This is a genomic window from Rhizobium sp. SG_E_25_P2, assembly GCF_029892285.1.
Taxonomy (GTDB): Bacteria; Pseudomonadota; Alphaproteobacteria; order Rhizobiales; family Rhizobiaceae; genus Rhizobium_E.
In genome coordinates, this window is the sequence record NZ_JARXVM010000001.1 from 115344 (window position 1) to 346029 (window position 230686).

Genomic DNA, 230686 nt, shown 5'->3' on the forward strand with positions numbered 1-230686 from the left:
AGGTCAGCGCCTCCTCGTGGCGCTTGGCCTCATGCAGCATCAGCGCGGTGCTGTAGGGGTCCTGATAGCGATCGGGTTTTATGGCCTCCAGCCGGATGTAATTGTCGGCGTCGCCACGAGCGCGATACAGCTGCTGCAACAGGCGCGGCAACATGAGGCCGGGCTCCTTGCCGGAAATCTCCTTGAGCAACACCTGCTCCCAGGCGTCGGATGCCGGTTGCGAAAGCCCCACCAGAATGGATTCGAACAGGCCGGCGCGCTCGTGATACCGGTCCCGCTTGCGCTCTCGCTCGATCAAGGGGACCAGAGCGATCTGGTCCTTCTCCGGCAGGTTAAGGACCAGATCGCGCGCCGCCGCCTCCGCTTCCGCAATGATCTTCATCAGCCGCGCGCTATCGGAACGGAGCCGACGCTCGATGCTTGTCCTCAAGCCCATAATTCGAAACATGCGCTCTGTCGCGGCCCTGGGATCGAGCGCGGCGAGTTCGGACTGGACGTTGCGGATGAGGCCGGCGATCTCGACCCCAAGATCCTTGGCGCGGGCGCTGTTGATCGAGGTCTTGGCCGTTTCCAGCGCCGTCAGGCGCTTGTCGATCAGCGCAGCGATTTCCTCTGGCCCCGACGTGCCGGCAAGCGCGGCCTGCAGCCGCGCCTTCAGCGCCTTGTTGGAGCCCGCTTCCTCCAGAAGAATATCAACGAGCTTGTCGAGGCCAAGGGACGAAAGGCCCTTCTTGTCCAGCTTCGCCTGTCGCGCCATGCATCTCGCCTATCCATCCCCGTGTTTCGATCGGATCCGCCGCACCACAAGCCAGACCGAGACGATGGCGACAGGGACGAACAACCCCGTCAGCACGCTCGCATCGATGGGCAGGAGATCATGCCCAAGCGCCTTGGCGACGTAACCGAAGAGACCGACGATATAATAGGAGATGGCCGCAACCGAAAGCCCTTCGACCGTCTGTTGCAGGCGCAGCTGCAATTCGGCGCGGCGGTTCATCGCTGACAGGAGATCGGCGTTCTGCCGTTCAAGCTCGACATCGATCCAGGAGCGCACGAGGCCGGTGGCGCGGGAGAGTTTGCGCGACAGGTTGGCCTGCCGCTCCTCCACAGACTGGCAGGTGCGCATGGCAGGCGCCAGGCGTCGCTCGAGAAAGAAGCCAAGCGTTTCAGAGCCCGGGGTCGCCGTTTCCGCCAGCATGCGGATACGTTCCTGCACGATGCCGTAATAGGCGCGCGACGCGCCGAAGCGATAGAGCGACAGCGCCGCATTGGCCTCAAGGTCAGCAGCCAGCTTGGTGATTTCGCCCAGCGCGGCGTCTGAGCCTGCGCCTGCGCCCGATTTCATGGTCTGCGTAACGGCGGTCAGTCCGTCCTCAATGCGGCGGATCTCCGGCGACAGCGTCTGGGCGAGCGGCAGGCCGAGCATGGCGAGCGTCCGGTATGTCTCGATGTCGAGAAGTCGCTGGGCGAGCGCGCCGACGCCAGCGCGGGTCAAGCCGCGATCGACGAGCAGGATCATCGTCAGGCCATCGCCGTTCTGGCGGAAATCGGTGTAGATCGCCGCCTGCCCGGTCTTGACCTCGCTATGACAGAGGCTCGCGGGATCGAAACTGGCGATCGCCGCATCGGTCTCGGGTCCCTCCGAGCGGATCTCAAGCCGGATGCCGGAGATCAGCGAACCGGGCGGGCGAAAGCCGTCACCGAAGGGATGGCCGAGAATGTCGCCGCCGAACCTGTCCGGCAGCGGCCCATCCCAGAACCAGGTGGAAAATTCCGTATGCTGCTCCCAACGCAGCGTACCCGGCCCCCAGGGCATGGCGTGGTGACGCGCATCGCGACCGGGAGGCGTCAGTCCGCGCTGGCGTGAAAGATCCGCCATCACGGCGTGATCGACGCCCGAGCCGCCATCCAGCATGAAGGCCAGTTGCACGATGATGCGCGGCGACGGCACGAGCACATAGGGCCGGGCGTGAATCTCACCCAGAGCCCGCGCCCGGTCCGGCGCCTGTGGAAAGGTGAACGCCCCGCTGCCCATCCTATGTCTCCCCTGCTGCTCTCATCCTTCCCCTGCCCTCATGCGCTTTGTCAATCGCGGCAGGCCCGCTGCGACAATCCGGCAGACGACCACCTTTAAAGTGGATAATTAATTTGACCACTCTTCAGAAAAGCTGCTAGGCCTGATGCATCTGAGGAATGAGCATGCAGGACGAGATCTTCACATCGATCGATCATCGCAACACGGCAGATGAAGCCGTGCGGCAGATCGAACTGTTGTTGCTGGACGGCGTCCTGTCGAGCGGCGATCGACTGCCGGGGGAACGGGAACTTTCAGAGCGTCTAGAAATCTCGCGGCCGGTGTTGCGGGAAGCGTTGAAGACACTGGAAGAACGGGGATTGCTGGTCAGCCGTCATGGCGGCGGCACCTATGTCGCCGATCTCATCGGCCAGATCTTTTCGCCTGCTGTCTCCGAACTCATCGCCCGGCACGAGCGGCCGACGCGCGACTATCTCGAATATCGCCGGATGCTCGAGGGACATGCCGCCGAGCTCGCGGCCAAGCGGGCGAGCGAGGCGGATAAAGCGCGTCTCTCCGCCATTCTCGACGGCATGGAAAAAGCGCATGCGGACGGGGATTTTCAGGCCGAGGCCGAACGCGACATCGAACTGCATCATGCCATCGGCGAGGCGGCGCACAATATCATCCTCATGCATACGCTGCGCGCCTGTTACAGGCTGTTGAGCCTTGGCATTTTCCATCATCGCCGGCTGATCTTCGACCAAGCCGCGGCGCGCGAAAAACTGTTCCGCCAGCACCGCATCCTCGTCGACGCCATAGTGTCCGGCGACGCCAGCGCCGCGCGCAAGGCCGCCGAGGAGCATATCGATTACGTGGCGGAGACCGCCTCTGAAGCCGCCCGCGCCCATGAGCGCCAGCGCATCGCGGAGATGAGAAATTCCCAACGCGCCGCCGCCAAGGCGGCTCCCCGCCCTGCAAAAGGAAAAATCGCATGAGCATCGACAAGATCCTCACCATCGCCGAGATGAAGGAAAAGGCGCGTCGGCGCGTGCCGAAGATGTTTTTCGACTATGCCGACAGCGGCGCCTGGACCGAAGGCACCTATCGCGCCAATGAGAGCGACTTCGAGAAGATCAAGCTCCGGCAGCGCGTGCTGGTCGACATGACCGGCCGATCGCTCGAAACCACCATGATCGGCCACAAGGTCAAGATGCCGGTGGCGCTCGCGCCCACAGGGCTGACCGGCATGCAGCATGCCGATGGCGAAATGCTGGCGGCGCAGGCGGCGGAAGAATTCGGCGTGCCGTTTACGCTGTCGACCATGTCGATCTGCTCGATCGAGGATGTCGCCTCGGTCACCACCAAACCTTTCTGGTTTCAGCTCTATGTGATGCGCGACCGTGAATTCGTGGAAAACCTGATCAACCGCGCCAAGGCCGCTAAATGCTCGGCGCTGGTGCTGACGCTCGATCTGCAGATTCTCGGCCAGCGCCATAAGGACCTGCGCAACGGCCTGTCCGCGCCGCCGAAATTCACACCGAAGCATATCTATCAAATGGCCACACGGCCGTTCTGGTGCCTGGACATGCTGAAAACCCAGCGTCGGACTTTCCGCAATATCGCCGGCCACGCCAAGAATGTCTCCGACCTTTCGTCCCTGTCGTCCTGGACGGCGGAACAGTTCGATCCGCGCTTATCCTGGAAGGATGTGGCCTGGATCAAGGAAAAGTGGGGCGGCAAGCTGATCCTCAAGGGCATCCTGGATGAGGAAGACGCCCGCGCCGCCGCCGATTCGGGCGCTGACGCCTTGATTGTTTCCAACCACGGCGGCCGTCAGCTCGACGGCGCGCATTCCTCCATCGCCATGCTGCCGCGCATCGTCGACGCCGTCGGCGACAGGATCGAAGTGCATATGGATGGCGGCGTGCGCTCTGGCCAGGACGTGCTGAAGGCCGTGGCGCTCGGCGCCCGCGGCGTCTATATCGGCCGCCCCTTCCTCTATGGCTTGGGCGCGGGCGGTCGGGCCGGCGTGCGCCGCGTGCTCGACATTCTGCACAAAGAGATGGACGTGACCATGGCGCTCTGCGGAAAGCGGCAGGTGTCGGAACTCGATCGCAGCGTCCTGGCAGCCTGAAACATTTATTACAAATCAAATGCCGGCATCATAAGATGAAGCCGGCAATCGCCTTCACGCCGCGGGAACATAATATTGCCTTCGTGGTTCCGTAGCACCGGTTTGACCATTACAGACAAAAAAATCTGTGAAACAGCGTTTTCAGAACATACCTATGTCGACCTACGTCGCCAATGTTTGACGAAACGCTGTTAAGCTGTTTCCAATGTCTTTACCGATTCGAACTGGAGGTTCCCATCCGTTGACGATCCTGTCAGGCATCGCCCAGTCGATGCAACTCATGCTTCGCCGTCCGCAGCGCCGGCAATATGCCGCGCTTTGCTATCGCGATACGCCGGGCGGCGAGCTTGAAATTCTGCTTCTGACAAGCCGAGATACGGGGCGGTGGGTCATCCCCAAAGGTTGGCCAATGGGCGCAAAGGCCGGCCAAGACGTGGCCAGACAGGAAGCGCTTGAGGAAGCGGGCGTGACCGGCGACGCCAGCAGCGTCCCGCTTGGGGTCTACAGCTATCAAAAACGCATGCAGGACGACTTTTCGGTGCCCTGCGGCGTAGAGGTCTATCCGATGCGGGTGACCGGCTTTGTCGACAGTTTCAAGGAGAAGGGCAAACGCCAGCTTGAATGGGTCTCCCCGTCCGAAGCCGCGACCCGCGTGGCGGAGCCCGAACTCAAGGATCTCATCCTGCGTTTTGCCGCATCCCGCCCACCCTCGGCCTGAGAGGTCATCATCACGCAAGCGCGGTGACGCATTGTCGGCATCCGGGCATGATCAAGCTTCAGGGCATCTGGGATGGCGAAATCACCCTATACCGAGCCGACGCTCGACAAGGATCTCCACAAGATCGGCATGATGGAGAGCGCCGCGCAATTCGTGATGAACCGCGCCGCAGCGCCTGCATTCGCCCTCGTCTTCATCATCTGTGCGGCCAGCGCCGCTATCACCATGTCCGCGAGCAGCGGCGGCATGCTGTTTATTGCGGTCGCGTCGGTTATGGCGGCCTATATGGCCATGAATATCGGCGCCAATGACGTAACGAATAATGTCGGAGCGGCTGTCGGCGCGAGGGCGATTTCGCTACGGAACGCTCTCATACTGGCGGCCCTTTGCGAAATTGCCGGCGCTTTCCTCGCCGGCGACCGGGTGGTGGCGACGATCAAGGATGGCATCATCAACACGCGGCTGACGCCCGACCCGGACATGATCATCGTCATCATGGTCAGTGCGCTCTTCGCTGCAGCCGCCTGGATCAACATCGCCACATGGCTGAACGCGCCGGTGTCCACCACTCATTCCATCGTCGGCGGCATCATGGGCGCGGGCGCAGCAATCGCGGGCGCAGGCGCGGTGGATTGGACGCAGCTTGCGGAAATTTCTGCGGGATGGCTGTTTTCCCCGATTGCCGGGGGGATTATTGCCATAGCCTTTTTGTGGTTCATCCAGACCGCCATTCTTTATGCGCAGGATCGACTCGGCGCGGCGATGCGCTGGGTGCCGTTCCTGCTCGCGGTGATGAGCGGCGCTTTCGTGAGCTATCTGCTGCTGCTCGGCTTTGACGGCGGAATCGACCTCACCGCCTGGCAGGCTATCGCCATCGGAACCGTGATCGGCCTGATCGGCTACATCCCCTTTCGGCGCGCGGTCGCCCGTCAATCCGCCGCGCTCGATGCGGCAGATCCATCGATCAAGTCGCTATTTCGTACGCCACTGGTCTTTTCGGCGGCGTTGCTGTCCTTCGCCCATGGCGCCAATGACGTTTCCAATGCCATCGGGCCGCTTTTCGCGGTGGTCGAGGCGTCAGGCATCCAGTCCGTGACAGCCAATCAGGATGCGCCTTTCTGGGTGATGGCGCTCGGCGCCTTCGGCATCTCCATCGGGCTGCTGCTGTTTGGGCCCCGCCTTATCCGCATTGTCGGCAGCCAGATCACCAAGCTCAATCCGATCAGGGCCTTTTGCGTCGCGCTGTCGGCGGCGCTGACGGTCATCGTCGCGTCCGCGCTCGGTCTTCCCGTCAGCTCGACGCATATCGCCGTCGGCTCCGTCTTCGGGGTCGGCCTGTTTCGCGAATGGCATGTGGCGCATTCCTCGCAGCGACGGCTCTATATCGAAGCCAAGGCGCTGAAGGGAGACAAAAAAGCAGCGCGCGAACTCATGGCGTCGCGGGATGCGTCGAAGGCGGCGACACAGGCTGTGGACAACACTTACCGCTATCTGGTGCGCCGGTCCTATCTGTTGTCCATCCTTGCCGCATGGGTGGTGACGGCCCCCGTTTCCGGAGCGCTCGCAGCCGGAATCGCCACCGCCCTCCATAGATTTGTCCAGTGAGGCTTCGATGCGCGCCAATTTTCGAATGCAACGTCTGTATCTTGACGCGCCGATCTCGGCAAACGGGCCAATCCAGGCGACAGACGAGCAGGTCAACTACCTCGCCAATGTACTGAGATTGCAAGAGGCCGCGGAAATCCTGATCTTCAACGGATTTGACGGCGAATGGAAGGCGCGGCTCGCTTTTCAGAGCCGCAAGAAGATCCAGATCATCCCCGAGGAACTCACCCGGCCGCAACCGGAGCAACCGGACCTCCACTATCTCTTCGCGCCGCTGAAGGTCGGTCGGCTCGACTATCTGATCCAGAAATCGGTGGAGATGGGCGCGGGCGTTATCCAGCCAGTGATGACCCAACATGTCCAAGGCAAGATCACGTCGCTCGATCGCCTGAAGGCCAACGCGGTCGAGGCCGCCGAACAGTGCGGCATTTTGGCTATCCCCGAGGTGCGCGAACCCATAAAGCTCGCCACACTCCTTGAGACATGGCCGCCCGATCGCCGTATCATCTATTGCGACGAGGGCGCCGACACGAACAATCCGCTTGACGCGCTCAGAGCAGTAACCGAGAAGAAACTCGCTCTGCTGATAGGACCGGAAGGCGGGTTTTCCGAAGAAGAGCAACGCCTTCTGCGCGGCCTTGAATTTGTGACGCCGATTCCGCTCGGCCCACGGATCCTGCGCGCGGACACTGCCGCAGTCGCGGCTTTCGCCGTGATCCAGGCGGTGATCGGCGACTGGCGCTGATCAAAAAATCTGAACCAGCCTTTCATCCTTTTTGCTTGCAAAACCTATAAAGACAGGTCAAGCACTCTGCCCGACGGCGTGCGGGCGACCGTCAATTTCATCTGCAGAAGAAGCTCATATGGCGCGCGACACCACGGACGACACTCTTGTCACTTCGATCGACGACCTGACGGCGCATATCGCGGCCGGTGAGAAACCCGAAAGCGCCTTCCGGCTCGGAACGGAACACGAAAAATTTGTGTTCTACACGAAGGACAACAGCCCCGTTCCCTATGAAGGCGAGACTGGCATCAAGGCTATCCTTGAGATCATGCGCGGTCGGCTCGGCTGGGATGCGATTATTGATGCGGGCAACATCATCGGCCTCGCCTCTCCAGACGGCATGGGCGCGATTTCGCTCGAACCCGGCGGCCAGTTCGAACTGTCCGGCGCGCCACTTTCCACGCTGCATGAAACCGCTGAGGAAACGCGCGGTCATCTGGATCTGATGCGCGACATCGCCGGACCGATGGGCATCGGCTTCCTGGGTCTTGGCGGCAGCCCGAAATGGAGTTGGGACGAAACACCGAAAATGCCGAAGTCGCGCTATGGCATCATGTCGCGCTACATGCCAAAGGTTGGAACACGCGGCCTGGACATGATGTATCGCACCTGCACAATCCAGGTGAACCTCGATTTCTCCTCAGAAGACGACATGCGCCGCAAGATGCAGGTCGGCCTCAAGCTGCAGTCGCTGGCCACAGCGCTGTTTGCCGCCTCTCCATTCACCGAAGGCAAGCCGAACGGACTGACTTCCTGGCGCGGCGACATCTGGCGCGACACCGACAACGCTCGCGCCGGTCTGCTGCCCTTCGCCTTTTCGGAAGAATTCGGCTATCGCGACTATGTGGAATGGGCGCTCGACACGCCAATGTATTTCGTCGTGCGGGACGGCGTCTATCACGACTGTACTCACGTCACGTTCCGCCAGTTCATGGCCGGAGCGCTCAAAGGGGACTTGTCGGACTGGCGCGCGAATATTGGCGATTGGACCAATCACCTTTCGACGCTGTTTCCCGATGTCCGGCTCAAGCGCTTCCTGGAAATGCGCGGGGCCGATTGCGGTCCGGAAAGCCATATCAACGCGCTGCCCGCCTTCTGGGTCGGGCTGCTCTACGATACGGGCGCGCTTGAGGACGCCGTGCAATTGACCCGCGACTGGAGTTTCCAGGCTGTCCAGGACGCCCGGGACGCCGCGCCCCGGCTTGGCCTCGACGCGATGTTGGGTGCGAGAACCCTCGGCGACATCGCCCGCGATGCGCTCGACATTTCTCGCAAGGGCCTCAAGGCGCGCCGCGTGTTGAACGCGGACGGGGCGGATGAAAGCATCTATCTTGCGCCGCTCGAAGACATCGTCTCAAACCGGACGACGCTGGCCGATGCGTTGCTGTCGCGGTTCGAGGGGGACTGGAAGGGATCGGTCGACCCTGTGTTCTCGGAATACCGCTACTGAGGGGATCACCTGCCCCGCCTTTCCTGTTTCAAGAACGCGAATCCGCGCTATAGTGGTTGAGACGCATAGCGCTTCGCTTTCTTGAAAGGACTATCATGCTGCCTTTGTTCGACCTGATGATGAATGCCCAGAATGGTCAGGGGACGGAGGCGATGGCCCGGCAGTTCGGGCTGGCGCAGGAACAGATGCAAAAAGCGATGACGGCGCTGATGCCGGCGTTTTCGTCCGGCTTCAAACGGAGCGCCGCCAACCCCTATGATTTCACGACGCTCCTCCAGTCGGCCATGTCAGGCGAGTATGTGAAATATTTCGAGGATATGAGTTCGGCATTCACGCCGAAGGGGGTTGCGGACGGCAATGCGATTCTGGGCCAACTGTTCGGCTCCAAGGACGTGTCGCGCGCCATCGCCGACCAAGCCGCGCAAATGTCCGGCATCGGCCAGGAAGTTCTCAAGCAGATGATGCCGATAATGGCCAACGCCATGGTGGGCGGCTTTCTCCGGCAGATGGCCGAACAGTTCCGCGCCGCCGGCGACGCGATCACCGCTGGCAACGGCGCGAAATTGATGGAGCCCTGGCTGCAGGCCTCGGGGATGGTGAACAAGCCTGCCCCCGCGACCAGTTTTCAGAATCCATTTCTGGACGCCATGCAGGCCATGATGACGCCGCCCGTTCCCAAGCAAGAAAAACCAGCCGATCCCTTCGCCGCCAATCCGTTCATGCAGATGCTGGGCGCGATGAACACGGCCATGACGCCACAACAGGCAAAATCAATGGCGCCCGACGCTAGCGGCGCCGATGCCTATGGCAGCTTTTTCAACCAGATGTTCGAGAGCGGCATCGAGGTCCAGAAAGCCTATCAGAACAACCTCGATTCCATCCTCAACAGCTACTTCTCCGGCGCCAAGCCCAAGGTGGACTGACGCTGACTGGGCGGGGTGTGGACAATGTCCCGTATTGGCGCAAACCCCGCCACGCAGCCATTCCTAAATTGCAGTGCACCCCAGCGCTTTGCGCATGGCTCCATGCCCCAAATACCTATGCATATTGAGAAGTGTTAAAAAATTCTTCTGCATTGCAGGGCTTTTAGGGAACTACGCCACATTTTCGCGCGTTTGATGGTCTGAATCGGAGCAGAGCGGGTTGATTTCACTTGGATAATCAACCTTACGACAATGTTAATCCCAGGTGACAATCACGGCCGATTGGTTTAACGCTTTGGCATCCCGTGATCAGGCGCCTCTCATTCAGGTTATCAGTATGAATCCTGGAACACTCAGCACGACCCTGCCCCTTCGCAGCACGACGGCAATGCCGGGCGCATCGGCCGAATTGGACGCGATTTCGGCGTCGCGCGGGTCCAGCTGGATTCATGCGGCCCTCGACAAACCGTTTCAATTTGCGCTCAAGCGCGGCATGGATATCGGCGTGTCCGGGTTGGCGCTTCTGGTGCTGCTTCCGTTCTTTCTGATGATCGCGGCAGCGATCGTGATCGAGAATCGCGGTCCGGTCTTCTTCAGCCAGCAACGTTGGGGTCGCGGCGGCAAGCTGATCCGCATTTACAAATTCCGCTCGATGCGCAGCGATATGTGCGATGTGAGCGGCGTACGGCAAACAACCGAGAATGATCCTCGCGTGACGCGCATGGGCGCGTTCCTGCGGAAGACAAATCTTGATGAGTTACCGCAACTGATCAATATTCTGCTTGGCGACATGTCGCTCGTCGGCCCGCGTTGCCATGTTCCTCAGATGCTGGCGGCTGGCGTGCTTTATGAAGAACTGGTGCGTGATTATCATATCCGTCACCTCGTTCGTCCCGGCCTGACAGGCCTTGCGCAGATGAACGGCTATCGCGGCCCCACCAACACCGAAGAAGCCGCACGCGGTCGCGTCGCCCACGATATCGAATATATCAAGTCCTTCTCCATCGTGCAGGACATCCGCATCATCATCGGCACCGCGGTGCGTGAATTCCGAGGCGGCACCGGCTTCTGAGCGAAATATGATCTCATAGCATTTCGCAAAGGTGGGACGTGTTCCCGCCTTTTTTGCGTTGTTTTTCAAGCGCGATCAGAAAGGGACGGATGTAGCTGAAATATGTTGACACTTGCATTCATGTTTTATAGTTGAGTATTATTATCATGTTATAGAAAGGGATCCCCAATGGCTCTCACCATTTCCGTCGCAGACGCCAACAAGGATGGAGAAGGCGTGAACTTCACCGCCTATCTGAAGAATTTCGACACGACTTATGTCTCGTCAGGATATGGCGGCTTCAACACACCCGACGAGAGCGACCCGTTCAAGGGTGAAGGTTATGTGACCATGGCCAATGAAGACGGCGATGGCGGAGCGAGCGTGGTGTTCACCTCCGACGGCGGCTTCACCTATGATCTCAGCACGCATGTTGTCAGCGGCAACCTGAAGTCGATCACGTTTGGCACTGACACATCCTATGACGAAACAACCGAAACCTATTCCAATTCGGGCGACATCGTCATCTCCGGTTTCTCCGACTATGCGACGACGACGCAAGACGGTCAGATCATGGGCGATCTCATGGATTCCCGCATCACGACGCTGACATCGCTCCTGGCGAGCGATTCCATCATCTTCAAAGGCTCGACAGGCGATGACGTGTTCACCGGCTACGGCCATGCAGACACGATCAGCGGCGGCAATGGCGACGACACGCTGAGCGGCGCGGGCGCAAGCGACAAGATCAATGGCGGCTACGGCGCGGACAAGATCAATGGCGGCGCGGGCAATGACGCCCTCACCGGCGGCTATGGCAACGACACCATCAAGGGCGACGCAGGCGCGGACACTTTGACGGGCAATGCCGGCAATGATCGCCTGGTTGGCGGCGCCGGCAAGGATGCGTTGACCGGCGGCGCGGGCGCGGACACCTTTGTTTTCGCCAAGAGCGGCGGCGCCGACACGATCACCGACTTTGCCGCCGGCTCCTCGGGCAAGGATGTCATCGAGTTCGCAGATGGCCTGTTCAAGAATTACGCCGATGTGATCGATTCCGCCAAGGATACGGCCGACGGCGTACTGATTTCCTATTCGGGCGGCAGCGTGCTGCTTTCCGACATCGACGTTGCCGACCTCAACAAGTCGGACTTCCACGTCCTCTGAGCAGAGAAGACGAATTCCCAGGAGACGCGACCGATCCGGCCGCGTCTTTTCTTTTTCCCGTCAGGCGGCTTCGTCGGCGGGAAATATCCTGAGTTTTCCGGATTCGTGACGCACCGACAATGCGCAACCATACACGTCCTCAAGGATTTCCTCCTTGAAGACATCCTGCGGAGAGCCTTCCGCCGCCAAACGGCCATGTCGCAGCATCACCACATGGTCGGCGAACATGGCGGTGAGATTGAGGTCATGCATCACCGCTATGACGCCGCCGCCCTTCGTTGCGAAGTCGCGCGCTGTGCGCATCAGCGCCAACTGGTGCTTCACATCAAGACTGGCCACGGGTTCGTCGAGCAACAACCAGCGCGGCTTGCCATCGATGGCGGGGCTGCCGATCTGGCAGAGCACGCGGGCCATATGCATGCGCGATTGTTCACCTCCGGACAGAGCCAATGCGGAGCGGCTTTCGAACCCCGACAGATCCACCGCCATCAGGCGCTCGGCGATCAGCCGATCCGCCTCTCCGCGCGAGTGCACTTCGCCCGCCACGACGCCCATCTCCAAGACTTCCCGGACCGTGAACGGAAAACCAAGCTGAATCGACTGGGACATGACGCCGCGAAACCGGGCCTGCTCTGTCACCGACATAGTTTGGAGATCACAGCCGTTGAGACGGATAGCACCCGAATATCGACGATCGCCCGCGATGGCTCGGAGCGTAGAGGTCTTTCCGGATCCATTCGGGCCTATGATCATGGTCAATCGCCCTGGATGCGCCTCGAAACTCACACCGTCGACGACGCGGCGGCCGCCAAGGCTCACCGACACCTGCTGCAGCGAAATCATGTCTGTCTCACAAAATTTGGCCGCGACGACCGCGGAAAAGGATCCACAGGAAGAAAGGAGCGCCCATGATGGCGGTCAGGATTCCGATCGGCAACTCGGCGGGCGCAACGATCACACGCGACACGACATCGGCTGCAATGAGCAAAACGCCGCCCAGCAAAGCCGATCCCGGCAACAGAAAACGATGGTCCGGTCCCACTGCCAGACGAAGGATATGCGGGACAATGATTCCGACGAAACCGATGACGCCGCAGAAGGCCACGGCCACGCCAGTCATGGCGGCCACCAGGAAGATCGCCAATTTCTTCAATCGTTCAACCGGAACGCCCATATGCATGGCCGCCGCCTCGCCAAGCGTGAAAGCATTCAGGCCACGCGCCAGAAACGGCATGACCATCAGACTTGGCGCGATTACCGCCGTGGCGATCAGCGCCTTCTCCCATGTTGCTCCGGCCAACGAGCCAAGGTTCCAGAAAGAAATATCGCGCAATTGCAGATCTTCCGCCATATAGACGAAGAGACCGGTGCCAGCCATGGCGAGCGCGCCAATCGCGATGCCTGCAATCAGCAAGGTCGCCACCTGCGTCTCACCATCCCTCGAGGCGATGACATAGAGAAGTATCGTCACTGCAAGCCCGCCGACAAAGGCAGACACAGGCAAAAGAAGCGGACCGAGCACATAGGCGAGCGGCGCGAGCAAGGTCGGCCCTAGAACAATCGAACCGACCGCCCCGAAGCTTGCCCCGGCCGATACGCCCACGACGCCAGGATCGGCGAGTGGATTGCGAAAGAGCCCCTGCATGACCGCGCCCGAGACAGCGAGGCCCGCGCCCGCCATGAGGCCGAGCACGGCCCTGGGCAAACGAATATCGACGATGACAATCCGGTCGCGCAACGCTTCCACGCCCTCCTGCGCCTGACCGGAAAGCAGCGCCGTCAAAAAGCGCCACAGTGAAGCCGAACTCGCGCCCGCGCCAACGGACGCGAACAATGCGACAAGAGTGACGACAAGAAGCGCGGCAAGACCGATTCTTTGCCGAGGCGGCATAGGAAGACTCTTGCCGGGGCGGCGCCGCGCGCCAGATCGCAACGGCGCCATATCGATCTCAGCCGCCATAGAGGGCCTTCGACAGATCGCGGATCGCGTCCGCCGCGCGTGGTCCGAACCCAAGCGTCGTCGCGCCATCGACGCGAACGATCGCTTTCGCCTTTCCTGCCGGCGTCAGGGCGATGGCGGGATGCGCCAAGACTTCCGCGTCCGACGGCCCCGGACCCGCCCGGCTCATCATCACGATGAGGTCGGGGGATGCGGCGACCACAGCCTCGTCGTTCATCGACTTATAGCCCTGAAACTCGGCGGCGACATTGGTTGCGCCGGCCAGCTTCAAGATGCCGTTTGCGGCGGTATGGTCGCCCGCAGCCATGATCTTGCCATTCTGCAGGGTCAGCACGAACAGCACGCGCTTGCGCTTTTCGGCGGGGATTTCAGCCGCCGCCTTTACCGCCGCGTCGATATCGGCCGACACTCTGTCGACAAGCGCCTGGGCCTGCTCATGTGCGCCAAGCGCATCGCCGACCGCCATGATCTTGCGCGCGATGCCGTCTCGATCATACCCTTCCGGGACGGTCACGACCTGAACCGATGACTTCTTGATCACGTCGATCGCCGGCTTGGGGCCGCTTCCCTCGATCATCAGGATCGCGGAAGGATTGACCGACAACACGCCTTCGGGAGAAAGCTGCCGCATATAGCCGACATCCGGCAACTTGACCGACTCCGCAGGGAAGAGACTGGTCGAGTCCCGGGCGATCAGCAGATCGGACTTGCCGAGCGCATAGACGATTTCGGTGACCGCCCCACCGATCGCGACGATGCGGGACGGATCCTTGATTTTTTCCGCAGCGCCCGGCGCCGTCGCCAGCACAAGCGAGGCTATAGCGGCTGCCAACCCGACGCGGCCACTGTTCATAAGGTGCTTCAACATGGTCTCAGGTCCTAGGCAGCTGCGGCTGCGTTGGTGGTCGAAAGGCTTTCGACAAGCGCGCGCCATTCCGTCATCTCGGCATTGCCTTCCTTCCGTTTTCCGAAGAACTGGATGATCATTTCGCCTTCGGCGTCATAGGCCTCGATCGAGGTGACGTGACCGTCCTTGGTCGGCTTGCGCACGGCCCAGGCTTCAGCGATGTGATCCATGCGCAGATGCAGATGGAACGTCGGGTCCATGACATTGATCCACGGTCCCATCGGCTGAATGTTGGAAACCGGGCCGGTATGGATCTGCACGATGCCGCGATTGGCGACGAAGCACATCAGATTGACCTGCGTTTCGACCGACTTCTGGAAGAATTCGGCGATCACGCCATCGGCGAGCTTCCAGGCGAATTCTTCACCCACCGCGCGCACGGCGGCGCAGCGATCAACGTCCAACTTGCGCAACATGCCGAAAAATTCATGCGTGTCGGTCAATTTGCTCCACTGATCGCGCAATTCGGCGACATCGAAGCCCTCCTTGCGGCCGGACGGCAATTTCGTGAACACTTCGGCAGTGAAATCCTGCGACTGATCCTCAAGACGGAAATCGGCGACGATGCGCTCATAAGCCTCCAGGTTGGAGTCCGGACGCAGATGGATCTTGTGGATCGCCTCGCCGGACTTGTCGAAATATTGCAGGCTGCGCCTGACGACATCGCCATCCGTCTTCGTCACGGCGAAGGCGTGCGCCCAAACCCAGTTGAAAATGCGCAGGTCGATGTTGTCGCCGAGAGTCAAAGACGTGCGCTCGCCGATCTCGATTTTTTCGTAGACGCCAATCTTTTCGTGCACGGCGCTTTCATTGCGGCTAAGCGCCATCACGGAACCGAGTTCAGGCGCACGCTCCAGCAAGCGGTTCGGATTGGCGTCGATGCGGATAGCGGAAATTCCCACTTCGGCAGCCACCAGCGCCGCCTCGGAAACGCCGAGATTGCTTGCGATATCGCGCTCCCGTAATTTGGCGTTTTCAGCCCGGTAGGCGCGGATTTCGGACGGCGTCGGCCCAATCTTGCTCATAGTCCATTCCTTTTCTGTCGCCCGCAGCGGCGGGGCTTATTTGTTGAGAATGAGTTTGCCCTGTTTGGTGATCTTCATCCGGTAGGCCGAACCGCAGTGGTTGATCACGATTTCACGGTCGCCCTTGAACAGGGCCTTCGTGTCGTATTCGCGCAAATTGGCGTCGAGAACATCGTCGGAGGCAGCGCGCTCGCCCCGCGACGGTTCTCTTTCTCCACTCGGCATGATTGGCCTCTTCATTCAGATCTTTGTTGACTTCCGTAGTCATATTTCTTAATCCACGCAATACCAGTGGATGGAAGTCAACTTAAAATTTGTTGATCGCGCGGTGGCGAATAATGTTGCTGATCGCACGCGCTGCGAGGCTTGCGGGCGCGGGAATTAGGGTTTGGAAATGACACAGCCAGCCGACGGCAAAATCGTCCAGCTCGATACGCTCAGGTTCAAACCCGCGAATTCCAATGACGCTGCCCGATCCGTGGTGTCCCACAAGTTCCAGAATGTGCCTCGCTGCTCATTCGCCCGCGACGACGGCATTTCGTCTTATCTCGCTTCCGAAACGCAGATCGACAGCTTCCCCGCCTCGGCGGTTGGCCAGGATCCCATTCATCATGATATTCCTCATCCATCTGCGGAGCCGGACAAGCCGCAGGCTAAAATCCAGCTGAAATTGCTGCGAAGCGGTTTTGCGCTTTCGGTCGTGTTTCACGTCAGCCTGGCCCTAGCCCTCGGCTTCATTGTCGCCAAGGCGCCCGACGACGCGTTGACACAAGGTGAGACGGTAATCTCGCTGATCGTCCAGGGCCACGATTCCGAGGTTGATGCGCGCGCGTCCGGCGAGGAAACAGCCAAAGACGTAGAGGTGGAAGAGCCTCAACAAGAGGTCGTCGAACCGCCGAAACCCGACCCGGCGCCAGAACCCAAACCGGTAGAACCGCTGCCGGTCGCCAAAGCAGAGCCCACTCCGCCACCCGTGATTCCCGCGACGCCGGAACAGGTTCTCAAAGACGCGCCGATGCCGATGCTCGGCGCGCCGCTTCCTGAGCTGTTGACTGCCACCACGCCTGCAGAGGCAAAAGTGGAGGAGATCGCCAAGCCCGTCGTTCAAGAACCATCCGAGCCAATCGAGGAACCAAAGCCCGAACCGCCAAAGCCCGTGGAGCCGCCGAAAACCGTCGAAAAGCCGGTCGAAGAGGCAAAGCCTGTAAAGCCGAAGCCGGAAGAAAAGAAGCCGGAACTGAAAAAGCTCGAACCAAAGCCCGTGGTCGAGAAGAAAAAACCGCAGAAGAAACCCGTCAAGAAGACGGTGGCGAAAACCGACCAGAAAAAACGCAAGGGCCAGAACACCCAGCAGCAATACAACGCCGATCGCGGACGCTCCGACGCCAAGAACAAAGGGCAATCCGCGAAGGACGCCTCCAAAGGCGCAGCCAGTCGAGAAAATGGCAACGCCGCCCGCAGCAATTACAAGGGGCTAGTCGAGCGAAAGCTGAGCCGCGCCCAGAAACGCGTGCGAGCCAGAGGCAAGGGCGTCCTTACCGTTTCCTTCACCATAATGGCAAACGGCAGCGTGTCCGGGGCAAGAGTTTCACGTAGTTCCGGGGACCCGAAGCTCGACTCTACGGGATTGCAGATCGTTTCAAAGGCAGCGCCTTTTCCGGAAATACCGCAAGAAACCGGCCGAAAAAGCTGGTTGATGAGCACAGAGATTGATTTTCGTTGACGATTTCTTCATTCCGCCCAACAAAGTCTTAAAAGGATGGAGAAAATCCTCTCAGCATACTTAAACCGTCTCTAACCAAGTGATTTAGCTAAACCTTATCTCCTGATCCCTATGGTGTGTGCCAATCCGGAATGCAAACCGGGAACACGCCATTCTATGGAGGAATGAGGATGAAAGAGACAATTCGCGAACTTCTCAAGAAGCACGCCAACCTTCCTGTCAATGTGGATGAACTGGACGCGAGCGCCGATCTCTATGCCGCCGGCCTCTCTTCCTTCGCCTCCGTGCAGGTGATGCTGGCGCTTGAGGAAAACTTCGATATCGAATTTCCCGACAGCCTTCTGAACCGCAAATCCTTTGCGAGCATCGAAGCGATCGAACGCACCGTCTCCTCGATCGTCGACGGCAGAAAGGTCGCCTGATGAACATCCCGGTCAATCTGACAAGCGGCAGTCTGGTCGAACGCGCTCAGCGCGTTGCGGCTGTCGCCAAGGCCCATGCGGCCGAAGTGGACCATGACGGCCGCTTCCCAGAGGAAGCCGTCAACGCCATGAAGGCGGAGCGCCTTCTGTCTATCCAGATCCCGACGGAACTCGGCGGCGACGCCGCGACGACCGGCGATATCACCGAACTTTGCTCGATCATTTCCCAGGCCTGCGCCTCCTCGGCCATGGTGTTCGCCATGCATCACATCAAGCTTTCGAGCCTGGTGGAGCATGGCATGGAGAGCGACTGGCATCGCGGCTTCATGAAGCGCATCGTCTCCGAACAGCTACTGCTCGGTTCTGCTACGACCGAAGGCGGCATTGGCGGCAATCTGCGCAATTCGATCTGCGCGATCGAGGTCGATGGCGACATCTGCCGGCTGGAAAAGGACGCCACCGTCATCTCCTACGCTACCCATTCAGACGCGATCCTGATCACCTCACGCGCCCACAAGGATGCGGCCCCCAGCGACCAGGTGATGACCGCCTTCACCCGCGAGCAATACACGCTGGAGAAGACTCAGGGCTGGGACACGCTCGGCATGCGCGGCACCTGCTCGGAAGGTTTCCTGTTCAAGGGTCAAGCGCCCAGGGAGCAGATCTTCCCCAAGCCGTTTGCGGAAATCGCTGCGCAATCCATGCTCGCCAACAGCCATATCCTGTGGAGCGGCGTCTGGTATGGCATCGCGGTCGATGCGGTCAATCGCGCCCAGGCCTTTGTGCGCTCTGCCGCCCGCAAGCAACCGGGCACGGTTCCGCCCGGCGCCATTCGTCTCGCCGAAGTCTCGACCATGCTGCAGATGATGAAAGCCAATGTCGTGGCCGCCATCAAGGCCTATGACGAAGCCAAGCTTGACGGCGAGAAGCTGTCTTCGGTCGCCTTCTCGGTGGCCATGAACAATGTGAAAATCGCTTCCTCCGAGAGCGTGCTGGCCATCATCGATCATGCGATGCTGATCTGCGGCATTCTCGGCTATAAGAACGATACGCCTTTCAGCCTCGGTCGCCACCTCCGCGACGCGCATTCCGCCCGCCTGATGATCTCCAACGACCGGATCCTCGGCAACACATCCACCATGCTCCTGATCCACAAGCAGGACACGAGCCTTCTGGGATAATCACAATGGATATGCAGGTTTCTTTTCTCGATCGCCTTTTTGATTCCGGACTTCTCATCGACACGGGCGTGGACGGGCTTTACGGCCGTTCGGGCGAATTCGAAGGCGTGATCGCCGCTTTCGAGCGGCTGATCGACACAATCGGCGGCGGCGATGGCGCAGAAGCCATCCGCTTCCCGCCCGGCATGAACCGCGCCTATTTCGAGACCAGCGGTTACATGAAGAGCTTCCCTCAGCTCGCCGGAACTGTTCACTCCTTCTGCGGCAACGACCATGATCATCTCAGCCTGCTGCAATGCATGGAAGAGGGCAAGGAGTGGACGAAAGAGCAGAAGGCGACCGACATCGCGTTGACGCCTGCGGCCTGCTACCCGCTCTATCCCACCATCGCCAAGCGCGGCCCGATCTCCATGAAGGGCGGCCTTTACGACCTGCAATCCTACTGCTTCCGTCATGAGCCTTCCAAGGATCCGGCGCGCCAGCAGCTGTTCCGCATGCGCGAATATGTCTGCATGGGCAAGGAAGCGCATGTGACCGATTTCCGCCAGACCTGGATGGATCGCGGCGTCGAGATGATGAATTCGGTGGGCCTAGACGTCGAGATCGATGTCGCCAACGATCCGTTCTTCGGCCGCGCCGGCCGCCTGCTCGCCAACAACCAGCGCGACCAGAACCTCAAGTTCGAGCTGCTGATCCCCGTGACCTCGCAGACCAACAAGACGGCCTGCATGAGCTTCAACTACCACCAGGACGCCTTCGGCTCCAAATGGGGTCTGAACCTCGAAGACGGTTCGGTGGCGCATACCGCCTGCGTCGGCTTTGGCCTTGAGCGCATCGCGCTGGCGCTGTTTGCCCAGCACGGCCTCGACACCAAGCTGTGGCCGGACACTGTCCGCAAGGTTCTGTGGGGCTGAGGCGATGGCCGCAGTATTTCCTCATCTCGATCCCCTCGCCTACCGGCCGCATGCGTTGCATTCGGCCGAGCGGGCCTGGCCCGAGACCAATTGCTATGTCGATCTGTGGATCGAGGCGCTTCACGCCATGGGCGCGGCGCCCGAGGCCATGCTCGGCTTCACGCTGACCCAGGATTTCGAGGGCGACCAGTTCACTTTCTTCAAGGTCCCGCTGGAAGACCTCGAAAGCCTTTATGACGTCAGGGTGACGGAACTGGCGATCTTCGACCGGGTCGAGGATCACGTCTCCGAACAGATCGCCCGCGGCCGTCTCTGCCTTTTGGAGATGGACAGCTATTACATGCCTGATACGAAAGGCGTGGCCTATCGCACCGAGCACGGCAAGACGACGATCGCCATCAACCGGCTGTCGGAGAAGGACAAGTCGATCGACTACTTCCACAATGGCGGTTTCCACCGCCTGGAAGGCGAAGATTTCGACGGCGTGTTCGGCAAATTCCATCCCGAAGGCGCCCCGCCTTTCCTGCCCTATACGGAATTCGCCAAACTGCCGGCCCGGCTGCCGGACGCCGCGCATCTCCGGCGGGAAGCCGATCGCCTGCTCAAGCGGCATCTGAAGCGCATGCCGGAGGACAATCCGGTCGCCGCCTTTGCGCGGGTGTTTCCGATGCAGGTCAGCGCGCTCGCCGATCGCCCGTTCGAGTATTTTCACAAATACGCCTTCAATACGCTCCGGCAGTTGGGCGCGAATTTCGAACTGGCGGCGACGCATTTCGACTGGCTGGCTCCCGGCGGCGATCTCAAGGCCTCCTCCGACGCCGCCATGACCATCGCCAACACCGCCAAGACGGCGCAATTCCAGCTGGCGCGGGCGCTGACGCGCAAGAAATACGACACGCTCGGACAGGCGCTCGCGCCGGCCGTGGACGCCTGGGATCACCTTAGGGAAACCATCTCGGCGCATATCAACTGATCCTTAACCATATCGGGAGACATCATGCCCCGGCGCAACAGCCGGGGCATGACTTTGACAGGGAACGACATGGGCGGCAGGGCAGTCATTTCGGAGATCAGACATTCGCTTGCGGGCGAATGGGCATTGGTCGTCTCCGATGCCGACGCTTATGCGAACCCTGCCGACATTCCAGACAAGGCCCGCCAAATCCCCGCCCCGGTGCCCGGAACGGTCGCCGAAGCGCTTGAAAAAGCCGGCCGCTTCGATCGCGCCCATCCCGTCAGTCTCAACGATCGCGATTTCTGGTATCTCGCCGCGCTGGAGGGACAGCCGCCTGGCCCCGCCCGGCTGCTGCTCGACGGACTTGCGACCATCGCAGAAGTTTATTTCAACGGCAGGCTGGTTCTGGAAAGCGTCAGCCAGTTCATCACCCATGACGTTCCGATCGTTTTGAAGGGTCAGGGTCAGGATCAGATCGCCATCTGCTTTCGCGCGCTGAACCCACGGCTGAAGGCGTCCGGTCCGCGAGCACGCTGGCGACCGCAGATGATCACCCCACCGGGCATGCGGCTGATCCGCGCCACGGCACTCGGGCATATGCCGGGTTGGTGCCCGGATGTGGAGGCCGTTGGCCCCTTCCGCCCCATTCATCTCGTCCGCTCAGCCGAAAACGAGATCGACGCGCTCAGGCTCTCCGCCGGTCTCGACGATGCAGGCGTGGGCGTTCTCGATGTCAGTTTCCGCTTCGCCGCCCGCGCCGCCGATCTCCGCATCGCCTGCGGCGGCTTCACGGCCCCGGTGATGATCTCTGCCGAAGGCCTGCTGACGGCGCGCCTCGAAATTCCGACCGTCATTCCGTGGATGCCGCATACCCATGGCGAACCTCACCTCTACCGTGTTGATCTGGTGATCAATGGCGCGGCGCATCAAATTGGTCGCGTCGGGTTCCGCAACATAGCCCTCGATCAGGGCGCTGACGGCAAGGGATTCGGAGTCGAGATCAACGGCGTCGCCATCTTCTGCCGCGGGGCTGTCTGGACCAATGCCGATATCGTCAGGCTGCCGGGCGCCCGAGAGGACTACCTTCCTTGGCTGCAAAAGGCGCGCGACGCCGGCATGAACATGATCCGCATCGGCGGCACGATGACCTATGAGACGTCGGAGTTTTTCGCACTGTGCGACGAACTCGGCCTTATGGTGTGGCAGGACTTCATGTTCGCCAATTTCGATTATCCGGCCTCCGACCCCGCCTTCGCCGATCTGGTGCGCAAGGAGGCCGTTGATCTCCTGTCGAGCATTCAGGGATCGCCCTCGCTGACCGTGCTCTGCGGCGGCTCGGAAATGTTCCAGCAGGCGGCCATGCTCGGTATGCCCGAACGCTTCTGGAGCGGGCCGATCACCGACGACATCCTGCCGGCGGTCTATGAAGAGCTGCGTCCCGACGTCATCTATGCGCCGAATTCCCCCTTCGGCGGCGCCATGCCTTTTTCGCCCAATGAAGGCGTCACGCATTATTACGGCGTCGGCGCCTATTGCCGTCCGCTCGACGACGCCCGCCGCGCCGAGGTGCGCTTCTCCGCCGAAAGCCTGGCGTTTGCGCATGTGCCGGAAGCCGAGACGCTGGAAGAACATCTGCCCGTCATGCCCGTGCATGATCCACGCTGGAAGGCGCGCGTACCGCGCGACCGCGGCGCATCCTGGGATTTCGAGGACATCCGCGATCATTATCTGCAACTCCTCTACGGTCTCGATCCCATGCGGCTGCGCCGAGAGGATGTCGGCCGCTATCTGACCCTGTCGCGGGCAACAACCGTGGAAGTTGTCGAGACTGCCTATGCCGAATGGCGCCGACCCGGCTCGCGGACCTCAGGCGCGCTGGTGTGGACGCTGCAGGATCTGCTGCCGGGGCCTGGCTGGGGGGTGATCGACGCGACCGGTCTTGAAAAGCCGGTCTGGCATGGCCTCCGTCGCGCCTTTCGTCCGGTAACGGTTGTCCTCTCCGACGAGGGAACAAGCGGACTCTATGCCCACATCATCAACGAAACCGCCAACGCGCGCAGCGTGACGCTGACGCTCGCTTGCCTGCGCGACGGCCAGACGCCTGTCGTCGGCGGCAAGATCGATCTCGACCTGCCGCCGCGCGGCACGGCGACTTTCGCCGCGACCGAGCTGTTCGGAGCGTTTTTCGACGCGGCTTACGCCTTCCGTTTCGGGCCGCCGGCGCATGACGTCACAGTCGCGCAACTCTTTGATCGTATGACGGGCGAAGAGATCGGCTCGGCCTTCCATTTCCCGCATGGACGAAGCGCCGCCCTGCACAAGGCTGGGCTTTCGGCGCGGCTGGCGCGGGAGGCGGACGAATGGGCGCTCTATCTCTCCACCGACCGTCTCGCCCAATCCGTGCATTTCGACTTGGCCGGCTGGCGCGCCTCTGACAATTGGCTGCATCTGGCGCCCGGCCAGGAAAAGCGGCTGACGCTGACGCCGAGAGGAGAAGCGCCATCCGGCCCGCCCAGCGGCGCCATACGGCATCTTCAAGGCGGGGAAATCCGGTTTTGATCGGCAGGCCGGACCCGACATCGACGAACAGACCGCCATCCATGACGGGCGGATGGTCAAGCGCCGCGGCTGACGCGGGCCAAACAGGAAGAGGACGACCGGCATGCGCATGATGAGCTTTGCGGCCCTGGCTTTGGCTGCGACATTCGGCTTTCAGAATTCTGCACTGGCGGCCAAGGGCTGCTTTCGCGGCATCAACCTCTCGGGAGCGGAATTCGGCGAACTCGGCGGCAAGGTGAACAAGGCCTATGTCTGGCCATCGGACCGAACCGTCTCTTACTTCGCCGCGAAGGGCTTCGACACAGTGCGCCTGCCATTTCTGTGGGAACGGCTCCAGCCAAAGCTTATGCAGCCCTTCGACGCGGCCGAAGAGGGGCGTCTCAAGGAGAGCGTGGAACTGATCAAGTCGCATGGCATGCGCGTCATTCTCGATCCCCACAACTATGCGCGCTACCACGGAAAGCTGATCGGCTCCCCGGAGGTTCCCAATCAGGCTTTCGCCGATTTCTGGACGAAGCTGGCCAAACTGTTCGCCAACGACCCCGCCATCTATTTCGGTCTGATGAACGAGCCCAACAAGATGCCGGTGGCGCAATGGGTGGAGGCTGCGAACGCTGCGACGCTCGCCATTCGGCTTGAGGCGAAGGCCGGAAATCTTGTGCTCGTGCCTGGCACCGCCTGGACCGGCGCCCATAGCTGGATGCAGGAAATCGATGGCGAACCCAACGGCGTAGCGTTGATGAAATACAAGGATCCGAGCGAAAACTTCGCATTCGAGGTGCACCAGTATCTCGATGACGATTTTTCAGGCACGAAGGGCAATTGCTCGCGCGTCGAGGATGCGGTCACGGCGCTGAAAGACTTCACCAAATGGCTCAAAAGCAATGGGTATCGGGGTTTCCTCGGTGAATTTGGCGCGCCGGGCGATGCGGCCTGCGTGGCGGGTCTCCAGGCGATGGTCGATGTGGTCGAGGCGGACAAGGAGGCTTGGACCGGCTGGACCTATTGGGTCGCCGGCGACTGGTGGCCAGAAAGCGAACCTCTCAACATACAGCCGACCAAGAATGGCGATCGCCCGCAACTGGCCGCGATGACATCGACGCTTTCGGATTTTTCTGCGGAGGGCAGACATTGCCCATCGCTCCGGTGAACAAAGCGATGGTGGACCCGATCCCGGTTGCTTCCGTATCCAAGGATCACGGATTGATCGTGCATGTTGTGCGCCAATTCTGGCCGAATCGCGGCGGTCTTGAGGATGTGGTGCTCAACCTGTGCCGGCAAGGCGTCAAGGCGGGCTATCGCATCCGCGTCGTCACCTTGAACTCGCTGTTTTCCGATCCCAGCCGCGAGCTGCCGGCGCGTGAGATGCTGGAAGACATCGAGATTGTCCGCATTCCCTGGCGCGGATCGAGCCGCTATCCTGTCGCGCCATCGGTGCTTTCCCATATCCGCGATGCGGATCTCGTGCATGTTCACGCCATCGACTTTTTTTTCGATTTCCTGGCGATGACCAAGCTCGTTCATCGCAAGCCGTTGATCGCCACGACGCATGGCGGCTTCTTCCACACAAAGAAGTTCGCCGCCATCAAGGCGATCTGGTTCAACACGCTGACACGCTTTTCTGTGAGCCGCTACGCCTTCCTGATCGGCTGCAGCGCCTCGGATGTCGAGATGTTCACACCGATCGCGCGACGCAATATAGCGCTGATCGAGAATGGCGCGGATCTCGAAAAGTTCTCCGGGCGCAGTTCGATCCTGCCCGTGAAGTCGATCGTGACCATCGGTCGATTTTCAGTCAACAAGCGCATCGACCGGCTCATAGCGACGCTCGCGGCTCTCAGACAGCGCGATCCGGACTGGACGCTCGATATCGTGGGCGTCGATTCGGATTTGAGCGGCGCTGACATCCGCGACCTCGCCGTTCGTTCAGGCGTAGCGACCGCCACACGGGTCCATATCGGACTTGCGAACGAGGGCGTGGCGGAGATCCTCGAACGCGCCTCGTTTTTCGCATCCGCCTCTGACTATGAAGGTTTCGGCTTGGTCGCCATCGAGGCCATGAGCGCCGGTCTCATACCGGTTCTGCAGCCAAATGCGGCCTATGACGCGCTGTCCAGGCGTCATGACACCATCAGTCTCGCCGATTTCAGCGCGCCGGAGATCGCGGCTGACGAATTCCACAAGACATGGACGAGGCTTGAGCAGGAGGGGACGGTATTGCGCCAGCGCGTCATGGCGCAAGCGGCCTCGTATGGCTGGGACGCGACAGCGGCGCGCTATCTCGATCTCTACGCCCGCGCGCTATCGTAGCTCAGCGCATCGTGTCGCGGTAAAGCGCCAGATGGGCGCGGGCGATTTCGCGCCAGTCGCGCGCTTTCATTTCCCGCGCCAGCACATCGGCCCCCGGATGGCGATCGGCGTTTCCGGCCAAAAGCCGGGCTATCGCAGCGGCGGCGTCATCGGGATCCGTGATGGGCAAGGTTGTCTGCTTGAGCCAGGCGGGCGTGGTCTGGGACTGCGTCGTCAACACGCTGACGCCATGGTCGAGGCAGGCGAGCGCCGAACCTCGCTTGTCGGAGACCCCGTCTGGGAATGGCAAAAGCGCGATCGTAGCCGCCAGCAATTCCCTGGAAACATCATCAGGGGGCATGTTGAGGCGGAGAGAAACATCGAGCTCAGCCGCTCGACGCTCGACCATCGCCCGGAATTCGCCATCGCCCTCGACCATGGCCCCGATCATGCGGCACTCCAGCGGCGCACCCTGTCTCCTCAATGTCGAGATTGTATCGAGGAAGATCTCGATGCCCTTGTTGCGGGATATCTGGCCGAAATAGACGAGCCGTTCGCGGCGCTCCACCGCGTCATCCACTTTATGGATGTTATTGCCAATGGGCAGCACCCGGAGAGAGGCGCCGCCAAAAGGGAAAGCGCGGCGGAAACCGTCGCGCTCGGCAGGGTTGGAGAAGACAAGCGCGCGGGCGCGCAAGGCGAAGGGCGCGAAAATCAGCTTGCGCGGCAGGCTAAAGAGCCGGAACTCGTGAAGTGTCGCATAGATATTGGGCGCCACAATCGGCAGCATGGCCGGCGCGAGCGAATTGCTCATGGTCAGCGACGGATATTGCAGATGCAGAACCGTGTCTGCGCCGCCATGGACACGCCGGATACGCGCGATCTCGCCGGCATTCCAACTCGCCGGGCGATCGAGTATCGCCTCGACCCCGATATCATCAAAGGCTTGGGCCAGCTTTTCTGTATAGTCGGCGACTCCGCACATGAGATCGCCGGGGGACGTGACTAGCAGGACGATCTTCACGGGCGCCGCTTTTCCTAAGGGTTTCTTGACTCTGACTTAAAGCCAGCCGGTTTAAGATGGGGTAAAATGCGTCATGTCGGACGGACATACCGCGCATATTGACCAAAATTTTAGCTCTCGGGCATACATCTCGCGCGCGAAGATCGAATACAGGACTGGCGCATGTCGAAAAACATCATGGCGAACTCGATGGTCAATGCCGCGGCGGGCATGCTGCTGCTGGTGACGGGCTTCGCCTGCTCGATTGTCGCGGCGCGTCTTCTGGGTCCCGAAGCCAATGGTGTGATCGCCTTTTCGCTGTGGTTCGCCACCACCGGCGCGCTGGTCGCCGAGCTCGGAACTGGCGTGCTGCTGATGCGCATGCTGCCAAAACTCAAGGTGGAAGGCTATGACGAAAAGCGGCGGCGTGGGTTCGCGGCCCTGCTGCTGACGCCGACGCTGGTGTCAACGGCTGTGCTGGCGGTGCTTTATGCCGCGATTTTCCTGGGCTCTGAAGAACTGCACTGGATCGACACGGGGCCAGAAGTCGCTCTCCTGACCGGCGGCCTGTTCGTGCTGCAATCGATCGGCGCCTTCACCAAGAATTATCTGATTGGCGAACAGAGGCTCGGCGCCTATTTCAAGCTCACCCTCGTCGCCTCCATCATGCAGTTGGCGACGGTGCTCGGCGGCGCTGTGTTTTATGGCGTCGAAGGGGCGCTCCTGGGTTATGCCGCCGGTCAGGTGGTGATGTTCCTCTACACATTGACCCTGATGTTCGAGCGCCGCGACTTCTGCGACACGCCGGCCAAATTCCTGGTGTCGTCCTCGCTTGCGCTGTCAGCAGGCTATGTCATCGACTCGGTCTTTCTCAACCGGATCGAAATCCTGTTCCTGCAGCAGTTCTGGGACGTGAAAATGGTCGGCTTCTACGCCGTCAGCCTGTCGCTCGCCAACCTGGCGCTGCAACTGCCTGTGCAGCTGACCGGCAGCCTGTTGCCCTATTACGCGGCGCAGCGACAGTCGGGCCACGGCGGACAAATGAGCGCCGATGTTTTCACGTCGGTCATTCGGGCGCTGTTCTATCTCACGCTGCCGATGAGTTTCGGGCTGGCGGGAATCGCCACGCCGCTGGTGACCTCGGTGTTTGGCGAAGATTTCTCCCCTGCCGGGCCGATGGTGGCGCTGATTGCGCTTTCGGCGCCGGCCTATGTGCTCATGCAGATCCTGACACAATATCTCTTCTCGCTCGACATGATGAAAAGCCGGCTATTTGCGGGATTGATCGGCAGCATGGTGATCGTCGTCGGCTGTTTTATCGCTGTGCCGAGCTTTGGGGGCGAAGGCGCAGCCATCGCTCGGCTCATAGCCTTCACCCTGATGTGCATGGCGATGATCCGCATGACCGGCTTCGGCAAAAACCTGAATGACCTCTATGGCGTGCTCGCCAAGGTGACGGCGGCGGCGGCGCTGGTGGGGGCTGCCGCCTTCTTTGTTTCCGATCTTGTGCCAGGCCTTTTGGGTCTCGTGCTCGCCATCGCCATCGGCGTCGTCGTCTATCCGGTCGCGCTCAAATGGACCCGTGCGATCCCGCCGGAGGACGGCGCTATGCTGCGCGCGCTCGCCGGCCGCGCACCTGGAAAGGCGGGAAAGGCGGCTGGGAAAATCGTCCGCTGGATCGCGCCGCGCACCTTGGATGCGACAGCCGCCGCGCCAAGTCTCCGCGCGGAAGCCTACGGGGCCGGCCGCCAAGCAGGCCATGCCGTCGCCTTCAACGGAAATGCTGGGCTCTATCTTCCGGAAGCCGATGGCGTGGAGCGACGAGACGCCGCCATTCTCCTCTTGTCTCCCTGGGGCTTCGAAGAGCTGTGCAGCCGAAAGTTCTACCGCATCCTCGCCGAAGAGCTCTCTCAAACAGGCCTGCCTAGTCTCCGCTTCGATTTTCCGGGCGCCGGCGATTCACGCGACCTGAACGACAATGAAGGCTTGGAGGCCTGGGAGGCCGCGGTCATCGCGGCGGCGGAAAAGCTGCGAGTGTTGACGGGTCTCGACCGCATCATCCTGATCGGCCAAGGCCCCGGCGCCGCGCTCGGGCAACATCTCGCCGCCCGGCTTGGCGAGATCGGCGCGGTGGTGATGCTCGCGCCGATGCTGAGCGGTCGTCTCTATCTCCGGGAAGTCGCGCTCATGTCGAACGCGGTGGATCAGGCGTTAGGGCTCAGGGAGGACCAGAGGGACAAAACCACGGTCAACATCGCCGGCTTCCGCTTGCCTGAGGCGATCGTCGCCGCGTTGAAGAAAATGAACCTCGGTGTTTCGGCACAGGCCGCGGCCCCGCATTATCTGCTGCTCGCCAAGCCGTCATCCGGCGCCGAAGCGCAACTGGCCGATGCACTGCGCGAGCAAGGCGCGTCCGTCGATGTTGAGCCATTCACCGGCTATGAAACGTTAATGGCCAATCCGACCATTCAAGTGATGCCGCTTGAGGCGACCTCCCGCATCGTCGACTGGGTCCTCGGCAAAACCGCGCCGTCGCCGGCGCGCAGTTCGCGTCCGGCGGCTAACGAGGCGATCGAGGCGGACGACTATATCGAGACGGGCGTGCGCTTCGGCGACGGAGATCATCTGCATGGGACAATCTGCACGCCCAGAGCCGACCAATCCGGGCTGCGCGTGTTGATCCTGACCACCGCCTATGACCGCGCTTCGGGCTGGGGTCGTAGCGGAACAGATCTGGCCCGGGACCTCGCCAGAGTCGGGGTCGCCTCTCTCCGCTATGACGCCGCAAATGTCGGCGACAGCCCGCCTGCCGCCGGAGCTGCGCCACAAGTTCTCTATTCACCCGATCAGATCACCGATGCGCGCCAGGCGATCGATCTCCTGGAAAACCGCCTCGAACCGGGGCCTTTGATCCTGTTCGGACGATGCAGTGGCGGCTATGCGGCGCTAAGGACAGCCTCCGCAGATCCGCGGGTCAGCGCCTTCATGGCCATCAACCCCTATATATTCTATTGGGATCCAACAAAACCGGTGGACGGCGCGCTCACCTTCGTTCCACGCAGCCTCGACGACTATGGCCAGCGTCTCGCACAGTTGGGCACATTCAAACGCCTGCTGAAGGGTGAGATCGATGTGCCGGCGGCCATACTCAACATTTCGCTGGCGCTTTATCGGCGCATGCTGGCGAAACTGAAACCAGTGTTGCGTTTCATCGATTCCGCCGGCCCGGTGCATCATGAGACGATGGAGATGTTCAGAACCTATGCCCTGCGCGAGACCGCTGTACGGCTCGCTTATAGTTCTGGGGATGTCGGCATAGAGGCTTTGCGCCGTCACTTCGGCGAAACCGGCGAAAAGCTCGCGCCTTTCCCGAATGTGAAACTGGTGATCATCCCGGACGCAGATCACAATCTGACTCCGCAGGCCGCCAAGGATCACGCCATGGCCGAGCTTGCGGAACTCGTGAAGCTCTACAGCGTCCAGAAATGAAAAACGGCGGACTGAAATAGCCCGCCGTATCACCATGTCTCGTTCCTGCGATCAGTCGCTCAGCGTATCGAAGAAGTCTTTCATCTTGGCGAAGAAGCCTGTTGATTCCGGATTGTTCTCCTTCGACGAGATCTTTTGGAATTCCTCAAGGAGTTCGCGCTGGCGCTTGGTCAGTTTCTGCGGCGTTTCGACCACGATCTGCACATAGAGATCGCCGATCTGGTGCGAACGCAATACCGGCATACCCTTGGCCTTCAGGCGGAATTGTTTGCCGGTCGGCGTGCCCTCGGGCACGGTCACGCGCGACTTGGTGCCGTCGAGCGTCGAGATCTCGAACTTGCCGCCAAGTGCAGCCGTCGCCATCGGGATGGTCACCATGCAGTAGAGATCGGCGCCATCGCGCTTGTAGAAGGAATGCGGCTTGACCGACATGAAGATGTAGAGATCGCCAGCGGGGCCGCCGCGCAGGCCGGCCTCGCCCTCGCCCTGCAGGCGAATGCGGGTGCCGTCTTCGATACCGGCCGGGATATTGACCTGCAGCGACCGCTCTTCCGTGACGCGGCCCTGGCCGTGGCACTTGGTGCAGGGATCGCTGATGGTCTGGCCGCGGCCGTGACAGGTCGGGCAGGTGCGTTCGATCGAGAAGAACCCCTGGGTCGCGCGCACGCGGCCGGAACCGTGACAGGTGCCGCAGGTGGTCGGCTTGGTGCCGGGCTTGGCGCCTGTGCCGGTGCAGACATCGCAGGTGATCGAGGTCGGCACGCGGATCTGCGCCACCTTGCCAGCAAACGCTTCCTCAAGCGAGATTTCCATATTGTAGCGCAGATCGTCGCCGCGCTCACGGCCCTGAGCGCCGCCACCGCCACGACGGCGTCCACCGCCCATCATCTCGCCGAAAATGTCTTCGAAGATGTCGGAAAAGCCGCCCGCGCCGGCGCCGGCGCCGAAACCCGGACCTGCGCCGCCTCCTTGCTCGAAGGCCGCGTGGCCGAAGCGATCATAGGCTGACCGCTTTTGCGGATCCTTGAGCGTCTCGTATGCTTCGTTGATTTCCTTGAATTTCTTTTCGGCGGCAGCATCGCCCGGATTTTTGTCGGGATGCCACTTCATCGCGAGCTTGCGGAAGGCGCTTTTCAGTTCCTTCTCGTCCGCTGTCTTGCTCACGCCGAGCGTCTCGTAAAAATCAGCTTTTGCCATGTTTGAAAACCATGCGCCGCAGCGCACCTACACGTGGAATGAGGCAACCATCCACGCGCCGTCATCTGGCGGCATGCGGATGGCGGATTTGAAGAGGCCTGCAAGCGGGGCTTGCAGGCCATGTTTCAGGTTCAGGCCGACTTCTTCTTGTCGTCGCTGACATCCTCGTAATCCGCGTCGACAATGCCGTCGTCGTCCTTCTCGGCGCCGTCGGCGCCGCCTTCAGCCTGCTGGGCTTCATACATCGCCTGGCCGAGCTTCATGGACACTTCCAGAAGGTTCTGGGTCTTGGCCTTGACGTCTTCGGCATCGATATCGGCGCCTTCGATCGACGACTTCAGCGCTTCGATGGCGGCCTGGATGGCGCCGCGATCAGCTTCGGTGACCTTGTCGCCATAATCCTTGAGCGACTTTTCGGTCGAATGCACAAGGCTTTCGGCCTGGTTCTTCGCCTCGACGCCGTCACGACGCTTCTTGTCGGCTTCGGCATTGGCCTCGGCGTCCTTGACCATCTTCTCGATGTCGGCGTCGGAGAGACCGCCAGACGCCTGGATGCGGATCTGGTGTTCCTTGCCGGTGCCCTTGTCCTTGGCCGAAACCTGCACGATGCCGTTGGCGTCGATGTCGAAAGTGACTTCGATCTGCGGCACGCCGCGCGGCGCCGGCGGAATGCCGACCAGGTCGAACTGGCCGAGCATCTTGTTGTCAGCGGCCATTTCGCGTTCGCCCTGATAGACCCGGATGGTCACGGCCTGCTGGCCGTCTTCGGCGGTCGAGAACACCTGGCCCTTCTTGGTCGGGATCGTGGTGTTGCGATCGATCAGACGGGTAAACACGCCGCCGAGGGTTTCAATGCCGAGCGACAGCGGGGTCACGTCGAGCAGGAGAACGTCCTTGACGTCGCCCTGGAGAACGCCGGCCTGGATGGCCGCGCCCATGGCCACGACTTCGTCAGGATTGACGCCCTTGTGGGGCTCCTTGCCGAACAGCTGCTTGACGATTTCCTGCACCTTCGGCATGCGGCTCATGCCGCCGACGAGCACGACTTCATCGATTTCGGCGGCGGTGACACCGGCGTCCTTCAGGGCTGCCTTGCAAGGGGCGACGGTGCGCTGCACGAGATCGTCCACCAGGCTTTCGAACTTGGCGCGGGTCAGCTTCATCGTCAGATGCTTCGGACCGGTGGCGTCCGCCGTGATGAACGGCAGGTTGATTTCGGTCTGCTGCGAGGACGACAGTTCGATCTTGGCCTTTTCAGCGGCTTCCTTGAGGCGCTGCAGAGCGAGCTTGTCATTCTTCAGCTCGATGCCCTGTTCCTTCTTGAACTCGTTTGCGAGATATTCGACCAGACGCATGTCGAAGTCTTCACCGCCGAGGAAGGTGTCGCCGTTGGTCGACTTCACTTCAAAGACGCCGTCGCCGATTTCGAGAACCGAGATATCGAAGGTGCCGCCGCCCAAGTCGTAGACGGCGATGGTCTTGCCTTCATTCTTGTCGAGGCCGTAAGCGAGCGCGGCTGCCGTCGGCTCGTTGATGATGCGCAGCACTTCGAGACCGGCGATCTTGCCAGCGTCCTTGGTGGCCTGGCGCTGGGCGTCGTTGAAGTAGGCGGGAACCGTGATGACGGCCTTTTCGACCTTCTCGCCGAGATAAGCTTCAGCGGTTTCCTTCATCTTCTGAAGGATCATGGCGGAGACCTGCGAAGGCGAATAGCCCGTGCCGCGGCTTTCGACCCATGCGTCGCCATTGCCGGCCTTGATGATCTTGTAGGGAACGAGGCCCTTGTCCTTTTCCACGGTGGGATCGTCATGACGGCGGCCAATCAGGCGCTTGACGGCGAACACGGTGTTTTCAGGATTGGTGACCGCCTGACGCTTGGCCGGCTGGCCGACGAGACGCTCGCCTTCTTCCGTGAAGGCCACCATCGACGGGGTGGTGCGGGCGCCTTCGGAGTTTTCGATCACCTTGGCGTCCTTGCCATCCATGATGGCGACGCAGGAATTGGTGGTTCCGAGGTCGATACCGATAACTTTTGCCATTTTCACTTCTCTCCTTGTAGCAGGCTGCAGGGACCCTTCAGGCGGCGTTCCCTCGCAACCCCCGTTTGGATGGGTACATTTGCGATTTTTTCAGAGCCGAAGCTCTTTGTATGCGGGGTATATAAGGAGGCATTTTTGCCTGTGCAAGGCGTCCGCGCAGGCGTCCGAAACCAATTTTCCAGCAAAGAAGCCAGAAAATCGCGGCTTTTCGACAAGCTCCTCCGTAGAGCTTGCGCGAAGCTTTTGCTGGGTCGGCAAGCATCCGACGAATTATTGTTGCATGATCACATCGAGCAAGGTCGAGTTGGCCTTGCGTTGCGGCTGCTGTCCGGAATTTTCACCCACATCCATGGGCGGCGTCAGCCCGGGATCTTCGTTCTGTCCTTCCTGGCGGATCACCTGTTCGATGTCCTGGGTGGGCAGCCCCTGCTGTTCGTCAACGGACTGCCGGCGCGCGGGTTGGCCCTGTTCGGTATCGGCGCCGCCCAGCGCGTGGCTGATCATGTCGAACAGGCTGTCTCGCCGCTGCTCATCATTGCCAGTCGACGCGATGAGATCGGATGACCCCGCCCCGATCCCCGGCAAGGGCTCGGGCTTGAGCCCTTGATGCGCTGCCGTCATGAACTGGCTCCAGACCTCGGCCGGAAGCCCGCCGCCGGTGACTTTTTTCATTGAGGCGCCGTCGTCATTGCCGAACCAGACGCCGGTGGCCAGATTGGACGTGTAGCCGACGAAAAGGGCGTCGCGGAATGATTGCGTCGTACCGGTCTTGCCTGCCGCCTGCCAGCCAGGGAGTTTCGCCTTTTTGCCCGTGCCCTTGGTGATGACGCCCGCCATCATCATATTCATCTCGGCGGCGATCTTGGGCGATAGCACCTTCGGCGGCGTCTCGTATTTGTTCTCATAGAGCACCTTGCCCGAGGCCGTGGTGATGCGACGAATGAGATGCGGCGACGCCTTGTATCCGCCATTCATGAACGGAGCATAGGAGGCGGTCAGCTCGACCAGCGACACTTCCGACGTGCCGAGCGCGATCGACGCATTGTCCTGGATGTCGGATTCGATGCCCAGGCGGTGCGCGAACTTGACGACATTGTTCGGTCCGGCCTCCATCACCAGTTGGGCGGCGATGGTGTTCAGCGAATTGGCGAGCGCATTCGCAAGCGTCACCGGACCGCGATACTTGTTGTCGTAGTTTTCCGGCGTCCATTTACCGATGCGAACGGGCGCATCATTGCGAACCGAAGCTGGCGTCAATCCCTGCTCCAGCGCGGCCGCGTAAACGAAGGGCTTGAAAGCGGAGCCTGGCTGCCGCTTGGCCTTGAAGGCGCGGTTGAACTGGCTCTTTGCGTAATCGCGACCGCCGACCACGGCGCGAATGGCGCCGGCGCCGTCGATGGACACCAGCGCCCCCTGCGTGACGCCGAGGCGTTTTCCGTCCTTCGACAAAGCCTCTTGAACCGCTTTTTCGGCAGCGCGCTCCAGCGTGCGGTCGAGCGTGGTGTCGACGATGACGTCTTCCTTGACCTCGCCGATCAGTCCGGGCAACTCGTCCATCACCATATCGGCGGCGTAATGCTCGGCGCCGGACCAGTAGCTCTTGGCCTTGGGCGGTTGCTGGCTTGTCGCCATCTTCATGTCGTCGGCGCTGATATAACCTTGCTCTTCCATCGCGGCGAGCACCAGCCTGGCGCGATCCATGGCGCCCTTGGGATTTTTGGCGGGAGACAAAGCCGACGGCGCCTTGAGAAGGGCTGCGAGGATGGCCGCCTCCGTAAGATTCACATCGCGGGCGGACTTGTTGAAATATCGACGCGAGGCGGCTTCGACGCCGTAGGAATTGGATCCGAAGAACACGCGATTGAGATACATCGCGAGGATCTGATCCTTGGTGTATTTGCTCTCAAGCCAGAAGGCGAGCAGCACTTCCTGCACCTTGCGCTCCAAGGTCCGATCCGGCGTCAGGAACATGTTCTTGGCAAGCTGCTGGGTGATGGTGGAGCCGCCCTGCACCATGCGTCCGGCCATGATGTTGCGGGCCATGGCGCGTGAGAAGCCGATGGGATCAAACCCGAAATGCGAATAAAAGCGCCTGTCCTCAATGGCGATCACCGCTTCGGGAATATAGGGCGACATGGCTTCGAGCGGGATCGCCTCGCCGCCCGTCGAGCCGCGATTGGCGAGAAGTTCGCCATTAACGTCGACGATCTTGATATTGGGCGGTCGATCCGGCATCGCCCAGCCTTCCGCGTTCGGCATGCGCGAGCCGTAATACATCAGCACGCCGGCCGCGGCGATGCCGCCCCAGAGGCAGAGAACCAGCGACCAATAGATCGCCCGGCGGATCAGGCCGAAGAAACCGCCGCCGGTTGCGCGGGAACGTCCGCGAACAGCCTTGGTCCGCTTCTTGACCGGCGCTCGTCCGCCTTTCTCCCGGGGATCGGCGCGCAGATCGTCATCGCGACGCGCGCGTGGGCCGCCCTCGAAAGAAGGTTCGATTCGTGTGCCGTTTCTGGATTTTCCCGCCATCAGACCCGATGTTTCGCTTGCCCGTCTCGTTGCCGACGGCCTGAACTTTAAATGTGGCGATTTAACGGGTCGTTAACTGTCGCGCCCAGCGAGAGCTTTGCCGTCAAATGCATGCCGCGGCCCCGACCTGGCGATCGCGGCGGCGGCGTTTCAAGATGATGCAGATCCGCTCAGGCGCCGAGCGCCGCCATGATCCGGATCCAGGAGCGGATGCCCTTGTGGAAGGAGCGCAGCTCGTATTTCTCGTTTGGTGAATGGATGCGGTCGTCCGACAGGCCGAAGCCGGCCAGCAGCGATTCCATGCCCAGCATGCGCTGGAAATCACCGACGATCGGGATGGAGCCGCCCATGCCGATCATCACGGCGGGCTTTTCCCATTCCTCCGTCAGCGCCTCGCGCGCCTTGTTCAGCATAGGCGAATCATAGGGAAGCTGGATAGCCGGCGAGCCGCCATGCGGATGGAATTCGACCGAGCAATCGGCCGGGATCTTCGACTGCACATAGGCGCGGAAGCTCTCGCGGATCTTGTCCGGGTCCTGCTTGCCGACCAGGCGGAAGGAGACTTTCGCAGAGGCCTGGGCGGCGATGACCGTCTTGAAGCCTTCGCCGGTATAGCCGCCGGTGATGCCGTTCACTTCCGCTGTTGGCCGGGCCCAAGTCAGCTCCATGACGCTGCGGCCCTTTTCGCCAGAGGGAACGGACAGGCCGATTTCGCCCAGGAACTTGTCGGACGTCATGCCCAAGGTTTCCCACATCGCCTTGACGTGATCAGGAGTCTCCTCGACGCCTTCATAGAAGCCCGGGAGAGTGACCGTGCCGGTATCGTCATGCAATCCGGCGAGGATGTCGGCGAGGATATGGATCGGATTGGCGGCTGCGCCGCCGAAATAGCCCGAATGCAGATCGCGATCGGCCGCCTTGACCATAACCTCTTCGCCGACAAGGCCGCGCAGGCCGGCCGAGATGGCCGGCGTTTCGCTGTCCCACATATTGGTGTCGCAGACGAGCGCGAAATCCGCCTTAAGTTCAGCGGCGTTGGCTTCGAGGAACGGCTTGAGCGACGGTGAGCCCGACTCTTCTTCGCCTTCGAACAGGATCGTGACCTTCACCGGCAGCGCGCCATGCGCCTCCTTGTAAGCGCGGCATGCTTCCACGAAGGTCAGGAGCTGGCCCTTGTCGTCGGAAGTTCCACGGCCTGAGATCACCTTGCGACCGTTAAGCTCGCGAATCTGAGGCTGGAAAGGATCGGTCTCCCAGAGATTGACGGGATCGACAGGCTGGACGTCGTAATGGCCGTAAAACAACACATGAGGAGCATCCTCACGCGCGCCGACGTGATGCGCGACGACCATCGGGTGGCCGGGTGTGGCGCGCACGGACGCTTCGAAGCCCAGCGCCTTGAGATCATCGACCAACCATTGGGCGGCGGCGGCACACTCTTCCTTATAGGCCGGATCGGTGGAGATCGACTTGATGCGGCACAGAGCGAACATTTTCTCGAGGCTGGACTCAAGATTGGCGTCGGCTTTGGACAGGACGGTGTCGATCATGCTCATGGCGATCCTCGCTGGTCGGAAACTGATTTGCCCTGTTTAGCCGATCCGTCCGGCGTTTTCGCCCTCGCTTCCGAAATTTTCGTCGATCGCGCGGCGCCCATCCTCAAATCGATTGAAATTCCTTTTTGAAGTCCTGGTTAAATCCGATATAGGCTCAGGCTCGGACAGGGAGACGCCGATGACGGTTCGGAAGACCATTGCGCTCATCGCGCATGACCAGAAAAAAGACGACATGGCGGATTTCGCCAGGGTTCATCAGGCTGAACTCCAGCGATATGACATCGTGGCGACGGGCACCACGGGAGGCCGCATCCTCGACGCATGTCCGACGCTTGCGGTCCAGCGCCTCAAAAGCGGTCCCCTTGGCGGCGACCAGCAGATCGGCGCGCTGATCGCCGAGGGCAAGGTCGAGATGCTGCTGTTCTTCACCGACCCGTTGACGCCCCTGCCGCACGACGTTGATGTCAAAGCCTTGACACGGCTCGCGACCGTCTATGACATACCGATGGCGCTGAACCGCGCCACGGCAGAGCTTCTGATCACCTGCTTCGACAAGACATAAATTCCAGGCGGACATTTCATGGCGAGACAAGACGAACATTTCCCCTTCCCTATTCTGGTCGGGGATATCGGCGGCACGAATGCGCGCTTCATGCTGCTGACGGACGCCGCCGCCGAACCGCAGGTGTTCCCGATCCTGCAAACCGCCCATTATGAAACGATCGACGACGCGATCCGTGAAGGCGTGCTGCCGCAAGCCACCGCCGCGCCGCGTTCGGCCATTCTCGCCATCGCCGGCCCGATCAATGGTGATGAAATTCCGTTGACCAACTGCCCCTGGGTCGTCCGCCCCATGGCCATGATCGCCGACCTCGGTTTTGTCGATGTCATGGTGGTCAATGATTTCGAGGCGCAAGCGCTGGCGGTGTCCACGCTTGGCGAAGATGATCAGGTCAAGCTCGGACCGGGCGAACCGCTTTCTGGCCATTCCAAGGTGGTGTTGGGTCCCGGCACCGGTTTGGGCGTCGGCGGGCTCGTGCATGCGCTGGACGCCTGGATCCCGGTGCCCGGCGAAGGCGGCCATATCGATCTCGGACCGCGCAGCGAACGCGACTACAAGATCTTTCCGCATGTGGAAGAGCTCGATGGCCGGATCTCGGCCGAGCAGATCCTGTGCGGCCGCGGCCTCGTCAATCTCTATCGCGCCATCTGCATCGCTGATGGACAGGAGCCGATCTTCACCGACCCCGCCGACATTTCCACCCATGGCCTCGCTGGCGACAACAAGGCGGCGACTGAAGCGCTGTCGCTATTCGTGACCTATCTCGGCCGCGTGGCGGGCGACATGGCGATGATCTTCATGGCGCGCGGCGGCGTCTATCTCTCCGGCGGCATTTCGCAGAAGATCCTGCCGGCGCTGCAAAAGCCTGAATTCCGCGCCGCTTTCGAGGACAAGGCGCCACATCAGGCGCTGCTGGGCTCGATCCCGACCTATGTGGTCACACATCCGCTCGCCGCGCTCGCCGGTCTTTCGGCCTATGCCCGCGCCCCCGAACGCTTCGGCGTGTCGACCGACGGCCGGCGCTGGCGGAAATGACTGTTCAAGCGCCCGCACCGGGGTTATAGCCGCTTTCGCATCAGGCGAGGACAAAAAGCGTTGAGCGAAAAAAAGTCGAGCCAAACGGTGGACAGGGCGAAGATCTTTCCGGTGATCAAGCGTGTCTTCATGGAAAATGCGCGCGATCATGTCGGCGGCTACGCCTTTGCGATCAGTTGTCTCGTTGCTGTCGCCGCGTCCACGGCGTTCACCGCCTGGATCATGGAATCGGTGATCAACGAGACCTTCGAGAACAAGCGGGCGGATCTCGTCTGGATCATCTGCCTGGCAATCTTCCTGGCCTTCGCGCTGAAAGGGCTCGCCTCCTATGGACAGGCGGTGGCGCTGCAGAAGATCGGCAATGCGATCGTGGCGCGCTATCAGAAGCGTCTGTTCAGCCATATGATGGCGCTCGATCTCGGCTATTTTTCCGACTCCCGTTCTTCACGCCTGTCGGCCACGGTGGCGCAGAATGTCAACGGAATCCGCGACACGCTAAACCTCACCATCACCTCCATAGCTCGCGACGCGCTGACCTTCGTGGCGCTGGTCGGCGTGATGATCTCCAAAGATCCGCTGCTGTCGCTGGTGTTCTTCGTGGCCGCCCCTCCGCTGTTTCTCGCCATGCGCGCCATCGCCAAGAAGCTCAGGGTGGCGTCCAAGGAAGCCGTCGAGTTCAACGCGCATGTGATCGGCGCCATGCAGGAAACGATCCAGGGACTGGCGATCGTCAAGGCCTTCACCATGGAAGACCAGTTGCGCGACCGCGTCTATCACCTGATCGAAGCGGCCGAAAAACGCAGCAACCGCATTGCGCGCCTGTCGGAACGAACATCTCCGCTCACAGATTCCTTCGCCGGCGCGGCGGTGGCGCTGGTGATTGGCTATGCCGCCTATCAGTCGATCTATCAGGGGCAGTTGCCGGGCGCCTTCATCGCCTTCATAACCTCGCTTCTGCTCGCCTATGATCCAGCGCGACGGCTGATCCGGGTTCAGGTGCAGCTGGAACGCGCCTATGTGAACGCCAAGATGATCTATGACATCCTGGACACATCGGTTCCCATGCAGGAAGAACCCGACGCCAAACCGCTTGTTGTCACCGAGGGCCGGATTGAATTCGAACATGTTGTTTTCGGCTACGGGGAAGAAGAGATTCTGCACGACGTCTCCTTCACCGCCGAGGGCGGTCGGACCACCGCCTTCGCCGGGCCCTCGGGCGCCGGTAAGTCCACGATCATTGCCCTCATCCCGCGCTTTTACGATCCGCGCACAGGGCGCGTCCTGATCGACGGGCAGGATCTGCGTTTCGTGACCAAGCAGTCGCTACGCGAAAAGCTTGCTTACGTCTCCCAGGCGGCGCTGTTATTCGAAGGCACGATTCGCGACAATATCCGCTATGGACGACCGGACGCCACCGACGCGGAAGTCGAAGACGCCGCACGGCTCGCTTACGCGCATGATTTCATCTGCGCGCTGCCGAAGGGCTATGACACGCCGGTCGGCGAAAACGGCGCCAATCTCTCGGGCGGCCAACGCCAGCGCCTGTCGATCGCGCGTGCGCTGGTCAGGAACGCGCCGATCCTGCTTCTCGACGAGGCGACCTCGGCGCTCGACAACGAATCCGAGGCCGCCGTCCAGAAAGCCTTCGACAACGCCATGAAGGGCCGCACCGTGGTGGTGATCGCCCATCGGCTGTCGACAATCGCCGGCGCCGACAAGATCATCGTCATGGAAGATGGACGGGTCGTCGAACAAGGAACGCATGAAATGCTTGCGAAGGAAGATGGCGGTCTTTACGCTCGCCTCAACCAGCTGCAGGTGAGAAAAGACGAGCCGCGCAAGGCGGCAAGGATAGAATGATGGCGGACACGAATACGAATATGAAGCTGGTCGTGGTGGCGGGCGCCGCCGGTCGGATGGGGCAGACGATCATCCGCGCCGTGCAGTCGACGCCGGGCCTCAAGCTGCATGCCGCAATCGAGCGCGAAGGCTCCAGCGCCACCGGCAAGGACGCGGGCGAGATCGCCGGCATCGGCCCGATCGGCGTGCCCGTGACCAATGATCCGCTCAAGGCCTTTCTCGATGCGCATGCCGTCATCGATTTCACCACGCCGGCCTCGACGATCGAATTTGCAGCGCTCGCCGCGCAGGCGCGCATTGTGCATGTCATCGGCACGACCGGCTGCTCGGAAGAGGATGACGAAAAAATCCGCGCCGCGAGCCGCCACGCCCGCATCGTCAAATCCGGCAATATGAGCCTCGGCGTCAATCTGCTGGGCGTTCTCGTGCGCCGCGCCGCCGCCGCGCTGGCCGCCGCCGACTGGGATATCGAGGTGCTGGAAATGCACCATAATAAGAAGGTCGACGCGCCCTCGGGCACCGCCCTGCTGCTTGGCGCCGAAGCTGCCAAGGGCCGGAACATCGACCTGCTCGCCAATGCGGTGAAGGTGCGCGACGGCCATACCGGCCCGCGCGAGGCCGGATCGATCGGCTTCGCCACGCTGCGCGGCGGCGGGGTCATCGGCGATCACTCCGTCATCCTGGCGAGCGATTCTGAAATGGTCACGCTGTCGCACCGCGCCAGCGACCGTTCGCTGTTCGCAAAGGGTGCGCTGAAAGCCGCCGAATGGGCCTATGACCAGAAGCCCGGACTTTACGACATGCTCGACGTGCTCGGGCTGGATTAAACCATAAGCATAGAAGAGAGGAATCCCATGAGCGGAACTTTGGTGCTCGTCCGTCACGGCCAGAGCGAATGGAACCTGAAGAACCTTTTCACCGGCTGGCGCGACCCAGACCTGACCGAACTCGGCGTCAGCGAAGCCACGGCTGGCGGTGAAGCGCTGGCCGCCACCGGCATCAAGTTCGACATCGCCTACACTTCGGCGCTGACGCGCGCCCAACGCACCTGCCAGATCATTCTGGACTGCGTCGGCCAGAGCGACCTCGAGACGATCAAGGACCAAGCGCTCAACGAGCGCGACTATGGCGATCTCTCCGGCCTCAACAAGGACGACGCCCGCGCCAAATGGGGCGAGGAGCAGGTGCATATCTGGCGCCGCTCTTATGACGTTCCTCCTCCGGGCGGCGAAAGCCTGAAGGACACCGGCGCGCGCGTCTGGCCCTATTACATGACCGACATTCTGCCGCAGGTGCTTTCCGGCAAGACGGTGCTGGTGGCCGCGCATGGCAATTCGCTGCGCTCGCTGTTGATGGTGCTCGACCGTCTCGACCGCGAGAAGATCCTCGGCGTGAACCTCGCCACCGGCGTGCCGATGGTCTACAAGCTGAACGCGGATTCGACCGTCAAATCCAAGGATGTGCTGGGCGATATGTCCGGCGCGCACTGAGGTTTCAAGGCGGGCTTCGGCCCGCCTTTTCTTTTTCCAGCAGCCCCGAGGAAGACCGCCATGACGAGCATGACCCGCATCGAAAACCATGCGCTTGCTATTGAAGTGTCGTCGCTCGGCGCGGAGTTGCAGAGCGTGACCTCGCGCGATGGCCGCTCATGGCTTTGGAACGGCGACGCCGCCTTCTGGACCGGCCGCTCCCCGATCCTCTTCCCGATCGTCGGCAAGGCCATCGACAACCGCGTGACCATAGATGGCCAACCCTACGAGATGGGCCAACATGGCTTCGCCCGTCGCAGCGAATTTACGCTTGCGGAGGCAACGGAGACGGCCTGCCGCTACGAACTGACGGCAAGCGACGCCACCCGCGCCGTGTACCCATTCGACTTCCGGCTATCGCTCACCCATGCGCTTGAGGGCCATGTGCTGACCGTGGAGAGCGTCGTCGACAATCTCGGCGCCGAGCCCATGCCTTTCGGTTTCGGCTATCACCCCGCCTTCGCCTGGCCGCTGCCGGGCGCGGATGGCAAGCCGCATATGGTGAGCTTGGAAAATGCTGCCGAGCCGGGGCTTTCGACGCTCGAAGGCGGGCTGCGCAAATCAGGCCTCTTCCCCTCGCCTTTCAAGGGCGGCCATCTCGTGCTCGATCACGCGCTGTTTGCCGACGATGCGCTGGTGTTTCCCGAAGGCGCGGGCGATGTGCTGACCTATGCCGCCGAGGGCGGACCGACCCTCAGATTCCGCTTCGAAAACCTGCCCAATCTGGCGCTCTGGACCAAGCCCGGCGCGCCCTTCCTCTGCGTCGAGCCCTGGCATGGCACCGCGCCTGTGGTCGGCGATAGCGAAGCGCTGGAAACGCGGCCCTATACGATGACGCTCGAGCCCGGCGGCTCGGCGCGATTCGCTTTCAGCGTCGAATTCCCGCTCTGATCAGAGCTGGGCGGCTTCCCAGCCCAGCATGGCGCGTTTGCGGGTCAATCCCCAATGATAGCCGGTGAGCGCGCCGGATTTGCCGATGGCGCGATGGCAGGGCACCACGAAGGAGACGGGGTTGCGTCCGACGGCGGCGCCAACGGCGCGCGACGCTTTGGGCGCGCCGATCTTGCAGGCGATATCGGAATAGGTCGAGAGACCGCCGAGCGGGATATCCAGCAACTGCTCCCAGACCCGCACCTGGAAATCCGTGCCGATGAGAATAACGCGCAGCGGTTCCTCGGCGCGCCAGCGCGCCGGATCGAAAATGCGGGCGGCATAGGGAGCCAGCGCCGCCTGGTCAGCGATAAATTCGGCCTCCGGCCAGCGCTGCGTCATGTCCAGAAGCGCCGCCTCGTCGCCTGAGGCATCTGAAAAGCCGAGACCACATAAGCCACGATCTGTCGCCATCAACAGCGTCCGACCGAACTGGGACGCAAAGAAGCCGTAGCGGATCTCGAGGCCCTGCCCTTGCGTCTTCCACTCGCCCGGCGACATGGCCTCATGGGTGACGAAGAGATCGTGCAGACGACCTGGTCCCGACAGTCCAAGCTCCAACGACGCCTCCAGAAGCGGCAGGCGCTCGCGTCCCAGGAGACGCTTGGCGTGATCCAGCGTCACGGCCTGCAGGAAGGCTTTGGGCGACAGACCCGCCCAGCGTGTGAAGGTCTTCTGCAGTTCCTGCGGATCCCTGCCGATGGCGCGGCCGATATCTTCAAGCGTCGGTTGGCTGCGATAATGGTCCGTGAGATGGGCGATGACGCTGCACACGGTCGTGTAATCATCTCCCTCTGGAGTCACGTCAATGGCGCGGGCGGAATCGAAATGCGGGGCAATTGTCATGGCGTCATCCTCTCTCGCATCGTTGTGACACGATGGTCGGACCGCCGCCACCCGATTTCCGAAAGTCTGTTTCAGACGCGCCGCTTGATATCGGCCAACGCAGCCGTGAAGGCCTTGGCGAAATTTTCGCGCTCCTCAGGCCCCAGGAACGTGCCGAGCGTCGTGCGTCGGTTGCGCTCGACCACCGCCATGTCGGTAATGCCGAACTCCTCATGCCGCGCCACATCAAAGCGCGCCCAGAAGGGATTATACTGGCTCTTGCGCACGAGCCCCGCCGGAGAGACCTTCTGGATGTCGAGATGGTTTCGGCTCAGTCGTACGAGTTCCTTCGCCCGCGCCGCCCGATAGTTCAGCCAGAAGGCGCCGTAGAGAAGCGCGAGGTCCAGACCGAAAAACATAGCGACCGGCAACGCATTTGTCGCGAGGAAGAACACCACGTTGATCAGGGTGACCGCGACGGACACGCCCATCAGCACACGAAACCCGACCCGACCGAGAGAACGATGTGGCCTTAGCTCGGCGGTGAACACCGCCGGCTCCCCGTTGAACCCGCTTTCCACAGTGGCTACAGTCATGGGGAAACTATAGGGCAATTATGACAAACAGCAAGACGACCGCCGCCGCCAAGCCAGCGACAAAAAAGCCCGTGCGCGCGAAGAAATTTCGATGTCCCTATGCGCCTGAGGAGATCGAAGAGATCTTCCGGCGCTTTTCCGTGCAGCGGCCGGAGCCCAAGGGCGAGCTCTATCACACCAATGCCTTTACGCTGCTGGTGGCCGTGGCGCTTTCGGCCCAGGCGACGGACGTGGGCGTCAACCGCGCCACGCGCCCGCTGTTCCCGCTGGTCGACACGCCCGAGAAGATGCTGGATTTCGGCGAGGAGCGCCTGCGCGACGCCATCAAGACGATCGGACTTTATCGCAACAAGGCCAAAAACGTCATCGCGCTCTCGCAGAAGCTCATCGACGATTTCGGCGGACAGGTGCCGCGCACGCGCGACGAACTGGTAACCCTGCCGGGCGTTGGCCGCAAGACGGCCAATGTCGTGCTGTCCATGGCCTTCGGAATTCCCTCACTGGCTGTAGACACGCATATATTCCGAATCGGCAACCGGCTGAAAATCGCGCCGGGCAAGACGCCTGACGAGGTGGAAGAAAAATTCCTGTCGATCATTCCCGATCACCACCTGTTTCACGCCCATCACTGGCTGATCCTGCATGGCCGCTATTGCTGCAAGGCGCGCAAGCCCGAATGCGAGAAATGCGTAATCGCCGACATCTGCAAATCGCCCGAGAAAATCTGGGATGTACCAGCCCCTCTCGTGGAGCTGCCGCCGCAAGTGTTTTGAGGCAATCAGCGGACCACAGGCGATGTGGCCCTGAGCGACTTGTGCAGATGAATCATCGTGGCGGCGGCAAACAGCGGCGTCAGCAGATTGAGGATGGGGATGAACAGGAACAGGGCGACCATGAGGCCAGCCAGCATCACCGCGCCGCGATTGTTCCTGCGGAACTGGCGCGCGCCTTCGACGCCGAGATGGCGGGAGGCGGCGAATTCGAAATATTCGCGTCCGATCAGATAGCCGTTGACCACGAAAAAGATGACCAGATTGACGCCGGGCACGAGCAGCAGGAACAGCGCCAGGATATTGGCCGCGAGAACCACCAGGAAGAATTGCACCGACGACCAAATCGACTGTCCGAGCGGCAGGGCCACGCCCGGCGCTTCGTTGGGATAATCGCGTTTTTCGATGATTTCCGCGGCGTCATCCAGGAAGAAACCCGCGACGATCGCGCTGATCGGCGCAATGAGCATGGCGAGCGCAGCGGCAAGACCGAGAGCCGCGAAGAGGCCGGCGATAAAGGTCAGCCACCCCGCCCAGGCCGGCAGATCGGGCAGATAGGGCGTGACCCAGGGCATGATCACATCCATGAAGATTTCACGCAGACCCAGCCAGAGGGCGGCAAGCGCCAGAAGCGTCAGTCCCAGCACCTTCCAGAACACGCCGCGAACTTCCGGCGCGAAAAGATCAGCCAGTGCGCGGCTGGCGGCAGTGAGTATCATCAAGCGTCTCCAGTCTTGTTTCGGCTGATGTCGGCGCAGCGGGACCGCTTTGCAAGGGCCCAAGTGGATGGTATCACGACGCCATGACCGAAAAACCGCGCATCACCATTCTCTACTGCACCCAATGCAACTGGCTGCTTCGCGCCGGCTGGATGGCGCAGGAATTGCTCCAGACCTTCGGCCAAAGTCTCGGCGAAGTGGCGCTCATTCCGGGCACAGGCGGCAATTTCGAGATTCGTATCGACGGCGAACTCGTCTGGGAGCGCAAGCGCGACGGCGGCTTTCCGGGTCCGAAGGACCTCAAGCAGCGGATTCGGGACATCATCGAACCGGAACGCGATCTCGGCCATGTCGATCGCGTCGACAAGACCTGAGCTGTTCAGTCAGTGTAGATAGCCGGCATGATGAGAGCGGCGTTCGACACGCCGCTCTAACTGCCTTCCAGTTCTGAACCGCTCAGCGATAGGGCGAGCGGCAGACCTTGTAATAGCCGTCATAGGCCAGGAAACGGTTCGTCGCCGGATTGTAGGACTGATACCGGTTTAGGCACCACCGCACATGAGCGTTATAACCCGAACGCACCACGACGCGCGGGGCGGGGCGGATGATCACGCGCGGCTGCACATAAACCGTGCGCGGGCGGTGATAGTAGCCCGGCCGAATGACGACGCGAGGGCCTGGACGCCAGACGCGCTTGCATCGCCAGCGGTTGCAGACGACGCGGGCCTGTGTGACATCGGTGCTCTTTTCAAGCTTCAACGGCTGCATGGATGGTTGAGCTTCCGCCACCGTTACCGGCGCGACCGCAGCCAGCGCAAGGACGCCGGCGATTACAATGTTGCGCAATTGTGCCATTTCATTTCCTCTCACATTGGGAAGCGTTTCGCTTCAAGTGTCCCTTGCGCTAGACGTTTCATCGCGTCTTTTATTTTGTATGCGTCGATATTCAGCCCGCAACCAGCCTTTTGCAACACAATTGTGGGCGGTCGGGTTCCTTATATCACCACGTCGAATATTAGGCTTTGCTCCAGATCATCCAACTGTGATTTTTTTTCGAACGGCGGAAGTCTGGAAATCTCGGCGCTTTGCGCCGGTCTGCGTTTTGGCCCGCAGATTTCTTGAAATTGGCTGTTGACACAAAACAGTCACGCGGCTAATTGCTCCCTCGTCGCCCAGATGGCGGAATTGGTAGACGCGCCAGCTTCAGGTGCTGGTTCCCGAAAGGGAGTGGAGGTTCGAGTCCTCTTCTGGGCACCATTTCTCACCTATTTTCAATAGGTTAAAAAAGCCCGCCGAAAGGCGGGCTTTTTGCTTTCGCGCACTGTCATTTACCTTGCGCGACGGCACGTTTCGCGCAAGATACTCTGATCACCCTCGCCACGGGAGAGCCGTGACATGCAAGATGCAAACATTCTAGATCTCGATTTCCGAGAGCCTGAAACAAGCCCGGACTTCGAACGGGTGGTCAATTGGCGCGGCTTCACGCTGCAGCACGCCAGCCTGGCTCTTCCGGCTGAGTATGAGTTCGCATGGAACGGCGCGACCCATTATTTTGCGGCCCATGATCTCGTCTTGGATCGAGGCGAAATGCATGTGGATGGCATGGAGCCGATCGTAGGCCGCGATTTACGGAACAAGATGACCTACATTCCAGCCGGCCATTCCCTGACGGGTTGGGCAGCGCCGGTGGGCCGCAAAAATAGTTTCACCATCGTCAATTTCGATCCCGGCCTCGTCAGCGAGGAATTGGAACGCGACTTTTCGGAAAACGCCTTCAAGCCGCAGGTCTATTTCGAAGACGAGCGCCTGGCCTCGACGATGCGCAAGATAGAGCGACAACTCGTCGAAGGCGGATCAAACCTGTATCTTGAGACGCTGGGTCTGCTGGCCGCTCTTGAAATCGCGGAATTCATGGTCGAGGAGACCCGGCATGTCACCTTCCGGCGTGGCGGCCTCAACCGCCTGCAGATGAAGATGCTGACCGAATATATCGACGCTCACCTGGCCGAAGACGTATCGCTGGATCGACTGGCCGGTCTGGTGCGGTTGAGCCGCTTTCACTTCTCGCGCTCGTTCAAATCCGCTTTCGGCGTTTCGCCCGTCAAATTCGTCACCAGCCGACGGCTTGCCAAAGCCAAGCTGCTCCTGGCAGGCCCGCGGCTCGGTCTTTCGGAAGTGGCCGCCGCCGTAGGCTTCGGCAGCGTGCAACAGTTCATCAAGGTGTTTCGCGAAGACACCCGGATGACTCCCGGCGAATATCGCCGCAACCTATGACTGTTCGTCCACTGTTCGTCCTCAAACCTGCGGCAGATCGACCTTCAGATAGGCCGCAATCGCCTCCACCGCCATGCGGTGATCGTCACGTTGCGGCAAGCCCGACACGGTAAGCGCGGCGACGACAAGCCCCCCGGCTGCAAAGCGAATGGGAAAACTGCCGCCATGGGCTGCATAATCCTTGAGGTCCAGACCGATTTCCGGTCCGACGCTGCGCTGCTTCTCAGCCAGCAATTGACCATAGAGCAACGAGGATTGGCTGAAGCGCAGCGTGATATTGCTCTTGCGCCTCACCCATTCGTCATTGTCCGCCGCAGACCCCTGCAGCGCTGCGTGAAACAGGATGCGATTGGGCGTGCGGATATCGACGACAACAGGAGCATGCTGGCCCCTTGCGATCGCCATGGTCATGGAGCCCAGGTCGAAAGCCTGGTCCTCGTTGAAATGCTGGAAGACAGCCAGTTTCTCCTGTCGCTTCAAGGTTTCAATCAGGTCTGCGCCGGCGTCATTGGTCTTGCTCATGCGATCCTCCACAACGACGTCCGACGATGATAACGCGACGCCCTTTACGACTGTTTCCAAATTTCTCTCGAATTATTCCGATGGCCAATCCAGCCAATCGCGAATCAACCGATAGGCGACGGCGCCGCTGACCGGCACGACAATCTCATCTGGATGCCGCCCCTCGATCATCGCCTCGACATCCTGGCGCGAAAACCACCGGCAGTCTTCGAGCTCCTGCGTGTCGCGTGAAATATCCAGAGTTCTAGCCTCGGCGTAGCAACCTATCATCAGGGAATGCGGCATCGGCCAGGCTTGGCTCGCATGATAGCGGACGCAATCCGTCTCGATTCCGGATTCTTCCAGAGTTTCGCGTCGCACTGCGGCCTCGATGGTTTCGCCGGGCTCCAGAAAGCCGGCAAGGCAGGAATACATGCCTGGCGGGAAATGCGGCGAACGACCAAGCAGGCAGCGATCACCTTCGACATCGATCGCCAGCATGATCACCACGGGATCGGTGCGGGGGAAGTGTTCGGCGCCGCAGCCCGTGCATTTCCGCCTGTAGCCGCCGGCTTTGGGTTCAGTTTTCGCGCCGCATCTCCCGCAGAAGCGCGTCCCGATTGACCAGGACATCATCGCCGAGGCCTGCGCCGCCTCGCCGAGAGCCGAGTCATTCAAAAGCGCCTCGCGCATCAGGGCCCTGCAATCGGCGAATTTAAGATGATCGACAGGAATCTCAGGGTCGACGCCCACGGGCACCGCCAACCGCGGCGCGCCGCTTTCTTCGAAACCAAGCAGGATCGTCTCGTCGAAATCCGGCTTCAGGTCCGGCAGTTCATAAGGCGCAAACAGCGGATCGATGACCTCGTTCTCATGCTTGAGCACAAGCTTGGAACCCGCAAGCGCATAAAAGAGCGCGCCGTCGATACGCACGGCCTTTTCGATACAGTCGTCCTCCCGATGCTCGGATCGGCGATCCAGGCGATTACCGGAAAAGGCGACGAGGCTGGACGCCTCCGGATGCGGTCGAGGAGTGTCAAATATGCTGCGGCTTCCCATCAGATCGCCTCCAGAACGCGGTTGGCGAAGGCGTCAATCTCTTCCGTGGAATAGGGCTCGCGCGTCCCATAGCCCCAGACCGGCGCCGGCCAGTTGGGATCTCCAGCGCTGCGGGCCACCACATGCACATGCAGTTGCCGAACAATGTTGCCGATAGCGGCGATGTTGACTTTCTCGCAACCTGTCACCTTCTTCAGCGCCGCGCCGACAAGATTGGTCTCGAAGGTCAGCATCGCCTGGTCCAGAGGAGCGAGGTCGAACAGTTCCGAAAGGCCGTCGCGCTGGGGAACCAGGATGAGCCAGGGCCAACGGCGATCATTCATGAGCCGGAGCTCGCAGAGCCCAATCCGCACGATCAGCGCGGAATCATTCGACAATCTCTCATCCAGCGTGAACGCCATTGGGGCCCTTCCCTTGTCTTGATGTTGTTTTTCCTCATCAGATACCAGATAATTTCAAGATTGGCTTGCAATCAGAAAAGATATTGACGATATGGACAGCGGGAGGCTGGTGGTGGACGCGCCACTCGCCAACTTGGTCAGGTCCGGAAGGAAGCAGCCACAACGAGCTTCGGTACGGGTCATCGTGCCGGCCTCCCACCCTTTCTCTTTTCCAGTGGATCACAAGCAGGAACAATCTGACGGAATTTCCTTTTCCGATCGGATGCTTTAGCTTGCGCCGGCGAAAAGATCGCGATCAAAGGCGGATGAAGCTTGAGCGCAGAGACTGACAAGACCGGTTACCGGGTTCTGGCCCGTAAATATCGCCCCAAGGACTTCTCCGACCTCATGGTCGGCCAGGAGGCGATGGTCCGCACGCTCACCAACGCCTTCGAGACCGGCCGCATCGCCCAGGCCTATATGCTCACCGGCGTCCGCGGCGTGGGCAAGACCACGACCGCCCGCATTCTGGCGCGCGCCCTGAATTACAAGACCGATGCGATCGACAAGCCTACCATCGACCTGCGCGAGCCCGGCTTGCATTGCCAGGCGATCATGGAAGGCCGCCATGTCGACGTGATCGAGATGGACGCGGCCTCCCATACCGGCATCGACGATATCCGGGAGATTATCGAGCAGGTGCGCTACAAGCCGGCTTCGGCGCGCTACAAGGTCTATATCATCGACGAAGTGCACATGCTGTCGACGGCCGCGTTCAACGGGCTGCTGAAGACGCTCGAAGAGCCGCCGGAACATGTGAAATTCATCTTCGCGACCACCGAAATCCGCAAGGTGCCGGTCACCGTTCTGTCGCGCTGCCAGCGTTTCGACCTCAGGCGCATCTCGGCGGCGGACCTGACCCATCTTTTCAGCACCATCGCCGAGAAGGAAGGCATCCAGGCCGAGACCGAAGCGCTGGCGCTGATCGCACGGGCGGCGGAAGGCTCAGCGCGCGACGGCCTGTCGCTGATGGACCAGGCGATCGCCCATGGCGCAGGCGTGGTGGAAACAGACGCGGTGCGCGCCATGCTCGGTCTCGCCGACCGCGCCCGCATCGCCGATCTCTTCCGCCATATCGTCAAGGGCGACGTCGCAGCCGCGCTCAATGAGTTCTCCGAGCAATACGCCGCCGGCGCCAATCCGGTTGTAGTGCTCAACGATCTCGCCGACTTCACCCATCTGGTCACCCGGCTGAAATATATTCCGGACGCCGCCAACGACCCGTCGCTCTCCGAAATCGAGCGGGTGCAGGGCGCCGAGCTTGCAAAATCGGTGGCGGTGACCGCGCTGTCGCGCATCTGGCAGATGCTGCTGAAGGGCATTCCCGAGACCGAAAACGCATCCCGACCGTTTGGCGCGGCCGAAATGGTGTTGATCCGCCTGACGCATGCGGGCTCCCTTCCCTCGCCCGAAGACGCGGCGCGCCGGCTGGCGGGCATGATGAATGGCGAAACCGGCGTCGCGACGTCGGCCCCGCGCGGCGGCAATGGCGGCGGCCCGCAAGCCATGGCGGCCTCTGACAACAGAAGCTATCAATCCATGGCTCCGTCGTCGCCCTCGGGCGGCGCGACCATGCTGCGGGCAGTGCCGTCCTCGTCGCCGCAACCGATGCAAGATCTCCGACCATCGCCTGCTGCGAAGGCTGACGACTTGCCCAAGATCAATCTGCGATCGCTGGCCGATGTCGCCCAGCTCGCGGGCGACAAGCGCGATATGAAGCTGAAGGCGCAGTTGCGGCAATTCGTCCGGCCTGTGCGGATGGAGCCCGGCAAGATCGAGCTGGCGCTGTCGCCGGATGCGCCGAAAAGCCTGGTCGGCGAATTATCCACGCGGCTCAGGGAATGGACCGGCCAGCATTGGCTCGTGGTGATCTCCAGGGAACCGGGCGGGCTCACCCTCGTTGAGGCCGAAGCGAAGGAACGCGACGACCGCGTGGCGGATGCGCGCGCCGACCCGGATGTCGCCGCCATTCTGGCGCGCTATCCGGGCGCCAAGATCACCGATGTGCGGGTGACGGCAACACCCGATGACGACAATGAAGACGCCGTCGCCGCTGACGAGGCGCTCGACGATTTCGACGAATAAGAACAGGAGCGAATGATGAAAGACCTCATGGGCATGATGGGCAAGGTCAAGGAGATGCAGGCCAAGATGGAGAAGGTCCAGGCCGAGATCGCCGCCATGAGCATCGAAGGCAAGGCAGGCGGCGGCCTCGTGACCGTCGTGCTCGACGGCAAGGGTCACTTGACCGCGCTGAAGATCGATCCGTCGCTGTTCAAGGAAGACGATGTCGAGATCCTCGAAGACCTGATCGTCGCCGCCCACAAGGACGCCAAGGACAAGGGCGAAGCCCAGGCTCAGGAAAAGATGGCGACATTGACCGCCGGCATGCCGCTGCCGCCCGGCATGAAGTTTCCGTTCTGATTTGATGAAGGGGCGGGCGACTGCCCTTTTTCACAGGAAGCGGCGCTGCGGCCAGGGATTGGTTCCATCATGTAGCCAGTTGAGCGCATCGCTCCAGAAGCCGTGCTCATGGCGTGAATGGAAAAGGTCGAAATGGCCGATTCGCGCGAAACCGTAGTCGGAAGGCTCCAACATGACAGCGGCTTTCTTTGCGTTGGGATAGGCGCCCAATGCCCGCAATAGTGCAGGTTTCGTCCCATAAGGGTCGTCGCTGACGCTGACCGCCAGCAACGGCGCGGAGACCGCCGCAAAGCCTTGTGCCACATGCTCACGCTCCGCCTCAGGCAGGCGAGCCGCGTAGTCGCGCCCCTTGAAGCTCCATTCATTCGCCACGCCGGCAGGCAGGTCTTCCAGCCAGCCAAGCCGCTTTCCGGGAAAATACCCCAAAGCAGCGGTCAGCGCGGGCATGATCACATGCCATCTCAGCAGAAGTTTCATCACTTGCGACGGGGCGTAATCGCGCCAATGCGCGAATTGAGCGCCGACCGTGAGGATACGGGCGACATGGCGAATGCTCGGCGCATAGCCGGGAAGAAAGCCGCCGATGCTATGGCCGACCAGCATCACCGGTCTTTTGCCCGCTACGCTCAACGCCAAGGTCAGCGCCGCTTCGACGTCCCGCTCGCCCCAGCATCGCCAGTCGCAGCCGCGAAGCTGCCTCAGATTCGCAGGGCGCGACAGACCAATGCCGCGATAATCAAAGGTCAGCGCCAAATATCCGTTTTGAGCCAAAAACGCCGCGAAATAATGGTAGTAGCGCGCCCGCACCCCGGTCGCGGCGTTGATGACCACGACACCGCGACGCATGTCGGGGGCGCTCCACCAATGGCCCTTCAGCGGATAGCCATCCGTCGCCTGGAATTCGACCTGTTGCGGCTGCATGGTCCCCTCGCCTGTTGCGGCGGCAGGATGCCCTCAGGGAGCGGTGGCGACTAGCGCCGCAAGCTTCAACTTTGGTATGATTTGGCCTCACCTGGCCAAGATCATCGCCCGCAGTCTCTCGCCGATCGGCGCTGCGAGAAACCGGGTTTTCGTCTCTTCATCCTGCCGTTTCCCATGAGACCGCATCAACTCCGGCAGACCCACGCGGTCGCCGACGAACCGGATGTATTCCACGGCGTCGCCCGCACGCACGACGCCCTCTTCGAGCACGCGGGCATAGGCGCCGGGTCGCGCCGCGGCGGCATAGCGTTTGACCATCAGCGGATCTTCCATATGGGCTGCGAATGTGGCGCAAGGCGTGCGGGCGGAGGTCACTTCCAGCAGCACGTCTCCAATCCGAAACCGGTCGCCGACCGCGACGTCGCGATTGTCCAAGCCGTCGATCAGCAAATTCTCGCCGAAGGTTCCGGCGGGCAAGTCACGCCCCAACTGGGATCGCCACCAGTCGTAATCCAATGAGCCCTCGATATAGACGGCCTGATCCGGTCCGCCATGATATTTCCGGTTGATGATCCGGTCGCCAGCCAACCCTTCGCGGTCGATCATCACGGGATGGTCCACGGGCCGCTTGTCGATGCCGCTCTTGCCGGAGGTTTTTCCGGCCACCGGCTTGGCGTCGCCGATCGAAACTGCGAGCAGGCGCATGGTTTTTTCCTCCAGGTGATTCACAGATCCTCGATAGATGCGCTAAAAGCCTCGGCATGGCAAAACGAGTCACCGGCCCCGAAATCGAAAAACTGATCCAGTTGCTGGCGAAAGTGCCCGGCCTCGGCCCGCGCTCGGCGCGCCGGGCGGCGCTGCATCTCGTCAAGAAGAAGGACCAGTTGCTGGGGCCTTTGGCCGGCGCCATGGCGGAGGCGCATCAGAAAGTGCGAATCTGTTCCTGCTGCGGCAATGTCGACACGATCGATCCCTGCACCGTCTGCACCGACGACCGGCGCGACCATACCGTGATCATCGTCGTCGAGGACGTCTCCGATCTCTGGGCGCTCGAACGCGCCGGCGCCATGAACGCCGCCTATCATGTGCTCGGCGGCACGCTGTCGCCGCTTGATGGCGTCGGCCCGGATGACCTCAACATCCGCGGACTGATCGAGCGCGTCATGGGCGGAACGGTGAAAGAAGTCATCATCGCCGTCAATGCGACCGTGGAAGGCCAGACCACCGCGCATTACATCACCAGCCAATTGGCTGGACTCGAGGTGAAGATCACCCGACTTGCACATGGAGTTCCGGTCGGCGGCGAACTCGATTATCTCGATGAAGGCACTCTGACGGCGGCGCTCCGCTCGCGCACGGCAATCTGAGGAGAATTGCGATGAAAATGTTCGCCCGTTTTCGGAACGCTTCGGTGTATGCGCGGGGGATGGTTCTGTGCCTCTCTTTGGTGTTTGTCGCCACCGGCTCCCCTGCTGCCGCAGCCTCACAAGCCAGCGTTGAGAAGCAGTTCAAAACCTGGATCGAAAAGGAAATCTGGCCGGAAGCCTCAGCCCAGGGCGTCTCCCGGCAATCTTTTGAACGCGCCATTTCCGGAGTCCGCATCAACTGGAAACTGCCAGACCTCGTGCCGCCGGGAACCCGGCCGCCCAAGAAGAAGGCGCAGACCCAGGCGGAGTTTTCGAGCCCTGGCCCCTATTTCAACGAAAAACGGCTGGCGGGACTCGCTGCGACCGGTCGGGCCTATGCCGGGTCCCATAAGCGGCTTCTGGCCCGAATCGATCAGGAATTCGGCGTTCCCGGTGAAATCGTGCTGGCGATCTGGGGCCGGGAAACGGGTTACGGCAGAGCCAAGATCACCGCCTCGGAAATGGATGTGCTGGCCACCATGGCCTTCATGTCGGAGCGCAAACCGCTCTTTCGCAAGGAGCTGATCGCCGCGCTGCAGATGGTCGAACAGGGCGCCGATCCCGCCGTGATGAAGGGCTCCTGGGCGGGCGCGATGGGGCAGCCGCAATTCATGCCGTCGTCCTATCTGAAATACGCAGTGGATTTTGACGGCGACGGCCGCAAGGACATCTGGAATTCCGTGCCCGATTTGCTCGGCTCAATCGCCAATTATCTTCGCCTCAAAGGATGGGAGGCTCATCGGGGATGGGGATATGAAGCCTCCATTCCGGCCAAGGTCTCCTGCGCCCAGGAAGGGCCTGATCTCGCCAGGCCGATTGCCGATTGGGCTGGAAACGGCATCACGCGGATCACCGGAAAGGACTTCCCGCGTGATGAGCTGAAGCGCGCTGGCATGATGCTGGTTCCCGCAGGGCGCCATGGTCCTGAATTCATCGTCACGCCGAATTTCTATGTCATCAAGGAGTATAACAATTCCGACCTCTATGCGCTGTTCATCGGCAATCTGGCCGACCGCATCGCCTATGGTTCCGGCGCTTTTCGCGGCGAATGGGGCTCGGTTGGACATATGCTGCGGTCGGATGTGCTCGCCATGCAGAAGCGGCTGGAAGCGAAGGGTTATGATGTCGGCAAGGTGGACGGCCTGCCCGGCTACAAGACCCGGCGCTCCATCGGCATGTGGCAGCAAAAGGCGGGGCTGACGCCGACCTGCTATCCGGACGAAGCGCTGCTCGGGAAGATCCGCTGAACAGCGGAAACACCGCAAGTCAGCCGCCTCTTGCAATCGTCCGGGCAAAAGAGTAAACAATCCTCAAATCTTGATCACGTCGATGAAGAGTGGGCCCCGCAAGGACCCGCTCTTTTTTGTTAGCTCCGGTCGGCCGGAGGAAACGAGAGCTTATGAGCGATACGGTTATCGAACCGAGACTGGTAGTCGAAACAGGGGTTGACGCGCGCGTCGCGCAGATCATCGAACCCGTCATCTTGGAGCTGGGCTACCAGCTCGTGCGGGTGAAGATGACCAACCAGAACGGACTGACGATGCAGATCATGGCCGAGCGGCCGGACGGCACCATGACCGTCAATGACTGCGAAGTCATCTCTATGGCGATTTCGCCGGTGCTGGATGTCGAAGATCCGATCGACAAACAGTACAATCTCGAAATCTCGTCTCCCGGCATCGACCGGCCAATGGTCCGCAAGGGTGACTTCGTGAGATGGCAGGGCCATATCATCAAGTGCGAGACATCAGTGATGGTGGAAGGCCGCAAGCGCTTCAAGGGCAAGATCCTTGAGGTCACCGACGCGGGCTTCGTCCTCGAACGCGAACAGATGGCTGAAGGCGAAGAACCGCAGGTGGCCATTCCTTTCGCCTCGCTGGCCGAGGGCAGGCTCATTCTCACCGACGAATTGATCCGTGACGCGCTGAAGGCCGACAAGGCCGCCCGCGCCGCAGCCAATCAGAACGACGCAGATGATGAAGACATGGAGGACGAGGGCTGATCGCCTTCGCCTCGATAGAAACTGACCATCAGAACGGAGACTTAAGACGATGGTAGTGAGTGCAAACAGGCTGGAACTCCTTCAGATCGCCGACGCCGTGGCGCGTGAAAAGTCGATCGACCGCGAGATCGTGCTGGCCGCCATGGCGGATGCGATTCAGAAGGCCGCGCGCTCGCGCTACGGCACGGAGTCCAACATCAAGGCCGACATCAACCCCAAGACGGGCGAGATGAAACTGCAGCGTCTCCTGGAAGTGGTCGAACATGCGGAGGATTACTCCCGCGAGATCCCGCTTCTGCTCGCCCGCGACCGTAACCCGGACGCCCAGATCGGCGACTTCATCGCCGACCCGCTGCCGCCGATGGATTTCGGCCGCATTGCCGCCCAGTCCGCCAAGCAGGTCATCGTGCAAAAGGTGCGCGAAGCCGAGCGCGACAAGCAGTTCGACGAATATAAGGACCGCATCGGCGAGATCATCAACGGCACCGTCAAGCGCGTCGAATATGGCAATGTGATCGTCGATCTCGGCAAGGGCGAAGGCATCATCCGCCGCGACGAAATGATCCCGCGCGAAGCCATGCGCCCGGGCGACCGCGTCCGCGCCTTCGTCTACGACGTGCGCCGCGAACAGCGCGGCCCGCAGATCTTCCTGTCGCGCACCCATCCGCAGTTCATGGTCAAGCTCTTCACCATGGAAGTGCCTGAGATCTACGACGGCATCATCGAGATCCGTTCGGTCGCCCGCGATCCGGGCTCGCGCGCCAAGATCGCCGTCATCTCCAACGACTCCTCGATCGATCCGGTCGGCGCCTGCGTCGGTATGCGCGGTTCGCGCGTCCAGGCCGTCGTCGGGGAGCTTCAGGGCGAAAAGATCGACATCATTCCCTGGTCCAACGATCCCGCCACCTTCATCGTCAATGCGCTGCAGCCGGCGGAAGTCGCCAAAGTGGTGCTCGATGAAGACGCCGAGCGCATCGAAGTCGTGGTGCCGGACGAGCAGCTGTCGCTGGCCATCGGCCGTCGCGGCCAGAACGTCCGCCTCGCTTCGCAGCTCACCGGCTGGGACATCGACATCATGACGGAAGCGGAAGAATCCGAGCGTCGTCAGAAGGAATTCAACGAGCGCACCAAGCTGTTCATGGACGCCCTCGATGTCGACGAAATGGTCGGTCAGGTGCTGGCGTCGGAAGGCTTCGCCCAGGTCGAGGAACTGGCTTTCGTCGAATCCTCCGAAATTTCGTCGATCGACGGCTTCGACGACGAAACCGCCGAAGAAATCCAGAGCCGCGCCCGCGACTATCTTGACCGTCTCGAAGCCGAGATGGACGCCAAGCGTCGTGAACTCGGCGTCGAAGACGAACTCTACAAGATCGATGGCCTGAACGCGAGCATGCTGGTGGCGCTCGGCCAGGACGGCATCAAGACCATCGAGGACTTCGCCGGCTGCGCCGCCGACGATCTCGTGGGCTGGACGGAGAAGAAGAACGGCGAGACCAAGCGCTATGAAGGCCTGTTCTCGAAGCTTGATATTTCTCGCACCGACGCCGAAGCGATGATCGTCCAGGCGCGTCTTGCCGCAGGCTGGATCACCGAAGAAGATCTCGCCCGCGAGCAGGAAGCGCTAGCCGCCGAAAGCGGTGACGAAGCTGAAGACGAAGCCGAAGCCGAAGCCGAAGAACAGCTCGAAGGCTGAAGCCGAAGGAACGACAGCCCATGATGGCCGACAGCGCCGAACAGGACGATGGTTTCGTGAGCGAGCGCATGTGCATCGTGACACGCGAAACCTTGCCGGCCGAAGAGATGATCCGGTTCGTCGTCGCCCCCGATGGGGCGGTGACGCCGGACCTCAAAAGGGCGCTTCCAGGGCGCGGCTGCTCCATCAAAGCCGAGCGCGCCCTAATCGAGAAAGCCGCGCGCAAAGGAATGTTTGCGCGCGCCTTCAAAAAAGAAGTCAAAGCGGGGCCTGAGCTGGCGGATCTTGTCGATCGGCTGCTCGTGACCCATATGACCGGCATGATGAATATTGCGCGAAAAGCTGGACAATTTCTGTCTGGCGCGACGCGAGTAGACAGCGCGATCCGCTCCGGCGACGCGCTGGGCGTGTTCCACGCCACCGACGCGGCCCCCGACGGCGTGCGTAAAATGGCCCAGGCGCGCAAGGCTTGGTCATTGACAATGGAAGAGCAAGAACCGCCCGTCTTCCAGCTGCTTTCTTACGAAGAAATGCAGGAACTCTTGGGCGATAATGCATTTATCCACGCCGTGGCGCTTGCAGGGCAGGCCGGTGAGGGTGTAGTGAAGCGCGCGAAACTGCTCGATACCTATCGTGGCGGCAGTCGGCCTATTGCTTCAAAAGAATGATGCCGCGATATCAGTAAAAGGCGAAGGGCGCCCGTGAACGCACGGTTATGCTCTGGAAAAACGGGACCGGAATGACGGACAACAACGACGACAAGACCCTCCATGTAACGGGCAAGAAGACTTTGACGCTGAAACCGTCGGGCCTGAGCCAGGGAACGGTGCGCCAGGATATGGGGCGTGGCCGCACGAAGGCTGTTGTCGTGGAAACGCGCAAGCGCCGTCCCACGCGTCCTGAAGACGAAAAGCCTGTGGCGCCCGTCGTAGCCGCAGCAGCAGCAGCGCCCCCCGCTCCGCGCCCGCCGCAACCACAGCCGCAGCCGCAGGCTTCACAGCCGGCTCCGCGCGTGCAGTCCGAGCCGCAGCGCCGTCCCGATCAAGGCCAGCAGCGCCGTCCTGACCAGCACAATAATCAGCAGCGTCGTTCCGACAACCAGCAGCGCCGCCCCGATCAGGGCCGTCCGCAGCAGCGCACCGGCGCTGTTTTGAACGATCTCTCGCCGGGCGAAATCGAAGCCCGTCGCCGTGCGCTCGCTGAGGCCGCCATCCGTGACGCGGAAGAAGCGCGCCAGCGCGCTGAAGACGCCGTGCGCCGCGAGAAGGCGCTTGCCGAAGAGGCCGCTCGCAATGCGATCGAAGAAGCGGAACGCGCCAAGGTAGAGGCTGTCCGCGCGGCGGAAGAGGCACTTGCGCCCGCCGTGGAAGTCGTCGCTCCGGCTCAGCCTGCGCCAGTCGTCGCCCGCGCCGCTCAGCCTTCGGCCGAACCTGTGCGCCGCGCTGACGCAGCTCCGCAGGCGCGCCGTCCCGACAATCGCGCCCCGGCCGCTCCGCAGCCTGCAGCTCCCGCCAAGGCGCCGGTCGGCCCCGCCCGCGGTCCCGCAGGTCGCGGTCGTCCGCAGGACGAAGAAGAAGAACGCCGCGGCAGCCCTGCACGCGGAAAGGTCGCCTCGCGCGTCGAAGCCCCCAAGCCAACCCGTAAGGTCGAAGACAATCGTCGCGCCCCTGCCAAGGTCGTGGTCACCGGTGAGGACGAAGACAGCTCGCAGCGCGGCCGGTCACTGTCGGCCATGCGCCGGCGGCAGGAAAAGTTCCGTCGCAGCCAGATGCAGGAAACCCGTGAAAAGGTCATGCGCGAAGTCGTGCTGCCTGAAACGATTTCCATTCAGGAACTGTCGCAGCGCATGTCCGAACGGTCTGTCGACGTCATCAAGTTCCTGATGAAGGAAGGCCAGATGATGAAGCCCGGCGACATCATCGAGGCTGACCTCGCTGAACTGATCGCCGTGGAATTCGGCCACACTGTCAAGCGCGTGTCGGAATCTGACGTCGAAACCGGCATCTTCAACCGTGAAGACGATCAGGAAGAACTGCTGCCTCGCGCTCCGGTGGTGACCATCATGGGTCACGTCGACCACGGCAAGACTTCGCTGCTCGACGCCATCCGCAACGCCAATGTCGTTTCGGGCGAAGCCGGCGGCATCACCCAGCATATCGGCGCCTACCAGGTCGAGAAGAATGGTCACAAGATCACCTTCATCGACACGCCCGGCCACGCCGCCTTTACGGCGATGCGCGCCCGCGGCGCCCAGGTCACCGATATCGCGGTTCTCGTGGTGGCGGCCGACGACAGCGTCATGCCGCAGACCATTGAATCCATCAATCACGCCAAGGCGGCTGGCGTGCCGATCGTCGTGGCGATCAACAAGATCGACAAACACTCTGCAAACGCCCAGAAAGTGCGCACCGAACTGCTTCAGCATGAAGTGTTCGTGGAAAGCATGGGCGGTGAAGTGCTGGACGTCGAAGTGTCGGCAAAGACCGGCATCAACCTCGACAAGCTTCTCGAAGCCATCCTGCTGCAGGCCGAAATCCTCGACCTCAAGGCCAATCCGAACCGGACCGCTGAAGGCTCCGTGGTCGAAGCCAAGCTCGATCGCGGTCGCGGCTCCGTCGCCACCGTCCTCGTTCAGAAGGGCACGCTGCGGCCCGGCCAGATCATCGTCGCCGGCGACCAGTGGGGCCGCGTGCGCGCTCTGGTCAACGATCGCGGCGAGCATATCAAGGACGCCGGTCCGGCCACGCCGGTCGAAATCCTCGGCCTCCAGGGCACGCCGCAAGCCGGCGACAAGTTCGCTGTGGTCGAGAATGAAAGCCGTGCGCGCGAAATCGCTGAATATCGTCAGCGTCTGACGCGTGAAAAGGCTGTGGCGCGCAGCGCTGGCCAGCGCGGTTCGCTCGAGCAGATGATGACGCAGCTGACGGCTGCCGGCGTCAAGGAATTCCCGCTCGTGATCAAGGGCGACGTGCAGGGCTCGATCGAAGCCATTGCCGGCGCGCTCGACAAGATCTCGACCGACGAAGTCCGGGCCCGCATCGTGCATTCTGGCGCAGGCGCAATCACGGAATCGGACGTCTCGCTGGCGGAAGCATCGAACGCAGCCATCATCGGCTTCAACGTTCGCGCCAATCCGCAGGCGCGCGATGCGGCCGAACGAGCCGGTATCGAGATCCGCTACTACAACATCATCTATGACCTGACCGACGACGTGAAGGCGGCCATGTCCGGCCTGCTGTCGCCGGAGCGGCGCGAAACCTTCATTGGTTACGCTTCCATCAAGGAAGTGTTCAACATCACCAAGGTTGGCAAAGTCGCCGGTTGCCAGGTCACCGAAGGCAAGGTCGAACGCGGCGTGGGCGTGCGTCTTCTGCGCGACAACGTGGTTATTCACGAAGGCAAGCTCAAGACCCTCAAGCGCTTCAAGGACGAAGTCTCCGAAGTACAGGTCGGCCAGGAATGCGGCATGGCCTTCGAAAACTACGAAGACATCCGCGCCGGCGACGTCATCGAGTGCTTCCGCGTGGAGCACATCACCCGCACGCTGTAATCGGCGTCGCGAAAAAACATCCAATGGCGGCTTCGGCCGCCATTTTCGTTTCATGCCGCGCTTTATATGGCCGCCTTGGTTGACGAGGCGCGATCAAGGCATTTTGAGGCGATACACGGCGGTCTCCCCCTTCACATTCAAATCCTCCAACGCCTGAACCGTTTCGCACTGCAAGATCTTGCAATCCCGGCGCAAGCTTCGCGCCACGCAGGTCGCCTATTGTCGTTCTTGCGGCGTCTGGCGCCTGGAACATGATGATCCACCCCTATCAAAGCCTGACGCCGCCAATTCATCAGGGGAAATCATCAAATGCGTTACCATGCTTGGCAACGGGTCTTATCCGTTTCCTTCGAACGCCAGCCGGAAGAGCATGCCGACGTCATCCTGTCATCGGGCAATCGGTTGACATCGACGCGCGCGCCGCGACTCAATCTCTTCACAGTCGGAGCCGCAACCGCGTTTGGCCTGATAATCGGCGCGGCGCTGGAAGCCTATAGACGCTTCGTGCTGCCCGGCCTGCTTGGCCTGGAATCCGTACCGCCTCTGTCGGTCATCCTGCTGCAACTCCTGCCGTTTCTCCTGCTGATCTCCGCCCTCATCCTCGGGCGCGCCTATTACCTCGAAAGCTTGAAGAAACTGTCCCTGGCGTCCGAGATCGCCCCGGGCGCATTCGTCGACATCGACGTCTATGAGACCGGTGTCGAAACCTCTTCGGATGAAACCACGATCTGGATGCCCTGGACATCTGTCCGCGAAATCAATGTCGGCAAGCGGCGGATCGAACTCGTGGGCGACGGCTTCACCACCTATTTCCCCGAGCGGGCCTTCACTGACAAAGCCGCCTATAGCGATGCGTTGCTGACCTTCTCCAAGCTGCACCGCGTCGCCCGCAAGGCGCCGGAGGAACGCGTGGAGCCGGCGTTCGACCTCGCCCCAGCGGAATAATCTCAGCGGGAAAGCGTTGCTCCAGAGCGCAAACCGGCTGCTGGCCTTGACGTTTGGCGATAAAAGGTTCATTGGACCCAGCTTGTAAGAAGTGGCGACCAAGGTCGCCCGCCAGCCGGAAACACCATGACCAAACCCACCAACTCGGCTCCCTCGCAGAGAATGCTGCGAGTGGGCGAACAAGTCCGTTCCGCTCTGACGCAGATCATCCAGCGTGGAGATGTCCTTGACCCCGTGATCGACGGCGCTGTCGTCTCGATCACAGAGGTCCGCATGTCGACCGACCTCAAGATCGCGACCGCCTATGTTGCGCCTCTGGGCGCCGCCAGCCATGAGGCCGTCGTCGCAGCGCTCAATCGCAATGCCCGTTTCATTCGCGGCAGACTGTCGCCGGCCTTGCGCCAGATGAAGTACATGCCCGAAGTTCGCTTCCGCGACGACACAAGCTTCGAGAACTTCCGTAAGATCGACGAACTGCTGAAGTCGCCAGAGGTCGCGCGCGACCTCGCCCGGGACGACGCGCAGGCAGACGAGTAAACCTTTCATGTCCAAGCCCAGAAAGCCCAAGGGCCGGCCGATTTCCGGCTGGCTTATCCTCGACAAGCCGATGGATTTCGGCTCGACCGAAGCCGTCTCCAAGATCAAATGGCTGTTCAAGGCCCAGAAGGCGGGCCACGCCGGTACGCTTGACCCCCTGGCGTCCGGCATGCTGCCGATTGCGCTCGGCGACGCGACCAAGACAGTTCCCTACGTCATGGATGGTCGGAAGATCTATGAGTTCACCGTGTCCTGGGGTGAAGAGCGCACGACTGACGATCTGGAAGGCGAAGCGTCGAAAACCTCCGACCATCGTCCGTCAGAAGAAGACATCCGCGAACGGTTGCCGCACTATACCGGTGTCATTGAGCAGATTCCGCCGCAATTCTCGGCGATTAAAATCGCTGGCGAACGCGCCTATGACCTGGCGCGCGACGGTGAAACGGTCGACATTCCCGCCCGCGAGGTGGAAATTCATCGCCTGACGCTGCTGAAGGCGGAAACGGACCGCGCCTTTTTCGAGGTGGAATGTGGAAAAGGCACCTATGTGCGTTCGCTGGCCCGCGATCTCGGCCGCGATCTTGGTTGCTATGGCCATATATCGGAATTGCGCCGCTCCTATGTCGCCCCATTCGACGAAGACAAAATGACGCCGCTGTCGGTGCTGGTCGCGCTTGAGGCGATTGAGGATCAGGACGAACGGCTCGCAGCGCTCGACGCATACCTCATCGACACGGCCGAAGCGCTCGCGGCGCTGCCGCATCTTCCCGTCAACGAGGATCAGGCCCGCCGCATCAAGTCCGGCAATCCGATCATTCTGCGCGGCCGCGATGCGCCGCTGCCAACCCCCGAAGCCTATGCCACGATCCGGGGAGAACTGCTGGCGATCGGCGCTATCGAAGAGGGCGAGTTCCGTCCGAAACGGGTGTTCGGTTGACGCTTGACCATGTTCCGAAGGGCCGCGCGAGCGGCTCTTCCCTTTTGTGACGTTTTCGTTTATAGCCGCGCCAGCAAAGGGTTCGCCCAGCGCGTGAACTGGCCAATGCTGGACGACATCCCGGCTTTGGGCGTCTATCAAATCCAACTTCAAGAAAGGATTTCACGATGTCGATCACTGCAGAGCGCAAAGCCGCCCTCATCAAGGAATACGCCACCAAGGAAGGCGACACCGGTTCTCCGGAAGTCCAGGTCGCGATCCTGACCGAGCGGATCACCAACCTGACCGAACACTTCAAGGGCCATAAGAAGGACAACCACTCCCGTCGTGGCCTTCTGACCCTGGTTTCCAGCCGCCGTTCGCTTCTTGATTATCTCAAGAAGAAGGATGCGGCCCGTTATCAGAAGCTGATTTCGGCTCTCGGCATTCGCCGCTAAAAAAAACCGGCGGGAGGCTCTGGCCTTCCGCCGTCTTCTTTTTCCGACCGGTTCGGTCGGAGCTCCGGGCGCGGATGGGCCGCCGCCCGGCAATGTCACCGCCCATCATGGGGCAGGATTGCAGTCGGTTTCCGGCCTCAGAAACCCGCCGCTGTCTTGCCCGTGATGTGCAACGAATGCCAAGGCCCCCGCGCGCGCCGCGAAGGGCCCTACACACGAAGGACAGACTATGTTCGAAACCCACAAGGTCGAAATCGAATGGGCAGGCCGCCCGCTCATCCTGGAAACGGGCAAGATCGCTCGCCAGGCTGACGGCGCCGTGCTCGCCACCTATGGCGAGACCGTCGTACTCGCGACCGTCGTCTCCGCCAAGGAGCCGAAGCCCGGCCAGGATTTCTTCCCGCTGACCGTCAACTACCAGGAAAAGACTTATGCCGCCGGCAAGATCCCGGGCGGCTATTTCAAGCGCGAAGGCCGTCCGTCGGAAAAGGAAACGCTGGTTTCCCGCCTGATCGACCGCCCGATCCGCCCGCTGTTTCCGGCAGGCTACAAGAACGACACCCAGGTCGTCGTCACCGTCATGCAGCACGATCTGGAGAACGATCCGGACGTGCTGTCGATGGTTGCCGCTTCCGCAGCGTTGACCCTCTCGGGCGTTCCCTTCATGGGCCCGGTCGGCGGCGCCCGCGTCGGCTTCATCAACGGCGAATATGTTCTTAATCCGCATCTCGACGAGATGGACGAAAGCTCGCTCGACCTCGTGGTAGCCGGCACGTCTGACGCCGTCCTGATGGTGGAATCCGAAGCCAAGGAACTCAACGAAGACGTCATGCTCGGCGCCGTCATGTTCGGCCATCGCGGCTTCCAGCCGGTGATCGACGCGATCATCTCGCTCGCTGAAGCCGCCGCCAAGGAGCCCCGCGACTTCAACGCCCCGGATCATTCCGCGCTTGAAGCCGAGATGCTCAAGCTCGTGGAAGAAGAACTGCGCGCCGCCTACAAGAACACCGAAAAGGCTGTCCGCTACAGCGCGGTTGACGCCGTCAAGGCAAAGGTCAAGGCGCATTTCGTCGACGCCGAAGGCAACAGCACCTATCCGTCCGACGTGATCGGTTCCGTGTTCAAGGAACTGCAGGCCAAGATCGTTCGCTGGAACATCCTGGACACCAAGAGCCGCATCGACGGTCGCGATCTCGAAACCGTTCGTCCGATCGTGTCGGAAGTCGGCATCCTGCCGCGCACCCATGGCTCGGCCCTGTTCACCCGCGGCGAGACCCAGGCGATCGTGGTCGCCACGCTCGGCACCGGCGAAGACGAGCAGTATGTCGATTCCTTGACCGGCATGTACAAGGAACGCTTCCTGCTGCACTACAACTTCCCTCCCTACTCGGTTGGCGAAACCGGTCGCATGGGTTCGCCCGGCCGCCGCGAAATCGGCCATGGCAAGCTTGCCTGGCGCGCCATTCGCCCGATGCTGCCGACGGCGGAACAGTTCCCCTACACGTTGCGCGTCGTCTCTGAAATCACCGAGTCCAACGGCTCGTCCTCGATGGCCACGGTTTGCGGCACTTCGCTCGCCCTGATGGACGCAGGCGTTCCCTTGGCGAAGCCGGTTGCCGGCATTGCCATGGGCCTGATCCTCGAAGGCGACCGTTTCGCGGTTCTCTCCGACATTCTCGGCGACGAAGACCACCTCGGCGACATGGACTTCAAGGTCGCCGGCACCGCTGACGGCATCACCTCGCTGCAGATGGACATCAAGATCGCCGGCATTACCGAGGAGATCATGAAGGTCGCGCTCGGCCAGGCCCAGGGCGGCCGCAAGCACATCCTCGGCGAGATGGCCAACGCCATCACCGAAAGCCGTGGCCAGCTTGGCGAATTCGCCCCGCGTATCGAAGTCATGAACATCCCGGTCGACAAGATCCGTGAAGTGATTGGCACCGGCGGCAAAGTGATCCGCGAAATCGTCGAGAAGACCGGCGCCAAGATCAACATCGAAGACGACGGCACCATCAAGATCGCCTCCGCTTCCGGCAAGGAAATCGAAGCGGCCCGCAAGTGGATCCACTCCATCGTCGCCGAGCCGGAAATCGGCCAGATCTATGAAGGCACGGTCGTGAAGATTGCCGATTTCGGCGCCTTCGTGAACTTCTTCGGTCCGCGCGATGGTCTGGTGCACATTTCCCAGCTCGCCTCCGAGCGCGTCGCCAAGACCGGCGATGTCGTTAAGGAAGGCCAAAAGGTCTGGGTCAAGCTGCTCGGCTTCGACGAACGCGGCAAGGTCCGTCTGTCGATGAAGATCATCGACCAGACGACGGGCAAGGAAATCGTCGCCGAGAAGAAGAAGGACGGTGAAGACGCCGAATAAGCGTCCGACCCTTTCATGATTTCGGGCGCGGGATTCGTCTCGCGCCCTTTTGCTATCTATCATCGCGTTGCGCCCGGACGCAGTCTTCAGGCAGAAGCGCGAAGCCCCGGAGGCCAAAGAACCGCATGACCCGAGACGCCGTCAAAACCCTCTTCCACCCCTTTGCCATCAATGAACTCACACCGCCTGCGGACGGTGAACGGACACTCTTCCTTGGCGCGGAAACCGGCTACGAATTGCCGGAAGGTTTCTGCCCTGACATCCTCGCAGTGCAGACTTTCAAGCCGCTCTACGAAGCGCTCAAGCGTCGGGGCGTCAACACCCAGACTGAGATCGACGGCGAAGACTATGAGTACGTGCTGGTCCTCATGAGCCGGCATCGCGGCGCGAATGAGAACTATGTCGTTGAGGCCATGCGTCGGGCCAAGCCTGGCGCACGCATCGTGCTGGCCGGCGCCAAGGAGGACGGATCTCAGTCGCTGCGCAAACGCCTGAACGGACTGGGCGTCGAGACCCAGCATCTGGCCAAGCATCATGCACAGGCCTTCTGGTTTACGCGACCTGGCGATGTGTCTGACCTGACTGCTGCGCTTTCCACGCCGGACACGGTGGTCGACGGAAAATTTGTCACTGCTCCCGGCATGTTTTCGCATAGTGAAGTCGACGCCGGATCGCGCTTTCTGGCGCGCTATATTCCGGAAGGCTATCGCAAGGCCGTCGCCGATTTTGGCGCGGGCTGGGGCTACCTATCCGACGCCCTGCTGCAGAAGTCACCCGGCGTCGAACGCATCGATCTCTACGAAGCGGACTTCGCCTCGCTTTCCGCAGCCCGACGCAATTTGACCGGATCAGGCGCGAACTCAAATGTACGGTTCTTCTGGCACGATCTTGCGCGCGAAGAAGTCAAGCATCACTACGACCTCATCATCATGAACCCGCCATTTCATGAAGGACATGCCACGGAGCCAGGGCTCGGCCAGACATTCATCAAGACGGCCGCCAAGGCCTTGAAGGGCGGCGGCGAACTCCTGCTGGTCGCCAACCGTGGCTTGCCCTACGAATCACTGCTGGCGGAGCAGTTCAAAACCTCCGAAGAGGTGGCGCGGAACGCCCGATACAAGGTTCTGAAGGCGCGCAAGTAAGCCTGGGGGCAAAACGCCGTCGCGACTATCCACAGGGCGGCGCCTGCCGATCATCACGAAATTCCGGACGGGCGCCGCGCCAGCTGCGCCCGTCTTGGTTTTTGAATAGATATATCTATTTGATTTATTTATTCGTTTTGTCTTCTGCGATGAAAATGAAACGTGGACAGAATCTTCATTTCCCGATATTCTCTTCGTACGCCAATAAATTAGCAAAAGACGCCATGAATCGGGGATCTCACACCGAGGTGGATAAATATTCCGCGCCGTCCGGCCTTGCTTCTTCGGTCGGAGCGACGGCGGCGGAGTTTGGCATCGACATTGCGCCCATCTGCAAGGCTCTCGAACTCGACCCCAATTCTTTTGCCGACCTGACAGGCCGCGTCGGCATAGACCGGCTTTGCCGTTTGCTCGAGACCTGCGCACTACTCGCCCATGACGAGACTTTCGGTTTGAAGGTCACCGACAGATTCGTGCCCGGCTCGACAGGTCCCTATGGCTACGGGTTGATGGTGGCGCCGACAGCGCTGGATTTCTTCCGCTTCATGGGTGCGCATCAACAGTTCATTTCCGACACGTCTTATTTTCGGTTTGTCGTTGATCGCACCTGTGCGGAACTCGCTTATTCGTTTTCCCCGCTGATCGTGAAAAGAGATCAGTATGTGGATATGGGTTTGGCGCTCGTCCTGCAGCGGTTGAGGACATTCCTAGGTCCGCAGACCGATTTGGTCGAAGTGGGGCTGGAGAGGAATAAACCAGCAGATCCATCGCTTTATCGAGAAAAAATGTCTCGAAAGATCGTTTTTGGGCAGAGAATGAACTGGCTTCGGCTGCCTGCGGATTTGTTTGATGTCCGCAATCCCTCCGGCGACGAAAAACTTTTCCGATTGATGGATCTCCAATGTCGCAGCCTTCGTCCCGAGCGCTCCGACACCCAGAGTTTTCGCGAGGAACTCAAGGAGTTCATTCTCGCGCGCGTGGCGGACAATGCGATTGGTCTCACCGAGGCCGCCGCCTATTTCCGCGTGTCAGAACGCACCCTGCAGAGACGGTTGGCGGAAGCTGGCACCAGCATCAATGATTTGCGCGACGAAGTGCGACGTGAGCTTGCGGGGCGACTGCTCTCTCAGACGGAACTGAGCGCCGGCGAAATCGCCCATCGTCTTGGCTATTCTGCGCCCAGCGCTTTTTCTCGCTCGACGGTTCGCTGGTTCGGGCAGACGCCCCGGGACTATCGCAAGCAAAAAGCGAATGCCGGTTAAACTTATCATCCGAGCCTATTGCTTTAGCAAAAGCTCAAATTTATGGCGTGCGCAGTCAATGAATTCCGCCCTGTCTTGAATTAGGACAGCCCGTATCGAAACGGGACGCATACAAAATCATCAACAGACGATCGTTTCCAGCTGCCGAGACGGAGCCCGGCCAGCAAAGAATTGGGGAGGATATAAAACAGACCAAGTAGGTGGTAGAGTTATGAGCAGTCAGATCAGCGCCTATTCTAAGCGCAGCATGCCGGACCTGAACGACGCGGAACTGAGTATTTTGCGTTTGGCCGCGAATGGCTACAATTCCAGCCGCATCGCCAAAGAGACCGGCATCGAGATCGAAGGGGTAAAATCTGCGATGCAGTCTGCCCAGATCAAACTCGGCGCGACCAACGGCTTGCAGGCCGTGAGTATCGCTATTCGGTGCGGTTACATCGGCATGGAGCGCCGCTGACCGCAGCGACTATCATCCTGTTGGCGCCGTGGGCGCCTTCCATTGTCGCATCCACTCCTCCGGACCGCGACATGTAAGTTCCGAAGGCGGCGGACCGCCCACGCGCCCATCAAGAACCCGGCTCGCGCCTCCCGGCGGGCCGGGTTCTCATTTTATGGACACGCCATCTGAAGATCGTGCGTTTTCAGGTGTCTTGATCAGCGCTGCGCAATTGTTCCAGCACTGGCATAGAGGTGATGTTGTAGCCAGAATCCACATAGTGGATTTCTCCGGTCACGCCAGTCGAGAGATCGGAAAGCAGATAGAGCGCAGATCCCCCGATCTCGTCAATCGTCACCGTACGGCGCAACGGAGAGTGCTTCTGCTGCCAGCTATACATGGCGCGCGAATCCGAAATGCCGGCGCCTGCCAGCGTCCTGACCGGGCCTGCTGAAATCGCGTTCACCCTTATGCCGCGCGGGCCATAATCATTGGCGAGATAGCGCACCGAGGCTTCGAGGCCCGCTTTGGCGACGCCCATCACGTTGTAGTTGGGCATGACGCGGGTGGAGCCGCCATAAGTGAGCGTCAGCATGGAGCCGCCGTCATTCATCATCTCTGCCGCCCGGCGGGCGATCTCCGTGAAGGAGAAGCAGGAGATGACCATGGTGCGCACGAAGTTTTCACGCGTCGTGTTGGCGTAGAGGCCCTTGAGTTCCGACTTGTCGGAAAAGCCGATGGCGTGGACGATGAAGTCCAGCTTGCCCCAACGCTGCGCAAGCGCGTCGAACAAGGCGTCCACTGAAGCGACGTTCTCGACATCGCATTCGAGCAGGAAGTCTGAGCCGATCTCGGCAGCAAGCGGACGGACGCGCTTGCCAAGCGCCTCTCCCTGGAAAGTGAAGGCTAGTTCAGCGCCTTGGGCGGCCAGCGCCTTGGAAATGCCCCAGGCGATGGAATGATTGTTGGCAACCCCCATGATGAGGCCGCGTTTCCCCTGCATGATCCCAGTCATCGAATTCATCCGTCGAGGCGTTCAAAAACGAGCGTGGCGTTGGTGCCGCCGAAGCCGAAGGAATTCGACAGGACCGTATCGATCTTGGCGTCATCGATGCGGCTGCGCACGATCGGCATGCCCTCGAATTCGGGGTCCAGCGTTTCGATATGGGCGCTTTCGCCGATGAAACGGTTCTGCATCATCAGGATGGAATAGATCGCTTCCTGCACGCCCGCCGCGCCGAGCGAATGGCCAGTCAGGGATTTCGTCGACTGGATATGCGGCGCGTCCGTTCCGAACACTTCGCGAATGGCGCCGATTTCCTTGCTGTCGCCCACCGGCGTCGAGGTGCCATGGGTGTTGATGTAGTCGACCTTGGACTTCACGGTCGACAGCGCCTGGCGCATGCAGCGGATGGCGCCCTCGCCCGACGGAGCCACCATGTCGTAACCGTCTGAGGTCGCGCCATAGCCGGTCAGTTCGCAATAGATCTTCGCGCCGCGCGCCTTGGCGTGTTCGAGTTCTTCGAGGATCAGCACGCCCGCGCCGCCGGCGATGACGAAGCCGTCGCGATTGGCGTCATAGGCGCGCGAAGCGGTTTCAGGCGTGTCGTTGAACTTCGACGACATGGCGCCCATGGCGTCAAACAGGTTGGACATCGACCAGTCCAGGTCTTCATGGCCGCCGGCGAACATCACGTCCTGCTTGCCCCATTGAATCATCTCCGCAGCGTTGCCGATGCAATGCGCCGAGGTGGAGCAGGCCGAGGAGATGGAATAGTTCACGCCATGGATCTTGAACCAGGTCGCGAGCGTGGCGGACGCCGTCGAGGACATTGCCTTGGGCACAGCGAAGGGGCCGACGCGCTTCGGGCTGTTGTTCTGGCGGGTAATGTCGGCAGCTTCGACGATCTGTCGCGTCGAAGGGCCGCCAGAGCCCATGATGATGCCAGTGCGCTCATTGGTGATATCGCTCTCTTCCAGGCCGGAATCGGCGATCGCCTGCAGCATGGCCACATGGTTCCACTGGCCGCCGGTCGACAGGAAGCGGGTGGCGCGGCGATCGATCATACCGGTCAGGTCGATCTTCGGAGCACCCCAAACCTGGCATTTGAAACCATGTTCGGCGAAGTCGGGCGCGTGAGTGATGCCGGACTTGGCGTTGCGCAGGGATTCGGTCACTTCCGCGGCGTTGCTGCCGATGGACGACACGATTCCCAGTCCTGTGACGACGACACGTCTCATGATTTCAAACCTTCATCTATTGGTCATGGAGCCAGAGCGAGGAATTCGCTCAGGCCGCTTTTTCCTGGAACAGACCCACGCGCAGGTCGCTCGCCTTGTAGATCACTTCGCCATCGGCCTTCATCCAGCCATCGGCGATGCCGAGCACGAGACGGCCGCGCATCACGCGCTTGAAGTCAATGCCGTATTCCACCAGCTTGGTCTTCGGCGTCACCATGCCGGTAAACTTCACTTCGCCGGTGGAAATGGCGCGGCCCTTGCCGGGTTCGCCAAGCCAACCCAGGAAAAAACCGGTCAACTGCCACATGGCGTCAAGACCCAGGCAGCCCGGCATCACCGGATCGCCTTCGAAATGGCAGGGGAAAAACCACAGATCCGGCGTGATGTCGAATTCGGCGCGGATCAGGCCCTTATCGTTGGGGCCCCCGGTTTCGGAAATCTCAGTGATGCGATGAAACATCAACATCGGCGGCAGCGGCAATTGCGCATTACCAGGCCCGAACATCTCACCATGCGAGCAGGTGAGGATTTCCTCGTAGGTGTAGCTTGATTTTTGAACGGCCATTTAAGGCTATCCCCCCTTTGCAATTCCAAGTCTTCACCGCCAGGACACGGGCGCCCTGGCTGATCTTGCTGCCGCCAATATAGGAAGAGAGGACAAAAAGCCAACCCAAAACACTGCTTTCCCGGGTGGACCAAGGGCTCTAGCGCCCGAATCCTGTTGAAAGCGATGCGGCGAGAGGCTATATCGTTGACCAAATTAGTCTAATTATAGGCGGCGCGGAGCAAGCGTTGATGGTCATGGAAGCAAAGACGACGTCGGAAGCGAAACTGCGGGAAGCGGGGCTCAGGCCGACGCGGCAACGCGTTGCGCTGGCCTCGCTGCTCTATGCCAAGGGCGATCGGCACCTGACCGTCGAGGAACTTCATGAAGAAGCGCTGGACGCCGGCATCAACGTGTCTCTTGCCACCGTCTACAATACGCTGCACCAATTTACCGAAGCCCGCATGATCCGCGTGCTGGCGGTGGAAGGCAGCCGTACATATTTCGACACAAACATCTCCGATCACCACCACTTCTTCGTGGAAGGGCGCAACGAGGTGCTCGACATTCCACAAAACAACATTTCCATCCATAATCTTCCCGCACCGCCGGAAGGCATGGAAATCTCTCATGTCGACGTGGTGATTCGTCTCCGCGAGAAGACTCAAGGCTGATCTTGCGACGTGTTGAGATTTCGAAGCCGCCGTTTTCGGCGGCTTTGTTGTTTTTTACAGTATGTCATTGGGGTTGCGGCCCGGCCGCGCCTTGTAGACCGGGAACGTCCAACCAAAGATCAAGGCGCCGCCGCGAATGACCAGACAGGTCGCCATCGCTGCGGCGAAGCAACCGAGTTGCGTCATGCCCAGCGCCGATGCTCCGGTAAACACCGCCGCTCCCGCCAGAGCCGCAGAAACGTAAATTTCCGGACGCAGAAGCACGGAGGGCTCGCCGGCGACGATGTCGCGCAGCACGCCGCCGAACGCGGCGGTCAGCATGCCCGTGACGATGGCGACGACAGGGGAGCCGGTGGCCGCCAGACCCTTTGCGGCGCCGAGCGCGGCATAGGCCGACAGCCCGACGGCATCAAGCCAGAGCAGCAGCTTGTAGCGGCTCTCCAGGAGATGCGCGGTGAAATAGACCAAAACACCCGAGCCGAGGCAGACCAGCATATAATTGGGATTTCGCACCCAGAAGACCGGCAACTGCCCAAGAATGACGTCGCGGAACGTGCCGCCGCCGATGCCGGTAATTGCCGCCAGGAACATGAAGCCGACGATATCGAGCTGTTTGCGGCTGGCCGACAGAGCGCCTGTCGCGGCAAAAAGCGCGATTGCGAGGTAATCAAGAAATTCAAGAATCGACATCGCTGGCCCCCCTCACGCCATCAGGCGCTTCTCTTGCGCGATGTCAATTGCTTCGCGCAAGGCCGATGTTATCTGATAGAGCCACCCAATCGAGGAGGTTCAACAATGGCGAGAACGAGAATTTTGTGCCTTGCACAGCGTCTGGCCTTTGTCGCGGCCATGCTGCTCGCGCCTTTGACAGCCTTTGCCGACGAGGCGGACGCCGTGCGCGAGCGAGAGCGCCAGGACTACGCCATGTCGTGTCAAGACGTAAAGTTCATGCCGGAGGCGATCTGGACCGGCGATGTCAACAAGGATGGACTAACGGACGCGATCGTCCAATCCGCTTCGGTCGCCTGCGACAACAGTTTCGGCGTCGACTGCACCGCACTTGGCTGCCCCATCAGGATCTATATCCAGACCGACGATGGGCGGATGGCCTATATCGGCCAGGTGCGGGGCTTCGGCTATGAGATCAGCTATCGCTACGGCATCCGCATTCTCGAATTCCGCATCGCCGGCAATCGCTGCCAAAAGGTCAACGCAGCGAAATGCGTCATGGTGGTGCGCGTCGACGGCCGCAAGCTCGTAACTTTGTCGACCGAATAATTCATCCCCTGCATGAGGGTGCTGCTCCCCTCGGGGGATGAGACCACCCGCCCTGTTTGTCGAGGACATCAGGAGAACAGCCGGCTCATCCATGGGATGTATAGGGGCTGACTTTCCGCCTGCTATCCTCCGCAGACCCTATGCCTTTTGAAGACGCGGGCTTGAACCGGCCAGCGTCGCCCTGAGGATTGCAAGCCATTCCCGAAGCGCGGTCGAGGTCAATTGCGCGTTCAAGGTCGGCTGGGTGAAATCAAGACGCAGCCTGACCCCGCCGCTGGCGCGGTAATCGCTAGGCCAGGGCGTCACCGTCACGCCTTGCGCCGAAAACAGCGAGACGGCGCGCGGCATATGATAGGCCGAGGTGATCAGCAGACAGTTCGACAAGCCCTCGCGTTCGAGCACTGTCTTGGTCAAGGCGACGTTTTCGGCCGTATTGCGGGACGCCTCCTCGCGCAAGAGCCTATCTGGATCAACCCCCATGGCGGAAAAGAAAGCGGGGGCGAGTTCGGCGTCGCCCGCATAATCGCCGGAGAAGGAGCCGTCGCCGCCCGATACCAGGATCTTCGCCTCGGGCCGCAACCGCGCGATGCGCGCCGCTTCGATGAAGCGATCGGCCGACTGGTTCATTTCCATACCGCCGCGGCCGGCGGTGACTTCGAGATCAAACGCGCCGCCCAGAACGATCATGCAGGCGAGCGGTTGCGGCAGATCCGGCCGTGGATAGACCGCCTCGAGACGTTGGAGCGCCCAGGCGCCCGTCGATGTGAACAGCGTGACGAACATGATGCCCGCTGCAATGGACGTGAGCGCCAGGGCCAGCCAGCGCCGCCCGAAAGCCATGGCGGCGATAGCAGCGAGCTTGAAGAGAAAGGCGAGTGACAGGGGCTGAACGACGAGCCAGAGGATCTTTCCCACAAAAAACATCCTGCCACCATTTCATCGCCTCAGGCGCGGCCGAAACTCTCCTGAGCCGGGGCCGCCGATTTCCGCCGGAGATAGCCAATGCCGAAGGCGAGCGCAACGCCGCCGCCGATAATGGCGAGGGCCAGAAGCGGCCTATAGGCGAACCAGCCGATGGCGATGACCGTCGGACCTATGATCAGGGTCAAGATCAGCGCGATGAGGCCAGTTCCGAAACCGATGATCGATCCGACAAAAGGCAGGAGATCGGCAATGATGCTGAACAGGCCGAACAGCAGGTTGAAGCCGATCAAGAGGCCGATCATGCCCGCCGCCCGGATGATCCAGGTGATGACGGTGTTTTCGGTCTGCGCATGGTCGAACATCGCCGTCGCATCCTGGCGACCGGCTTCGCTCAGGAAGATCTCGCGGCCGTTGGAGGTGGTGTACGGCTGAATCGTGTCGCCATCCTGCCGTCCGACGAAACTCGCTTCCTTGAGATCGATGCGCTCGAAGGTCACGCGCATGTCGCCGACCTGCGGCGAGGTGGCGGAGTAGCCAATATAGAGGCCGCCCTGATTGAGTTTGGCGGGGCTGCTGGTGGCGATATTGGCGCCGATGCGCTCCGCATCCTCAGCCGTGAGCGCGATTTTCGAACTATCGCCGAGGTCGGCCGCCTCATCGCCGGTGATGCGGAAGGCGCCGAGATCAGCCTGATCGACGACGGAGCGTGCGCCTTCAACCGCAAAGGCTGGATTGTCATGACCCTGCTGCTTGAAATCCGACGAGTCGACCGGCGACGCCTTCCACTCTTTCTCGTAGGAATAGGTCGTCGTGGTGGTCTCGCTGCCGCCGACATTCTTTTCGGACTTGGATTCGGATTTTTCCACCCACTGATACATCTCGACCTGGCGGACAACGCCAACGGCGCCCGGCGCGGCAACGCCGAAATCGGGATCCGAGACATCGGATTGCACCGAGATCGGTCCGGAGACATGAACGAGTTTCCCGTCATTGGCGGTATCGACGCTACTGGCGTCGACTGAGACAACCAGCCCCGCGCCCTCGACCAGCGCCCGATAGGTGTTGATCGCCCTGCCCTCATTTGTGAACAGGAAGTATATCGCGGCCAGAATGACGACAATGCCGATCAGGGTTCCAATCACGCCATTCTTGAGGCGCGTGAACCACGACGTGGTGGTGGTTTCCGTATAACTCATGACTTTCCCCTTTTTGGAACCGCCGCTTGGACCATTTCAATGGCTTCCGACGAGAACGGGCGTCGTGCCCCGATTATTCAGGCTTGCGCGAAGCTTGCGGCTTTTCCTGACCACAAGCGAAGTTTCGCCGAATTCTATTGCAAAACACCAAAAGAGTTTCAAATAGCGATTCACTTTCTTTTTTGGGGGCATCGAGAAATGAACGCGCAAATCGACCGAGGGGTCGCCGTCATCAACGGCTTCTTCGCCCGCTGGCATGGCGTCCTTTATGCCGTCTCGGCCTTTTTTCTGGGAATTTTCCTGAGCTGGCGGATTCTATCGCTGGCCACACCGTTGGGCGGCATTGAAATCGCCTTCCTGGTCGCCTGCCTGGCGGGGCTCGCGATTGGCCTTTGGATGCGCGGCGGAGAAATGCGATTCCTGTCGGTGCTGGCGACGATCGCCGTTTATGCCGGCGGCTTCGCACTGGCGGTCGCCATCTGGCGCACCCTTCAGGACGATCCGCAAGCGATCGAGGAATGGCAAGTCTGGCTGATTTTCACCGCGATCTTCATCTGCTGCTATTATGTGGCGATGACATGGTTCCGACCATCGCGGCGGCTGGACGCGATGACGCCGGAGGAGCGCGAGGAATATCTCGCCGTCCGCCGCGAAGAGACACGCCGCAAGGCGGAACTTCGTAGTTTGCCGTCGCAGGGCTGGTACCAGATCGCCTCCTTCGTCACCGGCGCCGCAATGATCGGCTCCTTCGCCACCACAGCTATCGGCTTCTATCACGAAATCGTCGATCCGCTCGATCCGCCGCTGGTGCAATATGGTATCCCGGTGGGCCTGTCGGCGCTTGCGGCGCTGATCATCTGGGCGGGATGGAACTTCGTCTTCCTGCGCATCCGGCTCGCCTCCAACATGGTCTCGCGCCTGTTCGGCTTCACTGTCGGCCTGATCGTGCTGGTGCCGCTGACGCTCGCCATCCATACCGTGTTCGGCATCATCGGCGTCGGCGGCGCAGAAGGCGTGCGCGCCCATAATCTCTGGTATGCCGATGTGCTCGACGCCTATGAGCGGCGCGTCGACGGCGAACGCGCCATCGAGGCCAACCGGCTGGCGGGCGCTCTGCAATATATGTCGAACCAGCTTCAGGCGGCTGCGCTCAACGAAGAGCGCACCGGACAGGGCTGCGGCGCAGGCAAGGGCTCCCTCTGGACCTTCTACACCGATTCCGCCTCGCGCACCCAGACGATCGTCGACATCGTCACCACGCGCAAGAACGCCAATCAGGACATCAAGGCCAAGATCGAGGATCTGCGCGCCCGTATTCGCCGCCCGGAGGCCAAGATCGAGGTCATCCAGCCCGAACTCGCCGCCCAGGCCGACCAGATCCGCAAGCAGATCATGGAGACCGACAATTCCTCGGCTATCCCGAGTGTCCGCACCTTCATCACGGAAACCCGCGCGACGGTGAATTCCGACGCCTTCTTCTCCGGCTGGTCGGCCTGCACGCTGGCCAAGAAAGACGTTATTCTCGCCCAGATCAACACGCTGATCGATTCCGTCGAGGAATCGATGCGCAGCGCTGAAAACGAAATCCGGGCGAAGAAAAACAGTTCCGAGTTCCGGATTCCGCCCGAGAATCGTATCGAGACCATTCCCTTCATCGACCGCTATTTCCATGGCGATCGCGGTCAGGCGATCCAGACTCCGGAGCAGGCGGCGGGCGACGTGCCGGTCTTCGTGCCGATGCGTCCCTTCTGGTCGGTGGTCTCCTATGCCGGCAGCCTGATGGGCTATATCGCACTGCAGCTGGCGCTCGACTTCTCGCCGGCGGTGTTGGGTCTCCTGTTCGCGCTGCTCGCGCCCTTCCCGCGCGCCCGCACGCGGCTCGGCAGGCTTTGGGAGAACTATTGGACGAAAAAAATGGAGCGCTGGGCCCCGCTAGAGGACGAACCAGCGCCGGCAGCGCCCCGGAAACCGGTGGCGCCGGAGCCGGTTGCGAAGACAGACGCTGTCGAGACTGAGACTGAAGCGGCGCCCGAAACGCCAGCGCCCGCTCCTTCACCTTCGTCGCAGCCGGCTCCCGAGCCCGAACCCGCGCCTGCATCGGCCCAACGTCGCGAACCCTCTTTCGATACAGAAGAGCCGCCAGCGGCTGACACCATAGAGGGCCGTGAACGCCCCGACGACATCCGGCCATGAAGCATCAAACCAAGGGCGCTTAGGCGCCCTTGGCCAGCATTTGCGGCTTGCGGCCAGCCCAAGGCCGCGCTTGTTCCAATTGTCCCGCCAGCCGGAACAATGTCGCCTCGTCTCCAAACCGGCCGACAAACTGCATGCCGATCGGCAAGCCACCCGCGCTCCAGCACAGCGGCACGGACATCGCCGGCTGGCCGGTGACGTTGAAGACCGCCGTCCAAGGCATGAAATCGAAGGTGGTCTCGGCCAGTTGCTTGACCAAGCCCATCTTCTTCAGGAGCCATCCGCCCTTGATCGCGCTCACCAGACGGATCAATCGCTTCTCGGCCTCTGTTGGCAGCAGCGATCCGATCGGAATCGGCGGCTTGGCGAGCGTCGGCGTCAACAAGAGGTCATAACCTTCGAAGAATCCCGCCACCTGCCGCGCCGCCAGCGACAGCCGGCGTGAGGCGCGCGCATAGTCGGAAGCGCTGAGCGCACTGCCAAACAGACCGAGCCCGAAACTCTGCGGGTCGAAATCCTGATAGCGCAAGGGTGCGCCGGCAGCCTCGGCGGTTTCTTCGAGATCGGCGCGCAGTTCGGCCGCCAATATGGTGACGAAATCAATCGAAAAGCGTTCGCGATCGATCGGCGGTGTCGCCTCGACGACGTCATGGCCGAGATCCGCGAGCAACTGCACCGTCTCGTCGAAGCCCGCAATCACCTCGGCATCGACCGCCTTGCCCATCAGCGGGCGGGCGGAGACGGCGATCTTGAGCCGACCCGCGGCAGCGCCGACGCAGGCGAAATAGCTTTCAGCCGGGGGCGGCGCCCAATATGGCGCGCCGACATCGGCCCCCTGGGTCAGGTCAAGCATCAATGCGGAGTCCCTGACGGAGCGGGTGAGGACATGCTCCACGACATATCCGTTCCAGCCCTCGCCGACATCTGGTCCGCTCGGCGTGCGCGCCCGCGTCGGCTTCAGTCCGAACAATCCGCAGGCGGAAGCGGGGATGCGGATCGAGCCGCCGCCATCGCCGCCCGAGGCCATGGGAACGATGCGCGCGGCGACCGCGGCGGCGGAACCGCCCGAAGAACCGCCAGGCGATCGGGATACATCCCAGGGATTGCGGGCTGCCCCCAGCGTCAAGCTCTCGGTATAGGGCGTCAGGCCGAATTCGGGCGTATTGGTTTTGCCGAGGATATTGAGACCCGCGGCCTTGAACCGCCTGACCATTTCACTGTCGCGCGCCGCCGGGCGTGTTTTCCAGAAACGGTTGCCCATCGAGGTCGGTTCGCCCGCGATATTGGCGAGGAGATCCTTGACCAGGAAGGGCACCCCGGCCAGTCTCCCCTCCCCCAGGGGAACTGCCGCATGCTTCCGCGCCTGCTCAAAAAGCGGAGCCACGATGGCGTTGAGGGCGGGATTGCGAGCCTCGGCGCGCGCGACGGCCATTTCGAGCGCCTCCGACGCCGTGAAGTCACCCTTTCGGATAGCGTCAGCGATGTCGATCGCGTCGAGGTCGTCAAAATCTTCAATCATCCCGGTCTCCTCAAATTCTTCCGTTTGCGTAAACGTCATTTGAGAGCAAAGCAGGACAAAAGAAAAGGCCCCGGGAGATAGCCGAGGCCTTGATTTACGGATCGGTCGTTGGACTGCGGCGCGGCTTACTTGGCCGGCGGCGGCAGCGGCGCGTCGGACTTTGAGTTCAGGAACGCGATGATGTCGGCGCGCTCCTGATCTTTCTTGTCGCCAGCAAAGCCCATGGCCGTGCCCTTGATATATTTCTTGGGAGCCAGCAGGAAATGATTCAGGTGGTCGAAGCCCCAGACTTCCTTACCGCCCTGGGCGAATTCCTTCATCGGGCCGGAATAGCTGAAATCGGCCAAATGGGCGATGGGTCGGCCGACGACGCCGTAAAGGTTGGGGCCTACTTTGTTGCCGCCACCCTTTTCGGCGCTATGACAGCTCGCGCATTTCTTAAACAGGGTTTCACCGCGCGCGGGATCGGCGCTCGCCATCAGGTCGGCGATCGGAACCATTGCCGGCGCTGCGTCCGCGGCCGGGGCTCCGCCTTCGGTGGGCTCGGCGGCAGCGATCTCAAAACCCGGCTTTTCCGGGTTTTCGGCATGGAACAGGCCCTCCGAGGCGATCGAAACCGACATCAGCACGAAAACCGTCCCCAGCAACGCGCCGATACCCATATTCACGTAAGAATTCATCTCGCAGAGCTCCCCTATTGCCAGATCCCGTCCGGCGCACCTTGAAATCGCGCGGAACCTATGTCTTTTGGCCCCCATGCGCAACTATAGTCAACCGTTCAGCGGTGAGACTAATTGACACTATTCTCGTGGAAAATGAAGGCCCGACATGACGAATCCTGCGTATGAAAACACTCTGATCCTCATTCCTGCGCGGATGGCCTCAACTCGACTGCCCGGCAAGCCGCTCGCCGATATTGGCGGGGCGCCGATGATCGTGCAGGTTGCGCGACGCGCCACGGAGAGCGGCGTCGGTCGTGTGACCGTCGCCGTCGACCATCCCGATGTCTTCGAGGCGGTGCGCAGCGCGGGGTTTGAGGTGGTCATGACGCGCGTCGATCATCAGTCCGGGTCGGATCGGATTTTCGAGGCGCTGGGTCACGCAGATCCCGACGGTAAAGCCGAATTCATTGTCAATGTGCAGGGTGACCTGCCGACCATCGAACCGGAATCAATCCGCGCCAGCCTGCGCCCGCTCCAAAACGCCGCAACCGACATCGCCACGCTGACGGTGGAAATTCAGGACGAGCACGAAAAGACCAATCCCAATGTCGTCAAGGTCGTCGGCTCCCCTCTGTCGGACACGCGCATGCGCGCGCTCTATTTCACTCGCGCCACCGCGCCTCATGGCGAAGGTCCGCTTTATCATCACATCGGGCTCTACGCCTATCGTCGCGCCGCACTCGAGAAATTCGTGTCGCTGTCGCCCTCGACACTGGAAAAACGGGAGTCGCTGGAACAACTCCGGGCGCTCGAAGCGGGCATGCGCATCGATGTCGAAATGGTTGACGCGGCGCCGCTCGGCGTCGATACTCCCGCCGACCTCGAAAAGGCCCGGGCGATCCTCGCCGCGAAATAACAGCAAGAAGATTGGGCGGAAGCGCATATCATGATCACCACCACCAACCGCATCGCGTTTCAGGGCGATTACGGCGCCAATTCCGACATGGCCTGCCGGGACCAGTTTCCCGAGATGAGCCCGCTTCCCTGCCCCACTTTCGAGGATGCCTTCATTGCGGTTGAGACAGGCGACGCCGATCTCGCCATGATCCCGATTGAAAACACGCTGGCCGGTCGCGTCGCCGATATCCATCGGTTGCTGCCGGAATCGCGGCTGCACATCGTCGGCGAATATTTCATGCCGATCCGCTTTCAACTGATGGTTCTGCCCGGCGTGAGGCATGATGAGATCCGCACCGTCCACAGCCATATCCATGCGCTGGGCCAGTGCCGCAAGATCGTGCGTCTGAACGGCTGGAAGCCTGTTGTGGCCGGCGACACCGCCGGCGCCGCCAAGCTCGTGTCGGAGGAAGGCGATCGCTCAATGGCCGCGCTCGCGCCACGGCTGGCGGCCGACCTTTACGGCCTCGACATCATTCAGGAAAATGTGGAAGACGCGGAAAACAATGTTACGCGTTTCGTGGTTCTCTCGCAAAAGGCCAAGCCTATCCTGCGCCAGAGCCGCGACGAAAAGATCATCACCACTTTCATCTTCAATGTCCGCAACATTCCCGCCGCGCTTTACAAGGCGCTTGGCGGCTTTGCGACCAACGGCATCAACATGACCAAACTCGAGAGCTATCAGCTTGGCGGCAAATTCATCGCAACGCAGTTCTACGCGGATATCGAGGGGCATCCGGAAGACGAAAACGTCAAGCAGGCAATGGAAGAGCTGAAATTCTTCTCGACCGAAGTCCGGCTGCTCGGCACCTACAAGGCGCATCCCATGCGCGACACGCTCTGATCGGAGAGGACCTCATGACCACCTGCATCTTCGTCCAATTGCAGTGCAAGCCAGGCAAAGCTTATGACGTCGCCGACCGGGTCTATGAGCGCGAGATCGCCTCGGAGATTTATTCGACCAGCGGCGAATTCGATCTGCTGATCAAGCTCTATATCCCCGACGGTCAGGACATCGGCCACTTCATCAACAACAACATCCTGGATATCGACGGAATCTCGCGTTCGCTGACCACGATGACGTTCAAGGCCTTCTGACGATCCCGTCGGCGCCCTTGTAGACGTTCCAATCGTATAGACGCGGCGGCTCGCGCGATTCCACGATGACGCCGTTTTCCTCGCAGCGGTAGATTCGTTCGACGACCGGCCCCGAGCGCCAACTCCTGACGCCGCCGCCGTCATGAACATCCCTGAGCGCTGTGGTGCAATTGAGGGATGGCTGCGGCTTGTCCTTCGGGTCGACGACGCCGGGCAGGCCCGAAAAAGGATAGTCGTCGGCCAGGGCAAGGGCGGGCGCGGCGGTCAGAACTGCGAGAATCAAAAAGGCGCGCATGCGCGGGAACTCCGGTTTCTGCTTCTATCTAGGTTATGGCAGTCGACCATCCAATATGCTCTCGATCAAGCAACAGGGCTTGGCGATAACCTTTCAGTGAGGCTGCCGCGTGAAGCTGCATTCCGTTTTAGGCCGCGATCGATTATAGCCGGATCATGACACAGAAAACCGGAGCCATCATGTCCGCCGCTATCCGCCTGCACAAGGGCGACATTTCCACCGACGCCGCCGCTCGCTACACCGGCGCCATCGCCATCGACACCGAAACGCTGGGCCTGGTGCCGCGCCGCGATCGGCTCTGCCTGGTCCAGCTGTCGTCCGGGGACGGCAGCGCCGACGTGATCCAGATCGCAGCCGGCCAGACGGAAGCGCCAAACCTCGCAGCAATGTTGGCCGACCCCGCCCGACAGAAGATCTTCCATTTCGGCCGATTCGATATCGCGGTGCTGTTTCACACGTTCGGCGTCACGACGACACCGGTTTTCTGCACCAAGATCGCTTCACGCCTGTGCCGGACCTATACAGATCGGCATGGACTGAAGGACAATCTCAAGGAAATGCTCGAAGTCGACATTTCCAAAGTCCAGCAATCCTCCGATTGGGCCGCCGAAACCCTGACCCAGGCGCAGCTGGAATACGCCGCTTCGGACGTGCTCTATCTGCATGCTTTGCGGGACCGGCTCAGCGACCGACTGACCCGCGACGGCCGCATGGCCCATGCTAAAGCCTGCTTCGATTTCCTGCCGACTCGCGCCAAGCTGGATCTTCTCGGTTGGGAAGAGACCGATATCTTCGCGCATAGCTGATCCTTGGCGGCGGGCGCAGCAGGCGTCCCGCCGTAATTGACATTTGTTAGGCCGCAAAGCGAGAACGCGTTATAGTCGTTGCTCCATCACAGGGAGCGCAGCATGTTTTCAAAGCTTTTTCAATATCTTGCGGCCATGTTCATTCTGTCCGGCTTTTCCATGGCAGCCCATTCCGCAGACCATCCTCCGATTGTTTTTGTTCACGGCGACAGCGACACCGCTGGCCTCTGGATGGTTCAGATGTGGCGGTTCGAGAGCAACGGCTATCCGCGCGATCGACTTTTTCCAGTCGACATTCCACACCCGTCCGCGCGTGGCGATGACGCCCAGCCCGAAGTCAACCGCTCTTCCACCGAGGACGCCGCGCGCGCGGTGTCGGCCAAAGTCGATGAAGCGCTCGCCAAGACCAGGGCCGACAAGGTGGTGCTGATCGCCAATTCGCGCGGTTGCCAGACATCACGGAATTATGTGAAGAATTTCGGCGGCAAGGACAAAGTCGCCGCCATGATCCTCACCGGATGCGTGCACAATGGCGTTTTCATTGCGCCGGATTTCGCCTTGGGATCGGAGTATAATGGAGCCGGTCGCTTCCTGAAGGCGCTCAACGAGGCGCCTGTCATTCCTGAGGGCATTCCGGTCACCATCATCAGGTCCGACCGCTTCGACCTCTATTCTCAACCGGATGGCAAGTTCATCGGCAATCCTGGCAAACCGACCGGCGCGAATTTCAGTTCACCGGACCTTAAGGGCGCAGACAACCGGATTCTTGCCGGAGCCGATCATCGCGAGACCGGCTATTCGCCCGACGCCTTCAAGATCATGTTCGCGGCTATCACGGGCGCGGCGCCCCAGACCACAGCGATCGCCCCTGAAGCGAGGCCAAGTTTGTCCGGCATCATTTCCGGCTTCGACAATGACGCGCCCAGCAATATGCCGCTCGCCGGAGCCAGCCTCACCATTCTCGCCACGGATAAAACAACCGGGGCTGACACGGGACAGCCCGTCTACGAAAGCAAGGTCGGCGAAGATGGCCGCTGGGGTCCGTTCCTGGCCAAGCCAGACCAGACTTACCTATTCGTCATCCGCGCGCCCGGCCTGCCGGTTTACAGGATCTACCGGTCCCCGTTCCCGCGTTCGTCCGACGTCGTCAATATCCGCCTTTACCCCGCCGAAGCTGGCGATGGACCTGCGGTTGGGGTCATGCGCCCGCGCGGCTATTTCGGTCCTGATGACATCGCTACCGCAAATGGCGCGACCTTTGCGGAAATCGACAGGACCGAACCGGTGCCGCATGTCTGGAAAGCCCGGATCGCCGGCTCTCCCGAGGCCGCCGTGATCGCCCGGTTCAACGACGAAACGCTTGCGGGACGCATATCCGGACCCGACGAGATTTCCTGGATCGAATTCACCTATTAGGACGCGTCGGAAGACGGTCGCCGGACCCCCAACCGGGCGATGACGTCGCCCGGTATCCCATAGCGCGCTACGATATCGCGTCCATTTCGCAGGCCGCAGACTTCACGCTGAATGAACAGCGCCTGCACCGCCTCCGCAGCGTCAAAGAGCAGGACGTCCCGCTTCTTGCCCTCGGCGTTTTGAAGTTGCGAGATCAACGCCTCGACTTTGAGGCCGGCTCGCCCGAGGCTGTCGGCGCGTTCCGACATCAATTCATATTCCAAGAGATTCATGGCGGACTCGCCCTGTCGTGAGGGCGCGAGCGCTTGTGGCGGACGAAGCGACATGACGTTAGCGTTCCATTAAGTATAATCAGTTAGTTTAATCTCAGATATAGGCTTACCCAGGCGCGATGCAACTGCGCTGCCGCTTGTCAGCAGGAGGGAAGCCGAAGGCGACATGAGCCGCTTTTTGTGCCCCAAACCCATGTTCCCCTTCCTCTCCATCGGGAGCAATGTGATGCTGACGACGTTCACTTCGGGCGTGACGCCCGCCGCCAGTCTAAAGACCAACAGTTCGGATCAGCGCATGTCACCGGCCTTCGCCGGCGCGCAGCCGCTCGGCGAGATTCATACCCAGATCCAGCCGCATCTACCGGCGCTCGGCCTTGAGCCGGAAGCCTTGCTGGCGAATGTCAAAACCGAAACCGCCACCGCCCTCAACCAGACGGTGCTGCAGACCCTGGCTGCCGCCGTGGCGGCAAGGATGGGAATAGAGCGCCTGCCGGACGAAATGCTAGAGGCCTTCTTCATCCGCCTTGCAGCCGCGATAGAACGCAAGCCGCTCATCGAACAGGGCAAGATCGAAACCCGCGCGGGACTGAAGGCATTGCAAATTCCTCTGTCCGACCTGGGACCGGCGCTGCGCGACCCATCGGGCCCGGTCGCAGCACGGCTAACAGCCAAGGCGGAAGCGCCCATGGCTGCGCCACAGAAGACCGCAGCCGCCGGGATCACCGATTCTTACCTCCAGACAGGCTCGACGCCCGCCCGCAGCGCCGAAACCGTCGCGATGAGCGAACGCAACCGGCTGTCGACCGATAACGGAAACTTACTGTTCCAGAGCGCCATCGCCAAAACCGGCGAAACTGATGCCGACAATGCATCGCAAACCCAATTCCGCACCCTTTTTACACCCGATACAGCCGGGTTCGAGCGGGAGAGGCCAGCGGCGCTCATGCCCGACCAAGGGGACTTCGAGAGGGACACAGTTGCGCGAAGGGGCGCAGGACCAGCGGCGAGCGGCCAACATGGCCGCTCCGCCGCGGGTCCGAACGGCGTTCCCCAAACGACCGAGCAGCCGGCGCGCGCCTCCGCCGTAGCGCCTCCGCCGCAGGACGCGAATGCAGACGGATCAGACAGGCCTGCCAACGCAGGCTCCATCACTTTTGCCTCGGATCCGGAAATCCCAGGCCCGGTCGCCAAAGTGCAACCAAATCTTGCGCCGCAAAAGCCGCAGGACTTGCAGGACGTCCCCCCCGGCGTTTCCAAGGACATCCTGCTGGGCGCGGATCCAACGCAAATGAGCGAGGATACATCCACTCTGCGGCAGCCAAGGACGCTGTTGGCAGCTGTCAAGCAGACGTCGGATGCGCTGCCGACGGGCGGGCGCATGGTGGTCCTGGAAACGCCATCCCTCGATCCGACGTCGGAATTTGGGGAAAAAGTAGACGAAGCCGATATGCAGCGGAGATTGTTCCGCATGCTCACTCCCATCCGCTCCGCCTCGGAAGACGGTTCTGCGATCACCGCCGAACCTCAGCACGCTCCAGCCGCCAAGAATACTGCAGACGCAAAGGACATGGCGTCCTCGCCCGCTTTGAATGAAGATGTGGAAATCGCCACGGAACGGTCAGCGCGGTCTCGCGACGTGATCGGTTCGACGCTGCTTCCATCTTCGATCATTGCGTCACCGGCGGACACCGACCAGCGGAGCCAAGCGGCTCCGCATTTTGGGCTTCCGTTCGGCTATGTCACGCCACCCCCGGCCATCGACGGTTTCGAAGCGCAAGAGGTCGAGAACGACGGGCGCGCGCGCCGCGAAAAAGATTCGGATGACGAGGATGCCGAGGAGGATTCGGAGACGCCCGAGCAGCGTCGCGAACGCAAGGCCCGGCAATCGGTCGATCAACTGCTGCAGCATGAGCCCGAACCGACATCTGGCGTCGCCGTCAACCGCGATTCCAGCGAGGCTGACCGGGCATTCGCTTATTATCAGCGCCTTGCGGGCTTCTGATAACAGGAATCATTGATACGAACTCCGATGATCGGACCGGTTCATCCTCCCGCCTGGAGAAACCCGTCGTCCTACCAGAAGGTCGGATGTCCGTTTTCGGCCCATCGACGCAATCTGTGTCGATGATTTCGGGCCCGAGACCGGATTTCCGGCTTGGAGTCGCCACAAAAACAAACCCCGCCGGCCAGAGCCGACGGGGTCAGTAACTTCAATCGACGAGAGGCTTATTCGCCGCCGCGGTTCTTCAGAGCCGCGCCGAGAATGTCGCCGAGCGACGCGCCCGAGTCGGACGAACCGAACTGAGCGACGGCTTCCTTCTCTTCGGCGATTTCCAGCGCCTTGATCGAAAGCTGAACCTTACGGTCCTTCTTGGAGAAGTTGGTGACGCGCGCGTCGACAACCTGACCGACCTGGAAGCGCTCGGGGCGCTGTTCGTCGCGATCGCGGGACAGGTCCGCGCGGCGGATGAACGACACCAGCTCTTCGTGGTTGACCAGCTTCACTTCGATGCCGCCATCGTTGGTGGCGAGCACTTCGCACGAGACGACGGCGTTCTTGCGCAGATCGCCAGACGTTGCGGCTTCGCCGACAGCGTCCTTGCCGAGCTGCTTGATGCCGAGCGAGATGCGCTCCTTGTCGACGTCCACATCGAGAACGACAGCCTTGACGACATCGCCCTTGTTGAACTCTTCGATGACCTGTTCGCCCGGACGGTTCCAGTCGAGGTCGGAGAGGTGCACCATGCCGTCAACGTCGCCGTCGAGGCCAATGAACAGGCCGAATTCGGTCTTGTTCTTGACTTCGCCTTCAACGACTGCGCCAGCCGGATGGGCATTGGCGAAGGCCTGCCAGGGGTTCTCAAGCGTCTGCTTGAGGCCGAGCGAGATGCGGCGCTTGGACGGATCGACTTCGAGAACGACGACATCGACTTCCTGCGTGGTCGACAGGATCTTGCCGGGATGGACGTTCTTCTTGGTCCAGGACATTTCGGAGATGTGGATGAGGCCTTCGATGCCAGGCTCCAGCTCAACGAACGCACCGTAATCGGTGATGTTGGTGACAGTGCCGGTGATCTTCTTGCCAACCGGATACTTGGCGCCAATATCGCCCCAGGGATCGGACTCGAGCTGCTTCATGCCGAGCGAGATACGATGGGTTTCCTGGTTGATGCGGATGATCTGAACCTTGACCTGCTGGCCAATGGACAGGATTTCCGACGGATGGTTGACGCGACGCCAAGCCATATCCGTGACGTGCAGCAGACCATCGATGCCGCCGAGATCGACGAATGCGCCGTAATCGGTGATGTTCTTGACAACGCCTTCAACGACCTGACCTTCTTCAAGGTTCTGGACGATTTCAGAACGCTGCTCAGCGCGGGACTCTTCGAGAACCGTGCGGCGCGACACGACGATGTTGCCGCGACGCTTGTCCATCTTGAGGATTTCGAAGGGCTGCGGAACATGCATCAGCGGGGTGACGTCGCGGATCGGACGGATGTCGACCTGCGAGCGCGGCAGGAAGGCGATGGCGCCGTCGAGATCGACGGTGAAGCCGCCCTTGACCTGGTTGAAGATCACGCCTTCGACGCGTTCGCCGGCGTTGAACTTGACTTCCAGCTTGGTCCAGCTTTCCTCGCGGCGAGCCTTCTCGCGCGACAGGACAGCTTCGCCCATGGCGTTTTCGATGCGATCGACATAAACTTCAACTTCGTCGCCGACCTTCAGCGTGCCGTCCTTGGCGCGGGCGCCGAATTCCTTGAGCGCGATGCGGCCTTCGACCTTGAGGCCGACGTCAACGATGGCGACGTCCTTCTCAATGCCGGTAATGATGCCCTTGGTCACATAGCCTTCGGCGAGGTCGACCTTGGAAAAGGATTCTTCGAGGAGGGACGCGAAGTCCTCCTTCAGGGAGTTAGCTGCGGACATTGGTTCTCCAAACAGGCGACGATTTGTCAAAAAAGCCGCCGAAAAGCGCCGGGGGTTAGGTTGTACACAGATCGTCCCGATGGTCCGGCCCTTTTAATGTCAGGGCTGTTCCGGCGCGCGGAGCATGGGAAAACCTATTTCAAGCGAGCGTCGATGATAGCCTTCGCTGCCTGAAACGCCGCCTCTATACCCATTTCAGACGTATCAATCAAGTGCGCATCAGCCGCTGGTTTCAACGGACTGTCGGCGCGTCCCATATCACGCGCGTCTCGCTGAATCAGATCGGCGAGAACCGTTTTGAAATCGCCCGATCCGCCACTGGCGCGAATTTCGTCCAGCCGCCTTTGGGCGCGCACTTCCGGCGAGGCCGTCACGTAAAGTTTCACTTCCGCATCCGGGCAGACCACGGTGCCGATGTCGCGACCGTCGAGCACCGCGCCAGGCTCCCGGTGCGCAAAGCGCCGCTGCGCCTCTACGAGTTCTCGCCGCATATCCGGCATCACGGCAATGCGGGATGCCGCCTCGCCAATCGCATGCGCCGATAAAACGGTTCGATCGAGCTGCGAAAGATCAAGCCGCCGCGCGGCGCCGGCGGCCTGGGTTTCATCGTCAAGGGCAAGCCCTTGATCGAGCATGGCCTTGGCCACCGCGCGATATGTGAGGCCGGTGTCGAGGTGATGAAAGCCATAGGCGTCCGCGATCTTCCGGGAGAGCGTTCCCTTTCCGGCGGCGGCGGGGCCATCGATGGCTATTGTCGGCATTCCCAAATCCTGATCGTCACAAGAATCATGAAACTATCGCATTGGCGCGAAGTTTTTCATAGGCAGAGACGCGGCCCTTGCCAAGCTCAAGCCGGCGAATTGGTTTGGAACTATGTTCGTTACGCCGCCGGGCGGCGCTAGGCCCGGCTGAGCGCCACGACAGGATCGAGCCGAGAGGCGTTGCGCGCCGGCAGGAAGCCGAACAGGATGCCGATCAGCGTGGAGACGACGAATGCGCCGATGATCGACGGCGTCGAATAGATGAAGGCGAATTTATCGGTCAGCAGCGACACGAGCCCGCCAAGACCAAAAGCCGTCGCCACCCCGAGGAAACCACCGACGAAGCACACCAGCACCGCTTCGGTCAAAAACTGCTGGAGAATATCCGAGCGGCGCGCGCCGACCGCCATGCGCACGCCGATCTCCTGCACCCGCTCGGAGACGGACACCAGCATGATGTTCATCACGCCAATGCCGCCGACGACCAACGAAATCACCGCGATAGCCGCCACCAGCAGCGTCAGTGTCTGCGCGGTCGCCGTGATCGTCTGGCGGATCTGGTCGGTGTTGAAAATGAAGAAGTCCTTGCTTCCATGCCGCGCCGTCAAAAACTCGGTCGCCGCCTGTTCGGCGAGCGTCGTATTGGCGTCGTCCGCGACCTTGAGGAGAATGGAGCGCAGGCTTGTTTCCCCCGTCATGCGGGCCTGAACAGTCGAGAACGGCAGGTAGACGTTCAGGTTGCCGGAACCGCCGAAACTCTGCTCTTGAGGCTCGATGACTCCGATGATCCGACAGGGGACCGAACCGACCAGCAGGATCTGGCCGACGGCGTCCTCGTCGGAAAACAGCGTCTTGCGGGTATTGTCGTCGATGACGACGTCCTGGGCGAGCGTATCGACGCTCGAAGCGTCGAAAAAACGACCGGAGGCGAGCGAGGCGTTGCGCACACTGAAAAAACCGGGGCCGACGCCGTTGACGAGCGCCGAGGCCTCCTGAGATCCACGCCGCAAGGTCAGGCTCTTCGTCACCGTCGGGGTAACCCCGGCTGCGTAAGGCTGGGCGGCGAGCGCCTCCGCATCGGCAAGGACCAGCGTCTGGACCTTTTCGGAGCGGACATCGCCGAAATTCTTGCCGGGGAAAATTTCCAGCGTATTGGCGCCCAGGCGGGAAATCTCCTCCAGCACGATCTTCTGCGAGCCCGCGCCGATCGCCACGACGCTGACGACGGAGGCGATGCCGATGATGATGCCGAGCATGGTGAGAAAGGTGCGCAATCGATGCGCGTTCATGGCGATGAGCGCCATGCGAAACGCCTCGCCAAACCGGTCGAAACCGGCCATGACGGCGTTTCCGGACGCGGCTTTCCGCCGCGAAACCGGGTCCGACGCCGAAACAGGTTTCCGCGCCGCGGCCTCAGTCCTGCGGTCTGCGACGATCCGGCCGTCGGAAATCTCCACCACACGATGGGCGCGGCGGGCCACGGCCATGTCATGGGTGACAATGATCACCGTATGGCCCTCGGCGTTCAACTCTTCGAGGATCTTCAGCATCTCCTCGCCTGTCTTCGTGTCGAGCGCGCCGGTCGGCTCATCGGCGAGGATGACGTCGGCCCCATTGATGAGCGCGCGCGCGATCGACACGCGTTGCTGCTGGCCGCCCGACAACTGGCCGGGTCGATGGGTCAGCCGCTCGCCCATGCCCAGGCGCTCCAGCATCGCTTTTGCGCGGCTGCGCCGCTCGGACGCGGACATGCCGGAATAGATCGCCGGTATCTCGGCGTTGGACAGCGCCGTCAGTTCCCCGAGCAGATGATATCGCTGGAAAATGAAGCCAAAATGCTCGCGGCGCAGCTGGGCGAGCTCGTCGGGATCGAGATCCGATGTCAGCCGCCCGCCAATGCGGTAGTCCCCACCGCTCGGTCGGTCCAGACAGCCGAGAATATTCATCAACGTGGATTTGCCCGAACCCGAGGGGCCGATGATCGCGACGAATTCGCCACTGGCGATTTCGAGATCCACGTCCTCAAGGACAGTGATTACATCTTCGCCAGCGGGAAATTCCCGCCGGACCTTGCGGAGCGAGATGAGCGGGTCAGCCATGGCTAGAGCCTCATCGGCGGCGGGCCGAAATCATTGGTGGCCTGGGCCGTGGCGGAGCCCCGGCTGGTCACCACCACATCCCCCTCCTCGAGCCCCGATTTGATTTCAGTGCGCAATTTGTCGCTCAGGCCGATTTCGACCTCGCGCAGGACAATCGTCTTTTTGGGCCCGACCACCTCGACGCGATTCTTGCCGCCGGGTGTCGCGGGCGGACGAATTGCGGAGGCGGGAACGAGCACAACATTATCGGCGCGGCCCAGCACGATATGCACTTGCGCGGTCATATAGGTCTTGAGAACCCCATCGGCATTGGGCGCGGTGAACCGGCCGTAGTAGTATATGGCTTCTGATGTCGAGGACGAACTGCTGGAGCTGCTCGACGAACTGGAGGTCGAAATCTCCGAATCCGAACGCAGGCTGTCAGGAGCCGGGTCGATTGAATCGAGCTTTGCGTCCCAGCGCCGGTCGCCATCGCCGAGCACGGTGAAATAGACATCCTGCCCTGGCCTGACATTGACGACATCCGCTTCGGAAATCTCCGCCTGGATCAACATGCGATCGATTTGGCCGAGAACGACGATGGTTGGGGCCGTTTGCGTGGCGTTGACCGTCTGGCCCTGTTGCGCCACGATCAGCAGCACCGTTCCATCCATGGGCGCGGTGATCCTGGTATAGCCGAGATCCACCTTGGCGTTGGCCACCGCCACCTCGGCTTCGGCGATCTGCGCCTCGAGCGCGGCGATCTGCGCGCGCGTGGTCGCCACCGTCGTCTCGGCGCTTTCGAAGGCGTCCTGCGAGGTGGCGCGACTGGGCAGGCCCTGCCGCGATCGTTCAAGCGCCGACAAAGCATAGGTCAACGACGCTTGTTTCTCGTCTCGTTGAGCCCGGACATTGGCGAGCGAAGCTTCGGCGGTCTTGAGCGCATTCTGCTGGGTCAGACTGTCGATCTCGGCGATCAGATCGCCTTCGGACACCGTCTGGCCAAGCTTGACATGGAGATCGGTGATCCGGCCGGAGGCTTGCGCGCCCACCGCCACCAGTCTTGCCGGACGCACGGTCCCGGTCGCCAGAACCGCCACCTCGATATCGCCGCGCGAGGCCTTGGACGTAATAACATTGGCCAGGGGATCGTCGGCCTCGGTTCGGCTGAGCCAAAAGTAGCCGCCGGCCGCCGCAATCAGCAGGATTGCCAGCGTCAGCCAGCCAGCCCATTTTTTCATTGTCGTCGGACTCCATTCGATGCGCCATCCGGCCGAATGGACGTCTTCCATTTCGCGCGCTTCTATGGCGAGCGTGGTTGAAGAGAGGTCCGGCCCGGCGAAACGCCTTCGGTGTTCTCCAGGCGATGTAGGCGCAGCAAGCGGTCGCGTCAAAGGCGAAGTCCGAAGTCTTACAAAACTTTACCTTGGAGAGACGCTTCTTCGCGTCAGGCGAGCGCGCGTTGCACGGCCGGACGCTCGCCCATGCGGAGAAAGTGATCGGCAAGGTGGGGAAACGCGTTGATGTCGACGCCGTCACCCGCCAGCCAGCCTTCGATGGTGAAGAGATAGGCGTCGGCGACGCTATAGGCCTCTCCCATCACCCAGGGTCCGCGAAACAGATCCTTCTCGATCAGCGCCATGCATGCGGACATGGTGTCCGGCACTTTGCGCTTCATGTCTTCGATCGAGGCCGGCTCGGAAGCCCAACGCGTCCCCCGTCGGCCATGCGCATGCGCGACATGAACCGTCGATGCCAGGTAGGAATTGAACGCCTGCAGTTCAGCGAAGGCGAATGGATCGCCAATCGGCGCAAGTTCCGCCTCGGGAAACGCCTGCGCCAGATAGGCAAGCAATGCCGGCGTCTCCGTGAGCGCGCCGTGATCGGTCACCAGCGCGGGCACGCGGCCTTTCGGATTGATCGCAAGGAAATCCGGAGACGATTGCTGCTTCTGGGAGAGGTCGACCCGGACGAGTTCATAGGGCGCGCCGATTTCTTCGAGAACGATGCGGGTGGCCAGCGCGCAGCTGCCAGCGGAAAAGAACAAGGAGAGCATGACCGGTTTTCTCGATTGCGTTGGCGCAGTTATCCCGCGCCGCAGGCCTTTCGGCAAGAGCAAGACATTCCGCCGATGTTGCATTCTCGGCGGCAAGCCTGAAAAAGCCGTATCGGCGTTCGAAAACTTTCAGCCATAATCAAGCAGCGCCATTGATTCGCGGGGCGATTAGGCTTTGACAGACGCGCCCAAGAAAGATAAGGGCGTGATCCCTGAAAATGACCATCGCCGCTATGGCGGCCGCCGTTTCCGGCATTTCGGACGGCTTCTTTTCAAGCTTACCACTCAAGAGGTCTAGACGTGGCAAAACCCGAACTCGGAACCAAGCGCATCGACCCGGAAACGGGCAAGAAGTTTTACGACCTGAACCGCGATCCGGTCGTCTCGCCCTATACCGGCAAATCCTATCCGCTCTCCTTCTTCGAAGAGCATTCGGTGGCCAAGGTCCTGGAGAAGGACGAGGAAGAGGATGTCGCCGAAGTCGACGCCGAAACCACGGAAGTCGAGCTCGTGTCGCTTGAGGAAGCCGACGACGAAGCAGCTGGCGCCGAAGAGATTCCGGATCTCGGCGACGACGACGTCGATATTGGCGACGATGACGACGACACCTTCCTCGAACAGGACGAGGATGAGGACGAAGACGACATGACCGGCCTGATCGGCGTCGGTTCTGACGAAGACGAAGTTTGATTTTGCTGACTTTTCCGGGCCGATAAAAAAAATCGGCCCGAATTCATTTTATCGCTTGCCAATCCGAATGAGCGACAATATACAGCGGCCACCGACACGGAAACGACGTCGGGACCACCCGCCGGACACGGCAAGGATGGGGCTATAGCTCAGCTGGGAGAGCGCTTGCATGGCATGCAAGAGGTCAGCGGTTCGATCCCGCTTAGCTCCACCAAATTTTCTTCCCAGAACTCACCGAAACTGCACTGCTCCAAAGAGACCCGACATTTCCGCGGGTTAGCGGCGGCTGTCTCTTTATCTCCCCCAAACGCCTGGCCATATCTCCTCTCTTTCCGCCCTTTCCCGGCCGCAGTCTCTGTCGGCCCTCACCTGCGTCCACTAATTTTGGCGGGTGGGCGTGGTGGTCTGGATACGTCTATCTGGAACGAGACAGCCCGCGCCTTGAAGACGCGGACTGTGGATGATCATTTGGGAATGCGTTGTGGTATTTTTACCCGCCGAGCAGCGCGGCCTGCTCTGACCAGCTTGCTGGAATGTCCACCAGCCGTGAGAGCGTGCGGACGGTCAGATCGGCAGGCTGACGACCGGAGAGAATCGATTCGGTCAGCTGCGGCGACAGGAAGGCCAGCGGCAGAATGCGGCTGATATCGGCGCGATGCACGCCGAGCTGATCGGCGAGTTCGGCGATCGAGGATGCCGAGCCGTTGGTGAGGCGGTTGAGATAGATGTGCGCCCGGGCGATGAGATCGATCAACGCCTGATCCGGCTCTCGCCCAGTGCCTGCCGATACCACCATGCGCATCTCGACGCCGCGGCGTTTCATGGTCATCGGCACGGTGATGATGGAGGTTTCGTCATCATCATGGTTGTTGTCGGTGGAGTCTGTTGGTTTTGCGGCGCCATGTTGATCGTCGGGAATCAAGGCCTTGATCAGCGCGTCGCGGTTGATGTCGAATCGGATGGCGCTGGGAGCGACCGTGATCGCCTTGAAGATCAGGCGTGTTGATTATCACTTCGATTTAAACCACTTTTTCATTTCGAAGGGATCCGCCTGCGCTACGAGAAAATGTTGGCGATCAAAGCTATAGTTTCAGTTAGGTGGTACACCGCGAAATGAAAAAACGGGTCAAATCCAGCTGAAATTCAACATCCGGCGCCTCGCCGACCTTCCTGTTCGAAGGCGACGCCCACCGGCTCTGGTTCGGTACCGACGGCAAAGGAGGCGATGAGGAAGCGCTTCTTCTCGCTACGCTCGACAATATCTCGACATTATCGCAAAGCGATTTTTTGTTGATATAGGCGCTCCGCCAAGGACGACGGAGCGGCGGGCCTTCCAACTCTCTGATGTCGCCTGAGTTTGGTACGAGCTACGTCTCCAAGCGCCAGGCCCAAGGCAAACTGTAGAGATTGAGGAAAGGATAAGTCTTTCCTCAATCGACGATATTCGATCTGGAGTTGTTCATTTCTGTCGATAATCGTTTTTAATCAGAGCGCCTGGGCTGTTGATTATCACTCCAACTTGAACCACCGAGGAATCTAGGGGCTATTCAGGCCTCGCAACAAACGTCTTTGAGAAGTGGCTCGGTTTGGCTGAACAGTTTTGTGCCGATTGTTAAGTGGTTTCCGGCGCTGGTTATACCGCGAGCGGAATTGTCTGCGGCTGGTTGAAGTAGACCTGATCCGAAGTTTTCCGGTCAAGCGATGAATGTAGACTCCGCCACACCAGGACCGAGCATAGCGGCCCTGGAATTCCCCTCAGCGGCATTGCGTCCTTAGAGAATAAAGTCTCCTTTCACGAAATCGATCGTCGCATCGATCAGGATCGTGAAGTCAGCGTTTTTATCACCGTTGACGTCACCATGAATAAAGGTGTCACCGCCGGAATTCACATAGCGAAGCTCGCCCGCCGCGCCGCTGAACGCGTTCTCGCCTATGAAGGCAAAGGTCTGGTTGCCGGAGTTCTTCGTCGAGGCGTCGATGGAGGCGAGATCAATTTTGTCAGCCTGATTATGGCTGAAATCGCTGATCACGTCGCGTCCCGACGAGGCGACGGTGGAATCGTCAAGGGATTTGAAGATGAATCGATCGGCGTCGGCGCCGCCAACGAGGGTGTCGGCTCCGATATTGCCGGTCAGGCGGTCCTTGCCCGCGCTCGCTTCGATCCGGTCGTTGCCGTTTCCTCCGACGAGGTTGTCGTCACCGGCGCCGTCGATCAGACGGTCATTGCCCGCCCCGCCATTGAGCGTGTCGGCGCCATCACCGCCTTCGAGGGTGTCATTACCGTTAGCGCCGTTCAGCGTATTGTCGCCGTTGTTTCCGGTGATCACGTTCTTCAGGCTGTTGCCCGCGCCGGTGACGTTGCCAGAACCTATCAGAACGAGATTCTCGAAATTGACAGTCAGGGTATAGCTGCGCGCCGTCCGTACCGTATCGACGCCGGCATCGGCGGCTTCGATGACCACATCGCCCGAATTGTCGACCATGTAGGTGTCGTTGCCAACGCCGCCCTCCATGCGGTCGGCCCCGGCTCCGCCGTTCAGCATGTCATTGCCGGAAAGACCAAACAGCGTGTTGTCGCCGGAATTGCCAGTGATCGTGTTTGCGCCGTCATTGCCGGTCCCCAGGAGGCTTCCGGTGTCGAGCAGAACGAGATTCTCGACATTCACCGCAAGCGTATGGTTGATCGAGGCTCGCACGGTGTCGGTTCCGGCATTTGCATCCTCGATGACCAAGTCGTCTGTGTCACCGGCATCGTCGAGAATGTAGATATCGTCGCCGTCGCCGCCATCAAGACGATCAATGCCGTCGCCGCCGTCGAGCATATCGGCGCCGCCATTGCCCGTCAGCGTGTTGGCGCTGGCATTGCCGGTCAGTACGTTGTCCAGTTCGTTGCCGCCGCCGCTGATGGCCAGCGTTCCCAGCAGAACCAAGCTTTCGACATTGGCGCTCAACTTGGTGTTGTTGCCACTCGACCGCACGGTATCGATGCCGCCATCAACATCTTCGACAATGACATCCGCGCCATCGGTGATATAGATGTCGTCGCCGAGACCGCCTTCAAGCCGGTCGACGCCATCGCCGCCGTCGAGCGTGTCGTCGCCGGCATTGCCGGTCAGCGTGTTGGCGCCGGCATTGCCCGTCAGCTCATTGTCGAGTTCGTTGCCAGCGCCGTTTATGCCAAGCGTTCCGAACAACACCAGATTTTCAACGTTGGTGCCCAGCGCGGCGTTGTTGCTGGTCGACCGCACCGTGTCGATACCGCCGTCGACGTCCTCAATGATGATGTCCACACCATCGGTGAGATATGTGTCGTCGCCGCTGCCGCCTTCAAGCCGGTCGATGCCCTGGCCCCCATCAAGCGTGTCGTTGCCGCCGAGACCTTTAAGATTGTCGTTTCCGGCCCCGCCGTCCAGGCTGTTGGCGCCGGCATTGCCGGTCAGTAGATTGTCGAGGCCGTTGCCGGTGCCGTTGATATCGGCGTTCCCGAGCAGCAATAGCGCCTCGACATTCTCGACCAATGTGAGAGAAATACTCGTCCTGACGGAGTCTGAGCCAGAACCGGCCGCCTCGACCACCTCGTCGGCGGCGTTGTCGACGATGTAGACGTCGTTGCCGGCGCCGCCTTCCATGCGGTCGTTGCCCGCGCCGCCGTCGAGCGTGTCGTTGCCGCCGAGACCGATCAGGATGTTGCGGGCGCTGTTGCCCACAATCGAATTGTCGAGGGCATTGCCGGTTCCATTGATGGCGGCAGCGCCCAGAAGGACCAGATTCTCGAGATTTTCGACGAGGGTGAGGTTGATGCTCGACCGGACCGTGTCGGTTCCGGCATTGGCGTCTTCGACGATGTTGTCGCCTCCATTGTCGACGATATAGGTGTCATCGCCGAGGCCACCCGCTAGGCGATCGGAACCGGCGCCACCATCCAGCGTGTCATTGCCGGCGCCGCCGTTCAGGAGGTCGTTTCCGTCGAGGCCGTTGAGAATGTTGTCGCCGGTGTTTCCGGTCAACGTGTTGCCTAAGTCGGTGCCGGCGCCGTTAAGGTTGGCCGAGCCGGTCAGGATAAGAGTGTCGACAAAATCGGTGAGCGTATATGTGACGCTCGACCGCACCGTGTCATTGCCGGAGCCGTCGTTGCCCAGTTCCACCACGAGATCGCCGGCGTCGTCGACGATATAGATGTCGTCGCCATTGCCGCCTTCCATCCGGTCGCCGCCCGCGCCGCCATCAAGAGTGTCGTTGCCGTTGAGGCCGAACAGGATGTCATTGCCGCCGCCGCCGCTCAGCGTGTTGTTGGCGCCGTTTCCGGTGATCGTATTGTCGAGGCTGTTGCCGCTGCCGTTGATGCCAGCCGAACCGGTCAGCACGAGATTCTCGACATTGGCGCGTAGCGTCAGCGTGATGCTCGATTGAACCGTATCTGTGCCGGCATCGGCGTCCTCGACCGTGACATCGTTGGCGTTGTCGACGATATAGGTGTCATTGCCCGCGCCGCCCTCCATACGATCGGCGTCGGCGCCGCCATCGAGCGTATCGTCGCCGGCCAGGCCGATGAGCGTGTCGTTGCCGTTCGCGCCGGAGAGCGTATTGCCGCCGGTGTTGCCAGTGATCACGTTGCTGGCGTTGTTGCCGACGCCGTTGATGTTGGTCGAACCCAGGAGAACGAGGTTCTCGAGATTTTCGACAAGCGTGAGGTTGATACTCGACCGGACCGTGTCGATGCCGGCATTCGCCGCCTCGGAGACGACGTCGCCGATATTGTCCACCACATAGACGTCGTTGCCGAGGCCGCCGACCATCAGGTCGGCGCCCGCGCCGCCATCGAGCAGATTGTTGCCGGTATTGCCGGTCAGCTCGTTGGCAAGCTGGTTGCCCGTAGCGTCCAAATTGGCGGAACCGGTCAGAATCAGTTTTTCAAGATTATCGCCAAGGCTGAACGAGACGCTCGACCGCACCGCGTCGGTCCCGGCGTTCGCCGCCTCAACGGCCTTGTCGCCGATATTGTCGACGATATAAATATCGTTGCCGCCTCCGGCCTCCATCACATCTGCGCCCGCGCCGCCATCGAGCGTATTGGCGTTGCTATTTCCCGTCAGCTGATTGTCGAGACTGTTGCCCGTTCCGTTGATCGCAGACGATCCAAGCAGCACCAGCTTTTCCAGATTGGCGCCGAGCGCCCATGTGACGCTCGTTTGCACGATATCGTCGCCAGCGCCTGCATCTTCGATGACGAGGTCGTCGATATCGTCGACGATATAGGTGTCGTTGCCTGCGCCGCCTTGGAGCGTGTCAGCGCCCGAACCGCCGTCGAGCAGGTTGACGCCGGATGTTCCGATAATGACGTTGTCCAGGCTGTTGCCGGTCCCGTCGAGATCGCCGGAGCCGACGAGAACGAGTTCCTCGACATTGGCGCCGAGGGTGAAGGTCACGCTGGAGCGCACCGTGTCGAAGCCGGAATTGCCCGATTCCACCGCCTGGTCATTCACGTCATCGACGAGATAGGTGTCGTTATCGGCGCCCCCTTCCATCCGGTCGGCGCCGAGGCCGCCATCCAGCAGGTCCTCGCCGCCGAAGCCACGCAGCACGTTTTTGGCGGCGTTGCCGGTCAGGCTATTGTCAGAATTGTTGCCCGAACCTTCGATCGTTCCCCCGCCCTGGAGCAGGAGATCCTCGACATTGGCGGTGAGCGTGTATGACACGGCGGAGCGGACGAGATCCCGGCCGTCATTGACCAGTTCGACCACCTCGTCGTCGCCGTTGTCGACCACATAGATATCGTCGCCGTCGCCGCCCACGAGACGGTCAGCGTCTGCTCCGCCGTCGAGCGTGTCGCCGCCGGCGCCGCCGTTCAGCGTGTCATTTCCCTCGCCCCCGCTGAGGCTGTTATTGCCGGAGTTGCCGGTGATCGTATTGTTTAAATCATTGCCGGCGCCGTTCAAATTGGCGGAACCGGCCAGAATGAGAGTGTCGACGAAATCGGTGAGCGTGTACGAGACGCTCGCCTTCACCGTGTCATTGCCGGAGCCGTCATTGCCCAGTTCGACCACGAGATCGCCGGCATTATCGACGATATAGGTGTCGTTGCCGTTGCCGCCTTCCATGCGGTCGGCGCCCGCACCGCCGTCGAGCCTATCGTTGCCGGCCCCCCCGGCCAGGGTATCGCTGCCGCCGCCGCCGCTCAGAATGTTGTTGCCGGAATTTCCCGTGAGCCTGTTGTCGAGGGCGTTGCCGGCGCCGTCGATCGCCGAGCCGTCGAGCAGTTCGAGGTTCTCGATATTGTCGGCAAGCGTCAGTCCGATGCTCGACCGCACCGTATCGACGCCAGCGTCGGCATCCTCGATCGTCAGGTCATCGGCATCATCGACGAGATAGGTGTCGTTGCCGGCGCCGCCCTCCATCCGATCGGCGCCCGCGCCGCCGTCGAGCGTATCGTTGCCCGCCAGGCCGAACAGCGCGTCGTCGCCGGCAGCGCCGCTCAGCGTGTTGTCGCCGGTGTTGCCGGTGATCGAATTGTTGACGCTATTGCCCGTGCCGTTGATATTCGACGAGCCCAGCAGAACGATGTTTTCGATATTGTTGCCGAGCGTCTGGTTGACGCTCGATCGGATCGTATCGACGCCGCTGTTTGCATCCTCGATAATGACATCGCTTGCATTGTCCATCACATAGATGTCGTCGCCGAGACCGCCGGCCATGCGGTCGGCGCCGGCGCCGCCATCGAGAACGTCGTCGCCAGCCAGCCCTATCAGCGTGTTGTTGCCGGTATTGCCGATCAGCACATTGTCGAGACTGTTGCCGGTTCCAATGATATTGCCCGACCCCAACAGCGTCAGGTTCTCGAGGAAATCGCCGAGCGTAAGCGTGACGGCGGACTGGACGGTGTCGACGCCGCCATCGGCCTCTTCGACGGTCGCGTCGCCGGCATTGTCCACAATATAGGTATCGTCGCCGGCTCCGCCGACCATCCGGTCTACGCCCGCGCCGCCGTCGATCACGTCGTCGCCATCAGTTCCGGTCAGCGTTTCGTTGCCCGCCGTGCCGGTCACGGTATCGCCGGCGGCGGCGAGCGCCGCAGGGCTCGATGCGCCGTCCAGCGTCTGATCCAGGAGGGCGTTCAGTTCGGTGTCATTCGTGCTCATATCCGTTGTCCTTGTAAACAATCTGAAAATCTGCCTCGCATCCGAGGCGTTGGGCTGATGCAGGCCTTATGGCAGATCCCCGGGCCGCATCCCTGTGACGATCAACACAGGGAATTGCCGCGCGATCGCCACGACGGCGGCTCCGGAGAGGCGTGGCGATCAGAGGATGAAATCGCCCTTCACGAGGTCGATGTCGGCGTCGATGCGGATCGAGAAGTCCGATTTCCGGTCGCCGTCGACGTCTGCGTGAATGAAGGTGTCGCCGCCGGAAGTGGCGTAGCGAAGCTCGCCGGCTTTGCCGTTGAAGCTGGTCGCTTCGCCGATAAAGGAGAAGGCCTGGTTGCCGGAAGCCTTGCTGCTGGCGTCGAGGAGGGAGAGGTCGAACAGGTCGCCCTCGCTGCGGCTGAAATCCTTGATGACGTCGCGGCCGGACGACGAAACAGTCGAATCGGAGAACGCGGTGAAGATGAACCGGTCGGCGCCGGAGCCGCCGAAGAGAATATCGGCGCCAGAATTGCCGGTCAGCCTGTCATTGCCGGAGCCTCCCTCCATGCGGTCGTTGCCGGAACCGCCCAGGAGATTGTCCCTGCCGCCGCCGCCAAGCAGCCGGTCGTTGCCGGCGCCGCCGGCGAGCGTATCCTTGCCGCCGTCACCGTCGAGGATGTTGGCGCCGGAATTGCCGGTGATCGTGTTGTTCAGATCGTTGCCCACCCCGTTTGTATCGTCGGAGCCGATCAGCACAAGGTTCTCGACATTGGCGCCCAGCGTGTAGCTGAGGCTGGCGCGCACCGTGTCGGCGCCGGCATTGGCTTTTTCCACGACGACGTCGCCGGCATTGTCGATCACATAGGTATCGTTGCCGGCGCCACCCTCCAATCTGTCAGCGCCGGCCTTGCCGTTCAGAATGTCGTTGCCGGCCAAGCCCTTCAGCGTCTCGTCGAAGGCCGAGCCTTTCAACGTGTCCGCGTTCGCGGTCCCCTTGACGTCGGCGGCGAAGACGCGCTGGAAAACGCCCGACGCGTCACCATCCTGCCCTTCAGAAACCCAGGAAACGACGAATCCCCCACTCGGCAGGGCGGTGACGACGGGTTTGGTCTGATCATCCGCCGTCCCGGCGTTGACAAGCGTCTCCGATCCGACGCGATCGCCGTCGGCGTCATAGCGCTGCAGATATATGCCCGATCCGTCGCCATCCTGATCGTCCCCCTCCCAGGCAACGACCCAGCCGCCATCGGCAAGAGCCGTGACCGAGGCATCGCTCTGGTTGCCGCCGGTGGTCGAGTTGACCAGAACCTCGCCAGTGAGCGCGACCCCATCCGCGCCGAAGCGCATCTGGTAGACGCCGAAGCTCTCGCCATCCTGGTCGCCGCCGGATTCCCACGCGACCACCCAGCCGCCGCCGACCAGACCGGTGACAACCACGTCCTGCTGGGCGGCTGCCGATGTGAGATTGACCTGCGATTGCGAGCCGATCTTGTTTCCGTCCTTGTCGAAGCGCTGGAGAAATACGCCGTTGCCCGCGGAATCCTCGTCCTGCCAGGTGACGACCCAACCGCCATCGGAGAGAGCAGAGACAAAGGCGTCTTCGACATCCCCGCCGTCGAGGCTATTGACCTGCGTGACAGTGCCGGAACCCGCCCCTTGAGCATCAAAGCGCTGCTGGAGAATGCCGCCGCTCTCGCTCCAGGTGACCACCCAACCGCCATCGTCCAGCGTGGTGATAGATGGCACGGTCCCGTTGATCGTCGTGGACGTGCTTAGAACCTCGATCGATCCCTTGGCGACACCCTTGGCGTCATATCGCTGGGTGAACACGCCGCTGTCTCCCTCGCCGGCGAACTGGTCCTCCCAGGCAATGACGAATCCGCCATCGGCGAGCGCCGTCACCACCGGGTCGATTTGACCCGAGACCGTGTTCTCAAGGCTCACCTGGGTCTCGGCGCCCAACGGCGCCCCATTGGCGCCATAGCGCTGGAACACCGTGATATTTCTCTGTCCCTCGATGATCTGGTTTTCCTGGGCCTCGATGCTCTGGGTCCACACGACCACCCAGCCGCCATCGGCAAGGGCGATGATCGAGGCATCGAGCTGTTCGCCCGCCGATGTGGTGTTGACTTGGGTCTCGTCATTTGCAGTGGCGTTGGCGCTCATTGTCCTGGTCCTCTCAATCAATTGAAACATTCATGGCGTCGCGTTCGGCGCGATCACTGAAGCCGCATCATGCCGGAAGGTCGGGACCGGATCTGTGTCGCGCATCACAGCACTGTCATCGCAGATCCGCCTCTGCCGTCTCGCCACGCGGGTCAGGCGGCGAGCCTGCTGCGGATAGCCGCCCCGACCTATCACGCCCTATCTAGCAGGAGCCCTGGACAGGTCACGGACGAGGGCTTGGCATTTGGTGCAAGAGTTTTCGCGTCGCGCGCAATCAACCCCTATGGGGGGACAGATGCGCAGCCATTCGACGGAGGAAGCGGAACAATATCGGGAAATAATGATCGTAAATTACCAGGCTCCAAGGCGGCAGGTCGAGCTCGCACACGCTCGGCGACCGCTTCAAGTCGCGTTGTCCGAAGCTTCTCCGAACACATGTTTCATTGAAGAAACGGCGTGGCTCCGTGGTCCACAGAAACCACCATAGTGTCAGCGGGCACTAAAGCCTCGACCCCGACAGCAACACGCGCCTATCCGGTGTGTCGCGCGTCACATGTGTGACCACGATCAAGCCCCTAGAAAGAACCGGAGCCAAAAACACACAGACGAAGAGATCGCCATTCATCCTCAGAAGGAATGTCTCTTGACCAGGTATTGCGCATTTTTATCGTCGATCAGACTATTTCCTAAGGCGTCGACAGCGACAATGATTTTTCGTCACCCAAAAGGGAAAACTCTGCGAAAATCCGCTACACAAAGGCATGCGCCACCGCTGCGGGAAGAGCCGGGATTTTTCATACCCCGCGAGAAATCGGCAAGCACATTAGTAAATACGTTTCAGCTACGGAAAAATTTCGATGAAACTGCATAACAGCCTTATCGGCGACCGAACGCCGATCCCCAAACAGCGATTTTCAACCGCAAGCGTGCGTCGGGAAGAGCAATTCGACGCCTGGTGCGACTTTACAGCATCTATGAGCGATCTGGAGGCGATAGCGCCGCCCGCTCAAGGCTTCCTCGCAAGTGCAGAGTCTTGCCGCCTGGGTTCGCTGCAACTGACATCATTCCAGCTTTCGCCTATGAACTTCCGCTACACGCGCGATATCGTGCGTCGCTCCGGCTTCGATCACTGGTGCATCAGCGTGGTGACGCAAGGTCCGGTCGGCTACGAAAGCCATGACCGGGAATTCAAAGTGCCTGCGGGTGAATTGATCCTGCATTCCTACGCTAGCCCCTTTTCCGGCGTCATGGACAGGACAAATTTCAGCGGAATGTTCTTCACGCGGGACGACTTCTGGGACATAGCCGACAAGCTCGACCACGCCGCGCACCAACTCGTGCACGGGCCAATGTCGCGCATTCTGCGCGACTTCGTCCTGTCCGTCGCAAACCGGGCGAATGGCCTGACGATTGGCGAAGCCTCTGCGGTCGCGGACGCGTTCGGCCAGCTCGTCCGGGCGCTGATCGCAGGCTCGCCTGCCGCGCTCGACAATGCTCAAGCGCCGGTGGCGGCGATCGAATTCGACCGGGCCCGCCGCTACATCAACGCCAATCTTCGTTCCGCCGAACTGACTGTCAATCGTATTTGCGCTGCCATCGGCGTGTCGCGACGGCAACTCTTCTACCTGTTCGAGACGCAAGGCGGGGTCGCGACCTATGTCCGCAATCGCCGACTGGCCGCCTGCTACTCCATACTTTCGAAGACGTCTGACGGCAGACTTGTGAGTTCAATCGCCTACGAGTACGGCTTCACCAACCTCTCATCCTTCAACAGGCAGTTCCACGCGCGGTACGGCTTCAGTCCCACCGAGGCGCGCGCGGCGGCGCGCGCAGGCTTCTCGCCGCAAAGCGCGGCGCCGACCTCCTTCGTGGACTGGCTGCTGCGCAAGTCCGAGAACTGAGCAATTTCACAACAACGCAGTCACGCCATAGCGCGGACACCTCACCTGAGAAGCTTATATGCTCGTCGAAATCGTTTCACCCATCATCATGTTCTCGGTTGGCCTTGATGTTCTGGCTCAGGATTTCAAGCGGGTTTACATCCAGCTCAGAGGTCTCGCGGGCGGCGCTTACCGGACTGGACGGCATCCTGTTGAGCGCCGGTTGCCTGACAGGTTCCGAACCTCGCCGTTCCAGGGCGATGTAAACGCGATCGTTCTCGACATGCGAACGCCGAACGGCTTTACGTCATTCGCTCTCAGCCAGACTACTGAGCGCGGATCGGTTCTGAAGGACGAGCCAACCATCTTTCAGTTCGACCAGGCCTCCTTCCTGCCACTTGCGCAGACACCGATTGACGTTTTCGCGCGTATTTCCGATCATTCGGGCCAGTTCCGATTGGGACAAGGACAGCCTGGCCTGCGGGGCTTCGGCGCTCGCGGGAGATGCGGCCGACAGGCGGAGCAGCAGGCGCGCGAGTCGCTGGGGCAGGTCCATAAACGCGACTTCCATCATCCGCTCGTCCGAACGCCTGACCCGCCGGCACAAGAGTTCGATCAGCCGGATGGAAAATTGCGGATGTCGCTGCAACACGTCCAGCAGGACCCGCCGCTCCAGCACGACCAAGGTGCTGTTGCTAATCGAGCGGACGCTGGCGGAACGGTCACCGCCGTCAAGCAGAGCGATCTCGCCGAATACGTCGCCGGCGCGCAATTCAGCCAAGATGACATCTTTCCCGCCGGAGGTTGCGAGTTCGACCCGCACCGTTCCCTCGGCGATGGCCATCATGCTGGAGCCTGGCTCGCCCATATCGAAAATCGTCTCGCCAGCTGCGAACCGTTTGACATGCGCGAACGCCGCGAGACGTCGCCGTCCCTCATTGTCAAGCGCCTGAAACACCAGGCTCTGCCCGAGCAACTTTTCCTTGTCGACGCCGATGTCGCTCATCCGTCTTCCCGCCGTCAAAAATGAACTAAATATCCACGGTCGCCAAAGCTAAATTGACATTCAGGAATTGCAATCCGATAACGAACCCATCGCGTCAAGATATATCGAGAGCCTGCCGTGAAGACTTCGCCCCTTCTCTTTCTGCTCGCCTTGTCGGCCCTGGCTTTGTCGGTTTCGTCGGAAGCGGCCGACGCCTCTTGCAAGCGCGAGAATTTGCGCGCCCCGGCGAGGGTCGTCTATCGCTGCGAAAATGGACTCGTGCTGGAAGCTGAGGCGGCGGCGGATCTCCGTTTATCCGGCGACCCTGCGGAAAACCGACCGGTCGGCGCCATGATCGCCCGCAAGGCGGTTCTGATCGAAGTCAAACCGGGCAGCGGCGCGTTTCAGATACTGACCCCGCAAGCGATCGCCGCCGTGCGCGGCACCTCCTATATCGTCGACGTGCAGTTGGAGACGACGTCGGTTTTCGTGATGAGAGGTGAGGTTGCCGTGTCCAGGGCCGACGGTTCCGAGACGGTTGTCCTGCGGCCAGGCGAAGGCGCGGATGTCTCAGCGGGCCGGCCCTTAACGTCCATCGTCTGGGGGCGGGAACGAGCGGAAAGACTTCTCTCCCGCTTCGCGCGATGAAAACGAGCCTGCCGATATGGTGCATCGTCAGTCTGCTGACAATCGGAGCTCTGTGGGCTGGACAACTTGCGCTTAAACATGCCCATGGCGCCGCAAGTTTCGTCGACAAGATAGAGACGGCGCTGCTTGATGTGAGAATCCACCTGATCGGCGTCCGGCCGCCGTCCGCCAAAGTCGCGATTGTGGCGATCGATGACGCCACAGTCGCCGCAGCCGGGCGCTATCCGTTGGACCGCCGGCAACTGGCGCGACTTGTCGACGGCATCAGGCTGGCCGGAGCGACCGGCATCGCTATCGACATCTTGCTCGTCGGGCCGACGGAAGACGAGGCGGACAAGGCCCTTGCCGCCGCGATAAGCCGGTTTCCCGTGGCGATCGCGGGCGCGGCCCAGTTCGCGGATCGGCAGGAACGGATCTCGCCCATGCCCAAGCCGACCGAGCTGTTGCGGCCTCTGCCGGTCCTTGAGGCGTCCGCGCAACTGGGTCTGGTCAATGTCGCGACCGACGCCGGCGGCACGCCGCGACAGATTCCCATGATATTCGATGCCCAACCGGCCCTGGAGGCGTCGCTGGTCATTCGAGCCGCGAGTTTCCAGTTTGGCGAGTTGCCGACATTGACAACCGATGGTTTGCGCATGGGAGCCCGCACCTATCCGCTTGATCTCGGCTGGCACTTGTCGCTCAATTATTATGGTCCTGGACGAACCGTGCATACGGTGAGCGCCTTGAGACTGCTGAACGGCGAGGATCTTCACAGTGATCTTACAGGTCGTCTGGTCATGCTGGGCGTCACAGCGACAGGGGTCGGAGATCGGTTCAACACTCCGTTCGACCAGATCATGCCGGGCGTCGAGGTTCTCGCGACAGGCGTGTCCAATCTTATCGACGGATCCGCCCTAGTTCGTGATACGGTCGTCCGGCGCATCGACGCGGTCTTGGCCGCGCTCATCACTTTTGCCGGCATCGCGATGGTGGCGTTTCTGCCAATGGCCGCAGGGTCAATTGCTTTCGCGGCTCTGCTTCTTGCTTGGCTCACGGTCGCTGCGATCGCCTTCGGGCAGTTTTACTGGTTGAGCGGGGCTTTACCCATCGCAGCGAGCCTTCCGCCGGTCGCGGCGACAATCGTCGTCAGGCAGGTTTTCGATCGCTTTGAGATGCGTCGAATGATCTCCGCCCGATCCGCTCTGGAACGATTTCAGGCATCGGCTCTCGCGCGACGGATCGCCGAAGACCCGACATTTCTTCTCGAACCGCGCGAATTGTCGGCGGCGATCCTGTTCGTTGATCTTGCAGGCTACACGGGCGTGAGCGAACGCCTCGGCCCTCTGCGGACCCGCGACATGCTCAAGGCTTTCCACACGATCGTCGTCGAAGAAGCCGAGCGGCGCCAGGGGGTGGCGATGGATTTCATGGGCGACGGCGTGATGGTCGCCTTCGGCGTTCCCGATCAACATTCGCAGGACGCATCCAACGCCATTCTCACGGCATTCAACCTGGTTCGAGCGATACATGAATGGGACGCCGACGGAAGGTCAGGAGAATCGAATGTCGTGCGCATCGGCGTGCATTATGGCCAAGTGATCCTCTCGCGTCTCGGCCACGAGACACACCAGCAGGTCGCAGCCATTGGCGATTGCGTCAACGTTGCAAGCCGGCTTCTGGAAGTCGCCAAATCGCATTCTGCTTCGGTCGCTTTATCGGCAGAGGTGATCCGGGCTGCAGGGCTGGAGGAACTGCTCACCGGCGACCGCCAATACGCGCGATGCGAGATTAGAGGCCGCCAACAAACCCTGGACGTCGCGTTTTGGTCCGCAGACGATGCAGCATCACAGGCCTGACGACCACGCGTAAATTTGGGCAATTCCGGCGGCCGGACGTGGGGCCAACACCGGAAGACAATTAAGTTTTCGCCGCACGCTCACTATCAAACTCGAATGCCCCGGCCATGCTTGCGCGCGCCGAGAATAAAACATGACACCCCTCAGGAATAATGGAGCCGCAGACGTGGCCGCCGGCGACCCTCCATTTCTTTTTACCTTACTGCCGATGGCTGATCAGTGTAGAACGCCTGAGCACTGTCCGTCGCCAGCTGCTTGGCGGTCGATCTCGGACTATGACAATCCGTATGCACCATAGCGCAAAGGCGGTCCAGTCTGCGGCAACACGCGTCCGTGAGGCTGCAACGGCCGTTCGTTTAGTCGCAACGGGATAGCGAAAGAATGCAAAGCCGGGTCAGCTAACGGCAACCCTATCTCGCGGAACAGCAATCCGATCCCGCTTTACGCCACCGATTTGACCTGTTTTCCAGTGGCTTTGTGTGGACCTGAAAGCTCGGAACTCGCCTATTTATGCGATTTTGCGAGTTATATTTCATAACCCAGCCCGCGAGGATTTCGCCTGTTTCCAGACCGAAACTGGTTGAACTGGCTACTCCACCAAATTTACTTCCCAGAAATCACCGAAACTGCACTCCTCCAAAGAGACCCGACATTTCCGTGGGTTAGCTCGCGCGGCCTCTTTATCTCCGCCAGGGGATCATATGCCTGACGCCGACACGGCATTGGGTAACAGCCACGACCGGACATGGCGCCTCCACCGTAAAACTTTTTCGCTTTCGACGAACGTTCAGGACCACACACAAATGCGGCGGCCAATGCGAGCGTGCGTGGCAATGAGAACATCGTCACCCTGCCTTGGATTGACTTTGACGTAGAACTCTACCCCGACGCGCCCCACCTCATGACAACCGGGACACCGCCGGTCCGGTTGGGTAATCCCGCCCTGGCATCAGGCATATCGTTGCGGGGAGCGCGGCGCGCACCTTTGATGGCTTGTGGGGCTGCAGACGTGGCCGCCGGGCCAGGCGCCATGCGGCGTCTCCCGCCACAGGTCCTGACAATGCTGTTCCAACCAAGCATTCAACGCCGCAGAACACACGGAAGCCGTACCCGTGGGCGTGGAGCAATATCTCATGCGTTTGCGGCAAGTAGGCCCTGGCCAGAAAGGCGCGGCAATGTGATAGCGTAATTTGCGCCACCTGCAGCATGTTAGTCTGCGGCTGAAGAGCGGCTTCGTCCGCGCCCGACCGCAACTGTTAACAACGGAGCCAGACATTTGTCGTCAAGGCCGCATCAGCGTTGACAGATCCACCGTTATTATCTACCATTTATATAGAATATGGAGATTTTATATGCAGGTCGATATCGCGGTAATTGGCGGAGGGTTTTCGGCGGTTGCGACCGTCATCAATGTCCTTGATCGCCTTGGTCAGGACACAACTGTCGCGCTCGTATCGCGCAAAAGCGGCTTGGGCCGCGGCGTTGCCTATTCCACGACTGAGCCCTGGCATCGCCTGAACGTTCCCGCAGGAAGAATGAGTCTGCTTGCCGACAAACCGGACCATCTCTGTGAATGGCTTGCCGAGGAAGCAACAGAGTTCGGCGCCGAAGACTTCATTCCGCGACAGCTCTATGGCCGCTATTTGCAGGACACACTGGCGGACAGATTGCTCCGCGCCGACAATAGCGCACAAGTATGGCTGGTCGACGCCGAAGTCCTGGACTGCGAACAGTTGACGGACGAACAGCAAGTGTATCACCTGAGCGATGGACAACTGCTGCATGCGAAAAAGAGCATTTTCTGCATAGGCGGCACGCCCGCCGGTCTACCGGTTGCCCCGGAGAAACTGGCGCCGGAAGCACGATCCCGCATTTGCTTGAATGTCTGGTCAGATCCCTGGATGGAGAAAACGGACCCGAACGACGAGATCGTAATGCTCGGCTCCGGATTGACCATGATCGACCAGGTCCTGTCTCTCAAGGCCCGCCGGCACCAGGGGCGTATTCAGGTGATTTCACGCCATGGCCTGACGCCATTGCCGCACCGGGTTCCCCGCAGCCACCCTGTTGCGCCGACTTTCGAACCCGGCTCGAAACCTCTTAGCGGCATGATGAAGGCGTTGCGTGAAGCGGCCTCGAAAGCCGAGGATTGGCGCGCCGTCGTAGACGGGCTTCGTCCCATCACGCAGTCTCTGTGGCAGCATCTCTCGACGTCTGAGCGCGCTCGCTTCCTCAGACACGCCAATGCCTGGTGGAGCATTCATCGGCACCGCCTCGCGCCTGACATGTGGGAAAGCTTCTCACAATTGCGCCAATCCGGTCAGGTTTCCGTGGCAGCCGGCTGGCTCAGGGAAGTCTACCAGGCCGACGGCAAAGTGCGGTCCGCCTATTTTGACCGCCACTCCCGGACCTTGCGGCAAATCAGCTCCGATTGGCTGATCAATTGCACCGGGATGGACCGATGTTCGATCTCCAAGACGCCACTTTTGAAGAAAATGTCCTCACGGGGGATGATCCGGAGCGACGTGATGGGCCTCGGCTTAGCGGTAGACCAGGAGTCCCGGCTGATCAACGAGGTTGGCGAGGCGTCCCGATCGGCTTTTGCGCTCGGCCCGATGACGGTCGGGCAGTTCTTCGAAATTTTCGCCGTGCCCGACATCAGGGTGCAGGCGGCGGCTGTCGCCGGGCGAATCGCAAAAGAATTGTCCTGACGCGCCGATCGCCACCACAGCAGTAAGCGAAAAAAAATCGATAAGAAGGAGCAGGCGCAATGCTCACCAAGAAGGGCAAATATGGCTTGAAGGCAATGATCGCCCTCGCCTCGTTGCCAGAGGGCGAAATGGCTTTCGCCGCAGAGATCGCTCTGGCCGAGCGTATTCCGAAGAAGTTTCTCGACACCATTCTCTTGGAACTGCGGCGAAGCGGCCTGGTTAAGTCGCGCAAAGGTCGCGCTGGCGGCTATGCTCTGGCGCGTCGGGCCGAGGACATTTCCATTGGCGCCTGCATGCGGGTTCTGGACGGACCACTTGCGCCTATCAGTTGCGCGAGCCGCACCGCTTTCGCCCCCTGCCACGATTGCAACGACGTGACGGAATGCCTCGTGCGGAGGGCCATGACTGAAGTTCGGGACGCGATCTCGGATATTCTCGATGCGCAAACGCTGGCCGACCTCGCCAAGACGGAGCAGAATGGGTTTTCAGCCTTCCAGCGTCTCCGACCGCCCGCTTCAAGCTAAGATAACCGAGCGCGGCGGAACAAAAATCCTACTTTCCCTCCAAATTTGCAAAAAAATATAATATACTAATTTGGTAGATTATATAGAGTTTGCATAGATAACCGATTGGAGATGACTGAGATGATCAACCGCCGCCAAACTCTGAAAATTGCCGCCGCCGGCGCTTCAACACTGTTCATCGCCGGAGGCGCCGCCGTCCGCGCGTCGGAAGAAATCAAACTCCGCATCGGCTGGCAGAAATTTGGGATTCTCGCGCTGGCCAAGAGCCGCGGCGTGCTTGAGGCGCGGCTCAAGGACAGGAATGTCGCCATCGAATGGTCGGAGTTCAATTCCGGACCGCCTCTGCTTGAAGCGTTGGGCGCCAATGCGATCGACTTTGGCCCCACCGGCGACGTGCCACCGCTTTTTGCCCAGGCTGCGGGTGGAAATCTGCTTTATGTCGGCACCTACAAGCCGCCGGCTGCGTTCCACGGACTGCTCGTCAAGAAGGACTCTCCGATCCAGAAGATCGAGGATCTCAAGGGCAAGAAGGTTGCCTATAAGCGCGGCTCGTCGGCCCACAACTTCGCCTTCAAAGCGCTCGCCAAGGCCGGTCTGACGCCCGCTGATATCGAAAGCGTCGATCTGCCGCCACCTGACGCTGGAGCCGCCTTCAAGAATGGTTCGGTCGACGCCTGGGCCATCTGGGATCCGTTCTTCGCTGTCGCCCAGTCCGATCCGGAAACCCGTCTTCTGGTTACGTCGGAAGGCATCGTCGACGCCTGGGGCTATTTCCTAGGCAATGGCGATTTCGTCGCCGCCTATCCCGAACTTGTGGTCGAGATCCTCGACGAACTGGCGAAACTCGGCCAGGTTGCCCAGGCGGATATCGACGGCACCGCCAGGGCCCTGTCCGACATTACCGGCGTCAAGGAGGACATAACCAAGGTGACGCTGACCCGCGCCGGGTCCGATCTCTCCGCTGTGGCGACGGTTTCGGATGCGGCAGTCCAGTATCAGCAGCAGCTTGCCGATGACTTTTACGCCTACAAGGTTCTGCCGCGCCAGCTGACGGTGAGCGACATCGTCTGGCGCCCGAAGCAATCCTGACATCCCCAGCGACAGGAGGCCGCCATGATCCGGCGCAGAGACTTCATTTCGATAGCAGCAGCCGCAACTCTTCCATTGCCGGGCGTGCTCATGGCGGCCCCGGCGCTGAAGATCCGGTTGGGTTGGCAGAAAAATGGCGTGCTGGCCCTCGCCAAGGCGCACGGCGCTCTCGAAACGCGTCTGGCGGGCAAAGGCGTCGACATTGCCTGGTCCGAATTCTCGTCTGGCCCGCCGCTTCTTGAAGCGCTCGGCGCCGATGCGCTGGATTTCGGGCCGACCGGCGACGTGCCGCCGCTCTTCGCCCAGGCCGCAGGGGGCAATCTCCTCTATGTGGGCGCCTATCAGGGCGCGGCCTCCGGTTCGGCAATCCTCGTCCATCAGGACAGCTCCATCAGAAGCCTTGCCGACCTCAGAGGGCGAAAGCTGGCCTTCAAACGTGGGTCTTCGGCGCATAACGTCGCCGTCAAAGCCCTGCGCAAAGGCGGGCTAACCACCGACGACGTGACGCCGGTCGACCTTCCGCCACCGGATGCGGCGGCGGCCTTCAAGACCGGCGCGATAGACGCCTGGGCGATCTGGGATCCCTATTTCGCGGTCGCCGAAGAAGATCCGCAGGCCCGCGTACTGACGACAGCCGAAGGCATCGCCGAAAGCTGGAGCTTTTTTCTCGGCAACAGGGGCTTTACCGAAAGCCATCCGGACATTGTGCGCGAGATCATCGACGAGCTGAAAAAGGTCGGCGTCGCCGCACAGGCGGATATCGACAGAACCGTTCCCGCGCTTTCCGCCATCACCGGCGTGCCTGAGCCTGTCACCCGCAAGGTGCTCACCCGCCCCGGCTTCGATCTCGGCAAGGTCTATCTGCTGCCCAAACAGGCGGAGACCTATCAGCAGGCGCTCGCCGATGAATTCCACGACATCGGCGTTCTGCCGCGAAAACTGACCATCAGCGACATCGTCTGGCGCCCGAAAGCCAGCTGACCCATTCCCTAAAGGAGATAGCTCATGTCCTCCCAAAAACCACTCGACTTCCTCTGGTTCATTCCGACCTCTGGCGATGGCGCCTATCTGGGTTCCAATGATCTGGCTCGGCCTGCAGACCCCGCCTATCTCAAGGAGATCGCGGTGGCCGCCGACCGGCTTGGCTATACGGGCGTGCTGATCCCCACTGGCGTCGCCTGCGAAGAATCCTTCATTGTGGCGGCCGCTCTCGCACCGGTCACGGAGCGGCTGAAATTCCTCGTCGCGATCCGCCCCGGCGTCGCGTCGCCGGCCTATTACGCCCGCCTCGCGTCGACGCTGGATCGCGTGTCCAACGGCCGTCTGCTGCTCAATATCGTGGTGGGGGGCAGCGCCCAGGAACTGGCCGGCGACGGCATTTTCCTGCCGCATGACGAGCGCTATGATCACGCCGTCGAATTCTTCCAGGTGTTCAACGAGTTGCTGGCCACTGGCCGCTCGACGCTGGACGGCAAATATATCAAGGCGCATGACGCCCAGCTCGGCTTCCCGCCGATCCAGGATCCGCGTCCACCGCTCTATTTCGGCGGCTCTTCGGATGCTGCGATCGGCTTTTCGGCCGAACACACCGACAAATATCTGACCTGGGGCGAGACTCCGGCTCAGGTGGGCGAGAAGATCGAGCGCGTCCGCAAGGCAGCCGCCAAACATGGCCGCAAGGTCAGCTTCGGCATTCGCCTGCATTTCATCGTCCGCGAAACGGATGAAGAAGCCTGGGCGGCGGCCGATCGGCTGATTTCGCGCCTGCCGGAAGACGCGATCAACGAAGCGCGCGAGCGTTTCACCAAACAGTCCGATTCCGTCGGCCAGACCCGGATGTGGGAGCTGCATGGCGGTCGCCGCGACAAGCTGGAAGTCTCGCCCAATCTCTGGGCCGGCATCGGCCTTGTACGCTCGGGAGCCGGCACCGCGCTGGTCGGTTCCCCGCAAACGGTGGCCGCTCGCCTGCGTGAGTATCAGGATCTCGGCATCGATACGGTGATCGCCTCCGGCTATCCGCATCTCGAGGAGGCCTATCGGGTGTCGGAACTGCTGTTCCCCGAGCTTGGCATTGGCTTGCCGCATCATCGCCTGAAGACCTCCTTCGGTCAGACGCAGGTGTTCGGCGGCGGCGGCCATGGCGGCAATATCCGGCTCGTTTCCGGTTCCTAAATCCGATGGCGGGCGCGAGACGCGGTCTTGCGCCCTTCCCCTGTGACGAAAAGGAGAGCGTGAATGGCCTTGACAGAAACCCTGACCTCCCCGCGCGGCGCAGCGGCCAAGGCGTCGCCAAAGCCCCTGTACGATCTATCCGGCCTGTCGGCTTTTCTGCCGTACCTTCTGCCTGTCACTGTGGTGGCGCTCTGGCAGATCCTGTCTTTGACCGGGGTAATCTCAACCCGGATCATGCCGTCTCCGTTCGACGTGTTGAAAGCCTTCTGGACGACCACGCTTTCAGGCGATCTGCCGCATGACATCGCCGTCAGCGCCGCCCGCGCCTTTGCCGGCCTGCTTGTCGGCGGGTCGATCGGTTTTCTTCTCGGCATCCTGAATGGCGTGTCCAAGCTTTCCGCGCAACTGACCGACACGACGTTGCAGATGCTCCGGACCATTCCCCACCTCGCCATGATCCCGCTGGTGATCCTCTGGTTCGGCATCGGCGAAGAGTCCAAGCTGTTCCTCACCTCGCTCGGCGTGCTGTTTCCCGTTTATCTCAACACCTATCACGGCGTGCGCAATGTCGACCGCGACCTGATCGAAATGGGCCGCGTCTACGGCATGCGCGGCTTCACCTTGTTCCGGAACGTGATCTTTCCCGGCGCCCTGCCATCAATTTTCGTGGGCCTGCGCTATGCGCTCGGCATCATGTGGCTGACGTTGATCGTGTCTGAAACCATCGCCGCGTCCTCTGGGATCGGCCACATGGCCAATGAGGCGCGGGAGTTCATGATGACGGATATCGTCGTGCTCGCCCTCGTTATTTACGCGCTGCTCGGCAAACTCGCCGATATCGCCGTACGCTATCTCGAACGGACGGTTCTTTCCTGGAACCCTGTCTATCAACGATAAGGAGGCGGACATGGTCGCCCTACATTCCAGCATTCGCATCTCCGACACACCGCATTCATTCCAAGCTTCGCCGGCGGCGGGACTGCGACTGACCGGCGTGGAAAAATCCTTCGGCGCCAACCGCGTGCTGCGTGGAATCGACCTGGAGATAGAGCCAGGATCCTTTGTCGCGATCATCGGCAAGAGCGGTTGCGGAAAGAGCACGCTTCTGCGCATTCTGATGGGTCTTGAAGAACAAACCGGCGGCCACATTGATTTCGTGGACCAAAGCGGACGCGCGATTGAGCCCAACGCGCGCATCGTCTTCCAGGAGCCGAGGCTTTTGCCCTGGCGCACCGTGCTGGAAAATGTGGTGGTGGGACTTGGCGCAAACAGCGGTTCCGAGGGCAGCGATCTTCAGGCGCTGCAGGCCCTGAAGGCTGTTCAGCTTTCGGAGAAGGCCGGCGACTGGCCATCGCGGCTGTCGGGCGGCCAGCGGCAGCGCGTGGCGCTGGCCCGGGCGCTGGTCAGCCATCCCGGCTTTCTGACGTTGGACGAGCCGCTGGGCGCGCTCGACGCGCTGACCCGCATCTCCATGCAGCAATTGCTGGGCCGCGTCTGGCGGGAACAGGGGTTCACTGCGGTCCTGGTCACGCATGATGTCGCCGAGGCGGTCTATCTCGCCGATCGCGTCATTGTGCTCGAAGAAGGACGCATCAAGAAAGATGTCAGGGTTCCCCATCCGCATCCGCGCGGACATGGCTCCCGCGACCTTGCCGAAATCGAAAGCGAACTTCTGGCCGCCATTCTCGGACGCAACTGAAGGAGAACGGGCATGATCATGATGAACGGATTTACCCTCGGGTTCTTTTTTCCGAAACAGGCAAGGTTCGTGAAGACCTTGCCCGACCCGCAGCCGGAACCGCCGGTCGAACCAGGCCGCCGGGACGCCGATCCCATGCCGATGGATGTCGAAATGCCGCCATCTTCCTTCCTGCATATCCACCGGCGTTTCTGACCGGAATTGCAATCTCCTGCCGATTTCCGCCCCGTTGGCGCCCCCCGGTTCCCCTTGGGTTCCGGGGTTTTTTCATGGACACGCAAAAAGGGCCGCGAAACCGAGATTTCGCGGCCCTGAAGCTGACAAGCCTGTCTGCTCAGGCCAGCCGAGCGTAGACGCCATTCTGATAGACCAGTGAACGACCATCGCCCACGAGAACAGCGACGGCCCGGCCGATGATGATGGCGTGGCTGTGGCGCTCGATCACCTCTTCCACTTCGCAGTCCACGGCCGACAATGCGGTGGTGAGGACCGGGGCGCCGCTGACCAGCGTTGTCCAGGCGGCGCCGTCGTAACGCGCGGGGCCTTTGACGCCGCCGACGCCGGCGAACCGGTCGGCGATCGCCTGCTGGTCTTCGCCGAGCACATTGACCGAGAAGTGACCGTGGCGAGCAATGACCGGCCAGGTGGACGAATTGCGGTTGATATTGACGATCATGGTCGGCGGATCCATCGACAGTCCCGTCGCGGAGGTCACGGTCGCTCCGGTCCGATCATCGCCGCGACCCGCCGCGATCACACAGACGCCGCCGGCCAGCTGACGCAATGCGCGTTTAACATTGGCGGCTTCCGGATCGAGGCAAGCCAGATTGTCGAGGGGTTGTGCTGTAAGTTGGGCGATCGTCATGAAAAGCTCCGTTCTTTTGCGCCGCGAGGCGATCACGGCAAACCTAATTCACATACGGCTATTGTCAACTAATTTTATAGAATATATGTTTTATGAAAATAGGAGATCATCATGACGCTGCTGAAAAACTCCCGTCCCGTCGTGGCAATCATTGGCGGCGGCTTTACGGGCTCTGCCGTCGCCTGGAATTTGACGCGCGCAATCCCCAATCATGAGGTTCAGATCGTCGTGCATGAGCCGCGCAAGAACCTCGGCGCAGGTCTTGCCTATGACACGTCGGACCCGACGCATCGCATCAATGTGCCCGCAGAAAGAATGAGTCTCGACGCTGACGACGGCGGCGACTTCATGGCGTGGCTGGCAGAACGCTCTGTCGAACAGACAGACCCGGAGGCGCAACTACCGGACGGACGCATATTTCCCCGGCGCGCCGATTTCGGAGCCTATGTCGCTGCGCGTCTGAAGCCGATGATCCTTGATGGGCGGATTCAACATGCGCGATGCGAGGTGGTCGCTATCGAGCGCGACGCGTCTTGCTGGCGTATCCGTCGATCGGACGGAACCACTCTCCTGGCCGATAGTGTGGTGATCGCCACCAGCCATCCATCGCCTGCCGCTCCCAGGACGCTCGCGGCTCTGCTCGAAGGTCACCCTCGCTTCGTGGCCGATCCGACTGCGGCCAATGCGCTTGCAACGATTCGGCCGGGCAATGATGTGCTGATTGTCGGCAATGGGCTGACAGGCGCTGATATCGCCGCCTCTCTTTTGGCGCGAGGCCATACAGGCCATATCACGGCGATATCGCGCCGTGGGCTTCGCTCTCGTGGACATGCTTTCGGAACGCAGGAACCGCATGGTGATTTCATCAGTCGCCCCATCAAATCCGCGCGGCTTTTGACGCGGAGAATTCGAGAGACGATCAAACAGGCGGCGCTGTTCGATGTCAGTTGGCATGCGGTTCTTGATGCCGTACGCGCCCAGGGCCAGGCGATCTGGCGAAATCTCCCGATTGCGGAGCGGCGCCGGATCGTCCGACATTTGCGGCCGTTCTGGGATGTCCACCGCTTTCGCATCGCTCCGCAGGTGGAAAACGCCATCGATGCCGCGATAGGAGCAGGCCAAATGGAAAGTCTTGCCGCTTCGGTGAGCGCAGTTTCCTATTTCGGCGACAAAATACGTGTGGCGATGCGTCTATCTCGGCGAAAAGGGACGGTTTTGCGGGATATCGATGCTGTGGTCGTCGCGACCGGGCCGGCCCACGGTTCTGTTCTGTCAAGTCAACCCTATCTGGACGGATTGGCGGGGGCCGGTCATATCCGGCTTGATCCAGTCGGCCTCGGGCTGGATTGCGATCAGCGCTCCCGGTTGATCGGCGCCAATGGCGAGGTCCAGCCCGGTCTCTTCGTGGCCGGTCCCTTGGCGCGGGGTGCTTTCGGGGAGTTGATGGGGCTGCCCCAAGTTACCCTTCACGCGCGTGACGTTGCCTTCGAGGTGAAGAGCGATGTTGCCCCGCACGCGATTGCGCGTACTGAAACTGCTGCCTGAGCGGTGATTTAGCGGAACAGCTTTTTAATCGACGACAAAAAAATGGAAGATCCATCTATTGATCATATAATCTAGTAATTCTATAGATAATGACGATAAGGAGATCGCTATGATCAGGATTGTGGGACTATCGGGAAACGTCAAGGCGCCGTCGCGCACGGCGGCTTTGACATCAGCCCTTCTCGACGAAGCGCGACGTGATCTTGTCGCCGAAACACGGCATATCAGTCTGGTCGAAGCGGCTCCCGTTCTGTTTCGGGCCTTGCGCGCCGAACAGTTGGACGATGAGGGATTGGAAATCATCGAGGCGATCGAGCGCGCCGATGCATTGATCGTCTCCTCGCCTGTCTATCGCGCCTCCTATACCGGAGCGCTCAAGCATCTCTTTGATCTTGTTGATTATCGCGCCTTGACCGGCGTCCCGGTCATTCTGGCCGCCACGGGCGGCAGGGCGTTGCACGGCCTGATGCCGGACCAGCAGCTCCGTCCCCTGATGGCCTTCTTCAAGGCGCTGCCGCTGCCAACCACCGTCTACGCCGTCGAAAGTGATTTTGTCGACTTCGCGGTCGCCAACGACGCCTTGCGCGAGCGGATCGCCGAGGCGGGCGCCGAGCTGCGCACCGCGCTGACCAAACCGGCAGCAAGCCTTCGCCGCAAACTGTCAGAACCGACCTTCGCCAGGCGGACCGCCTGAGCCGCAATTTTTCGACTGAAAGGGAGAACATCATGTCGAACGCCAAGTCAGAACCTTTGAAATTCGCCTATTGGGTGCCCAATGTGTCGGGCGGCCTGGTCATCAGCACAATCGAGCAGCGCACCCATTGGGGCATTGACTATAACCGCAAGCTCGCCCAGATCGCCGAGCAGAACGGTTTCGACTACGCGCTGAGCCAGATCCGGTTTACGGCAGGCTATGGCGCCGATAACCAGCATGAATCGGTGTCCTTCAGCCATGCGTTGCTAGCGGCGACCGAAAAGCTGCGCGTTATCGCCGCTGTTCTGCCTGGTCCCTGGCATCCGGCCTTGCTGGCCAAACAGATTTCCACGATCAGCCACCTCACCAATGGTCGCGTCGACGTCAACATCGTCTCCGGCTGGTTCCGGGGCGAATTCAACGCTATCGGCGAGCCCTGGCTGGATCACGATGAGCGCTATCGCCGTTCGGAAGAATTCATCCGCGCCACTCGCGGCATCTGGACCGAGGAAAGCCTTAACTTCCGTGGCGATTTCTACCGTTTCAATGATTATTCGATGAAGCCGAAGCCCGAAGGCGGCATTCCCCAGGTGTTCCAGGGCGGCTCCAGCCGGGCAGCCCGCGACATGGCGGCGCGCGTGTCGGACTGGTATTTCACCAATGGCAACACGCCGGATGGCCTGAAGGCCCAGGTGGACGACATCAGGGCCAAGGAAAAGACCTTCGGCAAGACCTGGCGCACGAAGATCGGCATGAACGCCTTCGGCATCGTCCGCGACACCGAGGCCGAGGCGCAGGAAGTCCTCAAGGAGATCATCGACAAGGCGATCCCCGATGCAGTCAACGGCTTCAAGCATGAAGTCCAGAACGCCGGCAACGCCTCTCCCGAACGCGAAGGCAATTGGGCGAAATCCACATTCCAGGATCTCGTGCAATACAATGACGGCTTCCGCTCCAACCTGATCGGCACGCCCGAGCAGGTGGCCGAACGCATCATCGAACACAAGCGCGCGGGCGCCGACCTGATCCTGATGGGTTTCCTGCATTTCCAGGAAGAGGTCGAGTTCTTCGGCAAGAAGGTCATTCCGCTGGTGCGGGAACTGGAAGCCCAGGAAGAGGCGAGCCTTCAGGCCGCCGAATAAGACGACGCCATCATCGAAATGCGCGAACGGCGTCCCGCAATGCGGGGCACCGAACGGAAAGCCGCGCCTTGCGACACGGCGTGATCACGGGGGTTGGATGTTGGACGCGAATTACACACTTTCAGCGCTCGAAAGCGCAACCGCCTTCCGGAGCCATCCAGGCGAGGACGCATTCACGGCCACAAAAACGGCGGTTGAGGCGGCTCCACGGGCGCTGCAGGAGCGGCCAATTCTTTGCTTGGAGAAGATCAATCTCTCCTTCGGGGGCGTCAGCGCGCTGACCGATGTCGACCTCGCTGTCCGAGCCGGGGAGATCCGCGCCATTATCGGCCCGAACGGCGCCGGCAAAAGCTCGCTGGTCAACGTCATCAGCGGTCTCTACCAGCCCAATTCCGGTCGAATCTGGATTGACGGCAAGAGCTTCGCCAAGGCGCCTGCCCAGAACGCCGCCAAGCTCGGCCTTGCCCGCACCTTCCAGAATCTCGCTTTGTTCAAGGGACTGACCGTCACCGAAAACGTCATGACCGGTCTCGCCTTTTCCCGTCGCGGCGGCTTTCTCAGCCAAGCCTTCGGTTTGCCGAAGGCGCGGTGGGAAGAAAGGGAGGCGCGCGAGCGCGCTAGCGCGATCATCGGCTTTCTTCATCTCGATCGGGTCGCAAATCGTCCTGCCGCCTCGCTGCCCTATGGTCTGCAGAAACGGGTGGAGCTTGCCCGCGCGCTTGCGCCCAATCCGCGCCTCCTGCTGCTTGATGAACCTATGGCCGGCATGACAGCCACGGAAAAGCAGGAAATGGCGGATTTCATCCGCTCGGCGCGTGCGCTCTACGGCACGACCATCATCCTCATCGAACACGATATCGGCGTCGTCATGGGCCTGTCCGACCGGATCGCCGTGCTCGATTACGGCCGCAAGATCGCCGACGGCACGCCGGACGAAGTGCGCAAAGACCAGGCTGTGATCGACGCCTATCTCGGTGTGGCCAGAGACAATGATGAAGGAGCAGGAATCTGATGGAAAGCTTCGATTATCTGTTCTTCATCGAGGTGCTGACAGGCGGGCTGCTCTCGGGCGTCATGTATTCGCTGGTCGCGATCGGCTTCGTGCTGATCTACAAGACCTCCGGCGTTCTCAATTTCGCCCAGGGCTCGTTGCTCTTGTTTGCCGCCCTGACCTTCGTTTCCCTGGTCGAGCGCGGCCTGCCCTTCGCGCTTGCTTTGATCGTCACCTTCCTCGCCATGGTGCTGATCGGCATTGCGATTGAGCGGACCGTGCTCCGGCCGCTCGTCAACAAGCCGCCGATCACCCTGTTCATGGCCACGCTCGGGCTTTCTTATGTGATCGAAGGCGCGGCGCAATTGCTCTGGGGCACGCAGGTGCATGGGCTGGATCTCGGCATCGAGGATATCCCTTTCGAATTCTACGGCGTGTTCATCTCCAAATTCGACCTCTTCGCGTCGGGCGTCGCCGCAGCCATGGTTACGGGTCTCATACTCTTCTTCCGCTATACCCGCGTCGGCCTGAGCTTCCGCGCTGTCGCAGACGATCAGTTCGCCGCTCTTGCGGTTGGACTGCGCCTGCCGCGCATCTGGGCCACCGTTTGGGCGACATCGGGCCTGGTGGCGCTGGTCGCGGGCCTGCTCTGGGGCGCGCGGTCCGGCGTGCAGTTCTCGCTGTCGCTCGTGGTGCTCAAGGCGCTGCCGGTGCTGGTGCTCGGAGGTTTCGACTCTATTGCCGGCGCGATCGTCGGCGGCCTGATCATCGGGGCGTCGGAAAAACTCGCCGAAGTCTATATCGGCGAATATTTCGGCGGCGGCATCGAAGGCTGGTTCGCCTATTTGCTGGCGCTCGCCTTCCTGCTCATCCGCCCCTCCGGCCTGTTTGGCCAGAAACTCGTGGAAAGGGTCTGACCATGACGGCTGTGACCTATGCTCCTGTCGCGCCGCGCCGCAATCTCTCGGACGCGCTTGCTCTGCCTGCCGTGCTGATCATCGCCTATGGCGTCATCCCACTCTTCGGCTCCAGCTATCTGATCGAGGCGATCCTGATGCCGTTCCTGGCGCTGTCGCTCGCCGGCGTCGGGCTGAACCTGCTGACCGGCTATGCCGGCCAGGCGTCGCTCGGCAGCGCCGCCTTCATGGCGGTCGGCGCCTTCGCGGCGTTTAATTTCAACCTGCGCATCGAAGGCTTGCCGCTGGTGTTCAGCATTATCGGCGCAGGCCTGTCGTCGGCAGCCATCGGCATTGTCTTCGGCCTACCGAGTCTGAGGCTGCGCTGCTTCTACCTCGCCGTCTCCACGCTCGCCGCCCAGTTCTTCGTGCAATGGGCGCTGACCAAGTTCGGCTGGTTCTCCAACGACAATCCGTCCGGAGTCATCGACGCGCCGAACCTCACGATTGCCGGCGTGAATTTCTTCTCCTCGATCGGCCGCTATTATTTTTCGCTGATCGTCGTCACCGCTTTGACCTTGTTCGCCTGGCGCGTCGCGACCTCGCAGACCGGCCGCAATTTCATCGCCATCCGCGACAATGAGACGGCGGCAAAATTCATCGGCGTGCCCGTGCTCAAGACGAAGCTTCTGGCGTTCGCTTTGTCGTCCTTCATCATCGGTGTCGCCGGCGTGCTCTGGGCCTTCGCCTATCTGCGCACGGTGGAGCCGGCCGGCTTCAATCTCGATCGCTCGTTCCAGATCCTGTTCATCATCATCATCGGCGGGCTCGCCACCATCCGGGGCGCGTTCTTGGGCGCGGCGCTGATCGTGGTGTTTCCTGTCGCATTGTCGCGCATCGGCCAGTTCTTCCTGGGCGATCTGTTCGACTCCGGCGTCCTCGACATGAGCCAGCGCATCGTGCTCGGCGCGCTGATCATCGCCTTCCTGATCCTTGAGCCGGATGGACTGGCTGCGCTTGCGCGCCGCCTGACCGACCGCCTGAGGTCGAGACTGCCTGGCTGAGCCAGACACAAAGCCAGCCGCGCCTTCTTCTTTCAAATCTTTAACCGGAACGGTCCGCAAGACCGGTCAACAAAGGGAGTTTATCCAATGATCACTATCAAGAAGGGCCTGCTGGCTGCGGTCGCCGCGCTGGCGCTGACCATCTCTGCCGGACTTTCCCCGGCCGCCCATGCTGATGAGCAGTATTTCCCGCTGCAGAGTTATCGCGTTGGCCCCTATGCGGCTGGCGGCACCGGCTTTTTCGGCGGCTTCATCGACTATCTGAACCTGATCAACACCCGCGACGGCGGCGTGGGCGGCGTGAAATTCACCTGGGATGAATGCGAAACCCAATACGAAGTCGAGCGCGGCGTGGAATGCTATGAGCGCCAGAAGAGCCATGCCGGCGCCGCCGCATGGAACCCGCTCTCTGTCGGCATCGCCTACGCCATGATCGACCGCATCTCTAGCGACAAGACGCCGCTGATCACCATCAATCACGGCCGCACCGATTCCACCGATGGCCGGGTCTTCCCTTACGTCTTCCCGCTGCTGCTGAACCCCTATTCCGAGACCTCGGGCATCGTGAACTACATCGCCACCAAGGAAGGCGGCCTCGACAAGCTCAAGGGCAAGAAGATCGTCGTGCTCTATCACGGCTCACCCTATGGCAAGGAAACCATCCCGATCTATGACCTGCTGGCCGAGAAATACGGCTTCACCGTGCAGCAGATCGAAGTGCCGCATCCGGGCAACGAACAGCAGAGCCAGTGGCTGACAATCCGCCGCGCCAAGCCTGATTTCGTCGTGCTGCGCGGCTGGGGCGTGATGAACCCGGTGGCGCTCAAGACCGCCCAGAAGGTCGGCTTCCCCGCAACCAAGATCGTCGGCAATGTCTGGTCCAACTCGGAAGAAGATGTGATCCCCGCCGGCGACGCCGCCATCGGCTATACCGCGATCACCACACAGGCCTCGGGCAACCAGTATCCGGTCGTCAAGGAAATCGTCAAAACGCTCTATGACCAGGGCAAGGGCAATCTCGAAGACAAGAAGCGCATTGGCTCGGTCTATCACAATCTCGGCATCGTCAACGGCATTCTCAATGTCGAGGCGATCCGCATTGCGCAAGCGAAGTTCGGTAAGCGCACGCTGACCGGCGATGAAGTCCGCTGGGGCTTTGAACATCTCAAGCTCGATCAGGCCAAGGTTGAAGCGCTCGGTGCCAAGGACCTTTTCCATTCGATCAATGTCAGCTGGGATAACCACGAAGGCGAAGGCTATGTGACGTTCCAGCAGTGGGACGGCAAGACGTGGAACGTCGTCTCCGATTGGATCGCCCCTGACTGGAAGCTGCTGCGCCCGATCATCGAAAAGTCCGCTGAAGCCTATGCCAAGGAAAAGGGCATCACGCTGCGCACCGCTGCTGACGCTGACGCCGTGACCGCCGGCACCAACTGATCATCGACATCTGCCATCACTGCATCCGGCGCATCGCGCCGGATGGTCGGAACGGCCCGCAAGGGTCTGGGCATGCGGGGGCTCGTCACCCACACACCGCGCCTCCGCATGCCGCCTCCCCTTTCGAAACGCGCCACAGGAAGAGCTTGCCATGAGCACCCAGCAGATCCTACTCGACGTCCGGTCCGTGCACGCCGTCTATAGCCAGACGATCCAGGCGCTCAACGGCGTATCCTTCTCGGTGCGATCAGGCGAAATCCTCGCCATTCTCGGCTCCAACAGCGCAGGCAAGACCACGACGCTCAAGGCTGTGTCCAATCTCCTGCCCGCCGAACGCGGCCAGATAACCTCCGGATCGATCCTGTTTGAGGGGCGGCCGGTGCAATCGCGCAGCCCCGCCAATCTCGTGCGCGACGGCCTCGTGCAGGTGCTCGAAGGTCGCCACTGCTTCAAGAGCCTGACCGTCGAAGAAAACCTGATTTCGGGCGGACTGGGCCGCAGCGGCAGCCGCGGGGAGATCGCCGAGGATCTCGAAAAGATCTACCTCGCCTTCCCACGATTGAAGGAGCGGCGTCGCACGGCAGCCGGCCTCACCTCCGGCGGCGAACAGCAGATGACAGCCATTGGCCGGGCGCTGATGTCGCGTCCCCGGCTTCTGGTGCTGGACGAGCCCTCCATGGGCCTCGCGCCGATGATTATCCGCGACATTTTTCAATCGCTGAAGCAGCTCAACCGCGATCAGGGCCTCACCATCTTGGTGGCGGAGCAAAATTCCACAGTCGCGCTCACTTACGCCGACACGGCTGTGGTGATCGAGAACGGAACCTCGGTGCTGACAGGCCCGGCCGCAGAGCTTCGCGGCCGCGACGACATCAAGGCTTTCTACCTCGGCGAAGGCGCCGAATTCACCAGACCCGCAGCCTAAACCCATCCCCAAGGAGGACATCATGAACGTGATCGCGAAAACCCCTGCCGGCGTGCCCGGCGTCGCCAGGCCGACTGCGCCGGCGCACATCATCAAGAGCGACGCGGAAGCCATCGAAATCGCCCACAGACTGGCGGCGGACTTCGCCAAGGGCGCAGCCGAGCGCGACCGCGAGCGCATCTGGCCGACAGCCGAACTCGACGCTTTTTCGCAAAGCGGCCTCTGGTCGATCAATGTGCCGCGTGAATTCGGCGGCCCCGACGTCTCCTACGCCACTTTGGCCAAGGTGGTGGAGATCATCGCCGAAGCCGATTCCTCGATCGGCCAGGTGTCGCAGAACCATCTCGGCGTGGTCGCCGCTATCCGCACGGTTTCCGACAAGGCGCAACAGGCGCTGATCTTCGGCGAAGTGCTCAAGGGCCTGCGCCTCGGCAACGCCTTCTCGGAATTCGGCTCCAAGCGCGCGGTGGATTTCGAAACCCGGTTCACCGACCACGGCGACCATGTCGTCGTCACCGGCAAGAAGTTCTATTCCTCCGGCGCGCTTCTCGCCCATAAGGTGCCGATCGTCGCGCTCGATGATCAGGGTCGCGCCTGGTACGCCATTGCCGATCGCGATGCGCCCGGCCTCACTGTCATCGATGACTGGTCAAGCTTTGGCCAGCGCACGACGCTGTCGGGGACGGTGATCCTCGACAATGTCAAGGTCGATAAGGCCTGGCTCGTGCCCGGCTACAAGGGCTACGAGACGCCGACCGCCGACGGCGCGATCTTCCAGATCATCCAGGTCGCGGTGGACACCGGCATCGCTCAGGCGGCCATCAAGGAGACGGTGGATTTTGTCCGCACCAAGTCGCGCGCCTGGGTGGATTCGGGCCTCGAGCGGGCGTCCGACGATCCCTATACGATCCAGGCTGTGGGCAGCCTGACGCTCCGGCTGCATGCGGCGCAGGCGCTGCTTGAAAAGGCTGGCCATGCGGTGGACCGCGCGATCGCCAATCCCAATGCGGAGACGGTGGCGGAAGCCCAGATCGTCACGGCGGAAGCCAAGATCCTCTCCACCGAGATCGCCATCGAGGCGACCAACAAGCTGTTCGAGCTTGCCGGCACGCGTTCCACGCTGGCCGAACATGCTCTCGACCGCCATTGGCGCAATGCCCGGACGCATACGCTGCATGATCCGGTGCGCTGGAAATATTCGATCCTGGGCAAGTATTTCCTCAACGGCGAAAAGCCGCCGCTGCACGCCTGGAGCTGACATCCGTTTGTCTGCGGACGAATTTAGGTCGCCGGGTGGCAGCGCCCGGCGCTCTCTATTCAAAGACCAATCAAAAAATCTTCCCTGACCGATTTTTCATTTCTAACTCATCCTCATTTTTGGAAAAAAAGAGACACAGCGTAGGGAGCCAAGCCGAGATATTGCGACACGCATTTTTTCGATCGACAGCGAGACCGCATTGCAGGATGCTGCCGATCAATCCCTGCGGGAAGGCGGTCTGTTCTGCTTGCATCGGCCAAAATCGACCCACACGGTTGGCGCTCTATGTACTCATAATTGATCTGCCGACATCCGTATCATCGACTTCGCATACCCATTCCGACAACCACCGAGGAAGCCGTCTTGCGAATCCATCACCTCAACTGCGGCTCCCATTGCCCCGTCGGCGGCTTCATGTTCGATGGAACGAGCAATGGTCCCTTGGCGCATATTTGCACCCATTGCCTGCTGGTCGAGACGCCGGATTGCTTGGTGCTGGTCGATACGGGATATGGATTGAAGGATGTGAGGCGCAACACTGGCCGAAGGCTGCCGTTCATTTGGCCGCTCATCCTGAATACGCGCCTTCGGGAGCAAGACACCGCTATCCACCAGATCAAGGCCATGGGCTTCTCGGCGCGAGATGTGCGCCATATCGTGCTCACGCATCTGGATTTCGACCATGCGGGCGGACTCGCGGATTTCCCGGATGCGACCGTTCATGTCATGTCAGGCGAGCGGCAGGCGGCGGAGAATGCCCGAGGGTTTATCGCTCGGCAGCGCTACAGGCCTGCCATGTGGAAAGATGTCAAACAATGGCGCATGTATGAAACTGGCGGGGAAACATGGTTCGGGCTGCAGTCGGTTCGCGATCTCGACGGACTGCCTCCGGAGATATTGATGGCTCCACTGCCGGGCCACACGGTTGGTCATGCAGGGGTCGCGATCCGGTCAGCGGATCGCTGGCTCTTGAACGCCGGAGACAGCTTCATGCATGTTGGGCAGTTGGACCCGACACGCCCGAACTGCCCTGCCGGAATTGAACTCTATCAGGCGATCATGAGCACCAATCGGAACGCTCGTCTCGACAATCTGGAAAGGCTGAGAGAACTGAAGCGCGACCACGGTTCGGACGTGAGCATATTCGCCTCGCATGACGGCGTTCAACTCGCGGCCATGCGCAGTGCAGCGCCTTGATATTGTTAGAGGCTTTCAACAGCAGCATCCATTCGACGTATTTAGTCGGCGCGGGGCTTCAGGCGATCGCCTTTTTTTCCGCAAGTTCCGTACCCCTTACGATCTCCGCCATGCGCATCAGGTCCGGCAGCGAATTTGCGCCCATCTTGCGCATTGCGGAACCACGATGAATCTTGACAGTGATCTCGCTTAGGCCCAGTTGGCCGGCGACTTGCTTGTTGAGAAGGCCAGACGTCACCATCGTCATGACCTGTTGTTCGCGCAAGGACATCGCCTGGAACGCCTCCACCACCTTCGACATACCGGACGTCTTGTGTCGGCCGGCCCGATCCCTGTCGATTGCAACGCAGACGGCGTCGAGCAACTCCTGCTCACGGAACGGCTTTGGGAGGAAGTCGACAGCTCCGGCCTTCATCGCCTTGACCGACATGGGAATGTCGGCGTGACCAGTCATCATGACCACCGGGAGTTCGATCCCGTATTCGCCGAGTTTGGACTGGAAATCGAGACCGTTGATACCCGGGAGTCGCACGTCCAATAGAAGGCAAGCGGGTTCGGAACCGATGTCGGCGGCCAGGAAATCCTCGACGTTCGCATATGCGCGGCAGCCAATACCGATGGATTCGAACAAAAAAGACAGTGCCTGGGACAGGGACGCGTCGTCATCGATCACATATACGGTAGATGCATTCGCAGACATTGCCGCACCTCATTTGATCCGACGCCCGCCTCGGGGCAAGTCTTGATGAATGACAATATTCCACATGTTCGACAGTGAGGCGAATTAAAAGTTATAAAACTATATTTTCAAAACAAGCGCCGGTCCGTCATCCCAAAACCCCAGGTCTGTGTGCCCCTCCAGCAGCGCATTTTTTCAAGGCAGACGCGAGAAGCGCCCTGCGATCATGAAAGCCCGCCGCCACTTCTGTGTCCAACCTCAAATGGCGCCGGGCAACGTGACCCTGAAAAGGGCTCCCGACCCGGTATTTTCGGTGGTCAACTTGCCGCCATGCGCCTCGACGATCTGCTTGCAGATAGCGAGCCCCATGCCGAGACCTGTCGTCTTGGTGGTGAAGAAGGTGTCGAACAGACGAGCTTGATGTTCCGCCGGAATACCGAAGCCGCGATCTTCGACCTCAATCGCGACATGATCTCCCACGGCCTGCGTCCGCATGGTCAAGACGCGTCGCGCATGCGGAACTTTCTGCATTTCCTGTATGGCGTTGACGACCAGATTGACGATAACCTGTTGAAGCTGCACCGGATCGATCGGGGTGGCTGCGTTCGCATCCGCAAATGCCGTCTCAAGTCTGACGGAGTTTGCCTTGAGTTCGTGTTCGACAAATCTCAGCGAGGCCTCGACCAGCGACGCCACCGTCACGATGGCTTTGTCAGCTTGTTTTCCAGTCGCCATGCTCCGGGTCCGCGCGATGACGTCGGCCGCGCGGCGCGCATCGGCAATGATATTGTCCTGGATGACAACGAGCTTGTCCTTGTCGAATGCAGGGCGTTCGAGCATGCGCCGCCCGGCCGCGCCATATGTCATGATCGCGCTCAAAGGCTGATTGATCTCATGTGAGATCGAAGCCGTCATCTCGCCCAGAAGCGCAAGCCTCGTATGATGAGCGAACGACTTCTTGAGTTCTGCCAATGCGGATTCGGCCGCGACACGTTCGCTGATGTCGATAAGCCCCACAAGCAGGCGTCCCTGCGCCCTCAGCGTTGGGCTGGGATTGAACGACAGGTGAACGGCGACGGGCGTCCCGTCCAGACGAAGCTGCTCCGTCTCCTCCTCGAATCCTGGCAGAAAGTTGTATCCGCATTCTACGGCGCGAATGAACGTTCTCATTCCCTTTGGCGACCAAAGACCCTTGACGGTCCTGCCAACGAGATCGCTTGCCGACGCCGCGCCGTAGAGCGCCACAGCTGCAGTATTCACTTCGGCGATCACGGTCGCCTCCATGGCCTCTTGTATCAGATGCGGGTTGATCTCGAGATGCGCCCGGAGGTCGACGACACCTTCCTGCTTCAGGCGGTTGAATATCTGCCAGAGCCGTCGCGTATCCAGATGGAGAAGGCCCATGCTCATCGCCTGAAACAGTTCCCGATAGCGGGTTTCACTCGCGACAAGTTCCGCCTCCGAGCGCTTCCGATCAGAAATGTCGATGACGCCCACCAGCACTGATCCCTTGCCCTCATGCCCCGGCGGCCAGCACACCGTGAACAGCGCGTTGAAGGGCGTTCCGTCCAACCGCGTCAGGATCGTTTCGGCAGACAGTCGCGGCTCACGCCGTATCGCATAGAGCAGTGCGTCCGCGAACAAGCCCCGGCTCTGCCTGGGCCAGACTGCCTCCACATTGCCGCCGATCATCGCCTCCCGGCTCTCAGCGCCGAACATCTCCACAGTCTTCTCATTGACGTCCAGGACGATGGTGTTGCGCAGCGCCGTCTCTATGAAGGCGTCGTCATGGTGCAAATGATGCGCGAAATCCGTCACGCCGCTTTGCATGAGTTCGCCGAACATTCGCCGGACTCCCGAGAAATCGAGCTCCCAAAACGACGCCGCCATGGCTTGGAAGATATTCTCATAACGGTGCGACGCAATGCGAACTTGCTCGGCGATCTCCTCGTTACGGGCAAGGTCGCAGCTTCGTTCGACGACGAAGCAAGGCATGCCATCATCGCCATAATGTAGCGTCCAGTCGACGCCGACCTTCAATTCGACTCCTGCGGCCGAACGCCGATAAAGCTCGCCCGACCATGCGCCCGCCGCGAGAAGAAGCCGTTTGATCGTGCTCAAACCATGTGGGTGCCGTGTCGCAAGCAGATTGTCGACGCGCTCGCCTTCCACTCCATTCATCGCATGGCCATAAAGGGCGATGGCGGACTTATTTGCAAACAGTGTCGCCCCTTCCATGTCGAACACGATCATCGGATCGGGGACCGTATCCAACGCCGATGCAAGAACTCTGATCCTCGTTGGCTGCGCGATGGCGGGAACCAATGGGTCGATCGACATCGCCACTCCTCCGTCAATGCTGAGAAAACACCCTGCCGAGACACTCAAGCAATTGCTCGCCCTCAAAGGGTTTGGACAGAAGACAGATCGGACCGGACGCAAGGGCGTCGTCAAGCGTGGCCGTCTCCTGCAGCGCGGTCATGATGATAACGGGCAGCGAGCCCCGCCGCTTAACAATAACACGCTTAAGCTCAATACCGTTCATTCCCGACATATTGATGTCAGTGATCAGGCAATCCGTGGTGTCCGCTTCGGCGGATGCGAGAAAAGCTTCGGCATTTTCGAAGCCCGTCGCCGCATAGTCCGATGCCTGCAGCAGGCTGACAAGGGCGCGCCGCAGCGACTTGTCGTCATCAACGACGGCAATAGAGATTTCAGTCATGACCATATCCTATCTGCCGGCGTAAAGGCGCGAGCATAAGCGATGCGGCCATCTCCGCAATATTATACGATGGTGTATTCGTATGGACACCTAGAGCGTGTTTCAGCTTATCCGCCTCATTCTGCCGGATCAATTTCGGTCAGGATCAAGGCTTTTGGCGAGGGCGTACCCAGATGTACGGCGGAGCCAAAAGCCGAAGATAGTGGCCGAAATTCATCCGGCCCGAAGGGTTGGTCGAAACCGGGCGCCCGCATCGTCGGAGGGCTTGGCCGTAGCATTAGCTACGACCTGCGCCCTTCTCCTCGCGGATCATCCCGGTTTGGACCAACAGAATGAGGCTGATAAGCTGAAACACGCTCTAGACCCGGCGCAAGCCTGAGGAACCAAAACCAACCGCTCATGGGGTCGCGCCTGTAAATTTACGCATGGCGCGACCTCTCACCACCGCCTCAGACTCGCATTTCGATCGAAATTCACCGGTCATCCCCGCGACCTTCAGAGGATCAGTCTGTCGACCATCTCCATTCTCTTTGTGTCGGCTCGACGTGGTTTTCATGTTCCATCAACGACCAGGAGCGTTCCGCTGGAGGTGCGGAAAGTTCCGGAGGTACCCGTCGCGCGTGGCGGCGCAGGCGATTTGGCCGTTCGAAACACCGAAGACCTGGGGTTTAATGCGTGACCGAACCCAGATATCGCGCCGCAGGGCGGTCGAGGGAAAGATGCGGTCCCAACTCGTGGCGGGCATCGTCAAGCGCCTTCCAGAGGCCCTGGTTGCCGAGCGACGGTATCGTGACGAGTTCGCCTGCGTCGAACCCGGCGAGCGCGGCATCGACCATCTGCCCCGCGTCCATCATCATTCCTGCGGGAATGACGGAACTGTCGACGCCCGCGCGTTCGAAAATCTCCGTCCTGGTGAAGCCGGGCAATACCGCCTGAATTTGGACGCCCTTGGGCCGAAGTTCGACATCGAGCGCCTGTGTGAGCGACAACACGAACGCTTTTCCGGCGGAATAGCTTCCGTTGAAGCGTTCAGGCATCAGCGCCACGACCGACGCGATGTTGATGATCGCTCCTGCGCCCTTGGCGGCGAATGTCTTTGCGGCGGCAACGGTGAGGGCATGCAGAACATCGACGTTGAGATGGACCATGCTGGCGAGACTCTCCTCGCTGGAGTCCAGAACATTACCGCTTGGCCCAACCCCGGCGCTGTTGACGAGAAGCCCGATATTCTCGTCATCCCGGATGCGCGCGAGCAGCAGATCGAGATCGCTTCGCTTGCTCAGATCGAGCGGTAGCGGCGTGGTGGCGATCGCATATTTTTCGGTCAGGCGATTGGCTGCGGTGCGAAGCCTTTCAAAATCCCTGGCGACCATGATGAGGTCGTAGCCTCGGGCGGCCAGCCGGTCGGCGTATACTGAACCGATGCCGGAGGATGCTCCGGTGACGATAGCGATAGATTGGGTCATGATGATCTCCTTGTGATGGCTGAATAAGCTGTCGAGGCGAAAGGCGCCGGGGTTTCCCGGGCGCGCGCCTTATGCGTCAAGCGGCAGTGCCGATTGCAATCCCGCCGGCCCCGGGCATGCCGGAGCGCGGATGGCGCACCGCCCAGTCGAGCGCGAAGTCGGCCACCTCTTCCCAACCCGCTTCGATACAGGTGAAATGCGAGCGACCCTCGAAAATCTTCAACGCCGTCTGCGATGGCGCGCGCCTCTGCTTGTCGTAGATCGCCCTGGTCATGCTCGCGTCTGCGATGAGGTCGAGGCCGCCGCCGATGAGCAGCAACGGAGCGCGGGCGGGATTGTCCCAGCGGATCTTTCCGGCAGATGTCAGGATGCCGTCCCAGTAGACTTTGCCCGCCGTCGGCACGATATAGCGGCTGTAGTAGGCGTCGACCTCATGCTCGCGGAGCCCGTTCGCGAACCGCTTGGCGAAGAAATTGGGCGACATATGCATGATGCGCTTCCAACTGCCCCAGGAACCCAGGACGGGGAACGCGGAGACGATCGAATGAATGCCGAGCCGGACACCCGTCGTCGGCGCGGGATTGATGGCGACGCCGGCGACACCAAGTCCGCGATCCAGCAAAATCTGGGTGAAGACTCCCCCTGCCGAATGGCCAATCAGGATGGGTTGCTCCGGCAATTTGCGGATTTCAGCCTCGAGATGATCGACAATCCCCTTCACGCCGACTGTCTTGAGCATAGGGTGCGGGTTGGCGCGCAAATCGGCGGGCTCGCCTTCGTCATAGGGCCAATTCGGCGTATAAACAGTGTAACCTTTGGATTCATAGTGGGCTTTGAAACCCTCCCAGCTCTTGGCGTTGAGCCAGGCCCCATGGATAAGCGCGATCGTTTTCGTCATTGCAATGCTCCTTATAAAACTTGTCTTTGGGAGAGGCTCAGGCCTGGCTCTTGAAGAAAGCCAGAAGGTCGGCGTTGATGACGTCGGCGTTGATGGTGCACATGCCATGACCGAAGCCCGCATAGGTCTTCAGCGTGCTGTTTTTGAGCAGCTTCGCAGAGAGCGGCGCGGCGTCCGCATAAGGGACGATCTGGTCATCGTCGCCATGCATGACGAGCACCGGAATATCGATCTTCCTGAGGTCTTCGGTGAAGTCGGTTTCCGAGAAGGCCTTGATGCAGTCATAATGCGCCTTGGCGGCGCCCATCATTCCCTGCCGCCACCAATTCTGGATCACGCCTTCGGAGACCTGGGCGCCGGGGCGGTTGAAGCCGTAGAACGGACCTGCCGGAACGTCGCGGAAAAACTGGGCCCGGTTGGCGATCAGCGCAGCGCGGAAGCCATCGAACACCTCGATCGGGAGACCGCCCGGATTGTTTTCAGACTTGACCATGATCGGGGGCACCGCACTGATGATGACGGCCCTGGAAACGCGGCCCTGCTCAGCGCGAGCGATGTAGCGGATCACTTCGCCCCCACCCGTGGAATGGCCCACATGAATGGCGCCCTTGAGGTCGAGTTCCTTAGCCAACGCCGCGACATCGGCGGCGTAAGTGTCCATCTCGTTGCCGGTGTCGGTCTGGGACGATCGTCCATGGCCGCGACGGTCATGGGCGATGACGCGGAAACCCTCGCCGAGGAAGTACATCATTTGATTGTCCCAATCGTCGGCCGACAGCGGCCAGCCGTGATGGAACACGATCGCCTGGGCGCTCTTCGGGCCCCAGTCCTTGTAGAAAATTTCGACGCCGTCGGTGGTGGTGATAGAGGACATGATCCGTGTTTCCTGTTCGATTGTGAATGTTGTGGTCGCGGCCGAAGCAGTTTTCGGAAGAGCGGCGGCGGCGAGCGCGGCGCTGCCTCCGAGAAGCAGGTCGCGCCGGGTAGCGGTGATCGAGGGTTGGGTGACTGCGGTGGCGTTCATGTTCGTCTCCTGGCAGCGTGGATGCCTCTGTTCGACGAGATGAAGCGTGGCGGACCGGTGCGTGTAACGCGAGTAAAGGGTCGTAAATCCGTGAAAATTGAAGTTCAGCGAAGTCTTCGACCTAAAGAGGTGACGGGGCAAAGGCCCAAACCTTGGACAGCATGGATCCTGCGTTGGACAAGCGGCAGCGAGCCGATGGGTGTCGCCAAATCACGTCGCCTGCGATGAACCAATGAAGTCTGGATCGACGCTTGCGCTTCCGGAGAAGCGTCCCGGAATGGAATGTCCGCCGAAAGCGTCAGGAAACCGTCACTGAAAGCGGCGATGTCGACATTTCTCAGTGAGGCAGGCCGGCGAATGCCGATGCACCCGGCTCGCCCCCGAGCACGGCGCCCAGCGCGAAGGAGAGGATTTCCCCGCGATGGATGAACTCGGCTGAAAGCTGATCATCTGCGACCTCTTTTGCCCTCAGGAAAGGGCCTAACAATTGTCCGATCAGATTGCTCGCGGGTGGGTGAATGATTGTAAATCACAGCGAAAAGGGGCAGCCTTTAGCGCAAAAGATGCTTGATCCATTCGAGATCAGTTGCCGAACTTCGAGTCATCGTGAACTCATGAATGGAGCCGCTTCTCGACGATCCAATTGGAAGCACGACCGTTTTTCCCTGATCGAGAAACGCCTGCCTGAGCGCCGAGGCTGCGCCCAAGTCAGTAGCGTCGATCGGGAAAAACACCACGCCAACGAAATCGTCGACGACGATCTGCTCGATGGAGAGCACATCGGCGATGTCACTGCGGGCGATGTGGTCCGCAAGAAAGCCTGCGATGACCGCGTTGTCCGAGAACACCCGCATGTGTCCGGCAATGAGCGGAAATCCACCGCCATCGCATGCGAATATCGTCTCTGCTCCCCTGCGTCTCAATTCGGCATAGGCCGAGGCTACGCCGAGCGCGAGTTCCCGATCGGGCGCGCCCATGCGATCACCGCCGTCCAACACGATCAATATTCTGGTGTGAAGGGTCGCCATAACTGCCTCTTTTGCCAGAAGCCTATTCGCACGTGAGGCGACGGGCCAGTGAGGCGTTGTGAATCGGTGTAAAGAGAGCCATTCAATGAAAAGCGCGGTGGCCCAGTCGGGAGGGTCCGGGAGCAGATATCTCGGGGCCCGCGGCTTCGGCGTTCGGCTCGCAATTGGCTAAGTCCCGTGGGACATTGGCAGAAGCACGACGTTCCCACGCGACTGCGCCTTGGGATTTTGATTCATCCTGGGCGGATCTGAACCATGTCGCCGCGACCGTGGGACCATCGGGCCCTCCTTCGTCAAGATTGAGCTGTCCTTTGACACGGAGGAGTTCAGGCTTGCACCATCGTTCCCCTGACGAATCGCAATGACCGAGCGCGACATCGATAATCTGGTGCGCCTCGGCAAATCGCCCCAAAATTGCAAGCGCTCGCGCCTCAATAGATTGGAAATATGTTCTGAACAGGTTGAAACCGGCGCGCGCGAGCAGCGACATACTCGATCGCAGCCGTGTCAGGCAAATATCCGCACGTCCTTCGCCGAGGGCGATCTCGGCCTCGAAGCAGGTTGCATAAGAGTTCCACACGTCCAGCGACAGCGACCTCGTATGCTCTTTGAGGAGAGCGATATAGTCTTTGGCGAGGTCGAGCCGTCCTTCCAGAATGGCGAGCGGACATGCAGCTTCCGCCAGAACATTCGTCAAAGAAAGCTCATGGCCAATCGAGATTGCCTGCTCGACGCTCGACTGCGCTTCCGCCAGGGCTCGCTCTCCGTCGCCGAGCATCCAGAGATCGCGGGCGAGAATGATCCGCGCGGTGATCCGCTGGTCGAACTGGAAGCGCGTCGTCTGCCCCGAGGGCAAGGCGTCGTATTCAACGATCATTTGTTCGAGCAGTTCGCGGGACTGCTCATGACGACCGAGCCAATGCAGCGTCGCGCCCATGATGCGCTTTGCCACCACATTGTCGACGGGATCGGTTGATCCTGCCGCGACACTCGAAAACTGTTGGGCGAACTGACGCCCAAGCTGAGGTTCGGCGCGATTGATCGCGTCGACCCACATGGCCCATATCGCGCGCAACTGATAGTCGACGTCGCCAAGACGCTCTGCAATCCTCAACGCCGCAGTCCAGGCGTCGATGCCCTTTTCCGGTCTCTCTGTTGACCGCATCTGCGGCCATCCCAGAGCCGTATACAGCTTCATCCGTCGTCGTTCATCGCGGTCAGGATGGGCGTCGAGATAGGCTATGGCCTTTGTGACCGACACAAAACATTCGTCCAGAACAGAGAGACGGAAAAAGAGCGGCAAGGCGGCGACCGTCAGGCGGACGCCCAGCATTTGGTCGCCGCCAGGTTCGAACGCCCAATCGAGAGCCAGCCTCAAGCTGGCGACATGTTGCACGAAATCCTCGGACCAGTCCTCCATGGACGCGGAAGTAAGATCCTGCTCGCTGATCTCGAACAATTCCGACAGATATTCGGCGAGCCGGGACATCACGGTGGAATATTGTCCGCTCTCCAACAGCTTTTCGGCAGCATAAAAGCGTGTGGTGTCAAGCAGACGATACCGCGTTGTGTCGGACAACGCCTCGGCGACCACAAGCGACTTCGACACGAGATTCTCGACGACTTCGTCTGGGTCGTCGAGAACAGCCGAGGCGGCGTCGTCCGTGAACCAGCCGCGAAAGATCGACAGCTGCTGGACCGCCGTCTGCTCTTGCGGCGTCAGGACGAAATAGCTCCAATCCAGTGTGGCGCGCAGTGTCTGGTGACGGAGAAGCGCTGTACGCCGCCCCCTGCTCAGCACCCTGAAACTGTCTTTCAGGGATGTCGAGAGCGTCTTGGCCGACATTGTGTCCATACGGGCGGCGGCCAACTCAATCGCGAGCGCAATGCCATCAAGCTGCTGGCAGAGCTCAACGACATAAGAGACATCTTCACCGCCGAGCGTATAGCCGCCGCGACAGGCGGCGGCGCGCTCAACGAACAACTGCACCGCTGGCGATTCCATTGCTTCAGCGACAGTCATCCCCGTCTCCGGGAGATCCAGCGGACTGAGACGATGGACCCATTCGCCGTCCGATCGCAATGGCTCCCGGCTCGTCGCGAGAAATCGCGGCGACGCCGTCCGAGCCAGAATGGATTCCACGAAAAGCGCGGCCGCGTCGACGACATGCTCGCAGCTGTCCAGCACAATGACAATGTCGCGGCCATCCAACGCTTCTGCGATCTCACCGTCGATGTCGTCACCACGGGTCGGAATGTCGAGCTTGGACGCCACCTCCGTCGAAATAAGCTCGCCAGAACTCAGTTCAGCGAGATCGACCCAGACAACCTCTGCGGCCAATCGGCCGAGCACGGCGCGCGCCACCGTGGATTTTCCGATTCCGCCTGGCCCGACGATCGTGAGAAGTCGAGCGTCGCGCAATTGCTCGGACAGTTTCTCGAGTGCTTTCGAGCGTCCGAAAAGCTTGGAATTCAGGCGACGTTCGGGCGGAACGACCGGGATCGCGCTGGGCAGGCGCTTATCGGCCAGATCATCCATCCCCCTGATCACCTCGGCAATGAAAGTGTAGCCGCGGCCCGGAACATTGGTGATGTAGACAGACTCGCGTCTGGTGTCGCCAAGCGCCCGGCGGATGGCGGAGATATGAACCCTAAGATTGGTTTCGTCGACGAAGGTGTCCGGCCAGGCATGCCGGATGATTTCGGCGTTGGTGAGAAGCCTTCCGGCATTGGCTACAAGGCAAGCGAGAATATCCATGGCCCGGCTTCCCAGGGTCACGGGGCTGCCGTCCCGTGTCAGGGTTCGCCTTCCCATCTTCAAGACGAACGGGCCGAATTGGACCTCCTCTTCCACGATCGGATTCCCTTCCATTCGGGCCGCTACTGGCCGCTTGAACAGCTAGTTCATCGAAGGTTGAGAATAGCCAGCTTCGCGTCGCAAGCAATAGAACCTTGTCATTGATCGATCGACAGGAAGGCGTGCAGCTTCACTCTGCGCTCAAAAGCCATTGCCAGACCCGCTATTTAAGATTGGGGCCGCAATGGCTTTCGGTTTTCTTGGGTTCCGCAGCCCTGTGCCAGCGGTTCCCAACATCGACACTTGGCAATTAGACCACGCGGCCCTCTTTGGTCATAGCCACGCCGTCCAGCGAGAGCGAGCAGCCACGGAGCGGGATGTCGAGATGACACGGCGTATCGCGCGTTCCCCCGGCTTCCGTGTTAGGGCCGGTCGAAAAGAGAAAATTGCCGGCGAATGAACGCGCGTCCATGCCCAGTCCCGCTTCCGGATTGTAAAGGCCGAGCGTCGTCCAGTGAGCGCGCGGCTCAAGGCCCCAGCCGACATGGGCCATGGCATAGGCGGAGAGATCATCAAAGCTGTCCATGAAGCTCTTCATGTATTCAGCCGTGAAGCCGCCTTCGATCCGGGTCACAAAACCCTTTTCCACCGTGAGCGTCACTTTTTCGCGCGCATACATCTTGAACGGCAGCAGAATGTCGCCTTCGTCGATGACGATTACGCCTTCGGATGTCTGCTCATCCGGCCAGGTCGCGACGAAGCAGCTCGGCCAGTGGTCCCAGCGGCCTGGCTTGTCGGCGAGGCCATATTGCGTCAGCACCGGGTATTGCCCCACCGCGCAGCGGAAATCGGTGCCGGCCTTTGAGGTCACGGTCATGACCTTTGCCTTTTCAAGAATTTTCTCCGCCGCCAGCACGCGCGCCTTGCCTTCAGGCGTCGGCATCATCCGCATCATGACTTCAGGCGGCTCGACGGCCAGCAGCATGCGGCTACCCGTTTCCAGGATCTCCGCCTGCTCAGGTGAAAACAACAGCTGCATCGTGTCGATGATCATGTCGCTGGCCTTAAGCGCAGCCAGCGCCGTGGTGTTGAACGCCAGCGGCGTCTTGCCGACATAACCGGATTTGTCGCGGCTGAGCGCCTTTTCGCCATTGATCGGCGGCAGGTTCAGCATGGTGATCACGCCGCCGAGCTGGGCAGCGGCGATGCGGCAGGTCGATATGATTTGCGGGTTGGAATCGTCGCTGGTCAGGATCGTAACCTGCTCGCCCGCCTTGACGTTGCACATTTCCAGCACGTTTTTCCAGGCGATGACGAAATCTGCGTCGCTGATGGCCATGGTCGAATACTCCTCGGAAGAGATGGACGATTAATTTTCAAGCTTGATGAATTTGCGATCAAAATGAACAAGCGGCGCGCCATCCGAAAGGCGAACATCGAGAACGCGGCCGAAAAACACGGTGTGAGAAGCCGTCTCCACGCGCTCGGCGATTTCGCAATCGATATTGGCGAGTGCGCCGTCGAGCGCGGGCGCGCCGGTCGCTAAAATGCTCCAGGAGAAGGGCGTGAACTTGTCTGCCCCGGCTCGGCCGGTCTGCCCGGCGAAATCCATCGCCACGCCCTCGCCTTCACTCGCCAGAATATTGACGCAGAATGCGCCGTCCTGCTCGATGGCATGATGAGCCTCGCCATTTTTGTTGACGCAAACCAGGATGGTCGGCGGGTCCATGGTGACGCTGGAAATGGCGGTCGCCGTCAATCCACGGCGATTGTCGCCATGGCCGGCGGTGATAATGCCGACGCCGCTGGCGAAACGGCGCATGGCGCCTTTGAAGGCGTCGATAGGAGGCTCGGACAAAGCTGGCGATGCGCTTATGGCGTCCTGCATGGTTTAGTCCTTCCAAATCGGGATGCGGGCAATCTGCTTCATGATGAACGGGCCGAACAGCACGACCACAAGCATCCGCACAGTCTGAAACGCCAGAACGACGGAGACGTCGGCATGGCCGGCAATTGCGACGATGGCCACGGTCTCGATGCTGCCGGGCGCCGTGGCCAGAAATGCCGTCAGCATGTCGATGGGCAGAAACAGCCGCAGAACCAAGGCCAGGAGTGCGCTTAGCGCGATCAATAACAGGCACGACACCAGCACGACCGGCACGATGCGCACGACATTGGCGAGCGATTCTCGCGTGAATTTCAGCCCGACCTCCAGTCCGATCACGGCGAATGTCAGGGAAACCACCTCATCGAGCAAGACGATGTGAAAGGCTCCCGACGCTTCTAAAAACGCGCCCAGAACCAGGGGCGCCAGCATGGCGGCGGCCGGGATCCAGCGCAGTCGGGCGGCAAAAGGCGCGATCAGCGCCAACAGCGCCGACAATCCGACCGCAGTCCAGGAAAACCCGCCCACGGGATCAGCCGCCAGATTGGCCAAAGGCGAATTGGGCAGGAAATGCGTGATCATCGACACGGCGAAGATCACGCTTGCCAGCCGGGTATATTGCATCAAGGCCACGATCCGGCCGTCGATACCACGCTCCTGGGCGATGATCACCATCGCTCCCGACATGCCGGGAAGGCTGCCAAGGATTGCCGGCATTTGCGCCACCCCACCCCAGCGATTGATCGACCAGCCGACAAAAAACGCCGAGGCCAGGGTGAGAGCCGTAAACAGGATCAAAAGCGGCCAATGGGCGGACACATCCACGAGAATGGACGGCGTCAGGCTGCGGGCGATGAAGACGCCCGCAAAGCCCTGCGCCAATATGTAGACGATCCTGGGCATGCGCAGTTGGGCGCCGCCGACGCCGAACACGATCCCGGCGATCATTGAGCCAAGCAGCACGGCGGCGGGAAATCCGACCTGTGTCAGCACGAAGGCAAGCATGACGGCGAGCAGGATGAGCCCCGCCCAGTTCCGCGCCTTGGCGCCGTGCTCCCGCCACCGCTGCCCGTCTGTTTCTGCAATACTCATGCGAACGGACCGCCCGTGAATCCAACCGCCTTTTCGGCGAAAGCGGCCACATGCAGCAGCCGCGCATCATCGCCAATCCGACCGACTAACTGCGCGCCGACGGGGAGACCCTTGGCCGACAACATCACGGGAAGGGTCACGCAAGGACCATGCAAAACAGTCCACGGGCTGTTGAACACAGGCGCGCCGGTGGATGAAAGGCCTTCTGGCGCCTCTCCCGGCGCCGGCAGCGTCATGATCGCATCCAGCCCATCCATCAGTGCAGACAGTTGCGCGCGTCGTTCGATGATGGCAGTGCAAGCCGCTTCATAGTCTTCCACCGAAACTTTCGCTTTTTCAGTCAGGAAATCGCGCGTGACCGGCGTCAATCTATCCCAGAGCTTAAGGCGTTCGTGGGCCAGAGCGTGCGTGACCTCCCACCCCATGATCGCCGAATGCAGGTCGTGCAGACTGTCGAACCAGTCGGGCAAGGCGATCGTTTTCATCACACCGCCAGCAGCCGAAATCCGCGTAGCCGCCTGTTCCAGCGCGACCATGGCTTCGGGACCTGCTTGATCAATGCGCGAAGGCGCAAACAGGCCGATCACCGGCTGGTCCGGAATATCATTGACTACGAGGCGCGAACGCCCAGAAAGGGCTGCAGCGCACCAGGCTGCATCATCCACTCTGCGGGTAATCAGCCCCAGAGTGTCGAGCTGATGCGACAAGACCTTGACTTCAGCGGCGTCAATCAATCCAAAGCTCGGCTTGTAGCCGACCACCCCACAATAGGAGGCGGGGCGAATGATGGAGCCGGCTGTCTGTGTGCCGAAGGCCATCAGCGCCATTCCGGCGGCCACCGCCGCGCAAGAACCGCTCGATGATCCGCCGGGGGTATGGGCCGGATTATAGGGGTTACGCGTCTTGCCGGAGCTGGCCATGGCGAACTCGGTCGAGACGGTCTTGCCGAGAACCAGCGCTCCCTCTGCGCGGCTCAGCGCTACGCAGGGCGCATCGCAAGCCGGCTGAAAGCCTTCATAGGCGGACGAACCGTAGCCGGTGGGCATATCCGCTGTGTCGATGACATCCTTGACGCCGATGGCGACGCCCGAAAGCGCGCCTTTCGGGCCGGCCTTGTCGATGTCGCCCGCCTGAGCCAAGATCTGTTCCGCATCGATATATTTCCAAGCCTGCACATCGGCTTCATGCGCAGCGATCCGCTCCAGATAGGCTTCGGCGATCTCGGTCACGGTCAGGCTGTGGCCTTCAACGAAAGCAGCCAATGTTCTGGCGCTAAGCGCGCGGATTTCAGGGGATGACAACTTGTTCATTTTCTCTCCTTCGCATGCGGCTCAAGCCGACACACTCCGCGGGCGGCGATGAAACCAGGGCCGGGCGCGCTCGATCTGCCCTGCCAGCGAAAACAGAAGTTCCTCGCCGCCAAAGGCTGCGCCAAGATGCACGCCGATGGGCAACCCGAATTGTGATTGGCCAAACGGCACGCTCATGGCCGGGCAACCCGAGGCGTTGAAGGCGCAGGTAAACGGTCCATGCGACCAGAAGCGGTCATAAAAACTGTCGAGATCGCCCTGGCTGCTCGCCATCTCGCCGATCACAGGCGCAAGTTCTCCGGTGACGGGCGACATAAGCACGTCATAGCGCTCAAAGAACCGGCCGAGCGACCGCGCCGTCTGGTGCAACTGATTGACAGCGGAGAGATATTCGATGCTGCTGTGCGCCAAACCTTCGCGCACCCATTGCGCATTGACCGGCTCCAGTTCCGAGATCGGATCGGAGAGCCCGAGCTGGCGGCCGCGCGCCAACACCGCCGGCGCAACATTGACGCCGGCAATCACCCGCCAGGCGGCCTTCAGGGCATGTGCATCATAGCCTGCTTTATCGACCAGCTCGACGTGGTGGCCCAAGCTTTCCAGAAAACTGGCGGCCTCTTCGACCGTCCTGATGATGTCAGGATGAACCGCCGTGCCGAGCGGCGAGGTCAGCGTCAACCCGATGCGCAGCGGCTTTGGATCACGACCGGCGGCGGCGAGGAACGAGCCAGCGGCGGCCGGCGCGGCATAGGGATCGCCGATATCTGGACCCGCAGACGCATCGAGCAGAGCCGCATTGTCGCGAACGCTCCATGACAGCGCATGCGGCGTCGACATGCCGGCAATACCTTCCACAGCCACAGGGCCGAGCGGGTTACGCATGCGGCTGGGCTTGAAGCCGAACAGGCCGCTATGGGAGGCGGGCAGACGCGTCGAACCTGCGCCATCCGATGCATTGGCCATCGGCATGATCCCTGCGGCGACGGCTGCGGCGGACCCGCCCGACGAGCCGCCCGGGCCATGCTCCGTGTTCCAGGGATTACGTGTGACGCCGAAGGCCGAAGGCTCGGTCGCAAAACTCAGCGCAAATTCCGGCGTATTGGATTTGCCGACAATGACCAGACCCGCATTCTTGTAGCGGGCAGCCAGCGTTCCATCACGGCTCGATACGGCATCGGCGAAAAGCCTGGATCCTGTCGACAGGATCATGTCCTTCACTTCAAAGCCAGTGTTCTTGATCAGGAACGGCACGCCGGTGAAGAGCCCGTCGGGCAAGCCTTGTTCAATGGCGCTGAATGCAAGATCGAAATGGCGATGAACCACGGTGTTCAGCACAGGATCGAGCGCCTCGATCAGCGAGATGGCTGTTTTCAACAGCTCAACCGGTGAAACCGCCTTGGTCTTGACCAACTGGGCCAGGCCCAGCGCGTCATAGGTCTGATATTCGGCAATTCTCATTGTCATCACGCAATCTGCGCCAGAAACTCGGCCTTGTCCCAGAGATCCTGCGTCTCAATGATCTGTCCGTTTTCAATCGTGAACACATGCAGCCCTGGCAGGGCGACTGGCTTGGCTGCGGCATCCGAAGAGCGCGGCGCCACATGGCCCGTCATCGTATAGACAACAGCGACGCGGCCAGCGGAGCGAACCCGTTCGCGCTCGCGCCAGACGACATCGGGCATCATCTTGAAAAAGCCTTCGAGCCCCGCCTGAAGCGCATCGGCGCCGGCGCGCGTCTTGCCCATGGCCATCTCGACATGGCGCCCATCACTGGCATAGAGCGCAATGGCTGCGGACGCATCATGGCGATTATAGCAATCGTAAAACTGGTCGATGAGTTGATCGTGAGACAACATGGCATGTCTTTCGGTCGAGCCGACTGGCGGCCGCCAAAACAAGAGATGGAAGACAAGGCGCATTGGCGCGCCTTGTCCTCGTTTTCGCTGATTACCAGTCCATGCCGGCAAGTTTCTTGACCTGCGCGACATAGCCGTTGCGATCGACTTCATCGAACAGGCGGGCGCGCAGGCGCGGCGCAGGGCTGGCGTTGACGTTTTCAAACAGGGCGACGCGGCCGGCAAGCGCGCTTGCGGTCATGTCCCAGATGAAGTTCATCAACAGTTCCTTCTGCATAGCCGATACGCCATGACCAGGCAGCAGATCCTTGAGATGGTGGCCGATCTCCGGGTTCTCGTAAGCAGCCTTGCCGAACCGCATGACCAGGCCCTGACCACACATTTCCTGCAGGATATGGATGATGCGCGGATAGTGCTGGATGGAATAGAGACGGCCTGCCGTCAGCATGCCGACATCCGGCGCCATGACATCAGCTTCGGTCGGCTTGGCCTTGGCTTCGGCGGCGTAGATGAAGGCGCGCAAGGTCTGCGCATATTCGATCAGTTCGCCCAGCATCATCTGCACGGCCGGGATCTTGTCGGTGCCAAGCACCTCGATAACCATCTGGCCGGCGCCGACGAACAGTTCGGCTTTAACCGCCAGACGCGTCAGCACATGCCAATGGGCAAACACGCAGACCGGACCATACCATTGCATGGCTGTGGGATCGCCGAGATTGAAGATCCGCTCCGTCGGCACGAACACATTGTCGAACACGATGAATTGGTCGGCTTCTTCGCCGCGATGACCGACCGGGTGGTCGAACGGGTCAGCGCCCGGCTGCGACACCATTTCGCGCGAGATCATCTTGATGCCGGGCGTGTTGATCGGCACAGAGCCCCAGATGCAGGCGTCGGCGGGCGTAGACTGGATGCCGCCGAGATTGGTGAAGAAGATTTCGTTGGCCTGAGCGGCGATGGAGCCGACCGTCTTGGCGCCTGAAATGCGGATGCCGCCCTTCTCGACCGATTTGACCCGCAACAGCGACCCTTCCGCCGCTTTTGGATCAGAACGATCTGTCTGCGGGCCCGCAAGGCTTTCGGAGGCGGTCAGATTGTTTTCACGGCCAAACGCAATGTAGCTTTCGATATTCTCGGCAAAATCAGGGCTGCAGCCGTCGATCAGCGATTTTTTCGCCTTGAAGGTTGGCAGATAGGCAGCCAGACCAACGGCGATCGCCGGAGCCAGATCCGGCGGACGACCAAAAGTGCCGCCCGTCTTCAGGCTGGTGTATTCGATCATCTTGCGACGATCTTCCAGATCCTGCTTGGTGCGCGGAATCTGCCAGGAACGGCTGACGATCTCGTTGGTCGTCGGCTCGATATAGGTGGTGGCGTCGGCGTATTCTTCGGTGAACTGGTCGTCAAACATGGAGGCGAGCAGATCAATGCCCGCTTTCAGCGCCGGCTCGTCGGTCACCTTCTCAACGCGCTTGCCCCCGACCCAGAGCTGGCGCCCATCATCGAGTGATGCCTTGAACTCTTCGCCTGTCTTCAGGCGACTGACGACCTTTGCCTTGGCGGCGGACACTGTGTTGACCATTGGCTTCTCCTAAACCCCTCAAATTGGACACCGCACCGGCCGTGTTCGTCTGACGATCGACGGCAAGGCATGCATCCAGCGTGGCCCGTGCGGCTTCTTAGAGCCGACGATGAGCAAGGTAGCCCCCAACCAATTAAAATCAACCAAAATTATTGGTTGGAAAATTTTTGTCACGCCGAAGATTTGGGCGCCCGTCGCAAAATTGCACTAAAAGCATCCATTTAAACACTTTTTCATGACGCCATCAGGAAAATTCCCGTTCTCCGAGTGCAAATTTCCAATAGGTGTGCAAACGCATTGAACACAGATTTTTTGATTTTTCTCCAACCATACTCCAACCATTAAATATTGGTTGAATCTGTGTTGACGCTCTTCAAAGCCTGATTATAGTCTCGCGGCAGACGGGGCAGCCAACCATTTCCCATATGGTTGACACGACCCGACACATGGCTTGGCTTTTCAAGCTTTCCGCAGCGGAGTTTTCCATGGCGTCCCCATCATCAAGACCCGGCGATAAAGACGATCTGCGAGGCGGCCTATTTCTGACTGCACCGAAGTCCGTCCGAGCTGGAAACGCAGGTCATGACGATTGGGCTAATCTTGACGCCCGCTTTTCGCTCGAAGCTGATTTCGGCGCGCGTTTGCCAGGATTGTCCGGCGAGACCACACCAGATTCGCTCGACCGGCATCCGGTCTTCTATCTGGTTCAGCAGAAAGACAGCGCCAGTCTGCTGCTTTTGCCACAATTTCGCATGCAATACGGCCCCTGGTTTTACCGTGCCGAGAGACTGGGAATACCAGTGCGCAAGCGTCGCACCGCAGGCGATCGGTCGCGCGCCATCATTCTTCATCGTAATGAGGAGCGGCGACAGTCCTTTGGACCCGCGCTCCAGCGGCGTGGCGTAAGCGCCAGACGCAGAAAAGGCAGCGCAAACCACGGAAGCGGCTACAAAGAATTGAATATATCTCATATACGTCCCCTTTGACTTTCGCAAAGGCCTATCACTGAGATATATCCATGTAAAGCAATCAATAAAAGGGAACAGAGATGAAAATGAAAACTATATCTACGCTTCTCGCATCAGTAACTTTTGCGCTATTTACAACAATGGCGCATTCTCAGGACATAAAGTCCATCGCAATTCTTACGCCTGAACAAGGAACAGACTTCGGCTGGAACCAGCAAGGCGTCGATGGCGCAAAAGCTGCCGGCAAGGCGACCGGCGTTGAGGTGGTGACGGCTGAAAATCTTGGCTATGGCGATGTGCGGCCGACCCTGCGCGAGCTGGCGGAAGACGGCAATGCGCTTCTCATCGCCCATGCCAGCGGCTACAATACCGCAGCGCCTGAGATTGGCGCGGAACTGGGTGTGAAGGTCGCCATTGTCGACAGCCCCAACTCGCTGAAAAAGGACGCGGTGGCCGACTACACCGCCAGCGGCCATGAAGGCGCGTATCTTGCCGGACGCCTTGCCGCCAAAATGTCGCGCTCCGGCACTGTCGGCATCGTGGTGTCGGGCGAGCCGCCATCTTGGAATTCGCAATCCGCCGCTTTTGCCGAAGGCGTGAAGGCTGAGAAGCCGTCGACCGTCATCCGCTACGCCGTGATCGGCCCGGCCGCCTATTCCGACGCCGCTGGCGGCAAGCGCGTGACGGAATCGCTGATCGCTTCCGGCGCCGACATCATTTTCGGCCAGGGCAACGGCTCGTCCTTCGGCATGCTGCAGGCCGTGGAAACGACAAAGGCCGTCGACGGCGGCAAGGTGCTGTTCATTGATGTGATCGGCGACAAGTCCACTATCGACAAGGGCTATCTGCTGAGTTCGGTGTTGTGGAACCTGACGCCCGTCTACACAGCCATGATCGAGGACATCAAGGCGGACAAATTCGGATCACGGAACTACAATATCTCGCTGCAGGATGACTCCGTCTCGCTGCTCAAGACCAAGCAGATCCCGGACGATGTCTGGACATCGGTGATGGAGATCCGCGACCAGATCATCAAGGGCGACATCAAGATCACGCCGAAGTTCGACGCCGAATCCGTGCATGCGCTGGTCAGCCAGTTGAAGTAATAAATAGTGGTCCGGGGCCGGCGCAAGCCAACTCCGGACCGCATGACTGCGCGGAAAAAACGGCGGTAATTTTGATGACATCTCCCCAAGCTGCGGCGTTGGCGCCGAGCCAGCCGATCGTGTCGCTGAAAGACGTGACCAAGCGCTTTCCCGGCATTGTCGCAAACGATTCCATATCGATCGATTTTTTCCCGGGTGAAGTGCATGTGCTTCTGGGCGAGAACGGCGCTGGCAAGTCCACACTGGTCAGCATGCTCTCCGGACTGCAGCAGCCGGACGATGGCGACATCCTGATCGACGGGGTTCGCAAGGCCATCCAGTCGCCGCAGCACGCTTTGTCAGTGGGCATCGGCACGGTGTTTCAGCATTCCATGCTGGTGCCCAGCCTGACGCTGGTGGACAATGTCAATCTCGGCGGTCGCTGGTGGCGCAGCCCGGACAGGCCAGCGATCGCTGCGCGCATGAGCGAAACCGCCCGGTCGATCGGCGTCGAGGTCACGCCGATGGCGGTGACCAACAGCCTGTCGCTGGGCGAGCAGCAACAAGCCGAGATCGTGCGTGCGCTGATGCGCGGCAGCCGCTTTCTCATTCTTGATGAAGCCACCGCCATGCTGACGCCGAAGGATGCGGAGAAGCTTGGCCTTCTGATGCGCCGGCTGGTGTCGCAGGGTCTCGCGGTGATCTTCATCACCCACAAGCTCAACGAAGCCGTGGCCTATGGCGATCGGATCTCGGTGCTGCGGCTCGGCAAGAAAGTCGGTGCGATTGCGCCGGATGCATTGAAATCGCTTGGCCCGGAAAAGGTGACGCAAGAAATCGTCAGGCTGATGTTTGGCCAGAGCGAAGACAAAACCGCCCAACCGCAGGCAGATACCGTATCCAGGGCAAAGCCGCCTCTGGGCGAACCCGTGCTGGAAATTCTGGCTCTCGAAGTCGATGATCCGTCTGTCCCGGTCTCCGGCGTCGAGTTGAAGATCCGCTCTGGCGAAATCGTCGGCGTCGCCGGCATCGATGGCAATGGCCAGAAGCAGCTGGCCGAAGCGCTCGCCGGCCAACGGCCCATCCGCAATGGACGCATCTATCTCGACGGCGCGCCGCTGGAGGATCTTTCCGTGGGCGATCGTCGCAAGCGCGGCCTGCGTTATGTCACCGATGATCGCCTGGGCGAAGGCACGGTCGGCGCTTTTCCCGTTTCCATCAATCTTCTGCTCAAGCAGATCGGCGAAGCGCCATTCTGGCGATCGGGTCTCGAAAACCCATCCGAAATCGCCGCCAACGCCCGAAAACAGGTGGTCGAATTCGACATACGCACGCCAAGCATTGAAACGCCTGCGGGCAAGCTGTCGGGTGGGAATATCCAGAAACTGCTTCTGGCGCGCGAACTGACCGGCTCCGCCCGCGCTGTCATCTTCGCCAAGCCGACTTATGGGCTGGACCTGCAGAATATCGCCGCCTCGCGCCGCCGCATCCGCGACGCCGCCGATACCGGCAAGGCGGTGCTGGTGTTTTCAACCGAGCTCGACGAACTCCTGGAATTGTCCGACCGTATCGCTGTGATGTCGCAGGGACGCGTGGTCGGCATTGTCGACAATGACGCCTCCGCCCGCCAGCGGATCGGCGAAATGATGAGTGGTGTGGCCAAATGAGCGCGGACATCTCGAGCGTCGCTAAGGGCGGCGACATGACTAAATCGGCCGTAGCGACTGGCCAGAGCGATACGACGCGCGAACGCCTGCACACCATAGCCCTGTCCATCGGGCCGCTGATCGCCGCGCTGCTGATCGCCAGCCTGATCCTGTTGCTGATGAGCGTCGATCCGCTTGCCTATTACGGCTATATCGTCAAAAGGGGTCTGCTGTCGCCCACCGGCCTGCAGGCGACCCTGACGGGCATGGGACCTCTGCTGCTCATCGCCGCCGGCCTGATCGTCGCCTTCCGCGCCGGCATATGGAATCTCGGCGGCGACGCGCAGTTCCTGCTCGGCGCCGTGTTCGTCGCCGCCTTCGCGCCGCTTCTGGTTCAGATCATGCCTGTTTGGGCCACGCTCATCGTCAGCCTGGTCATTGGCGCGGTCGCCGGCGCAATCTGGTCAATCGTGCCTGCGCTGTTGCGCGCCTATCAGGGCGTCAACGAGATCATCACCACGATGATGATGACGTTTCTCGGCATTTCCTTCGCCAATGTGCTGGTGAAACTATTGTTTCTCGATCCGACGACGACTGTGCCGCAAACCCGCACACTGCCGGTCGAGGATCGCCTGCCGCGTCTTTTCGACACCACCGTATCGAGCGGACTACTGATCGGTTTGGCCGCGATCCTGATCGTGCATTTTGTCATGGCGCGCACCGCTTTCGGCCTCAAGCTGCGGATCGTTGGGGCCAATGCCCGCGCCGCCGTGCATGCGGGACTGCCGGTGTCGGCGCTCACGGTCACGGTGTTCGCTTTGTCGGCCGGCCTCTCCGGCCTGTCGGGCGCGACCGCCATCCTCGGCCAATATGGCAATGTCCGCGCCGACTGGAATCCGGCCTATTCGCTGACCATCGTGCCGCTGGTGTTTCTGGCCCGCTTCAATGGTTTTGCCACCATCGCCTATGTGTTTTTCTTCTCGATGCTGTCGATCGGCAGCGAGAGCGCCGCGCGACGGATGGGCGTGCCGAATTATTTCACGCTGGTGACCATGGCGGTTCTGCTCATTTTGCTCGCCGTCACCGAAATGCTCGATCAACGTCGCCGCGATCGCAAGAGGGTTTGACCATGACGCTTTTCACGGAAGCCTTCATGACCGCATTGCTGGTGGGCGCGATCGCCGCCGGCATCCCGCTTCTGCTTGCCGGCCTCGGCGAACAACTCTCTGAAAAGGCCGGCGTGTTAAATATCGGCATTGAAGGCATGATGCTGTCGGGCGCCTATTTCGGCTTCCTTGTCGCCTGGAAGACAGACTCGGCCTTGCTCGGCTTTCTAGGCGGCATGGGCGGCGGCATGGTCGTCGCAGCGCTGATGGCGCTGTTTTGCGTGCGCATGGGCCTGAACCAGATCGTCATCGGCATTGCGCTGACGCTCGGGGCGGAGGGAGCCACAGCGCTTCTGCATCATGTGCAGTTCAGCCAGAGCTATCCGAGACTGTCGGCGCCGACGACATGGGCCATTCCAGGATTGACTCAAATCCCGGTGCTCGGGCCCGCGCTGTTCAGCCGCGAACCGGTCGCCTATCTCTCCCTGGCGCTGGTGGGCGTGCTTGCCTATCTCTACCGCCGCACACATTGGGGCATCGCGCTCCAGGCGGCCGGCGACAAGCCGGCGGCCTTGGATGCCGCCGGCGTCAATGTCATTCTCATCCGCTCCGGCGCTGTCCTCATCACTGGGGCGCTTGTCGGGCTGGGCGGCGCGTTCATGGCCATTGTCGGGGCCGGCATTTTCGTGCCGTTCATGACCCATGGCCAGGGCTTTATCGGCATCGTGCTGGCGATGCTGGCTCGCGGCAAGCCGCTCTGGGTGCTGGGCGGCGCAATCCTGTTCGGCGCCTGCCTGTCGCTGACCACAGCGCTGCAGGTGGCGGGCGTGGATATTCCCACTGACGTCATCCAGATGTTGCCATTTGCCGCCGTGATGCTGGTGCTGGTTTTTCTCGGTCGCAAGGCCAATCTGCCGAGCGCTTTGGGAGCCGCCTATGTGCGCGGCGCCCGCTGATCGGCTCGGGAGCGTGGGGGGCTGGCGCCCGCCCTCGCCCCTTCATCCGTCACGATGCGTCGATGGACGCGATGACCGCCGCGGCGCCCGCGCCGATATCACAGGCGCCGGCAACCAGTTTATTGAGCGCGGCCCCCAAGGCAGCCACGGCAGTCAGCGCATAGATGGGCTGGGCGGTCGGCCCCATATGGCCGATGCGGACCAGTTTGTTGTGCGTCTCGCCACGTCCCGACGAAATCATGACGCCGTAATCATCACGCATGATGCGGCGCAATGCGGTCTCATCCACGCCCAAGGGCAGCGCCACCGCCGTCGCCGTCGGGGAGGCAATCTCCTCACGAGCCGCCCAGAGCGTCAATCCCATAGCCTTGATCCCGGCGCGGCACGCTGCGGCGGTCGCGGCGTGTCGGGCCCAGACAACCTGCGCTCCTTCCGCCAGATAAAGATCGAGCGCGGCTTCCAAGGCGTTGATCTCCGCGACCGACGGCGTGAATGGAAAGGGCTGGTCCGGGCGCCAGGCATGCTCCCAATCCAAAATGCTCAGGATCGACGCCTTTGGCGCGCGCGGATTGGATTTTATCTTCTCCCAGCCCTTGGCGCTGATAGCGAGGAGCGACAGACCCGGAGGGCAGCCCAGGCACTTGTTCGGGCCCGTGACAAAAATGTCGGCATGCACGGCGTCCGGCAAAATCTCCATGCCGCCGAAAGACGATACGGCGTCGACAATAAAAACCGCCCGGCTCTTGGCGACCAATGCGCCAATGGCCGCGACCGGATTGATGGTGCCGGACGGCGTATCGTGATGGCAGACGGCGACGACCGTGATGTCAGGCCTCTGCTCAAGCATCGCCGCGACCGCGTCGGGATCGATCGCTTCATTGAAGGGCGTACGGATCTCCAGATATTCGCGGCAGCGCGGCTCCAGCCAATAGCGATAGCCGTCGCCATAAACGCCAGACGCAAGATTGAGCACGACATCGTCTGGCGACACGACCGATGCGGCGGCGGCCTCAAGCCCAAGCACCGGTTCGCCCTGCAAGATGATCGGCGGAACAGAGGTTTGCATGGCCGCCATCGCTTTTTGGCTTACACGGGAATAGGTTTCGAGGAATCCGGGATCGTAATCGTAGAGCACCGGCCGGCCCAGCGCCTGCAGCACGGCGGGGTAACAATTGACCGGGCCAGTGGTCAGCGTGAAAATCGTTTCGTTGCGGGGCTGTGTCATGCGGCATTTTCTCCAGGCAAATGGGACGTCCTGCACTCAACCATTCGTCAAACCATAATTGATTATTGGTTGGCCATCACCTTGCACAATAGGTTTCATTCCGCAAAAAGCAATTGCGACATTCACCGACTTGGCTTAGTTGCTAGGGAAATTCGCCATCACAGCCTGCCGTTTAGGATCAACCATAAGGCCAACCATATGGCCACCACGGCCAAGCGCAGATGGCGCAGTGTGAACTATGACGCTGGGGAGGTTTGGCGTCGCGTCGGAGAGAGGACGAAGTTGGACAAGCAAGCGAAACGTCAGGCGGCAGAGGCGCTGTCGAACCCGGGCCCCCACCCCATGCCGAATGACGAGGAGCCGAGCGATGTGGTCGGCTCGCTGCGCCGGATCATGGAAGAGCACGGCGTCATGCCGCCGGAGCGCGAGCTTGCGGAACGGCTGAACATCAAGCGCCATCAGTTGCGGAAGGGGCTGCAGACGCTGCGCGACCTTGGCGAACTGGAACCGGCGCGCGCCGGCCGCAGGACGTCGACAACGGAAGCAACGGCGCAGAGCGGGCGTCTTGTCCTATCCACCAATCCGCTGGAAGTGATGGAGATGCGCATGATGCTGGAGCCGGCGCTGGCCCGGCTTGCGGCTCTGCGCGCCTCGCCCGCCGAAATCATCCGCATCGTCCAGGCGGCCAGGTCGCCGGCAGGAATGAGCCCCAGCCAGGCCGACCAGATGTTCCATCGCGCCATTGCCGCCGGGTCGCGAAACAGCCTCGCCAGCGAACTGCATCTTCTGTTGAACCAGGTGCAAAACGACAGCCGGCTGCGTTTCGCCGAAAGCGACGACGAAACCACGGCGGAGCGCATCGCCGAGCGCGACGCAGAACACCAACAGATCGCCGAGGCCATTATCGCACGCGATCCGGACCGGGCGGAAAAATGCATGTGGGATCACCTTGCAGTGGTCCAGCGCAAAATCGCCGCCAGGCTCGGCGTGGGGAGCTTGGACAGCCTGTAAGCTGCCTCAGTTTCCATCTCGACAGACCGTAATTTCCCGCCCTTGCAGCTTGAACGCCGCGAGACGCCTCACCATGGAGTTTTTAGGATGCCGCATTTCGATATTCTGATCATAGGCGCGGGCTCTGCGGGCTCGGTGCTTGCCAATCGACTATCCGCTGACCCCGCATGCCGCGTCGGTGTGCTCGAGGCGGGGGGCATGCCGACAGATCCGGACATCGACAATCCGTTAAAGTGGCCATTCATCCAAGGTCGCGACTATGATTGGGCGTTCGAGACCATCCCGCAGGCCGGCACGGCCGGGCGCGTCCATCCCTGGCCGCGTGGCAGGATATTTGGCGGATCGAGCTGCCTACACGCAATGGCGCATGTGCGCGGACATCGCGACGATTTCGCCCCCTGGGCCGAGGCGACAGGATCCTCGCGCTGGTCTTATGAGGGCTTGCTGCCAAGCTTTATCGCAATGGAGGACTTCTCAGGCCCGGCGAGCGCCCATCATGGCAAAGGCGGCCCGCTGCCTGTCTGGATTCCCCATGACGAGGTCAGTCCGGTGGCGCGGGCCTATATGCGCGCGGGCGAAGAAATCGGCGCGCCCGTGCTCGGCGATCATAATGGCGAACATCTGAACGGCTTGGCGCCCAATTCGCTGACGATTCGCGATGGCAAGCGCGTCAGCGCCGCGCAGGCCTATCTGTTCCCGATCCTGTCGCGTCCTAACCTCACGCTGCAGGGGGACGCCACGGTTCATCGGCTGATCATGGAGGCAGGCAGGATCGCGGGAGTGGAGGTGACCATTGGTGGTCAGGATATGGTCTACAGCGCCGACACGGTGATCCTTGCCGCCGGCTCAGTGGCCAATCCACTGCTGCTGATGCGCTCGGGCGTCGGCGATCCGGAGACGCTTGCGAAGGCGGGCGTCGCCTGCAGTCTGTCCCGATCGCAGGTTGGCCGCAATTTGCACGACCATTTGCTGGGCTCCGGCAACGCCTATCGATCCAGGCAACCGGTGCCCGCTTCGCGCCTCCAGCATTCCGAATCGCTGATGTATCTGAACGCAAAAGACCCGTCGATCGCCTCGGGGAAACCCGACGTGGTCCTGGGCTGCGTCATCGGCCCGTCGGCATCTGAAGCGTTGCCGTCGCAGCAGCCCGGCGAAGCCTATACGCTGCTGTTCGGGGTCACGCACCCAACCAGCCGAGGCGACCTGAAAATCTCAGGACCCGACATCGCGAACAAACCGATCATCGACCCCGCTTATCTCCAGACCGAGAATGATCGTCGGCTCTTTCGCCGCGCGCTCGATTACGCGCGCATGGTAGGCCAGGCAAGCGCGATGGACGACTGGCGCGGCGAGGAAATCTTGCCGGGTTCCAAGCCGATGTCGGACGCGGAAAAGGACGCCTTCATCGCCAAGGCGGTGATCACCCATCACCACCCGGTTGGCACATGCCGGATGGGGAAAGATGAAACCGCCGTCGTAAACGCGGACCTCAAGCTCAATGGCCTCGACAATCTCTATATCGTCGATGCTTCGGTCATTCCCTCGATCACTTCCGGCCCCGTTCACGCCGCCGTTCTGGCGATCGCGGAAACCTTTGCCGCGACATGGAGGCCATGAGCTGAGCGCGGCGAGAGAGAGTCCCGCGGGCTCTGGATCATAGTCACGCATCTGGCCCGGCGCCAAACACCCAACAAAACGGGGATGCTTGCTGGACATCCGACGGACGGAACCTTTTAAAACCGGGTGATCGCACTCGGCGGAATGACCAGGTCCTGGCATCCCACTTCGCAACCGGGTTTTGCAAGCGCGGCCCCGCGTTTCCTTTCAAAAGCATATCGCGTGGCCTTGCGAAACAACCGCCGCGATCCTGCCTCGCAGGCGCTGCCGACTGCTTTGCAATGGCTGAAACCGAGCATGCGGTCGCTGTTTCGGTCGAAATGAAAATGAAAGATCCTTGCGTCGACGCCAAATAGGTCGCCCGGTATATGGAAAATCACATTAACGACTTGTAGAGCTTTCTTAAGTTTTAATTTACCATATTTATTTACTTTTTCCTTCAGCGATCAACAGGGCAATCGCTTTAGAGGGGCAAGTTCAATGGCCGCGCAGGCAAGGCAAAAACGCATCACTTCCGAGATCCAGCCGGAAGCCTATTCGCTGGAAGCGAAATATGCTCGTTTCGACAAATTTCTGAAAAGTCTCTGGAAGGATGTCTATCCCGAGACGGCCACAGAGTTGCATGACTCCATCACCGCCTCGGCCTATAAGGCGCTCAAGACGGAGCATCCGTTGGCCGAAGGCGCCAAGGTGCTGGATATTGGTTGCGGCCAAGGCGTGGCGCTTAAGCACTTCACCGCCGACAAACTCGACGCCGTCGGCATCGCCATCGGCGAGGATGTGCGGATCTGCTGCGAGAAGGGTTACAACGCCGTCGAGATGGACCTGTCCTTTCTCGATTTCGAAGACGAAACCTTCGATCTCGTCTGGTCGCGACATGTGCTGGAACATAGCATTTTCCCCTATTTCTCGCTGGCGGAAACCTATCGTGTGCTGAAGCCGGGCGGCATCCTCTATATGGAAGTGCCGGCGCCGGATACTGCGGCCAATCATCAGAACAACCCCAATCACTACTCCGTGCTCGGCCGCTCGATGTGGCTCGAACTGATCCGCCGCGTTGGCTATTCGTCGGTTCGGGTTCGCGAAATCGGCTTTAACCTCGCCGCGGGCCCCGACCGCTATTGGAGTTTCACGGTCAAAAAGCGCTGACGCAGAGCAACTGATCCGCGCAAAGCAAAGCTATATAGGGCGGCGCTGGCGAAAGGGATGAGAATCGCCTAGACATCGAGGAAGGCGCGGCCCGCGCCTCCCTCCCTCCACCGGGAAAGCATCATCATGCCGGGCGATATCCCTTGGGACATCCTTGAGCGCGCTGCATAAGGAGGGGTTGCGGAAAAGCTCGCTGTGCGAGGTTCCGATGACATATCCTGTTTTCCTGCTTAAACGACAGGCGCGGCGGTTGGCGCGCGACAAAAACCAGCCGCTCCATCAGGCGCTCGACGAGATTGCCCGGCGCGAGGGCTATCAGGCCTGGAGCCATCTGGTTGCGGCATCGAACCGCCAGGCTGTCCCCGATCCAGCCATATTCGCCGAGCCGGGCGAGGTGTTGCTCATTGGCGCACGCCCGAGTCAGGGAAAGACGCTGTTCGGGCTTGGTCTGGCCGCGGATGCCGTGCGGGCCGGATTTCAGGCCTCCATCTTTTCGCTGGAATGCACCGAGCCGACTATCAGGCGTCGACTGGAGCGCATGCGGCGCGCAGACGACCTGACATCGGGACGGCTTCGGATCGACCTGACGGAGGGGCTGGACGCCGATCACATCATGACCCAACTGCAAACCGCCAAGCCTGGAGACGTCGCCGTCGTCGACTATCTGCAACTGCTGGACCAGAACCGACGGTCGCCAACGCTGCGCGATCAGGTCGCGCGTCTGCGCGGGCATGCGCGTGACAGGCGCCTCCGGCTGGCGTTTCTCTCGCAGATCGACAGGCGTTTCGAGCTTTCCGGAAAGCCTGTGCCCGACTATTCCGACATCAGGAGGCTCGACGCGCTCGGCACAGGCCTGTTCGACAAGGCCTGCTTCCTGCACAAGGGAAAAACAAGCCTCGTCACATTGCCGCCGTCCGGCTGATATCGCCGCAATCGGCAGGGGCGGATTTAGATCCGCCCGAACGTGTCTTCGATGCGAACGATGTCGTCTTCGCCGAGATAAGAGCCGGTCTGGACTTCCACCAGCTCAAGCAGGATTTTCCCGGGGTTCGAAAGGCGGTGCAACTCACCCTGCGGAATATAGATCGACTCGTTTTCGCGCAGCATCTGCTTGGCCTCGCCAATCTGCACCTCGGCGGTGCCGCGCACCACGATCCAGTGCTCGGAGCGGTGATGGTGCTTCTGCAGCGACAACTGCTTGCCCGGCTTCACGAAGATACGCTTCACCTGAAAGCGTTCGCCCATCAACACGGACGTATAGCCGCCCCAGGGCCGGTAGCTGGTGCGATGCTCCTCGGTGAGTTTGGCGGTGGCCGGGTTCTTCATCAGGTCTTTCACGACCTTGCCGACATCCTGCGCATCGGTGAGCTTGCCCACATACACAGCGTCTTCCGAAACCAGCACCACCGCGTCCTCCACCCCGTTGACCGCGACATGGGCGCTTTCGGAGAAGACGAAGGAATTCTTGGTGTTGTAGAGATTGACCGGTCCGCGCGCGACATTGCCGTCCGCATCGCATTCGCTTTCCTTCCACACCGCGTCCCAGGCGCCGAGATCCGACCACTGGATCGGCGACGGCGCGACGGAGGCGAGCTTGGTGTGCTCGAAAATCGCATAGTCGACGGAGATATCGGGCGACTTGGCGAATTCCGCCTCGCCGAGGCGGACGAAATCGAGATCGACGCGGGCATTGTCGACCGAATTCTTAGCCGCATCCAACACTTCTGGCGCAAACGCCGCGCATTCGCCGAGGAAGACGTCGGTGTTGAACAGGAACATCCCGGAATTCCAGTAATAGTTTCCGGTCGCCAGCATGTCCTTGGCGCGCTCCTCATTCGGCTTTTCGACGAAGCGCTGGACGAGATGGGCGCCAGAAGCCTCCTTTTGTCCAGCCTCGATATAGCCGAAGCCGGTCGCCGGCGAAGTCGGAGTGATGCCGAAAGTGGCGAGACGACCCGCGCGGGCGGCTGCGGTGGCGGTGTCGATCGCCGTTACATAGGCGTCGTCCACACGGATATTGTGGTCGGAAGCCAGCACATGCACGAGCCGCGGCCCGTTCTTGGCGGCGATCAGAGCCGCGGCCGCGATGGCGGGGGCAGTGTTGCGCGCGATCGGCTCGAGAACAACCGCCTCCAGTTCGACGCCCGCCTCCTGAGCCTGCTCGGCGACCAGGAAGCGATATTCGGAATTGGTCACCACGATCGGCTTGCCATATCGTTTGGGATCCTTGAGCCGCTTCAGCGTCAACTGAAAGAGGCTGTCGTCGCCGATCAGCGCCAAAAACTGTTTGGGCCGCGCCGAACGTGACATCGGCCAGAGACGCGTGCCTTTGCCGCCCGCCAAGATAACCGGGACGATGAGATCCTGAGACATATGCACCTTGCTCCAAAATGAGGACCGGATCCCTTGCGGCGCGTACGGATGCAAGCAGACGGCCAAATCATGTTTCCGTTCTTCATTGGCATATTCTTCAGGGTGGAAACAAGCGTCAGCGCAAGGCGGGACAAATTGCGGCGAATGCTGCAAAACTCCGGCAATTGATTCGCAACACGAGGAAAATAAGCATGGAGCGCATCGCCGCGATGGTCATGTTGAGCGCCGGATGGAAGCGTTTCGCGATCGCTGTCGCCGCCGGCGCTTTCTCGGCGCTGATGCTGCCGCCATTCGGCCTGTTTCCCGCCGGTTTCGTGTCTTTTTCCGTGCTTGTCTGGCTGATCGACGGCGCTTCGGGCAATCCCGATCGCGGCGTCATCCTGCGCCGATGGCCGTCTTTCCTCATCGGCTGGAGCTTCGGGCTCGGCTATTTCGTCGCCAGCCTCTGGTGGACCGCCAATGCGCTTCTGGTGGATGCTGACGAATTCGCCTGGGCGGTGCCGCTGGCGGCCGTCGGGCTGCCCGCCTACCTGGCTATCTTTTACGGCCTGGCGGCAGTGCTGGCCAGAATGCTCTGGAGCGACGGTTTCCTGCGCATTCTCGCCCTGGCCGCGAGCTTCGGTCTCGCTGAGTGGCTGCGCGGCGTCGTGTTCACCGGCTTTCCCTGGAATGCTGTCGGCCAGGGCCTCACGCCGTTCCCGCTGATGATGCAAAGCCTTGCCTTGGTGGGCAGCCACACGATGAATATGGCGGCGGTGTTCATTTTCGCAGCGCCGGCGCTTTTTGCCTCGTCACGCGGTCGGGCAGCGGGCTTGAGCCTTGCTGCGCTTCTGTTCACCGCGCATCTCGGCTATGGCGCCTATGCTTTGTATCTGGCGCCGCAACCGGCGCAAACCGATCGAGTCGTCAGGCTGGTGCAGCCGGCAATCTCGCAAGCCGACAAGCTGGATGACGATCAACGCGCCGCCGTCTTCCAGGCGCATCTGGATCTCACCAAGGCCCCCCCGGCCACCGGTGGAAAGCCGCCCCGCCTGATCGTATGGCCGGAAACCTCGGTTCCTTTCATCCTCACACGCAGCCCGGATGCGCTGTCGTTGATCTCCGACGCGCTTGAGGATGGACAGACCCTGTTTGCGGGCGCAGTGCGCGTGGAAGGCGGCGGCGCCGAGGAACGTTTTTACAACTCGATCTACATGATCGATTCCCAAGGCCAGATCATCGGCGCCGCGGACAAAGTGCATCTCGTGCCTTTCGGAGAGTTTCTCCCGTTCGAGGACTTTTTCCGCAAACTGGATCTCCAGGCAGTCGCCGCCATGCCCGGCGGCTTTTCGGCCGCGCTTCAGCGCGGCATGCTGACGCTGCCGGACGGTTTCAGGCTGATGCCGCTCATCTGCTACGAAATCATCTTTCCGGACGAGATCAACGCCGAGGGTTCCGACGCGCCGGACGCGATCCTGAACATCACCAATGACGAATGGTTCGGCGTCAGCCCCGGACCTTGGCAGCATTTCCTCCAGGCGCGGCTGACGGCGGTGGAAACGGGCCTGCCGGTGATCCGCGACGCCAATAGCGGCATATCGGCGATGATCGACCCGCGCGGAAGAGTCGTCGCCGGACTCGCTTTTGGCGCAAAAGGTTTCACCGACACAACCATTCCGACCAAGATCGACACAATTGTGCCAAAAGCCTACCGCACACTCCTCTTCGGGTTGCTGCTGTTATCTAGTTTTTTGATTGCATTGCTTGCTCGCATGGGTTTTGTTTTCGATCGCAATTGACCAAAAACCCCTAGAAATGCATAGTGTATTCGACGGGTTCAAGACATCCTGGAACACGCCATCAATTAACGACATGCAACGTTCGGTTTGCGCATCCTCCCGTATTGGCGGCAGAACTGCACGGCACACATCACCGGAACCAAAAAATGATAGAAAACAAGAAGAAACCGAATCCGATCGACATCCATGTGGGCAGCCGGATTCGCCTTCGCCGCACTATGTTGGGCATGAGCCAGGAGAAGCTCGGCGAAAGCTTGGGCATCACCTTCCAGCAGATCCAAAAATATGAAAAAGGCACCAACCGCGTCGGCGCAAGCCGTCTGCAGGCGATCTCGGGCATTCTGAATGTTCCGGTGTCCTTCTTCTTCGAAGACGCTCCCGATGGCAACCCTGCCAACACGCCATCCGGCATGGCTGAAGCGTCAAGCTCCAATTACGTCGTCGACTTCCTGTCTTCTTCGGAAGGCCTGCAGTTGAACCGCGCCTTCGTAAAGATCACCGATCAAAAGGTCCGTCGCAAACTCGTCGACCTCGTCAAGGCTCTCGCCGCCGAGGCGGAAACCGAATAATGCCGCATCTGGATCGCGGGTTTCCCCAGGGGAACCCGCATCCGGTCGCATAGCGCCGCGCGCGCAAAGTCCCCTCCCCCGCATGACCTGAATCGACCGATCTGCCTTCCGCCTTGTCATTCGAGGCAGCGAGAAATCGCGCATGACCGATTTCCGTTAATGAAGCGGAAACACATTCATATAAAGATATATTTATGTCCTTCTACGCTTGTTTTTCAACAGGCGAGTGACTACACCTGCTTCGGTCTTTCATTGAGGGGAATCCCGCATGCGCTCCAGCTATCTGTTCACCAGCGAGTCGGTATCTGAAGGTCATCCAGACAAGGTCTGCGACCGAATTTCCGACGAAATCGTCGACCTCGTCTATCGCGAAGCCATCAAGACCGGCATCGACCCCTGGTCTGTCCGCATCGCATGCGAGACGCTCGCCACAACCAACCGCGTGGTGATCGCCGGAGAAGTGCGTCTGCCGCCAAGCTTGATGAAGAAAGACAAGAACGGCGTCGACCAGATCAATCCCTCCAAGTTCAAGGCCGTGGCGCGCAAGGCGATCCGCGACATCGGCTATGAGCAGGACGGCTTCCATTGGAAGACCGCAAAGATCGATGTGCTGCTGCATTCGCAGTCGGCCGACATTGCCCAAGGCGTTGACAACGCCGCCGACAAGCAGGGCGAAGAGGGCGCCGGCGACCAGGGAATCATGTTCGGCTACGCCTGCAATGAGACGCCTGACCTGATGCCGGCGCCGATTTATTATTCGCATCGCATTCTACAATTGATTTCGGAGGCGCGCCGCAAGGGCGAAGGCGACCCCGGCAAGCTTGGTCCGGACGCCAAGAGCCAGGTGACCGTGCGTTATGTCGACGGCAAACCCGCCGCAGCAACATCCATCGTTTTGTCGACGCAGCATCTGGACGAAAGCTGGGACTCCCAGAAGGTGCGCAGCGTTGTCGAACCCTTTATCCGGGAAGCGCTTGGCGATCTGCCGATCGCCGACGATTGCGCCTGGTACATCAACCCCACCGGCAAATTCGTGATCGGCGGACCTGACGGCGACGCTGGCCTCACCGGCCGCAAAATCATTGTCGACACCTATGGCGGCGCGGCGCCCCATGGCGGCGGCGCATTTTCGGGCAAGGACACGACCAAGGTCGACCGTTCGGCCGCTTATATGGCGCGTTACCTCGCAAAGAATGTCGTGGCCGCAGGTCTTGCCGACCGCTGCACGATCCAGCTCTCCTACGCCATTGGCGTCGCCCAACCGCTGTCGATCTATGTCGACTTGCATGGCACGGGCAAGAAGGTGACGGAAGACCAGATCGAGGCCGCGATCCGCAAGGTGATCGACCTCTCGCCGACCGGCATTCGCCGTCACCTCAACCTCAACAAGCCGATTTACGCCAAGACCTCGTCCTATGGCCATTTTGGCCGCAAGGCCGGCCGTGACGGTTCCTTCTCCTGGGAAAAGATCGACCTGGCCAAGCCGCTCAAGGAAGCTTTGGCTTCGTGAGCGCTTCCGACGATCAGACAGAGCACCCTTCGCGCTCGACCGAAGCCTTTTTCGGTCGGCGCAAAGGCAAGGCGCTCCGGGTCAATCAGGCGCGCCTGATGGGCGAGACTTTGTCGGCGCTGAAGCTCGATCTTTCCAAGCCGGCGCCCGACGATCTCGCAACGCTTTTTCCCACGCCGGTCGAGCGCATCCGGCTCGAAAGCGGTTTCGGCGGCGGTGAACACCTCATTCACCGGGCGCTGGAAAATCCGGAGACCGGTTTCATTGGCGTAGAGCCCTTCGTCAATTCCATGGCGAAGCTGCTGGCGCGGGTTGAAGAACAGGGCATCCGCAATATCCGCGTCTTCGATGATGATGCGACTTTGGTGCTCGACTGGTTGCCACCCGCTTCCGTCGACCATATGGATCTGCTCTATCCGGACCCTTGGCCGAAAAAGCGTCACTGGAAGCGTCGTTTCGTGTCCGACATCAATGTCGAACGCTTCCATCGGGTGATCAAGCCCGGCGGGCAGTTCTGCTTCGCCTCGGATATCGACACCTATGTGAACTGGACTCTCGCACATTTCGACCGGCATCCCGGTTTCGAATGGACGGCGCGCAACGCCCGCGACTGGCTGACCCCCTTCGCGAACTGGCCAGGCACCCGCTACGAGGCGAAAGCCCGGAGAGAGGGTCGTTCCTCAGCCTACCTGACCTTCAGCCGGCTGTGACGTTCACAATTCGAGGTTTTTGAGAAAAGCGAGCGCGGCCGCGTTGAAAACATACGGCCGCTGTATCGGCGCGAAATGGCTGACGCCCGGAAGGCGCATCAAGGCGCCCTCGCCCAATGCGCGCGCGAGATATTCCGCATGTTCGGGCTTTATAAATTCATCATGCTCTGCCTGGACAACCGTCACAGGCGTCAAGATGGCCGCAAGATCCTGGGCGCTCAAATTTGGCTCGCTCCGCTGCATGGTCGACACGATGTCCACCAAACCCTGAAAATCCTCCGGCGTCTCCGACAACCGGGCATAGTCCTTACCGTGCCGAGAAAAACAGCGTTCGATTTCGGGCGTCAACTCGAAAGGCTTTGCACCGGAAGGATCGATATTGCAGGCGAAAAACAACAGGCCGGCAATGCGAAGGGGATGGCTGCGGCAGAGTTCGAGCCCGATGCAGGCGCCGTCGCTCCAGCCAATGACCGCGAAGCGTTCGAGCCCCAGCCCATCACAGACCGCGAGCACGTCGCAACTCAGCAGTTGATAGTTAAGAGGGCGCACATCCCGCGTGCTGTGACCATGGCCGCGGGTATCGATCAGCAGGACACGATAACCGGCGTCGAGAAGAGGCGTTATTTGATTGGCCCAATTGCCGCTATGACCGAGCCCGCCATGCAGCAGGATCACGCATGGCCCGCGCTCGCCATGCAGCGCCCACCAAATCCGCGCGCCAGAGATGGGTGTATAGCCAGATCGCTCCGGCGCTTGCGTGACGGTGAGGCCGTCACGCTCGAAATCGATCAATTGATCGTCCTGCTTGTACATGGCCGCTCTCCCCCGCCGCGTGCACAAACGCTAGCTGGCAAACAGGGTAGGCGACAAGCCGCATTCCGGCAAGATCAGCCGGACTGCGGCAACGTCTTCAGTGCAGGCTCACAGTCTGCAGATCGTCCTCAGCGGCCTTGAAGAATGTAGAGGATCTGTTGTCGGTCAGGAGGATCGGCGTGCCATCGGCGCCGAACAGCGCCCAGAGGTCGAGACCTGGGTTGATATTCGGGGCTTCCGGGAAAACGCGCGATACGTCTTCAGAACGCATCTTGCGAATATAGCCGAGCTTTCCAGCGCCGAGATGCGCGAACTCGCTACGTGTCAAGCGATCCAGTGTGGGTCTTGCGGCCATTCAATTGCCTCCTGCATGATTCGGAAGACGCGGGGCCAATCCCGTCCAACCATCATTCTGAAACAGAGATGTTAATTTTTCGCACAAGTTTCTCAGGTTCGGGCCTGATGAGGTCGACGGAAAGCAGTCCATTCTTGAGGCTGGCGCCAATCACCTGCATTCCATCCGCCAGCATGAAGCAGCGCTGGAACTGGCGCGACGCGATGCCGCGATAAAGGAACTCTCGCTCACCCTGCTCGGCCTGCCGGCCGCGGATGATCAGCTGGTTCTCTTCCGTGGTGACGTCAAGATCATCCTCCCCGAATCCGGCGACAGCCAGAGTGATGCGGAGGCGTTCTGGCTCACCAGCGGCGGCGTCGGCCTTCAGTCGTTCAATATTGTAGGGCGGATAGCCGTCGTTGCTCTTGGCGAGACGCTCAAGCGTCTTCTCCATGGCGTCAAAGCCCAGAAGAAGCGGGCTGGCGAAAGGGGCAATGCGCGTGTTCATTCCGTTCATGTCCTTGGCTGCAAGCGACAATCGCCGGGCCTCGTTCGAGCATCCGACATGGCGACATATGGTGTCTTCCTGATGGAGTTGCAAGACGCTTGCGCTTGCGGGTCCTCCGCGCAATAGTCGTCGCGAAATCAATAAGAAGAGGACCGCCGCCGTCATGGCCAATCCGAGAAAGATCATCATCGACACCGACCCTGGCCAGGATGACGCCGCCGCCATCATGCTGGCCCTGGGTTCGCCGGACGAAATCGACGTCCTCGGCATCACCACGGTCGCGGGCAATGTGCCTCTGTCCCGCACCCAGACCAATGCCCGGATCGTTTGCGAATTCTCCGGCCGCCCCGATGTCAAGGTTTTCGCGGGTTGCGACCGCCCTCTCAAACGTCAGCCCGTGACGGCCGAATATGTGCATGGCCCTACCGGGCTCGACGGTCCTGAGCTCTTCGAGCCCACAATGCCGCTGCAGGACACGAACGGCGTCGATTTCATCATCGACACGCTCCGGACCCATGAGGCCGGAACCGTGACGCTCTGCACGCTCGGACCGATGACCAATATCGCGACAGCCTTCCAACGCGCGCCAGATATCATGTCCCGCGTCCAGGAAGTCGTGATGATGGGCGGCGCTTATTTCGAAGTCGGCAACATCACGCCGGCCGCCGAATTCAACATTTTTGTCGACCCTGAGGCCGCCGATATCGTGCTCAAATCAGGCGTCCCCATCGTGATGATGCCGCTCGACCTGACCCACAAGGTGCTGACGCTGAAAGCCCGTGTCGGGAAGATCCGCGCGCTGGGAAATCGCGCCGGCATGGCGCTCGCCGACATGCTGGATTTCTTCGAACGTTTCGACATCGAGAAATACGGCTCAGACGGCGGGCCGCTGCACGACCCGACGGTCATCGCCTATCTTCTGAAGCCAGAGATCTTTTCCGGCCGGGAATGCAATGTCGAGATCGAGCTTAACTCGGAACTGACGCTCGGCATGACGGTGGTCGATTGGTGGCGCGTGACCAAGCGCGAGAAAAACGCGATGGTGATGAAGGACATCGACGCCCAGGCGTTTTTCGACCTGCTGACGGAACGCGTCGGTCGTCTCTGACCACTACAGAATTTGACTTTGGCAAGGCCCTGCTCATGCGGGGCCTTTTCCTTTCGCGACATACGAAAAAGGGCGACCCGAAGGCCGCCCTTAATTCCGATCGGTGGATCAGCGCAACAGGCTGTCGCCTATCACATCATGTCCATGCCGCATGTTCAGCGCGCTTGACGCGCTGAACCATCTTTGGTGATGGGCGGCTTTATGGATGTGTGTGATAGGCTGTCGCCTATCACATCATGTCCATGCCGCCCATGCCGCCCATGCCGCCAGGCATGCCGCCCGGAGCGTCCTTCTTCGGAAGCTCGGCGATCATGGCTTCGGTGGTGATCAGCAGCGAAGCAACCGAAGCTGCGTTCTGCAGAGCAGTACGAACAACCTTGACCGGATCGACGATGCCCATGGTGATCATGTCGCCGAATTCGCCCGTCTGGGCGTTGTAGCCGAAGTTGTCGTTGTCCTTGTCGAGGATCTTGCCGACGATGATGGAGGCTTCGTCGCCAGCATTTTCAGCGATCTGACGAACCAGCGACTGCAGGGCGCGGCGAACGATGTTGATGCCGGCTTCCTGGTCGTCGTTGGCGCCCTTGACGGTGATCTTCGTCGAAGAACGGAGCAGCGCGGTGCCGCCGCCGGGGACGATGCCTTCCTGAACGGCAGCGCGCGTCGCGTTGAGCGCGTCGTCGATGCGGTCCTTGCGTTCCTTGACTTCGATTTCCGTGGAGCCGCCGACGCGGATCACGGCAACGCCGCCAGCGAGCTTGGCAAGACGTTCCTGCAGCTTTTCGCGGTCGTAGTCAGAAGTGGTTTCTTCGATCTGAGCCTTGATCTGAGCGACGCGGCCTTCGATGTCGGACTTGGCGCCAGCGCCGTCGACGATCGTGGTGTTTTCCTTGGAGATCGAAACCTTCTTGGAACGGCCCAGCATGTCGAGGGTGACGTTTTCAAGCTTGATGCCGAGGTCTTCGGAGATCACGGTGCCGCCGGTCAGGATGGCGATGTCTTCGAGCATGGCCTTGCGGCGATCGCCGAAGCCAGGAGCCTTGACAGCAGCGATCTTCAGGCCGCCGCGGAGCTTGTTGACGACGAGCGTTGCAAGAGCTTCGCCTTCGACGTCTTCAGCGATGATCAGGAGCGGCTTGCCGGTCTGAACGACAGCTTCGAGCACCGGCAGCATGGCCTGGAGGTTCGAGAGCTTCTTTTCGTGCAGCAGGATGTAAGCGTCGTCGAGATCGGCGATCATCTTTTCTGCATTGGTCACGAAGTAGGGGCTGAGGTAGCCGCGGTCGAACTGCATGCCTTCGACGACTTCGAGTTCGGTTTCGGCGGTCTTGGCTTCTTCAACCGTGATGACGCCTTCATTGCCGACCTTCTGCATGGCTTCAGCGATATCAGCGCCGACCTGCTTGTCGCCGTTTGCCGAGATCGTGCCGACCTGAGCGACTTCTTCCGAAGTCGAGATCTTCTTTGCCTTGGCCTGGAGGTCCTTGACGACTTCAGACACGGCCAGATCGATGCCGCGCTTGAGGTCCATCGGGTTCATGCCGGCGGCAACGGCCTTGTTGCCTTCGCGAACGATGGCCTGGGCCAGAACGGTCGCGGTCGTGGTGCCGTCGCCAGCGATGTCGTTGGTCTTGGACGCGACTTCGCGGACCATCTGGGCGCCCATGTTTTCGAACTTGTCTTCAAGTTCGATTTCCTTGGCGACCGAGACGCCGTCCTTGGTGATGCGCGGAGCGCCGAAGGACTTGTCGATGATGACGTTGCGACCCTTCGGGCCGAGCGTGACCTTCACAGCATCGGCGAGAATGTCGACGCCGCGCAGCATCTTTTCGCGGGCGGTACGGCCAAACTTGATTTCTTTAGCAGCCATTTTAGAAAACTCCCGGGCTCATTGCCCATTGGTTTGCATGGAATTTGACGAGATCGGCAATCAGCCGATGATGCCCATGATGTCGGATTCCTTCATGATCAGAAGGTCTTCGCCATCGAGCTTAACTTCGGTGCCCGACCACTTGCCGAACAGAACGCGGTCGCCAGCCTTGACGTCGAGAGCAACGATATTGCCCTTGTCGTCGCGGACGCCGGAGCCGACAGCGACGATTTCGCCTTCCTGCGGCTTTTCCTTGGCGGTGTCAGGGATGATGATGCCACCCTTGGTCTTTTCTTCGGATGCAACGCGGCGAACGACGACGCGATCGTGAAGCGGGCGGAAATTGGTGCTTGCCATTGTCTGTTTCCTCGATCAAATGACATTACCGGGTCAAGCCCGGCGGAAAGGTTGTTAGCACTCTCTCCTGTGGAGTGCTAGCGGGACTGGATTTAGGATCGGGGCGACCGAGAGTCAAGGTTTGACGCTCGGAAAAATATTGCGACAAGGTAAACGCGGAACCGCAATGATCGATCTGGAACAGCCGTCCCCACGCCCTCCGCATCCTGATTTTCGCGAGGCCGCCCGCCTTTGGGCGAAGATCGGCGTGCTCAGCTTCGGCGGCCCGGCGGGTCAGATCGCGCTGATGCATCGGGAACTCGTCGATGAACGGCGCTGGATTTCTGAAAGCCGTTTCCTGCATGCGCTCAATTTCTGCATGCTGCTGCCCGGTCCCGAAGCGCAGCAACTCGCAACCTATATCGGCTGGCTCCTGCATGGCTGGCGCGGCGGACTGGTCGCCGGCATGCTTTTTATCCTGCCGGGTTTCATCGTGATCCTCGGACTCTCGGCAATTTACGCCGTTTGGGGGCATACAGGCCTGCTCGACAGCGCGTTCGCCGGGTTGAAAGCCGCAGTGCTGGTGATCGTCGTGGAAGCGCTGATCCGGGTCGGGCGACGGTCGCTCAAGAACAACGCCATGCGCGCCATCGCGCTTGCGGCCTTCATTGCCCTCTTTGCTTTCGCCGCGCCCTTTCCGCTGGTCATCGTCGTCGCGGCGCTGATCGGTTACGCCGGCTTCCGATTTGCGCCCGACCGCTTCTCCAGTGGCGGCCACCATGGCGCAGGCGCGGACCGCCCGTCGGTCATTGACGCTGATCATCCGGGGCGTCCGGCGAGCTGGCTCGGCTCGATTGTGGCGGCGGTCGTCTGGTCGATGCTATGGGCCGCTCCATTCGGACTTCTCTTCGCCTTTGGCTTCGGCTCGAGCGTTTATCTCGACATCAGCCTGTTTTTCTCGAAAATGGCAGTCGTCACCTTCGGCGGCGCCTATGCCGTGCTCTCTTATGTCGCCCAACAGGCGGTCGATCATTATCAATGGCTGAAGCCCGGCGAGATGCTGGATGGTCTCGGCCTTGCGGAAACCACGCCGGGCCCTCTGGTCCTGGTGCTCAGCTTTGTCGGCTTCATCGCCGGCTTTCGCGCGTCCGGGGATCTGTCACCGCTTCTGGGCGGCGCGCTCGGCGCTACGCTGACTACCTGGGTGACTTTCACCCCCTGTTTTCTGTGGATCTTCCTCGGCGCGCCCTGGGTCGAACGCCTGAGATCCAACCAGGCGCTTTCGGGGGCTTTGACAGCCATTTCCGCCGCCGTAACCGGCGTCATCGCCAATCTGGCGCTCTGGTTTGCGGCGCATGTTCTGTTTACGCGCCATGCGGTCGTCGAGACGGGTCCGATCCGCATGAGCCTGCCGGACATCTCCTCGCTCGACATCGTCCAACTGGCGCTGACGGCGCTGGCCGCGCTGGCTTTGTTTCGTTTCAAGCTCGGCGTGTTCAAGACGCTCGCGCTACTGGCGGGAGCGGGCCTGCTGACCGGACTCGCGTCATGATCGGACGCGCTCCAAGAGACTTGCGAATTTCCCGATCCCTGTCATAACCCGTGACATGACCGACAAACGCGCATTGCCCCAGCCATCCGATTTCGCCCATGTGACCGAATGGGTGTTCGATCTCGACAACACCCTTTATCCGCATCATGTGGATCTGTTCGCGCAAATCGACCGCAACATGACCGCCTTCGTGGCGGAACTCCTGGGGCTGGACGCCGGCGAGGCGCGCAAGCTGCAGAAGCAGTATTACCACGAACATGGAACGACGCTTCGCGGATTGATGCATCATCATGGCATCGACCCTGCGGCCTTTCTTGAGGCGGCCCATCGCATCGATTACTCCGGGCTCGCCGCGGACGAGGGGCTGAGCGAGGCGATCAAGGCCCTGCCCGGCCGCAAGTTCATCCTGACAAACGGCACGGTCAAGCATGCGGAGGAAGCTGCCCGCGCACTGGGCGTCCTGCATCATTTCGAAGACATTTTCGACATCGTGGCCGCCGATTTCGTGCCGAAGCCGGCCGGCTCGACCTATGACAAATTCGCGAGCCTTCATCGCGTGGAGACGCGCAAGGCCGCCATGTTCGAGGATCTGCCTCGCAATCTCGAAATCCCGAGGGCGCTTGGCATGAAGACCGTGCTGATCGTGCCTGTCGACAAGGAGCATCACCTCGAACGGTGGGAAATACCCGACGAGAACGATCCCGTCATCGACCATATCACCGATAATCTCGCCGATTTCCTGAGAGCCATCCTCTGACCGGTTAGCTGAACGAGGCGTTCAGCCTCGGTTCAGGGCAAATCTCCTAGAAGTGATTTCAACGTCGCGGCCGGATTCCTCCAAACGCGACGATGCGACGGCCGGCTTCCCCCATCCGGCCGAACCAGAGAAAGGTTGAAATCATGAACTCCAAGACCCTTATCGCCTCCGCCATCGCCCTGACTTTGGCCGCCACCAGCGGCGCTGCGTTTGCCGCCGCCTCCACCACGCCCACGACGACAGCTAAGGATCCCGCCAAGCGGGAGCAGCGCGTCGCCCGGATGGTCAAGCGGCTCGACACCGACAAGGATGGCAAAGTCTCCAAGTCGGAAATGGAAGCAGCGATGAACGCCACCGTGACGGTGGTCGACGCTGACAAGGACGGTTTCCTTTCCAAACAGGAAGTCGATGCCGGCAAGGACGCCCTCAAGGCCTATCGCCAGAAAGTGAAGGCTGAGCCGAACGCCACCATGGCGAAGCCCGGACAGTTGCCCCGCGGCCTGATCAAGCATTTCGACAAGATCGACGCCAACAAGGACGGCAAACTGTCCAAGGAAGAACTCGACACCGTTGCAGACCGCATGTTCCAGCGTCGTGACGCCAACAAGGATGGCTTCATCACCGCCGATGAGTTCCTGGCGACCAAGACCAAGGCCAAGAAGCAGGGTTGAACACCCTCACTTTCCTGAATCTGATGCGGCGTCTCCGTCAGGAGGCGCCGTTTTCCTTTTCATAGAACCGCTTTATGATGGCGCAGGCCTCATCGGCGGTGTTGACGAAGCTGATCAGTTCGACATCCTCCGGCGCGATCGTGCCGAATTCGGCCAGCGCGTCAAAATCGACGACCCTGCGCCAGAACTGTTCGCCGAACAGGATCAGCGGCACTTTCGCCATGCGCCCGGTCTGCATCAGCGTGATCGTCTCGAACAATTCGTCCAGCGTGCCGAAGCCGCCGGGAAACACCGTCACGGCCTTGGCCCGCATGAGGAAGTGCATCTTGCGAATGGCGAAATAGTGGAAGTTGAAGCTCAGTTCCGGGGTGACATAGGGATTGGGCGCCTGCTCATGCGGCAGCACGATATTGAGCCCGATCGACGGCGCGCCGACATCGTCAGCGCCGCGATTGCCCGCTTCCATGACGCCCGGGCCGCCGCCGGTCACAACCACATATTCCTTGTAGTCATAGCCCGCCGACCATTCCGAGCACAGGCGAGCAAATTTGCGCGCCTCGTCATAGAAGACCGACGCTGCTTCGAGATTGGCTTTCTGGCCATCGTTTTTGGCCGCCCAGGCCGGCTGGCCCGGGGCGGGAATGCGGGCGCCGCCGAACATGACCACCGTCGAGCGGATGCCATATTCGGTGAGCATCATTTCCACCTTGAGCAGCTCGAGCTGCAGGCGAACCGGGCGAAGCTCTTCCCGGCACAGGAATTCGGAATCGGCGAAAGCGAGGCGATAGGCTGGCGACAGGGATTGCGGCGTGCCGGGAATACGCTCGGCGCGCTTGAGGTCGCTGCGGCTGCTGCGCAAGGGATCCCACACGCCGTCCTTGCGCCTGAGTTGGTCGGTTTTCCCCTTTGCCATGCTTATTTCCATCCGCTATAGAGCCGCAACCGGCCCAGTTTTTCGCTATTCTGGCAGGATAATCCTTCAAAGCTTAAGGAATTCCCATGACCGTCCATGACCTCGCCTCGCTCGAAAAGACCATCGACGCCGCCTTCGACAACCGTGATTCCGTCTCGACCGCCACCAAAGGCGAGATCCGCGACGCCGTCGAAACCGCGCTGAACCTGCTCGACGCCGGAAAAGTGCGCGTCGCGACCCGCAGCGAGGACGGCGCCTGGACCGTGCATCAGTGGCTCAAGAAAGCGGTTCTTCTCTCCTTCCGCCTCAACGCCATGGAAGTGATCAAGGGCGGTCCGGGCGATTCTACCTGGTGGGACAAGGTGCCGTCGAAATTCGATGGCTGGAGCGCCAACGAATTCGAAAAGGCGGGGTTCCGCGCCGTGCCGAACGCCGTTGTCCGCCGCTCGGCCTATATCGCGCCGAACGCCATCCTGATGCCGTCCTTCGTCAATCTCGGCGCTTATGTCGGCGAAGGCACGATGGTTGACACCTGGGCCACCGTCGGCTCCTGCGCCCAGATCGGCAAGCATGTGCATCTTTCGGGCGGCGTCGGCATCGGCGGCGTGCTGGAGCCGATGCAGGCCGGCCCGACCATCATCGAAGACAATTGCTTCATCGGCGCCCGCTCGGAAGTCGTCGAAGGCTGCATCGTACGCGAAGGCTCCGTGCTAGGCATGGGCGTGTTCATCGGCAAGTCGACCAAGATCGTCGATCGCGCCACCGGCGAAGTCACCTATGGCGAAGTCCCGCCCTATTCCGTCGTCGTCGCCGGCTCGATGGGCAGCGGCAATCTCATGCCGAACGGCGTTGCGGCTCCGAACCTCTATTGCGCCGTCATCGTCAAGCGCGTCGATGCGCAGACCCGCTCCAAGACAGGCATCAACGAATTGCTGCGCGACTAAGGGGCAGCGACGCCTTGCGGCGCGCCGGCTGGCGCGCCGTTTTTTCCCCGTGACAGAGCCTCATTCATCGGCTAACGCTGGACCATCATGCCAGTCAAAGATCCGATTGATAATCTTCAAAAACTCATCCGCTGCCCCTCTGTGACGCCCGAGGAGGGCGGCGCGCTGGCGTTGCTCGAATCCATGTTGGCTCCGCTCGGCTTCAAGGTCGAGCGAATGACCATGCGCGAGGCGGATACGCCCGATATCGACAATCTCTACGCCCGACTGGGCGAGACCGGCCCGCATCTGATGTTTGCCGGCCATACGGATGTCGTGCCGGTGGGCGACGAAGCCGCCTGGAGCCATCCGCCCTTCGGCGCCGAAATCCATGATGGCGTCATGTTCGGTCGCGGCGCGGTCGATATGAAAGGCGGCGTCGCCTGCTTTGCAGCCGCAGTCGCCCGTCATATCGAAAAGCACGGGCGTCCCCAGGGGTCGATTTCCTTCCTGATCACCGGCGACGAGGAAGGTCCCGCCGTCAACGGCACAGTGAAGCTGCTGGAATGGGCGCATGCCCGGGGCGAGCGCTGGGACGGCTGCCTGGTAGGCGAGCCGACCAATCCGGACACTCTCGGCGACATGATCAAGATCGGCCGTCGCGGCTCGGTGTCGGGAATGGTGACCGTCCAGGGCGTGCAGGGCCATGTCGCCTATCCGCATCTGGCCGAAAATCCGGTTCGCGCCGCCTTGGCCATGGCGACCGAACTGATGGAAACACCCTTCGATCATGGCACGGATGATTTCCAGCCGTCCAATATGGAAGTGACGACGATCGACGCCGGCAACAAGGCGACCAATGTCATTCCCGCCAAGGTCAGCTTCGCCTTCAACATCCGCTTCAACGACGCCTGGACCGCCGACACGGTCAAGGCGGAAATCATCCGGCGGCTGGATCAGGGCGCGGCATCCGCGGCGCTGCGGCCGGGCCGCGCTCCGGCGCGCTATGAGTTGGTCTGGGCCGAACGGCCGAGCCATGTGTTCCTGACCCGCGACGATCGATTGATCGGCACGCTGTCGCGCGCCATCGAACGCCATACTGGAACAACGCCCAAGCTTTCGACGACGGGCGGAACTTCGGATGCACGGTTCATCAAGGATTACTGCCCGGTGGTGGAGTTCGGCCTGGTTGGCCAGACCATGCATATGGTCGACGAGCGCGTGCGCGTATCGGAACTCGAAGCCTTGACGCGGATCTACGAGAGTTTCATCGCCGACTGGTTCAGAGATGCCGGGGCGTGAGGAAGTCTTCTATTACCTGAACGGCCTGTGGCTGCTCATCCGCGGCCGCAGCGAGGGCTTTCAGTGGCTCGATCTGAGTGATCGCGGTTTCTGGCGGTCATGGTGGGCGATCGTCTATTGCCTACCGCCCATTTTCCTTGATCTCTGGGGAACACGGGCCGTCTATCTCCAGGACATGCCGGAGAATACGCATCTCGGAAACGGCTTCTGGTCGGGCCTGTTGTTGCTGGATCTCCTGGGCTGGACCGCGCCTTACGCTATCCTCTACGCCGCGATGGTCGCCGGCGGCTATGCGCAGCACTTCCGGCAGGCCGTCATTCTGCTGAACTGGCTGAGCGTACCGGTGCAATGGGCGCTGATGGCCATCTCCGCATCGATGATCTTCGCGCCCGCCAATCTCGATCTTCAGGCCTCGATCGCCCTCGTTCTCTATCTCGTCTCGGGCTACGCGCATGTCATGGTCATGCTGCAACTGACCGAACGCAAGGCGCTTCCGGCCATCGCCTTCGTGATGACGCTCGCCGTGGGCTCGGTGCTCACCCAATATTATGCAATCGATGCGCTCGGCCTATCCTTCGGCTGACTCGTCATCATCGAGCGTCAAAAGCGTGGACAGATCGCCGTAATCCACCTGCATGAAAAACAGCCCATGCGGCGGAGCCACGGGTCCACAGCGCGCGCGATCACGCGCAAGCAGCGCCTCGCGGATGTCGAGAGCGCTCCATTTTCCCTCGCCTGCCATCTTCAGCGTGCCCGCAAACGAACGGATCTGATTGTGCAGGAAGCTCTGCGCCGAGGCGCGGATCTCGACATAGTCGCCATTGCGGCTGACCTCGACCCGTTCGATCGTCCGACGCGGATTCTTCGCCTGGCAATGCGAGGAACGGAAGGTGGTGAAATCGTGGTGGCCGACGAATTCCTGCGCCGCCTCATGCATGCGCTCCGCATCGAGCGGCTTCTTGACATGCCAGGCGCGCTCGGCGTCGATAGCAGATGGCGCCATGCGGTTGATGATGCGATAGAGATAATGCCGTTTGGTGGCCGAAAAGCGGGCGTCGAATGTGGTGGGAACCTGCTCCGCCGAGAGAATGGCGACACGCTCCTCCTCCATGGCGAGATGGGCGTTGATGGCGTTGGCCACTGTCGACGCCTTCCAGTCTCGGCTGAGATCGACATGGCAGACCTGGCCGAACGCGTGAACGCCCGAGTCAGTGCGTCCGGCGGCGCGCAAGGACACCTCTTCGCCGCTCATCGCGAAAATGGCCTTCTCGATCGCGCCCTGCACGGATTTGCCATTGTCCTGCCGCTGCCAGCCGACATAGGGCACGCCGTCATATTCGACGACCATCTTGTAACGCGGCATCAGCCGATCCTCACGCCCGGGGCGACGGGCAACCCGCGCAGGAAATCGCCAGCGTCGAGCGGCTTGCCGCCAGCCTTCTGCAGCCTCAACAGCCGCACCGCGCCGTCGCCGCAGGCAATGGTCAGGCGGTCATCGAGCGCCGTTCCCGGCTCCCCTGCCCCAGCGGCGCGCTCGGACGCCAACACCTTGACCCGCTCGATCTTGCCGCCGAACGTCGCTTCGAACCAGGCGCCGGGAAACGGGGCCAGGCCGCGAATGTGATTGTGGACATCGGCAGCCGGTTTGGAAAAGTCGATGCGCGTTTCGTCCTTGCTGATCTTGGCGGCGTAGAGAACGCCGTCTTCGGACTGCGGCGTCAGCGTCAGCGTTCCCGCCTCAAGCGCAGCCATCGCCTCGACCATCAATTCTGCGCCCATCTCCGACAGGGCGTCATGCAGTTCGCCTGAAGTCATGGTCTCGGAGATGCCGATCTCGCGGATCATCGCCACCGGGCCGGTATCCAGCCCCTTGTCCATCTTCATCACCATCATGCCGGTCTTTGCATCTCCGGCCATGATGGCGCGCTGGATGGGGGCAGCGCCCCGCCAGCGCGGCAGAAGCGAGGCATGGCCGTTATAGCAGCCGAGCCGGGTTCCTTCGAGAACCGAGACAGGCAGCAATAATCCATAGGCGACGACGACGGCGACATCGGCGCCGAGCGCCTTGAAAGCCTCAACATCTTCGGCGGCCTTGAAATTCACCGGCGTGCGCACCGTGATCCCCAGTTCCTCAGCCGTCTTGTGAACGGGAGACGGCGTCAGTTCCAGCCCGCGACGACCGGCGGGCCGGGGGGGCTGGGAATAGACGGCGACAATCTCATGACCTGCGGCGTACAGCGCTTTGAGGATGGGCGCGGAAAAATCGGGCGTTCCCATGAAAATGATTCTGAGCGGCATGGCGGATCTCCGGCTGATTGCCCCTTCAAGCCTCTTGCGCGCAGAAGATCAAGCCCCTTGACTTGCGACCGCGCGCCGCCAGTCGGTCGGGCTCTGGCCTGACACGCGCAGAAATTCGCGATTGAAGTTGGATTTGGTCATGAAGCCGGCCTCCAGCGCGATCTGCACCACGCTTTCCTGGGTCTCCTTCAAGAGGCGTTGGGCCTCGCGCACACGAAATTCATTGACATATTGCGAGACCGAAACGCCGTGGCAGCGATTGACCGCACGGGAGACCGCACGGGTGGTCTTGCCGAGCTTGCGCGCCAGCCTGACAAGATTGAGTTCCATGTCGCGATAAAGCGCGTTCGTCGCCATCAGCGCGTCGAGCGCTGCGGCAATCTCTCTGTCTTCCTCGCTGGCTTCCCGGGAGGACGACGGCGCGTCCTCAGCCTCGTCGTCCCTGTCGGCATTCTCCTCCTCCCTCTTCTCGACCCGCGCCGGGTCAACAAGAACTGCGGCAGCAGACAGGATGATCAGACTGACCGTCGTGCCGAAGGAAATAATGGCGCCGGAATAGCGACCGGCAAACAGGACCAGATCGAGACTGATCAGCATATCGGACACAGCGGACGCGATCAGGGTCGCGCCGGTGATCTGCAACGCCCGATAAGACGTGACGACGCCATCAAGCCGTGACGCAACCAGCCGGTCGGGACCGCCGCGCGCGCTGGCCAGCAGAAGTCCGCCATAAAACAAGAAGTCGAGAATGATCACCGCGCCAACCCAATCCCGGCGCAGGACGAGCAGCGCTGTCACCAGGATGGGCCAGACCGCATGCGGCCAATCCGTCAGCCTCGGGCGCGTCGGACCTCCTGTCAGCCCTCGAAAGGCGAGGAAGGCGGCGGGCGGCAACAGGCTCGCCATCGCCGCCATAAAGGGTTGCAGCACCGTGGCTCCATAACCCCATCGCGCCCCGACCAGGAGCGATTGGAACGCGAACAGGGCCATCAACACGATGAAGGCGAGGGCGTCGTCTCCGCGTTCGCGGGCGGTCCGACTGTAGCGGATCGCAAACACCGCCAGGAATAAAGCGACAACAAAGGGAAGCGGCAAAAGGATCATGAGCAGTCCATCGGCGAATGCATGCGTCTGCGCTGGTTCTGTCCTTTATCGCGATCCGGCGCGACCTCAAACACGTTTCAGGTCGCTCCTTTCTGCGATGTCGTCATTCTCCGTGTCGTCACTCATCTCATCAGGAGGCGCCACGATGCGCAAGAAACCCATCATCCTCGGACTGGCCGCTAGCTTTGGGGCCATCATGCTTCTCGACGCCGCCGTCTCTATCTGGACGTCAGAAGCGCGGGCGTCGGATCCCGTCGATCTTTCGAGCGTCAACCGCATCGAGGTCCGCGGGGCCGCAAGTCGGGTCACGATCAATACGGACAATACAGAGCCTCTTGAAGCTCGCCTTATGGGGACCCGCAGCGGCTGGGGAGCGTTGTGGCGCTCAAGTTGGTTCGACGACGGCTGTGCGATGACGGGCTCCATGTCTCTCGATCGCGGCTCGCTGATCGTCGACACCGGCGACGCGCCCTTTGATTTCGACTGGGACGATTGCCGGCTGGAGCTCAGGGCCAATCTCAGGCCGGACGCGGCCGTGCTGATCGACCAGCGCGCCTCAGCCATCACGCTTGCCGGAGATTTCTCGGTGCTGGATATCAAATCAGACGCCGGCGATGTCGACGTCGAGGGTCATGCGGACGCGATTACTCTGTCGGGCGCGGCGCTCCGAGCCAGGATCGCCTTCGACGAGGTCCGCAAATCCGAAACGATCCGGCTGATGGGCAAGATGATGGATGCGACGCTGATCTTTCCGACGGGTTCCGTCATCAGCTATGCGGTGGAGTCGATCGCATCCTATATCGACAGCGCGCTGCCCAACACGCCGGGCGCGAAGCCGGAGATCCGGATCCGCGGCGACATGGTCAGGACCACGATCAAAGAAGGATGATCAGGCGCGCAGTTTGGCGGCCTTGGTGAACCGCTTGATCACCATTTCGCGCTTCAGGCGCGAAATATGGTCGATGAAGAGAACGCCGTTCAGGTGATCGATCTCATGCTGCAGGCAGGTGGCCAGAAGGCCATCGGCCTCGATTTCCTGGATCTTGCCGTCGAGATCGACATAGCGGACGCGAATCGCCGCCGGCCGCTCGACCTCAGCATAATAATCCGGGATCGACAGGCAGCCTTCTTCATAGCTGGACCGGTCGTCGCCCGACGACAGGATTTCCGGATTGATGAAGACTTGCGGCTTCTTGTCCTCGCCTTCCTTGTGAAGGTCGATGACCACCATTCGCTTGGGAACCCCCACCTGAATGGCGGCAAGGCCAATGCCTGGCGCATCATACATGGTCTCCAGCATGTCGCTGGCAAGGGATTGCACCTCCGGCGTCACGTCTTCGAGCAGGGCCGAAGTCTGGCGGAGGATCGGGTCGGGCAAAATAATGAGCGGCTTGATCGTCATTTCGCCTCCATAATACAGCCGCCCGGCTTGCGCAACAGGCCGGCCGCTGCGAAGCGTCCGGCGCGTTCAAAATTGAAAGTCAGGCCGCCTGCCGTGTTCCGGCCGTCCGTCGTCCGGCGCCCCAGGCCGCCTCGCCGGTCTTGAAGCCATCGAGCACGCCGTTCAACCGCTCCACTTCGGCTGCAAGCGCGCGGACCTCGCCCGAACTCTTGTCAACCATGCCTGCATTCTGCTGTGTGATTGTGTCGAGGTTGCTGATCGCAGCCGACACCTCCTTGAGCCCGGAAGATTGCTCATCGGCGGCCGAGGCGATGTCGGAAATGATCTTGGTCAGTTCGACAATGCGCGAGGTGATGTCGCCGAGCGATTCGCCGGAGCGATTGACGAGGGCGACCCCTGTCTGCACCTGATTGGAACTTTCGGCGATAATTCCCTTGATCTCCTTGGCGGCGTTTGCCGAACGTTGCGCAAGCTCTCGCACTTCCTGGGCGACGACCGCAAAGCCTCGTCCGGCCTCCCCCGCTCGCGCCGCCTCGACGCCGGCATTGAGCGCAAGGAGGTTGGTTTGGAAGGCGATTTCATCGATCACCGTGATGATTTTGGAAATTTCAGTGGAGGATTTTTCGATGGCGCTCATCGCCGACACCGCTTCCGACACGGTTGCGCCCGACGTCTTGACCACTCCGAGCGTTTCCTGCGCCACGCTAGATGCCGTTCTGGCGCCAGTTGCGGTCGACGTGACGTTTTCCGACAATTCGTGCAGCGCAGCCGAACTTTCTTCGATGCTGGCCGCCTGCTGTTCGGTGCGGCCGGAAAGATCATTGGTCGCCTTGGCGATCTCCTGGGAGCCATCCAGTATCTGCTGGGCGGCAATACGGACATTCTCCATGGACTGGCGAAGCGCTTCCACCGCATTGTTGTAGTTGCTGGCCATCGCGCCGAACTTTTCCGGCATGTCGCTTGCGAAGCGCGCCTGCAGATCACCCGCCGAAAGTTGCTCCAGCATGCGCCCGAGTTTGCTCATCGCGTCAGCCTGCTCCGCCTCCGCAACGGCTCTATCGCGTTCGACACGCTCGCGTTGCGCCGCCTGCTCATCGAGATAGACGCTGATGGCGTAGTCCATGTCAAGAAGCGCGGCCTTGACGATCAACGAGATCTCATCCGCGATCACCTTGTCCTTGGATTTTGAAAAGAAGCCGCCGGACTTCCTGTCGACGACGCCATGGATCAATTGCTCCAGCACCAGGGCGTAGCCGGCGATATAAAGCCGCGGCTCAAGGCCAATTCGCGCATGCGTCTTGCCGATCATGGTCACGCCGTTGACATAGGCATCATCGAGCGTGCCGGAGGTGATCAGCCCCCAATGCTTCGCCTGCGCGCTTTTGGCGCCGCTGATATGTCCTTCGGACTTGAAAAATCTGGCGGTCTCCGGATTGGCGCGCACCTTGGCGTAAAATTTGTCGAGTGCGGGACCTATCATGTCCATTACGAGAGGATTGAGCTTCTGCAACTCTTTCTGCGCCGCCCCGTCTATCCCGAGGAAATCAAGCCGTTGGCGAAGAGGTGTCGTTTGTTGCGAAGACGAAGTCATGTCAGGCGATCCTCAAGGGGAGAAGTTGTGTCGTGGTCGGCATAGTACTTTTGAGCGTAGGGCGCATTGGTTAACGAGCTATTATTCCTATCTTATTAGTTTTTTAAATTTAAGGCGGAAGTCTTGCCGATGCGGTGAATATCATAGTCTTCTGATAATAGAGGGCGACCATGCGCTGTTCTTGATCAAGATCAAATTTGGATCGGCTGCTCGCCATCGACGGCAGCCGTCTTTGTTTCTTGGTTGACGCTTGGTTACCGGTAAGCGCCAAACTTCATGTTCACGTTTTGGTCTAGCGGGCGACCGCGAATCTGCTAGAATTGACGGATGAACGCTTCCTTCGCCGCAGCCGCCCCCTTGCTGGAATTCGGAACAACGACCATCACGACCGGTCATGCCGCCAGCGCCATCGCATTTGTCGCCTTTATTGCCGGATTGCTGTTTCTGCGCTCCAGACGCCGAAGGGTGGAGGCGGAAGACTTCGCCGACGCTCTGGAAGCCAAGGCGGAGGACGATGCGCGGCAACTGAGCCAGATCCTCAAGGCGCAGACGGAAATGCAGGGCAGGATCGCCGCCATGACGGAAATGTTTGGCGCGCGACAGGCTGAATTCAACCAGAACGTCAATCAGCGGCTCGACGGCATGACGCAACGTATCGGAGCCACGATCAGCGAGCAGACACGCGCCACGCATGAAAATCTCCGCCGCCTGCAAGAGCGCTTGGCTGTCATCGACACGGCCCAGACCAATATCCAGACGCTGGCGCGCGACATCGTCTCCTTGCAATCGATCCTCTCCAACAAACAGACACGCGGCGCTTTTGGCCAGGGACGCATGGAAGCAATCATCGCCGACGCGCTTCCGCAGGGCGCCTATCGATTTCAGGCGACCTTGTCCAACGGAGCCCGGCCGGACTGCCTGATCCGAATGCCGAACAGCCAGCCGTCGCTGGTCATCGACGCTAAATTTCCCCTCGAAGCCTGGAACGCGATGCGGGACGGCGGCCCAGAACGCGTAAAGGCCGCCGGCCAGCAATTCCGTCGCGATATGGAAATCCATATCCGCGACATCGCCTCGAAATATCTGCTTCCGGGAGAGACACAGGACACCGCCTTTATGTTCGTGCCATCCGAATCGATTTTCGCGGATATGCACGAGCGGTTCGAGTCTATAACCCATACCGCGCATCGCAGCCGGGTGGTCATAGTGTCGCCGTCGCTTCTGCTTTTATCGATCCAGTTGATCCAGTCCATGCTGAAGGACCAGCGGATGCGCGAACAGGCGCATGTGATCCAGGCGGAGGTCATCGGTCTGATGGAAGATCTCGGCCGCCTCGATGAACGGGTCAGAAAATTGCAAGGGCATTTTCTGGCCGCCCAGAAGGATGTCGATTTGGTAATCGCCGCGACCGACAAAGTCTCGCGGCGCGGTCAGAAGATCGAGGCGATGGAGTTTGAAACGCCCGGCATCTCGGCTGAGGCTCCCGTTCAAAAAACGGCGGAAAGCAAGACCGGCCTTCTCAAACTAAGGCTGGTTGACGAGGACTGACCGGCGGGCGACAAAGGGCGCCTCAAGAAAAACAACAGCCCTGCGGGAAAACCAATGATCACTGTCCTCGGCTCCATCAATATGGACCTCATCGCCAATGTGCCGCGTCTTCCCAAGCCTGGCGAAACCGTCACGGGCGACCGCTTCACCACCGCGCCTGGCGGCAAGGGCGCCAATCAGGCCTTGGCGGCGCGCCGGGCAGGCGCGCAGGTCGCCATGGTGGGAGCGTGTGGCGAGGACGAATTCGCCGGCCCGGCGCTGACCTATCTTCGCTATGACGGAGTCGAGTTGACGCGCATCAAGAGCGCGGCCACCGCGACCGGCGTCGCGCTGATCTTTGTCGGCAGCGACGGCGAGAACGTTATTTCGATCATCGCAGGCGCGAATGGAAAGGTTGGCGTCGAGGACGCCGAGACCGCCGTGGCGTCGATGAAGCGCGGCGACATCCTGATGCTGCAGCTGGAAATTCCGGCGGCAACGATCGAGGCAGCGTTAAAGGCAGCCCGGGCGCGCGGCGTCCGCACAATCCTCAACATCGCGCCCTTTACTGAAGATGCGCCGAAACTGGCCGCCATGGCCGATTACGTCATCGCCAACGAAACCGAGTTCGAACTGCTGGTCGGCCGCCCTGACCTGTCGGCAGAGGAACGTAGGGAGACGATGGAGGCGCGCCATAAGGAATTCCAGCAGACGCTGATCGTCACGCTTGGCGCTGACGGCGTCGCAGCAATGCACAAGGGTGTCTATTTGACAGCAGCCGGGCTCGACATCGACCCTGTCGATACGGTTGGCGCCGGCGACACGTTCTGCGGCTATTTCGGAGCCGGGCTGGACGCGGGCTTGAATTTCGAATCATGTCTCCGTCAAGCTGCGGTGGCAGGATCTCTGGCCTGCACGAAACCAGGAGCGCAGCCATCCATCCCTTTTCTTGCAGAATTGCGCAATTTATAAGCAGCAAGAACGTAATTTCTGAGCAATCGCCGGGAAGCTGAGAATTTCCCGGCCAGCAAATATGAAAGATTCATGATACCTAATGTGTCAGAGCTGATTTTTAGCAATTTTGAAATATTTTACGGCTGATCTTGATGGCATTTGCCGGAGATGGGGTTGTTCACCCTGTCCGTTTTCGAGGTTAGCCGCCAATGACGTCCTTCGCGCCGAAATCGCTCGCCATGAAGTTGTTGCTCGTGACCGGAGCCACGATCGCAGCCCTTCTCGTCGTTTCCAACTTCTTCCTGATTTCCCAAACCCGGGACCGCGTGCAGTCGCTGATCCAAAACCAGGCGGAGACGGAAGCCAAATCCATCGCCTCGCTCATCGCCGGACAGACCAGCGAACTTGCCAGCGCCGCCCGCACCATGACTGGAGTGATCGGACGCGCCCATCAGGACAAGTCGCTCGACCGGAAGGGCGTCATCAATGTGCTGCGCGCCAATCTCGAGCAGCATCCTATGGCGTTCGGCAGTTGGTTCGCCGAAGAGCCCAAGGCATTTGACGGCCGCAAGGACGAATTGAAGAAGCAGAAGGATCTCGGCGCCAACGAAGACGGCGTTTTCACACCCTATTGGTCCAAGGGTAAGACCGGCGAGGCGTTCTATTCCACCTTCCGCGCCGACTATGCGGCTGAATGGTACTCCGTTTCCGCCAAGACGCTCAAAGGCTCGATCACCAAGCCCTATCTCGCCGAAGGTACGGAAGTGCCGACGTCAATGAGTTCGATCTCCTTTCCGGTCATATCCAACGGCAAGCTGATCGGAGTTGGCGGGGTGGACATATCGCTGCGCATGCTGGCCGAGTCGCTTTCGGCGCTCAAGCCGTTCGGCACTGGACGTGTGATGCTGGTGTCGCAGGACGGTAAGTGGTTGGTGGCCCCACAGGCCGAGCAGATGATGAAGGAATATGATGGCGCGGCGCCCGAGGTGGTGAAATCGGCGATGCAATCCGGCAAACTAGCCGAGATCGACGATCTCGACGGGGCCGACGGCGAAACTTTCAACCGTCTTGTCTATCCCTTCGAACTGACGGGCCTTGGCGTGAGCTGGGTTCTGCTGATCGATGTGCCGCAATCTGCCCTAGCCGGTCCGGTGCGCGACCAGACGATCCTGATGGTGGCTGGCGGCGTCGCCCTGCTGTTCGCCGTGCTGGGCGGGCTCTATTACGCCGTCCGCGGCTTCGTGCAACGTCCGATCCGAAGCATCATTTCAGATGTCGTCAGGCTTGAAAACGGCGACTATGCGCATGTGGTCTCCGGCCAGCATCAATCCGATGAAACCGGCGACGTCGCACGCGCCCTGGAGGGTTTCCGCCACAAGCTCGCTCGCTCCCAGGACGTCGAGCGCGAATCCGAAGCGCACCGCCGGGCGACGGAAAGCGAACGCGCCCGAACTGAAAATGAACGGCTGGAGAATGCGCGGGTTCAAAACCTCGTGGTCACCGAAGTCGGAAAAGCGCTTGAGAAATTATCAAGCGGTGACCTGACATGTCGCATCGACGGCGCGTTCCCAGGTGAATATCAAAGCCTGCGCGACAACTTCAATTCCGCCGTCGAAAGTCTCGAGCAGACCGTGCAGATGGTCAATGCGGCAGTGGTGGCCATCAACGGCGGCACGAGCGAAATTTCCAGCAGCGCCAATGATCTGTCGCGTCGCACCGAACAGCAGGCGGCGCAACTTGAGGAAACGGCGGCTGCGCTCAACGAGCTCACCGAGCAGGTGCAGTCGAGCGCCGACAATGCGCGCAACGCCGCAGGCGCCGTGCAGAAGGCCTCGAATGACGCCGAGCATTCCGGCAAGATCGTACAGAGCGCCATACAGGCCATGCAGGGCATCGAGCAGTCATCGGGCCAGATCTCCAACATCATCGGCGTCATCGACGAAATCGCTTTCCAGACCAACCTTTTGGCGCTGAACGCAGGCGTTGAAGCCGCCCGCGCCGGAGAGGCGGGCAAGGGCTTTGCTGTGGTGGCGCAGGAAGTGCGCGAACTCGCACAACGCTCCGCAACAGCGGCCAAGGAGATCAAGACGCTGATCAGCGCGTCGGAGGCGCAGGTGCATGACGGCGTCAATCTCGTTGCCCAGACCGGAGATACCCTGCAGGCGATCGCCCAGCAGGTTCTGCAGATCAACGGCCTGATCAAGATGATCTCGGTTTCGGCCAGCGAGCAGGCGACGGGCCTTAAGGAAATGAACTCGGCCATGCATCAGATGGATCAGGTGACGCAGCAAAACGCCGCCATGGTCGAAGAAACGACCGCCGCCTCCATGACGCTCAGTGAAGAAGCCGAGAGCCTCAAGAACCTGGTGGCCCGCTTCCGCACCTCCGGTCATGCAGGCGCCAATGCCTTGCATTCGGTGGCCCGCAGGATGCGCGCCTGATCATCGCGATGGGATCTCAAAAAAGGGTGGAGGCTCAGCCCTGCCCTTTTCCGCGGGCCATCTGGAAGATAACGGAGGCCTAAAATCCGAAAGCCAAGCCATAGCGAGACGGCGCCTTCCTTTGCGACATGATTAAATTAGCGGCGCCGACACTGCTGCCGCTATTTCTCATTGGAGCCGGAAAGTATTATCTTTGTATTCTTCAGTCGGATTTCTTTATCCTCCCCGCCTTCAATTTCTTCAATTCAACTTTTTGAACATCATAAAAGCATGCGCCATGGAAGAATATTCGCAGGATACATTGATTTTTTTCGCGCCTTCATCGCCGCGATCAACAGGATTTCCTTATATATCGTGGAATTTTAATTTTGAGGATTAACAAAATTTCCTATCAGCGGCGATGGTCGGCGAATTTTCCACTCGAAGACCTACTTTAAATTGGAGATCGCGATGTTATTCATGGCTTGTGCAGGCGATAAAACAACTTATAAAAGAGCACCGAATCATCGTTGTGCAGGAATGTAAAGTGCGTAAGGTCGGCGAGTTGACACTTCGGGTCAGAACGCAACTGATCTACGATGACGAAATTTAATTAATGGACATCCGTGCTCGGAGAGGAATGGCCGGAACGGCCAACGTGGTGCGGATTTAGGTGTTCAACCCATATGTTGAATCATTGATCGGGCGGGAATCGACGTGTTCAGGATTTCGAAAGCGACAACTTTTCTCCGGCAGTCCCTTGTTACCGATCACGGCGATGCGGACGCGCATGACGTCGACCGTTTCTGCTCGACGGAAGCATGGGTTGGAGACCTGGCGAATGGCCTGTTTCAGATCGGGCGGGTCAGCGGTTATTTTCATGGCCTGGAACAGGGTGAATGTGGGCTTCTGACCCTGCTGCGCTGCTACGAGCCAAATGATCGCGTTCATATCCTCGAACTGCTCGAAGACGCGTCTTCGTCGCCATCATCCTTCTGCTTCTCGACCTATATCATTTGCGGCCCAGAAGAGCGCCAGCCGGTAATGTGCGTGGGCGAATCCATGGGCTTTGGCGACACCACCCATGGCGCGATGCGCGGCGTCTTCATCTTCCCGCGCATTATTCCGGCTCAAGGCTCGCACTGACGCCGGCGCGCTTACGAAACGCGAATTCCTGGCGGTCGCTTTTCCGAAATTTTTCCACCGTTTCGTTGATCGCGCGGACTGTTCACCAGATGAAGACGAAACGTCTTCATCTACGCATATATCCTAAACAATTAGAACATGGTTTAGTCTCTTCATCGAAATGGAGAGTCCAATGACCAACAACGTCCTCATTCTCATCGCCCGCATCCTTCTGTCGTTCATGTTCATCATGGCCGGTTTCGGCAAATTGATGGATCCCGGCCAGACCGCCGGCATGATCGCTGGCGCCGGCATGCCCGCCGCCACCGCTCTGGCCTATCTCGCCGGCCTGTTCGAACTGGTTGCGGGTCTCGCCGTACTCGTCGGCTTCCAGACCAAGATCGCCGGCTTCGCTTTGGCCGCCTTCTGCGTCTTCACCGGCGCGTTGTTCCACAGCGGCACCATCGCCGTTCCCGGCTGGCCGGAGGCTGCGCTCGGCTGGCTGAACGCACTGAACTCGATCATGTTGTTTAAGAACTTCACGCTCGCCGGCGCTTACATCCTGCTCGCCGTGTCTGGCGCTGGCGCCTATTCGGTCGACGCCCGTCGCGCAGGCTGATCCCCCGGACAAGTCTGGAAATACTGCGGCGGAGCCTCAAGCTCCGCCGTTTCTGTTTTGACTATTTTGCGGAATGATCAGCGACGGATGACGTTGCACAACCCCGCCACCGCCTGCGGATCGCGCGGATGCACCTGTGCGGCGCCAAAACTCAAAAGATGACGCGCGCCGTAGAGATCGGCGATCCGCTCGGCGGCGTCTCGCAACGTCACCGGTTCGCCAGAGCAGACATTGACGACGCCGGTCTGGCCGGTATCGACCAATCCGGCCACATCGGCGCCGGCGATCTCGACATTGAGGAAATCGCGGATCTTGTCGCCGGCCGACAGGCTCATGGCTTCGCCCGCCTTGAGCTTGCGATGCAGGGTCGGAAAGAGGCGCGCCGGATGCTCGCCTTCCCCGAACAGATAGAAGAGACGCGCCCAGGCGAAATCGACGCCTGCGTGATCGAAACGCCGTCGGGCGGCGAGATAGAATGCGAGCTTCGCCGCGGCGTAGAGCGTGAACGGTCCGAGCGGCGATGTATCGGTGATCCCACTGTTTGGCAGCCGATATTCGAAACAGGTGCCGATGCCCACAAAACGCCGCACACCGGCGAGACAGGCCGCATCGGCGAGCCGCAAGCTCCCCTGCAGGCAGCGGATATTCTCTGCGGAATCGAGATATAGTCCCGGCTCGACAAACCAGGCGGCGTGGATCACGGCATCGACGCCCTCAAGACGCGAAAGCCACCAGGCTTCGCTTTCCCCGAAGAGGTCGGCGGTCGGGACGATGTCAACCAGGCCTGGACACGCCGCGGAAACTCCGCGGTCGGGCCGCGCGGTCAGGCGCACGCCATAGCCGCGGCTCAGAAGCGACTTGACGATCTGTCGCCCCACAAATCCGGTTCCACCTGTCACCAGCACTGTTTTCAAACAATTCCCCCGGTTCAATACCACGCCACGGATGTATTCGACGTCATGAATAGCTCCGTGCAAGGATCGGGGGAATATGGTGATCACCGTTAACCAGAGATTCGTAGGATGCCGCAGCTTTTGGATATGACAGGCAGCGCCCGAATGCGGCATGGCGCGCGCATATTTTCCAGCCCGCCGGGCGTCATCAGGTCGCTCGGACTGCTGGAGGAAATCGCCAACGGAGCGCCATTCGCCGCGCCTATTCGCGATCAATCGGGAATAGGTTTGTACGGCGCCGGCGATTTCGGCCGCATGGCGCTGGATGTGCTGAAGGCGCTGTGGATTCGACCGGCTTTCATCATCGACCAGAGGGCCAAGGCCGCCCGCGACAATCCCGCATTCGCGGGCATTCCCATTTATGCGCCGGACGAGGCGCCCGATGCTCTGAAGCAACAGGCGCAGATCCTGGTCACGGTGGCGACCGCACCCTATGCGCCCATCGAAAACGCCCTTCACGAGCGCGGCTTTCAGCATGTCGCGCCTTTCTATGACTTTTCTCAGCGTTTTCGCCACATTCACCCCTTGTCGAACGGTTGGCGGCTGGACGCGTTCACCTCGCATGACCAAGCCATGGTGGCCAATGTTCTTCAGGGGCTCGAAGATGATATGTCGCGCGCCCATCACCTGCAATTTCTCGCCTGGCGGCGGCTTCGGCAGGAGTGGACGTTCGACGGCGCGCCGGTCGACACCTCCAATCGCTACTTCATTCCAGACGTCGAGACGCTGCTTGCGCAACACGAGCGCTTCGTCGACGCGGGCGCCTATCGCGGCGGCGTATCGATTGAACTTTCAAAACGCCGTTCCGATTGGGGCAGCATCACCGCGATTGAACCGGACCCGCTCAATCGCGCGGATATGACCGACGCTTTCGCCGCGGCTTTCCCGGATGCGGCAAGACAGCCGCTCATATTCGATTGCGCGCTCGGCGCGGCCAATGGCGAAGCCTCGTTCCATCACGGTCTCGGCTATGCCTCGCAGCTCTCCGTCACCGGTGGACTTGTTGCGCAATTGCGGGCGCTGGATGATCTGGACCTGTCACCAACATTTCTCAAACTTCACCTCGAAGGCGGCGAACTCGACGCGCTCAAGGGAGCCAGCCGCACGCTCGCCAAGCAACGCCCCATCATCGCCGCGACTATCTATCACAACGACGACGGGGTCTGGCGCACGCCGCTCTATCTGATGCAGACCCTGAAGGACTATCGTTTCCTCCTCCGCCTGCACGCCTGGTGCGGCACGGGCGCGGTGCTTTACGCCCTGCCCCGCGAAAGGTCGGCGCCATGACGCCCGGTTTCGACACGCTCGCCGAATGGGCTGGGCAAATCCGCCGATCCACGCCCGAAGGCCTGCTGTCCGGGACGAAGCCTGCGGCGCTTTATGGCTATGGCTTTCTCGGCCGCTTCGCCCACACGGACCTGCTGAACCAGGGCGTCGACCTTCATTGCGCCTATGATGGCAAACCGGAATTGGATGGGCAGACCGTGAACGGGCTCGAAATCCGCTCCCCCACCCGTCTCGGCGCAGACAAGCCGCCCTTCGTTTTCGTCAGCGCCCGCCACGCGGTGCGTGACGTCTCCATGAGGCTCGACGCGCTCGGCATCGCCCATGTTTCTGTCGACGCCCATTATGTTGCGCGCGATATAGACGCCTACAAGCAAATTCACGACGACTGGCTGACCGACGAGCGCTCCCGGTCGACTTTGCGCGCGGTGATGGCGACGATGCTGACGGGCGATAAAGCCTATGTCGCGGGGGTGTTCGAACGCGACCAGTATTTCTGCCTGCCACAATTCTGCGGGTCGGAGAAGGAAATCTATGTCGATGCCGGCGCCTATGTCGGCGACAGTCTCGAGCGTTTTCTCTGGAGCCAGAACGGCGTCTTTCACAAGGCGCTCTGCTTCGAGCCGGGCATGCGCCAGTTTCGCGCGCTCGCCAATCGCCGCCGTCGGCTGATCAGCGAATGGGCGCTCGACGAGAACCAGATCGCTGTCATCCCAGCCGCGCTGGGTGAGACGGATCAAACCGCCTCAGCCGCCACCAGCAGCGGCGACATGACCAGCCTGGCGCTGTCTGATGCAGGCGAGCACCCGATCAAGATCCTCTCGCTCGACGCGCATCTCGCCGGCGAGCGTGTGAGCATGATCAAGGCGGATGTCGAAGGCATGGAAATGCCGCTGCTTCGCGGCGCCGCCGAGACCATCCGCCGACACAGGCCCAAACTCGCCATCTGCGTCTATCATTACCCCTCGGATATTCCGGTCATCAGCCGGACCATCAAATCGCTCGTTCCGGACTATCGTTTCGCGCTGCGGCACCATTCGCCGCAGTTCATGGAAACGGTGCTCTACGCCTGGGTCGAGACCTGAAAGGAAGCCGTTATGGATCCCGTCGAACATTTCCGCCAATTGGTCGCCAACAATATCCGCAAGATCGGCGAAGACAGAGATTTTCTCGGCCTGTCCAATATCTGGGTGCGGGAATCGATCCGGCATGGCTATGCACAGAATTTCACCTGGCTCGGCCGTCCCGTCATCCAGGTGCCGCAGGATCTCTATGCGATCCAGGAACTGATCTGGGCCTGCCGGCCCGATCTCATCATCGAAACCGGCATCGCCCATGGCGGCTCGCTGGTGACCTCGGCCTCGATGCTGGCGCTCATGGATTATTGCGACGCCGTGGTCGAAGGCAAGGTTCTCGACCCCAAGGCCAGCCGCAGAAAGGTGGTCGGCGTCGACATCGACATCCGCGCCCATAACCGTTCGGCGATCGACGCCCATCCGATGCGCCACAAGATCCATCTGATCGAGGGCTCCTCCGTCTCCGCCGAGGTGATGGCCCAGATCGAACAGCATGCCGAGGGTTATGAGCGGATCATGGTCTTCCTCGATTCCAACCATACGCATGAGCATGTGCTTCAGGAACTGGAGCTTTACGCGCCTTATGTCAGCAAGGGCTCCTATTGCGTGGTGTGGGACACCGGCGTCGAAGACCTGCCGGAGGGCTTCACCGCCGATCGCCCCTGGGGCAAGGGCGACAATCCGAAGACGGCCGTCTGGGAATATCGCAAGCGCCTGGAGAGCGAAGGCCGCAAGGGCCGCGACGGCGAGCCGCTGAACCTCGACATCGACCTCACCATCGAACACAAGATCGCCATCACCGCTTCGCCGGATGGGTTCCTGAAGCGGGTGTGACAGGAACCGCGCACAGCAATGAGAAAAGCCGGGTCGAACGCCCGGCTTTTTCATTGTTCAGATGGGGCTTGAATTATTCCGCCGCCTGCGCCGCCGTCGGCGGCACGATGGCCGCGTCCAACTGACGCCTGATATCTGCAGGCAGTTGCGAGACGTCGACGGCAGTGCGGTTGCCGCAGCCGGCGCAGAGCTTGATGTCGTTGCAGCCGCCATTGAGATGCTTGCGGCGGATCTCGTAAAGCGCGACGGAATCGACGACTTCGAGGATCGAGCCGCCCAGATGCGCCTTGGTCGGCGGAAGCTCCTCCATCAGATGTCCGACGGTCAGGCCGTTGAACACGTCGGAGCAGCAGGCCGAAACCTTGCCATTGTGCATGACATAAAGGAGATAGAAGGGGATTTCGCAGGGCGCGGCCATGCCGTCCTTGCCGTCCAGCATGCCCTTGCCGACATCGACCAGCGGCTGCTGCTTCAGATGCACGACATTGGACTTGCGGGCGGCCTCGGCGAATTCGTTGAACACCGAATCCGAATCCGCCTGGGTGATGCCATAAGAGTTATCCTCCTCGGCGGCGAAATATTTGATGTAGAGCTCGGTCTTGCCCTCGGCTTCGACAACCGGAATGACAGCGCGAAGATTGGCGGCCACCCGTTCGGCGAAATCGCCCACTTTGACCGTGTTGTATTTATCGCGATCGAGCGTATCGACGCTGATATGGATCTCATCCAAACCGGCGGCGATCAGTTCCCGAGCCTTGGTCTCGTTGAGCAGAATGCCGTTGGTGATGACGCGGGTTTTCAGCGCGAAGCCTTCAGCCTTCACCTTGGCGATCATCCCGCCGATTTTCTTGTTGAGCAGCGGCTCGCCATTGCCATGGAACTGGATCATCGCCAGCGGCCCGCGCTCGGCGACATAGACGCGGAGATCCGACAGGATCTTCTCCCAGGTCTCTTCCTTCATCACGCCGGCATGTTCGCGGAATTTTGGCGCGCGGCCGGAATGGGCGTCGCAGAAGGTGCATTTCAGATTGCAGGCAGAGGCCGCTTCGATCACCAGCGTCAGGATCTTTCGATCGAGCAGCGCTGCGGTGAGATTGCGGGCCCGGATCGCCATGAATTGCGGATCCTTGGCTTGCTGGAATGTCAGCATGTCGAACTTTCCTTCCCCGCCCAGATGACAGCGCGCCTTTCGGCTGCATTAACTATAGGGCAGCAAATGCAAACAAAGCTTTTATGCCGCTCCCGCCTCATGCCCGCTTCTTGGCCTTTTCATCGACCACGAACTGAAAATCGGCGACAATTTCGGATACCGGCAGAAGCGCCGCCGAGACGAAGCGATAATAGTCTTCGCATGTCCGGCAATGGGGATTGTCGGCGCTGACCACCAACAGCTTCTCCGGCGTCAACCCGGAAAAGGGCGCCACATTGCCCGGACGTTCCGGATAGGCGGGCTTGAACTGCCGGAGATATTTGCCGCCCTTCCATTTGGAGAAGGCTGTGCGGTAGCGAGCCACCGTGATCTCGAAGTCCTCGGCAGAGGCGGCTGCGGCGCACTGGTTCATGCAGGCCTGGACAAAATTGTCCTCAAAGCCGGAAAAGGCGACGCCATGGCGCTTGGAAAACCAGTGATGCACCATGCCGATGCAGGCCATCAGCCCAAAGCGGCTTTTGAACGGATAATCCTTGAAGCAATCCATCTGGTCGAGCGGCGCATCGAGTTCCTTGTCGAACAGCGCCTGCTTGGCCTCCTGATCCTTCAAGCTCTTGATGCCGGCGGTGTTGGACATCGGGCAGACGCCGAGCACCGACAGCGGTCGGGCGCAATGGACGAAGCCACGCCCATTGGCGATGATCTTGTAGATGCTCTCGTAGTCGACCACCGGGAATTCGAAGAAGGCGCCGCCATAGCGCGCCTTGATGCGATCGATCAGTTGGCGCGAGGCGGCGCCATGATAGATCGAAAATCCGGAGACGATGATATTGCTCGCCTGACGAAAACGATAGGCGCGATCCTTGATCAGATCATGCGAGACGTCATGGACGGCGGTCAGCGTCTGCACAATCTGACCGGAAGCGGGCTTTTCGCCATCGGGCCAGGTGTAGAACAATTTCGCCCAGTCGATCGCCTCGACGCCCGGCCGCTCCGCCTCGATCTTGAGAATGACGCCGGCGGCGTCGGGATCGGCATAGTCGTCATCGCCGATGAACGTCACCCAGCGTCCGGTCGACGCCTCCATAGCCATATTCCAGTTTTCCAGCATCGAGCGGGTCTTCTCGCCGCTGGTGACATAGCGGATGCGGGAGTCAGCGAGAAAAGGACGCATGAAGTCGTCCATGATCCCGGGTTGATCGGAATTGTCGACGAAAACGAATTCGACATCTTCGCGATCGGACCGCAGCAACGCCTCAATCGTCTGCTTGAAATAGGGCTGGCGATTGCGGGACGGCACGCAAATGGACAGAACGGGCTTCAGGGCCGGCATGAGAGGACTCCGTGATCGGCGGAGACTAGCCGTGTTGGCTTAAGCGAAACTGGCTGCCGCCGAAACTTGGCCGAAAGCAAGGATAGAAAGCTCGGATTCTCAGGCGCATCGGCCCTGTGGAGGGCAAAGAGCGACGGCGCGGATCGGCGCTCAGGCATGCGCGCGGCGCGGAAGGTCCTTGGGGGCTTCGACAGAAGCCTCACCCGGCTTCAGGCTCGGCGCAACCACATCGAGGGCGACGAGCGCCGTCACATCTCCCGCAGCGTCGGTATGGCTGTCGCGAACTTCCCACCCCAGTCTCTGATATAGGAAAGTTGCGTCATGATTTCGGTCTGGATGTTCCATGGCAGTATCACCACCCTGTCGGGCCTCTCGGCTATCAGCCTCGCTTCGTCGACCACGGGGATCCGGCTGCCGGGCAGATAGGTTCCCTTCTTGGCCGGGTTCTTGTCGACCACGAACGAGATGAGATCGCGCCTGACACCGCCGAAATTCAGCAGCGTATTGCCTTTCGCCGCCGCGCCATAGGCCGCGACGGAAAGGCCCTTGCGGCGGCATTCGATCAGATAGGCCACGACATCATTTCGCACCCGCTCGGCCTCGGCCTGAAAGCCGGTGTAGAAATCGGGCTCCAGCATCCGGGCGCGTGCCTCGGTCGCCATCATCATGCCCACGGAGGCTTGCTCAGGCCTTGAGCGTGCGTCAGTGCGGCTGGCGAAGACTCTGAGACTGCCGCCGTGCCAGGGCGTCGTCTCGACATCGAAAACCCGGAGACCATTGGCTTCGAACACCCGCTTCACCGCATGAAGCGAAAGATAGGAATAGTGTTCGTGATAGGCGGTGTCGAACTGGTGCTGTTCGACCATGTTGAGCAGATGCGGGAACTCGAAGGTCGCCACGCCTTCCGGCTTCAGCAGGCGGGCGAAGCCGGACACGAAATCATTGATGTCAGGCACATGTGCGAGCACATTGTTGGCCGCCATCAGATCGGCGCTCCAACCGTCCGCCTTGAGACGTTCGGCCAACGCGAGGCCGAAAAACTCTTCGACCATGTCGAGGCCCTTGGCGCGGGCGGCTGCGGCCGTGCTCGCGGTCGGCTCCACACCCAGGCATGAAAAGCCGGCGGCTTTGGCGTATTGCAGGAGATAGCCGTCATTGGCGGCGATTTCGACCAGGCGCGCGCCGTCGGCAAAGCCGAAGCGGGTTTTCATCGCCGCGACATAGGCCTGGGCATGATTGAGCCAGGAGGTCGAAAACGAGCTGAAATAGGCGTAGCTATCCGAAAAGAACGTCTCGCGGCTGGCGAAATCCTCGGTTTGCGTCAAAAGACAGGAGGCGCAGGTCCTGATGACCAGGGGATACCAGAGCTCGGGGGCAGCCAGTTGATCGGCGGCGAGATAGGAGTTGGACGGCGGCGCCGTTCCGAGATCGAGAAACGGCCAGAAGGTCTCGCCTCCGCAATGCCGGCATTTCATAAGTCTATTCCCTCAAAGGCGGCGTCCAGCATGGCATGGGAGCTGTCCCGTTCCGAAAGATTGGCGAGCGGCAACGGCCAGGCGATTGACAGCCGCGGATCGGCAAGATTGAGCGCTCCCTCGGAGGCGGCCTGATAGGGCGCTGAATGGGCGTAGAGCAGTTGCACATCGTCGCTCAGGGTCTGGAAGCCATGCGCGAAACCCTGAGGAATCAGGAGAGACGCACAGTTGTCCTCCGACAATTCGACGGCGAAATGCTGGAGAAATGTCGGCGAGCCCTTGCGGATATCGACGGCGACGTCGAGCACGGACCCGCGCAGGCAGGTGACGAGCTTGGCGTCGGCGACCGGCGGACGCTGGAAGTGAAATCCTCTTGCCGTCCCGCGCTTGAGCGTGACGGTTTCATTGACCTGGGCGATGCCGCCGAGCCAGCCATAGGCGGCCAACCCCTCGGCGTCGAACAAACGGCTGAGATGACCGCGATCATCGGCCAGACGCTTGCGCGTCAACAAGATCAGACCCGAAAAAGGCGTGCGGCTGGCATTGAAGCGGCCGGTCATGCAGATCTCCTCTCGATGGCCGAAGGGTGGCCCAATCGGGCTTCGAAGGCGTCGACATCATGCCCGCAAAGCGTTTCGGCCGAGACGCCGCCGGCGAGGCCCCTATACCAACTCCAGGTTCTGGCGATCGTCTCGTCGAGATCGAAGCGGGGCGCGAAACCCAATTCGCCGCGCGCGCGGCTGCTGTCGAGCGTCAGCAGTCCCGCTTCATGCGGCCCCTCCGCGCCATCGCCCCAGCGGATACGGGCGAGATCGAAATAGGTCGCCGAACGCTCCAGGAGATCGCGCACGCTGGTCGCATTGTCCGAATCAGGACCAAAATTGTAGGCGGGACCGGCTTCCGGATCGCGCCATAGCCGTTCGGCGAGCAGGAGATAGCCATGCAGCGGCTCAAGCACATGCTGCCAGGGGCGCACCGCCCGGGGACGACGAATGTCGAGTTCACCGTCGCCGCCGAAGGCCCTGATCGCATCGGGGATCAGCCGGTCATCCGCCCAGTCGCCCCCGCCGATGACATTGCCGGCTCGCGCCGTCGCAATGCCGACGCCGCGCGCCAGGAAATAGGAGCGGCGATAGCTTGTCGTCACGATATCGGCTGCGGCTTTCGACGCCGAATAGGGATCATGGCCACCCAGTGGATCGGCCTCGGCAAACGCATTGCCGGTTTCGGCGTTTTCATAGACCTTGTCGGTCGTCACCGACACCACGACACGCAAGCCTTCAACCATGCGCGCAGCGTCGAGAAGATTGGCTGTCCCCTGCACGTTGATTTCAAAGGTTTCCAACGGATCGCGATAACCTGCTCTCACCAGCGGCTGGGCCGCCAGATGCAGGATGATCTGCGGATTGACCGCCAGGATACGCGCCCGCACTGCGTCACGGTGGCGAATATCGAGAATGTCGCGACCATCCTTCGCTCCTCCCAGCAGGAGGTGCAGCGCCGGACGATCCTGCGCGGGCCCGAGCGCGAGACCCCCGACCTCTGCGCCCAGACGCTTCAGCCAAAAAGCGAGCCATGCCCCCTTGAAGCCGGTATGCCCCGTCAGCAAAACACGTTTTCCGCGCCAGAAGGACCTGTTCATCTCACCAGACCTTCCACGGCGGATTGCCGGAGGCCCAGAGATTTTCCAGCTGTATCTTGTCGCGAAGCGTGTCCATCGGCTGCCAGAAGCCTTTGTGGAACCAGGCCTTCAACTGTCCATCGGCGGCGAGACCGCCGAGCGGCTCACCCTCGAAGCTGGTGGCGTCGCCCTCGATGCGGTCGATCACGCTCGGATGCACAATGAAGAAGCCGCCATTGATGAAGCCGCCCTCGCCTTCCGGCTTCTCGACGAAACCGGTAACATCGTCGCCCTCAAACCGCAGCGCCCCGAAGCGGGCCGGCGGACGCACGGCGGTCACGGTCGCAAGTTTGCCATGGCGCTTGTGAAAGGCGATCGTCGCGGAAATATCGACATCCGCCACGCCATCGCCATAAGTGAAGCAGAATGGCTCATCCGGATCGAGATAGGAGGCGACCCGCTTCAACCGTCCTCCGGTCATTGAGTTTTCGCCGGTGTCGACCAGTGTCACACGCCAGGATTCGGCATTCTGGCGGTGAAATTCCAGCCGGTTCGCGCCGAGATCGAAAGTGATATCGGACATATGCAGGCTGTAATTGGCGAAATATTCCTTGATCATATAGCCCTTGAAGCCACAGCAGATCACGAAATCGCGCACGCCATGCGCATAATAGATTTTCATGATGTGCCAGAGAATCGGTCGTGAACCGATCTCGACCATGGGCTTGGGGCGCGTATGCGTTTCCTCGGCCAATCTGGAACCGAGCCCACCCGCCAAAATCACAGCCTTCATGTCTGCTTCACCCGCGAATCATCTTGCCGCTCCATGGGCCTTATAGACATTCTTGCGCGAGGAAGCTTATGCGGGCCTAAAGTTCTTGCAGCGTCGAGGAAAGGCGCCTATCAGTAGCTTTGCTTTTTTAGCAAAACACCGGAAAAAGCATGATTCAATCAGCTTTTCCCGGAAGCGAGTGACGTCTCACATGCTATCCATGCCCCAGAAAAATTACCTCAAGCGCCAGCAATTCATTTCGCTGCGGTCGAGGCTTTCGGCTCGGCTGATAATCCAGCAATCGCGCGTGTTCCTACACGAAGCCAGGGAAGAGGCTGCAAAACAGGGCGTCAAGGAGATCGGCGCGGCATTTCTCCGGCTTGAGACGTTCCGGGATTTCGACAATATCGAGGCCGATTTTGGCTTTTTCACCGAAAAGCCCATGCGCGCGCACGGCCCTTTTCAGGCAGGCAGCTTGCCGGCTGCGGATTACCTCCAGACGAATTGGCGCGGCTCCTATGAACGAATGCGCGATGTCCATATCATCGCCATTCAATGGGCCAATCACATGAAGCTCGGAATAGACAGCAGGCGCGATGAAAAAGGCCTCCACTTCGGATGCCTTCTCAACGTGTTCAAGGTATGCAGCCTTTCCGAGCCCGATCCGGAGAAATGGGAGACCGACATCCTGTTTCGACTCAAGAAGTCCAAACCCGGCGACGCGGTGGAGCCATTTGTTCATGCTCTTCCACCGCGCCTCCCCACATAACCGGGCCGCGTTCACATCCTGTCGCGCGCGATCGTCTTCTCATAGGTTTTACGGAAGAACTCGTCTTCGCCTTCGATCGCCACCACTTCGGCGCTGATGATCCAGTTTTCGGCGCTGCAGGCGATCCGCGCCGTCGAGATGGTGCGGACGAACCAGCCGGGCCGCGCCATGTCGCAGGTCCATACCGACGTCCCGGTCATCGACGTCGGATCATTGTCGGCAATCGTCCAGACTTCTTCACGCAACTGCCGCGTCGAAAGCCCGGTGTCTGGATGCTCGTGCAGGCCGGTGTCCTCATGGATCCGGTATTCTGTACGGGCATGGGTCAGATCGCGCATCACCGAACGCAGGGTCTCGGAAGGCGCATGTTCGATATAGGTCGGCAGCGGCGAAGGATTTTCCGGCTCCTTCATCGCGATTTGTTCGGCCTCGCCCAGCATAGGGAGCATCAGTTCGATCGCACCGAGATCGATATCGAGCGTCGCATCCGTCGGCGGCGGCAGGATCATCGGCCAATAGGCCGTCGACAGCGACAGCCGGATGCGATGACCCGGTTCGAACCGGTAACCGCATGCGTCCAGCGTCAGCTCGATCTCGGTTTCCTCACCAGGCGTAAGCGGCTCCGGAAACTCGTTGGAGGCCCGATGCGCGAGGTTGAGAACGCCGAAGCTAACCCGCAGCGCGGTCCCATCTGGATGAACGTCGACGAGGCGGGCGCAGAGATTGGCGAGTTCGGCGTCGGAATTGAGCTTGAGCCGAACGACGGGCATGCCGAGATAGTCGCGGGCTTCGGCAAGAGCTTCAGTCTCGAAAACCAGCGAGCCGGCGTCGTCGCTTCTTTGATCAACGGCCATTTCGGCATCTGGCTTCAGGGTGAAATATTCCCCGGACGCCGTGCCGGTGGCCAACGGCGAGCGCAACAACACCCTTCCTCCGGCTTGGCTTGCCGGGCCCGATGCAAGCGAGAGACCCGCGTCGAGCCGCAGAACATCCATGACAGGCTTATTCCAGTGCGATTTCGCAATCCAGAAGCCGGGATCGAAATCGCGGCGGGCGGCGGGTTTTACGGCGTCCATGATATAGGCGCGCACCTGCGGCAGGTCTTCTGCGCCGTTCTCTTCGCCCTTCAGCCAGCGGCTCCACCAGCGGATGGCTTCGCCGAGAAAATCGGCGCGCGGCTTGGGCCAGGCGAAATGCGGATATTTGTGCACCCAGGGGCCGATGATCGCCTTGGCCTTGTCGCCCAGGCCTTCCACCGCCTTTAGGGGCGTGTTGCGATAGCCGTCGGCCCAGCCGGCGATCACCAAAGTGGGGATCTGCACGTCGTCGAAATTCTCGCAGATCGAACCATGCTTCCAGAAATCGTCGCGACGCTGATGCTCGAGCCATTCCTCCAGAAAGAAGGGTTCGGCGTCGAGCCGCTCCAGCCACATTTCCTTCCAGCGATTGCCGGTCAGTTCCGGATCGGGCGAGCGCGACTGATAGGCGAGCATGGTCGCCGCCCAGGACAGTTGCGCCGACAGATGGCAGCCATTCTTGTAGTGGATGTCGTCATTATAGCGATCGACCGTCGAGGCGATGGAGATCACCGCCTTCAGCGCCGGCGGGCGAAGCGCCGCGACCTGCAGCGAATTGAAGCCGCCCCAGGAAATGCCCATCATGCCGACCGAGCCGTTGCACCAGGGCTGCTCCGCGATCCAGGCGATGAGTTCGCAGGCATTGGCGAGCTCCAGCGGCGTGTATTCGCCGTCGATCACGCTGTCGGATTCGCCAGAACCCCTGATATCGACGCGAACGCCGGCGATGCCGGCGGCGGCAAAGACCGGATAGGTGGATTCGTCGCGCGGGCTCGTTCCGTCACGCTTGCGATAGGGGAGGAATTCGAACACCGCCGGCACCGGATCGGCCTCGGCATTGTCGGGCATCCAGATGCGGGCGGCGAGGCGCGCGCCGTCCTTCAGGGTGATCCATTGATTTTCAATCGTGGTGAAGGAGCGATCGGCCATGGTGTTTCCGTGCGATGAAAAGATGCAGTCGTCTCAAGGACAAGTCTAGGAGCCAGGGCGCTGAATGTCATTTCAAAAGCGCCCCGGGCAGGCCCATTTGCGGCCAACTTATATCATTATAATTATCTAATGGGCGGCGTCGAATGGCAGCCAGCGTCACCAGCCGGGCAGCATATGGCCGGCCTTCAGCCGGGGCATGCGAGGCCACATTTTCACATCACGATCGAGTTCATCATCGACATTGGCGGGCGTGATGTTGTCCAGACAGGCGGAGATATGCGCGGTGATGGCGTTGGTCAGCGAGGTCGACAGGCCCGTGCGCTTCATGATGCCGATCTGGACAGGCGCGAGCGGCGGAAAGCCGTCCGGTTGTCCGAGAACCTTCATGCCGGTGCGCAACGCCGATTCCGGCAGAACCGAAACAGCCATGCCGGCGAGCACGGCAGCCGCCACGACGGTGGACGACCAACTGGTGAACAGGATCTGATATTCACGACCGATGGAATCCAGCGAAGCGCAGGCGAGCCTGCGCCACTGACAATCGCGCCGGCCGAGCGCCAGCGGCACAGGCGCGTTTTCCGGCAGAGGATGATTGGCCGATGTCACCCAGCAGAGCGGCTCGGTTCGGACCACCTCAGACTCACGTTCGAGCGGATTATGGGTGACGAGAGCGATATCAAGTTCGCCGCGCCCCATTTTCTCCGCCAGCGCCACCGAGGGCTCGCATTCGATATAGAGTTCGACATTCGGATGCGATCGCGCGAAACGCTGGATGATTTCTGGCATGTAGCGGTCGGCGTAGTCATCAGGCGTGCCAATCCTCAGCGTGCCTTCCAGCCGGTTGTCGTCGAAGGCTGCGACTGCCTCATTGTTCAGCCGGATCATGCGGCGGGCGTAATTGAGGAGTTTCTCGCCTTCGGGCGTCAGACGGTTGCCGCGGCCATCCTTCACGAAGAGCGGCTTGCGGATGCGTTCTTCGAGGCGCCGCATCTGCATCGACACCGCCGATTGCGTCTTGAACACGCGCTCTGCAGCCTTGGTGAAACTACCCGCGTCGGCGATCGCAACGAAGGTCTGTAACTGATCGATGTCAAGCGGCGCGGACATGCATATCCCTCACACATAAAGAACGTTGATGATAATGATTAGAAACATTCGTTGGACTGATCAATAGGATTCTTTTTATCTAGAAAACATCAAAACAACAGCCGCCGGTCAGCCCGGCATGGAGAGTTCAATGACAACGCGCGATACGATTGCCGGAAGCGCAGAGTCCGGCATAAAAATTTTTTTGCAGAACTGGACGGTACTCCCCTTGCGCGGCCTTGTGAAAACTTATCGGGCGTACAAAAACCGACGTACGATTGCGTCGATGCGCGATTTCGATGACGCGCAATTGGCCGATATCGGCTTGAGCCGTCGCGACATCGACAAGGCGCTGGATCTGGCGTTTCGGGACAATCCCTACGCGTCGTTGATTCAGGCGCGGGAACGGACGGCCCGGGGCCTGCGCCGCTTCTGAATGAATTTCGCCTTTGATGGAAGGCGCACGAGTTTCCCCGCAGGGTTTCGCCAAGCAGACCCTGCCATTTGCCCGGTCGCATTGCCTCCCAGCAATGCACCGGGTTTTTTTCTGCTTGTTTTCTGGCAGACCCGTCGCCGAAGGCCAACGATCAATTTTCGGTGCGGGCGAAGGCGGCCAATTGGGTTCTGATCATGATCTTGTAGTCGGCAATGACTGCAGCGGATTCCTCCGGTCCCACCGAGAGCGCCAACCGCACCGCGCCGCTCGCCAATTGGAACATCAGGAACGTCACCCGCTGGAACGCCTCGAATCGCTCCTCGGCGATAAAGGGACGCGCACTTTCACAGAATAGGTCGGCATGGCGGCGGGTAGCGGCGATATCGGCGCATTTGGAGCCCTTGTCGGCTTGCACGGCATTGACCATGTCGAGAATTGCGGGATCGGCGATGATGCGCTGATAATAGTAATCCAGCATGGCGACAGCGGCGTTGAAGATTTCCTCAAGGTTGCTCGCCTCGTCCAATCCGCTTTCGAGAACCGAATCGAGGTCCGCAATCCACTGATTGTGCAACATCGACACGATCGAGGACTTGTTGGGAAAGTATTGATAGAGCGAAGATATGGGGCCACCGGCTAACGCTGCGATCTCGCGCATCTTCACCGCATCGATGCCCTTTTCGCCGATCAACTGTTTTGCGGCGACCAATATTTCCTCGACGCGCTCCCGGCTCCGGTCCTGTTTCGGAGAACGCCTCAAATTGGAATCCTGCTCCTGCATGCCGCTGCGGCCTTTCCCTCTGCGCCCCTGCTTGACAAAAAGATGATCAACTGTCAGATTCTTTTATAAGGGGAATATAAATAAGACCAATTGAGCAATCCGCAACAAAAAGCAAGCGGGAGGATGGTCGTGCAGAGTGGATATCGCTCGGCGCTGCGCCGGAGCCTGAAGACGTTGCTGCGAAGCAACCTCGCCCCCTCCATGGCGGTGGGCTCGATCGGCGCATTGTCTCTGGGATTGCAGCCGGTTCTGCTCGGCGGACTCTTCAGCGAGGGACGCGCGACATTCGATGAAATCGCCATCCTCGCCACCCTGGAAATGTTGGCCATCGGCCTGGGGTCGGCGATGTTGTCGGTTATCGGCGGCGCACGCTCGATGCGGGTCAAATCTTTCCTGCTTCTGGGACTTGCGGCTGCGGCGCATGCGGCGACAGCCTTTGCCCCGAGCCCTCTCTGGCTCATCCTTGTCAGGGTTTTCGCCGGATTCGTGGAGGGCGGGCTCATCGCGGTCGCGATCGAACTCATTGCCCGCAGCCAGACCCCCGGGCGCAATGGCGGCTGGTTCATCATCGTCCAGACGCTCGCCCAAAGCGCTGCGGCGGCTATCATAGCGCTCCTCGTCGCGCCCGCCTGGGGCTCCACGGGAAGCTTCCTGTTGCTGGCGGCCGCGACCCTGACCGGCCTGTTGGTCGCGCCGCGTCTTCTCGACGACTACGGCCCGCTCTCGCCAGACGCTGCGCTTCACCCAACAGCGGTCATCGCGCTTGGCCCGGCGCTGGCGCTGCTGTCGATCTTCAGTCTCTATATGTTTACCGGCGCGATCTGGGCGTTTCTGGAGCCGCTGGGCGCTCAGAACAATGTGCCCTCCGCCACTGTCGGCCTCATCGTGTCGGTGTCGCTGCTTGCGCAGGTCGCAGGGGCTCTGGCCGCCACCGCGCTTGAGCCGAAGATACCCTATGTCGGAATGTTGTCGTTTTGCGCGCTGACGGCTGTCGGCATCGCCTATGCCTTCACCCAGGGCGTTTCCCTGCCGCTGTTCTGGCTATTGTCGCTCGCCGCCGGCTTCCTGCTGCTGTTTGTTACCCCCTGGCAGATCGCCATGACGGTGGCGGCGGACAGCACGCGTCGCACAGCGCTTCTGACGCCCGCCGCGCAACTGTTCGGCGGCGCGCTGGGGCCTGCTGGCGCCTCGTTTTTCGTCACCGGCGACGACTTCAGGCCGATCGCGGTTTTCGCCGGGGCATCGGCGCTGGTCAGCCTGGTCCTGACACTATCCTTCGGCCTCACCCGATCCAGACACAGAGGAGTTTGACACGATGAATGCGCCGCAACCCTGGTCGAACTGGTCGGGCTATGTCACTGCGCGCCCGCAGCGCTTCGACACCCCGCGCACGGTCGAGGCGCTGCAGGACATCGTGACATCGGCCCCAGGTCCCATCCGCGTCGTCGGCTCCGGGCATTCCTTCACACCGCTGGTCCCAAGCGAGGGAACGATCGTCTGCCTCGACCATATCGAGGGTCTCGTATCCCACGACGCCGAGAACTGCCGGGCGACGGTGCGGGCAGGCACCAAACTCGGCGCTCTCACACGCATTCTAGACGGGGTCGACCAGGCGCTCGCCAATATGGGCGACATCGACAAGCAGTCGATCGGCGGGGCGCTCGGCACCGCCACCCATGGCACGGGCTCGACGCTGGGCGCCTATCACACGCTGCTCCACAAGGTGGAACTCATCGATGGGCGCGGGCAACGCCGCGTCTTCACCCGCGATGCGGACGGCGACATGATGAACGCCATCGGCGTCAGCCTCGGCGCCTTCGGCATCCTGAGCGAGGTGACGCTCAACAATCTGCCGACCTATCGCATGCGCAAACGACGCTGGGTGCTGCCCATCGGCGACATGATCGCCAATTTCCATTCGATGATGACGGCCCATCGCTCGGCGGAGTTTTATTTCGTGCCCTATTCCGGCCATGCGATGTTTCTCGCCAGCGACATCACCGACGAGCCGGCGACATCAAGGCCGCCTGAGGATGACGAGGACGGATTGAAAACCCTGAAACTGGCGCGCAACCTGTTGAAGTGGTTTCCCTGGCTCCGCCGCAAGCTGATTTCAGACGCGATGCGCAAACTGCCCCGCGAAGACTTCGTTGAAAACTGGCTAAAAGTGTATACGAGCGACAGGCAGACCCGCTTCAACGAGATGGAGTATCATCTGCCGGTTGAGGAGGGGCCAAAAGCCTTGGCTGAGATCATAAACCTCACCGAAAAACATTTTCCGGAGGTCTATTTCCCAATGGAAGTGCGTATGGTCGGCGCCGACGACATCTGGCTCAGCCCGTTCTACAAGCGGCAGACCTGCTCGATCGCCATTCATCATGACGCCGCCGAAGACCCCATTGCCTTCCAGCGCGCCGCTGAACCGATCTTCCGCCGCTATGGCGGCAGACCGCATTGGGGCAAGATGCATACGCTGACCGGCGCCGATTTCGCAAAGCTCTATCCCCGCTGGAAAGATGCGATGGACGTGCGGCGCATGCTCGATCCCGACGGACGGTTCGTGTCGCCTTACATCAAGCGGCTGATCGAGACATGAACGACGCGCCCTATTTCGCGTCCCTCGGCCGCGCTTTGGCGGAGGCCGGTCGATATCAGCCGACGCTTGTCATCGATCGCGACCGGCTGGACGCCAATGCCGATATCGTGGCGCGCAGGAAGCCGCCAGAGCGAGCCTTGCGACTGGTCGACAAGTCGCTTGCGGTTCCCGAACTTCTAGCGCGACTTATGACGCGGCTGCAGACCAACAAAGTGATGAGCTTTCATCTGCCCATTGCCCGGGCCGTCCTCGCGGCGCATGCCAATGTGGAGATCCTGTTCGGCAAACCGATGCCGACAGCGGCGCTCCGACAGGCGCTTGCACATGCGACGACATTGGAGCGGCAAGCGCTCAGCCTCAGGACCGTGCATCTCGTCGACAGCGCCGAACGCCTGGCCGCATATGCAGAGCTTGCCGCTTCATTGGACATCGACTTGCGCGTCGCCGCCGAAATCGATGTGGGGATGCATCGTGGCGGGTTTTCCTCTCCCGAGGCGCTGAGGTCTGCCTTCGCCGCGCGACGGAACAGCCGCATCCGCTTGGAAGGCGTGATGGGCTATGAAGCCCATATCGCCAAAATTCCCGGCTTTGTCGGCGGCGCGACCGGCGAACGCGCCCGGGTGCTTGACCGGTACAAGGCCTTCGTCGCCGTGCTCTCGCCGGACGAACACAGGATCCTCAACATCGGCGGCAGCAACACCGCGCTCGGCTATGGCCCCGATCTCGCCACTGAGATCTCCATGGGGTCGGCTTTCCTGAAGCCAACGGATTTCGACAGCAAAGAACTCACCGAACTCGCCCCAGCCCTGTTCATCGCCACGCCGATCCTCAAGCGCGTCACGGCGCAGCTGCCCGGCCCGTCCTTTCTGACCAAACTGATGCAGACGCTCGGCAAGTTTCCGCGCGAAGGCTGTTTTCTCTATGGCGGCAAATGGATGGCGACCGCTGTCCATCCTCCAGGTATGCGGGAAAATCTGCTCTGGGGGCACAGCTCCAACCAGCAATTCATGGCGCTGCCGGATGGCTCGCCAGTTCGGGAAGGCGATTTCGCCTTTCTCCGGCCGAGCCAGAGCGAAGCGGTGCTGCAGCAATTTGGCGCAATCGCGGTTTACTCGGACGGGCGGATCGTCGAAGACTGGATGCCATTGCCACCAGGCTGAACATTCCGAAAGACATCCATGAGCGTCACCATCGCCATCGGCGACATACACGGTTGCCTCACCGAACTCGACAATCTTCTCGATCTGATTGATTTTGCTTATCAAGCTGGCACGATCATCTTTCTTGGCGACTATGTCGATCGCGGCCCCGACAGCGCCGGCGTTGTCAGACGGGTCATGAACGGGCCGCAATCTCCGGACTGGCGCTGGATCGCGCTCATGGGCAATCACGAGCGCCTGATGGTCGATGCGTTAGCAGGAGACGATGAGAACGGCTTCTGGCTACACAATGGTGGCGAGGAAACGCTTCAGTCCTATCGCGGCCGCGTGCCCGCAGAACATCTGCTCTGGCTCAGGCAACTGCCTTTGATCCACGTCGATGCTTATCGTATCTTTGCCCATGCGGGCCTGGACCGCAGGCTCGAGTTGGACATGCAAACCGAACAGACACTGCTCTGGCGCAGACCGCAGCCGGAGGACGATGATGGTGATTTTTTCGGCCGGCACTTTTGCCACGGCCACACACCGCGCGATGAGAACCCCATCACGCGCGGCCAACGCAGCAATATTGACAGCGGTTGCGTGTTTGGCGATCGCCTGACGGCGGCCGTCTTCGATGACGCCGTCCCCGGCGGTCCGACGCGTTTTCTGAGCGTTGACAGCCGCTATCGCTGGAAGGCTTAGCTCCGCAATTCCTTCCGGAGGATCTTGCCGACATTGGATTTCGGCAGGTTGTCACGGAATTCGATATATTTGGGCCGCTTGTAATTCGTTAGCCGAGACGCACAATACTCCTTGATGTCCGCCGCCGTGAGATCCGGGTTCTTGCGCACCACGAACAGTTTCACCGCCTCGCCTGAATGCTCGTCCGGCACGCCGATCACGGCGGCTTCAAGAATGCCGGGATGTGAGGCGACCACCTCTTCCACTTCATTCGGATAGACGTTGAAGCCGGAGACGATCACCATATCCTTCTTGCGGTCGACAATGCGGATATAGCCGTTTTCATCCATCACGCCCATGTCGCCCGAGCGGAAGAAGCCATCCGGCGTCATCACATTGGCGGTTTCCTCCGGCTTGTTCCAATAGCCGGACATCACCTGCGGGCCGCGGATGCAGATCTCTCCGACCACGCCGAGTGGAACCTGTCTGCCATCGTCGTCCTGGATCTGGATATCGGTTGAGGGCAGCGGCAGGCCGATCGTGCCGGTGAAGGAGCCGGCGTCGAGACGGTTGACGGTGGCGATCGGCGAGGTCTCGGACAAACCATAGCCTTCGGAGATCGGGCAACCGGTCACCGCCTGCCAGCGTTCGGCCACCGGCCTCTGGCAGGCCATGCCGCCGGCCAGGCTGAGGATGAGGTTCGAGAAGTCGAGCTTCTTGAACTCCTCATTGTTGACCAGGGCGTTGAACAGCGTGTTGAGGCCTGGAAAGACATGGATCTTTTCCGAACGCAGCACCTTCACAAAGGCTGGAATGTCGCGCGGATTGGGTATCAGCACATTGCGCGCCACTTCCTTCATGCCCATGACCAGATTCACGGTGAGCGCAAAGATATGATAGAGCGGCAATGGGCAGATAAAGGTGAAATCCTCTGGCTTGTTGGCGCGCCGATAGAGAACCGACAGCCAGACCGCAGTCTGTTCGGCATTGGCGAGAATATTGCCATGCGTCAGCACCGCGCCTTTGGCGACGCCCGTCGTGCCGCCGGTATATTGCAGAAACGCAACATCGGAGGCACTGACGCTTTCAGGCCGGAAGCGCAGGCCTTGCGCTTCCGCGAGCAGGGTCTTGAACGGTACATGGCCCGGCAAGGTCCAGAGCGGCACGAGTTTCTTGACCTTGCGCACCACGAAATTGACGAGATGGCCTTTCAGGCCGAGCAGATCGCCCATGGTGGCGACGACCACGGTCTCCACGCCCGTTCCGGGCAGGGACTGTTGCACGGTCGCAGCGAAATTCTCGAGCGTGAACAGCAGTTTGGCGCCGGCGTCCTTGAGTTGATAATTCAACTCGCGCGGCGTGTAGAGCGGATTGACGTTAACGGCCACATAGCCTGCCCGCAACACCGCCAGCGCGACCACGGGAAATTGCAGGATATTGGGAAACATGATCGCGACGCGGTCGCCGCGCTGCAGGCCCTTTTGCTGCAGCCAGGCCGCGACCTGGCGCGAAAGCCTGTCGATATCACCGAAACTCAGCGTCTTGCCCATGCAGGTATAGGCAGGTTTATGGCCGTTGCGGCTCACGACGTCTTCGAACAAATCCCCAAGCGAGGCATGTTTCAAAGGCTGGATCTCGGACGGAACGCCCTCCGGATAGGACTTGAGCCATGGCTTGTCGCCTGGCATAGGCTGCAAGCTCGAATCGAATGCATTCATTGTTTCCTCCCAGCGCTATTTTGACATCCTGCGCTCTCCTCGACAGGATGTTAATCGCCTTTGCTCCTCACGCAAGCAAAGACTAGTTTACATTGACGTAAACGTCAACGCGCAGCTGACAGGCGCTCGCGTTTCACGATCGGAAAAGCTGATGACCCTGGAATCCCATCTGTTGATTTGCTGCGCCTCGTCAAGCGAAGGCATGCTCGCGCTTCATCGGTTTGGCGGCGCGGCGGAGACGTTTACCCTTGCGGCCAACCCATCATTCCTGGCCGCGTCCGAGAAGACGCAAACGATCTACGCGGCCAGCGAAAGACCTGCAGGCCCAGGCCTTGTGACGCCGCTTGACCTTGGGGCGAACAGGCTGTCGGCCCGCACAGCGCAATCGACTGGCGGACACGCCGCCGTGCACCTCTGCCTTGACCGCACCGAACGCTTTCTGTTCGTCGCCAATTACCAAGCGGCGCGTGCGCCAGGGGACGCCTCGCTCACTGCCTTCGCACTTGTGGACGGCGGCGACCTCTCCGGCCCCATCGCTCATTTCGCGCATCAAGGCAGCGGTCCGGATCACGGGCGTCAAGAAGGGCCGCATTGCCACTGTGTCGCTATCAGCCCCGACAACCGCCGGCTCGTCGCTGTCGACCTCGGGGCCGACAGGCTGTTTTCCTACGCTTTTGATGCTCAGGCAGGCAGCCTGCGAAGCGACCGCGAAACAGAAACGCCAGCGGGCGCCGGTCCGCGCCATGCCGTGTTTCATCCCAATGGCCGCATGCTCTATGTGACAGGGGAGCTGGATTCGACGCTTCTGGCTTTTTCGGTGAGCGATGATTGCCTGAGGCTGACGACCGGAACGCCGGCCACACAGCGCAAGGCCGACAGTCGGAACTATCCATCCGGCATCCTGGTCACGCCTGATGGCCATCACCTGCTGGTCGCAAATCGTGGCGCCGATACGATCGCGGTGTTCTGGCTCGATCCGCGCAGCGGCCTTCCGACGCTGAAGGCCGAATATGATTGCGGCGGCGCCTTTCCGCGCGCCATCCGCTTCGACCGCGCCGCGCGGCGGCTGGCTGTCGCCAATCAAAAATCCGATGGCGTCGCGCTGTTTGACTGGGATTTCGCCGAAGGAAAGCTATCGGCGGAGCCCACCGAGATCGTTTCGGTGAAAGCTCCGCTCGACATGCTGTTCGTCGATCTTCAGTAACCGGCGGTCCGCGCCACGACATGCTCCAGCGCCTCGCCGCGTTCGAAGCGGTCGATCTGCCGTTCGACATGGGCAAACAGCGCCGAGACATCCGAATCCGCAGCCGAATGCGGCGTCAGAATCACATTCGGCAGCGACCAGATCGCCGAAGTCTCCGGCAGCGGCTCGACCTCGAACACATCGAGCGAGGCCGATTTGAGCAGGCCCGACTGCAGCGCCTCGATCATGTCCGCTTCGACCTGGCTGCCGCCGCGGCCGGCATTGATGAACACCGGGCCGCCCAGCGCGCCATCCCGCTTCAGCTTCGAAAACAGTTCGCGATTGAAGATGCCGCGCGTCTCCGGCGTCAGCGGCAACAGGCCGACGAGAATATCGGATTGGCCGAGGAACCGGTCGAGATCATCAGCCGCATGCATGGCGACGCCGTCTACCGGCTTGCCGCTCTTCGACCAGCCGATGACATTGAAGCCCATGGCCTTGAGCTTGCGGGCGGCGTCAGAGCCGAGAACGCCCATGCCCATGACGCCCACGGTGAGATCCGCCGCCTCAGGCTGCGTCAAAGGCTTCCAGACGCGCGCGCGCTGCTGTGCGTCGTAAGCGAGATGCTGGCGCAGATGCATCAGGCACTGCATGACCACCCATTCGCTCATCCGCGTCGTCAGCGTGTGATCGACGAAGCGCACAAGCGGCAGGTCGGGCAGGCCCGGCAGCGTCAGGACGTGATCGACGCCTGCGCCGCCAGAGAACAGCACCTTGAGATCCTTGGCGCGCGCGAAGAGATCGTCCAGCGGCTTCCAGAGCAGAGCGTAAGAAATGCCGGAGAGGTCGCGATCGCGCTGGGCGGGGTCGGCGCGGTTGATCACCTCGCGCCCCGGAAAGGCCGTCTTCAAGCCCTCCGCCACCTGATCGGGATGAAAGCGGAGATCGACGATGATGGGGCTTTTGGTGCTCATACGAAACCTGTCACTGGCGGATGGCGGCGGTCTTGACCGCCTCGATGTTGAAGGCGGCGGCGAGAAGGGCCTTGGTGTACTCCTCGCGCGGATTGGCGAACAAGTCCCCCGCTGGGCCTTTTTCGACCACCTGGCCGTTGCGCATGACGATGATGTCATTGGCGAGCGCCCGGACCACTTTGAGATCGTGGGATATGAACAAATACGCGAGCTGATGCTTGACCTGCAGGTCGCGCAGGAGATCGACCACCTGCGCCTGCACGCTCATATCGAGCGCTGAGGTCGGCTCATCCAGCATCACGAATTTCGGCTTCAGCACCATGGCGCGGGCAATGGCGATGCGCTGGCGCTGGCCGCCGGAGAATTCATGCGGATAGCGATGCCGCGTCTCGGGATCGAGCCCGGTCTCGGCGAGCGCCTCGGCGACCGTGCGATCGCGCTCCTCGGCCGTCAACTGCGGCTCATGCACGAGAAGCCCTTCGCCGACGATGTCGGCCACCGACATGCGCGGGCTGAGCGATCCATAGGGGTCCTGAAAGACGATCTGCATCTGCCGCCTCAGCGGCCGCATCTCGGCGAAACCGCGCCCCTGAATATCCTGTCCGACAAAGGCGATGCGGCCTTGCGACGAGATCAGACGGGTCAGCGCCAGCCCGAGCGTCGTCTTGCCCGAGCCGCTCTCGCCGACGATCCCCAGCGTATGGCCGGCCTTGAGTTCAAGATCGACGCCATCCACCGCCTTCACATGATCGGTCACCCGGCGCAGGAAACCTGTCTTGATCGGAAACCACACCTTGACGTCGTCCGCTGAAATCACGATCGGCTTGTCGGCATCGGCCGCCGGCGGTTCGCCCTTGGGTTCGGCGGCCAGCAGCTTGCGGGTGTAATCATGCTGAGGGTTGGCGAAGATCTCGGCCGTCGGGCCCATCTCGACGATCTTGCCCTTGGTCATGACGCAAACGCGGTCGGCGATCTTGCGCACGATGCCCAAGTCGTGGGTGATGAACAGGATCGACATGCCATGCTCGCTCTTGAGCTTGCCCAAGAGTTCGAGGATTTGCGCCTGAACCGTCACGTCGAGCGCGGTGGTCGGCTCGTCGGCGATCAAGAGTTCCGGCCGGTTGGCGAGCGCCATGGCGATCATCACGCGCTGGCGCTGTCCACCCGACAATTCATGCGGATAGGCCGTCAACCGCTTTTCCGGGTCGCGGATGCCAACCTGGGTCAACAGTTCGATGACACGGGCGCGGGTGGCGGCGCCCCGGATCGGCTGATGCAGTTCGAGGATCTCGCCGATCTGCCGCTCGATCGAATGCAGCGGATTGAGCGAAGTCATCGGCTCCTGGAAGATCATGGTGATGTCGTCGCCGCGCACCTTGCGCAGCGCTTCAGGCTGGGCGCTGAGCAGATCCTGCCCCTTGAACAGGATCTGGCCGGATGGATGCGACGCTGAAGGGTAAGGCAGCAGTTTCAAAATCGAATTGGCGGTCACCGATTTGCCGGAGCCGGATTCCCCCACCAGCGCCACCACTTCGCCGCGGGCAATGTCGAAACTGACATGATCGACGGCAAGCGCTGTCTGGCCGCCCTGATGAAAGGCGACGGAGAGATCGCGAATGGAAATCAGCGGCTCGGTCATCGTATGAGATCCTTGAGAATGGCGGCCAAAGTCGGCGCATCGGGCCGGATCACCGGCGCTGGCATCAGCGCGATGCCGGTTAGGGGATGAATGACGGGCTCGCCGGTCTGGATACCCTCGTCCTGCGTCAAAAAATGCGAACAGCCGGCCTGCATCGCGGTGGCGACATGGATGGCGTCGGGCAACTTGAGCGACCGGCGCGCGGCGCGGAGAGCGGCGGCCAAGTCTAGAACTTGCTCGGACACTGGAACGACCGAGAGCCAGTAACTGCCCGACCTCAGTCCTGCATAAAACTGGGCCGCTGCAAGTGCGCGTTCTCGATAGGGCTTAACCAGCAACTCCGAAAAAGTCAGCGCGCTGGTGAGAAACCGGGGAGCGGTCTCCGACCGGCGATGTCCCGCGATCATCTCGCGCAGAGCATCGCCTTTTTCGAACTCGTCTTCGAGAAACGCGATCAAGATGTTGGTGTCGAAATACACCAGCGGGAACAAGGTCATTCCTCATCCCATTCATCGCGCAGGGCCCTGATGTCAGCCACCGCGTCTCTTAGAGACCTGGGTTCTTTCAGCGAGGCTCTTGCTTGCTGCAGCGTCGCCCAGAAATCCTCACCCTCGCCACGCGCCAACGGGGCATTCTCCGACTGTCGAGCTGCGCCCTCCTCGATCACCAGCCGCACCGTCTCCACCCCCGGAAACTGCGCGCGCAGGTCCTCGGGCAATTGCGAGACGGGATAGTGCTCGCGCACGATCTTGTTCATCGGCGGCCTCCTGGTCTGGACCGCGCCAACACTAAGGCCAAAACCCTGGGAAAGCGAGATCCCCTCATCCGAAGGTCTTTCGCGGGTCAAAGGCGTCGCGCACCGCTTCGCCGATGAAGATCAGCAGCGACAGCATGGCGGCCAGCGTGAAGAAAGCGGTGAAGCCCAGCCAGGGAGCCTGCAGGTTCGACTTTGCCTGGCCGACCATTTCCCCCAGCGAGGGCGAACCCGGCGGCATGCCGAGCCCAAGGAAATCGAGCGCCGTCAACGTGCTGATCGATCCCGACAGGATAAAGGGCAGAAAGGTCAGCGTCGCCACCATGGCGTTGGGCAGAAGATGCCGCCACATGATCACGGCGTTACCGACGCCGAGCGCGCGGGCGGCCCGGACATATTCGAAATTGCGGGCGCGGAAGAATTCCGCCCTGACAATGCCGACGAAACTCGTCCAGGAAAACAACAGCAGAATGCCGAGCAGAACAAAAAAGCCGGGCGGCAGGATCGAAGCCATGATCAGCAGGATGTAGAGCACCGGCATCGACGACCAGATCTCGATGAAGCGCTGGCCGATCAGGTCCGTCAATCCGCCGAAATAGCCCTGCACCGCGCCGATGGCGACGCCGATCACGGCCGAGGCCGCCGTCAGCGCCAGACCGAACAATACCGACAGCCGGAAGCCATAGATGATCCGGGCGAACACATCGCGGGCCTGATCGTCGGTGCCCAGCCAGTTCATGTTGCCCAGCGTGCAATTGGGGTCCTTGTCGGCGAGCGGATAGGCCGAGCAGCGCTGCTCTTCCGGCATCAGCCAGAAGGGCCTGGTCGGGGCCGAGGTCGGCACGAATGTGTTGGCGGTCAGATAGGAATAGCGGATCGGCGGCCAGATCATCCAGCCGTTTTCGTCGATCTTCTCGCGCACCAGGTCGGTCTTGTAATCAGTGGTCGGCAGGAAGCCTTCATCGCCGAGAAAGACCGCCTCCTCGTAATCCCTGAGGATGGGAACGTAGAATTCGCCCTTGAACGACACCAGGATCGGCCGGTCATTGGCAATGACTTCGGCGAACAACGAGAGGCCGAAGATCAGCATGAAGATCCAGAACGACCAGTAGCCGCGCCGGTTCGCCTTGAAATTGGCGAGACGCCGCTGGTTGACGGGCGTGAGCCAGGGTTTCTTGGTTGCCACGGCCATGATCACACCTCCCGCTTTTCGAAATCGATGCGGGGATCGACCCAGGTATAGATGAGGTCGGACAGGAGGCCGACGACCAGTCCGAGCAGCGAGAAGATGTAGAGCGTGCCGAACACGATCGGATAATCGCGCTTGATAATCGCCTCGTAGCCCATGCGGCCCAGGCCATCGAGCGAGAACAGGTTCTCGATCAACAGCGAGCCGGTGAGGAAGGCCGAGATGAAGGCGGCGGGAAAGCCGGCGATCACGATCAGCATCGCGTTGCGGAACACATGGCCATAGAGCACGCGATGTTCTGTCAGCCCCTTGGCGCGGGCTGTCACCACATATTGCTTCTTGATCTCGTCGATGAAGGAATTCTTGGTCAGCAGCGTCGTGGTGGCGAAGGAGGAGATGAGCAGCGCAGAGATCGGCAGCGTCAGATGCCAGATGTAATCGAGGATCTTGCCGCCGATGCTGAGCTGGTCGAAATTGTCGGAGGTCAGACCGCGCAGCGGGAACCAGTCAAAGAAGGAACCGCCGGCAAACAGCACGATGAGCAGGATGCCGAACAGGAATCCGGGCACAGCGTAACCGATGATCACCACGCCCGAGGTCCAGACATCGAAGCTCGATCCGTCCGACACCGCCTTGCGAATGCCGAGCGGAATCGAAATCGCGTAGGACAGAAGCAGCACCCAGACGCCGAGCGAAATCGACACCGGCAGCTTCTCGACGATCAGATTGACGACGCTTTCGTCGCGGAAGAAGCTCTGACCAAAATCAAAGCGGGCGTAATTCCAAACCATCTCGCCGAAGCGCTGCCAGGCGGGCTTGTCGAAACCGAACTGCTTTTCCAGCTTGGCGATCAGCTCCGGATCGAGCCCCTGCGCGCCCCGATAGCGGCCGGAACTGTCGGACGCCTCGTTGAACGACACCTCATTGCCGCCGCCCGAGAGCCGGTCGCCGCCGTTCTGGTCGGTGAGATCGGCGATCATCTGCTCGACGGGGCCGCCGGGAGCAAATTGCACGATGATGAAGGACAGAAGCAGGATCCCGAGAAGCGTCGGGATGATCAGCAGAAGCCGTCTCAGAATATAGGCGGCCATCTCAGCTTTCCCCTCGCGGGCCGCCGCAGGGCGGCGTGACTGTCAAGATCTGCAACGAGGTCTCCATGACGGGATTGGTCAGATATCGCGCTTGCATTAGTCTCACAGGCTTTCGCGAGGCTTCATTGGCCCTTGGCCCACCAGATCGAGGGAAAGCCCGAGGAATAGTGCGGCAATTCGGCAGGGCGCTCGAATTTATCCCAATAGGCGATGCGGTTCGTGCGCAGCGTATAGGACGGAACGATATAGTAATTGTGCAGCAGCACCCGGTCCAGCGCCTTGACCGCCGCTACTTGCGCGTCGCGATCGGGGGCGAAGATGATCTTGCGGATGATCGCGTCGATGGCGGGGTTGGAGATGCCGGCGTAATTCTGCGTGCCCTCCGCGGCGGCGGCTTTCGAGCCCCAATATTCCGCCTGTTCGGCGCCCGGATTAAGGCTCTGCGCCCAGCCCTGATACATCACGTCGAAATCGCGCTTGCGCCAGCGTTCGGTGAATTGCGAAGCGTCGACGGAGCGCACAGTGGCGGTCACGCCGATCTTCTTGAGATTGGCGGCAAAGGGCAACGCCACGCGCTCGATGATGTTGGAGCTCAACAGGATCTCGAACTGAAAGGGCTTGCCGGTCGTAACGTTGACCATGCGGCCGCCCTTGAGCTCCCAACCCGCCTGCTTGAACAGCCCCAGCGCCTTGCGCAGGTTCTGCCGGAGCTTGCCTTCGTCGCCCGCGACCGGGTTGGAATAGGGTGTCGTGAAGACGCTTGACGGCACCTTGTCCTTGAGTTCTGTCAGGATCTCCAACTCCTTGCCCTGCGGCAGGCCTGAAGAGGCCAGTTCCGAGCCGTAAAAATAGGAATTGATGCGGCTATATTGCCCGTAGAAGATCGTGCGCTTCAACGTCTCGAAATCGAAGGCGTAGTTCAGCGCCTCGCGCACCCGCGCATCCTGGAATTGCTCGCGGCGAAGATTGGGAATGAAGCCCACCATCACGCCAGACGAGCGATAATCGTTGGGCAGTTCCTCTTTCTTGACCTTGCCCTGCTGTACGGCTGGGAAGGTATAGGCGGTCGCCCAGCGCTTGGCCTCGTTTTCAGCCCAAAAATCGCTGTCGCCGCTGCGGAAGGCTTCGAATTCCACGTCGATATCGGCGTAATAAGTGTATTCGATCGTCTTGAAATTGTTATAGCCGATATTCACCGGCTGGTCCTTGCCCCAGTAATCGTCGCGAAGCTCGAATTTCAGCGTCGAGCCGGGAGACACCGCCACGAGCTTGTAGGGGCCGGAGCCCATCACCGGCTCCAGCGAGGTGGCGCCGACATTGCGTTTGACGCCGCGGGCGTCCGTTGCCTCCCACCAATGCTTGGGCACGATGGTCAACTGCCCGACGGTGGCGACCAGGTCACGATTGTTCTTTTCGTCGAAGGTGAACTTCACCTCGCGCTCGCCGGTTTTTTCGGCCTTGACGACATGCTGATAATAGAAGGCCTTTGCGGGGTCGAACTCCTTGGCCTTGTCGAAGGAGAAGATCACGTCCTCGACGCTCACAGGCTTTCCATCAGCCCAGGCCGCTTTGGGATTGAGACGATAGGAAACCCACGAATAATCCTTGGGATAGGAAACGCTCTCGGCGATCAACCCATAGGTGGACAAGGGCTCGTCGAGCGACGGCTTCATCAGCGTCTCATAGACCAGCGCCGCCACGGGCAAAGCGAGATTGCCCTTGTTGGGGATCGGATTGAGCGAGTCGAAGACGCCGAATTCGGAGAGGCGCAACACGCCCTGCTTGGGCGCTTCGGGATTGACGTAATCGAAATGGCTAAAGCCGGGCTTGTACTTCAATTCTCCGAGGCTGGAGACACCGTTGGTCCAGAACCCTTCCTCCGAAAAAGCCGGCGCTGCGGCAAGCCCCGCGATCAGCGCGATGGCCGGGGTGAGTGTTCCCAAACGTGCGAAAAAGCCCATGAAAAACGCCTGCTGTTCGATGTTCGAATCTTGCTTATTATCTTATGTGAAAAAAGGATCGTGGCAAATTTGCCATTGCCGCGCCTCCTTTTCCCAGCAATTCGGCGCAGCGGCCAATTTCAGCCAAGTTTGATGTATTCTGATCCGCAAATCACTTGCCTGACGCGGCAGACGCGGCGGCAAACGAAGGATGCGCAATTGATGCGGAAATTTATGAAAGCGGGGCTGGCCGCGGTTTTGATGCTGGCGAGCGCACTAAACGCCGTCGCCGAAGAAGCCACGCCCGCCAAGCAATTATTCGGCAAGGTCACCCTGCCCTCGCGTGGGCAGGCCGCGTCGATCGGCTTCTACGCCAAGGGCTGCCTGTCGGGCGGCGTCGCCATTCCCGTCGATGGCCCTGCCTGGCAGGTGCTGCATCTGTCGCGCAATCGCCGCTGGGGCAATCCGCGCATGATCTCGTTGCTTGAACAGCTGTCGCATGACGGCCAGCAGAAGGCGGGATGGTCCGGGCTGCTGGTCGGCGATATTTCCCAGCCGCGCGGCGGGCCGATGTTGACGGGACACGCTTCCCACCAGATCGGCCTTGATGCCGACATCTGGCTAACGCCAATGCCGAAGCGGGAGCTTTCCTACGAGGAACGCGAGAAATTTCCGGAGAATTCCGTGCTGCGCAAAGGCGCGCTGACGGTCGACCCCAACAAATGGACGCCGGCGCATGCCCGGATCATCATGCTGGCGGCGAGCTATCCGGAGGTCGAGCGCGTCTTCGTGCATCCCGGCATCAAGAAGAAGCTCTGCGAGAGCTGGCGCGGCGATCGCGCATTGCTCTCCAAGGTCCGGCCGATCTATGGCCATCACTATCATTTCCACATCCGCATGAAATGCCCGCCAGGGGCGAAAGGCTGCACTGACCAGGCAGATCCGCCTGATGGCGACGGCTGCGGCAAGCCGCTCGCCTGGTGGTTCACCGACGAACCCTGGGGCAACAACAAGCCGAAAACGCCGCCGAAGAAACCGGTCAAGCCGGTGAAACCACGCCAGCTGACGCTCGCCAATCTGCCCAAGGCCTGCGCCATGGTGCTCGGCGCGCCATCGGTGGGGGCAGCCGCGGCGGCCGAATATGAGCCCGCGATGGGCGTATCCGCCGATCCGGCTCCGGTCTCCGCCTTCGCCGCTGCGCCGTCGGTCGGCGACGACTTCGCAGCTTTTGCGCTTATCGGCCCCGCGCCCATTCCCCGGGCGCGACCGCTCGATCAGTAACGCTCTCTTCGCGTTTGCGAAATTTCATGGAACTTTCATGCGGGAGGCTGTTCCCTTCCCGCATTTTCCGTGTTAGCAGCCCTCGTCATCTTCCGAAAGGTTTTCCGCTTGCGGCGTCCCGGCCGCAGCGTCCAGGTATAAGGAACATGGCATGGCCCGCATCATTGAGACCATCACCGGCCTAGAGGCCCTCACCTTCGACGATGTGCTGTTGCAGCCCGGACATTCCGAGGTCATGCCGGGCCAGACCAACATCACCACCAAGATCGCCCAGGACATTGAGCTGAATTTGCCGCTACTGTCGGCGGCCATGGACACGGTGACGGAAGGCCGCCTGGCGATCGCCATGGCGCAGGCCGGCGGCCTCGGCGTGATCCATCGCAACCTGAACCCAGAAGAGCAGGCCGAGCAGGTTCGCCAGGTCAAGAAGTTCGAAAGCGGCATGGTGGTCAATCCCGTCACCATTGGTCCGGAAGCCACGCTCGCCGAAGCGCTTGGCCTGATGAAGGCGCATGGCATTTCGGGCATTCCGGTGGTGGAAAATCACACCGGCGGCCGCACCGGCCGGCTCGTGGGCATTCTGACCAATCGTGACGTTCGCTTCGCGAGCAATCCCAACCAGAAAATCTACGAATTGATGACGCGCGAAAACCTGATCACGGTGCGCGAAAATGTCGATCAGGGCGAAGCCAAACGCCTGTTGCATCATCATCGCATCGAGAAACTTCTGGTAATCGACGATTCCGGCCATTGCATCGGCCTGATCACCGTCAAGGACATCGAAAAGTCGCAGCTCAACCCGCATGCCTCCAAGGATGCGCTCGGTCGCCTGCGCGCCGCCGCCGCCACCTCGGTCGGCGATGATGGTTTCGAGCGCGCCGAACGGTTGATCGACGCCGGCGTTGACCTCCTGGTCATCGACACGGCGCATGGCCATTCCCAGCGCGTTCTCGACGCGGTGACGCGCGCCAAGAAACTCTCCAATTCCGTGCGCATCCTCGCCGGCAATATCGCAACGCCGGCCGGCGCGCAGGCGCTGATCGACGCGGGCGCGGACGCGGTCAAGGTCGGCATCGGCCCGGGCTCGATCTGCACCACCCGAATCGTCGCCGGCGTCGGCGTGCCGCAGCTTGCGGCCATCATGGGCGCTGTCGATGTGGCCAGCAAGGCCGGCATTCCGGTGATCGCTGACGGCGGCATCAAGTTTTCGGGCGATTTCGCGAAAGCCATGGCCGCAGGCGCATCGGCCTGCATGATCGGCTCTCTGCTCGCCGGCACCGACGAAAGTCCCGGCGAGACCTATCTTTACCAGGGCCGCTCCTTCAAGGCCTATCGCGGCATGGGCTCGGTGGGCGCGATGGCGCGCGGCTCTGCAGACCGCTACTTCCAGGCGGAAGTGCGCGACACCTTGAAGCTGGTGCCCGAAGGCATCGAGGGCCAGGTGCCCTATAAGGGTCCAGTGTCTGCCGTGCTGCACCAGCTCGCTGGCGGCCTTCGCGCCGCCATGGGCTATGTCGGCGGTAAAGATCTGATTGATTTCCAGGAGAAGGCGCAATTCGTGCGCATCTCCGGCGCTGGCCTGCGCGAAAGCCATACCCATGGCGTGACCATCACCCGCGAAAGCCCGAACTATCCGGGCGGCGCGTGATCTCAGCGCAATCAGCTTCTCAGGGGCGGCTCGAAAGGGCCGCCTTTTTCAATTTGCGGATATCGAAACTCCGACTTGCGACAATTTAATTTGTGCGCCGCACATGGAATTTCCATATGCTCTGGGTAGCCTCGCTTTCATCGGCGACAGGAAGGACTGAGCATGGAGAATGGACACGACAAGAAGATCCTGGTGCTGCAGGGCGGCGGCGCGCTCGGCGCGTATCAGGGCGGAGCCTATGAAGCGCTGCATATAAGCGGCATCAGGCCGGAATGGATTGCCGGGATCTCGATCGGCTCGATCAATTCCGCCATCATCGCCGGCAGCCCGCCGGAGAAACGGGTGGAGCATCTCAGGCAGTTCTGGGAAAAAGTATCGTCCGGCCCCTCGGCGCTGCCCTATATGCTCGACCAGCCCTTGCGCAAATGGTTCAATGAATATTCTGCGGCCCTCAACGCGATGATCGGCGTCAATGGCATGTATCTGCCGCAGGCCTTCATGCCATGGCAGTATCTCGCCAAGCCGGAGGCGCGGATCAGCTTTTATGATACGACGCCGCTCATCGACACGCTCGACGAACTCGTCGATTTCGAGCTGATCAATCGCCGCAAAGTGAGGCTATCGGTTGGCGCGGTCAATGTCGTCAATGGCAATTTCGCCTATTTCGACAATTTCCAGGACAGGATCACCGCCCGCCACATCGCCGCATCCGGCGCGCTGCCGCCCGGCTTTCCGCCTGTTGAGATCGACGGCAATTTCTACTGGGACGGCGGACTGGTCTCCAACACGCCGCTGCAATGGGTGATGGACCAGCGCAGGACGTCCGACGATCTCTGCATTTTTCAGGTCGATCTGTTTTCGGCGCGCGGCCGCATGCCGCAGGACATTTCTGACGTGCTGGCGCGCGAAAAGGAGATCCGCTATTCGAGCCGCACCCGCATGAACACCAATGAGGCGGCCCGCAACGAACGTATCGACAAGGCCATCCGCCGGCTGCTCAAGAAGCTTCCAGCCGACCTCGCCGACGATCCGGATGTCAAATTCCTGCGTCGGCAGGAAGATATGGGCGCAGTGACCATCGTGCATCTGATCTACAGGCGCAAAGCCTATGAGACTCATTCCATGGACAACGAGTTTTCGCGGCTGACCATGGAGGAGCATTGGAAGGCGGGCTATGACGACGTCATGGAAACCCTGTCCTGCCAGAGTTGGAGAAACCGCGAAATTCCCCAAGATGGCTTCGTTGCCATCGACCATTGGAAGAGCTGGGCGTAACGCGCCGCGAGCATGAGGAGAAAGCCATGAAACTGAAGGACAAAGTCGCCATCGTCACCGGCTCGGCCAGCGGGCTCGGCTACGGCATCGCCAAGCGCTATGTCGAGGAAGGCGCACGCGTCGCCATCGCCGACCTCAAGATCGACGCCGCCAACGCCGCCGCCGCTGAGCTCACCAAACTGGGTCCGGGCGAAGCGATCGGCGTCGAGATGGACGTGACCAGCGAGGATGCCGTCAATGCCGGCGTCGCCAAGGTTGCCGAGACCTGGGGACGCGTTGACATTCTCGTTTCCAATGCCGGCATCCAGATCGTCCACAAGATCGAGGAATTCCCCTTCGCCGACTGGAAGAAGATGCTCGCCATCCATCTCGATGGCGCCTTCCTCACCACAAAGGCCTGCATTCCGCTGATGCAGAAGCAGGGCGGCGGCGCGATCATCTATATGGGATCGGTCCATTCCAAGGAGGCGTCACCGCTGAAGGCCGCCTATGTCACCGCCAAGCACGGCCTGCTCGGCCTCGCCCGCTCGGTCGCCAAGGAAGGCGGCCCGTTTAAGATCCGCTCCAACGTCATCTGCCCCGGCTTCGTGCGCACGCCGCTGGTCGAAAAGCAGATCCCGGAACAGGCCAAGACGCTCGGCATTTCCGAGGAAGAGGTGATCAAGAAGGTCATGCTCGGACAGACGGTGGACGGCGAATTCACCACGATCGAGGACGTCGCCGAAGTCGCCCTCTTCTTTGCGGGCTTCGAGACCAATGCACTGACCGGTCAGTCGGTGATCGTCAGTCACGGCTGGCACATCGAATAACCCTATGAAACGAGCCGGGCGTTCGTCCGGTTCCATCACATTGTTTTGACGGCGGCGCCGGCATTCTCCGGCGCTTTCGTCTCGATTTTCACGCCTTGTCGGGGTCATTGTCCTCTTCAGCATTGAAGGAGGCCGCCATGGACAAGCCGAAAATCACGCAGGCGATGATCGACGCCTATGACGAATACACCCATCTGACCCTCGACCGGCGCGATTTCATGCGCAAGCTGCAGCTGCTGGCGGGCTCCGCCGGCGCGGCCGCCGCCATTGCGCCGCTGATCGGAGCAAGCGCCGCCCAGGCGGAAATCGTCGCTCCTGATGACGACCGGCTGGAAACCACCACGACCACCTATCGCGGCGCGCCGGGCGAAATCTCGGCCTATATCGCCGCGCCCAAGGACCGACCGGGCAAACTGCCGACGGCGATCGTGATCCACGAAAATCGCGGTCTCAACGCCCATATCAAGGACGTGACCCGGCGCATGGCGCTCGAAGGCTTCCTCGCCATCGCGCCCGATCTTCTATCCCCCTCGGGCGGCACGCCGGCCAATGAGGATCAGGCGCGGGGCGATATTTCCAAACTCGACCAGCCGATGACCACGTCAAACCTGATGGCGGCCATGGCGTTCCTGAAGACGCATCCGCGCTCCACGGGCGCGATCGGCGCCGTCGGCTTCTGCTGGGGCGGCAGGCAGGTCAATCTGCTCGCGGTCGCCGCACCCGAGCTCAAGGCCGGTGTCGCCTATTACGGCGCGCAGCCGCCTGTCGAGGAGGTCGCCAAGATCAAGGCGGCGCTGATGCTGCATTACGCCGCCCTCGACGACCGCATCAACAAGGGCATCGACGCCTATAAGCAGGCGTTGGAAGCCAACAAGAAGGACTTCCAGATCTTCATCTATGACGGCGTCAACCACGCCTTCAACAATGATACGTCGGCCGCCCGATACGACGAGAAGGCCGCCGACCTCGCCTGGTCGCGGACGGTGGACTTCCTGAAGGCGAAGTTGGTCTAACCGCCTCAGGCGACGACGAACCGGATGCGGCTGCCCCAGGGATCGAGCGTTTCCACCGTATCGCCCTCTTCCCGGTGATCCAGCCCTCGACTGTTGAGACGTTCGCGCAACCCGTCCATCAGCTCCGGCGCGCAGGCGAACACCGCCTCATCCAGCCCCGACATGGCCTCGGGACGTTTGCCTGCGCCCCTGCTCTGCCAGATATTGGAGCCGACATGATGGTGGTAGCGGCCATTGGCAAAGAAGGCGGCGGAACTGTCGGGCAGAAGCCGCGTCAGATCGAGACCAGCGGCGCCGACATAGAAGTCGCGCGCGGCGGCGACGTCGCCGACCCGCATATGAATATGACCGATGCGCAGACCCGAGGGCGCGGAATAATTCGGCGTCGGCGTTCGCGGCAAGCCGGCCACGAGACCGTCCATGTCGAGCTGCTCGGTGGCCATGACCACGCCGCCCTTGTCCCAGGTCCATTGCATCGGTGAGCGGTCGGCATAGACCTCGATGCCATTGCCTTCGGGATCGTCGAGATAAAGCGCTTCGGACACGAGATGATCGGCAAAGCCGGTAAAGGGAGCGCCGTTGAGATAGGCGTGAATGAGCCAGGCGCCGAGCGTCCGGCGATCGGGCATCAGGAAGGCGGTGTGATAGAGACCGGCCGACACCTTGTCGTCGGGCTGGTCATCCGGTTTTGCAAGCAGCGTCAGCAACAACGCTCCGTCCTTGCCGAGTTCGGACTTGGCGACGTCGCGCGCCAGCAGATCGAGGCCGATCACCTCGCGGTAAAAGCCGGTCATGCGATTGAGATCGCGCACCCGAAGCGTCACCGAGCGCACATGGATAGGCGTGGTCACCGCGAAGGAACTAGACGGATTGGCGCGAGGCGTCTGCTCCGCCGCGCGGGCCACGAAGGGACTGCCGGACAAAGCAATCGCACCCGTCGCGATAAAATGCAAAACCGCCCTGCGGCCGATGCTGTTGGCGTTCATCGTGTCTATCCCCGTTTTTTCCGCGATTAGCAGTTTGGGGTGAGAACAGGAAGCACACGCGCCATCACGATCCGTTGAAGGCGTCAGCCGCGACGGATGAGAAACACATGGCCGCCCGCGTCACGCTCCTGGGCGACGAGGGCGTGGCCATCCTCCTGGCAGAAATGCGGAATGTCGAGGCCGGCAAGCGGATCGGTGGTGAGAATGCGCACGAGCGCGCCGCCGGGAAGCGAGGCGAAAGCCTTGCGCGACTTGAGCACCGGCAGCGGGCATTTCAGTCCCTTGAGATCGAGCACGAGATCGGGCTCGGCCGACACCATCACCAGACTTTCCAGAACGGCTTCTTCTGGTCGGCGGCGGGGACGGATTGCGGCGCGGCGGCGGGCTGTTCGACCGTAGCGACTTCACCGGCGACAGTCGCGGGCGCGGCGGCGGCGGGCGAAGTCCTCGCCGTTTTCCCGACCGGCGTCGAGGCGGTGGTCGCGACGCTTCCCATCGCAGCCGCGGGATCGGCGCTGGCCTGCTGCGTGGGCATGCTCTGCGGCGGCTTGCGACGGAAGAAGGACCACACCGTATTGTCGTTTTCAGCCGCGGGCTGGGCGGCGGCCTGCATCACCGGCTTGATCGGATTGGGCTGAGGGATCGGCGCCTTGACGCGTCCCTGCGCCTTGGCCAGCCGCTCTTCTTCCTTGCGCTTGGCGTCCGCAGCCTTCTTGCGCGCCTCAAGTTCGGCGACCGAGATATACTCGACCTTTGGCGGCTCGTTGTTCTTGATCGCCTCGACCTTGGCGTAAGCAGCCGAATAGCTGGTGACCGTATCGGAGGTCGGCGTCAGCTTGGCTGAGGGGTCGACGAGCACATATTCGGCGTCGTTGGGGATCGCCTTCTTCTTGCCCATGCGGCGCGCGAGCCGTTCCTGCGCCTTGCGATCGAATTCCGCCACATCCTTCCAGTCGCTAGGCCCCCATTTGATCGTGGCCTTGGCGAATTCGGTCTGATAGGTCTTGTCGTAAGTTGCGTAGGCGCTCAGAAGCGACTGCGGCGTAGAGTCCGCTGGGCATTTGCCAGCGGCGCTGAAGCGGCCACCCACCTGGTTGAAGACATATTTCTTTTCGCAGACCTCGACCTCGGGCGGCCGCTTGGTGATCTCAAAATAATCGTAGCCGGTCTTGAGGTTCTGCCAGAACGGATAATGTTCGGAATGGCGGTGCTTGGCCATGTTCTCCGCCGTCATGCGGAAAGGATAGGCCTGGATCTGAAAGGCCTTCTGGCCGCCCCGGAAGGCTTCGCGCGCGAATGCGTAAATCTGCAGCACGGCCGCGTCCGACATCGAGTAGCAGCCCGCCGATGAACAGGCGCCATGCACCATCAAATTGCTGCCCGACCGGCCATAGGCGCGGTCGTATTTGTTGGGATAGCCGATGTTGAAGGAGAGATAATAGCTCGAATTCGGGTTCATCTGACCGGGCGAGACCGTGTAGAAGCCTTCGGGCGCCTGACGGTCGCCTTCCTTCTTCTTCGGGCCCAACTGGCCCGACCAGGCGCAGATCGGATAGGTGGCGACGAGCTGATAGCGGTTGTTCATATCCGCCTTCCAGATCTCCATCACTTCTTCTTCCTTGAAGATGCGCATCATGATCGGAGAAGAAACGGAAATATTCAGCTTGCGCAGTTTCTGCTGCATCTTGGCGGGGAGCGGATGTTCGACGCGATTGTTGACCGCGACGATCTCCAGCGTCTCCTGGGTGCAACCGGTTAACGCTCCGAGAGCGAGCGCCAGAGCCAAACCCATGCCGATACGCTTTGCAACCATGTCCGCCAT

General features: G+C 60.9%; 205 protein-coding genes, 2 tRNA genes and 1 other RNA gene (1 of these 208 running past the window's edge). 117 read left to right on the top strand and 91 right to left on the bottom strand.

From position 1 onward, the window contains the following. Both M2360_RS00515 and M2360_RS00520 read right to left on the bottom strand, forming a co-directional pair. Positions 1 to 757, bottom strand: the 5' portion of a protein-coding gene (locus tag M2360_RS00515; RefSeq protein WP_280772414.1) for a DUF6880 family protein. It extends 668 nt beyond the left edge of the window; 757 of the gene's 1425 nt are visible here — the first part of the coding sequence; its start codon is at positions 755 to 757; its stop codon lies beyond the left edge, outside the window. A 9-nt stretch (positions 758 to 766) separates the two neighbouring features. Next, a complete protein-coding gene (locus M2360_RS00520; protein WP_280772415.1) occupies positions 767 to 2035 on the bottom strand; it encodes a DUF3422 family protein in 1269 nt (422 codons plus the stop codon). Between the two features lie 164 nt (positions 2036 to 2199). Between M2360_RS00520 and M2360_RS00525 the strand changes: the two genes are divergently transcribed. The 9 genes from M2360_RS00525 (at position 2200) to M2360_RS00565 (ending at position 11852) form a co-directional block, all read left to right on the top strand. Then, positions 2200 to 3012, top strand: a complete 813-nt coding sequence (locus tag M2360_RS00525) for a FadR/GntR family transcriptional regulator (protein WP_280772416.1) — start codon at positions 2200 to 2202, stop codon at positions 3010 to 3012. Between the two features lie 2 nt (positions 3013 to 3014). Next, positions 3015 to 4151, top strand: a complete 1137-nt coding sequence (locus tag M2360_RS00530; protein WP_280773049.1) for an alpha-hydroxy acid oxidase — start codon at positions 3015 to 3017, stop codon at positions 4149 to 4151. Between the two features lie 241 nt (positions 4152 to 4392). Continuing rightward, positions 4393 to 4869 (top strand): NUDIX hydrolase, encoded by a 477-nt coding sequence (locus tag M2360_RS00535; protein WP_280772417.1) that lies wholly within the window; start codon positions 4393 to 4395, stop codon positions 4867 to 4869. Between the two features lie 72 nt (positions 4870 to 4941). Further along, positions 4942 to 6474: an inorganic phosphate transporter gene (locus tag M2360_RS00540; RefSeq protein ID WP_280772418.1), complete on the top strand. Its 1533-nt coding sequence runs from the start codon at positions 4942 to 4944 to the stop codon at positions 6472 to 6474. Positions 6475 to 6481: 7 nt separating this feature from the next. Beyond that, positions 6482 to 7219: a 16S rRNA (uracil(1498)-N(3))-methyltransferase gene (locus M2360_RS00545; RefSeq protein WP_280772419.1), complete on the top strand. Its 738-nt coding sequence runs from the start codon at positions 6482 to 6484 to the stop codon at positions 7217 to 7219. 118 nt (positions 7220 to 7337) lie between these two features. After that, positions 7338 to 8711: a glutamate--cysteine ligase gene (locus M2360_RS00550; RefSeq protein WP_280772420.1), complete on the top strand. Its 1374-nt coding sequence runs from the start codon at positions 7338 to 7340 to the stop codon at positions 8709 to 8711. Between the two features lie 95 nt (positions 8712 to 8806). Beyond that, positions 8807 to 9634: a DUF937 domain-containing protein gene (locus M2360_RS00555; RefSeq protein WP_280772421.1), complete on the top strand. Its 828-nt coding sequence runs from the start codon at positions 8807 to 8809 to the stop codon at positions 9632 to 9634. A 493-nt stretch (positions 9635 to 10127) separates the two neighbouring features. Next, positions 10128 to 10706 carry a sugar transferase gene (locus M2360_RS00560; RefSeq protein ID WP_280773050.1) on the top strand — a complete coding sequence of 193 codons (579 nt, stop codon included), beginning with the start codon at positions 10128 to 10130 and terminating at the stop codon, positions 10704 to 10706. Between the two features lie 168 nt (positions 10707 to 10874). Further along, entirely contained in the window at positions 10875 to 11852 is a 978-nt protein-coding gene (locus M2360_RS00565) for a calcium-binding protein (RefSeq protein WP_280772422.1), read from the top strand. A 60-nt stretch (positions 11853 to 11912) separates the two neighbouring features. Here M2360_RS00565 and M2360_RS00570 read toward each other — a convergent pair whose 3' ends face one another. The 5 genes from M2360_RS00570 to hemP are packed head-to-tail and all read right to left on the bottom strand — an operon-like array spanning position 11913 to position 15969. Continuing rightward, a complete protein-coding gene (locus tag M2360_RS00570; RefSeq protein WP_280772423.1) occupies positions 11913 to 12695 on the bottom strand; it encodes a heme ABC transporter ATP-binding protein in 783 nt (260 codons plus the stop codon). A 7-nt stretch (positions 12696 to 12702) separates the two neighbouring features. Then, entirely contained in the window at positions 12703 to 13881 is a 1179-nt protein-coding gene (locus M2360_RS00575) for an iron ABC transporter permease (protein ID WP_280772424.1), read from the bottom strand. Next, positions 13802 to 14680, bottom strand: a complete 879-nt coding sequence (locus M2360_RS00580; protein ID WP_280772425.1) for an ABC transporter substrate-binding protein — start codon at positions 14678 to 14680, stop codon at positions 13802 to 13804. The genes M2360_RS00575 and M2360_RS00580 overlap by 80 nt, the downstream gene beginning before the upstream one ends. An 11-nt stretch (positions 14681 to 14691) precedes the next feature. Continuing rightward, complete coding sequence (locus M2360_RS00585; RefSeq protein WP_280772426.1) at positions 14692 to 15744, bottom strand: ChuX/HutX family heme-like substrate-binding protein; 1053 nt, start codon at positions 15742 to 15744, stop codon at positions 14692 to 14694. 36 nt (positions 15745 to 15780) lie between these two features. Next, positions 15781 to 15969, bottom strand: a complete 189-nt coding sequence (gene hemP / locus M2360_RS00590) for a hemin uptake protein HemP (RefSeq protein ID WP_280772427.1) — start codon at positions 15967 to 15969, stop codon at positions 15781 to 15783. 169 nt (positions 15970 to 16138) lie between these two features. Between hemP and M2360_RS00595 the strand changes: the two genes are divergently transcribed. The 8 genes from M2360_RS00595 to M2360_RS00630 all read left to right on the top strand — a co-directional run bounded on the left by M2360_RS00595 (position 16139) and on the right by M2360_RS00630 (position 25808). Then, a complete protein-coding gene (locus M2360_RS00595) occupies positions 16139 to 17467 on the top strand; it encodes a TonB family protein (RefSeq protein WP_280772428.1) in 1329 nt (442 codons plus the stop codon). A gap of 170 nt (positions 17468 to 17637) precedes the next feature. Beyond that, entirely contained in the window at positions 17638 to 17889 is a 252-nt protein-coding gene (locus tag M2360_RS00600; protein WP_280772429.1) for an acyl carrier protein, read from the top strand. Beyond that, positions 17889 to 19070 (top strand): acyl-CoA dehydrogenase family protein, encoded by a 1182-nt coding sequence (locus M2360_RS00605; protein ID WP_280772430.1) that lies wholly within the window; start codon positions 17889 to 17891, stop codon positions 19068 to 19070. Before M2360_RS00600 ends, M2360_RS00605 begins: the two co-directional genes overlap by 1 nt. Before the next feature lie 5 nt (positions 19071 to 19075). After that, on the top strand, positions 19076 to 19984 hold the full coding sequence (locus tag M2360_RS00610; RefSeq protein ID WP_280772431.1) for an amino acid--[acyl-carrier-protein] ligase: 909 nt from the start codon (positions 19076 to 19078) through the stop codon (positions 19982 to 19984). A 4-nt stretch (positions 19985 to 19988) separates the two neighbouring features. Next, the gene (locus M2360_RS00615; RefSeq protein ID WP_280772432.1) at positions 19989 to 20957 is read left to right on the top strand and encodes a DUF1839 family protein; all 969 of its coding nucleotides are present in this window, start codon (positions 19989 to 19991) and stop codon (positions 20955 to 20957) included. Between the two features lie 24 nt (positions 20958 to 20981). Continuing rightward, complete coding sequence (locus M2360_RS00620; protein ID WP_280772433.1) at positions 20982 to 23498, top strand: glycoside hydrolase family 2 protein; 2517 nt, start codon at positions 20982 to 20984, stop codon at positions 23496 to 23498. Positions 23499 to 23601: 103 nt separating this feature from the next. Further along, a complete protein-coding gene (locus tag M2360_RS00625) occupies positions 23602 to 24648 on the top strand; it encodes a glycoside hydrolase family 5 protein (RefSeq protein WP_280772434.1) in 1047 nt (348 codons plus the stop codon). Between the two features lie 8 nt (positions 24649 to 24656). Next, positions 24657 to 25808, top strand: a complete 1152-nt coding sequence (locus M2360_RS00630) for a glycosyltransferase family 4 protein (RefSeq protein ID WP_280773051.1) — start codon at positions 24657 to 24659, stop codon at positions 25806 to 25808. 1 nt (position 25809) lies between these two features. On the opposite strand, the gene M2360_RS00635 is transcribed toward M2360_RS00630, so the two are convergent. Further along, positions 25810 to 26811, bottom strand: a complete 1002-nt coding sequence (locus tag M2360_RS00635; protein WP_280772435.1) for a glycosyltransferase — start codon at positions 26809 to 26811, stop codon at positions 25810 to 25812. A gap of 162 nt (positions 26812 to 26973) precedes the next feature. On the opposite strand from M2360_RS00635, the gene M2360_RS00640 reads away from it, so the two are divergent. Then, on the top strand, positions 26974 to 30279 hold the full coding sequence (locus M2360_RS00640; protein WP_280772436.1) for a polysaccharide biosynthesis C-terminal domain-containing protein: 3306 nt from the start codon (positions 26974 to 26976) through the stop codon (positions 30277 to 30279). A gap of 51 nt (positions 30280 to 30330) precedes the next feature. On the opposite strand, the gene dnaJ is transcribed toward M2360_RS00640, so the two are convergent. From dnaJ to M2360_RS00660, 4 genes are all read right to left on the bottom strand, one after another. Next, entirely contained in the window at positions 30331 to 31476 is a 1146-nt protein-coding gene (gene dnaJ / locus M2360_RS00645) for a molecular chaperone DnaJ (protein WP_280772437.1), read from the bottom strand. Positions 31477 to 31607: 131 nt separating this feature from the next. Next, positions 31608 to 33515: a molecular chaperone DnaK gene (gene dnaK / locus M2360_RS00650; protein ID WP_280772438.1), complete on the bottom strand. Its 1908-nt coding sequence runs from the start codon at positions 33513 to 33515 to the stop codon at positions 31608 to 31610. Between the two features lie 270 nt (positions 33516 to 33785). Next, entirely contained in the window at positions 33786 to 36044 is a 2259-nt protein-coding gene (locus M2360_RS00655) for a transglycosylase domain-containing protein (RefSeq protein ID WP_280772439.1), read from the bottom strand. A 170-nt stretch (positions 36045 to 36214) separates the two neighbouring features. Then, positions 36215 to 37600, bottom strand: a complete 1386-nt coding sequence (locus M2360_RS00660) for a dipeptidase (RefSeq protein ID WP_280772440.1) — start codon at positions 37598 to 37600, stop codon at positions 36215 to 36217. Positions 37601 to 37778: 178 nt separating this feature from the next. Between M2360_RS00660 and M2360_RS00665 the strand changes: the two genes are divergently transcribed. The 6 genes from M2360_RS00665 to M2360_RS00690 all read left to right on the top strand — a co-directional run bounded on the left by M2360_RS00665 (position 37779) and on the right by M2360_RS00690 (position 43477). Further along, positions 37779 to 38162, top strand: coding sequence for a methylglyoxal synthase (locus M2360_RS00665; RefSeq protein WP_280772441.1), 384 nt, complete (start codon positions 37779 to 37781; stop codon positions 38160 to 38162). 18 nt (positions 38163 to 38180) lie between these two features. After that, positions 38181 to 39197, top strand: coding sequence for a glucokinase (locus M2360_RS00670; protein WP_280772442.1), 1017 nt, complete (start codon positions 38181 to 38183; stop codon positions 39195 to 39197). Positions 39198 to 39326: 129 nt separating this feature from the next. Further along, entirely contained in the window at positions 39327 to 41057 is a 1731-nt protein-coding gene (locus M2360_RS00675) for an ABC transporter ATP-binding protein (protein WP_280773052.1), read from the top strand. Next, positions 41057 to 41884 (top strand): 4-hydroxy-tetrahydrodipicolinate reductase, encoded by an 828-nt coding sequence (gene dapB / locus M2360_RS00680; protein WP_280772443.1) that lies wholly within the window; start codon positions 41057 to 41059, stop codon positions 41882 to 41884. Before M2360_RS00675 ends, dapB begins: the two co-directional genes overlap by 1 nt. A gap of 27 nt (positions 41885 to 41911) precedes the next feature. After that, the gene (locus M2360_RS00685) at positions 41912 to 42547 is read left to right on the top strand and encodes a 2,3-bisphosphoglycerate-dependent phosphoglycerate mutase (protein ID WP_280772444.1); all 636 of its coding nucleotides are present in this window, start codon (positions 41912 to 41914) and stop codon (positions 42545 to 42547) included. 60 nt (positions 42548 to 42607) lie between these two features. Beyond that, the gene (locus M2360_RS00690; protein ID WP_280772445.1) at positions 42608 to 43477 is read left to right on the top strand and encodes an aldose 1-epimerase family protein; all 870 of its coding nucleotides are present in this window, start codon (positions 42608 to 42610) and stop codon (positions 43475 to 43477) included. Here the strand turns inward: M2360_RS00690 and M2360_RS00695 are convergent, their stop codons facing one another. Both M2360_RS00695 and M2360_RS00700 read right to left on the bottom strand, forming a co-directional pair. Then, positions 43478 to 44362 carry a bifunctional helix-turn-helix domain-containing protein/methylated-DNA--[protein]-cysteine S-methyltransferase gene (locus M2360_RS00695; RefSeq protein WP_280772446.1) on the bottom strand — a complete coding sequence of 295 codons (885 nt, stop codon included), beginning with the start codon at positions 44360 to 44362 and terminating at the stop codon, positions 43478 to 43480. Between the two features lie 71 nt (positions 44363 to 44433). Beyond that, positions 44434 to 44937, bottom strand: a complete 504-nt coding sequence (locus tag M2360_RS00700) for a DUF2244 domain-containing protein (protein ID WP_280772447.1) — start codon at positions 44935 to 44937, stop codon at positions 44434 to 44436. A gap of 20 nt (positions 44938 to 44957) precedes the next feature. Here M2360_RS00700 and nth point away from each other — a divergent pair, with 20 nt between their 5' ends. Then, positions 44958 to 45710 (top strand): endonuclease III, encoded by a 753-nt coding sequence (nth, locus tag M2360_RS00705; RefSeq protein ID WP_280772448.1) that lies wholly within the window; start codon positions 44958 to 44960, stop codon positions 45708 to 45710. 5 nt (positions 45711 to 45715) lie between these two features. On the opposite strand, the gene M2360_RS00710 is transcribed toward nth, so the two are convergent. After that, complete coding sequence (locus M2360_RS00710) at positions 45716 to 46426, bottom strand: sulfate transporter family protein (RefSeq protein ID WP_280772449.1); 711 nt, start codon at positions 46424 to 46426, stop codon at positions 45716 to 45718. Between the two features lie 83 nt (positions 46427 to 46509). On the opposite strand from M2360_RS00710, the gene M2360_RS00715 reads away from it, so the two are divergent. Next, positions 46510 to 46800, top strand: a complete 291-nt coding sequence (locus M2360_RS00715) for a SelT/SelW/SelH family protein (RefSeq protein ID WP_280772450.1) — start codon at positions 46510 to 46512, stop codon at positions 46798 to 46800. Positions 46801 to 46882: 82 nt separating this feature from the next. Here the strand turns inward: M2360_RS00715 and M2360_RS00720 are convergent, their stop codons facing one another. Beyond that, positions 46883 to 47281: a BA14K family protein gene (locus tag M2360_RS00720; RefSeq protein ID WP_280772451.1), complete on the bottom strand. Its 399-nt coding sequence runs from the start codon at positions 47279 to 47281 to the stop codon at positions 46883 to 46885. Positions 47282 to 47596: 315 nt separating this feature from the next. Here M2360_RS00720 and M2360_RS00725 point away from each other — a divergent pair. Then, a tRNA-Leu gene (locus M2360_RS00725) sits at positions 47597 to 47683 on the top strand. 138 nt (positions 47684 to 47821) lie between these two features. Further along, positions 47822 to 48700 carry an AraC family transcriptional regulator gene (locus M2360_RS00730; protein ID WP_280772452.1) on the top strand — a complete coding sequence of 293 codons (879 nt, stop codon included), beginning with the start codon at positions 47822 to 47824 and terminating at the stop codon, positions 48698 to 48700. 21 nt (positions 48701 to 48721) lie between these two features. Here M2360_RS00730 and M2360_RS00735 read toward each other — a convergent pair whose 3' ends face one another. From M2360_RS00735 to M2360_RS00745, 3 genes are all read right to left on the bottom strand, one after another. Then, entirely contained in the window at positions 48722 to 49222 is a 501-nt protein-coding gene (locus M2360_RS00735) for a heme-degrading domain-containing protein (RefSeq protein WP_280772453.1), read from the bottom strand. Between the two features lie 72 nt (positions 49223 to 49294). Beyond that, a complete protein-coding gene (gene nudC / locus M2360_RS00740) occupies positions 49295 to 50260 on the bottom strand; it encodes an NAD(+) diphosphatase (RefSeq protein ID WP_280772454.1) in 966 nt (321 codons plus the stop codon). Beyond that, positions 50260 to 50661 carry an HIT family protein gene (locus M2360_RS00745; protein ID WP_280772455.1) on the bottom strand — a complete coding sequence of 134 codons (402 nt, stop codon included), beginning with the start codon at positions 50659 to 50661 and terminating at the stop codon, positions 50260 to 50262. Before M2360_RS00745 ends, nudC begins: the two co-directional genes overlap by 1 nt. A gap of 101 nt (positions 50662 to 50762) precedes the next feature. Between M2360_RS00745 and ffs the strand changes: the two genes are divergently transcribed. From ffs to M2360_RS00760, 3 genes are all read left to right on the top strand, one after another. Then, positions 50763 to 50860: signal recognition particle sRNA small type (gene ffs / locus M2360_RS00750), an RNA gene on the top strand. A gap of 113 nt (positions 50861 to 50973) precedes the next feature. After that, positions 50974 to 52785 (top strand): DNA polymerase III subunit gamma/tau, encoded by a 1812-nt coding sequence (locus tag M2360_RS00755; RefSeq protein WP_280772456.1) that lies wholly within the window; start codon positions 50974 to 50976, stop codon positions 52783 to 52785. 15 nt (positions 52786 to 52800) lie between these two features. Next, positions 52801 to 53124 carry a YbaB/EbfC family nucleoid-associated protein gene (locus M2360_RS00760; protein WP_280772457.1) on the top strand — a complete coding sequence of 108 codons (324 nt, stop codon included), beginning with the start codon at positions 52801 to 52803 and terminating at the stop codon, positions 53122 to 53124. Positions 53125 to 53154: 30 nt separating this feature from the next. Here M2360_RS00760 and M2360_RS00765 read toward each other — a convergent pair whose 3' ends face one another. Then, positions 53155 to 54045 (bottom strand): alpha/beta fold hydrolase, encoded by an 891-nt coding sequence (locus M2360_RS00765; protein ID WP_280772458.1) that lies wholly within the window; start codon positions 54043 to 54045, stop codon positions 53155 to 53157. 87 nt (positions 54046 to 54132) lie between these two features. Next, positions 54133 to 54750 (bottom strand): MOSC domain-containing protein, encoded by a 618-nt coding sequence (locus tag M2360_RS00770; RefSeq protein ID WP_280772459.1) that lies wholly within the window; start codon positions 54748 to 54750, stop codon positions 54133 to 54135. Positions 54751 to 54806: 56 nt separating this feature from the next. On the opposite strand from M2360_RS00770, the gene recR reads away from it, so the two are divergent. The 14 genes from recR to M2360_RS00840 all read left to right on the top strand — a co-directional run bounded on the left by recR (position 54807) and on the right by M2360_RS00840 (position 70784). Next, positions 54807 to 55412: a recombination mediator RecR gene (gene recR / locus M2360_RS00775; RefSeq protein ID WP_280772460.1), complete on the top strand. Its 606-nt coding sequence runs from the start codon at positions 54807 to 54809 to the stop codon at positions 55410 to 55412. A 59-nt stretch (positions 55413 to 55471) separates the two neighbouring features. After that, a complete protein-coding gene (locus M2360_RS00780; RefSeq protein ID WP_280773053.1) occupies positions 55472 to 56698 on the top strand; it encodes a lytic murein transglycosylase in 1227 nt (408 codons plus the stop codon). A 152-nt stretch (positions 56699 to 56850) separates the two neighbouring features. Beyond that, positions 56851 to 57453, top strand: a complete 603-nt coding sequence (rimP, locus tag M2360_RS00785) for a ribosome maturation factor RimP (protein ID WP_280772461.1) — start codon at positions 56851 to 56853, stop codon at positions 57451 to 57453. Between the two features lie 49 nt (positions 57454 to 57502). After that, positions 57503 to 59146, top strand: coding sequence for a transcription termination factor NusA (gene nusA / locus M2360_RS00790; protein WP_280772462.1), 1644 nt, complete (start codon positions 57503 to 57505; stop codon positions 59144 to 59146). Positions 59147 to 59166: 20 nt separating this feature from the next. Further along, on the top strand, positions 59167 to 59814 hold the full coding sequence (locus M2360_RS00795) for an RNA-binding protein (protein WP_280772463.1): 648 nt from the start codon (positions 59167 to 59169) through the stop codon (positions 59812 to 59814). Between the two features lie 71 nt (positions 59815 to 59885). Then, positions 59886 to 62696, top strand: coding sequence for a translation initiation factor IF-2 (gene infB, locus M2360_RS00800; RefSeq protein ID WP_280772464.1), 2811 nt, complete (start codon positions 59886 to 59888; stop codon positions 62694 to 62696). A 309-nt stretch (positions 62697 to 63005) separates the two neighbouring features. Continuing rightward, complete coding sequence (locus M2360_RS00805; RefSeq protein ID WP_280772465.1) at positions 63006 to 63641, top strand: hypothetical protein; 636 nt, start codon at positions 63006 to 63008, stop codon at positions 63639 to 63641. A gap of 126 nt (positions 63642 to 63767) precedes the next feature. Continuing rightward, a complete protein-coding gene (gene rbfA / locus M2360_RS00810) occupies positions 63768 to 64178 on the top strand; it encodes a 30S ribosome-binding factor RbfA (RefSeq protein WP_280772466.1) in 411 nt (136 codons plus the stop codon). Between the two features lie 7 nt (positions 64179 to 64185). Next, a complete protein-coding gene (truB, locus tag M2360_RS00815) occupies positions 64186 to 65115 on the top strand; it encodes a tRNA pseudouridine(55) synthase TruB (RefSeq protein ID WP_280772467.1) in 930 nt (309 codons plus the stop codon). Between the two features lie 167 nt (positions 65116 to 65282). Beyond that, entirely contained in the window at positions 65283 to 65552 is a 270-nt protein-coding gene (rpsO, locus tag M2360_RS00820; RefSeq protein ID WP_280772468.1) for a 30S ribosomal protein S15, read from the top strand. 229 nt (positions 65553 to 65781) lie between these two features. Then, positions 65782 to 67923 (top strand): polyribonucleotide nucleotidyltransferase, encoded by a 2142-nt coding sequence (pnp, locus tag M2360_RS00825; RefSeq protein ID WP_280772469.1) that lies wholly within the window; start codon positions 65782 to 65784, stop codon positions 67921 to 67923. A gap of 125 nt (positions 67924 to 68048) precedes the next feature. After that, positions 68049 to 69065: a class I SAM-dependent methyltransferase gene (locus tag M2360_RS00830; RefSeq protein ID WP_280772470.1), complete on the top strand. Its 1017-nt coding sequence runs from the start codon at positions 68049 to 68051 to the stop codon at positions 69063 to 69065. A 119-nt stretch (positions 69066 to 69184) separates the two neighbouring features. Further along, positions 69185 to 70327 carry an AraC family transcriptional regulator gene (locus M2360_RS00835; RefSeq protein ID WP_280772471.1) on the top strand — a complete coding sequence of 381 codons (1143 nt, stop codon included), beginning with the start codon at positions 69185 to 69187 and terminating at the stop codon, positions 70325 to 70327. A 211-nt stretch (positions 70328 to 70538) separates the two neighbouring features. Next, positions 70539 to 70784 carry a LuxR C-terminal-related transcriptional regulator gene (locus tag M2360_RS00840; RefSeq protein ID WP_280772472.1) on the top strand — a complete coding sequence of 82 codons (246 nt, stop codon included), beginning with the start codon at positions 70539 to 70541 and terminating at the stop codon, positions 70782 to 70784. Positions 70785 to 70968: 184 nt separating this feature from the next. On the opposite strand, the gene fabI is transcribed toward M2360_RS00840, so the two are convergent. From fabI to fabA, 3 genes are read right to left on the bottom strand one after another with little or no spacing between them, the layout of a single operon-like run. Further along, positions 70969 to 71778 (bottom strand): enoyl-ACP reductase FabI, encoded by an 810-nt coding sequence (gene fabI / locus M2360_RS00845; RefSeq protein ID WP_280772473.1) that lies wholly within the window; start codon positions 71776 to 71778, stop codon positions 70969 to 70971. A gap of 5 nt (positions 71779 to 71783) precedes the next feature. Beyond that, entirely contained in the window at positions 71784 to 73004 is a 1221-nt protein-coding gene (gene fabB / locus M2360_RS00850; protein ID WP_280772474.1) for a beta-ketoacyl-ACP synthase I, read from the bottom strand. Positions 73005 to 73053: 49 nt separating this feature from the next. Beyond that, entirely contained in the window at positions 73054 to 73569 is a 516-nt protein-coding gene (gene fabA, locus M2360_RS00855; RefSeq protein ID WP_280772475.1) for a 3-hydroxyacyl-[acyl-carrier-protein] dehydratase FabA, read from the bottom strand. A 230-nt stretch (positions 73570 to 73799) separates the two neighbouring features. On the opposite strand from fabA, the gene irrA reads away from it, so the two are divergent. Continuing rightward, positions 73800 to 74222 carry an iron response transcriptional regulator IrrA gene (irrA, locus tag M2360_RS00860; protein WP_280772476.1) on the top strand — a complete coding sequence of 141 codons (423 nt, stop codon included), beginning with the start codon at positions 73800 to 73802 and terminating at the stop codon, positions 74220 to 74222. Positions 74223 to 74276: 54 nt separating this feature from the next. Here the strand turns inward: irrA and M2360_RS00865 are convergent, their stop codons facing one another. Next, entirely contained in the window at positions 74277 to 74912 is a 636-nt protein-coding gene (locus M2360_RS00865; RefSeq protein ID WP_280772477.1) for a trimeric intracellular cation channel family protein, read from the bottom strand. A gap of 105 nt (positions 74913 to 75017) precedes the next feature. Between M2360_RS00865 and M2360_RS00870 the strand changes: the two genes are divergently transcribed. Further along, complete coding sequence (locus M2360_RS00870; protein WP_280772478.1) at positions 75018 to 75500, top strand: hypothetical protein; 483 nt, start codon at positions 75018 to 75020, stop codon at positions 75498 to 75500. A gap of 138 nt (positions 75501 to 75638) precedes the next feature. Here M2360_RS00870 and M2360_RS00875 read toward each other — a convergent pair whose 3' ends face one another. Together M2360_RS00875 and M2360_RS00880 are read right to left on the bottom strand one after the other, a co-directional pair. Further along, the gene (locus tag M2360_RS00875; RefSeq protein ID WP_280772479.1) at positions 75639 to 76424 is read right to left on the bottom strand and encodes a YdcF family protein; all 786 of its coding nucleotides are present in this window, start codon (positions 76422 to 76424) and stop codon (positions 75639 to 75641) included. Positions 76425 to 76444: 20 nt separating this feature from the next. Continuing rightward, a complete protein-coding gene (locus M2360_RS00880) occupies positions 76445 to 77620 on the bottom strand; it encodes a TMEM43 family protein (protein WP_280772480.1) in 1176 nt (391 codons plus the stop codon). A gap of 198 nt (positions 77621 to 77818) precedes the next feature. On the opposite strand from M2360_RS00880, the gene M2360_RS00885 reads away from it, so the two are divergent. Next, positions 77819 to 79813, top strand: coding sequence for a hypothetical protein (locus M2360_RS00885; protein WP_280772481.1), 1995 nt, complete (start codon positions 77819 to 77821; stop codon positions 79811 to 79813). Positions 79814 to 79832: 19 nt separating this feature from the next. On the opposite strand, the gene M2360_RS00890 is transcribed toward M2360_RS00885, so the two are convergent. Further along, complete coding sequence (locus M2360_RS00890) at positions 79833 to 81332, bottom strand: amidase family protein (protein ID WP_280772482.1); 1500 nt, start codon at positions 81330 to 81332, stop codon at positions 79833 to 79835. Positions 81333 to 81457: 125 nt separating this feature from the next. Beyond that, the gene (locus M2360_RS00895) at positions 81458 to 82012 is read right to left on the bottom strand and encodes a cytochrome c family protein (RefSeq protein ID WP_280772483.1); all 555 of its coding nucleotides are present in this window, start codon (positions 82010 to 82012) and stop codon (positions 81458 to 81460) included. A gap of 148 nt (positions 82013 to 82160) precedes the next feature. Between M2360_RS00895 and M2360_RS00900 the strand changes: the two genes are divergently transcribed. The 3 genes from M2360_RS00900 to M2360_RS00910 are packed head-to-tail and all read left to right on the top strand — an operon-like array spanning position 82161 to position 84049. Next, a complete protein-coding gene (locus tag M2360_RS00900) occupies positions 82161 to 82910 on the top strand; it encodes a 3-deoxy-manno-octulosonate cytidylyltransferase (protein ID WP_280772484.1) in 750 nt (249 codons plus the stop codon). Positions 82911 to 82940: 30 nt separating this feature from the next. Next, complete coding sequence (locus M2360_RS00905; protein ID WP_280772485.1) at positions 82941 to 83795, top strand: prephenate dehydratase; 855 nt, start codon at positions 82941 to 82943, stop codon at positions 83793 to 83795. Positions 83796 to 83809: 14 nt separating this feature from the next. Beyond that, positions 83810 to 84049, top strand: a complete 240-nt coding sequence (locus M2360_RS00910; protein WP_280772486.1) for an Lrp/AsnC ligand binding domain-containing protein — start codon at positions 83810 to 83812, stop codon at positions 84047 to 84049. Here M2360_RS00910 and M2360_RS00915 read toward each other — a convergent pair. Next, entirely contained in the window at positions 84036 to 84344 is a 309-nt protein-coding gene (locus M2360_RS00915) for a hypothetical protein (RefSeq protein WP_280772487.1), read from the bottom strand. The two genes, M2360_RS00910 and M2360_RS00915, sit on opposite strands and share 14 nt — an antisense overlap. A gap of 179 nt (positions 84345 to 84523) precedes the next feature. Between M2360_RS00915 and M2360_RS00920 the strand changes: the two genes are divergently transcribed. Next, positions 84524 to 85150 carry a ribonuclease D gene (locus M2360_RS00920; RefSeq protein ID WP_280772488.1) on the top strand — a complete coding sequence of 209 codons (627 nt, stop codon included), beginning with the start codon at positions 84524 to 84526 and terminating at the stop codon, positions 85148 to 85150. A 102-nt stretch (positions 85151 to 85252) separates the two neighbouring features. Next, positions 85253 to 86566 carry a hydrolase gene (locus M2360_RS00925; protein ID WP_280772489.1) on the top strand — a complete coding sequence of 438 codons (1314 nt, stop codon included), beginning with the start codon at positions 85253 to 85255 and terminating at the stop codon, positions 86564 to 86566. Here the strand turns inward: M2360_RS00925 and M2360_RS00930 are convergent. Further along, positions 86563 to 86892, bottom strand: a complete 330-nt coding sequence (locus M2360_RS00930; RefSeq protein WP_280772490.1) for a DUF6665 family protein — start codon at positions 86890 to 86892, stop codon at positions 86563 to 86565. The two genes, M2360_RS00925 and M2360_RS00930, sit on opposite strands and share 4 nt — an antisense overlap. Before the next feature lie 172 nt (positions 86893 to 87064). Between M2360_RS00930 and M2360_RS00935 the strand changes: the two genes are divergently transcribed. Further along, positions 87065 to 88840: a hypothetical protein gene (locus tag M2360_RS00935; RefSeq protein WP_280772491.1), complete on the top strand. Its 1776-nt coding sequence runs from the start codon at positions 87065 to 87067 to the stop codon at positions 88838 to 88840. A 224-nt stretch (positions 88841 to 89064) separates the two neighbouring features. Here the strand turns inward: M2360_RS00935 and rpsA are convergent, their stop codons facing one another. The 5 genes from rpsA to M2360_RS00960 all read right to left on the bottom strand — a co-directional run bounded on the left by rpsA (position 89065) and on the right by M2360_RS00960 (position 95663). Then, complete coding sequence (rpsA, locus tag M2360_RS00940; protein WP_280772492.1) at positions 89065 to 90768, bottom strand: 30S ribosomal protein S1; 1704 nt, start codon at positions 90766 to 90768, stop codon at positions 89065 to 89067. 134 nt (positions 90769 to 90902) lie between these two features. After that, positions 90903 to 91529 (bottom strand): (d)CMP kinase, encoded by a 627-nt coding sequence (gene cmk / locus M2360_RS00945; RefSeq protein ID WP_280772493.1) that lies wholly within the window; start codon positions 91527 to 91529, stop codon positions 90903 to 90905. A 137-nt stretch (positions 91530 to 91666) separates the two neighbouring features. Continuing rightward, entirely contained in the window at positions 91667 to 93628 is a 1962-nt protein-coding gene (locus M2360_RS00950; protein ID WP_280772494.1) for a MacB family efflux pump subunit, read from the bottom strand. Between the two features lie 2 nt (positions 93629 to 93630). Next, positions 93631 to 94848 carry an efflux RND transporter periplasmic adaptor subunit gene (locus M2360_RS00955; RefSeq protein WP_280772495.1) on the bottom strand — a complete coding sequence of 406 codons (1218 nt, stop codon included), beginning with the start codon at positions 94846 to 94848 and terminating at the stop codon, positions 93631 to 93633. A gap of 206 nt (positions 94849 to 95054) precedes the next feature. After that, positions 95055 to 95663: a glutathione S-transferase N-terminal domain-containing protein gene (locus M2360_RS00960; RefSeq protein ID WP_280772496.1), complete on the bottom strand. Its 609-nt coding sequence runs from the start codon at positions 95661 to 95663 to the stop codon at positions 95055 to 95057. Positions 95664 to 95963: 300 nt separating this feature from the next. On the opposite strand from M2360_RS00960, the gene M2360_RS00965 reads away from it, so the two are divergent. After that, positions 95964 to 96353 (top strand): TIGR02300 family protein, encoded by a 390-nt coding sequence (locus M2360_RS00965; protein WP_280772497.1) that lies wholly within the window; start codon positions 95964 to 95966, stop codon positions 96351 to 96353. A 138-nt stretch (positions 96354 to 96491) separates the two neighbouring features. Further along, a tRNA-Ala gene (locus tag M2360_RS00970) sits at positions 96492 to 96567 on the top strand. Between the two features lie 276 nt (positions 96568 to 96843). Here M2360_RS00970 and M2360_RS00975 read toward each other — a convergent pair. The 3 genes from M2360_RS00975 to M2360_RS00985 form a co-directional block, all read right to left on the bottom strand. Next, complete coding sequence (locus M2360_RS00975) at positions 96844 to 97275, bottom strand: hypothetical protein (RefSeq protein WP_280772498.1); 432 nt, start codon at positions 97273 to 97275, stop codon at positions 96844 to 96846. An 850-nt stretch (positions 97276 to 98125) separates the two neighbouring features. After that, positions 98126 to 103489, bottom strand: coding sequence for a calcium-binding protein (locus M2360_RS00980; protein WP_280772499.1), 5364 nt, complete (start codon positions 103487 to 103489; stop codon positions 98126 to 98128). A 159-nt stretch (positions 103490 to 103648) separates the two neighbouring features. Further along, positions 103649 to 105640 (bottom strand): calcium-binding protein, encoded by a 1992-nt coding sequence (locus M2360_RS00985; protein WP_280772500.1) that lies wholly within the window; start codon positions 105638 to 105640, stop codon positions 103649 to 103651. Between the two features lie 857 nt (positions 105641 to 106497). On the opposite strand from M2360_RS00985, the gene M2360_RS00990 reads away from it, so the two are divergent. Continuing rightward, on the top strand, positions 106498 to 107541 hold the full coding sequence (locus M2360_RS00990) for a helix-turn-helix domain-containing protein (RefSeq protein WP_280772501.1): 1044 nt from the start codon (positions 106498 to 106500) through the stop codon (positions 107539 to 107541). Between the two features lie 286 nt (positions 107542 to 107827). On the opposite strand, the gene M2360_RS00995 is transcribed toward M2360_RS00990, so the two are convergent. Continuing rightward, positions 107828 to 108526, bottom strand: a complete 699-nt coding sequence (locus tag M2360_RS00995) for a Crp/Fnr family transcriptional regulator (protein ID WP_280772502.1) — start codon at positions 108524 to 108526, stop codon at positions 107828 to 107830. A gap of 117 nt (positions 108527 to 108643) precedes the next feature. On the opposite strand from M2360_RS00995, the gene M2360_RS01000 reads away from it, so the two are divergent. From M2360_RS01000 to M2360_RS01045, 10 genes are all read left to right on the top strand, one after another. Then, a complete protein-coding gene (locus M2360_RS01000; protein WP_280772503.1) occupies positions 108644 to 109153 on the top strand; it encodes a FecR domain-containing protein in 510 nt (169 codons plus the stop codon). Further along, positions 109150 to 110991: an adenylate/guanylate cyclase domain-containing protein gene (locus M2360_RS01005; protein WP_280772504.1), complete on the top strand. Its 1842-nt coding sequence runs from the start codon at positions 109150 to 109152 to the stop codon at positions 110989 to 110991. The genes M2360_RS01000 and M2360_RS01005 overlap by 4 nt, the downstream gene beginning before the upstream one ends. Before the next feature lie 1352 nt (positions 110992 to 112343). After that, positions 112344 to 113702 (top strand): FAD/NAD(P)-binding protein, encoded by a 1359-nt coding sequence (locus tag M2360_RS01010; protein ID WP_280773054.1) that lies wholly within the window; start codon positions 112344 to 112346, stop codon positions 113700 to 113702. Between the two features lie 59 nt (positions 113703 to 113761). Then, positions 113762 to 114226, top strand: a complete 465-nt coding sequence (locus M2360_RS01015; RefSeq protein ID WP_280772505.1) for an Rrf2 family transcriptional regulator — start codon at positions 113762 to 113764, stop codon at positions 114224 to 114226. Positions 114227 to 114346: 120 nt separating this feature from the next. Beyond that, a complete protein-coding gene (locus M2360_RS01020; RefSeq protein ID WP_280772506.1) occupies positions 114347 to 115315 on the top strand; it encodes an aliphatic sulfonate ABC transporter substrate-binding protein in 969 nt (322 codons plus the stop codon). 24 nt (positions 115316 to 115339) lie between these two features. Continuing rightward, entirely contained in the window at positions 115340 to 116296 is a 957-nt protein-coding gene (locus M2360_RS01025; RefSeq protein WP_280772507.1) for an aliphatic sulfonate ABC transporter substrate-binding protein, read from the top strand. A 24-nt stretch (positions 116297 to 116320) separates the two neighbouring features. Continuing rightward, positions 116321 to 117487, top strand: coding sequence for an FMNH2-dependent alkanesulfonate monooxygenase (gene ssuD / locus M2360_RS01030; protein WP_280772508.1), 1167 nt, complete (start codon positions 116321 to 116323; stop codon positions 117485 to 117487). 63 nt (positions 117488 to 117550) lie between these two features. Then, complete coding sequence (locus M2360_RS01035; RefSeq protein WP_280772509.1) at positions 117551 to 118384, top strand: ABC transporter permease subunit; 834 nt, start codon at positions 117551 to 117553, stop codon at positions 118382 to 118384. Positions 118385 to 118394: 10 nt separating this feature from the next. Further along, a complete protein-coding gene (locus M2360_RS01040) occupies positions 118395 to 119186 on the top strand; it encodes an ATP-binding cassette domain-containing protein (protein ID WP_280772510.1) in 792 nt (263 codons plus the stop codon). Positions 119187 to 119198: 12 nt separating this feature from the next. Next, a complete protein-coding gene (locus M2360_RS01045; RefSeq protein WP_280772511.1) occupies positions 119199 to 119381 on the top strand; it encodes a hypothetical protein in 183 nt (60 codons plus the stop codon). A gap of 139 nt (positions 119382 to 119520) precedes the next feature. Here the strand turns inward: M2360_RS01045 and M2360_RS01050 are convergent, their stop codons facing one another. Next, positions 119521 to 120051, bottom strand: a complete 531-nt coding sequence (locus M2360_RS01050) for a flavin reductase family protein (protein WP_280772512.1) — start codon at positions 120049 to 120051, stop codon at positions 119521 to 119523. Between the two features lie 111 nt (positions 120052 to 120162). Between M2360_RS01050 and M2360_RS01055 the strand changes: the two genes are divergently transcribed. From M2360_RS01055 to M2360_RS01100, 10 genes are all read left to right on the top strand, one after another. Further along, positions 120163 to 121596, top strand: a complete 1434-nt coding sequence (locus M2360_RS01055) for an FAD/NAD(P)-binding protein (protein ID WP_280772513.1) — start codon at positions 120163 to 120165, stop codon at positions 121594 to 121596. Positions 121597 to 121708: 112 nt separating this feature from the next. Continuing rightward, on the top strand, positions 121709 to 122290 hold the full coding sequence (locus M2360_RS01060; protein ID WP_280773055.1) for an NAD(P)H-dependent oxidoreductase: 582 nt from the start codon (positions 121709 to 121711) through the stop codon (positions 122288 to 122290). Between the two features lie 32 nt (positions 122291 to 122322). Next, positions 122323 to 123432 carry a dimethylsulfone monooxygenase SfnG gene (gene sfnG, locus M2360_RS01065; protein ID WP_280772514.1) on the top strand — a complete coding sequence of 370 codons (1110 nt, stop codon included), beginning with the start codon at positions 122323 to 122325 and terminating at the stop codon, positions 123430 to 123432. A gap of 97 nt (positions 123433 to 123529) precedes the next feature. Continuing rightward, positions 123530 to 124444 (top strand): ABC transporter ATP-binding protein, encoded by a 915-nt coding sequence (locus tag M2360_RS01070; protein WP_280772515.1) that lies wholly within the window; start codon positions 123530 to 123532, stop codon positions 124442 to 124444. Continuing rightward, the gene (locus tag M2360_RS01075) at positions 124444 to 125340 is read left to right on the top strand and encodes a branched-chain amino acid ABC transporter permease (protein ID WP_280772516.1); all 897 of its coding nucleotides are present in this window, start codon (positions 124444 to 124446) and stop codon (positions 125338 to 125340) included. Before M2360_RS01070 ends, M2360_RS01075 begins: the two co-directional genes overlap by 1 nt. Before the next feature lie 2 nt (positions 125341 to 125342). After that, positions 125343 to 126383 carry a branched-chain amino acid ABC transporter permease gene (locus M2360_RS01080; RefSeq protein WP_280772517.1) on the top strand — a complete coding sequence of 347 codons (1041 nt, stop codon included), beginning with the start codon at positions 125343 to 125345 and terminating at the stop codon, positions 126381 to 126383. Between the two features lie 87 nt (positions 126384 to 126470). Further along, positions 126471 to 127820 (top strand): ABC transporter substrate-binding protein, encoded by a 1350-nt coding sequence (locus tag M2360_RS01085; RefSeq protein ID WP_280772518.1) that lies wholly within the window; start codon positions 126471 to 126473, stop codon positions 127818 to 127820. A 151-nt stretch (positions 127821 to 127971) separates the two neighbouring features. Beyond that, the gene (locus M2360_RS01090) at positions 127972 to 128745 is read left to right on the top strand and encodes an ABC transporter ATP-binding protein (protein WP_280772519.1); all 774 of its coding nucleotides are present in this window, start codon (positions 127972 to 127974) and stop codon (positions 128743 to 128745) included. A gap of 22 nt (positions 128746 to 128767) precedes the next feature. Then, on the top strand, positions 128768 to 130003 hold the full coding sequence (locus M2360_RS01095; RefSeq protein WP_280772520.1) for an SfnB family sulfur acquisition oxidoreductase: 1236 nt from the start codon (positions 128768 to 128770) through the stop codon (positions 130001 to 130003). Positions 130004 to 130366: 363 nt separating this feature from the next. Then, positions 130367 to 131200 carry an MBL fold metallo-hydrolase gene (locus M2360_RS01100; RefSeq protein ID WP_280772521.1) on the top strand — a complete coding sequence of 278 codons (834 nt, stop codon included), beginning with the start codon at positions 130367 to 130369 and terminating at the stop codon, positions 131198 to 131200. A 58-nt stretch (positions 131201 to 131258) separates the two neighbouring features. Here M2360_RS01100 and M2360_RS01105 read toward each other — a convergent pair whose 3' ends face one another. The 16 genes from M2360_RS01105 to M2360_RS01180 form a co-directional block, all read right to left on the bottom strand. Next, a complete protein-coding gene (locus M2360_RS01105; RefSeq protein WP_280772522.1) occupies positions 131259 to 131900 on the bottom strand; it encodes a response regulator in 642 nt (213 codons plus the stop codon). A gap of 237 nt (positions 131901 to 132137) precedes the next feature. Then, a complete protein-coding gene (locus M2360_RS01110) occupies positions 132138 to 134219 on the bottom strand; it encodes an ATP-binding protein (RefSeq protein ID WP_280772523.1) in 2082 nt (693 codons plus the stop codon). A 13-nt stretch (positions 134220 to 134232) separates the two neighbouring features. After that, on the bottom strand, positions 134233 to 134607 hold the full coding sequence (locus M2360_RS01115; protein WP_280772524.1) for a response regulator: 375 nt from the start codon (positions 134605 to 134607) through the stop codon (positions 134233 to 134235). A 662-nt stretch (positions 134608 to 135269) separates the two neighbouring features. Further along, on the bottom strand, positions 135270 to 136067 hold the full coding sequence (locus M2360_RS01120) for an SDR family oxidoreductase (RefSeq protein WP_280772525.1): 798 nt from the start codon (positions 136065 to 136067) through the stop codon (positions 135270 to 135272). 76 nt (positions 136068 to 136143) lie between these two features. Next, positions 136144 to 136965, bottom strand: coding sequence for an alpha/beta hydrolase (locus M2360_RS01125; protein ID WP_280772526.1), 822 nt, complete (start codon positions 136963 to 136965; stop codon positions 136144 to 136146). 37 nt (positions 136966 to 137002) lie between these two features. Next, positions 137003 to 137839 (bottom strand): alpha/beta hydrolase, encoded by an 837-nt coding sequence (locus M2360_RS01130; RefSeq protein WP_280773056.1) that lies wholly within the window; start codon positions 137837 to 137839, stop codon positions 137003 to 137005. A gap of 701 nt (positions 137840 to 138540) precedes the next feature. After that, complete coding sequence (locus M2360_RS01135; protein WP_280772527.1) at positions 138541 to 139017, bottom strand: hypothetical protein; 477 nt, start codon at positions 139015 to 139017, stop codon at positions 138541 to 138543. 82 nt (positions 139018 to 139099) lie between these two features. Next, on the bottom strand, positions 139100 to 141889 hold the full coding sequence (locus M2360_RS01140) for a winged helix-turn-helix domain-containing protein (RefSeq protein WP_280772528.1): 2790 nt from the start codon (positions 141887 to 141889) through the stop codon (positions 139100 to 139102). Positions 141890 to 142124: 235 nt separating this feature from the next. Then, complete coding sequence (locus M2360_RS01145; protein ID WP_280772529.1) at positions 142125 to 143153, bottom strand: 2,5-dihydroxypyridine 5,6-dioxygenase; 1029 nt, start codon at positions 143151 to 143153, stop codon at positions 142125 to 142127. A gap of 30 nt (positions 143154 to 143183) precedes the next feature. After that, complete coding sequence (locus M2360_RS01150) at positions 143184 to 143702, bottom strand: flavin reductase family protein (protein WP_280772530.1); 519 nt, start codon at positions 143700 to 143702, stop codon at positions 143184 to 143186. A 3-nt stretch (positions 143703 to 143705) separates the two neighbouring features. Further along, positions 143706 to 144791, bottom strand: coding sequence for an AbrB family transcriptional regulator (locus M2360_RS01155; protein WP_280772531.1), 1086 nt, complete (start codon positions 144789 to 144791; stop codon positions 143706 to 143708). Further along, a complete protein-coding gene (locus tag M2360_RS01160; protein WP_280772532.1) occupies positions 144788 to 146101 on the bottom strand; it encodes an amidase in 1314 nt (437 codons plus the stop codon). Before M2360_RS01160 ends, M2360_RS01155 begins: the two co-directional genes overlap by 4 nt. A gap of 21 nt (positions 146102 to 146122) precedes the next feature. Beyond that, a complete protein-coding gene (locus M2360_RS01165; protein WP_280772533.1) occupies positions 146123 to 147565 on the bottom strand; it encodes an amidase in 1443 nt (480 codons plus the stop codon). Then, positions 147565 to 147957, bottom strand: coding sequence for a nuclear transport factor 2 family protein (locus tag M2360_RS01170; RefSeq protein WP_280772534.1), 393 nt, complete (start codon positions 147955 to 147957; stop codon positions 147565 to 147567). Before M2360_RS01170 ends, M2360_RS01165 begins: the two co-directional genes overlap by 1 nt. A gap of 91 nt (positions 147958 to 148048) precedes the next feature. Continuing rightward, a complete protein-coding gene (locus tag M2360_RS01175; protein ID WP_280772535.1) occupies positions 148049 to 149539 on the bottom strand; it encodes a 4-hydroxyphenylacetate 3-hydroxylase N-terminal domain-containing protein in 1491 nt (496 codons plus the stop codon). A gap of 536 nt (positions 149540 to 150075) precedes the next feature. Next, positions 150076 to 150510, bottom strand: coding sequence for a hypothetical protein (locus M2360_RS01180; RefSeq protein ID WP_280772536.1), 435 nt, complete (start codon positions 150508 to 150510; stop codon positions 150076 to 150078). Between the two features lie 83 nt (positions 150511 to 150593). On the opposite strand from M2360_RS01180, the gene M2360_RS01185 reads away from it, so the two are divergent. The 4 genes from M2360_RS01185 (at position 150594) to M2360_RS01200 (ending at position 155300) form a co-directional block, all read left to right on the top strand. After that, the gene (locus tag M2360_RS01185; RefSeq protein ID WP_280772537.1) at positions 150594 to 151613 is read left to right on the top strand and encodes a BMP family protein; all 1020 of its coding nucleotides are present in this window, start codon (positions 150594 to 150596) and stop codon (positions 151611 to 151613) included. A 74-nt stretch (positions 151614 to 151687) separates the two neighbouring features. Next, on the top strand, positions 151688 to 153259 hold the full coding sequence (locus tag M2360_RS01190) for an ABC transporter ATP-binding protein (RefSeq protein ID WP_280772538.1): 1572 nt from the start codon (positions 151688 to 151690) through the stop codon (positions 153257 to 153259). After that, positions 153256 to 154365, top strand: coding sequence for an ABC transporter permease (locus M2360_RS01195; RefSeq protein ID WP_280772539.1), 1110 nt, complete (start codon positions 153256 to 153258; stop codon positions 154363 to 154365). The genes M2360_RS01190 and M2360_RS01195 overlap by 4 nt, the downstream gene beginning before the upstream one ends. A 2-nt stretch (positions 154366 to 154367) precedes the next feature. Next, positions 154368 to 155300, top strand: coding sequence for an ABC transporter permease (locus tag M2360_RS01200; RefSeq protein ID WP_280772540.1), 933 nt, complete (start codon positions 154368 to 154370; stop codon positions 155298 to 155300). A gap of 49 nt (positions 155301 to 155349) precedes the next feature. On the opposite strand, the gene M2360_RS01205 is transcribed toward M2360_RS01200, so the two are convergent. Next, complete coding sequence (locus tag M2360_RS01205; RefSeq protein ID WP_280772541.1) at positions 155350 to 156525, bottom strand: alanine--glyoxylate aminotransferase family protein; 1176 nt, start codon at positions 156523 to 156525, stop codon at positions 155350 to 155352. A 198-nt stretch (positions 156526 to 156723) separates the two neighbouring features. On the opposite strand from M2360_RS01205, the gene M2360_RS01210 reads away from it, so the two are divergent. From M2360_RS01210 to M2360_RS01225, 4 genes are all read left to right on the top strand, one after another. Then, positions 156724 to 157536, top strand: coding sequence for an FCD domain-containing protein (locus M2360_RS01210; RefSeq protein ID WP_280772542.1), 813 nt, complete (start codon positions 156724 to 156726; stop codon positions 157534 to 157536). Between the two features lie 87 nt (positions 157537 to 157623). Further along, positions 157624 to 159153, top strand: a complete 1530-nt coding sequence (locus M2360_RS01215) for a GMC family oxidoreductase N-terminal domain-containing protein (RefSeq protein WP_280772543.1) — start codon at positions 157624 to 157626, stop codon at positions 159151 to 159153. 480 nt (positions 159154 to 159633) lie between these two features. Further along, positions 159634 to 160302 carry an SAM-dependent methyltransferase gene (locus M2360_RS01220; protein WP_280772544.1) on the top strand — a complete coding sequence of 223 codons (669 nt, stop codon included), beginning with the start codon at positions 159634 to 159636 and terminating at the stop codon, positions 160300 to 160302. Between the two features lie 208 nt (positions 160303 to 160510). After that, complete coding sequence (locus M2360_RS01225; RefSeq protein WP_280772545.1) at positions 160511 to 161224, top strand: DNA helicase; 714 nt, start codon at positions 160511 to 160513, stop codon at positions 161222 to 161224. Between the two features lie 26 nt (positions 161225 to 161250). Here M2360_RS01225 and M2360_RS01230 read toward each other — a convergent pair whose 3' ends face one another. After that, positions 161251 to 162675 (bottom strand): mannose-1-phosphate guanylyltransferase/mannose-6-phosphate isomerase, encoded by a 1425-nt coding sequence (locus M2360_RS01230; RefSeq protein WP_280772546.1) that lies wholly within the window; start codon positions 162673 to 162675, stop codon positions 161251 to 161253. Positions 162676 to 162866: 191 nt separating this feature from the next. On the opposite strand from M2360_RS01230, the gene lnt reads away from it, so the two are divergent. The 4 genes from lnt (at position 162867) to trmB (ending at position 167242) form a co-directional block, all read left to right on the top strand. Then, the gene (gene lnt, locus M2360_RS01235; RefSeq protein WP_280772547.1) at positions 162867 to 164453 is read left to right on the top strand and encodes an apolipoprotein N-acyltransferase; all 1587 of its coding nucleotides are present in this window, start codon (positions 162867 to 162869) and stop codon (positions 164451 to 164453) included. 146 nt (positions 164454 to 164599) lie between these two features. Next, complete coding sequence (locus M2360_RS01240; protein ID WP_280772548.1) at positions 164600 to 165022, top strand: helix-turn-helix transcriptional regulator; 423 nt, start codon at positions 164600 to 164602, stop codon at positions 165020 to 165022. A gap of 268 nt (positions 165023 to 165290) precedes the next feature. Beyond that, positions 165291 to 166532, top strand: coding sequence for a methionine adenosyltransferase (metK, locus tag M2360_RS01245; RefSeq protein WP_280772549.1), 1242 nt, complete (start codon positions 165291 to 165293; stop codon positions 166530 to 166532). Further along, positions 166529 to 167242: a tRNA (guanosine(46)-N7)-methyltransferase TrmB gene (trmB, locus tag M2360_RS01250; RefSeq protein WP_280772550.1), complete on the top strand. Its 714-nt coding sequence runs from the start codon at positions 166529 to 166531 to the stop codon at positions 167240 to 167242. The genes metK and trmB overlap by 4 nt, the downstream gene beginning before the upstream one ends. Before the next feature lie 3 nt (positions 167243 to 167245). Here the strand turns inward: trmB and M2360_RS01255 are convergent, their stop codons facing one another. From M2360_RS01255 to M2360_RS01265, 3 genes are all read right to left on the bottom strand, one after another. Further along, positions 167246 to 168055 (bottom strand): alpha/beta hydrolase, encoded by an 810-nt coding sequence (locus M2360_RS01255; protein WP_280772551.1) that lies wholly within the window; start codon positions 168053 to 168055, stop codon positions 167246 to 167248. A gap of 97 nt (positions 168056 to 168152) precedes the next feature. Continuing rightward, positions 168153 to 168410 (bottom strand): DUF1150 family protein, encoded by a 258-nt coding sequence (locus M2360_RS01260; RefSeq protein WP_280772552.1) that lies wholly within the window; start codon positions 168408 to 168410, stop codon positions 168153 to 168155. Positions 168411 to 168462: 52 nt separating this feature from the next. After that, positions 168463 to 168897 carry an Hsp20 family protein gene (locus M2360_RS01265; protein ID WP_280773057.1) on the bottom strand — a complete coding sequence of 145 codons (435 nt, stop codon included), beginning with the start codon at positions 168895 to 168897 and terminating at the stop codon, positions 168463 to 168465. A gap of 163 nt (positions 168898 to 169060) precedes the next feature. Here M2360_RS01265 and M2360_RS01270 point away from each other — a divergent pair, with 163 nt between their 5' ends. Continuing rightward, positions 169061 to 170005, top strand: a complete 945-nt coding sequence (locus M2360_RS01270) for a nucleoside hydrolase (RefSeq protein WP_280772553.1) — start codon at positions 169061 to 169063, stop codon at positions 170003 to 170005. A gap of 229 nt (positions 170006 to 170234) precedes the next feature. On the opposite strand, the gene groL is transcribed toward M2360_RS01270, so the two are convergent. After that, on the bottom strand, positions 170235 to 171875 hold the full coding sequence (gene groL, locus M2360_RS01275; RefSeq protein ID WP_280772554.1) for a chaperonin GroEL: 1641 nt from the start codon (positions 171873 to 171875) through the stop codon (positions 170235 to 170237). A 60-nt stretch (positions 171876 to 171935) separates the two neighbouring features. After that, positions 171936 to 172232 (bottom strand): co-chaperone GroES, encoded by a 297-nt coding sequence (groES, locus tag M2360_RS01280; RefSeq protein ID WP_280772555.1) that lies wholly within the window; start codon positions 172230 to 172232, stop codon positions 171936 to 171938. A gap of 166 nt (positions 172233 to 172398) precedes the next feature. Between groES and chrA the strand changes: the two genes are divergently transcribed. The 3 genes from chrA to M2360_RS01295 all read left to right on the top strand — a co-directional run bounded on the left by chrA (position 172399) and on the right by M2360_RS01295 (position 175191). After that, positions 172399 to 173763 (top strand): chromate efflux transporter, encoded by a 1365-nt coding sequence (gene chrA / locus M2360_RS01285; protein WP_280772556.1) that lies wholly within the window; start codon positions 172399 to 172401, stop codon positions 173761 to 173763. A 55-nt stretch (positions 173764 to 173818) separates the two neighbouring features. Next, positions 173819 to 174520, top strand: coding sequence for a pyrimidine 5'-nucleotidase (locus M2360_RS01290; RefSeq protein WP_280772557.1), 702 nt, complete (start codon positions 173819 to 173821; stop codon positions 174518 to 174520). A gap of 143 nt (positions 174521 to 174663) precedes the next feature. After that, positions 174664 to 175191 carry an EF-hand domain-containing protein gene (locus M2360_RS01295; RefSeq protein ID WP_280772558.1) on the top strand — a complete coding sequence of 176 codons (528 nt, stop codon included), beginning with the start codon at positions 174664 to 174666 and terminating at the stop codon, positions 175189 to 175191. A gap of 37 nt (positions 175192 to 175228) precedes the next feature. Here the strand turns inward: M2360_RS01295 and M2360_RS01300 are convergent, their stop codons facing one another. After that, positions 175229 to 176104: an LOG family protein gene (locus tag M2360_RS01300; RefSeq protein ID WP_280772559.1), complete on the bottom strand. Its 876-nt coding sequence runs from the start codon at positions 176102 to 176104 to the stop codon at positions 175229 to 175231. Positions 176105 to 176190: 86 nt separating this feature from the next. Here M2360_RS01300 and dapD point away from each other — a divergent pair, with 86 nt between their 5' ends. The 3 genes from dapD (at position 176191) to M2360_RS01315 (ending at position 178912) form a co-directional block, all read left to right on the top strand. Continuing rightward, positions 176191 to 177048, top strand: coding sequence for a 2,3,4,5-tetrahydropyridine-2,6-dicarboxylate N-succinyltransferase (gene dapD / locus M2360_RS01305; protein ID WP_280772560.1), 858 nt, complete (start codon positions 176191 to 176193; stop codon positions 177046 to 177048). 87 nt (positions 177049 to 177135) lie between these two features. Continuing rightward, positions 177136 to 178329 carry a succinyl-diaminopimelate desuccinylase gene (gene dapE / locus M2360_RS01310; protein ID WP_280772561.1) on the top strand — a complete coding sequence of 398 codons (1194 nt, stop codon included), beginning with the start codon at positions 177136 to 177138 and terminating at the stop codon, positions 178327 to 178329. Beyond that, a complete protein-coding gene (locus M2360_RS01315) occupies positions 178316 to 178912 on the top strand; it encodes a hypothetical protein (protein WP_280772562.1) in 597 nt (198 codons plus the stop codon). The genes dapE and M2360_RS01315 overlap by 14 nt, the downstream gene beginning before the upstream one ends. Here the strand turns inward: M2360_RS01315 and truA are convergent. From truA to M2360_RS01330, 3 genes are read right to left on the bottom strand one after another with little or no spacing between them, the layout of a single operon-like run. Further along, positions 178898 to 179692, bottom strand: a complete 795-nt coding sequence (truA, locus tag M2360_RS01320) for a tRNA pseudouridine(38-40) synthase TruA (protein WP_280772563.1) — start codon at positions 179690 to 179692, stop codon at positions 178898 to 178900. The two genes, M2360_RS01315 and truA, sit on opposite strands and share 15 nt — an antisense overlap. Continuing rightward, positions 179692 to 180627 carry a methionyl-tRNA formyltransferase gene (fmt, locus tag M2360_RS01325; RefSeq protein ID WP_280772564.1) on the bottom strand — a complete coding sequence of 312 codons (936 nt, stop codon included), beginning with the start codon at positions 180625 to 180627 and terminating at the stop codon, positions 179692 to 179694. Before fmt ends, truA begins: the two co-directional genes overlap by 1 nt. Positions 180628 to 180675: 48 nt before the next feature. Continuing rightward, a complete protein-coding gene (locus tag M2360_RS01330; protein WP_280772565.1) occupies positions 180676 to 181731 on the bottom strand; it encodes an AraC family transcriptional regulator in 1056 nt (351 codons plus the stop codon). Between the two features lie 145 nt (positions 181732 to 181876). On the opposite strand from M2360_RS01330, the gene M2360_RS01335 reads away from it, so the two are divergent. Beyond that, the gene (locus M2360_RS01335) at positions 181877 to 182620 is read left to right on the top strand and encodes a hypothetical protein (RefSeq protein WP_280772566.1); all 744 of its coding nucleotides are present in this window, start codon (positions 181877 to 181879) and stop codon (positions 182618 to 182620) included. On the opposite strand, the gene def is transcribed toward M2360_RS01335, so the two are convergent. Both def and M2360_RS01345 read right to left on the bottom strand, forming a co-directional pair. Further along, complete coding sequence (gene def / locus M2360_RS01340) at positions 182621 to 183133, bottom strand: peptide deformylase (protein WP_280772567.1); 513 nt, start codon at positions 183131 to 183133, stop codon at positions 182621 to 182623. Positions 183134 to 183212: 79 nt separating this feature from the next. Continuing rightward, complete coding sequence (locus M2360_RS01345; RefSeq protein WP_280772568.1) at positions 183213 to 184724, bottom strand: globin-coupled sensor protein; 1512 nt, start codon at positions 184722 to 184724, stop codon at positions 183213 to 183215. A gap of 327 nt (positions 184725 to 185051) precedes the next feature. Between M2360_RS01345 and rmuC the strand changes: the two genes are divergently transcribed. The 5 genes from rmuC to M2360_RS01370 all read left to right on the top strand — a co-directional run bounded on the left by rmuC (position 185052) and on the right by M2360_RS01370 (position 191369). Next, positions 185052 to 186272 (top strand): DNA recombination protein RmuC, encoded by a 1221-nt coding sequence (gene rmuC, locus M2360_RS01350; protein WP_280772569.1) that lies wholly within the window; start codon positions 185052 to 185054, stop codon positions 186270 to 186272. Between the two features lie 54 nt (positions 186273 to 186326). Further along, positions 186327 to 187223, top strand: coding sequence for a ribokinase (locus M2360_RS01355; RefSeq protein WP_280772570.1), 897 nt, complete (start codon positions 186327 to 186329; stop codon positions 187221 to 187223). 191 nt (positions 187224 to 187414) lie between these two features. Beyond that, positions 187415 to 189646: a methyl-accepting chemotaxis protein gene (locus M2360_RS01360; protein ID WP_280772571.1), complete on the top strand. Its 2232-nt coding sequence runs from the start codon at positions 187415 to 187417 to the stop codon at positions 189644 to 189646. 696 nt (positions 189647 to 190342) lie between these two features. Continuing rightward, a complete protein-coding gene (locus tag M2360_RS01365; protein ID WP_280772572.1) occupies positions 190343 to 190771 on the top strand; it encodes a hypothetical protein in 429 nt (142 codons plus the stop codon). A 172-nt stretch (positions 190772 to 190943) separates the two neighbouring features. Then, on the top strand, positions 190944 to 191369 hold the full coding sequence (locus M2360_RS01370; RefSeq protein ID WP_280772573.1) for a DoxX family protein: 426 nt from the start codon (positions 190944 to 190946) through the stop codon (positions 191367 to 191369). A 77-nt stretch (positions 191370 to 191446) separates the two neighbouring features. On the opposite strand, the gene M2360_RS01375 is transcribed toward M2360_RS01370, so the two are convergent. Continuing rightward, complete coding sequence (locus tag M2360_RS01375; protein WP_280773058.1) at positions 191447 to 192274, bottom strand: NAD(P)-dependent oxidoreductase; 828 nt, start codon at positions 192272 to 192274, stop codon at positions 191447 to 191449. A gap of 117 nt (positions 192275 to 192391) precedes the next feature. Here M2360_RS01375 and M2360_RS01380 point away from each other — a divergent pair, with 117 nt between their 5' ends. Genes M2360_RS01380 through M2360_RS01390 form a run of 3 tightly spaced genes read left to right on the top strand, consistent with a single transcriptional unit; the run spans position 192392 to position 195516 of the window. Next, on the top strand, positions 192392 to 193609 hold the full coding sequence (locus M2360_RS01380) for an FkbM family methyltransferase (RefSeq protein ID WP_280772574.1): 1218 nt from the start codon (positions 192392 to 192394) through the stop codon (positions 193607 to 193609). Further along, positions 193606 to 194691 (top strand): FkbM family methyltransferase, encoded by a 1086-nt coding sequence (locus M2360_RS01385; protein WP_280772575.1) that lies wholly within the window; start codon positions 193606 to 193608, stop codon positions 194689 to 194691. The genes M2360_RS01380 and M2360_RS01385 overlap by 4 nt, the downstream gene beginning before the upstream one ends. A 12-nt stretch (positions 194692 to 194703) precedes the next feature. Continuing rightward, complete coding sequence (locus M2360_RS01390) at positions 194704 to 195516, top strand: cephalosporin hydroxylase family protein (protein WP_280772576.1); 813 nt, start codon at positions 194704 to 194706, stop codon at positions 195514 to 195516. Between the two features lie 73 nt (positions 195517 to 195589). Here the strand turns inward: M2360_RS01390 and M2360_RS01395 are convergent, their stop codons facing one another. The 6 genes from M2360_RS01395 to rfbF all read right to left on the bottom strand — a co-directional run bounded on the left by M2360_RS01395 (position 195590) and on the right by rfbF (position 201888). Further along, the gene (locus tag M2360_RS01395; RefSeq protein WP_280772577.1) at positions 195590 to 196666 is read right to left on the bottom strand and encodes a radical SAM protein; all 1077 of its coding nucleotides are present in this window, start codon (positions 196664 to 196666) and stop codon (positions 195590 to 195592) included. A gap of 97 nt (positions 196667 to 196763) precedes the next feature. Continuing rightward, positions 196764 to 197999, bottom strand: a complete 1236-nt coding sequence (locus tag M2360_RS01400; RefSeq protein WP_280772578.1) for a glycosyltransferase family 2 protein — start codon at positions 197997 to 197999, stop codon at positions 196764 to 196766. A 248-nt stretch (positions 198000 to 198247) separates the two neighbouring features. Further along, on the bottom strand, positions 198248 to 199474 hold the full coding sequence (locus M2360_RS01405) for a class I SAM-dependent methyltransferase (protein ID WP_280772579.1): 1227 nt from the start codon (positions 199472 to 199474) through the stop codon (positions 198248 to 198250). Continuing rightward, positions 199471 to 200034, bottom strand: coding sequence for a dTDP-4-dehydrorhamnose 3,5-epimerase family protein (locus M2360_RS01410; RefSeq protein WP_280772580.1), 564 nt, complete (start codon positions 200032 to 200034; stop codon positions 199471 to 199473). The genes M2360_RS01405 and M2360_RS01410 overlap by 4 nt, the downstream gene beginning before the upstream one ends. After that, positions 200031 to 201116 carry a CDP-glucose 4,6-dehydratase gene (rfbG, locus tag M2360_RS01415; protein WP_280772581.1) on the bottom strand — a complete coding sequence of 362 codons (1086 nt, stop codon included), beginning with the start codon at positions 201114 to 201116 and terminating at the stop codon, positions 200031 to 200033. The genes M2360_RS01410 and rfbG overlap by 4 nt, the downstream gene beginning before the upstream one ends. 1 nt (position 201117) lies before the next feature. Beyond that, complete coding sequence (gene rfbF / locus M2360_RS01420) at positions 201118 to 201888, bottom strand: glucose-1-phosphate cytidylyltransferase (protein ID WP_280772582.1); 771 nt, start codon at positions 201886 to 201888, stop codon at positions 201118 to 201120. Positions 201889 to 201940: 52 nt separating this feature from the next. On the opposite strand from rfbF, the gene M2360_RS01425 reads away from it, so the two are divergent. Continuing rightward, positions 201941 to 202636 carry a hypothetical protein gene (locus M2360_RS01425; protein ID WP_280772583.1) on the top strand — a complete coding sequence of 232 codons (696 nt, stop codon included), beginning with the start codon at positions 201941 to 201943 and terminating at the stop codon, positions 202634 to 202636. An 11-nt stretch (positions 202637 to 202647) separates the two neighbouring features. Here M2360_RS01425 and M2360_RS01430 read toward each other — a convergent pair whose 3' ends face one another. Both M2360_RS01430 and M2360_RS01435 read right to left on the bottom strand, forming a co-directional pair. Beyond that, positions 202648 to 204642: a CocE/NonD family hydrolase gene (locus tag M2360_RS01430; RefSeq protein WP_280772584.1), complete on the bottom strand. Its 1995-nt coding sequence runs from the start codon at positions 204640 to 204642 to the stop codon at positions 202648 to 202650. Between the two features lie 156 nt (positions 204643 to 204798). Continuing rightward, positions 204799 to 205749 (bottom strand): LysR substrate-binding domain-containing protein, encoded by a 951-nt coding sequence (locus tag M2360_RS01435; RefSeq protein ID WP_280772585.1) that lies wholly within the window; start codon positions 205747 to 205749, stop codon positions 204799 to 204801. A gap of 130 nt (positions 205750 to 205879) precedes the next feature. On the opposite strand from M2360_RS01435, the gene M2360_RS01440 reads away from it, so the two are divergent. Next, on the top strand, positions 205880 to 206164 hold the full coding sequence (locus M2360_RS01440; RefSeq protein WP_280772586.1) for a DUF1127 domain-containing protein: 285 nt from the start codon (positions 205880 to 205882) through the stop codon (positions 206162 to 206164). 151 nt (positions 206165 to 206315) lie between these two features. Here the strand turns inward: M2360_RS01440 and M2360_RS01445 are convergent, their stop codons facing one another. Then, complete coding sequence (locus M2360_RS01445) at positions 206316 to 206924, bottom strand: TetR/AcrR family transcriptional regulator (protein ID WP_280772587.1); 609 nt, start codon at positions 206922 to 206924, stop codon at positions 206316 to 206318. A 150-nt stretch (positions 206925 to 207074) separates the two neighbouring features. Between M2360_RS01445 and M2360_RS01450 the strand changes: the two genes are divergently transcribed. Genes M2360_RS01450 through M2360_RS01465 form a run of 4 tightly spaced genes read left to right on the top strand, consistent with a single transcriptional unit; the run spans position 207075 to position 211385 of the window. Then, positions 207075 to 208256 (top strand): MFS transporter, encoded by a 1182-nt coding sequence (locus M2360_RS01450; RefSeq protein ID WP_280772588.1) that lies wholly within the window; start codon positions 207075 to 207077, stop codon positions 208254 to 208256. 4 nt (positions 208257 to 208260) lie between these two features. Continuing rightward, the gene (locus M2360_RS01455) at positions 208261 to 209541 is read left to right on the top strand and encodes a D-arabinono-1,4-lactone oxidase (RefSeq protein ID WP_280772589.1); all 1281 of its coding nucleotides are present in this window, start codon (positions 208261 to 208263) and stop codon (positions 209539 to 209541) included. Next, positions 209538 to 210701 carry an alanine racemase gene (locus tag M2360_RS01460; RefSeq protein ID WP_280772590.1) on the top strand — a complete coding sequence of 388 codons (1164 nt, stop codon included), beginning with the start codon at positions 209538 to 209540 and terminating at the stop codon, positions 210699 to 210701. Before M2360_RS01455 ends, M2360_RS01460 begins: the two co-directional genes overlap by 4 nt. Before the next feature lie 18 nt (positions 210702 to 210719). Next, complete coding sequence (locus M2360_RS01465; protein WP_280772591.1) at positions 210720 to 211385, top strand: metallophosphoesterase family protein; 666 nt, start codon at positions 210720 to 210722, stop codon at positions 211383 to 211385. Here the strand turns inward: M2360_RS01465 and M2360_RS01470 are convergent. Then, positions 211382 to 213082, bottom strand: coding sequence for a long-chain-fatty-acid--CoA ligase (locus M2360_RS01470; RefSeq protein ID WP_280772592.1), 1701 nt, complete (start codon positions 213080 to 213082; stop codon positions 211382 to 211384). The genes M2360_RS01465 and M2360_RS01470 overlap by 4 nt on opposite strands. A gap of 151 nt (positions 213083 to 213233) precedes the next feature. Here M2360_RS01470 and M2360_RS01475 point away from each other — a divergent pair, with 151 nt between their 5' ends. Then, positions 213234 to 214286: a lactonase family protein gene (locus M2360_RS01475; RefSeq protein WP_280772593.1), complete on the top strand. Its 1053-nt coding sequence runs from the start codon at positions 213234 to 213236 to the stop codon at positions 214284 to 214286. Here the strand turns inward: M2360_RS01475 and M2360_RS01480 are convergent. The 7 genes from M2360_RS01480 to M2360_RS01510 all read right to left on the bottom strand — a co-directional run bounded on the left by M2360_RS01480 (position 214280) and on the right by M2360_RS01510 (position 221873). Continuing rightward, on the bottom strand, positions 214280 to 215239 hold the full coding sequence (locus M2360_RS01480) for a glyoxylate/hydroxypyruvate reductase A (RefSeq protein ID WP_280772594.1): 960 nt from the start codon (positions 215237 to 215239) through the stop codon (positions 214280 to 214282). The two genes, M2360_RS01475 and M2360_RS01480, sit on opposite strands and share 7 nt — an antisense overlap. A gap of 10 nt (positions 215240 to 215249) precedes the next feature. Further along, positions 215250 to 216878 carry an ABC transporter ATP-binding protein gene (locus M2360_RS01485; protein WP_280772595.1) on the bottom strand — a complete coding sequence of 543 codons (1629 nt, stop codon included), beginning with the start codon at positions 216876 to 216878 and terminating at the stop codon, positions 215250 to 215252. Then, positions 216875 to 217375, bottom strand: a complete 501-nt coding sequence (locus tag M2360_RS01490; protein WP_280772596.1) for a PIN domain-containing protein — start codon at positions 217373 to 217375, stop codon at positions 216875 to 216877. Before M2360_RS01490 ends, M2360_RS01485 begins: the two co-directional genes overlap by 4 nt. Continuing rightward, complete coding sequence (locus tag M2360_RS01495) at positions 217372 to 217635, bottom strand: hypothetical protein (protein ID WP_280772597.1); 264 nt, start codon at positions 217633 to 217635, stop codon at positions 217372 to 217374. Before M2360_RS01495 ends, M2360_RS01490 begins: the two co-directional genes overlap by 4 nt. A gap of 64 nt (positions 217636 to 217699) precedes the next feature. Next, complete coding sequence (locus tag M2360_RS01500; protein WP_280772598.1) at positions 217700 to 218824, bottom strand: ABC transporter permease; 1125 nt, start codon at positions 218822 to 218824, stop codon at positions 217700 to 217702. 2 nt (positions 218825 to 218826) lie between these two features. Next, positions 218827 to 219912 (bottom strand): microcin C ABC transporter permease YejB, encoded by a 1086-nt coding sequence (locus M2360_RS01505; RefSeq protein ID WP_280772599.1) that lies wholly within the window; start codon positions 219910 to 219912, stop codon positions 218827 to 218829. A gap of 122 nt (positions 219913 to 220034) precedes the next feature. Continuing rightward, on the bottom strand, positions 220035 to 221873 hold the full coding sequence (locus M2360_RS01510) for an extracellular solute-binding protein (protein ID WP_280772600.1): 1839 nt from the start codon (positions 221871 to 221873) through the stop codon (positions 220035 to 220037). 201 nt (positions 221874 to 222074) lie between these two features. On the opposite strand from M2360_RS01510, the gene mepA reads away from it, so the two are divergent. The 5 genes from mepA (at position 222075) to M2360_RS01535 (ending at position 227878) form a co-directional block, all read left to right on the top strand. Beyond that, positions 222075 to 223133, top strand: coding sequence for a penicillin-insensitive murein endopeptidase (gene mepA, locus M2360_RS01515; protein ID WP_280772601.1), 1059 nt, complete (start codon positions 222075 to 222077; stop codon positions 223131 to 223133). A 151-nt stretch (positions 223134 to 223284) separates the two neighbouring features. After that, positions 223285 to 224781 (top strand): IMP dehydrogenase, encoded by a 1497-nt coding sequence (gene guaB, locus M2360_RS01520; RefSeq protein WP_280772602.1) that lies wholly within the window; start codon positions 223285 to 223287, stop codon positions 224779 to 224781. Positions 224782 to 224943: 162 nt separating this feature from the next. Beyond that, positions 224944 to 226056, top strand: coding sequence for a patatin-like phospholipase family protein (locus M2360_RS01525; protein ID WP_280772603.1), 1113 nt, complete (start codon positions 224944 to 224946; stop codon positions 226054 to 226056). Positions 226057 to 226082: 26 nt separating this feature from the next. Then, the gene (locus M2360_RS01530; RefSeq protein WP_280772604.1) at positions 226083 to 226865 is read left to right on the top strand and encodes a 3-hydroxybutyrate dehydrogenase; all 783 of its coding nucleotides are present in this window, start codon (positions 226083 to 226085) and stop codon (positions 226863 to 226865) included. A 137-nt stretch (positions 226866 to 227002) separates the two neighbouring features. Then, positions 227003 to 227878 (top strand): dienelactone hydrolase family protein, encoded by an 876-nt coding sequence (locus tag M2360_RS01535; RefSeq protein ID WP_280772605.1) that lies wholly within the window; start codon positions 227003 to 227005, stop codon positions 227876 to 227878. A 5-nt stretch (positions 227879 to 227883) separates the two neighbouring features. On the opposite strand, the gene M2360_RS01540 is transcribed toward M2360_RS01535, so the two are convergent. The 3 genes from M2360_RS01540 to M2360_RS01550 form a co-directional block, all read right to left on the bottom strand. Then, entirely contained in the window at positions 227884 to 228864 is a 981-nt protein-coding gene (locus tag M2360_RS01540; RefSeq protein WP_280772606.1) for a VOC family protein, read from the bottom strand. An 83-nt stretch (positions 228865 to 228947) separates the two neighbouring features. Beyond that, positions 228948 to 229184: a sulfurtransferase TusA family protein gene (locus M2360_RS01545; protein ID WP_280773059.1), complete on the bottom strand. Its 237-nt coding sequence runs from the start codon at positions 229182 to 229184 to the stop codon at positions 228948 to 228950. Further along, complete coding sequence (locus M2360_RS01550) at positions 229184 to 230686, bottom strand: murein L,D-transpeptidase family protein (RefSeq protein WP_280772607.1); 1503 nt, start codon at positions 230684 to 230686, stop codon at positions 229184 to 229186. Before M2360_RS01550 ends, M2360_RS01545 begins: the two co-directional genes overlap by 1 nt.

Excerpts from the sequence above, each read along its gene's own strand:
- M2360_RS00520 (WP_280772415.1), bottom strand. The coding sequence starts at position 2,035 with ATGGGCAGCGGGGCGTTCACCTTTCCACAGGCGCCGGACCGGGCGCGG.
- M2360_RS00525 (WP_280772416.1), top strand. The coding sequence starts at position 2,200 with ATGCAGGACGAGATCTTCACATCGATCGATCATCGCAACACGGCAGAT.
- M2360_RS00540 (WP_280772418.1), top strand. The coding sequence starts at position 4,942 with ATGGCGAAATCACCCTATACCGAGCCGACGCTCGACAAGGATCTCCAC.
- M2360_RS00545 (WP_280772419.1), top strand. The coding sequence starts at position 6,482 with ATGCGCGCCAATTTTCGAATGCAACGTCTGTATCTTGACGCGCCGATC.
- M2360_RS00550 (WP_280772420.1), top strand. The coding sequence starts at position 7,338 with ATGGCGCGCGACACCACGGACGACACTCTTGTCACTTCGATCGACGAC.
- M2360_RS00555 (WP_280772421.1), top strand. The coding sequence starts at position 8,807 with ATGCTGCCTTTGTTCGACCTGATGATGAATGCCCAGAATGGTCAGGGG.
- M2360_RS00560 (WP_280773050.1), top strand. The coding sequence starts at position 10,128 with ATGGATATCGGCGTGTCCGGGTTGGCGCTTCTGGTGCTGCTTCCGTTC.
- M2360_RS00565 (WP_280772422.1), top strand. The coding sequence starts at position 10,875 with ATGGCTCTCACCATTTCCGTCGCAGACGCCAACAAGGATGGAGAAGGC.
- M2360_RS00570 (WP_280772423.1), bottom strand. The coding sequence starts at position 12,695 with ATGATTTCGCTGCAGCAGGTGTCGGTGAGCCTTGGCGGCCGCCGCGTC.
- M2360_RS00575 (WP_280772424.1), bottom strand. The coding sequence starts at position 13,881 with ATGGCGCGACGACGCTTGGGTTCGGACCACGCGCGGCGGACGCGATCC.
- M2360_RS00580 (WP_280772425.1), bottom strand. The coding sequence starts at position 14,680 with ATGTTGAAGCACCTTATGAACAGTGGCCGCGTCGGGTTGGCAGCCGCT.
- M2360_RS00585 (WP_280772426.1), bottom strand. The coding sequence starts at position 15,744 with ATGAGCAAGATTGGGCCGACGCCGTCCGAAATCCGCGCCTACCGGGCT.
- hemP (WP_280772427.1), bottom strand. The coding sequence starts at position 15,969 with ATGCCGAGTGGAGAAAGAGAACCGTCGCGGGGCGAGCGCGCTGCCTCC.
- M2360_RS00595 (WP_280772428.1), top strand. The coding sequence starts at position 16,139 with ATGACACAGCCAGCCGACGGCAAAATCGTCCAGCTCGATACGCTCAGG.
- M2360_RS00600 (WP_280772429.1), top strand. The coding sequence starts at position 17,638 with ATGAAAGAGACAATTCGCGAACTTCTCAAGAAGCACGCCAACCTTCCT.
- M2360_RS00605 (WP_280772430.1), top strand. The coding sequence starts at position 17,889 with ATGAACATCCCGGTCAATCTGACAAGCGGCAGTCTGGTCGAACGCGCT.
- M2360_RS00610 (WP_280772431.1), top strand. The coding sequence starts at position 19,076 with ATGGATATGCAGGTTTCTTTTCTCGATCGCCTTTTTGATTCCGGACTT.
- M2360_RS00615 (WP_280772432.1), top strand. The coding sequence starts at position 19,989 with ATGGCCGCAGTATTTCCTCATCTCGATCCCCTCGCCTACCGGCCGCAT.
- M2360_RS00620 (WP_280772433.1), top strand. The coding sequence starts at position 20,982 with ATGCCCCGGCGCAACAGCCGGGGCATGACTTTGACAGGGAACGACATG.
- M2360_RS00625 (WP_280772434.1), top strand. The coding sequence starts at position 23,602 with ATGCGCATGATGAGCTTTGCGGCCCTGGCTTTGGCTGCGACATTCGGC.
- M2360_RS00630 (WP_280773051.1), top strand. The coding sequence starts at position 24,657 with ATGGTGGACCCGATCCCGGTTGCTTCCGTATCCAAGGATCACGGATTG.
- M2360_RS00640 (WP_280772436.1), top strand. The coding sequence starts at position 26,974 with ATGTCGAAAAACATCATGGCGAACTCGATGGTCAATGCCGCGGCGGGC.
- dnaJ (WP_280772437.1), bottom strand. The coding sequence starts at position 31,476 with ATGGCAAAAGCTGATTTTTACGAGACGCTCGGCGTGAGCAAGACAGCG.
- dnaK (WP_280772438.1), bottom strand. The coding sequence starts at position 33,515 with ATGGCAAAAGTTATCGGTATCGACCTCGGAACCACCAATTCCTGCGTC.
- M2360_RS00655 (WP_280772439.1), bottom strand. The coding sequence starts at position 36,044 with ATGGCGGGAAAATCCAGAAACGGCACACGAATCGAACCTTCTTTCGAG.
- M2360_RS00660 (WP_280772440.1), bottom strand. The coding sequence starts at position 37,600 with ATGAGCATGATCGACACCGTCCTGTCCAAAGCCGACGCCAATCTTGAG.
- M2360_RS00665 (WP_280772441.1), top strand. The coding sequence starts at position 37,779 with ATGACGGTTCGGAAGACCATTGCGCTCATCGCGCATGACCAGAAAAAA.
- M2360_RS00670 (WP_280772442.1), top strand. The coding sequence starts at position 38,181 with ATGGCGAGACAAGACGAACATTTCCCCTTCCCTATTCTGGTCGGGGAT.
- M2360_RS00675 (WP_280773052.1), top strand. The coding sequence starts at position 39,327 with ATGGAAAATGCGCGCGATCATGTCGGCGGCTACGCCTTTGCGATCAGT.
- dapB (WP_280772443.1), top strand. The coding sequence starts at position 41,057 with ATGGCGGACACGAATACGAATATGAAGCTGGTCGTGGTGGCGGGCGCC.
- M2360_RS00685 (WP_280772444.1), top strand. The coding sequence starts at position 41,912 with ATGAGCGGAACTTTGGTGCTCGTCCGTCACGGCCAGAGCGAATGGAAC.
- M2360_RS00690 (WP_280772445.1), top strand. The coding sequence starts at position 42,608 with ATGACGAGCATGACCCGCATCGAAAACCATGCGCTTGCTATTGAAGTG.
- M2360_RS00695 (WP_280772446.1), bottom strand. The coding sequence starts at position 44,362 with ATGACAATTGCCCCGCATTTCGATTCCGCCCGCGCCATTGACGTGACT.
- M2360_RS00700 (WP_280772447.1), bottom strand. The coding sequence starts at position 44,937 with ATGACTGTAGCCACTGTGGAAAGCGGGTTCAACGGGGAGCCGGCGGTG.
- nth (WP_280772448.1), top strand. The coding sequence starts at position 44,958 with ATGACAAACAGCAAGACGACCGCCGCCGCCAAGCCAGCGACAAAAAAG.
- M2360_RS00710 (WP_280772449.1), bottom strand. The coding sequence starts at position 46,426 with ATGATACTCACTGCCGCCAGCCGCGCACTGGCTGATCTTTTCGCGCCG.
- M2360_RS00715 (WP_280772450.1), top strand. The coding sequence starts at position 46,510 with ATGACCGAAAAACCGCGCATCACCATTCTCTACTGCACCCAATGCAAC.
- M2360_RS00720 (WP_280772451.1), bottom strand. The coding sequence starts at position 47,281 with ATGGCACAATTGCGCAACATTGTAATCGCCGGCGTCCTTGCGCTGGCT.
- M2360_RS00730 (WP_280772452.1), top strand. The coding sequence starts at position 47,822 with ATGCAAGATGCAAACATTCTAGATCTCGATTTCCGAGAGCCTGAAACA.
- M2360_RS00735 (WP_280772453.1), bottom strand. The coding sequence starts at position 49,222 with ATGAGCAAGACCAATGACGCCGGCGCAGACCTGATTGAAACCTTGAAG.
- nudC (WP_280772454.1), bottom strand. The coding sequence starts at position 50,260 with ATGGGAAGCCGCAGCATATTTGACACTCCTCGACCGCATCCGGAGGCG.
- M2360_RS00745 (WP_280772455.1), bottom strand. The coding sequence starts at position 50,661 with ATGGCGTTCACGCTGGATGAGAGATTGTCGAATGATTCCGCGCTGATC.
- M2360_RS00760 (WP_280772457.1), top strand. The coding sequence starts at position 52,801 with ATGAAAGACCTCATGGGCATGATGGGCAAGGTCAAGGAGATGCAGGCC.
- M2360_RS00765 (WP_280772458.1), bottom strand. The coding sequence starts at position 54,045 with ATGCAGCCGCAACAGGTCGAATTCCAGGCGACGGATGGCTATCCGCTG.
- M2360_RS00770 (WP_280772459.1), bottom strand. The coding sequence starts at position 54,750 with ATGCGCCTGCTCGCAGTTTCGATCGGCGACGCCAAGCCGGTGGCCGGA.
- recR (WP_280772460.1), top strand. The coding sequence starts at position 54,807 with ATGGCAAAACGAGTCACCGGCCCCGAAATCGAAAAACTGATCCAGTTG.
- M2360_RS00780 (WP_280773053.1), top strand. The coding sequence starts at position 55,472 with ATGGTTCTGTGCCTCTCTTTGGTGTTTGTCGCCACCGGCTCCCCTGCT.
- rimP (WP_280772461.1), top strand. The coding sequence starts at position 56,851 with ATGAGCGATACGGTTATCGAACCGAGACTGGTAGTCGAAACAGGGGTT.
- nusA (WP_280772462.1), top strand. The coding sequence starts at position 57,503 with ATGGTAGTGAGTGCAAACAGGCTGGAACTCCTTCAGATCGCCGACGCC.
- M2360_RS00795 (WP_280772463.1), top strand. The coding sequence starts at position 59,167 with ATGATGGCCGACAGCGCCGAACAGGACGATGGTTTCGTGAGCGAGCGC.
- infB (WP_280772464.1), top strand. The coding sequence starts at position 59,886 with ATGACGGACAACAACGACGACAAGACCCTCCATGTAACGGGCAAGAAG.
- M2360_RS00805 (WP_280772465.1), top strand. The coding sequence starts at position 63,006 with ATGCGTTACCATGCTTGGCAACGGGTCTTATCCGTTTCCTTCGAACGC.
- rbfA (WP_280772466.1), top strand. The coding sequence starts at position 63,768 with ATGACCAAACCCACCAACTCGGCTCCCTCGCAGAGAATGCTGCGAGTG.
- truB (WP_280772467.1), top strand. The coding sequence starts at position 64,186 with ATGTCCAAGCCCAGAAAGCCCAAGGGCCGGCCGATTTCCGGCTGGCTT.
- rpsO (WP_280772468.1), top strand. The coding sequence starts at position 65,283 with ATGTCGATCACTGCAGAGCGCAAAGCCGCCCTCATCAAGGAATACGCC.
- pnp (WP_280772469.1), top strand. The coding sequence starts at position 65,782 with ATGTTCGAAACCCACAAGGTCGAAATCGAATGGGCAGGCCGCCCGCTC.
- M2360_RS00830 (WP_280772470.1), top strand. The coding sequence starts at position 68,049 with ATGACCCGAGACGCCGTCAAAACCCTCTTCCACCCCTTTGCCATCAAT.
- M2360_RS00840 (WP_280772472.1), top strand. The coding sequence starts at position 70,539 with ATGAGCAGTCAGATCAGCGCCTATTCTAAGCGCAGCATGCCGGACCTG.
- fabI (WP_280772473.1), bottom strand. The coding sequence starts at position 71,778 with ATGACTGGGATCATGCAGGGGAAACGCGGCCTCATCATGGGGGTTGCC.
- fabB (WP_280772474.1), bottom strand. The coding sequence starts at position 73,004 with ATGAGACGTGTCGTCGTCACAGGACTGGGAATCGTGTCGTCCATCGGC.
- fabA (WP_280772475.1), bottom strand. The coding sequence starts at position 73,569 with ATGGCCGTTCAAAAATCAAGCTACACCTACGAGGAAATCCTCACCTGC.
- irrA (WP_280772476.1), top strand. The coding sequence starts at position 73,800 with ATGGTCATGGAAGCAAAGACGACGTCGGAAGCGAAACTGCGGGAAGCG.
- M2360_RS00865 (WP_280772477.1), bottom strand. The coding sequence starts at position 74,912 with ATGTCGATTCTTGAATTTCTTGATTACCTCGCAATCGCGCTTTTTGCC.
- M2360_RS00870 (WP_280772478.1), top strand. The coding sequence starts at position 75,018 with ATGGCGAGAACGAGAATTTTGTGCCTTGCACAGCGTCTGGCCTTTGTC.
- M2360_RS00875 (WP_280772479.1), bottom strand. The coding sequence starts at position 76,424 with ATGTTTTTTGTGGGAAAGATCCTCTGGCTCGTCGTTCAGCCCCTGTCA.
- M2360_RS00880 (WP_280772480.1), bottom strand. The coding sequence starts at position 77,620 with ATGAGTTATACGGAAACCACCACCACGTCGTGGTTCACGCGCCTCAAG.
- M2360_RS00885 (WP_280772481.1), top strand. The coding sequence starts at position 77,819 with ATGAACGCGCAAATCGACCGAGGGGTCGCCGTCATCAACGGCTTCTTC.
- M2360_RS00890 (WP_280772482.1), bottom strand. The coding sequence starts at position 81,332 with ATGATTGAAGATTTTGACGACCTCGACGCGATCGACATCGCTGACGCT.
- M2360_RS00895 (WP_280772483.1), bottom strand. The coding sequence starts at position 82,012 with ATGAATTCTTACGTGAATATGGGTATCGGCGCGTTGCTGGGGACGGTT.
- M2360_RS00900 (WP_280772484.1), top strand. The coding sequence starts at position 82,161 with ATGACGAATCCTGCGTATGAAAACACTCTGATCCTCATTCCTGCGCGG.
- M2360_RS00905 (WP_280772485.1), top strand. The coding sequence starts at position 82,941 with ATGATCACCACCACCAACCGCATCGCGTTTCAGGGCGATTACGGCGCC.
- M2360_RS00910 (WP_280772486.1), top strand. The coding sequence starts at position 83,810 with ATGACCACCTGCATCTTCGTCCAATTGCAGTGCAAGCCAGGCAAAGCT.
- M2360_RS00915 (WP_280772487.1), bottom strand. The coding sequence starts at position 84,344 with ATGCGCGCCTTTTTGATTCTCGCAGTTCTGACCGCCGCGCCCGCCCTT.
- M2360_RS00920 (WP_280772488.1), top strand. The coding sequence starts at position 84,524 with ATGTCCGCCGCTATCCGCCTGCACAAGGGCGACATTTCCACCGACGCC.
- M2360_RS00925 (WP_280772489.1), top strand. The coding sequence starts at position 85,253 with ATGTTTTCAAAGCTTTTTCAATATCTTGCGGCCATGTTCATTCTGTCC.
- M2360_RS00930 (WP_280772490.1), bottom strand. The coding sequence starts at position 86,892 with ATGTCGCTTCGTCCGCCACAAGCGCTCGCGCCCTCACGACAGGGCGAG.
- M2360_RS00935 (WP_280772491.1), top strand. The coding sequence starts at position 87,065 with ATGCTGACGACGTTCACTTCGGGCGTGACGCCCGCCGCCAGTCTAAAG.
- rpsA (WP_280772492.1), bottom strand. The coding sequence starts at position 90,768 with ATGTCCGCAGCTAACTCCCTGAAGGAGGACTTCGCGTCCCTCCTCGAA.
- cmk (WP_280772493.1), bottom strand. The coding sequence starts at position 91,529 with ATGCCGACAATAGCCATCGATGGCCCCGCCGCCGCCGGAAAGGGAACG.
- M2360_RS00950 (WP_280772494.1), bottom strand. The coding sequence starts at position 93,628 with ATGGCTGACCCGCTCATCTCGCTCCGCAAGGTCCGGCGGGAATTTCCC.
- M2360_RS00955 (WP_280772495.1), bottom strand. The coding sequence starts at position 94,848 with ATGAAAAAATGGGCTGGCTGGCTGACGCTGGCAATCCTGCTGATTGCG.
- M2360_RS00960 (WP_280772496.1), bottom strand. The coding sequence starts at position 95,663 with ATGCTCTCCTTGTTCTTTTCCGCTGGCAGCTGCGCGCTGGCCACCCGC.
- M2360_RS00980 (WP_280772499.1), bottom strand. The coding sequence starts at position 103,489 with ATGAGCACGAATGACACCGAACTGAACGCCCTCCTGGATCAGACGCTG.
- M2360_RS00985 (WP_280772500.1), bottom strand. The coding sequence starts at position 105,640 with ATGAGCGCCAACGCCACTGCAAATGACGAGACCCAAGTCAACACCACA.
- M2360_RS00990 (WP_280772501.1), top strand. The coding sequence starts at position 106,498 with ATGAAACTGCATAACAGCCTTATCGGCGACCGAACGCCGATCCCCAAA.
- M2360_RS00995 (WP_280772502.1), bottom strand. The coding sequence starts at position 108,526 with ATGAGCGACATCGGCGTCGACAAGGAAAAGTTGCTCGGGCAGAGCCTG.
- M2360_RS01005 (WP_280772504.1), top strand. The coding sequence starts at position 109,150 with ATGAAAACGAGCCTGCCGATATGGTGCATCGTCAGTCTGCTGACAATC.
- M2360_RS01010 (WP_280773054.1), top strand. The coding sequence starts at position 112,344 with ATGCAGGTCGATATCGCGGTAATTGGCGGAGGGTTTTCGGCGGTTGCG.
- M2360_RS01015 (WP_280772505.1), top strand. The coding sequence starts at position 113,762 with ATGCTCACCAAGAAGGGCAAATATGGCTTGAAGGCAATGATCGCCCTC.
- M2360_RS01020 (WP_280772506.1), top strand. The coding sequence starts at position 114,347 with ATGATCAACCGCCGCCAAACTCTGAAAATTGCCGCCGCCGGCGCTTCA.
- M2360_RS01025 (WP_280772507.1), top strand. The coding sequence starts at position 115,340 with ATGATCCGGCGCAGAGACTTCATTTCGATAGCAGCAGCCGCAACTCTT.
- ssuD (WP_280772508.1), top strand. The coding sequence starts at position 116,321 with ATGTCCTCCCAAAAACCACTCGACTTCCTCTGGTTCATTCCGACCTCT.
- M2360_RS01035 (WP_280772509.1), top strand. The coding sequence starts at position 117,551 with ATGGCCTTGACAGAAACCCTGACCTCCCCGCGCGGCGCAGCGGCCAAG.
- M2360_RS01040 (WP_280772510.1), top strand. The coding sequence starts at position 118,395 with ATGGTCGCCCTACATTCCAGCATTCGCATCTCCGACACACCGCATTCA.
- M2360_RS01045 (WP_280772511.1), top strand. The coding sequence starts at position 119,199 with ATGATCATGATGAACGGATTTACCCTCGGGTTCTTTTTTCCGAAACAG.
- M2360_RS01050 (WP_280772512.1), bottom strand. The coding sequence starts at position 120,051 with ATGACGATCGCCCAACTTACAGCACAACCCCTCGACAATCTGGCTTGC.
- M2360_RS01055 (WP_280772513.1), top strand. The coding sequence starts at position 120,163 with ATGACGCTGCTGAAAAACTCCCGTCCCGTCGTGGCAATCATTGGCGGC.
- sfnG (WP_280772514.1), top strand. The coding sequence starts at position 122,323 with ATGTCGAACGCCAAGTCAGAACCTTTGAAATTCGCCTATTGGGTGCCC.
- M2360_RS01070 (WP_280772515.1), top strand. The coding sequence starts at position 123,530 with ATGTTGGACGCGAATTACACACTTTCAGCGCTCGAAAGCGCAACCGCC.
- M2360_RS01075 (WP_280772516.1), top strand. The coding sequence starts at position 124,444 with ATGGAAAGCTTCGATTATCTGTTCTTCATCGAGGTGCTGACAGGCGGG.
- M2360_RS01080 (WP_280772517.1), top strand. The coding sequence starts at position 125,343 with ATGACGGCTGTGACCTATGCTCCTGTCGCGCCGCGCCGCAATCTCTCG.
- M2360_RS01085 (WP_280772518.1), top strand. The coding sequence starts at position 126,471 with ATGATCACTATCAAGAAGGGCCTGCTGGCTGCGGTCGCCGCGCTGGCG.
- M2360_RS01090 (WP_280772519.1), top strand. The coding sequence starts at position 127,972 with ATGAGCACCCAGCAGATCCTACTCGACGTCCGGTCCGTGCACGCCGTC.
- M2360_RS01095 (WP_280772520.1), top strand. The coding sequence starts at position 128,768 with ATGAACGTGATCGCGAAAACCCCTGCCGGCGTGCCCGGCGTCGCCAGG.
- M2360_RS01105 (WP_280772522.1), bottom strand. The coding sequence starts at position 131,900 with ATGTCTGCGAATGCATCTACCGTATATGTGATCGATGACGACGCGTCC.
- M2360_RS01110 (WP_280772523.1), bottom strand. The coding sequence starts at position 134,219 with ATGTCGATCGACCCATTGGTTCCCGCCATCGCGCAGCCAACGAGGATC.
- M2360_RS01115 (WP_280772524.1), bottom strand. The coding sequence starts at position 134,607 with ATGGTCATGACTGAAATCTCTATTGCCGTCGTTGATGACGACAAGTCG.
- M2360_RS01120 (WP_280772525.1), bottom strand. The coding sequence starts at position 136,067 with ATGACCCAATCTATCGCTATCGTCACCGGAGCATCCTCCGGCATCGGT.
- M2360_RS01125 (WP_280772526.1), bottom strand. The coding sequence starts at position 136,965 with ATGACGAAAACGATCGCGCTTATCCATGGGGCCTGGCTCAACGCCAAG.
- M2360_RS01130 (WP_280773056.1), bottom strand. The coding sequence starts at position 137,839 with ATGTCCTCTATCACCACCACCGACGGCGTCGAAATTTTCTACAAGGAC.
- M2360_RS01135 (WP_280772527.1), bottom strand. The coding sequence starts at position 139,017 with ATGGCGACCCTTCACACCAGAATATTGATCGTGTTGGACGGCGGTGAT.
- M2360_RS01140 (WP_280772528.1), bottom strand. The coding sequence starts at position 141,889 with ATGGAAGGGAATCCGATCGTGGAAGAGGAGGTCCAATTCGGCCCGTTC.
- M2360_RS01145 (WP_280772529.1), bottom strand. The coding sequence starts at position 143,153 with ATGGCCATCAGCGACGCAGATTTCGTCATCGCCTGGAAAAACGTGCTG.
- M2360_RS01150 (WP_280772530.1), bottom strand. The coding sequence starts at position 143,702 with ATGCAGGACGCCATAAGCGCATCGCCAGCTTTGTCCGAGCCTCCTATC.
- M2360_RS01155 (WP_280772531.1), bottom strand. The coding sequence starts at position 144,791 with ATGAGTATTGCAGAAACAGACGGGCAGCGGTGGCGGGAGCACGGCGCC.
- M2360_RS01160 (WP_280772532.1), bottom strand. The coding sequence starts at position 146,101 with ATGAACAAGTTGTCATCCCCTGAAATCCGCGCGCTTAGCGCCAGAACA.
- M2360_RS01165 (WP_280772533.1), bottom strand. The coding sequence starts at position 147,565 with ATGACAATGAGAATTGCCGAATATCAGACCTATGACGCGCTGGGCCTG.
- M2360_RS01170 (WP_280772534.1), bottom strand. The coding sequence starts at position 147,957 with ATGTTGTCTCACGATCAACTCATCGACCAGTTTTACGATTGCTATAAT.
- M2360_RS01175 (WP_280772535.1), bottom strand. The coding sequence starts at position 149,539 with ATGGTCAACACAGTGTCCGCCGCCAAGGCAAAGGTCGTCAGTCGCCTG.
- M2360_RS01180 (WP_280772536.1), bottom strand. The coding sequence starts at position 150,510 with ATGAGATATATTCAATTCTTTGTAGCCGCTTCCGTGGTTTGCGCTGCC.
- M2360_RS01185 (WP_280772537.1), top strand. The coding sequence starts at position 150,594 with ATGAAAACTATATCTACGCTTCTCGCATCAGTAACTTTTGCGCTATTT.
- M2360_RS01190 (WP_280772538.1), top strand. The coding sequence starts at position 151,688 with ATGACATCTCCCCAAGCTGCGGCGTTGGCGCCGAGCCAGCCGATCGTG.
- M2360_RS01195 (WP_280772539.1), top strand. The coding sequence starts at position 153,256 with ATGAGCGCGGACATCTCGAGCGTCGCTAAGGGCGGCGACATGACTAAA.
- M2360_RS01200 (WP_280772540.1), top strand. The coding sequence starts at position 154,368 with ATGACGCTTTTCACGGAAGCCTTCATGACCGCATTGCTGGTGGGCGCG.
- M2360_RS01205 (WP_280772541.1), bottom strand. The coding sequence starts at position 156,525 with ATGACACAGCCCCGCAACGAAACGATTTTCACGCTGACCACTGGCCCG.
- M2360_RS01210 (WP_280772542.1), top strand. The coding sequence starts at position 156,724 with ATGGCCACCACGGCCAAGCGCAGATGGCGCAGTGTGAACTATGACGCT.
- M2360_RS01215 (WP_280772543.1), top strand. The coding sequence starts at position 157,624 with ATGCCGCATTTCGATATTCTGATCATAGGCGCGGGCTCTGCGGGCTCG.
- M2360_RS01220 (WP_280772544.1), top strand. The coding sequence starts at position 159,634 with ATGGCCGCGCAGGCAAGGCAAAAACGCATCACTTCCGAGATCCAGCCG.
- M2360_RS01225 (WP_280772545.1), top strand. The coding sequence starts at position 160,511 with ATGACATATCCTGTTTTCCTGCTTAAACGACAGGCGCGGCGGTTGGCG.
- M2360_RS01230 (WP_280772546.1), bottom strand. The coding sequence starts at position 162,675 with ATGTCTCAGGATCTCATCGTCCCGGTTATCTTGGCGGGCGGCAAAGGC.
- lnt (WP_280772547.1), top strand. The coding sequence starts at position 162,867 with ATGGAGCGCATCGCCGCGATGGTCATGTTGAGCGCCGGATGGAAGCGT.
- M2360_RS01240 (WP_280772548.1), top strand. The coding sequence starts at position 164,600 with ATGATAGAAAACAAGAAGAAACCGAATCCGATCGACATCCATGTGGGC.
- metK (WP_280772549.1), top strand. The coding sequence starts at position 165,291 with ATGCGCTCCAGCTATCTGTTCACCAGCGAGTCGGTATCTGAAGGTCAT.
- M2360_RS01255 (WP_280772551.1), bottom strand. The coding sequence starts at position 168,055 with ATGTACAAGCAGGACGATCAATTGATCGATTTCGAGCGTGACGGCCTC.
- M2360_RS01260 (WP_280772552.1), bottom strand. The coding sequence starts at position 168,410 with ATGGCCGCAAGACCCACACTGGATCGCTTGACACGTAGCGAGTTCGCG.
- M2360_RS01265 (WP_280773057.1), bottom strand. The coding sequence starts at position 168,897 with ATGAACACGCGCATTGCCCCTTTCGCCAGCCCGCTTCTTCTGGGCTTT.
- M2360_RS01270 (WP_280772553.1), top strand. The coding sequence starts at position 169,061 with ATGGCCAATCCGAGAAAGATCATCATCGACACCGACCCTGGCCAGGAT.
- groL (WP_280772554.1), bottom strand. The coding sequence starts at position 171,875 with ATGGCTGCTAAAGAAATCAAGTTTGGCCGTACCGCCCGCGAAAAGATG.
- groES (WP_280772555.1), bottom strand. The coding sequence starts at position 172,232 with ATGGCAAGCACCAATTTCCGCCCGCTTCACGATCGCGTCGTCGTTCGC.
- chrA (WP_280772556.1), top strand. The coding sequence starts at position 172,399 with ATGATCGATCTGGAACAGCCGTCCCCACGCCCTCCGCATCCTGATTTT.
- M2360_RS01290 (WP_280772557.1), top strand. The coding sequence starts at position 173,819 with ATGACCGACAAACGCGCATTGCCCCAGCCATCCGATTTCGCCCATGTG.
- M2360_RS01295 (WP_280772558.1), top strand. The coding sequence starts at position 174,664 with ATGAACTCCAAGACCCTTATCGCCTCCGCCATCGCCCTGACTTTGGCC.
- M2360_RS01300 (WP_280772559.1), bottom strand. The coding sequence starts at position 176,104 with ATGGCAAAGGGGAAAACCGACCAACTCAGGCGCAAGGACGGCGTGTGG.
- dapD (WP_280772560.1), top strand. The coding sequence starts at position 176,191 with ATGACCGTCCATGACCTCGCCTCGCTCGAAAAGACCATCGACGCCGCC.
- dapE (WP_280772561.1), top strand. The coding sequence starts at position 177,136 with ATGCCAGTCAAAGATCCGATTGATAATCTTCAAAAACTCATCCGCTGC.
- M2360_RS01315 (WP_280772562.1), top strand. The coding sequence starts at position 178,316 with ATGCCGGGGCGTGAGGAAGTCTTCTATTACCTGAACGGCCTGTGGCTG.
- truA (WP_280772563.1), bottom strand. The coding sequence starts at position 179,692 with ATGCCGCGTTACAAGATGGTCGTCGAATATGACGGCGTGCCCTATGTC.
- fmt (WP_280772564.1), bottom strand. The coding sequence starts at position 180,627 with ATGCCGCTCAGAATCATTTTCATGGGAACGCCCGATTTTTCCGCGCCC.
- M2360_RS01330 (WP_280772565.1), bottom strand. The coding sequence starts at position 181,731 with ATGATCCTTTTGCCGCTTCCCTTTGTTGTCGCTTTATTCCTGGCGGTG.
- M2360_RS01335 (WP_280772566.1), top strand. The coding sequence starts at position 181,877 with ATGCGCAAGAAACCCATCATCCTCGGACTGGCCGCTAGCTTTGGGGCC.
- def (WP_280772567.1), bottom strand. The coding sequence starts at position 183,133 with ATGACGATCAAGCCGCTCATTATTTTGCCCGACCCGATCCTCCGCCAG.
- M2360_RS01345 (WP_280772568.1), bottom strand. The coding sequence starts at position 184,724 with ATGACTTCGTCTTCGCAACAAACGACACCTCTTCGCCAACGGCTTGAT.
- rmuC (WP_280772569.1), top strand. The coding sequence starts at position 185,052 with ATGAACGCTTCCTTCGCCGCAGCCGCCCCCTTGCTGGAATTCGGAACA.
- M2360_RS01355 (WP_280772570.1), top strand. The coding sequence starts at position 186,327 with ATGATCACTGTCCTCGGCTCCATCAATATGGACCTCATCGCCAATGTG.
- M2360_RS01360 (WP_280772571.1), top strand. The coding sequence starts at position 187,415 with ATGACGTCCTTCGCGCCGAAATCGCTCGCCATGAAGTTGTTGCTCGTG.
- M2360_RS01370 (WP_280772573.1), top strand. The coding sequence starts at position 190,944 with ATGACCAACAACGTCCTCATTCTCATCGCCCGCATCCTTCTGTCGTTC.
- M2360_RS01380 (WP_280772574.1), top strand. The coding sequence starts at position 192,392 with ATGCCGCAGCTTTTGGATATGACAGGCAGCGCCCGAATGCGGCATGGC.
- M2360_RS01385 (WP_280772575.1), top strand. The coding sequence starts at position 193,606 with ATGACGCCCGGTTTCGACACGCTCGCCGAATGGGCTGGGCAAATCCGC.
- M2360_RS01390 (WP_280772576.1), top strand. The coding sequence starts at position 194,704 with ATGGATCCCGTCGAACATTTCCGCCAATTGGTCGCCAACAATATCCGC.
- M2360_RS01395 (WP_280772577.1), bottom strand. The coding sequence starts at position 196,666 with ATGCTGACATTCCAGCAAGCCAAGGATCCGCAATTCATGGCGATCCGG.
- M2360_RS01400 (WP_280772578.1), bottom strand. The coding sequence starts at position 197,999 with ATGCCGGCCCTGAAGCCCGTTCTGTCCATTTGCGTGCCGTCCCGCAAT.
- M2360_RS01405 (WP_280772579.1), bottom strand. The coding sequence starts at position 199,474 with ATGAAATGCCGGCATTGCGGAGGCGAGACCTTCTGGCCGTTTCTCGAT.
- M2360_RS01410 (WP_280772580.1), bottom strand. The coding sequence starts at position 200,034 with ATGACCGGCCGCTTCAATGCCAGCCGCACGCCTTTTTCGGGTCTGATC.
- rfbG (WP_280772581.1), bottom strand. The coding sequence starts at position 201,116 with ATGAACAGGTCCTTCTGGCGCGGAAAACGTGTTTTGCTGACGGGGCAT.
- rfbF (WP_280772582.1), bottom strand. The coding sequence starts at position 201,888 with ATGAAGGCTGTGATTTTGGCGGGTGGGCTCGGTTCCAGATTGGCCGAG.
- M2360_RS01430 (WP_280772584.1), bottom strand. The coding sequence starts at position 204,642 with ATGGCCGATCGCTCCTTCACCACGATTGAAAATCAATGGATCACCCTG.
- M2360_RS01435 (WP_280772585.1), bottom strand. The coding sequence starts at position 205,749 with ATGTCCGCGCCGCTTGACATCGATCAGTTACAGACCTTCGTTGCGATC.
- M2360_RS01440 (WP_280772586.1), top strand. The coding sequence starts at position 205,880 with ATGACAACGCGCGATACGATTGCCGGAAGCGCAGAGTCCGGCATAAAA.
- M2360_RS01455 (WP_280772589.1), top strand. The coding sequence starts at position 208,261 with ATGAATGCGCCGCAACCCTGGTCGAACTGGTCGGGCTATGTCACTGCG.
- M2360_RS01460 (WP_280772590.1), top strand. The coding sequence starts at position 209,538 with ATGAACGACGCGCCCTATTTCGCGTCCCTCGGCCGCGCTTTGGCGGAG.
- M2360_RS01465 (WP_280772591.1), top strand. The coding sequence starts at position 210,720 with ATGAGCGTCACCATCGCCATCGGCGACATACACGGTTGCCTCACCGAA.
- M2360_RS01470 (WP_280772592.1), bottom strand. The coding sequence starts at position 213,082 with ATGAATGCATTCGATTCGAGCTTGCAGCCTATGCCAGGCGACAAGCCA.
- M2360_RS01475 (WP_280772593.1), top strand. The coding sequence starts at position 213,234 with ATGACCCTGGAATCCCATCTGTTGATTTGCTGCGCCTCGTCAAGCGAA.
- M2360_RS01480 (WP_280772594.1), bottom strand. The coding sequence starts at position 215,239 with ATGAGCACCAAAAGCCCCATCATCGTCGATCTCCGCTTTCATCCCGAT.
- M2360_RS01485 (WP_280772595.1), bottom strand. The coding sequence starts at position 216,878 with ATGACCGAGCCGCTGATTTCCATTCGCGATCTCTCCGTCGCCTTTCAT.
- M2360_RS01490 (WP_280772596.1), bottom strand. The coding sequence starts at position 217,375 with ATGACCTTGTTCCCGCTGGTGTATTTCGACACCAACATCTTGATCGCG.
- M2360_RS01495 (WP_280772597.1), bottom strand. The coding sequence starts at position 217,635 with ATGAACAAGATCGTGCGCGAGCACTATCCCGTCTCGCAATTGCCCGAG.
- M2360_RS01500 (WP_280772598.1), bottom strand. The coding sequence starts at position 218,824 with ATGGCCGTGGCAACCAAGAAACCCTGGCTCACGCCCGTCAACCAGCGG.
- M2360_RS01505 (WP_280772599.1), bottom strand. The coding sequence starts at position 219,912 with ATGGCCGCCTATATTCTGAGACGGCTTCTGCTGATCATCCCGACGCTT.
- M2360_RS01510 (WP_280772600.1), bottom strand. The coding sequence starts at position 221,873 with ATGGGCTTTTTCGCACGTTTGGGAACACTCACCCCGGCCATCGCGCTG.
- mepA (WP_280772601.1), top strand. The coding sequence starts at position 222,075 with ATGCGGAAATTTATGAAAGCGGGGCTGGCCGCGGTTTTGATGCTGGCG.
- guaB (WP_280772602.1), top strand. The coding sequence starts at position 223,285 with ATGGCCCGCATCATTGAGACCATCACCGGCCTAGAGGCCCTCACCTTC.
- M2360_RS01525 (WP_280772603.1), top strand. The coding sequence starts at position 224,944 with ATGGAGAATGGACACGACAAGAAGATCCTGGTGCTGCAGGGCGGCGGC.
- M2360_RS01530 (WP_280772604.1), top strand. The coding sequence starts at position 226,083 with ATGAAACTGAAGGACAAAGTCGCCATCGTCACCGGCTCGGCCAGCGGG.
- M2360_RS01535 (WP_280772605.1), top strand. The coding sequence starts at position 227,003 with ATGGACAAGCCGAAAATCACGCAGGCGATGATCGACGCCTATGACGAA.
- M2360_RS01540 (WP_280772606.1), bottom strand. The coding sequence starts at position 228,864 with ATGAACGCCAACAGCATCGGCCGCAGGGCGGTTTTGCATTTTATCGCG.
- M2360_RS01545 (WP_280773059.1), bottom strand. The coding sequence starts at position 229,184 with ATGGTGTCGGCCGAGCCCGATCTCGTGCTCGATCTCAAGGGACTGAAA.
- M2360_RS01550 (WP_280772607.1), bottom strand. The coding sequence starts at position 230,686 with ATGGCGGACATGGTTGCAAAGCGTATCGGCATGGGTTTGGCTCTGGCG.